Source organism: Marinicauda sp. Alg238-R41 (genome assembly GCF_947331485.1).
Lineage (GTDB): Bacteria > Pseudomonadota > Alphaproteobacteria > Caulobacterales > Maricaulaceae > Marinicauda > Marinicauda pacifica.
The window spans coordinates 676,121-905,047 of the sequence record NZ_CAMZOJ010000001.1 but is presented as its reverse complement, the minus strand read 5'-3'; the positions used below and the strand labels follow the sequence as shown (position 1 = coordinate 905,047).

General features: G+C 65.2%; 204 protein-coding genes, 3 tRNA genes and 1 pseudogene (2 of these 208 only partly in view). 114 read left to right on the top strand and 94 right to left on the bottom strand.

Features of this window, described 5'->3' with window-relative positions:
- The 3 genes from PGP17_RS04190 to PGP17_RS04180 form a co-directional block, all read left to right on the top strand.
- Positions 1-463: the 3' portion of a YceI family protein gene (locus tag PGP17_RS04190; protein WP_270374354.1), read on the top strand. Its footprint begins 164 nt before the window's first position; only the last 463 of its 627 coding nucleotides appear in the window; the start codon falls outside the window, past its left edge; the stop codon is at positions 461-463.
- A 225-nt stretch (positions 464-688) separates the two neighbouring features.
- Positions 689-1,438, top strand: a complete 750-nt coding sequence (locus tag PGP17_RS04185; RefSeq protein WP_270374353.1) for an electron transfer flavoprotein subunit beta/FixA family protein — start codon at positions 689-691, stop codon at positions 1,436-1,438.
- Positions 1,438-2,382 carry an electron transfer flavoprotein subunit alpha/FixB family protein gene (locus PGP17_RS04180; RefSeq protein WP_135945312.1) on the top strand — a complete coding sequence of 315 codons (945 nt, stop codon included), beginning with the start codon at positions 1,438-1,440 and terminating at the stop codon, positions 2,380-2,382. The genes PGP17_RS04185 and PGP17_RS04180 overlap by 1 nt, the downstream gene beginning before the upstream one ends.
- Positions 2,383-2,470: 88 nt before the next feature.
- On the opposite strand, the gene PGP17_RS04175 is transcribed toward PGP17_RS04180, so the two are convergent.
- Together PGP17_RS04175 and PGP17_RS04170 are read right to left on the bottom strand one after the other, a co-directional pair.
- Positions 2,471-3,103, bottom strand: coding sequence for an SDR family oxidoreductase (locus PGP17_RS04175; protein ID WP_270374352.1), 633 nt, complete (start codon positions 3,101-3,103; stop codon positions 2,471-2,473).
- Positions 3,104-3,817: 714 nt separating this feature from the next.
- Positions 3,818-4,444: a TlpA family protein disulfide reductase gene (locus PGP17_RS04170; RefSeq protein ID WP_158291288.1), complete on the bottom strand. Its 627-nt coding sequence runs from the start codon at positions 4,442-4,444 to the stop codon at positions 3,818-3,820.
- On the opposite strand from PGP17_RS04170, the gene argH reads away from it, so the two are divergent.
- From argH to PGP17_RS04150, 4 genes are all read left to right on the top strand, one after another.
- Positions 4,443-5,867, top strand: a complete 1,425-nt coding sequence (gene argH, locus PGP17_RS04165; RefSeq protein WP_270374351.1) for an argininosuccinate lyase — start codon at positions 4,443-4,445, stop codon at positions 5,865-5,867. The two genes, PGP17_RS04170 and argH, sit on opposite strands and share 2 nt — an antisense overlap.
- Positions 5,864-6,091 carry an LPS translocon maturation chaperone LptM gene (gene lptM / locus PGP17_RS04160; RefSeq protein WP_188634452.1) on the top strand — a complete coding sequence of 76 codons (228 nt, stop codon included), beginning with the start codon at positions 5,864-5,866 and terminating at the stop codon, positions 6,089-6,091. Before argH ends, lptM begins: the two co-directional genes overlap by 4 nt.
- A gap of 55 nt (positions 6,092-6,146) precedes the next feature.
- Positions 6,147-8,612, top strand: a complete 2,466-nt coding sequence (locus PGP17_RS04155; protein ID WP_135945316.1) for a DUF4175 domain-containing protein — start codon at positions 6,147-6,149, stop codon at positions 8,610-8,612.
- A gap of 98 nt (positions 8,613-8,710) precedes the next feature.
- The gene (locus PGP17_RS04150) at positions 8,711-10,027 is read left to right on the top strand and encodes a hypothetical protein (RefSeq protein ID WP_270374350.1); all 1,317 of its coding nucleotides are present in this window, start codon (positions 8,711-8,713) and stop codon (positions 10,025-10,027) included.
- A gap of 11 nt (positions 10,028-10,038) precedes the next feature.
- On the opposite strand, the gene PGP17_RS04145 is transcribed toward PGP17_RS04150, so the two are convergent.
- A complete protein-coding gene (locus tag PGP17_RS04145) occupies positions 10,039-10,899 on the bottom strand; it encodes a WecB/TagA/CpsF family glycosyltransferase (protein WP_135945318.1) in 861 nt (286 codons plus the stop codon).
- Between the two features lie 178 nt (positions 10,900-11,077).
- Here PGP17_RS04145 and PGP17_RS04140 point away from each other — a divergent pair, with 178 nt between their 5' ends.
- A complete protein-coding gene (locus PGP17_RS04140; RefSeq protein ID WP_270374349.1) occupies positions 11,078-11,377 on the top strand; it encodes a hypothetical protein in 300 nt (99 codons plus the stop codon).
- On the opposite strand, the gene mnmD is transcribed toward PGP17_RS04140, so the two are convergent.
- Both mnmD and motA read right to left on the bottom strand, forming a co-directional pair.
- On the bottom strand, positions 11,303-13,222 hold the full coding sequence (mnmD, locus tag PGP17_RS04135) for a tRNA (5-methylaminomethyl-2-thiouridine)(34)-methyltransferase MnmD (protein ID WP_270374348.1): 1,920 nt from the start codon (positions 13,220-13,222) through the stop codon (positions 11,303-11,305). The two genes, PGP17_RS04140 and mnmD, sit on opposite strands and share 75 nt — an antisense overlap.
- 112 nt (positions 13,223-13,334) lie before the next feature.
- Entirely contained in the window at positions 13,335-14,201 is an 867-nt protein-coding gene (motA, locus tag PGP17_RS04130) for a flagellar motor stator protein MotA (protein ID WP_135945321.1), read from the bottom strand.
- A 212-nt stretch (positions 14,202-14,413) separates the two neighbouring features.
- Here motA and PGP17_RS04125 point away from each other — a divergent pair, with 212 nt between their 5' ends.
- Positions 14,414-15,709 carry an MFS transporter gene (locus tag PGP17_RS04125; protein ID WP_270374347.1) on the top strand — a complete coding sequence of 432 codons (1,296 nt, stop codon included), beginning with the start codon at positions 14,414-14,416 and terminating at the stop codon, positions 15,707-15,709.
- Between the two features lie 4 nt (positions 15,710-15,713).
- Here the strand turns inward: PGP17_RS04125 and PGP17_RS04120 are convergent, their stop codons facing one another.
- Positions 15,714-16,922: a lytic murein transglycosylase gene (locus tag PGP17_RS04120; RefSeq protein ID WP_270374346.1), complete on the bottom strand. Its 1,209-nt coding sequence runs from the start codon at positions 16,920-16,922 to the stop codon at positions 15,714-15,716.
- 190 nt (positions 16,923-17,112) lie between these two features.
- Between PGP17_RS04120 and ykgO the strand changes: the two genes are divergently transcribed.
- From ykgO to PGP17_RS04085, 7 genes are all read left to right on the top strand, one after another.
- Positions 17,113-17,238, top strand: a complete 126-nt coding sequence (gene ykgO / locus PGP17_RS04115; protein WP_135945324.1) for a type B 50S ribosomal protein L36 — start codon at positions 17,113-17,115, stop codon at positions 17,236-17,238.
- A 9-nt stretch (positions 17,239-17,247) separates the two neighbouring features.
- A complete protein-coding gene (locus tag PGP17_RS04110) occupies positions 17,248-17,862 on the top strand; it encodes an HAD family hydrolase (protein WP_270374345.1) in 615 nt (204 codons plus the stop codon).
- Positions 17,863-17,928: 66 nt separating this feature from the next.
- Positions 17,929-18,528 (top strand): tetratricopeptide repeat protein, encoded by a 600-nt coding sequence (locus PGP17_RS04105; protein ID WP_270374344.1) that lies wholly within the window; start codon positions 17,929-17,931, stop codon positions 18,526-18,528.
- 22 nt (positions 18,529-18,550) lie between these two features.
- Positions 18,551-19,513 carry an alpha/beta fold hydrolase gene (locus PGP17_RS04100; RefSeq protein ID WP_270374343.1) on the top strand — a complete coding sequence of 321 codons (963 nt, stop codon included), beginning with the start codon at positions 18,551-18,553 and terminating at the stop codon, positions 19,511-19,513.
- A gap of 81 nt (positions 19,514-19,594) precedes the next feature.
- Entirely contained in the window at positions 19,595-19,879 is a 285-nt protein-coding gene (locus tag PGP17_RS04095) for a DUF2312 domain-containing protein (RefSeq protein ID WP_135945327.1), read from the top strand.
- Between the two features lie 74 nt (positions 19,880-19,953).
- Complete coding sequence (locus PGP17_RS04090; RefSeq protein WP_270374342.1) at positions 19,954-20,550, top strand: hypothetical protein; 597 nt, start codon at positions 19,954-19,956, stop codon at positions 20,548-20,550.
- A 4-nt stretch (positions 20,551-20,554) separates the two neighbouring features.
- Positions 20,555-21,034, top strand: coding sequence for an ASCH domain-containing protein (locus tag PGP17_RS04085; protein WP_270374341.1), 480 nt, complete (start codon positions 20,555-20,557; stop codon positions 21,032-21,034).
- Between the two features lie 44 nt (positions 21,035-21,078).
- On the opposite strand, the gene PGP17_RS04080 is transcribed toward PGP17_RS04085, so the two are convergent.
- The 3 genes from PGP17_RS04080 to PGP17_RS04070 are packed head-to-tail and all read right to left on the bottom strand — an operon-like array spanning position 21,079 to position 23,167.
- Positions 21,079-21,468, bottom strand: coding sequence for a VOC family protein (locus tag PGP17_RS04080; RefSeq protein WP_270374340.1), 390 nt, complete (start codon positions 21,466-21,468; stop codon positions 21,079-21,081).
- A 60-nt stretch (positions 21,469-21,528) separates the two neighbouring features.
- Positions 21,529-21,666, bottom strand: coding sequence for a hypothetical protein (locus PGP17_RS04075; RefSeq protein ID WP_270374339.1), 138 nt, complete (start codon positions 21,664-21,666; stop codon positions 21,529-21,531).
- Positions 21,667-21,703: 37 nt separating this feature from the next.
- Positions 21,704-23,167, bottom strand: coding sequence for a sigma-54-dependent transcriptional regulator (locus PGP17_RS04070; RefSeq protein WP_270374338.1), 1,464 nt, complete (start codon positions 23,165-23,167; stop codon positions 21,704-21,706).
- 265 nt (positions 23,168-23,432) lie between these two features.
- Between PGP17_RS04070 and PGP17_RS04065 the strand changes: the two genes are divergently transcribed.
- From PGP17_RS04065 to PGP17_RS04035, 7 genes are all read left to right on the top strand, one after another.
- Complete coding sequence (locus tag PGP17_RS04065) at positions 23,433-24,359, top strand: alpha/beta fold hydrolase (RefSeq protein ID WP_270374337.1); 927 nt, start codon at positions 23,433-23,435, stop codon at positions 24,357-24,359.
- 108 nt (positions 24,360-24,467) lie between these two features.
- The gene (locus PGP17_RS04060) at positions 24,468-24,764 is read left to right on the top strand and encodes an aa3-type cytochrome c oxidase subunit IV (RefSeq protein WP_270374336.1); all 297 of its coding nucleotides are present in this window, start codon (positions 24,468-24,470) and stop codon (positions 24,762-24,764) included.
- 101 nt (positions 24,765-24,865) lie between these two features.
- Positions 24,866-25,990, top strand: coding sequence for a Re/Si-specific NAD(P)(+) transhydrogenase subunit alpha (locus PGP17_RS04055; protein ID WP_442915133.1), 1,125 nt, complete (start codon positions 24,866-24,868; stop codon positions 25,988-25,990).
- Positions 25,991-25,994: 4 nt separating this feature from the next.
- Entirely contained in the window at positions 25,995-26,123 is a 129-nt protein-coding gene (locus PGP17_RS04050; protein ID WP_267902636.1) for a hypothetical protein, read from the top strand.
- 6 nt (positions 26,124-26,129) lie between these two features.
- The gene (locus PGP17_RS04045) at positions 26,130-26,468 is read left to right on the top strand and encodes a proton-translocating transhydrogenase family protein (protein ID WP_135945333.1); all 339 of its coding nucleotides are present in this window, start codon (positions 26,130-26,132) and stop codon (positions 26,466-26,468) included.
- Entirely contained in the window at positions 26,465-27,883 is a 1,419-nt protein-coding gene (locus PGP17_RS04040) for an NAD(P)(+) transhydrogenase (Re/Si-specific) subunit beta (protein WP_270374334.1), read from the top strand. Before PGP17_RS04045 ends, PGP17_RS04040 begins: the two co-directional genes overlap by 4 nt.
- 20 nt (positions 27,884-27,903) lie before the next feature.
- Positions 27,904-28,524 carry a class I SAM-dependent methyltransferase gene (locus PGP17_RS04035; RefSeq protein ID WP_270374333.1) on the top strand — a complete coding sequence of 207 codons (621 nt, stop codon included), beginning with the start codon at positions 27,904-27,906 and terminating at the stop codon, positions 28,522-28,524.
- Here the strand turns inward: PGP17_RS04035 and PGP17_RS04030 are convergent.
- The 3 genes from PGP17_RS04030 to PGP17_RS04020 form a co-directional block, all read right to left on the bottom strand.
- Positions 28,497-29,120 carry a DUF6265 family protein gene (locus tag PGP17_RS04030; protein ID WP_270374332.1) on the bottom strand — a complete coding sequence of 208 codons (624 nt, stop codon included), beginning with the start codon at positions 29,118-29,120 and terminating at the stop codon, positions 28,497-28,499. The two genes, PGP17_RS04035 and PGP17_RS04030, sit on opposite strands and share 28 nt — an antisense overlap.
- Entirely contained in the window at positions 29,117-29,968 is an 852-nt protein-coding gene (locus tag PGP17_RS04025; RefSeq protein WP_270374331.1) for an AraC family transcriptional regulator, read from the bottom strand. Before PGP17_RS04025 ends, PGP17_RS04030 begins: the two co-directional genes overlap by 4 nt.
- Positions 29,969-30,094: 126 nt before the next feature.
- Positions 30,095-30,430, bottom strand: coding sequence for a TraR/DksA family transcriptional regulator (locus PGP17_RS04020; RefSeq protein WP_270374330.1), 336 nt, complete (start codon positions 30,428-30,430; stop codon positions 30,095-30,097).
- 135 nt (positions 30,431-30,565) lie between these two features.
- On the opposite strand from PGP17_RS04020, the gene PGP17_RS04015 reads away from it, so the two are divergent.
- Positions 30,566-31,063 (top strand): DinB family protein, encoded by a 498-nt coding sequence (locus PGP17_RS04015; protein WP_270374329.1) that lies wholly within the window; start codon positions 30,566-30,568, stop codon positions 31,061-31,063.
- On the opposite strand, the gene PGP17_RS04010 is transcribed toward PGP17_RS04015, so the two are convergent.
- Positions 31,039-31,464: a DUF1499 domain-containing protein gene (locus tag PGP17_RS04010; protein ID WP_270374328.1), complete on the bottom strand. Its 426-nt coding sequence runs from the start codon at positions 31,462-31,464 to the stop codon at positions 31,039-31,041. The two genes, PGP17_RS04015 and PGP17_RS04010, sit on opposite strands and share 25 nt — an antisense overlap.
- A gap of 108 nt (positions 31,465-31,572) precedes the next feature.
- Between PGP17_RS04010 and PGP17_RS04005 the strand changes: the two genes are divergently transcribed.
- Entirely contained in the window at positions 31,573-32,517 is a 945-nt protein-coding gene (locus PGP17_RS04005; protein WP_270374327.1) for an ABC transporter ATP-binding protein, read from the top strand.
- 3 nt (positions 32,518-32,520) lie between these two features.
- Positions 32,521-33,984, top strand: a complete 1,464-nt coding sequence (locus PGP17_RS04000; protein ID WP_270374326.1) for an ABC transporter permease — start codon at positions 32,521-32,523, stop codon at positions 33,982-33,984.
- Between the two features lie 214 nt (positions 33,985-34,198).
- On the opposite strand, the gene PGP17_RS03995 is transcribed toward PGP17_RS04000, so the two are convergent.
- The 4 genes from PGP17_RS03995 to soxR all read right to left on the bottom strand — a co-directional run bounded on the left by PGP17_RS03995 (position 34,199) and on the right by soxR (position 40,352).
- Positions 34,199-37,471: an error-prone DNA polymerase gene (locus tag PGP17_RS03995; RefSeq protein ID WP_270374325.1), complete on the bottom strand. Its 3,273-nt coding sequence runs from the start codon at positions 37,469-37,471 to the stop codon at positions 34,199-34,201.
- A gap of 2 nt (positions 37,472-37,473) precedes the next feature.
- Entirely contained in the window at positions 37,474-39,012 is a 1,539-nt protein-coding gene (locus PGP17_RS03990) for a Y-family DNA polymerase (RefSeq protein WP_135945344.1), read from the bottom strand.
- On the bottom strand, positions 38,933-39,733 hold the full coding sequence (locus tag PGP17_RS03985) for an ImuA family protein (protein WP_135945345.1): 801 nt from the start codon (positions 39,731-39,733) through the stop codon (positions 38,933-38,935). The genes PGP17_RS03990 and PGP17_RS03985 overlap by 80 nt, the downstream gene beginning before the upstream one ends.
- A 124-nt stretch (positions 39,734-39,857) precedes the next feature.
- Positions 39,858-40,352, bottom strand: a complete 495-nt coding sequence (soxR, locus tag PGP17_RS03980) for a redox-sensitive transcriptional activator SoxR (RefSeq protein WP_135945346.1) — start codon at positions 40,350-40,352, stop codon at positions 39,858-39,860.
- A 120-nt stretch (positions 40,353-40,472) separates the two neighbouring features.
- On the opposite strand from soxR, the gene PGP17_RS03975 reads away from it, so the two are divergent.
- Both PGP17_RS03975 and PGP17_RS03970 read left to right on the top strand, forming a co-directional pair.
- The gene (locus PGP17_RS03975) at positions 40,473-41,543 is read left to right on the top strand and encodes a questin oxidase family protein (RefSeq protein WP_270374324.1); all 1,071 of its coding nucleotides are present in this window, start codon (positions 40,473-40,475) and stop codon (positions 41,541-41,543) included.
- A gap of 68 nt (positions 41,544-41,611) precedes the next feature.
- Positions 41,612-42,097: a prepilin peptidase gene (locus PGP17_RS03970; RefSeq protein WP_135945348.1), complete on the top strand. Its 486-nt coding sequence runs from the start codon at positions 41,612-41,614 to the stop codon at positions 42,095-42,097.
- Here PGP17_RS03970 and PGP17_RS03965 read toward each other — a convergent pair.
- From PGP17_RS03965 to PGP17_RS03950, 4 genes are read right to left on the bottom strand one after another with little or no spacing between them, the layout of a single operon-like run.
- Entirely contained in the window at positions 42,094-43,902 is a 1,809-nt protein-coding gene (locus tag PGP17_RS03965; RefSeq protein ID WP_270374323.1) for a SulP family inorganic anion transporter, read from the bottom strand. The genes PGP17_RS03970 and PGP17_RS03965 overlap by 4 nt on opposite strands.
- 40 nt (positions 43,903-43,942) lie before the next feature.
- A complete protein-coding gene (locus PGP17_RS03960; protein WP_135945350.1) occupies positions 43,943-45,685 on the bottom strand; it encodes a bifunctional protein tyrosine phosphatase family protein/NAD(P)/FAD-dependent oxidoreductase in 1,743 nt (580 codons plus the stop codon).
- Between the two features lie 31 nt (positions 45,686-45,716).
- Entirely contained in the window at positions 45,717-46,586 is an 870-nt protein-coding gene (locus tag PGP17_RS03955; RefSeq protein ID WP_135945351.1) for an MBL fold metallo-hydrolase, read from the bottom strand.
- Positions 46,583-46,939 (bottom strand): ArsR/SmtB family transcription factor, encoded by a 357-nt coding sequence (locus PGP17_RS03950; RefSeq protein WP_135945352.1) that lies wholly within the window; start codon positions 46,937-46,939, stop codon positions 46,583-46,585. Before PGP17_RS03950 ends, PGP17_RS03955 begins: the two co-directional genes overlap by 4 nt.
- Before the next feature lie 135 nt (positions 46,940-47,074).
- Between PGP17_RS03950 and PGP17_RS03945 the strand changes: the two genes are divergently transcribed.
- Both PGP17_RS03945 and PGP17_RS03940 read left to right on the top strand, forming a co-directional pair.
- Positions 47,075-47,515, top strand: coding sequence for a YeeE/YedE family protein (locus PGP17_RS03945; protein ID WP_270374322.1), 441 nt, complete (start codon positions 47,075-47,077; stop codon positions 47,513-47,515).
- An 11-nt stretch (positions 47,516-47,526) separates the two neighbouring features.
- Positions 47,527-47,952, top strand: a complete 426-nt coding sequence (locus PGP17_RS03940; RefSeq protein ID WP_135945354.1) for a DUF6691 family protein — start codon at positions 47,527-47,529, stop codon at positions 47,950-47,952.
- On the opposite strand, the gene PGP17_RS03935 is transcribed toward PGP17_RS03940, so the two are convergent.
- From PGP17_RS03935 to PGP17_RS03915, 5 genes are all read right to left on the bottom strand, one after another.
- On the bottom strand, positions 47,936-48,130 hold the full coding sequence (locus PGP17_RS03935; RefSeq protein ID WP_135945355.1) for a hypothetical protein: 195 nt from the start codon (positions 48,128-48,130) through the stop codon (positions 47,936-47,938). The genes PGP17_RS03940 and PGP17_RS03935 overlap by 17 nt on opposite strands.
- 74 nt (positions 48,131-48,204) lie before the next feature.
- Complete coding sequence (locus tag PGP17_RS03930; protein WP_135945356.1) at positions 48,205-49,017, bottom strand: hypothetical protein; 813 nt, start codon at positions 49,015-49,017, stop codon at positions 48,205-48,207.
- Between the two features lie 105 nt (positions 49,018-49,122).
- Positions 49,123-49,671: an efflux RND transporter permease subunit gene (locus PGP17_RS03925; RefSeq protein WP_270374321.1), complete on the bottom strand. Its 549-nt coding sequence runs from the start codon at positions 49,669-49,671 to the stop codon at positions 49,123-49,125.
- A complete protein-coding gene (locus PGP17_RS03920) occupies positions 49,671-51,830 on the bottom strand; it encodes an efflux RND transporter permease subunit (RefSeq protein WP_270374320.1) in 2,160 nt (719 codons plus the stop codon). Before PGP17_RS03920 ends, PGP17_RS03925 begins: the two co-directional genes overlap by 1 nt.
- Entirely contained in the window at positions 51,823-52,992 is a 1,170-nt protein-coding gene (locus PGP17_RS03915; RefSeq protein WP_270374319.1) for an efflux RND transporter periplasmic adaptor subunit, read from the bottom strand. The genes PGP17_RS03920 and PGP17_RS03915 overlap by 8 nt, the downstream gene beginning before the upstream one ends.
- 222 nt (positions 52,993-53,214) lie before the next feature.
- On the opposite strand from PGP17_RS03915, the gene PGP17_RS03910 reads away from it, so the two are divergent.
- Both PGP17_RS03910 and PGP17_RS03905 read left to right on the top strand, forming a co-directional pair.
- On the top strand, positions 53,215-54,996 hold the full coding sequence (locus tag PGP17_RS03910) for an autotransporter assembly complex protein TamA (RefSeq protein ID WP_270374318.1): 1,782 nt from the start codon (positions 53,215-53,217) through the stop codon (positions 54,994-54,996).
- The gene (locus PGP17_RS03905) at positions 54,997-59,136 is read left to right on the top strand and encodes a translocation/assembly module TamB domain-containing protein (protein WP_270374317.1); all 4,140 of its coding nucleotides are present in this window, start codon (positions 54,997-54,999) and stop codon (positions 59,134-59,136) included.
- On the opposite strand, the gene PGP17_RS03900 is transcribed toward PGP17_RS03905, so the two are convergent.
- Positions 59,106-60,410 carry a hypothetical protein gene (locus PGP17_RS03900; RefSeq protein ID WP_270374316.1) on the bottom strand — a complete coding sequence of 435 codons (1,305 nt, stop codon included), beginning with the start codon at positions 60,408-60,410 and terminating at the stop codon, positions 59,106-59,108. The two genes, PGP17_RS03905 and PGP17_RS03900, sit on opposite strands and share 31 nt — an antisense overlap.
- 241 nt (positions 60,411-60,651) lie before the next feature.
- Here PGP17_RS03900 and PGP17_RS03895 point away from each other — a divergent pair, with 241 nt between their 5' ends.
- The 3 genes from PGP17_RS03895 to PGP17_RS03885 are packed head-to-tail and all read left to right on the top strand — an operon-like array spanning position 60,652 to position 65,465.
- The gene (locus PGP17_RS03895; RefSeq protein ID WP_135945361.1) at positions 60,652-61,224 is read left to right on the top strand and encodes a TetR/AcrR family transcriptional regulator; all 573 of its coding nucleotides are present in this window, start codon (positions 60,652-60,654) and stop codon (positions 61,222-61,224) included.
- On the top strand, positions 61,221-62,315 hold the full coding sequence (locus tag PGP17_RS03890) for an efflux RND transporter periplasmic adaptor subunit (RefSeq protein ID WP_233342196.1): 1,095 nt from the start codon (positions 61,221-61,223) through the stop codon (positions 62,313-62,315). Before PGP17_RS03895 ends, PGP17_RS03890 begins: the two co-directional genes overlap by 4 nt.
- 24 nt (positions 62,316-62,339) lie before the next feature.
- Positions 62,340-65,465 (top strand): efflux RND transporter permease subunit, encoded by a 3,126-nt coding sequence (locus PGP17_RS03885; RefSeq protein ID WP_270374315.1) that lies wholly within the window; start codon positions 62,340-62,342, stop codon positions 65,463-65,465.
- 59 nt (positions 65,466-65,524) lie between these two features.
- Here the strand turns inward: PGP17_RS03885 and thrS are convergent, their stop codons facing one another.
- Positions 65,525-67,372, bottom strand: coding sequence for a threonine--tRNA ligase (thrS, locus tag PGP17_RS03880; protein WP_270374314.1), 1,848 nt, complete (start codon positions 67,370-67,372; stop codon positions 65,525-65,527).
- A 152-nt stretch (positions 67,373-67,524) separates the two neighbouring features.
- Here thrS and ku point away from each other — a divergent pair, with 152 nt between their 5' ends.
- The 8 genes from ku (at position 67,525) to PGP17_RS03840 (ending at position 79,757) form a co-directional block, all read left to right on the top strand.
- On the top strand, positions 67,525-68,388 hold the full coding sequence (gene ku / locus PGP17_RS03875) for a non-homologous end joining protein Ku (RefSeq protein WP_206751105.1): 864 nt from the start codon (positions 67,525-67,527) through the stop codon (positions 68,386-68,388).
- A gap of 3 nt (positions 68,389-68,391) precedes the next feature.
- Positions 68,392-69,948 carry a non-homologous end-joining DNA ligase gene (gene ligD, locus PGP17_RS03870; RefSeq protein WP_270374313.1) on the top strand — a complete coding sequence of 519 codons (1,557 nt, stop codon included), beginning with the start codon at positions 68,392-68,394 and terminating at the stop codon, positions 69,946-69,948.
- The gene (gene ligD / locus PGP17_RS03865) at positions 69,948-70,838 is read left to right on the top strand and encodes a non-homologous end-joining DNA ligase (RefSeq protein WP_135945365.1); all 891 of its coding nucleotides are present in this window, start codon (positions 69,948-69,950) and stop codon (positions 70,836-70,838) included. The genes ligD (PGP17_RS03870) and ligD (PGP17_RS03865) overlap by 1 nt, the downstream gene beginning before the upstream one ends.
- A gap of 348 nt (positions 70,839-71,186) precedes the next feature.
- A complete protein-coding gene (locus PGP17_RS03860) occupies positions 71,187-71,936 on the top strand; it encodes a hypothetical protein (RefSeq protein WP_270374312.1) in 750 nt (249 codons plus the stop codon).
- A gap of 235 nt (positions 71,937-72,171) precedes the next feature.
- Positions 72,172-72,363, top strand: a complete 192-nt coding sequence (locus PGP17_RS03855) for a hypothetical protein (protein WP_135945367.1) — start codon at positions 72,172-72,174, stop codon at positions 72,361-72,363.
- A gap of 192 nt (positions 72,364-72,555) precedes the next feature.
- Positions 72,556-73,968, top strand: a complete 1,413-nt coding sequence (locus tag PGP17_RS03850) for an NAD(P)-dependent oxidoreductase (RefSeq protein ID WP_270374311.1) — start codon at positions 72,556-72,558, stop codon at positions 73,966-73,968.
- On the top strand, positions 73,965-78,509 hold the full coding sequence (gltB, locus tag PGP17_RS03845; RefSeq protein WP_270374310.1) for a glutamate synthase large subunit: 4,545 nt from the start codon (positions 73,965-73,967) through the stop codon (positions 78,507-78,509). The genes PGP17_RS03850 and gltB overlap by 4 nt, the downstream gene beginning before the upstream one ends.
- A gap of 123 nt (positions 78,510-78,632) precedes the next feature.
- Positions 78,633-79,757, top strand: a complete 1,125-nt coding sequence (locus tag PGP17_RS03840; RefSeq protein ID WP_270374309.1) for a M14 family metallopeptidase — start codon at positions 78,633-78,635, stop codon at positions 79,755-79,757.
- Between the two features lie 20 nt (positions 79,758-79,777).
- Here PGP17_RS03840 and PGP17_RS03835 read toward each other — a convergent pair whose 3' ends face one another.
- From PGP17_RS03835 to msrA, 4 genes are all read right to left on the bottom strand, one after another.
- Positions 79,778-80,629, bottom strand: coding sequence for a CHAD domain-containing protein (locus PGP17_RS03835; protein WP_270374308.1), 852 nt, complete (start codon positions 80,627-80,629; stop codon positions 79,778-79,780).
- Between the two features lie 32 nt (positions 80,630-80,661).
- Positions 80,662-81,456, bottom strand: a complete 795-nt coding sequence (locus PGP17_RS03830; protein WP_270374307.1) for a 2OG-Fe(II) oxygenase — start codon at positions 81,454-81,456, stop codon at positions 80,662-80,664.
- Between the two features lie 31 nt (positions 81,457-81,487).
- Positions 81,488-82,156, bottom strand: coding sequence for an HAD-IB family phosphatase (locus tag PGP17_RS03825; RefSeq protein ID WP_270374306.1), 669 nt, complete (start codon positions 82,154-82,156; stop codon positions 81,488-81,490).
- A 165-nt stretch (positions 82,157-82,321) separates the two neighbouring features.
- Complete coding sequence (gene msrA / locus PGP17_RS03820; RefSeq protein WP_270374305.1) at positions 82,322-82,984, bottom strand: peptide-methionine (S)-S-oxide reductase MsrA; 663 nt, start codon at positions 82,982-82,984, stop codon at positions 82,322-82,324.
- Between the two features lie 234 nt (positions 82,985-83,218).
- Here msrA and PGP17_RS03815 point away from each other — a divergent pair.
- Positions 83,219-83,308 (top strand) — tRNA-Ser (locus tag PGP17_RS03815).
- Positions 83,309-83,397: 89 nt separating this feature from the next.
- A pseudogene (locus tag PGP17_RS14945) lies at positions 83,398-83,568 on the top strand (DUF6538 domain-containing protein); the annotation flags it as partial.
- Between the two features lie 114 nt (positions 83,569-83,682).
- Here PGP17_RS14945 and PGP17_RS03810 read toward each other — a convergent pair.
- Together PGP17_RS03810 and PGP17_RS03805 are read right to left on the bottom strand one after the other, a co-directional pair.
- Positions 83,683-84,030 (bottom strand): hypothetical protein, encoded by a 348-nt coding sequence (locus PGP17_RS03810; RefSeq protein ID WP_270374304.1) that lies wholly within the window; start codon positions 84,028-84,030, stop codon positions 83,683-83,685.
- Between the two features lie 77 nt (positions 84,031-84,107).
- On the bottom strand, positions 84,108-84,533 hold the full coding sequence (locus tag PGP17_RS03805; RefSeq protein WP_135945376.1) for a hypothetical protein: 426 nt from the start codon (positions 84,531-84,533) through the stop codon (positions 84,108-84,110).
- Between the two features lie 191 nt (positions 84,534-84,724).
- Here PGP17_RS03805 and PGP17_RS03800 point away from each other — a divergent pair, with 191 nt between their 5' ends.
- Positions 84,725-86,398 carry a pyridoxal phosphate-dependent decarboxylase family protein gene (locus PGP17_RS03800; RefSeq protein WP_270374303.1) on the top strand — a complete coding sequence of 558 codons (1,674 nt, stop codon included), beginning with the start codon at positions 84,725-84,727 and terminating at the stop codon, positions 86,396-86,398.
- A gap of 269 nt (positions 86,399-86,667) precedes the next feature.
- Here PGP17_RS03800 and PGP17_RS03795 read toward each other — a convergent pair whose 3' ends face one another.
- The 6 genes from PGP17_RS03795 to PGP17_RS03770 all read right to left on the bottom strand — a co-directional run bounded on the left by PGP17_RS03795 (position 86,668) and on the right by PGP17_RS03770 (position 92,082).
- Complete coding sequence (locus tag PGP17_RS03795) at positions 86,668-88,596, bottom strand: TonB-dependent receptor (protein WP_270374302.1); 1,929 nt, start codon at positions 88,594-88,596, stop codon at positions 86,668-86,670.
- Positions 88,597-88,602: 6 nt separating this feature from the next.
- Positions 88,603-88,779, bottom strand: a complete 177-nt coding sequence (locus PGP17_RS03790) for a hypothetical protein (RefSeq protein ID WP_270374301.1) — start codon at positions 88,777-88,779, stop codon at positions 88,603-88,605.
- 120 nt (positions 88,780-88,899) lie between these two features.
- Positions 88,900-89,358 carry a pseudoazurin gene (locus tag PGP17_RS03785; protein ID WP_270374300.1) on the bottom strand — a complete coding sequence of 153 codons (459 nt, stop codon included), beginning with the start codon at positions 89,356-89,358 and terminating at the stop codon, positions 88,900-88,902.
- 80 nt (positions 89,359-89,438) lie between these two features.
- On the bottom strand, positions 89,439-90,497 hold the full coding sequence (nirK, locus tag PGP17_RS03780; protein ID WP_270374299.1) for a copper-containing nitrite reductase: 1,059 nt from the start codon (positions 90,495-90,497) through the stop codon (positions 89,439-89,441).
- Between the two features lie 293 nt (positions 90,498-90,790).
- Complete coding sequence (locus PGP17_RS03775; RefSeq protein WP_135945381.1) at positions 90,791-91,015, bottom strand: DUF1858 domain-containing protein; 225 nt, start codon at positions 91,013-91,015, stop codon at positions 90,791-90,793.
- Positions 91,016-91,383: 368 nt separating this feature from the next.
- Complete coding sequence (locus PGP17_RS03770; RefSeq protein ID WP_270374298.1) at positions 91,384-92,082, bottom strand: Crp/Fnr family transcriptional regulator; 699 nt, start codon at positions 92,080-92,082, stop codon at positions 91,384-91,386.
- Positions 92,083-92,174: 92 nt separating this feature from the next.
- Between PGP17_RS03770 and hemN the strand changes: the two genes are divergently transcribed.
- From hemN to PGP17_RS03755, 3 genes are all read left to right on the top strand, one after another.
- The gene (gene hemN / locus PGP17_RS03765) at positions 92,175-93,512 is read left to right on the top strand and encodes an oxygen-independent coproporphyrinogen III oxidase (RefSeq protein WP_270374297.1); all 1,338 of its coding nucleotides are present in this window, start codon (positions 92,175-92,177) and stop codon (positions 93,510-93,512) included.
- 138 nt (positions 93,513-93,650) lie between these two features.
- Positions 93,651-95,933, top strand: coding sequence for a nitric-oxide reductase large subunit (locus tag PGP17_RS03760; protein WP_135945384.1), 2,283 nt, complete (start codon positions 93,651-93,653; stop codon positions 95,931-95,933).
- Between the two features lie 95 nt (positions 95,934-96,028).
- Positions 96,029-96,412 carry a YbaN family protein gene (locus PGP17_RS03755; protein WP_135945385.1) on the top strand — a complete coding sequence of 128 codons (384 nt, stop codon included), beginning with the start codon at positions 96,029-96,031 and terminating at the stop codon, positions 96,410-96,412.
- Here PGP17_RS03755 and PGP17_RS03750 read toward each other — a convergent pair.
- Complete coding sequence (locus PGP17_RS03750; RefSeq protein WP_233342195.1) at positions 96,409-97,248, bottom strand: Rrf2 family transcriptional regulator; 840 nt, start codon at positions 97,246-97,248, stop codon at positions 96,409-96,411. The genes PGP17_RS03755 and PGP17_RS03750 overlap by 4 nt on opposite strands.
- On the opposite strand from PGP17_RS03750, the gene PGP17_RS03745 reads away from it, so the two are divergent.
- From PGP17_RS03745 to PGP17_RS03735, 3 genes are read left to right on the top strand one after another with little or no spacing between them, the layout of a single operon-like run.
- Entirely contained in the window at positions 97,247-98,437 is a 1,191-nt protein-coding gene (locus PGP17_RS03745; RefSeq protein ID WP_135945703.1) for an NnrS family protein, read from the top strand. The two genes, PGP17_RS03750 and PGP17_RS03745, sit on opposite strands and share 2 nt — an antisense overlap.
- Positions 98,438-98,443: 6 nt before the next feature.
- Complete coding sequence (locus PGP17_RS03740) at positions 98,444-98,917, top strand: group III truncated hemoglobin (RefSeq protein ID WP_206751106.1); 474 nt, start codon at positions 98,444-98,446, stop codon at positions 98,915-98,917.
- Positions 98,914-99,393 carry a hemerythrin domain-containing protein gene (locus PGP17_RS03735; RefSeq protein WP_135945386.1) on the top strand — a complete coding sequence of 160 codons (480 nt, stop codon included), beginning with the start codon at positions 98,914-98,916 and terminating at the stop codon, positions 99,391-99,393. The genes PGP17_RS03740 and PGP17_RS03735 overlap by 4 nt, the downstream gene beginning before the upstream one ends.
- Before the next feature lie 78 nt (positions 99,394-99,471).
- On the opposite strand, the gene PGP17_RS03730 is transcribed toward PGP17_RS03735, so the two are convergent.
- The 6 genes from PGP17_RS03730 to PGP17_RS03705 form a co-directional block, all read right to left on the bottom strand.
- Positions 99,472-101,769, bottom strand: coding sequence for an adenosylcobalamin-dependent ribonucleoside-diphosphate reductase (locus tag PGP17_RS03730; RefSeq protein ID WP_333485395.1), 2,298 nt, complete (start codon positions 101,767-101,769; stop codon positions 99,472-99,474).
- 211 nt (positions 101,770-101,980) lie between these two features.
- Complete coding sequence (locus tag PGP17_RS03725; protein WP_135945388.1) at positions 101,981-102,550, bottom strand: Crp/Fnr family transcriptional regulator; 570 nt, start codon at positions 102,548-102,550, stop codon at positions 101,981-101,983.
- 88 nt (positions 102,551-102,638) lie between these two features.
- Positions 102,639-103,019 (bottom strand): hypothetical protein, encoded by a 381-nt coding sequence (locus PGP17_RS03720; protein ID WP_135945389.1) that lies wholly within the window; start codon positions 103,017-103,019, stop codon positions 102,639-102,641.
- A gap of 44 nt (positions 103,020-103,063) precedes the next feature.
- Positions 103,064-103,651 carry a response regulator transcription factor gene (locus tag PGP17_RS03715; RefSeq protein ID WP_135945390.1) on the bottom strand — a complete coding sequence of 196 codons (588 nt, stop codon included), beginning with the start codon at positions 103,649-103,651 and terminating at the stop codon, positions 103,064-103,066.
- A 3-nt stretch (positions 103,652-103,654) separates the two neighbouring features.
- On the bottom strand, positions 103,655-104,761 hold the full coding sequence (locus PGP17_RS03710; protein ID WP_270374295.1) for a two-component system sensor histidine kinase NtrB: 1,107 nt from the start codon (positions 104,759-104,761) through the stop codon (positions 103,655-103,657).
- 73 nt (positions 104,762-104,834) lie between these two features.
- Positions 104,835-105,524 carry a NifU family protein gene (locus tag PGP17_RS03705; protein WP_270374294.1) on the bottom strand — a complete coding sequence of 230 codons (690 nt, stop codon included), beginning with the start codon at positions 105,522-105,524 and terminating at the stop codon, positions 104,835-104,837.
- Positions 105,525-105,658: 134 nt separating this feature from the next.
- Between PGP17_RS03705 and PGP17_RS03700 the strand changes: the two genes are divergently transcribed.
- Positions 105,659-105,913 (top strand): hypothetical protein, encoded by a 255-nt coding sequence (locus PGP17_RS03700; protein WP_135945393.1) that lies wholly within the window; start codon positions 105,659-105,661, stop codon positions 105,911-105,913.
- A gap of 528 nt (positions 105,914-106,441) precedes the next feature.
- Here PGP17_RS03700 and PGP17_RS03695 read toward each other — a convergent pair.
- On the bottom strand, positions 106,442-107,155 hold the full coding sequence (locus PGP17_RS03695) for an SDR family NAD(P)-dependent oxidoreductase (RefSeq protein ID WP_270374293.1): 714 nt from the start codon (positions 107,153-107,155) through the stop codon (positions 106,442-106,444).
- Between the two features lie 209 nt (positions 107,156-107,364).
- On the opposite strand from PGP17_RS03695, the gene PGP17_RS03690 reads away from it, so the two are divergent.
- The 4 genes from PGP17_RS03690 to PGP17_RS03675 all read left to right on the top strand — a co-directional run bounded on the left by PGP17_RS03690 (position 107,365) and on the right by PGP17_RS03675 (position 111,683).
- On the top strand, positions 107,365-108,366 hold the full coding sequence (locus PGP17_RS03690) for an LLM class flavin-dependent oxidoreductase (protein ID WP_270374292.1): 1,002 nt from the start codon (positions 107,365-107,367) through the stop codon (positions 108,364-108,366).
- 136 nt (positions 108,367-108,502) lie between these two features.
- Entirely contained in the window at positions 108,503-110,959 is a 2,457-nt protein-coding gene (locus PGP17_RS03685) for a DUF305 domain-containing protein (protein WP_270374291.1), read from the top strand.
- Positions 110,960-111,112: 153 nt separating this feature from the next.
- Positions 111,113-111,397, top strand: a complete 285-nt coding sequence (locus tag PGP17_RS03680) for a type II toxin-antitoxin system RelE/ParE family toxin (protein WP_270374290.1) — start codon at positions 111,113-111,115, stop codon at positions 111,395-111,397.
- Complete coding sequence (locus tag PGP17_RS03675; protein ID WP_135945398.1) at positions 111,369-111,683, top strand: HigA family addiction module antitoxin; 315 nt, start codon at positions 111,369-111,371, stop codon at positions 111,681-111,683. The genes PGP17_RS03680 and PGP17_RS03675 overlap by 29 nt, the downstream gene beginning before the upstream one ends.
- A gap of 155 nt (positions 111,684-111,838) precedes the next feature.
- Here the strand turns inward: PGP17_RS03675 and PGP17_RS03670 are convergent, their stop codons facing one another.
- Positions 111,839-112,237, bottom strand: coding sequence for a RidA family protein (locus PGP17_RS03670; protein WP_270374289.1), 399 nt, complete (start codon positions 112,235-112,237; stop codon positions 111,839-111,841).
- A gap of 203 nt (positions 112,238-112,440) precedes the next feature.
- On the opposite strand from PGP17_RS03670, the gene PGP17_RS03665 reads away from it, so the two are divergent.
- Complete coding sequence (locus tag PGP17_RS03665; protein WP_442915132.1) at positions 112,441-113,019, top strand: TetR/AcrR family transcriptional regulator; 579 nt, start codon at positions 112,441-112,443, stop codon at positions 113,017-113,019.
- A gap of 149 nt (positions 113,020-113,168) precedes the next feature.
- Here PGP17_RS03665 and PGP17_RS03660 read toward each other — a convergent pair whose 3' ends face one another.
- Together PGP17_RS03660 and PGP17_RS03655 are read right to left on the bottom strand one after the other, a co-directional pair.
- Positions 113,169-114,608, bottom strand: a complete 1,440-nt coding sequence (locus PGP17_RS03660; protein ID WP_270374287.1) for a TolB family protein — start codon at positions 114,606-114,608, stop codon at positions 113,169-113,171.
- Positions 114,605-115,141, bottom strand: a complete 537-nt coding sequence (locus PGP17_RS03655; protein WP_270374286.1) for a hypothetical protein — start codon at positions 115,139-115,141, stop codon at positions 114,605-114,607. Before PGP17_RS03655 ends, PGP17_RS03660 begins: the two co-directional genes overlap by 4 nt.
- Before the next feature lie 635 nt (positions 115,142-115,776).
- Here PGP17_RS03655 and PGP17_RS03650 point away from each other — a divergent pair.
- Positions 115,777-116,535: a methyltransferase domain-containing protein gene (locus PGP17_RS03650; RefSeq protein WP_270374285.1), complete on the top strand. Its 759-nt coding sequence runs from the start codon at positions 115,777-115,779 to the stop codon at positions 116,533-116,535.
- Between the two features lie 323 nt (positions 116,536-116,858).
- A complete protein-coding gene (locus tag PGP17_RS03645) occupies positions 116,859-118,454 on the top strand; it encodes an ABC-F family ATP-binding cassette domain-containing protein (RefSeq protein WP_135945401.1) in 1,596 nt (531 codons plus the stop codon).
- Here PGP17_RS03645 and PGP17_RS03640 read toward each other — a convergent pair.
- The 4 genes from PGP17_RS03640 to PGP17_RS03625 all read right to left on the bottom strand — a co-directional run bounded on the left by PGP17_RS03640 (position 118,451) and on the right by PGP17_RS03625 (position 124,046).
- On the bottom strand, positions 118,451-120,172 hold the full coding sequence (locus PGP17_RS03640) for a carboxylesterase/lipase family protein (RefSeq protein WP_270374284.1): 1,722 nt from the start codon (positions 120,170-120,172) through the stop codon (positions 118,451-118,453). The two genes, PGP17_RS03645 and PGP17_RS03640, sit on opposite strands and share 4 nt — an antisense overlap.
- Before the next feature lie 8 nt (positions 120,173-120,180).
- Positions 120,181-121,512, bottom strand: a complete 1,332-nt coding sequence (locus tag PGP17_RS03635) for a hypothetical protein (RefSeq protein ID WP_270374283.1) — start codon at positions 121,510-121,512, stop codon at positions 120,181-120,183.
- Positions 121,505-123,172, bottom strand: coding sequence for an MFS transporter (locus PGP17_RS03630; RefSeq protein WP_270374282.1), 1,668 nt, complete (start codon positions 123,170-123,172; stop codon positions 121,505-121,507). Before PGP17_RS03630 ends, PGP17_RS03635 begins: the two co-directional genes overlap by 8 nt.
- Positions 123,173-123,359: 187 nt before the next feature.
- The gene (locus tag PGP17_RS03625) at positions 123,360-124,046 is read right to left on the bottom strand and encodes a TetR/AcrR family transcriptional regulator (RefSeq protein ID WP_135945405.1); all 687 of its coding nucleotides are present in this window, start codon (positions 124,044-124,046) and stop codon (positions 123,360-123,362) included.
- Between the two features lie 292 nt (positions 124,047-124,338).
- On the opposite strand from PGP17_RS03625, the gene PGP17_RS03620 reads away from it, so the two are divergent.
- The 3 genes from PGP17_RS03620 to PGP17_RS03610 all read left to right on the top strand — a co-directional run bounded on the left by PGP17_RS03620 (position 124,339) and on the right by PGP17_RS03610 (position 130,042).
- Positions 124,339-126,624 (top strand): TonB-dependent receptor, encoded by a 2,286-nt coding sequence (locus PGP17_RS03620; RefSeq protein WP_270374281.1) that lies wholly within the window; start codon positions 124,339-124,341, stop codon positions 126,622-126,624.
- 140 nt (positions 126,625-126,764) lie between these two features.
- The gene (locus PGP17_RS03615; RefSeq protein ID WP_270374280.1) at positions 126,765-128,411 is read left to right on the top strand and encodes a carboxylesterase/lipase family protein; all 1,647 of its coding nucleotides are present in this window, start codon (positions 126,765-126,767) and stop codon (positions 128,409-128,411) included.
- Positions 128,408-130,042 (top strand): AMP-binding protein, encoded by a 1,635-nt coding sequence (locus PGP17_RS03610; protein ID WP_270374279.1) that lies wholly within the window; start codon positions 128,408-128,410, stop codon positions 130,040-130,042. The genes PGP17_RS03615 and PGP17_RS03610 overlap by 4 nt, the downstream gene beginning before the upstream one ends.
- 68 nt (positions 130,043-130,110) lie before the next feature.
- Here PGP17_RS03610 and PGP17_RS03605 read toward each other — a convergent pair whose 3' ends face one another.
- Positions 130,111-131,253, bottom strand: a complete 1,143-nt coding sequence (locus PGP17_RS03605; protein ID WP_270374278.1) for a sensor histidine kinase — start codon at positions 131,251-131,253, stop codon at positions 130,111-130,113.
- A 568-nt stretch (positions 131,254-131,821) separates the two neighbouring features.
- Here PGP17_RS03605 and PGP17_RS03600 point away from each other — a divergent pair.
- Positions 131,822-133,591, top strand: a complete 1,770-nt coding sequence (locus PGP17_RS03600) for a methyl-accepting chemotaxis protein (protein ID WP_270374277.1) — start codon at positions 131,822-131,824, stop codon at positions 133,589-133,591.
- Between the two features lie 81 nt (positions 133,592-133,672).
- Here PGP17_RS03600 and PGP17_RS03595 read toward each other — a convergent pair whose 3' ends face one another.
- Genes PGP17_RS03595 through PGP17_RS03585 form a run of 3 tightly spaced genes read right to left on the bottom strand, consistent with a single transcriptional unit; the run spans position 133,673 to position 139,571 of the window.
- Positions 133,673-135,094, bottom strand: a complete 1,422-nt coding sequence (locus tag PGP17_RS03595; RefSeq protein WP_270374276.1) for a TolC family protein — start codon at positions 135,092-135,094, stop codon at positions 133,673-133,675.
- Complete coding sequence (locus PGP17_RS03590; RefSeq protein WP_270374275.1) at positions 135,091-138,321, bottom strand: efflux RND transporter permease subunit; 3,231 nt, start codon at positions 138,319-138,321, stop codon at positions 135,091-135,093. Before PGP17_RS03590 ends, PGP17_RS03595 begins: the two co-directional genes overlap by 4 nt.
- 59 nt (positions 138,322-138,380) lie before the next feature.
- Positions 138,381-139,571, bottom strand: a complete 1,191-nt coding sequence (locus PGP17_RS03585; protein WP_270374274.1) for an efflux RND transporter periplasmic adaptor subunit — start codon at positions 139,569-139,571, stop codon at positions 138,381-138,383.
- 126 nt (positions 139,572-139,697) lie between these two features.
- On the opposite strand from PGP17_RS03585, the gene PGP17_RS03580 reads away from it, so the two are divergent.
- From PGP17_RS03580 to PGP17_RS03565, 4 genes are all read left to right on the top strand, one after another.
- Positions 139,698-140,273, top strand: coding sequence for a TetR/AcrR family transcriptional regulator (locus PGP17_RS03580; protein WP_135945415.1), 576 nt, complete (start codon positions 139,698-139,700; stop codon positions 140,271-140,273).
- A gap of 85 nt (positions 140,274-140,358) precedes the next feature.
- The gene (locus tag PGP17_RS03575) at positions 140,359-142,833 is read left to right on the top strand and encodes a zinc-dependent metalloprotease (protein WP_270374273.1); all 2,475 of its coding nucleotides are present in this window, start codon (positions 140,359-140,361) and stop codon (positions 142,831-142,833) included.
- Between the two features lie 440 nt (positions 142,834-143,273).
- The gene (gene katG / locus PGP17_RS03570) at positions 143,274-145,475 is read left to right on the top strand and encodes a catalase/peroxidase HPI (protein WP_442915131.1); all 2,202 of its coding nucleotides are present in this window, start codon (positions 143,274-143,276) and stop codon (positions 145,473-145,475) included.
- A gap of 449 nt (positions 145,476-145,924) precedes the next feature.
- The gene (locus PGP17_RS03565; RefSeq protein ID WP_270374271.1) at positions 145,925-146,689 is read left to right on the top strand and encodes an SDR family NAD(P)-dependent oxidoreductase; all 765 of its coding nucleotides are present in this window, start codon (positions 145,925-145,927) and stop codon (positions 146,687-146,689) included.
- Between the two features lie 469 nt (positions 146,690-147,158).
- Here the strand turns inward: PGP17_RS03565 and PGP17_RS03560 are convergent, their stop codons facing one another.
- Both PGP17_RS03560 and PGP17_RS03555 read right to left on the bottom strand, forming a co-directional pair.
- Positions 147,159-148,160 (bottom strand): hypothetical protein, encoded by a 1,002-nt coding sequence (locus tag PGP17_RS03560; RefSeq protein ID WP_135945419.1) that lies wholly within the window; start codon positions 148,158-148,160, stop codon positions 147,159-147,161.
- 373 nt (positions 148,161-148,533) lie between these two features.
- Positions 148,534-148,623 (bottom strand) — tRNA-Ser (locus PGP17_RS03555).
- Positions 148,624-148,949: 326 nt separating this feature from the next.
- Here PGP17_RS03555 and PGP17_RS03550 point away from each other — a divergent pair.
- The 14 genes from PGP17_RS03550 (at position 148,950) to PGP17_RS03485 (ending at position 161,007) form a co-directional block, all read left to right on the top strand.
- Positions 148,950-149,618, top strand: coding sequence for a 50S ribosomal protein L21 (locus PGP17_RS03550; RefSeq protein ID WP_270374270.1), 669 nt, complete (start codon positions 148,950-148,952; stop codon positions 149,616-149,618).
- 37 nt (positions 149,619-149,655) lie between these two features.
- Positions 149,656-149,925 carry a 50S ribosomal protein L27 gene (gene rpmA / locus PGP17_RS03545; protein WP_135945421.1) on the top strand — a complete coding sequence of 90 codons (270 nt, stop codon included), beginning with the start codon at positions 149,656-149,658 and terminating at the stop codon, positions 149,923-149,925.
- Between the two features lie 139 nt (positions 149,926-150,064).
- Entirely contained in the window at positions 150,065-150,604 is a 540-nt protein-coding gene (locus PGP17_RS03540) for a GNAT family N-acetyltransferase (protein ID WP_270374269.1), read from the top strand.
- Positions 150,605-150,640: 36 nt separating this feature from the next.
- Entirely contained in the window at positions 150,641-151,681 is a 1,041-nt protein-coding gene (obgE, locus tag PGP17_RS03535) for a GTPase ObgE (protein ID WP_270374268.1), read from the top strand.
- On the top strand, positions 151,678-152,844 hold the full coding sequence (gene proB, locus PGP17_RS03530) for a glutamate 5-kinase (RefSeq protein ID WP_270374267.1): 1,167 nt from the start codon (positions 151,678-151,680) through the stop codon (positions 152,842-152,844). Before obgE ends, proB begins: the two co-directional genes overlap by 4 nt.
- A 17-nt stretch (positions 152,845-152,861) precedes the next feature.
- A complete protein-coding gene (locus PGP17_RS03525; protein WP_135945706.1) occupies positions 152,862-154,103 on the top strand; it encodes a glutamate-5-semialdehyde dehydrogenase in 1,242 nt (413 codons plus the stop codon).
- A complete protein-coding gene (locus PGP17_RS03520) occupies positions 154,100-154,720 on the top strand; it encodes a nicotinate-nucleotide adenylyltransferase (protein WP_270374266.1) in 621 nt (206 codons plus the stop codon). Before PGP17_RS03525 ends, PGP17_RS03520 begins: the two co-directional genes overlap by 4 nt.
- A gap of 15 nt (positions 154,721-154,735) precedes the next feature.
- Positions 154,736-155,734, top strand: coding sequence for an L-histidine N(alpha)-methyltransferase (gene egtD, locus PGP17_RS03515; protein ID WP_270374265.1), 999 nt, complete (start codon positions 154,736-154,738; stop codon positions 155,732-155,734).
- Positions 155,731-156,186, top strand: a complete 456-nt coding sequence (gene rsfS / locus PGP17_RS03510) for a ribosome silencing factor (protein ID WP_233342194.1) — start codon at positions 155,731-155,733, stop codon at positions 156,184-156,186. The genes egtD and rsfS overlap by 4 nt, the downstream gene beginning before the upstream one ends.
- 6 nt (positions 156,187-156,192) lie before the next feature.
- Positions 156,193-156,663 carry a 23S rRNA (pseudouridine(1915)-N(3))-methyltransferase RlmH gene (locus PGP17_RS03505; RefSeq protein WP_270374264.1) on the top strand — a complete coding sequence of 157 codons (471 nt, stop codon included), beginning with the start codon at positions 156,193-156,195 and terminating at the stop codon, positions 156,661-156,663.
- 18 nt (positions 156,664-156,681) lie between these two features.
- Entirely contained in the window at positions 156,682-157,938 is a 1,257-nt protein-coding gene (locus PGP17_RS03500) for a murein hydrolase activator EnvC family protein (RefSeq protein WP_270374263.1), read from the top strand.
- 41 nt (positions 157,939-157,979) lie between these two features.
- On the top strand, positions 157,980-159,281 hold the full coding sequence (locus PGP17_RS03495; protein WP_270374262.1) for a S41 family peptidase: 1,302 nt from the start codon (positions 157,980-157,982) through the stop codon (positions 159,279-159,281).
- A 146-nt stretch (positions 159,282-159,427) separates the two neighbouring features.
- Positions 159,428-160,525: a divergent polysaccharide deacetylase family protein gene (locus tag PGP17_RS03490; protein ID WP_270375004.1), complete on the top strand. Its 1,098-nt coding sequence runs from the start codon at positions 159,428-159,430 to the stop codon at positions 160,523-160,525.
- Complete coding sequence (locus PGP17_RS03485) at positions 160,522-161,007, top strand: RNA pyrophosphohydrolase (RefSeq protein ID WP_270374261.1); 486 nt, start codon at positions 160,522-160,524, stop codon at positions 161,005-161,007. Before PGP17_RS03490 ends, PGP17_RS03485 begins: the two co-directional genes overlap by 4 nt.
- Positions 161,008-161,074: 67 nt before the next feature.
- Here PGP17_RS03485 and PGP17_RS03480 read toward each other — a convergent pair whose 3' ends face one another.
- The 8 genes from PGP17_RS03480 to PGP17_RS03445 form a co-directional block, all read right to left on the bottom strand.
- Positions 161,075-161,476 (bottom strand): F0F1 ATP synthase subunit epsilon, encoded by a 402-nt coding sequence (locus PGP17_RS03480; protein ID WP_135945432.1) that lies wholly within the window; start codon positions 161,474-161,476, stop codon positions 161,075-161,077.
- Between the two features lie 4 nt (positions 161,477-161,480).
- A complete protein-coding gene (locus PGP17_RS03475) occupies positions 161,481-161,705 on the bottom strand; it encodes a glutathione S-transferase (RefSeq protein ID WP_135945433.1) in 225 nt (74 codons plus the stop codon).
- Positions 161,705-163,144 (bottom strand): F0F1 ATP synthase subunit beta, encoded by a 1,440-nt coding sequence (atpD, locus tag PGP17_RS03470; protein ID WP_135945434.1) that lies wholly within the window; start codon positions 163,142-163,144, stop codon positions 161,705-161,707. Before atpD ends, PGP17_RS03475 begins: the two co-directional genes overlap by 1 nt.
- 66 nt (positions 163,145-163,210) lie before the next feature.
- On the bottom strand, positions 163,211-164,095 hold the full coding sequence (locus tag PGP17_RS03465) for a F0F1 ATP synthase subunit gamma (protein ID WP_135945435.1): 885 nt from the start codon (positions 164,093-164,095) through the stop codon (positions 163,211-163,213).
- 22 nt (positions 164,096-164,117) lie between these two features.
- On the bottom strand, positions 164,118-164,261 hold the full coding sequence (locus tag PGP17_RS03460) for a hypothetical protein (RefSeq protein ID WP_158291295.1): 144 nt from the start codon (positions 164,259-164,261) through the stop codon (positions 164,118-164,120).
- 21 nt (positions 164,262-164,282) lie between these two features.
- Positions 164,283-165,815 carry a F0F1 ATP synthase subunit alpha gene (atpA, locus tag PGP17_RS03455; RefSeq protein WP_270374260.1) on the bottom strand — a complete coding sequence of 511 codons (1,533 nt, stop codon included), beginning with the start codon at positions 165,813-165,815 and terminating at the stop codon, positions 164,283-164,285.
- Positions 165,816-165,819: 4 nt separating this feature from the next.
- Positions 165,820-166,380: a F0F1 ATP synthase subunit delta gene (locus tag PGP17_RS03450; protein ID WP_135945437.1), complete on the bottom strand. Its 561-nt coding sequence runs from the start codon at positions 166,378-166,380 to the stop codon at positions 165,820-165,822.
- A gap of 218 nt (positions 166,381-166,598) precedes the next feature.
- Positions 166,599-167,315, bottom strand: a complete 717-nt coding sequence (locus PGP17_RS03445) for a TerC family protein (protein ID WP_135945438.1) — start codon at positions 167,313-167,315, stop codon at positions 166,599-166,601.
- A gap of 266 nt (positions 167,316-167,581) precedes the next feature.
- On the opposite strand from PGP17_RS03445, the gene PGP17_RS03440 reads away from it, so the two are divergent.
- Positions 167,582-168,721 (top strand): aspartyl protease family protein, encoded by a 1,140-nt coding sequence (locus tag PGP17_RS03440; protein WP_270374259.1) that lies wholly within the window; start codon positions 167,582-167,584, stop codon positions 168,719-168,721.
- A 4-nt stretch (positions 168,722-168,725) separates the two neighbouring features.
- On the opposite strand, the gene PGP17_RS03435 is transcribed toward PGP17_RS03440, so the two are convergent.
- Positions 168,726-170,906: a primosomal protein N' gene (locus tag PGP17_RS03435; RefSeq protein WP_270374258.1), complete on the bottom strand. Its 2,181-nt coding sequence runs from the start codon at positions 170,904-170,906 to the stop codon at positions 168,726-168,728.
- 144 nt (positions 170,907-171,050) lie between these two features.
- Here PGP17_RS03435 and PGP17_RS03430 point away from each other — a divergent pair, with 144 nt between their 5' ends.
- Together PGP17_RS03430 and PGP17_RS03425 are read left to right on the top strand one after the other, a co-directional pair.
- Complete coding sequence (locus PGP17_RS03430; protein ID WP_270374257.1) at positions 171,051-171,689, top strand: DUF484 family protein; 639 nt, start codon at positions 171,051-171,053, stop codon at positions 171,687-171,689.
- Positions 171,682-172,617, top strand: coding sequence for a tyrosine recombinase XerC (locus tag PGP17_RS03425; protein WP_270374256.1), 936 nt, complete (start codon positions 171,682-171,684; stop codon positions 172,615-172,617). Before PGP17_RS03430 ends, PGP17_RS03425 begins: the two co-directional genes overlap by 8 nt.
- Before the next feature lie 58 nt (positions 172,618-172,675).
- On the opposite strand, the gene PGP17_RS03420 is transcribed toward PGP17_RS03425, so the two are convergent.
- From PGP17_RS03420 to mscL, 10 genes are all read right to left on the bottom strand, one after another.
- A complete protein-coding gene (locus tag PGP17_RS03420; protein WP_270374255.1) occupies positions 172,676-173,530 on the bottom strand; it encodes a DUF305 domain-containing protein in 855 nt (284 codons plus the stop codon).
- Between the two features lie 57 nt (positions 173,531-173,587).
- A complete protein-coding gene (locus PGP17_RS03415; RefSeq protein ID WP_135945444.1) occupies positions 173,588-174,928 on the bottom strand; it encodes a bifunctional folylpolyglutamate synthase/dihydrofolate synthase in 1,341 nt (446 codons plus the stop codon).
- 8 nt (positions 174,929-174,936) lie between these two features.
- Positions 174,937-175,860: an acetyl-CoA carboxylase, carboxyltransferase subunit beta gene (accD, locus tag PGP17_RS03410; RefSeq protein ID WP_135945445.1), complete on the bottom strand. Its 924-nt coding sequence runs from the start codon at positions 175,858-175,860 to the stop codon at positions 174,937-174,939.
- Positions 175,861-175,904: 44 nt separating this feature from the next.
- The gene (trpA, locus tag PGP17_RS03405) at positions 175,905-176,696 is read right to left on the bottom strand and encodes a tryptophan synthase subunit alpha (protein WP_135945446.1); all 792 of its coding nucleotides are present in this window, start codon (positions 176,694-176,696) and stop codon (positions 175,905-175,907) included.
- Positions 176,697-176,820: 124 nt separating this feature from the next.
- A complete protein-coding gene (locus PGP17_RS03400; RefSeq protein ID WP_270374254.1) occupies positions 176,821-177,123 on the bottom strand; it encodes a BrnA antitoxin family protein in 303 nt (100 codons plus the stop codon).
- A complete protein-coding gene (locus PGP17_RS03395) occupies positions 177,095-177,382 on the bottom strand; it encodes a BrnT family toxin (RefSeq protein WP_270374253.1) in 288 nt (95 codons plus the stop codon). Before PGP17_RS03395 ends, PGP17_RS03400 begins: the two co-directional genes overlap by 29 nt.
- A 189-nt stretch (positions 177,383-177,571) precedes the next feature.
- Positions 177,572-179,851 (bottom strand): TonB-dependent receptor, encoded by a 2,280-nt coding sequence (locus PGP17_RS03390; RefSeq protein WP_270374252.1) that lies wholly within the window; start codon positions 179,849-179,851, stop codon positions 177,572-177,574.
- 224 nt (positions 179,852-180,075) lie between these two features.
- Positions 180,076-181,290, bottom strand: coding sequence for a tryptophan synthase subunit beta (gene trpB / locus PGP17_RS03385; protein WP_270374251.1), 1,215 nt, complete (start codon positions 181,288-181,290; stop codon positions 180,076-180,078).
- On the bottom strand, positions 181,287-181,943 hold the full coding sequence (locus tag PGP17_RS03380; protein WP_270374250.1) for a phosphoribosylanthranilate isomerase: 657 nt from the start codon (positions 181,941-181,943) through the stop codon (positions 181,287-181,289). Before PGP17_RS03380 ends, trpB begins: the two co-directional genes overlap by 4 nt.
- A gap of 64 nt (positions 181,944-182,007) precedes the next feature.
- Positions 182,008-182,430, bottom strand: coding sequence for a large conductance mechanosensitive channel protein MscL (gene mscL / locus PGP17_RS03375; RefSeq protein ID WP_270374249.1), 423 nt, complete (start codon positions 182,428-182,430; stop codon positions 182,008-182,010).
- 153 nt (positions 182,431-182,583) lie between these two features.
- On the opposite strand from mscL, the gene PGP17_RS03370 reads away from it, so the two are divergent.
- The gene (locus tag PGP17_RS03370) at positions 182,584-183,075 is read left to right on the top strand and encodes a GFA family protein (RefSeq protein ID WP_270374248.1); all 492 of its coding nucleotides are present in this window, start codon (positions 182,584-182,586) and stop codon (positions 183,073-183,075) included.
- Between the two features lie 43 nt (positions 183,076-183,118).
- On the opposite strand, the gene PGP17_RS03365 is transcribed toward PGP17_RS03370, so the two are convergent.
- The 3 genes from PGP17_RS03365 to aroA all read right to left on the bottom strand — a co-directional run bounded on the left by PGP17_RS03365 (position 183,119) and on the right by aroA (position 186,966).
- Positions 183,119-183,403, bottom strand: coding sequence for an integration host factor subunit beta (locus tag PGP17_RS03365; protein WP_135945451.1), 285 nt, complete (start codon positions 183,401-183,403; stop codon positions 183,119-183,121).
- A gap of 157 nt (positions 183,404-183,560) precedes the next feature.
- Positions 183,561-185,261, bottom strand: coding sequence for a 30S ribosomal protein S1 (rpsA, locus tag PGP17_RS03360; RefSeq protein ID WP_135945452.1), 1,701 nt, complete (start codon positions 185,259-185,261; stop codon positions 183,561-183,563).
- Between the two features lie 358 nt (positions 185,262-185,619).
- Positions 185,620-186,966: a 3-phosphoshikimate 1-carboxyvinyltransferase gene (gene aroA, locus PGP17_RS03355; RefSeq protein ID WP_270374247.1), complete on the bottom strand. Its 1,347-nt coding sequence runs from the start codon at positions 186,964-186,966 to the stop codon at positions 185,620-185,622.
- Positions 186,967-187,069: 103 nt separating this feature from the next.
- Here aroA and PGP17_RS03350 point away from each other — a divergent pair, with 103 nt between their 5' ends.
- The 4 genes from PGP17_RS03350 to PGP17_RS03335 all read left to right on the top strand — a co-directional run bounded on the left by PGP17_RS03350 (position 187,070) and on the right by PGP17_RS03335 (position 189,191).
- Positions 187,070-187,615 (top strand): TIGR02300 family protein, encoded by a 546-nt coding sequence (locus tag PGP17_RS03350; protein WP_270374246.1) that lies wholly within the window; start codon positions 187,070-187,072, stop codon positions 187,613-187,615.
- Between the two features lie 136 nt (positions 187,616-187,751).
- Positions 187,752-187,827, top strand: a tRNA-Ala gene (locus PGP17_RS03345).
- A 248-nt stretch (positions 187,828-188,075) separates the two neighbouring features.
- On the top strand, positions 188,076-188,813 hold the full coding sequence (locus tag PGP17_RS03340; RefSeq protein WP_270374245.1) for an SDR family oxidoreductase: 738 nt from the start codon (positions 188,076-188,078) through the stop codon (positions 188,811-188,813).
- Positions 188,814-188,936: 123 nt separating this feature from the next.
- Positions 188,937-189,191 carry a DUF1150 family protein gene (locus tag PGP17_RS03335; protein ID WP_135945456.1) on the top strand — a complete coding sequence of 85 codons (255 nt, stop codon included), beginning with the start codon at positions 188,937-188,939 and terminating at the stop codon, positions 189,189-189,191.
- Positions 189,192-189,304: 113 nt separating this feature from the next.
- On the opposite strand, the gene PGP17_RS03330 is transcribed toward PGP17_RS03335, so the two are convergent.
- The 3 genes from PGP17_RS03330 to PGP17_RS03320 form a co-directional block, all read right to left on the bottom strand.
- Complete coding sequence (locus PGP17_RS03330; RefSeq protein ID WP_270374244.1) at positions 189,305-190,573, bottom strand: FAD-dependent oxidoreductase; 1,269 nt, start codon at positions 190,571-190,573, stop codon at positions 189,305-189,307.
- A gap of 65 nt (positions 190,574-190,638) precedes the next feature.
- A complete protein-coding gene (locus PGP17_RS03325; RefSeq protein WP_270374243.1) occupies positions 190,639-191,343 on the bottom strand; it encodes a ChrR family anti-sigma-E factor in 705 nt (234 codons plus the stop codon).
- Between the two features lie 116 nt (positions 191,344-191,459).
- A complete protein-coding gene (locus PGP17_RS03320) occupies positions 191,460-192,041 on the bottom strand; it encodes a sigma-70 family RNA polymerase sigma factor (protein WP_233342189.1) in 582 nt (193 codons plus the stop codon).
- 170 nt (positions 192,042-192,211) lie between these two features.
- On the opposite strand from PGP17_RS03320, the gene PGP17_RS03315 reads away from it, so the two are divergent.
- Entirely contained in the window at positions 192,212-192,715 is a 504-nt protein-coding gene (locus PGP17_RS03315; RefSeq protein WP_270374242.1) for an invasion associated locus B family protein, read from the top strand.
- A gap of 63 nt (positions 192,716-192,778) precedes the next feature.
- On the opposite strand, the gene PGP17_RS03310 is transcribed toward PGP17_RS03315, so the two are convergent.
- Positions 192,779-193,642, bottom strand: a complete 864-nt coding sequence (locus tag PGP17_RS03310) for a DUF6065 family protein (RefSeq protein WP_233342188.1) — start codon at positions 193,640-193,642, stop codon at positions 192,779-192,781.
- 37 nt (positions 193,643-193,679) lie between these two features.
- Between PGP17_RS03310 and rlmN the strand changes: the two genes are divergently transcribed.
- The 3 genes from rlmN (at position 193,680) to PGP17_RS03295 (ending at position 196,761) form a co-directional block, all read left to right on the top strand.
- Positions 193,680-194,897 carry a 23S rRNA (adenine(2503)-C(2))-methyltransferase RlmN gene (rlmN, locus tag PGP17_RS03305; RefSeq protein WP_135945461.1) on the top strand — a complete coding sequence of 406 codons (1,218 nt, stop codon included), beginning with the start codon at positions 193,680-193,682 and terminating at the stop codon, positions 194,895-194,897.
- Between the two features lie 91 nt (positions 194,898-194,988).
- Positions 194,989-195,333, top strand: a complete 345-nt coding sequence (locus tag PGP17_RS03300; protein WP_135945462.1) for a hypothetical protein — start codon at positions 194,989-194,991, stop codon at positions 195,331-195,333.
- 84 nt (positions 195,334-195,417) lie between these two features.
- The gene (locus PGP17_RS03295) at positions 195,418-196,761 is read left to right on the top strand and encodes an RsmB/NOP family class I SAM-dependent RNA methyltransferase (RefSeq protein WP_270374241.1); all 1,344 of its coding nucleotides are present in this window, start codon (positions 195,418-195,420) and stop codon (positions 196,759-196,761) included.
- Here the strand turns inward: PGP17_RS03295 and PGP17_RS03290 are convergent.
- The gene (locus PGP17_RS03290; protein ID WP_135945464.1) at positions 196,758-197,336 is read right to left on the bottom strand and encodes a hypothetical protein; all 579 of its coding nucleotides are present in this window, start codon (positions 197,334-197,336) and stop codon (positions 196,758-196,760) included. The two genes, PGP17_RS03295 and PGP17_RS03290, sit on opposite strands and share 4 nt — an antisense overlap.
- A gap of 123 nt (positions 197,337-197,459) precedes the next feature.
- Between PGP17_RS03290 and rpe the strand changes: the two genes are divergently transcribed.
- The 7 genes from rpe (at position 197,460) to PGP17_RS03255 (ending at position 206,894) form a co-directional block, all read left to right on the top strand.
- The gene (rpe, locus tag PGP17_RS03285; RefSeq protein ID WP_270374240.1) at positions 197,460-198,122 is read left to right on the top strand and encodes a ribulose-phosphate 3-epimerase; all 663 of its coding nucleotides are present in this window, start codon (positions 197,460-197,462) and stop codon (positions 198,120-198,122) included.
- Positions 198,123-198,129: 7 nt separating this feature from the next.
- Positions 198,130-199,875, top strand: coding sequence for a heparinase II/III family protein (locus PGP17_RS03280; RefSeq protein WP_270374239.1), 1,746 nt, complete (start codon positions 198,130-198,132; stop codon positions 199,873-199,875).
- Positions 199,876-199,883: 8 nt separating this feature from the next.
- Positions 199,884-201,818: a nucleoside-diphosphate sugar epimerase/dehydratase gene (locus tag PGP17_RS03275; RefSeq protein WP_135945467.1), complete on the top strand. Its 1,935-nt coding sequence runs from the start codon at positions 199,884-199,886 to the stop codon at positions 201,816-201,818.
- 55 nt (positions 201,819-201,873) lie between these two features.
- Positions 201,874-203,469: a bifunctional phosphoribosylaminoimidazolecarboxamide formyltransferase/IMP cyclohydrolase gene (purH, locus tag PGP17_RS03270; protein WP_270374238.1), complete on the top strand. Its 1,596-nt coding sequence runs from the start codon at positions 201,874-201,876 to the stop codon at positions 203,467-203,469.
- Positions 203,470-203,545: 76 nt separating this feature from the next.
- Entirely contained in the window at positions 203,546-204,331 is a 786-nt protein-coding gene (locus PGP17_RS03265; protein WP_270374237.1) for a dienelactone hydrolase family protein, read from the top strand.
- 33 nt (positions 204,332-204,364) lie between these two features.
- Positions 204,365-204,967: a hypothetical protein gene (locus PGP17_RS03260; protein ID WP_270374236.1), complete on the top strand. Its 603-nt coding sequence runs from the start codon at positions 204,365-204,367 to the stop codon at positions 204,965-204,967.
- 232 nt (positions 204,968-205,199) lie between these two features.
- Positions 205,200-206,894 carry an alanine/glycine:cation symporter family protein gene (locus tag PGP17_RS03255; RefSeq protein ID WP_270374235.1) on the top strand — a complete coding sequence of 565 codons (1,695 nt, stop codon included), beginning with the start codon at positions 205,200-205,202 and terminating at the stop codon, positions 206,892-206,894.
- Between the two features lie 90 nt (positions 206,895-206,984).
- Here PGP17_RS03255 and PGP17_RS03250 read toward each other — a convergent pair whose 3' ends face one another.
- Both PGP17_RS03250 and PGP17_RS03245 read right to left on the bottom strand, forming a co-directional pair.
- On the bottom strand, positions 206,985-207,791 hold the full coding sequence (locus tag PGP17_RS03250) for a heme-dependent oxidative N-demethylase subunit alpha family protein (RefSeq protein ID WP_270374234.1): 807 nt from the start codon (positions 207,789-207,791) through the stop codon (positions 206,985-206,987).
- Positions 207,788-208,189, bottom strand: a complete 402-nt coding sequence (locus PGP17_RS03245; protein WP_270374233.1) for a VanZ family protein — start codon at positions 208,187-208,189, stop codon at positions 207,788-207,790. Before PGP17_RS03245 ends, PGP17_RS03250 begins: the two co-directional genes overlap by 4 nt.
- A 60-nt stretch (positions 208,190-208,249) precedes the next feature.
- Here PGP17_RS03245 and bioB point away from each other — a divergent pair, with 60 nt between their 5' ends.
- Entirely contained in the window at positions 208,250-209,263 is a 1,014-nt protein-coding gene (gene bioB, locus PGP17_RS03240) for a biotin synthase BioB (RefSeq protein ID WP_270374232.1), read from the top strand.
- 122 nt (positions 209,264-209,385) lie between these two features.
- On the opposite strand, the gene PGP17_RS03235 is transcribed toward bioB, so the two are convergent.
- Positions 209,386-211,161 carry a DUF885 domain-containing protein gene (locus tag PGP17_RS03235; protein WP_270374231.1) on the bottom strand — a complete coding sequence of 592 codons (1,776 nt, stop codon included), beginning with the start codon at positions 211,159-211,161 and terminating at the stop codon, positions 209,386-209,388.
- Between the two features lie 166 nt (positions 211,162-211,327).
- Here PGP17_RS03235 and PGP17_RS03230 point away from each other — a divergent pair, with 166 nt between their 5' ends.
- Positions 211,328-212,722 (top strand): amidohydrolase family protein, encoded by a 1,395-nt coding sequence (locus PGP17_RS03230; protein WP_135945475.1) that lies wholly within the window; start codon positions 211,328-211,330, stop codon positions 212,720-212,722.
- Positions 212,723-212,787: 65 nt separating this feature from the next.
- On the opposite strand, the gene PGP17_RS03225 is transcribed toward PGP17_RS03230, so the two are convergent.
- Entirely contained in the window at positions 212,788-213,657 is an 870-nt protein-coding gene (locus tag PGP17_RS03225; RefSeq protein WP_270374230.1) for an SDR family oxidoreductase, read from the bottom strand.
- 229 nt (positions 213,658-213,886) lie between these two features.
- Between PGP17_RS03225 and sdhC the strand changes: the two genes are divergently transcribed.
- The 5 genes from sdhC (at position 213,887) to PGP17_RS03200 (ending at position 218,130) form a co-directional block, all read left to right on the top strand.
- Entirely contained in the window at positions 213,887-214,309 is a 423-nt protein-coding gene (gene sdhC, locus PGP17_RS03220) for a succinate dehydrogenase, cytochrome b556 subunit (RefSeq protein ID WP_270374229.1), read from the top strand.
- Positions 214,306-214,680, top strand: coding sequence for a succinate dehydrogenase, hydrophobic membrane anchor protein (sdhD, locus tag PGP17_RS03215; RefSeq protein ID WP_135945478.1), 375 nt, complete (start codon positions 214,306-214,308; stop codon positions 214,678-214,680). Before sdhC ends, sdhD begins: the two co-directional genes overlap by 4 nt.
- Before the next feature lie 14 nt (positions 214,681-214,694).
- Entirely contained in the window at positions 214,695-216,485 is a 1,791-nt protein-coding gene (sdhA, locus tag PGP17_RS03210) for a succinate dehydrogenase flavoprotein subunit (protein ID WP_135945479.1), read from the top strand.
- 27 nt (positions 216,486-216,512) lie between these two features.
- Positions 216,513-217,292 (top strand): succinate dehydrogenase iron-sulfur subunit, encoded by a 780-nt coding sequence (locus tag PGP17_RS03205; RefSeq protein WP_135945480.1) that lies wholly within the window; start codon positions 216,513-216,515, stop codon positions 217,290-217,292.
- 229 nt (positions 217,293-217,521) lie between these two features.
- Positions 217,522-218,130, top strand: coding sequence for a helix-turn-helix domain-containing protein (locus PGP17_RS03200; RefSeq protein ID WP_270374228.1), 609 nt, complete (start codon positions 217,522-217,524; stop codon positions 218,128-218,130).
- 47 nt (positions 218,131-218,177) lie between these two features.
- Here PGP17_RS03200 and PGP17_RS03195 read toward each other — a convergent pair whose 3' ends face one another.
- On the bottom strand, positions 218,178-219,083 hold the full coding sequence (locus PGP17_RS03195) for a 1-acyl-sn-glycerol-3-phosphate acyltransferase (RefSeq protein WP_135945482.1): 906 nt from the start codon (positions 219,081-219,083) through the stop codon (positions 218,178-218,180).
- Positions 219,084-219,175: 92 nt separating this feature from the next.
- On the opposite strand from PGP17_RS03195, the gene PGP17_RS03190 reads away from it, so the two are divergent.
- Positions 219,176-219,562, top strand: a complete 387-nt coding sequence (locus PGP17_RS03190) for a hypothetical protein (protein ID WP_270374227.1) — start codon at positions 219,176-219,178, stop codon at positions 219,560-219,562.
- Between the two features lie 125 nt (positions 219,563-219,687).
- On the opposite strand, the gene PGP17_RS03185 is transcribed toward PGP17_RS03190, so the two are convergent.
- Entirely contained in the window at positions 219,688-223,167 is a 3,480-nt protein-coding gene (locus PGP17_RS03185) for an autotransporter domain-containing protein (protein ID WP_270374226.1), read from the bottom strand.
- A gap of 613 nt (positions 223,168-223,780) precedes the next feature.
- On the opposite strand from PGP17_RS03185, the gene PGP17_RS03180 reads away from it, so the two are divergent.
- The 5 genes from PGP17_RS03180 to zapE all read left to right on the top strand — a co-directional run.
- Positions 223,781-225,280 carry a CoA-acylating methylmalonate-semialdehyde dehydrogenase gene (locus PGP17_RS03180; protein ID WP_270374225.1) on the top strand — a complete coding sequence of 500 codons (1,500 nt, stop codon included), beginning with the start codon at positions 223,781-223,783 and terminating at the stop codon, positions 225,278-225,280.
- A 274-nt stretch (positions 225,281-225,554) separates the two neighbouring features.
- Positions 225,555-226,265, top strand: a complete 711-nt coding sequence (locus tag PGP17_RS03175) for a TetR/AcrR family transcriptional regulator (protein ID WP_270374224.1) — start codon at positions 225,555-225,557, stop codon at positions 226,263-226,265.
- 41 nt (positions 226,266-226,306) lie between these two features.
- Positions 226,307-227,449, top strand: coding sequence for an iron-containing alcohol dehydrogenase (locus PGP17_RS03170; RefSeq protein WP_270374223.1), 1,143 nt, complete (start codon positions 226,307-226,309; stop codon positions 227,447-227,449).
- Positions 227,446-227,883, top strand: a complete 438-nt coding sequence (locus PGP17_RS03165) for an acyl-CoA thioesterase (protein ID WP_270374222.1) — start codon at positions 227,446-227,448, stop codon at positions 227,881-227,883. The genes PGP17_RS03170 and PGP17_RS03165 overlap by 4 nt, the downstream gene beginning before the upstream one ends.
- Before the next feature lie 159 nt (positions 227,884-228,042).
- Positions 228,043-228,927, top strand: partial view of a cell division protein ZapE gene (gene zapE, locus PGP17_RS03160; RefSeq protein ID WP_270374221.1) — the 5' portion only. It continues 225 nt past the right edge of the window; the window shows 885 of its 1,110 coding nt (coding positions 1-885); its start codon is at positions 228,043-228,045; its stop codon lies beyond the right edge, outside the window.

Genomic DNA, 228,927 nt, shown 5'->3' with positions numbered 1-228,927 from the left:
CACCGATTATGACGGCGTTCTGCTGCTCGACTTCGAGGAGCCTGAAAACTCCACGGTCGACGTGACCTTCTCGCTGGCCGACGGCTTCTGGGTCGGCGCCAATCAGGACCGCTTCGTCAACCACCTCAACTCCGGCGACCTGTTCAACACCGCCGAATATCCTGAAGCGCGCTTCGTGGCGACCGCCTTCGATACCGAGGACGGCGAGACCGGCACCATGACCGGCGATCTGACCCTTCTCGGCCAGACCCACCCGGTGACGCTGAATGTCGAGCTGAACAAGCGCGAAGCCAAGCCCGAACAGATGGGCGGCGCGATGACTGCCGGCTTCTCCGCACGCGGCACGATCGAACGCTCGCAGTGGGGGCTGGGATATGCCGTTCCGGCCGTGTCCGACGAGATCGACCTTGTCATTGAAACCGAGCTCCTGCTGGTCGAGGACGACGAAGACAGCGCCGAATAAGCCAGTCACGCTTGTGCGCTGCACCAAGGCCGGTCCGCATCTGCGGGCCGGCCTTTGTCTTGGACGGCTGAACGGTGTTCATGCGACCTCGCGCCGCGCGTTGACTTATGGGGTGGGCGCGGGCAGTTTCCGCCCCTAGTTTTCACGCATGTCCTGTCAGAGTACGGCAGGGACGCGGCGCAACATTCCGCTGTTCTGTCGTCAAATGCTAAACCGGAGCCGTCGATGAAAATCCTCGTCCCCGTCAAACGGGTGGTCGATTACAATGTGAAGGTCCGGGTCAAGCCGGATCAGAGCGGCGTTGACCTGGCAAACGTCAAAATGAGCATGAATCCCTTCTGCGAAATCGCTGTCGAAGAAGCGATCCGCATGAAGGAAAAAGGTCTGGCCGAAGAGATCGTCGTGATCTCCATCGGCCCGGCCCAGGCTCAGGAAACCATTCGCACCGCGCTCGCCATGGGCGCGGATCGCGGCATCCTCATCCAGACCGACGAGCGCGTCGAGCCGCTGGCCGTGGCCAAGCTGCTCGCCAAGGTGGTCGAGGAGGAATCGCCCGAACTCGTCATGCTGGGTAAGCAGGCGATTGACGACGATTCCAATGCGACGGGCCAGATGCTGGCCGCGCTGCTCGGCTGGCCGCAGGCGACCTTCGCCTCCGCGGTCGAGAAAGAGGACGGGTCGCTGAAGGTCACCCGCGAAATCGATGGCGGCCTGCAGACCCTGTCGGTCTCGCTGCCTGCCGTCGTGACCAGCGACCTGCGTCTGAACGAGCCGCGCTACGCCTCCCTGCCCAACATCATGAAGGCCAAGCGCAAGCCGATCGACACCAAGAGCCCGGACGATTACGGCGTCGACATCTCGCCGCGCCTTGAAGTCATCAAGGTCAGCGAACCGCCCAAGCGCAAGGGCGGCGTCAAGGTCGAGACCGTGGCCGAACTCGTCGACAAGCTGAAGAATGAAGCGGGGGTGATCTGATGACTGTTCTGGTTATTGCCGAACATCTCGATGGCGAGCTGAACGAAGCGACCCGCGCGGCGGTCTCCGCCGCGAAGAAGCTCGGCGGCGACATTCACGTGCTCGTGGCCGGCAAGGACGCCCAGAAGGTGGCTGAAGCTGCCGCCAAGGTCGATGGTGTCGCCAAGGTGCTTCAGACCGAGGGCGATGCCCTTGAGAAGAAGATCGCCGAGGCGATGGAGCCGCTGGTTCTGTCCATTGCCGACCAGTATGACGCGATCCTCGCGCCGGCGACCACGGCGGGCAAGAACTTCATGCCCCGCATCGCGGCCAAGCTGGATGTCATGCAGATCTCCGACATCACCTCGGTGGAGAGCGAAGACACCTTCATCCGTCCGATCTATGCGGGCAACGCGATGATGACGGTCAAATCCTCCGATGCGAAGAAGGTGATCACGGTACGCCCGACCACGTTCGAGAAAGCGGGCGACCAGGACAGCGCCGCGCCGATCGAATCGATCGACGCGCCCGAGGCCTCGGCGAAGTCCGAATTCGTGTCCGAAGAGCTGTCCAAGTCCGACCGCCCCGAACTGGCGTCCGCCAAGATCGTCATCTCCGGCGGCCGCGGCATGGGCTCGGGCGAGAATTTCGAGATTCTCGACCGCGTCGCCGACAAGCTGAACGCCGCAGTCGGTGCCTCGCGTGCCGCAGTGGACGCGGGCTATGTGCCCAACGACTACCAGGTCGGTCAGACCGGCAAGGTCGTCGCGCCCGAGCTGTACATCGCCGTCGGCATTTCCGGCGCGATCCAGCATCTGGCCGGCATGAAGGACTCCAAGGTCATCGTGGCCATCAACAAGGACGAGGAAGCGCCGATCTTCCAGGTCGCCGATTACGGCCTCGTCGCGGACCTGTTCAACGCGATCCCCGAGCTCGAAAAAGAGCTGGAGAAGGTCGGGTACTAGGTCTTCCTGGTTCCTGCACGCGTAAACGTAAAAAGGCCCCGGACGGTATCGTCCGGGGCCTTTTCGTTTAGAATCCGCGTCGACCCGGCTAAAGCGCCTTGACCGCCTGCGCGATAGGTGTGTCACCCTGCAGCATCTCGAACGTCTTGCCGATGGTGGACGGGGTCTCCAGCACCTCAGCCAGCGTCTCGGCGACATCGGCGCGGGTGATGGAGCGTTCCAGATTATGAAGGCGCTCGCCGGTCTCGATCTTTCCCGTCGGAGCTTCGTCGCTCAACGAGCCTGGCCGCACAATGGTGGCCTCCAGTCCCGTTTTGCGTAGATGGGCATCGGCCTCTTTCTTCGCCTTGAGATAATCCTGGAGTTTCTCCGGACCGTTCTCCGGCGTATCCGCCGACATCGAGCTGAGCATCACGAAACGCGAGACGCCGCTGGCTTCGGCCGCATCGGCCAGCGCAATCGCGCCGTCCCGGTCGACCGACTCGACAGCCTGCCCCCCGGACCCGGCCGCGAAGATCACGGCCTCCTGTCCCGACAGCGCCGCATCGAACTGCTCGGGACGCGTCAGGTCGAGCATGACCGGCTCGGCGCCCCGGGCGCGCACATGGTCGAACTGGTCCTGTTTGCGCACGCCGCCCGTGACCTCGTGTCCGCGCTTGCGCAGGGAGTCGAGCACGTGGCTCGCGACATTGCCGTGGGCTCCGGCGACGAGAACTTTCATCGGGCATCTCCTTGAAAAGGGTTGTCTGGGTGTCCCTCCATCAACGGCGCCCCGCCATCACCGTTCCGCCCGCAAGTCCTGCGCACGCAGCGAACTGGCGCACGAGGACGTGAGAAGACCCGGGTCTCAAAACGGGAAGCCGTGCCACACCTCGCACCCCCTCCCCGCGCTCCCCGGCGAAAGCCGGGGAGCGAAAATCACACCACCCTCATCTTGAGGTGCTCCGGGCAAGGCCCGGAGCCTCGAAAGATCGGATGACGGCCTCCTCCGACTCCACGTGTCCCGGATCAACCCGGCGCGCCCAAGGCCCCAAAGACTGTCATCCCGGGCGAGTGAAACGAGACCCGGGACCTCGTGAGGGATGCGGGCTCGCACCTTTCGCCCGCGCGAGACCCCGGATCGCCTGCGGCGTCCGGGGTGACACTCTTTTGTTGTCTTATGATTTGAATTCAGCTCAACCCTCTTTCCCAGCGAATGCTGGGAGCCAGAGATCGTAAGGTTCCGCGCGCCGTCTCCTGGATCCTGACTTTCGTCAGGAAAGAGGAAGAGAGAGAAGAAAACATCCCCTCCCGCCTCACGCCCCTTAACCTCGCCAGGCTCTTTCTCAACGCGTGAACACGCCGATCACCCGCCTCCCCGCAATGAGAGCCACGTGATAGTCGTAATAGTAGGAGGCGAGCCCCCGCTTTCCGGCCTGAATTCTCACCAGCCCGTTCAATAGCGCTCGATGGCCGCCTCGATCAGGGCATGGGCCTCGGGACTATCCCAGTCGGCCTCGCCCTGGACCCGGCCCAGCTCCACGCCGTGGCGGTCGTAGAGCACGGTCACGGGCAGCCCGCGTGCGCCCAGGCGCTGGACCGCGCCGAGGTCGAAGCCATGATAGAGGGTGAGCGCATCCAGACCATTCTGCGCGAAGAACTCTTCGGCCACGTCCATGCGCTGGTCCATCGAGATGGTGACCACTTCGAAATCGTCCGAGCCGTAGCGCGCCTGCAGGGCGTTGAGCTGGGGCATTTCAACCACGCAGGGCGCGCACCAGGTCGCCCAGTAATTGACCAGCAGGATCCGGCCCCGCTTGTCGGCCAGCGTCAGCGTCTCGCCGGACGGCGTGGTCAGCGTGTTCAGCGACTGGGAGGGCGCATCGTCTATGGCCACGAAGCCGCTCATCGTCCCGCGCGCATAGCTGTCCAGTAGGCCAGACGGGCGGCTGCCGGCCGCAGAAAACAGCATGTAGATCACGGCGGCGAAGCCGATCAGCGGAAGAAGGGTCAATGCCCATCTGAGCGGCGTCCAATTGTGCATCTGGACTTTCTCTGCCTCACCTTTAAGGATCGCGGTCATGACCGGATCCAATTCAAACCGCCCGGCTTCGGGACGCGATATGTGGGGCGGACGTTTCGCGTCCGGCCCCTCTTCCGTCATGGAAGCGATCAACACCTCCGTCCACATCGACCAGAGGATGGCCGAGGAAGACATAGCCGGATCGCTGGCTCATGCTGCGATGTTGTCTGCTTGCGGCATCATTTCAAGCGCCGACCATGAGCAGATCGCCGCAGGCCTGAAAGCCGTGCGCGAGGATATCCGCGCGGACCGCTTCGAGTGGAAGGCCGCGCTCGAGGACGTGCACATGAATATCGAGGCGGCGCTGCGCGAGAAGATCGGCGCGGCAGCCGGCCGGCTTCACACCGCGCGCTCGCGCAACGACCAGGTCGCCACCGATTTCCGGCTCTGGCTGCGCTCTGCCTGCGACCGCGCCATTGCCGGGCTTCGCGCCTATCAGCAAGGCCTTGTCGCCCAGGCCGACGCCCATGCCGACTGGGTCATGCCCGGCTTCACCCATTTGCAGACGGCCCAGCCGGTCAGCCTGGGCCATCATCTGCTGTGCTGGGTGGAGGCCGCCGAGCGCGATATCGGCCGCTTTGAAGACACGCGCAAACGCCTCAATGAAAGCCCGCTGGGCGCCGCGGCGCTGGCCGGGACCGCCTTTGCCATTGACCGCGACGCGACGGCCCAGGCCCTCGGCTTCGACCGCCCGATGGCCAATTCGCTCGACGCAGTTTCCTCGCGCGACTTCGCGCTGGAAGCGCTCAGCGCGGCGACGATCACGGCGGTGAATCTGTCGCGGTTCGCGGAAGAAATCGTGTTGTGGAGTTCGCGCCGCTTCGGTTTCGCCCGGCTCAGCGATGCCTATTCCACCGGCTCTTCGATCATGCCGCAGAAGCGCAATCCGGACGCGGCCGAGCTGGTCCGCGCCAAGCCGGGCCGCATTGCCGGCGCGCTGCAGGGCCTGATCCTCGTCTGCAAGGGCCTGCCGCTCGCCTACTCGAAAGACTTGCAGGAAGACAAGGCGCTGGTCTTCACCGCATTCGACGATCTCGATCTCGCGCTGGCCGCCATGGCCGGCATGGCCGGCGACCTCAGCTTCGACCGCGACGCGCTGGAACAAGCGGCCGGGGAGGCCTATTCGGACGCGACCGACCTGGCCGACTGGCTGGTGCGCGAGCTGGAACTGCCCTTCCGCGACGCGCACCACGTGTCCGGCTCCATCGTGAAGATGGCCGAGGGCCGCGGCGTCCCGCTGGCCGGACTCGCCCTTGAGGACATGCAGACCATCGAACCGCGCATCCGCGCCGATGTCTTCGACGTGCTCTCGGCCCGTGCCTCCATGGAAAGCCGGACGAGCTATGGCGGCACCAGCCCGGTGCGCGTACGCGAACAGGTCGCGCTCTGGACCGAGCGCCTCAACGCGGAGCAGACATCATGAAAGCCCTTCTCCTCCTTCTGGCCGGGCCAGCTGCCCTCGCCCTCTCGGCCTGCGGCATCCGCGGCGATCTCGACCGCCCGGCGCCGCTCTGGGGCCCCGGCGAGCAGATGGATGACGCGCAATCCGGCGAGACCGATGCGGCGGATGACGATATGTCGAGCCCGGAAGAGCGCGAGGACGAGCTTCTGCGCGATCTCGATCGTCTGGACGAGCCGGGCCGCTGAGGCGGCTCTGCTCCCGCACGATGCGAACCACCGCCCGCCGCGTTAGGCTGATGCCATGATCGCTCGCCGCCCCGTCACTCTGGCCTGGCTTGCGCTGGCGTGGGAGCGCGCCGCGCCGGTTCTGGTCTGGCCGCTGGCCGGACTCGGCGTCTATCTCGCGCTTGCCCTGTTCGGCGTTTTCGAACGTTTCGGCGATCCGTGGCGTGTGCTTGCAGCCCTTGCCATCTTGATCGCCTGCGCGCTGCTTGCGCGGCGCAGCCTGCGTGGATTTTCCTGGCCAGGCCGCCGCGACGCCCAGCGCCGGGTCGAGGCAGATAGTGGCCTGAGCCATCGCGAATTCGAAGCGCTCGAGGACCATCCGGCCACGGGCAACCCGGCCCTCTGGCAAGCGCATCGCGCCCGGATGGCAGCGCGGCTCCAAGGCGTCCGTGCGCGTCGCCCGCACGCGGCCTGGGCCCGGCTCGACCCGTACGGCCTGCGCATCAGCCTGATCCTGGTGCTCGCCGCGGGAGCGTTCCTGGCCGGCGACCTGGCGCGCTACCGTGTCGTCGATGCTTTTGCCCTGCGTCCCCTCTCTGGTGGCGCCGGCCAGCCCGTTGCCGACCTCTGGATCGAGCCCCCCGACTATACCGGCGAGCCCACCCTCTACCTTCGTAACCGCCGCAGCGCCGTGATACCCGAAGGGAGCGTGCTGGCAGCCCGCCTCGCCGGCAGCGCGCGCCGTCCGCATGTCTCCGGCGCCGAGGCCGGAATCGAGCGCATCGACGACAGGGTCTGGCAGGTCCGTGCCCCGATCGAGCAAAGCGGCGACGTGATCGTCCGGACCGGCCCGCTTGCCGAGCGCCTCTCCCTCACAGTGCAGCCCGATACCGTGCCGCACATCACACTGGCCGCAGAACCGGAAAGCGACGCCGAAGGTGTCCTTCAACTCGAATTCGTGGCGCGCGACGACTACGGCGTGGAACGCCATGCTCTGGAAGTGGCCGCCGAAGCCGAGGAACGCGGCGGGACTATCGCCCCGGAGGCGTGGCAATCCATCGAAATCTCCCCCGGCGCCGTCGCTCCGACCGGCGAGGAGGACCGTTTCACCGCGCGGATCGACGTGGCACGCCATCCCCTGTCCGGACGCCGGGTGGCGATCCGGATTGCCGGAACGGACGGTGCCGGTCAGACCGGTCGGAGCACCGCGTACGAGATGACGCTGCCGGCACGCGTCTTTCTCGACCCCCTGGCCCAGGCGGTGGCGGCCGAACGCCGTGATTTCCTCGGCTCCGGGCGCGAATACGAGGCGCTTGAGCCGGGCGAGCCCGAGCCGGTCTTCGATCGGGCAACCCGGGACCGGGCCATTTTCCTCGACGACGAGCCGGCGCTGCGGATCGAGCGTGCGCCGCAAGGAGTCCTGCGTCTGGCCCGGGCACTCGATGCGCTGAGCGACGCACCAGCGCGCTATTTCGACGATCCGATCGTCTTCATGGGGCTTCGGACCGCCTTGCATGAAGTCCACCGGGCACGAGGCGCCGAGGGCCTCACCCATCTGGACGAGGATTTGTGGCAGATCGCCCTGCGCGCAGAACTTGGCACGCTGGCCGATGCCCGGCAGGCGCTGGATGCCGCCCAGCAGGCGCTGAACGATGCGATGGCACGCGGTGCGGACGCGACTGAAATGAGCGCCCTGTTCGATGCCTATGAGCGCGCGATGCAGAATTACATGGCGGCGCTCGCCCGCGAGGCGATGGAAAATGGCGAGATGGCCGGCAGCCAGGGCAGCGCGGGCATGGATACGCTCAATGCCGACATGCTGCAGGAGCTGCTCGACGCGCTGCGCGAGGCCACCGAACTCGGCGATACCGAAGGCGCGCGCCGCGCTCTGGCCCAGTTGCAGGAGCTTCTTCGCAATCTTCAGATGAACCTCGCTGGCGGGGGCGAGGGCCAGGGCGACAGCCCCCTGGCTCAGGCCCTGCGCGAAGCGCTCGGCGAGCTCGGCGATGCGCTGGGCGAGCAGCGTGAGCTGATGGATGAAACTTTCGAGGAGTCCCGCGAGGGATCCGGCGCCCCCGAGCCGGGTGAAGACGAGTCTGGAAGCACCGGGGAAGGCGACGACCTCTCGCAGCGCCAGCGCGCCCTGGCCGAACGCCTCGGTGAGCTTGGCGCCATGACGCCAGGTGAAGACGGCGATGAAGCGCTCGCTCGTGCGGGGGAAGCCATGGAGGAGGCCGGTCAGGCGCTCGAAGAGGGCGATGCTGAAGCTGCCCTGGAGGCGCAGAACGAGGCGGTCGAGGCCTTGAGGGAGGCGGCCGGAGATCTCGCCGAGACCTTGCTGGCGGAAGAAGGCGGTCAACAGCAGAACGATCCGCTCGGACGTCAGTCCGGCGGCCAAGGCGCAGGCGATGCCGATGTGCCGAGCGAATCCGAGCGCCAGCGGGCGCGCCAGATTCTCGAAGAGCTGCGCAGACGTGCCGCTGAGCAGGGACGTTCGCGCGAAGAACTCGACTATATCGAGAGACTGCTCGAGCGTTTCTAAAAAAATGGGATCACTCGCGCGTGACTCGCGTTACCTCCTTCGGGTACATGGTTAACGCGGGGTCTTAAAAGTCTGACTCCCTGCCATGGCGAGGGGTGATGGCGGACCGGTTGCAACATTTCGAGAGTCTAGGCCAGACCATCGCGCGCACCGCAGAACGGCGAGCGCGCGAGGACAGCGATGCGTGTTGCCCGCGGGAAATCGCCTATACCGCCCATCCCAATGCGCTGGCCCTGTCCTGGCAGGTCGGCCTCGATTATCTGCGGGCGTGCACGTACCAGACATCTCGCGCTCAAGTGCTGAAAGGCAAAACGGCCGCCCAGGAGCCCCCCGCCCTCAATGAAGGCGAGGAAAACCGGCTCGCCGCGCAGAGCCGGGCGCGCTTTTCCGGACTGAGCGACCGCCCGATGCGGGTGGATTGCTATATATTCTTCAAGGATGGGAGCGACGCGCCGGACATCAACGAGGGCATGCGCCACGCCTTCCTGCGCGCGTTTCACGGCGCACCGCTTCATACACATTTCGCGATCTGGCGCATGCAGAGACCCAACCCGGCAACCGGCACGCTGGAGTTTTCCGAATGGTGCGCCTATGAGCGCGCCTTCCCGCCCATGGAGGAGGTCCACGACGTCTTCTTTGAGGCCGTCAGCTTCGGCAGATGTCCCGCCGAACCGTCAGCGGCCGAGCCCTCCAGGGAGACACGGTCCGCCCGCGGCTGGAGGCGCTGGATCGGGGTTGTCGTTGCAGTCTGGCTGATCGGCGTAGCGGTCCTGGCCCTTGCCGGATACGCGATGTGGAGCGGCGGGATGCCCCTGGACCGCTGGGGGCTGGGCGGATACGGCTCCGGCGCGCAGGACAGGTTGAGGGAGGATGCCGCCGTCCTCAATCGCGAATACCGGGGCGAGCTCGCCTACTACTACGACTATCAGCGCGAACGGGCCCGCCTGGTCGAGGAAGACGCGCCGCCGCGCGAGATTGCGCAGCTGGACCGGGCCATCGCGCTGTCGCGCGACCGGCTGGACGCGCTGGCAAGGCTCCTCGGCGAAGCCGGGCTGGAGCTTGCGCGCTACCCGGCGCACCATCCCCTGCCCGATTGCTGGCAGGTCGGCGCGGGCGGCGGCCCGGCCCATCTGTTTGAGGCGCGCATGAATGCGGGTGCGCTCCGGCTCGATTACGCAAGCCCGGGAGCGCGCATGCGGGCGATGCAGGAGGGCCTGCCGGTGCACGATCTCGATCTCGACAGGGTCTGGCGGCGCAACGGGCTGATCGAATTCGGCACACCCTTTTTGGCCGTCGGGGAATCCCGCACACCGGCCTGCCGCTATACGATCCGCTTTGACCAGAACGGCTATGTCCCACGCGACGACGGCGCGGTCACGGCGCTGGAAGCCCAGTTCAACGTGGACTGGCGCTAGGCTTGAACCGTCTAGAAGAGCCGCTCTTCCAGCTCGCGTTCGAACCGGCGCAGCTTGGCGCGCGCCCGGCGCCATTCCCACCAGATGAAAGCGATCTTGGGTCCGTCGACCAGATAGCGCTTCCACAGCCGACGCGGCTCCTCGCTGAGACGGTGCAGCCATTCCAGGCGAAGCCGGCGCATCCAGACCGGCGCGCGGCGTGCCTTGCCTGACAGAAAGTCGAGCGATGCGCCGACGCACAGTCCGACCCCGGTGCAATCGCCCCGGTCGAGGCAGGCTTCGGCAATCATCTCCTGCTGCGGCGACCCGACGCACAGAAATACGAAGCGGGCCGGGTTGCGCGCGACGAACTGCGCGCAGCGCGCGATCTCGTCCGGCTTGTGACGCAGGCCCATTGGAGGATTATACCAGTTCAGCGCGGTCAGGGCGTACCGCTCCCGGACCCGGTTCACCGTCTCCTCGTCGCCGCCGATCACCGTGATAGCATCGTCCGGCGAGATGACCTGTTCGAACAGCGCCTCTGTCAGATCGGATCCCGGCGTCACATCGACCGCTTCGCCTGACAGACCCGCGATGAGTTCGAGCACCCGGCTGTCGCACACGGTCAGCCAGGCCTGTGCGTAGAGCGGGGCGAGGACCGGGTCGCGGCTGAGCCGGACCAGATGATCGACATTGGGCGTCACGACGAAGGCAAAGCCCCGCCCGGCGTCACGTTCGCTGACACGGCGAAGCGCGGTGTCAAAGCCGATCCGGTCGAAGGCGGAATTGAGAAACCAGACATGGCGATTGTGCACACGACGATCGTCCCGGCCGGTCCTGCGCCCGGGCGTATCGGTCAAGGAGGTCGGCGGTGTTGGAAACTGAGCGGTCATGAGTCCCGTTTCGCTGCATGTGGTCTAACGATAGCGTCCTACCCGCAAGCTGCGTGCCGGATGCACCTGCGCGCGGGCCCGCAAGCCGCGTCCCGGGTGCCGCTCGCAGGCAGGGTGCATCCGCACAAGGCCGGACGTGCATCTGACCTGAACCAGCGAGCTTTGGGGAGTACGGGTCATGTCCACGCGGATCACGATGATTGCCATTGCCGGCGTTGCAGTGGTGTTGCTGGCCGTTCTGGGGGCCGGCGGCCCGCCACGCTCGAGCGCCTGGGTCGAGATTCAGACCGGAACGATCCGGCTCGAGTTTGCCGGACGGGAATCCATGTTCGCTCTGTCGCCCGATACTCGGTGCTGGCAGGACGGGTGCCCGAGTTTTGCGGTGCGTGCGCGGCTGACCGGCCTATTTGCGGCGCAGCCCCCGCAGGGCGAAGCGCGCCGGGTGCAAAGTCTGCCGCCCAGCCAGTTCGAGCGGTGACGGATCGCCGCACAGATCGCTGGCCAGCGCCTCGGCGAGCAGCGGCGCATGGGCAAAGCCGCGGGCACCGAACCCGCCCAGAACGGCCAATCCAGGCTGCAGACATTGCGTCCGTCCCTCGGGCAGGGGGCCGCCCTTGGCATGGTCTAAGAGGATATCATCGAAGCGGGAACCGGGGACACCGCCGGTAGCCGGCAGCCGGTCAGCGAACGCGGCCCTGACCCCGCCCCAGCCGGACTGACCTTGACCCAGCGTGCTGGCGATTTCCGGCAGGTGCTCGGCCAGGCCCTCCGCCAGCGCTTCGCACGCCTCGAGTGGATCTCCGCTGTCGCTCCCTCGAAGATGGGTCGCGCCCACCAGCAGCCCCGGACCTTCGAGCGGCGCGGCATAATGGCCCCAGGCAATCGGCGCGGACGGGACGCGTTCCGCGGCAGGAAAAAGCGCGATACGGCCGGCCGTGTGTTCCACGCTTACACGGGCCGCCGCCTCGAACGCGGACAATCCCGCGCCGGGAGCCAGGACAACCGTCGAGGCTTCGCTCAGCACAGCCCCGGCACGATCGCGCAGGATCCAGGCGTCGCCGGCGCGTTCCAGCGTGTCGACGCGGCGTGCCTGCACGCCCTGCTCGCCGAACAGGGCGTGGACCAGACCTGCCGGATCGAAATGACCAGCATCCTCGATCCACAAGCCATGCAGCCTTCCGGCCGTGTCGGCGTCCAGTCCGGTAAGCGACGCGGCATCATTCTCCGACACCGCCTCGTAGCCGGAACCCAGCATCTGCGCGAGGCGGGACAGGCGGGCCGTTTCAGCGTCATCGGTGGCGGCGCGCAGGAGGCCGGAGGCCGTGAAGCCCGGCTGCGGACCATAGAGCGCGCGGGCATATTCGAAGGCGGCGAGCGTCGCGCGCACATGAGGGCGGTCAGCAGCCTCCAGCCGCGGGCTCAACAGGCCGCGCGGCGCCCCCGAGGCCCCGGCGCAAAGCCCGTCCTCGGCGAAGACTTGCGCCGTGCGGCCCCGCAGCCGCAGGGCATGGACGAGACTCGCCGCCGCGATCCCACCACCGACGATGGCGATCGGCCCCTCATCCTGCGCCAGACGCGGCAGGGCGGCCCGGGACGGGGTGCCGACCGCGGCCTTCCCTTCGAACACGGCTTCAAGCCGCTCGCGCTTGCGCCCGTAGCCGGGCACTTTGGAGACGGCAAAGCCGGCTGCCGCCAATCCGCGCCGGACTGCCCCGGCCACAGTGAAGGTGGCCGCTCGCGTGCCCGGCCGCGACAGGCGGGCGATCTCTGCACAGACCGCCGGCGACCACATGTCGGGGTTCTTGGCCGGAGCGAAGCCATCGAGGAACCAGGCGTCGGCCGTCAGCTCCATATTTTCCAGTGCGCTGAGCGCGTCGTCCTGAAACACGGTCAGCGTTACGCGGCCCTGATCGAAGATGCGCCGGTGCGCGCCCTTCCGCGGCGAGGGCCAGGCGGCGATCAGCGCATCGCGCAGTTCAGCCAGCGAGCCGAACGGGGCGAGCGCCCGCGCGGCATCCTCGGCACGCAGCGGATATCCTTCCAGCGTCACGAAATGGAGGCGCGACCCGGCGGGTGCCGTGCGCCGGAACATATCCCAGGCGGCAAGGAAGTTCAGCCCCGTCCCGAAGCCCATCTCGGCAATCGTGTAGCGCTCGCGCCCGGCAAATCCGTCCGGCAAGCTGCAGCCGGCCAGGAAGACGGCGCGCGCTTCCTCCAGCCCGTCCTCGACAGAGAAATAGACATCCTCGACCTGCCGGGCCCGCGGGCCGTCCGGGCTCCAGTCGAGTTCGGGACTGGCGAGGAAGAGTGTGCTGCCGTTCATGGGCGCTGGAGTGATCCGGACAGGCGCGAAAATCAAGCCGCGCCCCGCACGAAAAACCCCGGCGCGACCGCGCCGGGGTTTTTGAGAGGCAGGAGCTTACGAAGCGCGGACCTTATTCGGCCGGTGCGGCGCTCAAGGCTTCTTCCAGCTCCAGGAAGCTCGGCTGGAAGGCGCTGGGGACATTGCCGCGGCCGATTTCGACCGAAATCTGGGCCGCATTGCCATGCAGGTGCGCGACAAGCACGTTCTGGATGATGTGATAGAAGATCGCTTCCTCGTCGTAGACGCCCTTCAGGCGCGACGCGAACGGGCCGACGAGACCATAGGCCAGGAACACGCCCAGGAAGGTGCCGACCAGGGCCGAGCCGATCTTCGCGCCCAGGATGACGGGAGGCTGGTCGATCGCGCCCATGGTCTTGATGATGCCCAGCACCGCCGCCACGATGCCCAGCGCCGGGAGGGCGTCGGCCATGTTCTGCAGCGCGTGAGCGGGGCCGGACGCCTCGTGATGGTGCTTTTCAAGCTGCTTTTCCATCGCGTCCTCGACCTGGTGGGGATCCTCCAGGTTCATCGTCATCATGCGTAGCGTGTCGCAGATGAAGTCGACCGCGAAATGATCCTTCATGATCTTGGGATAGCGCGAGAAGATGGCACTCTCCTGCGGCTTCTCGATATGGCTTTCCAGCGCGATGACACCCTTGGTCTTCATCGTCTTGGTCAGCAGGAAGAGCAGCGAGAGCAGATCGCGGTAATCGCTCGCCTTCCATTTCGGCCCGGAGATCAGCTTGCCGAAATCCCCCAGCGTCTTCATCACCGTCTTGCCGGAATTACCAATGAGGAAGGCGCCGATCGCCGCGCCGCCAATCATCATGAACTCGAAGGGCAAAGCCTTGATGATGATGTCGAAATGGCCCCCGGCCAGCATGAAGCCGCCGAACACCATGATAAACACGACAAGAATGCCGATGATCTGAAACATAATCCCACCATCCCGTTTGACCGGATCAACGTTGAACCTGCCGCCTGTCCGGTATTCCGGCTCTTTCGCGTCCAGGTTCGTCCGATTTCGGGACAGACCGTACACAGCGATGCTTAAAGTCAGGTTTGCGCGCGGTTAGGCCGGCGTTTACCCTCACCAAGGTCAGGAGCCGCGCTGGACGCGGCGTGCGGCGGGGCGTATTGGCTGAGATCATGCCTGCGCCCAGCCCCTACGACCCCTCCAATCCGTCCAGCCCCGACGTGCGCCGCCGCGCCTTCCGGCTGCTTTTCCTCTGCCTCGTCGCGACCGGGGTCGGCAATTCCATGCTGTTCGCCATCCTGCCGCCGTTGGCCCGCGATCTGGAGGTGGCCGAGGTCTGGGTCGGGGCGATCTACACCCTGTCGGCGCTGATGTTCCTGACCATGAGCCCGGTCTGGGGCGCCCTCTCGGACCGCTACGGGCGGCGGCCCATGATCGTGTTCGGCCTGTCGGCGTTTTCGGTGTCCACACTCGTCTTCGCCGCAGGCGCATTTGCCGGTCAGGCCGGCTGGCTGCCGCCACTGGCCGCAATCGTGGCCATGGCACTGGCGCGCACCCTGTTCGGCGCTCTAGGCTCGGCCACCAACCCGTCTGCCCAGGCCTATGTCGCCGACCGGACCCTGCCGGCCGAACGCACCGCGGCCCTGGCCGGGCTGACCAGCGCGTTCGGGATCGGCGGCGCCATCGGGCCGGCGCTGGCGGCTGCGTTCGCCGACCGCATCGGCATCGTTCCCTTCATGGTCGCGGTGGCCGTGATCGTCGCGTTCGCGGCACTGGCCGTGCGTCTGACCCTGCCCGAACGCACACCGCCCAAGGAACAGCGGCGCGCGATCAACCCGCTGATCCAATTCCGGTTTGCGGGCGATCCGCGCCTGACCGCCTTCATGGTCTACGGCGCGGCCGCATGGCTGGCCCAGGCCGGCAGCCTGCAGGCCCTGGCCTTCTATGTGATGGACCGGCTGGGCGAGGACCCTCAGTCCGGGCTGCAACTCGCCGGCGTCGCGCTAACGGGCGGCGCCACGGCAATCATCCTGGCCCAGCTGGTGGTTATTCCGTATTTCAAGATGAGCCCGCGCACGCTGATGATTGCCGGGAGCGTGCTCTGTCTCGTCGGCAATCTGGAGCTGGTCATCGCCAGCTCCTACGGCACGATCGTGTTCGGCTTCCTTCTGACCAGTTTCGGCTTCGGCCTGTCGCGCTCAGGCTTTACCGGCGGGGCGAGCCTGGCCGTCAGCCCGGCCGAGCAGGGCCGCGCCGCCGGCCTGACAACCGCGACCGCGGGCGTCGGCTTTCTGATCGCGCCGGTCACCGGCCTCTGGCTCTACCAGGTCTTCGGGCCGGCCACGCCGTTCCGGCTCAATGTCGCGCTGGCCGTCGCCGCCGTTCTGGTGGCAGCCCTGCACCCGCGCATCCGGGCTGCCGTCTCGCCGGTCGAGGGCGACGATCCCGACCGGCCCAGCCCGGTATAATCTGTCAGCGGTTTGCCGCCGCCATCACCGCATCGTAGACGCGCCGGCCCGGATAGCCGTCCGGGGCCATGCCCTGATCGGCCTGGAAGGCGCGGATCGCGGCACGCGTATTCGGCCCGACCCGCCCGTCCACGCCCTGCGTGTCGTAGCCAAGCTCGGTCAGCCGGGTCTGAAGCTCCCGCGTCTGGCTGTGCGTGATGGGTGGATTGTCCTGCGGCCAGCTTCCCAGGATTGAGGGACCGCCCGCCAGCGCCTTGGCCAGATAGCTCACGCCCAGCGCGTAGGAGGTCGAGTTGTTATAGCCCATGATCGCGTCGAAATTCTCGAACGCCAGAAAGGCGGGGCCGCCATCGCCGGCCGGAATGACCAGGCGCGCATCCAGATAAAGATCCCCGGTGTCCCACTCGCCCCCGCCGGCACGGGTGATGCCGGTCAGGCCCCACTCGGCGACGGGGCGCGAGGCGCGCTCATTCCAGCTCGCGTAGTCGAAATCGTCCGGCAAGACCACTTCCGCCACCACGGGCTCGCCGGTCCGCCAGCCTTCGCGCAGCAGCAGATTGGCCGCGGAACCCAGCGCATCGCCCTCATTGTCCCAGATGTCGATATGGCCGTCGCCGTCATAGTCGACCGCCGTCTCCATGTAGGTGGTCGGAATGAACTGGGTCTGGCCCATCGCGCCGGCCCAGCTGCCCTTCAATTCACCGCGCTCGGCCCGGCCGGAAGCCAGCATGTCGGCGACGGCGAAGAGCTGTCCTTCGGCGAAAGCGCGGCGGCGGCCTTCCCAGGCCAGCGTTGCGAGCGCGCGCACAATATCCTCATTGCCCTGGATCTCGCCATATGCGCTTTCCAGACCCCAGATGGCGGTCAGGATGTCGGGGTCGACGCCGAAGCGCGCCTCGATTCCGTCCAGCGTGCCGCCATGGGCGCTCTGGGCCGCCTCGCCATTGGCCACACGGGCCGGGGAGGCCGCCCCCTCGATATACTCCCAGACCGGGCGGACATATTCGGGCTGGGTACGGTCGCGCTCGATGATGCGCATGTCCGGCTCCACCCCGTCCAGCATGGACGCGATGAGGGCCGGACCGGTGCCGCGCTCGGCCAGCCGGGTCTGGAAATCACGTTTCCAGTCCTCGAACGGGCCCTCCTGGGCAAGAGCGGGGGCAGTCAGGCCGGAGCCAAGACAGATAAGGGCAATCGCAGCGGAGCGGATCATGGTATCCTTTCGTTGAACGCGTCGCGAACCGGGCCGGTGAGGCTGGCGCAACTGTAAGGCAAAGCGATGGCAAGCTTGAAGAGCGCATGGCCAGTGTTGACTTGGACCGGAGGCGCGTGTACTTCCCGCGGCTCGAATTTCACGGGCCCGCACGTGTTGACCGTGGCCCCCGAACCCGACGGTGTATGAGATGAAAGTCCGCAGCTCGCTTCGCTCGCTGAAGAACCGCCACCGCGATTGCCAGGTGGTGCGCCGCCGTGGCCGCGTCTACGTGATCAACAAGCGCGACCCGCGCTTCAAGGCTCGCGCGGGCTAACCGGCCGCCGTGGCGCCACGCGCGATTCTCTGGGATCTGGGCAATACCCTGGTCGACTGGAATCCGCGCCGGCTCTACAGCAAGCTATTGCCTTCAGACGCCGCCGTGGATGACTTCCTCGGCGGCGTTTGCACGATGGCGTGGCATTCACGCCACGATTCCGGCGTGCCGATGGCCCGCAACCGGCAATCGCTGATCGCCGCGCATCCGGACAAGGCCGCGCTCATCGAAGCGTGGGAGGCGCGCTGGGACGAGATGTTCGACGGCCCGGTCGAAACGATGGACAGGCTCGTCGCCGAGCTCGCCGCCGCAGGCTATCCCCAGTATGGCCTGTCCAACCTTCCCGCCGAGAAATGGGCCCCGCTCCAGCGCATGTATCCGTTTCTGGACGCGCTCGCCGATACGGTCGTCTCGGGCGAGGAAGGCGTCATCAAGCCCGATCCGCGGATCTATGAGATCACGAAGCAACGCGTGCCGTTCGCCGCAGGCGAGGTGCTGTTCGTCGATGACCGGGCGGAGAATATCGAGGCAGCGCACCGCGCCGGCTTTCTCGGCCATGTCTTTACCGGTGAGGCTGAACTGCGCCGGGCACTGGCCGATTACGGCGTGCCGGTGAAGGTCTGAGCCCGGCAGCAGCCGCTCCCCTTTCCGGCGCTTGCACGCGCACTGACACGGGTTACCTTCCAGGTCATGATCTGGCTTGCCACACTCCTTCTGGTCCAATCGCCGGCGCTTCCTGGCGACGCGGCGTCGTCCACCCGCGTGCAGGACGAGCTCGACCTGTCCGAGGGCCGGGACCGGGAGCGGCCAGACGCGCGTCTGGACCGACGGCTGGAAGATCTGCGCACGGCAGCGACCGAGCAGGCCGCCGAACCGATCGCAGAGGAAATCCGCTCGATGTGGCGCCAGTCGGGGGGCGCGACCGCCAACCTGCTTCTGGCGCGCGGCCAGGAAGCGCGCGAAGCCGGTGACCTGACCACCGCATCGCGGCAATTCACGCATCTGCGCCGGCTGGAGCCGGACTTCGCGGATGCGTGGCTGGCCTCGGCCCAGATTGCCGCCAGCCAGGGCGACTGGCCCTTCGCGCTGGAGGCGGTGGAGCGCGCCATCGCGCTCGAGCCGCGCCGCTTCGATGCCTACGCGCTGCTCGGACGGGCGCTGGAGCAGGCCGAAGCCTGGCCCGCAGCCCAGGCCGCGTACGAAGAAGCGTTGCGGATCTACCCGCTCATGCCTGCGGCCCGGGCTGGACTTGCGCGCGTCGAGCGCCAGCTTTCAGGGCGCGCCCTTTAATTCAGCCGGAGCCAGGCCCGTCATGATCCGAAGCGTGTTGTTTGTCCTGCTTGGCCTTGTGCCGGCCGCCCTTCTCCTTGCGGGCCTGTTCGCAGGCAGCGCCGCGGCGCGGGATGTGGCCAGCGATTACCCGCCGCAGGGCCATTTCGTCTCGGTCGACGGGACGAGGCTTCACTTCAAGGTCACCGGACCTGAGGACGCCGCGCCGCTGCTGGTCCTTCACGGCGCCTCGAGCAATCTGAACGAGCCGCAAATGGCGCTGGAAGGGGTCCTCTCGGACTATCGCGTCTACTGGCTCGACCGGCCGGGCCTGGGCTGGAGCGAACGCCCGGACAATGTCGCCTGGTCGCCGCAGCGCGAAGCCGCCCTGATCGCACAGTTTCTGGAAAGTCAGGGCGTCGCGCAAACGCCCGTTCTCGGCCATTCCTGGGGCGGCGCGATCGCGTTGCGCCTGGCGATGGATCACCCCGACCGGGTGACGGGCCTCGTTCTGGTCGCCCCCGCCGCCCGGGCCTGGGTCGGCGATGCGGCCTTCTACAACAAGGCGACCCACTGGCCGCTCATCGGAACGCTTATCACGCGCGTGATCGTCCCGACCTATGGGCGCGGTCAGGTCGCGGACGGCGCGCGGCAAGCCTTCGCGCCCGAGCCCGTGCCGGAAAACTATGTCGAGCGCACCCATTTGCCCCTCATCCTTCGCGCCCCGGTCTGGAAAGCAAACGCCTACGACATGGCGCATGTGAACACCCACCTGGCCGATCAGGAAACACGCTACGACACGATCACCGTGCCGACCGTCATTCTGGCCGGCCCTGAAGACACCGTGGTCTCCACCCAGGGCCACGCCGGGCGGCTCGCCGAGACAATGCCGGACGCGGAACTCGAACTCATCGACGGCGCGGGTCACAACCTGCACCACCATCGTCCGGACCGCGTGCGCGCTGCGGTCGACCGCGTCTCTGCAGGCAGTGCAGAAAATCGCTGACAACCCCGTATGCCCCGGCCGGGCTGACGGGTTATGATACGCGCCCTCGCTAGCCCTTCATTCTTCCAAGGAGCCGTTTTCATGGTGGCCGATACCCAGTCGAACGAATCCGTAGACCAGTCCGATGCGATCGGTGCGGTCGCGCGCGATCAGCTCAAATCCATTATTGCGCGGATCGAGCGTCTGGAAGAAGAGAAGAAGGCCCTCGCCGACGACATCAAGGAAGTCTATGCCGAAGCCAAGGCCAACGGCTATGACACCAAGGTCCTTCGCAAGGTGATCTCCCTGCGCAAGCAGGACAGCAACGAGCGCGCCGAGCAGGAAGCCCTGCTCGAGCTCTACCTGGGGGCCCTGGGCGACCTCTAGCGCGAACCTTTACAATCGGCCGGGACTGGAACACAGTGGGAACGTCATCCTGATGTGAGCCCGGCTGACTGCTCATGACCCGCGACGTCGACGAACGTAAAAAGCGCAAGGTGCTCAACCGCATCCGCCGGGCCAAGGCCGCGGCAGAGCGCGCCATCGAGACGTCTGGCGACGCCGAAGCCGCCGAGGCCGCGCGCCGGGAATTGTCGGACTGGGAAGCCGAGTTCGTGGCCTCGGTCGAACAGCGTCTGAACGAGTTCGGCTCCGCCTTCGCCGACCCGGAAAAGGGCGCGCTCGACGAACCGCTCTCGCGGCTTCAGGAAATGAAGCTCAAGGAAATCGAGAAGAAGGCAAAGGGCAAGGCTAAGGCCGGGTTCGGCGCGCGCTCGAGCTTCAGGTCGAACGGATCCGGCTTCAGAGCCAGGACGCCCCAGCGCGCGTCAGGCCGCGATATTCACGACGATCTGCCCGGCGACGCCGCGGCGCCCGAGACCCCCGATCCTGTCGAGACCTTGCGTCAGAGCGGCGCGGTGCGGAAAGGCTTCACGCCGCACCTGGTCGATACCGAATCTCAAATCGTCCCGCAGAAAAGCCAGGCGCAGGAGCGCGAACCTGGCGCCGCGTCTGCCTCGCGCAGCCCCTTCCGGGTGATCGAGGGCGGCAAGGCTTGAATACGTGACAGGTGAGCTGTCGGCACAGGATCGCGCCTTCTGGATCCGCTTCCAGACGGCGACCGGCAATCCGGCGCTTCCGAGCGGCGTGGACCGGTTTGGCGACAGCCCCGAGATGAACGACGAATTGCTGGCGCTGGTGCTCAATCGCACCAAGCAGGCGACGGTGACACTCGCGCGCTGGTTCGAGACCGATCCGGACGGCCTGCCCGAACCGGGCATGCTATGGCTGATCAAGGACGGGCGCGGAGATCCGGCCTGCGTCATCCGCACGCTGCAAGTCGATGTCATGCCGATCCGTCAGGTCGATGCGCAATTTGCCTGGGATGAAGGCGAGGGCGACCGGTCTTACGAGTACTGGATCACCGAGCACCGCAAATACTGGCAGCGCGAAGCCGAGCGTGAGGGGTTTGAATATTCAGACGATCTTGAGGTCGTGTGCGAACGCTTCGAGCTGGTTTGGGCGCCCGGTCAGCCGGAATAGAGTAGACGGGAGGCGGGCTCTCGCCCGCCTCCCCTGAAATCCTCTTAAGGGCGATGGATGGCGCAGAGCTTGTTGCCGTCCGGATCGCGCACATAGGCGAGATTGATCGCCCCCAGCGAGCTCTGACGCAGGCCGGGCGGGTCCTCGATGGACTTGCCGCCATGGGCGACCGCGACGTCGTGAAATTCCTTGACCTGCTCGAAGGACTGGCACTTGAAGCCGATCGTGCTGCCATTGCCGGCGGTCGCGCCTTGCCCGTCAATCGGCTCGCTGACGCAGAACGCGTTTCCATCGTGGATGTAGAACAACCGGATATGGCCGGTCGGGGCTTCATTGCGAACAGGCTCGCCAGCGCCCAGCACACCCAGAACGGCGTCGTAGAAGCGCTTGGACCGCTCGATATCGTTCGAGCCGACCATGACGTGATTGAACATTCAGGCCTCCTTACATAATGGGGGAGATTAGCGATATGGCGAGCGCATTGTCACTCAGGATCAGACCAGGTCCATGCCTTGTCGCAGAGTTTCGCGCGCCGGTCCGGCCGGGAAGGCCTGGAGCCGGTCCTTGCCCGCATCCGACAGCAAATCGCGGCCCAGGCTGAACGCCTGAACCGCGATGAAGTTTTGGCTCAAAATCTGGACGCCGTGCCGGACGTCCAGCCGGGATCGATCACCCCGCTTCGCGGAAATTGTCCACGTCGAGATCGTATTCGCGCACCTTGCGATAGAGCGTAGAGCGGCCCACGCCCAGGCGCCGGGCAACCTCGGCCATGCGGCCCGAATAGGTTTCGATGGCAAAGGCGATCAGGTCGCGTTCGATCATCTCCAGCGGACGCACATGCCCGCCATCGTCGAAGATATTGACGCTCAGCTCGTCCTCGTCCGTCTCGATCTCGGCCGGCGCATCGGGAACCGCAGCCGCCTCGCCCGTGACGGCCGCAGGAGTCTTGTTCAGCGTCGGGGCCATGCCGGAGATTTGCGGGAAATCGGCCGGGGTGAGGTAGTCGCCGTCGCTCAGCACGACCGCCCGGAAGATTGCGTTCTCGAGCTGGCGCACATTGCCCTTCCACTCATAGTTGGAGAGCATGTCCATTGTCTCCGAGCTGGCATCGAGCACCGCCTTGCCCTCCTGCGCGTTGAAGCGCGCGATGAAGTGGCGCACCAGCGCGGGAATGTCCTCGGTGCGCTCGCGCAGGCTCGGCACCTCGATCGGGAAGACATTGAGCCGGTAGAACAGGTCTTCGCGGAACTCGCCCGATTTGACCTGCTCGGCAAGGTCGCGATTGGTGGCCGAGATGATGCGCACATCGACCTTGACCGGGCGCTTGCCGCCGACCGGGTCGACCTCGCCCTCCTGCAGGGCGCGCAGCAGCTTGACCTGCATGTCGAGCGGAAGCTCGCCGATCTCGTCAAGGAAGAGCGTGCCGCCATCGGCCTCCTGGAACTTGCCCAGATGCTTGGCGACGGCACCGGTAAAGGCGCCTTTCTCGTGCCCGAAGAGGACCGATTCCACCAGATTCTCGGGGATGGCCCCGCAATTGACGGCCACGAAGGGGCGTCCGGCGCGGTCCGACGCAGCCATGATCGAGCGCGCGACCAGCTCCTTGCCGACCCCGCTCTGTCCGGTGACGAGAATGGGAATGTTGGACTTCGCGGCGCGCTCGCCCAGCCGCACGACCTGGCGCATGGCCGGAGCATCCGCGACCATGTCTTTAAAGCCGAGCTGACCGGAATTGGTCTTCTTCAACCGGGTCACCTCGCCGGTCAGGTCGCGGACCTTGAAGGCGTTACGGATCGACACGGCGATGCGTTCCGGGCTGGCCGGCTTGACGAAGAAATCGCAGGCCCCGCCGCGCATCGCCTTGACCACGGTCTCGATCCCGCCATGGGCGGTCAGCACGATGACGGGCAGGTCCGGCTCGCGGGCCTTGAGCACTTCAAGTGTTTCCATCCCGTCCATGCCCGGCATCACCAGGTCGAGCAGGACCACGTCGATGCCCCCGCGCTTGACCCGGTCGACTGCGGCTTCGCCGCTTTCGGCCATTTCCGGATGATGACCCTGTTTTTCCAGAACCGCCTGAATCAGGCGGCGCTGGGTCGGATCATCGTCGACGACGAGTACTGTTTTAGCCATCTCACCCACGCCTTTTCGGTCGTTATCGGCGTGCCGTCCCCTGGTATCCGGCCCGCGGTCTTCCGCGTGGCCCGGACAGGACGGCCGCCCCATCCATGCGCACCGTTATGAGACACCATGGGTAAAATTGGCGTGTAGACGCGGGTTAGATTTCGTTAGGGTAAACAATCTCTTGCCCCAACGAGTCCAGGCACTTGATTGACCGGGCGGCAAGCTCGGCCTACCCATTTGACGCAATTTTTCTTTCAGGACCCTGAAGTCAGTCATGGCCAAAGACGACCGCCTGCCCCCTCCCCTCATCCCGTTTGACGGCAAGAAACCCCAGGCACCGGACTGGTTCGCGCGCGCCCTGGAGGCGCCGGTCGAGACCGGGCAGGCCTCACGTGCGGACACGGTTCTGGCGTGGAAAGCATGGGGCGAGCGCGGTCAGCCCAGCGTGCTGCTCATCCATGGCGGCACGGCACACAAGGGCTGGTGGGACGCGATCGCCCCCTTCATCGCCAGGGCCGGTTACCGCGTGGTCGCGCCCGACCTCGCAGGGATGGGCGAGTCCGGCTGGCGTGAGACCTATACGATGGGCGAGCACGCGTGTGACATGATCGCCGCCGGCGAGGCTGGGGGCGCGTTCGACGCCGGCAAGCCGATGATGGTCGGCCATTCCTTCGGCGGCTTCGTGACGCTGAAGGCGGCCGGCGATCTGGGCGAGAGGCTGCGCGCCGGCGTGATCCTGGATTCCCCGATCCGGCCGCGCCCGAGCCAGCGCACCGAATCGCCGCCGCGCCGGGGCGGGCGCACCTACAAGGACCTTCCTGCCGCCCTGGCCCGGTTCCGCCTGCTGCCCGAACAGGAGTGCGAGCCGGTCTGGCTGGTCGACCACATTGCGCGGGGATCACTGAAAGAGATCGAGGGCGGCTATACTTGGCTGTTCGACCCCGATCTCTGGGCCAAGCTGGAATATGAGGCGCGCGATCCCGAAGAGTCCGCGAAGGGGGCAAAATGCCCGCTCGCCTTCGTCCGCGGCGCCCAGTCCAGCCTGATGCAGGCGGAAACCTGGGACTTCATGCGCGGGGTCTTTGAAGACTCGCCCTTCATCACGATCGGCGAAGCAAAACACCATCTGATTCTCGACCAGCCGCTGGCTGTGGCCGCCATGATCGAGACGCTTCTGGCCAGCTGGGCGGGCAGCGCATAAATCTTGGCGAGCCCGCGCGGTCGTGATAATCCGCCTCTCGATTTGAAGTTTCCGGTGCGGGTGGAAGACATGTGACCCCGCACTGCGCCCAGACCGACGGAGTGAGCCATGGCTGAAGATTACCACCGCGGTGAGATGAACGTTGCCGAACAGAAGCACACGTTTGACGGCTTCATCAACGTCAGCGTTTACGCGGCCGCCGTGCTCGGGCTGGTCGTCATGTTCCTGTCGATGGTCTTCGGCACCGATCTTGGCTGGCTCACCGCCTTCCTGATCACCGCCGTGGTCGGCGGCGTGATCGGTGTACTGCTCAAGCAGGGTACCGCCTACTGGATGACGGTCGCCATTCTGGGCGTGATCACGATCATCGCAGGCTTCCTGATCGTCGCACTCTTCGGCGCCTGATCCGGTCTTTCGCAATACGGACGAATTAACCCTTTTCGCCTCTGGCGAAATATCCCATGCTGGCCCGAAATCGGTCTTTCGGCCCAGACATGGACGTGTTGATGCGTATTGCCGTTCTCAAAGAAAGCCGCCCGGGTGAAACCCGGGTTGCCGCCACGCCGGACACGGTCAAGACCCTGATCAAATCCGGGGCGAGCATCGCCGTGGAAACCGGTGCCGGCGCACTGGCTCACTTTCCCGACAGCGCCTACGAGGCCGCGGGCGCGACTGTCAGCGCACGCGATGCAATCCTGTCCGATGGCGAAGTCGTGCTCTGCGTGCGGCGCCCGGACGCGGAGACGCTTGAGCGTGTGCCCGCCAAGGCGGTTCTCGCCGGCCTGCTGGAGCCCCATGGCGACAAGGAGTTCGCGGAGACGTGTGCGAAGGCCGGGGTGAACGCGCTCGCGCTTGAGTTCACGCCGCGCATCACCCGCGCCCAGTCCATCGATGCCCTGTCGTCCCAGTCCAACCTCGCCGGGTATCGCGCGGTGATCGAAGCGGCCTATCTGTACGGTCGCGCCTTTCCGATGATGATGACGGCGGCCGGCACGATTGCGGCGGCCAAGGCTTTCGTGATGGGTGCCGGTGTCGCCGGGCTGCAGGCCATTGCCACCGCGCGCCGGCTCGGCGCGATCGTGACGGCAACCGATGTGCGTCCTGCCGCCAAGGAACAGGTCGCCTCGCTCGGCGCGAAATTCGTCGCGGTCGAGGACGAGGAGTTCAAGGCTGCCGAGACCGCGGGCGGCTACGCCAAGGAAATGAGCGACGAATACAAGGCCAGGCAGGCCGAGCTGGTGGCCGCCCATATCGCCAAGCAGGACGTGGTGGTGACCACCGCGCTGATCCCCGGCCGCCCGGCCCCGCGCCTGATCACCCAGGCGATGATCGAGGCGATGAAGCCGGGCTCGGTCATCATCGACATCGCAGCGGCCAATGGCGGCAATACCGAGCTGACAAAGCCCGACGAGATCGTCGAGCACAAAGGCGTGCGAATTGCCGGCTTCACAAACCTGCCGGCGCGCCTCGGAGCGGACGCGTCCCAGCTGCTGGCCAAGAACCTGGTCAATCTCATGCCGTTGCTTCGCACCGAAGAGGGCGCACTCGGCGTGCAGTGGGACGACGACATCATCAAGGGCATGGCGCTGACCCGGGACGGGTCTGTCGTCCATCCCAGCTACGAAAGCTAAAGACATGAAACGCCGCGTTGCCCAGATCGTGCTGGCAAGCCTGGCCGTCATTACGCTGACGGCCTGCGTCGTCATCGCCCGCGACGGCGGCGCCGATTTCGCGCCCCCTTCCGTTTCCAGCGACCCGGGATAGGACCTCATGGAAGCCGTCGATCCGTTTATCTTCCGCCTGGCCATCTTCGTGCTGGCCATCTTCATCGGCTACTACGTGGTCTGGTCGGTTACGCCGGCCCTGCACACGCCGCTGATGAGCGTGACCAACGCGATCTCCTCGGTGATCATTGTCGGCGCGCTTCTGGCTGCCGGTACCGCGGCCATCGACGCGGGCTCGCAATTTGGCCGCTATGCCGGCGCGCTCGCCGTGATGCTGGCCAGCATCAACATCTTCGGAGGCTTCCTTGTCACCCAGCGTATGCTGGCGATGTACAAGAAGAAGGAAAAGCCGGCAGCCAAGAAGCCTGAAGGAGAGGGTCAATGAGCGCCAATCTCGCCGCCCTTCTCTATCTCGTTGCCGGGGTCCTTTTCATCCTGGCCCTGCGTGGCCTGTCGAGCCCTGAAACGGCCCGGCGCGGCAATTATCTCGGCATGGCCGGCATGGCGGTGGCGGTCGGCACGACCCTGCTGGTGATGGAACTGGACGGGTTCGGACTGGCGCTGATCGGCGGTGCGGTTGTCATCGGGGGTGCCATCGGCGCGGTCATCGCGCGCCGCATCCCGATGACGGCCATGCCCCAGCTCGTGGCCGGATTCCACTCCCTGGTCGGTCTTTGCGCCGTCCTGGTGGCCGCCGCCTATCTCTACGAACCTCACGCCTTCCATGCCGGCCCGGTCGTTGAGGGCGTGCGCTATTCGTTCGGCACGGCCTCGCTGATCGAGCTGTCCATTGGCGCGGCCATCGGCGCGATCACCTTCTCCGGCTCTGTCATCGCCTTCATGAAGCTGCAGGGCCTGATGCGCAGCGCGCCTATCGTCTTCAAGGGCCAGCACTGGCTCAATCTCGCCATCGGCGTGGCCATTGCGGTGTTCGTGATCTTCCTGACCGCATCGGGCGGGCAGGCCCTGACCGCCTTCTGGATCATCTGCTTCCTGTCCCTGATCCTCGGCGTCCTGCTGATCGTGCCGATCGGCGGCGCCGACATGCCGGTCGTGGTCTCCATGCTGAACAGCTATTCGGGCTGGGCGGCGGCCGCCCTCGGCTTCACGCTGGAAAACACCGCGCTGCTCATTACCGGCGCACTGGTCGGCTCCTCGGGCGCCATCCTGTCCTACATCATGTGCAAGGGGATGAACCGCTCCTTCGTCTCGGTGATCCTCGGCGGCTTCGGCGCCGATGGCGGAGAAGCGGCTGCGGGCGCGGACATTGACCGCACCGTCAAGCAGGGCAGCTCCGACGATGCCGCCTTCATCATGAAGAATGCCGGCAAGGTCATCATCGTGCCGGGCTATGGCATGGCCGTCGCCCAGGCCCAGCATGCGCTGAAGGAGCTCGGCGAGCTGCTCAAGGCGGAGGGCGTCGACGTCTCCTACGCCATTCACCCGGTGGCAGGCCGCATGCCCGGTCACATGAACGTGCTGCTGGCCGAGGCCAACGTCCCCTATGATGAGGTCTTCGAGCTGGAAGACATCAACAGCGAATTCTCCACGGCCGACGTGGCCTTCGTGATCGGCGCTAACGACGTGACCAACCCGGCAGCCGAAGACGATCCCTCCTCGCCCATTTACGGCATGCCCGTGCTTCAGGTCTGGAAGGCCAAGACCGTGATGTTCGTCAAGCGCTCGTTGGGGTCGGGCTATGCGGGCATCGAAAACCCGCTCTTCTTCCGCGACAACACGCTGATGCTGCTCGGCGACGCGAAGAAGATGACCGAGAGCATCGTCAAGGGAATGGATTAGGGACGGCGGGGACCACGCCCATGTCCTTCTACGACAACCACATCCTGCCGCACCTGATCGCCTTCACGTGCAGCCAGCCTCAGATCATGAAGAAGCGCAGCCAGGTCGTGCCCGCGGCCCGCGGTCGCGTGCTGGAAGTCGGCTTCGGATCGGGCACCAATCTCGACTTCTACGATCCGGCCCGGGTCGATCATCTCTTCGCGCTCGAACCCTCGGCCGGGATGCGGCGCAAGGCGTCTCAGGCCGTGGAACATAGCGCGCTGTCTATCGAGTGGCTGGATCTGCCCGGTGAAGAGATTCCCCTCGACAACAACAGCGTCGATACGGTGGTTCTCACCTATACGGCTTGTACCATCCCCGACGCGGCTGCTGCCCTGGCGCAGATGCGCCGCGTGCTCAAGCCGGGCGGTCAGCTCCTCTTCTCCGAACACGGAGCCGCACCCGATCCCGGCATCGCGACATGGCAACGCCGGATCGAACCGGTCTGGAAACCGATCGCCGGCGGGTGCCACCTCACACGAAAGCCCGATGTGATGCTGGAAGAGGCCGGCTTCCGCCTTGCCTCGATCGAACGCGCCTATCTGCCCAAGAGCCCGAAATTTGCCGCCTTCAACTATTCGGGCTGCGCGGTCCCGGTCTGACCGGACGCCAGACGTTCGTAGACCAGCCGCTCCTCGCGCGGATTGCCCTCCGCATCCCGCATCATCAGTGTCGCGATCTGGCCGCCGTCTTCGGTCAGCTCCAGCGTCAATCCTCGAAACCGGCCATAGCCGTCGCGCGTCTCCTCCAACACGAAGGTCAGATAGGCGTCCTTGTCTTCCCAGCCCACGAAATCGGGCGTGAAATGTTTGACGCGCATGGCCGGTCCGTCCTCGAACACATCCAGCAGCAGAATCTCGGAAAAACGCTGTGTGCCGTCCGGCTCCAGTAACTGGAAGGTGCCGGTCAGACGCCCGGTCGGGCCTCGCATCCAGCATTCGCTGATCGCGCCGCCAAACCCCTCGCCTTCCCAGCAGCCCTCCAGCCAGGCCAGGTCCGCGATGTCGGCCCGAACGCGCGCCTCCTCGGGCTGAGCCTGTGCCGCGAACGCGGCCAGCCAGCATTCGCTGATCGCGCCGCCAAACCCTTCCCCTTCCCAGCAGCCGCCCCGCCAGCTCAGGTCGGCGACCTCGGTCCGGCGCGGAGATTCCCCGGGCTGGGACAGTGCCGCGAACGCGGCCAGCAAGACGGTCTTCATGAGGCATCCTCCCTGAGGGTCAGATAGATATCGGTCCGCAAGTCCTCGGCGGGCACGTCATCGGGTTCGTCGAGATGATGGTGCAGCGGCGGTGCGTCGGCGAGTATCCAGCCTTCCTCCAGCACCCGGCGATAGAGCGCGGTCTCGGTGCCGGGCAGAGCCTCGAAAGGACCGGTATGGCGGGTCCGGACGGCGCGCCCTCCCGCAATGTCGTGCTGTGCATGGCCAGCAAGCTTTTCTCCGCCGAGCTCGATGGCGGCGAGGTGCTCGACCAGCCCCTCCGGATCGAAGGCCGGATCGTTCAACGGCACGCCGTATATGCCGCGCACGTCTTCAAGCCGGCTCTGCTCGGCCACAGTCGCAAACAGCGCCTCGTAGACCGGGTTGAGCGGGCCGATGGGCTGGCGCGTGTGGATAATCGTCAGGGTGAGTGGCGCGAGCCGGGTGATTTCAATCTCTACGGCGGCTCCTTCCGGCCGGTCGGGCCTTGCAAAGCGCCTCTTCAGATCCGCAGCGATTTCGCGCGCCTCGCTCGGGCTTGCCCCGGTCCAGCCGCGAAAGGCGCGGGCGAACGCCTGGGACGTCTCATACCCGACCTCTGCGGCGATCTCGGTAACCGGAACCGACCGCTCCAGCAATTCCAGGGCGCGTACGGCCCGCAATCGGTTGAGTGTCTCCAGCACCGACTCGCCGGTCGCGGCACGATAGAGGCGCTGGAAGTGATACCGCGAGGCGCCGACGAGACGCGCTAGCTCATCGGCTGGCGGCGGATCGGCCAAACGGGTCGACAACAGGCGCACGGCCTCGTCCACACGGGCGCGATATCGCGCTTCGGTCTCGGTTTTCATTTGGGACGACAGCTCCGGCAGACCAACGAAGCCCTGACTATACCCCAGCCGGCAATCCGTGCGTTTCCGATCGTGCGAATTTCGAAACCGCACGGCCCTTCATGCCGGCGCGCATTTCCAGGCCGGTTAGCTCGCGCACGCCGAACAGCGTGGGGCGGCGGGGTCCACACCAAGGCGCCTGTGCTCGATCTCTTCTCCGCACTCGACGCAGTAGCCGTACTCCCCTGCATCCAGGCGAGCGATAGCCGCATCTATGCGGCGCACTTCGCCCGCCCGGCGGGCCTCGGCGGCGCGCGCCATGGCCTGAACCTGCAGGCTGTCCTGACGCGAGAGCCGACCTACCGACTGCTGGTCGAGCCCGACCGGCTTGCGATCCTCGGCTGCCCCTTCGGACAGGGCGATCAGGTCCGCACGCAGCGCCGTGAGGCGTGCGCGGTGTCGTGCGATGTCGGCTGCATCCATCCCCTCATGCTAGCAGTTCGCCGGGACGCGACCAATGGCCGCCGTATCCGAGCGGCAAGGCGCAGTTGCCCCGTGGCCCGGCGTGACTAGGTTGAAACGCTGCAAGCTGATCTCCAGGAAGGACTCCCGGTGTCGATGAAAGCCCATTTTGTCCGATTTGCGAACTACAACACGTGGGCCAATGCGCGCTTGTACGATGCGGCGACGGCGTTGACCGATTTCGAGCGGAAGCGCGACATCAAGGGCTATTTCAAGAGCCTGCACGGCACGCTGAATCACCTTCTGGTGGCCGACCGGATCTGGCTGAACCGCCTGACCGGACAAGGTGTGCCGCCGCAAAGCCTGGATGAGACCTTGTACGAGAAATTCGAGGCGCTGCGCGAGGCACGCGAGCTCGAGGACCGGCAGCTGATCGATTTCGTATCCGGGCTGGACGAGGCCGCGCTGGAGCAGGACCTCGCCTACCGCACCACGCGCGACGAACCCAAGACGCTCCAGCGCAGCGTGGTTCTTGCCCACCTTTTCAATCACCAGACCCATCATCGCGGGCAGGCTACCAACATGCTGCGCCAGCTGGGCGTCGCCGAGCCCCCGGCGCTGGACCTGCTCTATTTCGCGCTACCGAGCGCCTGAGCCCCGATCCGCGACACCGTTTCCTCGAGCCAGGCACGAACGCGCTTCTTGTTCACATTCATATCCCAGTGGCCGACCATGGCACGCGAATAGACGGCCAGCTGGCTTCCCGCGCCGCTTGAGACCGCCTCCACGGTGATGTAGTCGCGAAAACCGAAGATCGCGCTTTTCTGCATCAACTCGGCCTGCAGCCCTTCACGGCGCACGAGCTGGGTCCGCTTGTCATCCAGGCCCGCGCCGATGAAAGCCTCCAGCACCGTTTGCGGATCGGCCTCGAACCAGGAGCTGGTCTCGTCCGGCTCGGCGTCGGCCTCGAAATCCGAAGGCAGGACAAGCCAGGTGCGCGGTTTCGGATCGGGGGTGAAACTCGAGAAATCCAGCGGAAAGGGGCGGTCGGTCATGAAGGCTCCAGATGGGTTGCGGGGCACGTGGCAGGGCGGAATCGCCTGTGGCCCTGAGGGCGCGAACCGCCTAAGACTGACGCAAAAGTGACAAGGGTGGGAGTGGGTATGAGCGAATTTGCGCTCGAAGTTCAATCGGTGAGCAAGACGTTCGGGACCAAGCCGGCCGTCAAGTCGGTGTCGTTCGGCGCCCGGACCGGCGAGATTACAGGTTTTCTCGGACCGAACGGAGCCGGCAAGACGACGACGCTGCGCATGGCGCTGGGCATCATCGCGCCGGATAGCGGCTCGGTGCGCCTGTTCGGCGCCGAACCGACCGCCCGCGCCTTCGACCGGGTCGGCTTCCTGCCCGAAGAACGCGGCGTCTACCGCAAGATGACGGCCCGGCAGATCATCACGCTGTTCGGCCGCCTGAAGGGCATGCCCGCCCGCCAGGCCCGGACGCGCGCGCTGGAACTCCTCGAGCGTTTCTCGCTCGGCGATGCCGCCGACAAGAAGATCAAGGAGTTGTCGAAGGGCATGGCCCAGAAGGTCCAGATTCTCTCGGCCATCGTCCACCAGCCCGATTTCATCATCCTTGACGAGCCCTTCTCCGGCCTGGACCCGGTCAATCAGGGCGTCCTAGAAGCGATGATCCGCGAGCAGGCCGACGCCGGCGCGACCATCCTGTTCTCCACCCATGTCATGCAGCACGCCGAGCGTCTGTGCGACCGGATCGTGCTGATGGCGCGCGGCGAGAAGGTGTTCGATGGCCGCGTCGAGGAGGCCTTGGCCGTGGTGCCGCGCCAGGTCGATCTCGGCGTCGATCCCGGTCAGGAGCTGACCGCGCTCCTGTCTCCGTTCGGCGCTGTGTCGCGCGCAGGCACGGACAGCGAGGGCATGGCCATCTGGCGCGTCGTGCTCAATGGCAAGTCCACGCCGCAGGATTTGTTGAAGGCCTGCGTCGATGCGGGCATCGCCCTCAGCCGGTTCGAACCGCTGCGCCCGCACCTGCACGACGCCTTTGTCCAGCTGGTCTCCGACCCGGCCGACACCCTCGCCGAAAGGGCCTGAACCATGCGAGCCATCTATCTCATCGCCCGGCGCGAATACCTGTCCTATGTGGCCACCTGGGGCTTCTGGCTGTCCTTGCTGTCGGTTCCGGTTTTCCTGGTGGTCGGCGCGGCGATCCCCGTCCTCGTGGAATCCTCCCAGCCGACCCGTTACTACGTCGTGATCGACGAGACGGGCGAGGGCTACGACGCCCTGGTTCAGGCGGGCGTCGAGCGCGAACGCCGCGAACGCGCCCGTGCCGCGCTGGAAGCCATGGCCATGACCCGGCCGGAGGCGGCGCGAACGCAGGCGCTGGAGCGCTTCGACGAGGCCGCGACCCCCGAGGCCGGGCTGGATGCGGGATTTGAGGCGCTCGGCATGGAGGCGGCTCCAGCCGCCGGGCTCGCGGCCGGATCGGGCAACCGGATGCGCGTCGAACCTCCGGCGGCAACGCCCGAGGCGCTGCGTCCCTGGCTCACCGGCGAGCGCACCGTGTCGACGCCGGAGGGTGAACGGCCGCTCTTCGGGGCGCTTGTGATCCGGCGCGGCTCGGAGACCCCGCTCTCCCTGACCTGGTATTCGACCAATCTGACCGACAATGCCATTGCCCAGGATGCCCGCCGGGTGCTCGAAGACGAGCTTCAGGAAGAGCTTCTGCGATCGGAAGGGCTGAGCGAGGCGCGCATCGCCGCGCTCGACCAGCTCCAGCCCGAAATGCGCAGCGTCGATCCCAGCGTGGAGGCCGAAGGCGAACGTGAAGTGACGGGCGCCGACCGGGTGCCCTTCGTCCTGTCCATCGCACTGGCCTTCATCCTGTGGGCCTCGGTCTTCTCGGTCGCCAACATGCTGCTGACCAGCCTGATCGAGGAGAAGGGCGGCAAGATCATCGAGGTGCTGCTCTCCACCGCGCGCTTTCATGAAATCCTGATCGGCAAGCTGGCCGGCGTCGCGTGCGTCAGCTTCACCCTGTTCGCGGTCTGGGGCGTGGTCGGCTCGGTCGTGGCGACGGCGGGCGGCACTGCGCTCGCCTCGTTCGATCCGGAAATGGCCGAGCTCTTGAGCGGCATCGTGAAGCCCGGCCTGTTCGCCGCGGCCCTGTGCTACTTCATCGTGGGGTATCTGATGTTCGGCGCGATCTTCCTGGCGCTCGGCTCGCTGTGCGAGACATTGCAGGACGCGCAAAGCCTGATGAGCCCGATCATCCTGGTCCTGATGGCGCCATTGATCATCCTGTCCTTTGCCATGCAATCGATGGATTCGGCCTTTGTCGCGATGGCCAGCTGGGTGCCCTTGTGGACTCCCTTCCTGATGATGGCGCGCCTGCCGACCGAGCCTCCGTTGTGGGAGATCGCGGGCACGACCCTGCTCATGCTGGCCACCATGGTCGGCGTTCTGTGGGGGGCCACGGCCGTCTTCCGGCAAGGCGCGCTGAGCCAGGCCAATGTGGATTCCGTCAAGCGCTGGTTCCGGCTGGGCAAGACGGGGTGACGCGGCGTGACGGCCGCGGCGCTCGCATTCCGCCGCGCCTAATCCCCGCCCGCACCTGAGGCCCCACACTGCACGCCGGCTCTTTCTCAATTGCATCCTTCCCGGCCGACCTCGGGCAGAATGAGAGTCGTGGTAGTAGTAGGAGTCGCGTCCCCGGCGTTTTCGACTCTCACGGCACTCGACCAGCTGCAGGCTGCTCCTGCGGCAAGGCATATCAATGAAAATCCCGGCTTTTGGGCAGGGCCGGGCCAGCCGGCGCCAGCGCGCCATGCCGGCGCGGCTTCATGCGGGCGTCCGCGCTTGACCGGCTCACCTCGTCGGCCCGCGCGAGGGTGCCCTCGAACGGGTCGTCGGTCAGACGTGACAGCCAGCCGGTCTGGTCGATCAACTGCTCGGCGATCAGATGAATCACCTCGCCCTCGCGCTGCACCCGGCCAGTCACGCCGATCATCTTCGCTCCGATCACCACACGCCGGAAGCGGTGAAAGACCGAAGGCCAGACCACCAGATTGGCCACACCCGTCTCGTCTTCCAGCGTGATGAAGATCACACCGCTCGCCGTGCCGGGCCGCTGGCGGATCAGCACCAGCCCCGACAGGCCCAGCCGCGCCCCGTTGCGCACCCGCTTCAGATCAGCGCACGTCCGGTAGCCGCGCGCGTGCAGGTCCTCGCGCAGGAAGCTGACGGGATGGGCCTTCAGCGACAGGCTGAGCACGGCATAGTCGGCCGCCACATGCTCGGCCGCGCTCATCTGCGGCAGGCAGAATCCGTGCGCGTCCTGAACCGCGAAGGCAGGCGAATGCCCCTCGCCTGTTTCGGCAAAGAGCGGCAGGTCCGGGCCGGAGACCGCCAGGGCCTGCCAGCCGCCGGCCCGGCGGTCCAGCGACAGCGAGCGCAGTGCATCCCCGCGCGCCAGCCGGTCGGCCTCGCCCCGGGACAGCCGGGCGCGGCGCACCATGTCGTCCATGCTGCAGAACGCCCCGCCCTGTTCGCGCGCGGCCACCAGGCGGGCGGCGGTCACTTCGGACAGGCCCTTGATCTGGCGCAGGCCCAGACGCACCGCCCTTGCGCCGCCCCCTTCCGGGGTAAGGCGGGTCCGCTCGCCCGGCTCCGGCGCTTCCAGCGTGCAGTCCCAGCCGGAATGATTGATGTCGGGCGGCCGCACGATCACGCCATGCTCGCGCGCATCGCGCACCAGCTGGGCGGGCGCGTAGAAGCCCAGCGGCTGGGCGTTCAGCATCGCGGTCAGGAAAAGGTCGGGATAATGGAATTTCAGCCAGCAGCTGACATAGACGATCAAGGCGAAACTCGCCGCATGGCTTTCGGGAAAGCCATATTCGCCAAAGCCTTCGAGCTGTTTGAAGCAGCGTTCGGCAAAATCGCGCTCATAGCCGTTGGCCACCATGCCCCGGATCAGGCGGTCGCCCATTTCCGCAATCGTGCCGGACCGGCGGAAAGCGGCCATCGAGCGGCGCAGCCGGTCGGCCTCGGCCGGGCTGAAGCCGGCGGCCACGATGGCGATCTTCATCGCCTGCTCCTGAAACAGCGGCACGCCCATCGTCTTTTCCAGGACCTGGCGCAGCGCTTCGGACGGGTAATCCACCTTCTCCTTGCCGTCGCGCCGGCGCAGATAGGGATGGACCATGTCGCCCTGGATCGGGCCGGGCCTCACGATGGCGACCTCGATGACGAGATCGTAAAAGGTGCGCGGCCGCAAGCGGGGCAGCATGGTCATCTGCGCCCGGCTTTCGATCTGGAACACGCCGATCGTGTCGGCCTTGCAGATCATGTCATAGACGCGCGTGTCCTCGCCGGGCACGTCGGCCAGCGCCAGCTTGCGCCCGTACTCGCCCTCCAGCATGGCCAGCGCGCGTGAGACGCAGGACAGCATGCCCAGCCCCAGCACATCGACCTTCATCAGGCCCAGCGCCTCGATATCCTCCTTGTCCCACTCGATGGCCGTGCGTTCGGGCATCGCCGCCTTGCGCACCGGCACGATCTCGTCGAGGCGGCCCAGCGTCATCACGAATCCGCCGGGATGCTGGGAAAGATGGCGCGGGAAGCTGAGAAGCTCGCGCGCATGGTGCAGCGTGCGCGCCAGCGCCGGGCTCGACGGATCGAGGCCCAGCTCGTCGCGGATGACATTATCGCACAGGCCGTCCTTCCACCCCCAGATCGCCTTGGACAGTGCGGCCAGAACGTCGCCGGTCAGGCCGAACACCTTGCCCACCTCGCGGATTGCCCCGCGCGGGCGATAGCAGGACACCACCGCCGTCATTCCCGCCCGGCGGCGGCCATATTTCTCGTACACGTACTGGATCACTTCTTCGCGGCGCTGATGTTCGAAATCGACGTCGATATCGGGCGGTTCGTTGCGTTCGGCCGAAACGAACCGCTCGAACAGCAGATCGATCGTGGCCGGGTCCACCTCGGTCACGCCCAGCGCGAAGCAGACCGAGGAATTGGCCGCCGATCCGCGCCCCTGGCACAAAATCCCCTTCGAGTGGGCAAAGCGTACCAGGTCGTGGACGGTCAGGAAGTAGGAGGGATAGTTGAGCTCCTCGATCAGCCCGAGCTCGTAGGAAATCGCCGTCCTCACCTTGTCCGGCACCCCGGCCGGGTAGCGCCGGTGTGCCCCCTCCCAAGTTAGGCGCGTCAGGGTCTGCATCGGGGTTTCGCCCTCCCCGATCACTTCTTCGGGATATTCGTAGACCAGCTCGTCGAGGGAGAAATCGACCCGGGCCGCCAGCGCCGCGCTGCGCGCCACGGCTGCTTCGTACCCTGCAAACAGGCGCGCCATTTCCTGCGGACTTTTAAGATGGCGCTCGGCATGGGCGGCCAGCTTGCGTCCGGCCGTATCGATGCGCTCATGCTCGCGGATACAGGTCAGGATATCGGCCATCTCTCGCCGCTCGGCGCCGTGAAACAGGACATCGCCCAGCGCCACGGGAACCAGGCCCCAGTCTGCGGCCTCTTGCGTCTGACGCGCCAGGCGCGCGCCGTCCTGCCCGTCGAAATGACGCACCAGCCCGTATTCGACCGGGCTTTCGCACCGGTTCAGGAACGCGCTCACCTCACGCTGCCAGTCCGGCTCGGGCGCGGCAGGCGGAATCAGGATCAGGACCTGGTCCGGCCCGGCGGCTGCCACGTCCGCCAGGGTCACCCGCCCCTCTCTCTCCTGGTCTGCGGCGCGGAAATTGGCATCGGTCAGTAGCCGCGCCAGCGCACCATAGGCGTCCTTGTTGCGCGGCAGGCAGATCAGCTCTACCCCCTCCACGGTCACCAGGCGCGCGCCGATCAGAAGCTTGATGCCGGCTTCCCGGGCAGCCAGATGCGCACGCACCACGCCGGCCAGCGTGTTGCGGTCGGTAATGGCGAGGGCCGACAGCCCCAGCGCTTTGGCCGCCTCGACCATCTCGTGAGGGTGGCTGGCTCCGCGCAGAAAGGTGAAATTCGTCGCCGCAGCGAGTTCGGCATACTCCATCATGCCTACCCCGCACCGTGAACGAACCAGGCCGGCTGGCCCGCTTCCCGCCCGTACAACCCGTCGCGATAGAGCCAGAAACGCCGGCCGTCCTCGGTTTCGACATGGAAATAATCGCGCGTGCGCCCGGGCCCGCTTCCCGGCGCAGCGCGCCACCATTCCGGTGAAATGCGTTCGGGCCCTTCGGCGCGCGCGATCCGGTGACGGATGCGGCGCCAGGTGAACTGGCGCGGCGGGCCGTCGGGGATTTCCGCAACGGCCTCGGCCGGTTCGGGTCGGTCGAAGATCAGAAGCGGACGGATTTCGCGCCGCCGCGGCCAGGCCGGCGCCTGGCCGTCCATGGCCACGAACCGGCCGGCGCGTTCGGGCAGATGGCTGTCGCCGGCCTCGGCCCGCATCACTGCCTCCCGGCCCAGGCGCGCCATCAGCTGATCGGCCAAGCGCATCATGTCTGCCTCGGCCTCGCCCGCCCCATGAAAATCGCCCTGGCCGCCGGTCAGCGGCGAGGCGAGGCTGGCGGCGGCCTCGAACAGGTCGATACCAAAGCCGATATCGATCTCGGCCCGGTCCAGGCGCTCGTTGAGCAGACGCACCAGATGGGCCGCGTCGCGGCTTGGCCTTGCCGTGCCCACGATCAGGTCGCGCGCCTGACCGTCGACACGGTAGAGCGTCATGCGCAAACGGGTCAGGCCCAGCTCTTCGCGCTCCAGCTCGGCACACAGGCGCTCGATCGCGCGTGCCGCCCCGTCCTTGACCGCGTCCAGCGTCTGCTGCCCGTCGCCATAGCGGACCCGCGCGCGCAGGTCCGCGCGCGGCTGGAGCGGGTCGAGCACCTCGCGCTCCACCCCCATCGCCTGGTCGAGCCGGCGCACCGGATCGGTGCCGAAGCGGCGGGCAAGATCGGCGCGCGGAATGGCGAACAGATCGCGGACCCGCTTCAGGCCGAAACGGCGCAGCGTAGCGGCCATGTCACCCAGTCTCAGCGCCTCCACAGGCAGCGCGTCCAGCACGCCGCGCGGGCCGTCCGCCCCGGCCCAGCCGCGTGCATCGCCGGGGGCGGCAAACCGCGCCAGCGCCCAAGCCAGCCCCAGCGTCGGGGCTACCGCCCCATGCGCCTCCAGGCCCAGGGCGCGCACCTCGCCCACCAGCCGGTCCATCAAGGCCGCCTCTCCGCCAAACACCCGCGCGCAGCCGGTAATGTCCAGCAAGACACCGTCCAGCCCCGGCTCGCCCGGATCGGCCGCCGTCCAGGGCGAGAACCGCCCGCACCAGCGCGCCAGGCGCATCAGCGCGGCCCGGTCGCCCTCCGGGTCGGCCGGATGGGCCTTGAGGGCCGGCACCAGCGTGCGCGCATCGGCAACACCCATGCCGCGCGTCAGACCCGCCGCCTCGCCATGGGCGGTCAGGGCATGCAGCCGCTCCCCGCCCGCGCCGGACAGGGTCAAGACGCACGGACGCGCCAGGCTATCCGGTAAGACGGCGCGGGACAGGCGCAGCCGGTCGGTCGGCCACCGGGGCAGGCTGAGCGCGGCAAAACGGGTCATGAGTCCACTCAAGTTCGAACTGGTCGGGGGCGCCGCCGCGCTGTCGCTCCAGCACGGCGCGCAGGCGCAGGCTGCCCGGGCCAGGCAACCCGCCCGCGCCGCGATAGGCGGCCGCGCGGCTGGCTTGCGGGGCGACGCGCCAGCGGGTCAAAGCGGCACTCGGCCCGCTCGCGTCATGGGGGCGCACCAGCATCAGGCTGGTCGCGCGGGCCTTGGCCGCCTGGTGCAGGCGCTTGGTCGCCGTCAGATCGCACCGGTCTCCGCCCGCCTCGCCCAGCACCAGGAGTCCGGCTTTCAGCCCGTTCTCCATCGCCCACAGCGCATCGCTCATGGCGCGCGGACGCACGCGGACCAGCCGCCGGGGATCGAGCCCGCGGGCCATCAGCCCGTCCGGGCACGGTCCGCCGAAATCGAGCCGGCTGCCTGCCTGATGTACCCACAGAACGGGCCGGTCACTGTCCAGTCCGGCAAGCCACAGCGCCGCGAAGGCAAAGGCCAGCGGCCCGTCCAGATAGGTGTCGGGGCGCACTTCATGCAGGCCGGCCTGCTGACGGAAGGACGCCAGCGGGTCCTGCCCCTCCTCATCGGCCCACACTTCGCTAACCGGTCCGGCGCGGGCCGGAAGCTCCAGCCGGGTCGGTGTGCGAAACCGGGTCTCGCTGGCCTCCAGCGCGCCTATCTCCTGACGCAAAGTCTTCAGTTTTGAGGCTTTATCCGTCATGGAATGACGGTCGGCACGAGGGCGCATGAGACTGTCTTCCCGGACTGCGGCCGATAGATGTTTTATCTTTGTTCTCACGCCTTCGGGAGTCAAGCGACCCGGTGAGTCGGCGGCGGACCGGGACTCAGTCGGCCAGCAAGCGTCTCGGGCCGCTTCCCTGCCGGGCCGCACGGTCGCCGGGGTTGTAAAGCTGGCAGGCCTTCAGCGACAGGCAGCCGCATCCGATACACCCGTCCAGCCGCTCGCGGGTGCGCGTCAGCTGGGCGATCTTGTCATCGATCCGGGTCCGGATCCCTGCGGAAATCTGCGTCCAGTCGGCCCGGTTGGGCGTGCGTCCTTCGGGCAGGCGGGCCAGCACCGCCTGAATCTCGCCAATCGTCAGGCCAAGCTGCTGGGCGATCACGATGAAGGACAGCCGGCGCACGTCCGAGCGCAGGAAGCGGCGCTGCCCCCCGGCATTGCGGTGCGGGAAGACCAGCCCCTTCTCCTCGTAGAACCGGATCGCCGAAACCGACAGGCCGGTTCGCCGGGCCATGTCGCCAATCGTCAAAAGATCGCTTGCCCGCTTGGTCCCGCCCGAGGCGTCAGACCCTTTCTCAGGCGTGGCTCGGCCGGTCATGAGCGATCCCCTTTTGAAAACACCGAAAATAAGAGCTTGACCTCAAGTTAACTTGAGAAACTAGCGTGAGCAACACACCGCACGACGCGCCCTGCAACACGGACCAAAGGACGACCGCTCATGAACGCGCTTGCTCACCCCGCCTATGACAGCCTGCTGGATCGGCTCCACACCTGCGCCCCCAATCTGGACAACGGCAATTTCAATCACCTGCCGATGGTGATCGAAGCACTTCACGCCCTGGGGCTCGGATACAGGGCCCCGGCCTGGATCGCGGAAGAGGAAAGCCGGTTTCTGCCGGTGATGGGGCCCGTTGAACCGATCCGGGCCGACAATCTGGCCGCGGCGCTCGGACAGCGCACGCGCTTCGCCGACTGGGTCATCTATTTTGCAGACGAGATCGAGGCACAGGGCTGGATACCGGTCCTGGACAGATGGGCCCGCCGGCTTGCTCCCGGCTACATCACCGCTGCGGTCCATGGCCCGGTCCGCACCGGTCACGCCGTGCGCGCGCTGCGCCGGGCCGACACCCTGTCGCGCCGGACCGAGTTGGCCCACGCGCTCGCGGCCTGGGCGGCCATGTACCGCACCTTGCCGGGACGCCAGCCCGCATCCGGGCTGCGGGCCGGTTCAAGACCATTGCGCGATGTGCTCGAAACCCTGCCCCTGGTGGAGGCGCGCCATCGTCCGCAGAGCGGATCGATCAGCGCAGGGCTGTTGCAGATTGCCGGGCTCGACGGGTTCGCAGCCCACATCGCCGGCGCAGACCTCTCCGGCGATCCGGCACTACGGGCCGAGGCGCTGATCGAGGTCTTTCTGGACCTGTTCGTCGAGACTATCAGCACACCCTATTCCATGGTCGTCTTCACCCACGCCGTGACCGGGGCAAGCGCCGCGCGCGAGATGATGGCGGTCACCGGCGAGCGCACCGGACGCGCGCTTCTGGCCGGGGCGTTCGGCGCGGGCTGCGCTCTGAAAGCCGCCTTCCTGCCCAAGACCCTGCCAGAGGCGCTGCCGGCGCGCACCGCCATGCCCGACGACAGTGCCCAGCATCTTTCCCGCCGCGCCGAGGCGACGCGCGACGACCATGCCGTCAAGCTCACCGAGGCAGCGTTGGGCGCCTATCTGCGTACCGGCAACCGCACCGCGATCGAGGCGAGCGTGCGCGCGATAGAGGCGGTTTCGGCCTGACCGGGCGAAGGTGCAGCGCATCGCCCAAGACGGCGGACATCGCGCGCCGGGCACGCTAAGACGAGCGCATGATCGCGCCCGCCCTCATCGTGTCCAGCCTGGTGCTCCTGCCGGCCCTCGCCGTCCTGGCCTGGATCGATGCGCGCACCTACCGCCTGCCGGATATCCTGACCCTGCCTCTGATCGCGGCCGGACTGGCGGCGGCGCTCTGGCTGGACCGCAATATCTGGCTGCACCTGTCCGGGGCGGCGCTGGGCTATCTGGTCTTTGTCGGGATCGAGCTGGCCTACCGCCAGCTTCGCGACCGTGACGGGCTAGGCCGGGGCGATGCGAAACTGCTGGCGGCGGGCGGGGCCTGGTGCTCGGTCGCGGCCCTGCCGCTCATCGTCCTGCTGGCAAGCGTCACCGCGCTCTGCTGCGTCTTCGCGCTGCGCCTCGCCGGCCAGGAGGTCTCGGCTCGCACGCTGATGGCGTTCGGCCCGTTTCTCGCCTTCGCCATTGCTCTGGTCTGGATCGTGCAGATCGCCTCGCCGGGCTTCCCGCTCTACCTCTAGGCCCCGGGCCCCGGCGTTGTCTGGTGCCGGTCGAGCCCGGCCGATTCCGCATTCGGGCAGATATCGGGCCGCCGGGCGTCCAGCGCGCGCTGCGCGGTCTCCGGCGCCAGCGCGCGGAACGCATCGTACTGGCTGAGAAAGACCTCACCCGTCAGATCGTCGAGGAAATGGCTTCGCTTCAGCCGGTCCATGACGGGGCCCTTCACCTCGGACAGGTGCAGCGTGACACCGCCATCCTTCAGGCGCCGGTTCAGCGATTCCAGGCTTTCCAGCGCACTGAAGTCGATCTCGTTCACCGCCGGGCACATCAGGATCAGATGGCGAAGCCCCGGCTGCGCGGCGAGGATCGCCAGCACCCGGTCTTCCAGATAGCGCGCATTGGCAAAGTACAGGCTTTCGTCGACCCGCAGCGTCGCAACGTCCGGGGCGGTGATCACGTCATGGCGGTCCACATTGCGGAAATGCTGCGTGCCCGGCACCTGACCGACCAGCGCCGAATGCGGCTTGCTGGTCCGGTAGAGGAAGAGGCCAAGCGAAATCAGCACCCCGGCCGCCACCCCGGCCTCCACGCCCAACAGCAGCGTCAGCGCGATGGTCGCGCTCATCGCCGCGAAATCGCCCAGTGAATAGGCGTAGGCCCGCCGGAGCGCGCCAAGATCGATCAGCGAGACTACGGCAACGATGATGGTCGCCGCCAGCACCGCATTGGGAAGGCTCGCCAGAAGCGGAGTGAAGACAAGCGCGGCGATGGCGATGCCGACCGCGGTGAACGCTCCGGCAGCCGGCGTCTGCGCCCCGGCGTCGAAATTGACTACCGAGCGCGCAAATCCGCCCGTGACGGGGTAGCCGCCGGAAAACGCCGCCGCGATATTGGCCGCGCCGAGGCCCACCAGCTCCTGATCGGGATCGATGCGCTGGCGCTTCTTGGCCGCCAGCGTCTGGGCGACCGAGACCGACTCGACAAAACCGATGATGGAGATCAGCGCCGCCGAGGACAGGAGCGCCCCGACGAGCTCGCCATTCAGGCTCGGTACGGTGAAGGGCGGCAGCCCGGCGGGAACTTCACCGACCAGCGCCACGCCGAGTGCGCCGAGATTGAAGACCTCGACCGCCACGATCGACACCGCGACAGCCAGGATGGGCCCGGCCCGGCTGACCATCGCAGCCACACCCGGCTTCATCCCGACGGCGCGCAGGAGGGGCGCCAGCCCTTTGCGGCTCCAGAACAGGAAGCCCAGCGCCGACACGCCGATGACCAGTGTGTAGGGCTCTACATTGCCTGCGTTCTCCACGAAGCCCCGCCCGATCTCGATCAGCGTATGACCCCCGCCCTCGATGCCGATCACATGGCGCACCTGTCCCGCCGCAATCAGCAGGCCGGTGGCCGTGATGAAACCGGAAATGACCGGATGGGACAGGAAATTGGCCAGGAAACCCAGCCGGAACAGGCCCAGCGTCAGCAACATGACTCCCGAAAGGAAGGCCAGCGTCAGCGCTGCCGTGACATAGCCCAGACTGCCGGCCTCCGCGATCCGGCCGACCGAGGCGGCCGTCAGCAATGAGACGACGGCAACCGGGCCAACCGCAAGCGCGCGGCTCGTGCCGAACACGGCGTACAGCACCAGAGGCGCGATCGAGGCATAGAGCCCGGCCTGGGGCGGCAGGCCCGCCAGCATCGCATAGGCCAGCGATTGCGGGATCAGCATGATCGTCACAATCAATGCGGCCAGTGCATCATTGGAGAATGCCCGGGCGTCGTAGCTGCGGCCCCAGTCCAGGATCGGGAGGTAGCGGGCAAGTTTCATCGGCAGGACGGACCTTTCTCGGAAGTCTTCCGCGGCGGCATCACGATCGCGGCGGCAGCGCATCCTGCGCTTCGTAACCGGAGGGAGTGTGAGCAAGACGCTCGGGCGTCACCAGCCATTCGCGGCCTTTCAGCATCGCCCCGAAATAAATGGCCGGCAGCATCTTTTCCTTCAGGAACCAGGCCAGCCGGCTCGGTTTCGTGCCGTCCACCAGCCAGGAGGGGAAGGTCGGCAGCAGCTTGCCGCCATAGCCGAACTCGGCCAGCACGATCTTGCCGCGCTCCACGGTCAGCGGACACGAGCCATAGCCGTTATAGATCCGGCGCGGCGTGCGGCCGTCCAGCACGGAAATCACATTCTCCGCAACGACCGGGGCCTGCGCCCGTACCGCCGCGGCGGTCTTGGCATTGGGCGCCGAACAGGCATCGCCCAGCGCAAAGACATTGCCGTAGCGCACGTGCTGCAGGGTTTCCGCGGAGACCTCGATCCAGCCTGCCTCATTGGCGAGCGGAGAGGCCTTGACGAAATCTGGTGCGGTCTGGGGCGGGCAGACATGGATCATGTCGAATCTGCGCTCGACCAGCTCGCCTTCGCGCTCGCCGGACATGATCTTGAACGTTGCAGTCCGTTTCGGCCCGTCGATCGCAACGAGATTGGAGTTGAGCTCCAGGTCGATCGCGTAATCCTTCACGTAGTCCATCAGGGCCGGCACGTACGCGCCGACGCCGAACAGGGTACCGCCCGCGTTGCGGAACTCGACCTGAATTTTGTCCAGCGCCCCGGCCCGCTTCCAGGCATCGCAGGCCAGGTACATTGCTTTTTGCGGCGCGCCGGCGCATTTGATCGGCATGGGCGGCTGGGTGAACAGCGCTGTGCCCGATCTCAGATTGCGCACCAGCTCCCAGGTATACGGCGCCAGATCGAACCGGTAGTTCGACGTCACCCCGTTCTTGCCGAGTGTGGCGCGCAGGCCGTCGACCTGATCCCAGTCCAGCTTCAGCCCCGGCGCGGCAACCAGCACCGAATAGGCAAGCCGGGTGCCGTCTTCCAGCACCACGGCCTGGCGGTCCGGCTCGAAACTGGCCGCTGCGGCGCGGATCCATTTGACCCCCTTGGGGATGAGCCCGGCCATCGCGCGCACCGTCTCCCGGCGCCGGAAAACTCCGCCGCCGACCAGCGTCCAGCCGGGCTGGTAATAGTGCTCGTCGCGCGGCTCAATCAGGGCGATGCGGGTTTGCGGCCGGCGCTTCAGGATGCTCGCGGCGCTGGCAATGCCGCCCGCGCCCCCGCCAATCACGACGACGTCGTAACGCGCTCCCGGTTCTACAGGCCGTGGGCGGTCCTCCTGTGCATGCGCCGGCTGGCGCAGGCGCGCCGCCAGGCGGGACCGCTGGCTGGAGATGTCGTACCCGGCTTCGGCAGCGGTCCGGATCAGCGCATCGGCATCGATGTGGCGAGCCTCGCTCAGAGCCCAGAGCGTCACCGAACGCGTCCCGGTCCGGCAATAGGCCAGGACCGGACCGTTGAGATCGGACAGCGCGGCGGTCATGGCCTCGACATCCGCCTCGCCGATCTGCCCCCCGATGACGGGAATATAGCGGTAGTCGAGCCCCTGCGCGCGGGCTGCCGCCTCGATCTCGGCCGAGGAGGGCTGGCCGTCCTCCTCCGCGTCCGGCCTGTTATTGATGATGGCCTTGTAGCCCTGGCTGGCCGCCATGCCGATTTCGGCCACGGAAAGCTGCGGGCTGGCCGCGAAGAATGGCGAAATCTGTTTCAGGTCCATATTGGTCTCCTCCCCTCCGGCCCGCTTCGCCCTAGAGCGCGTCGAGCGGGATTTTCAGGTAGCGAACCCCGTTATCCTCGGCCGGAGGCGTCTCGCCGGCCCGCATGTTGACCTGCACCGAGGGCAGGATGAGGACGGGCATCTCCAGCGTCGCATCGCGGGCGGTGCGCATCTGGACGAATTCGTCCTCGCTGACCCCTTCATGGACGTGGATATTGCCGGTCTTCTCTTCGCCGACAGTGGTCTGCCAGGCATAGCTGTCGCGTCCCGGTGCCTTGTAGTCGTGGCACATGAACAGCCGGGTCTCGTCGGGCAGGGCAAAAATCTTCTGGATCGAGCGGTAGAGCGTGCGCGCATCCCCGCCCGGAAAATCGCACCGCGCCGTGCCGTAGTCCGGCATGAACAGCGTATCGCCGACAAACCCGGCATCGCCGATGACATAGGTCATGCAGGCCGGCGTGTGGCCGGGCGTGTGAATCGCGCGCGCCTCGATATTGCCGACCTTGAAGGTCTCGCCGTCCTCGAACAGCACGTCGAACTGGGAGCCATCGCGCTTGAACTCGGTCCCGGCGTTGAACACCTTGCCGAACACGTCCTGGACCACCTTGATATTCGAGCCGATGGCGAGTTTGCCACCGACCTTCTCCTTGAGATACGGCGCCGCCGACAGGTGGTCGGCGTGGACATGGGTTTCCAGAATCCAGTCGGCCGTCAGGCCCTGGTCCTTGAGATAGGCGATGATCTCGTCGGCGCTGTGCTTGGAGGTACGCCCGGATTTGGGATCGTAGTTGAGAACCGAGTCGACGATCGCCGCCTTGCTGGTTTCCGGATCGGAAACGACATAGGAGAACGTGTTCGTCGGCTCGTCGAAGAACATCTTGATGTCGGGCTTGCGGGTCATCGCTTTGCTCCCTGGGTTTGCGCCGCTCGGGGCGCGTGTGTTGCCGGTTTCGGGCCGAAGGCGTCGCACATGGCGTGCATGAGGGCCTCCAGGCGCGCATCCTTCAGCTTGTAGAAGACCTGCTTGGACTGACGGCGTGCCGTGACCAGGCCCTGCTCGCGCAGCCGCGCAAGATCGCGCGACAGGTTGGGCTGGGCCGCCCCGGTGGCCGCCTCGATCTCGGATACCGAGCGTTCGCCATCCATCAGCTCGCAGGCGATCAGCAGGCGATTGGGATGTGACAGCGTCTTCAGGAGCGACGCCACCTCTGCGGCGCGCTCGCGAACCTCGCTGAAATCAAGACCGTCTTTCATGCGTGCGTCCTCGTCAGTCCTCACAAGCCTGCAAGAAGAGGCTTGCCATGACCCTCTATATATATCATTTTCGATAATTGAAAAGTGTTGAGTTGTCGCAGCCCCTCGCTGCGCTCCCGGATCGGAGACACGCCCATGATCGAGACCACGGTTCACGCCACACCGTTCACGCCGGTCGCCGCCATAGCCGGCGGCGCGCTGATCGGGCTGGCCGCCGTCATGCTGATGGCGCTCAACGGCCGGATCGCCGGCATTTCCGGCATTGCCGGCGGCCTGCTCGGACGCGGCACAGGCGACCGCGCCTGGCGCGCGGCCTTCATTGCCGGACTGATCGGCGCCCCGCTCATTTACATGCTGTTCAGCCCAGACCGGCCGAACTTTTCGATGCCCGTATCGGCACCGCTGCTCATTCTCGCCGGTGTGCTGGTCGGCATCGGCACCCAGCTCGGGTCGGGCTGCACGTCCGGCCACGGCGTCTGCGGCACGGCACGCCTGTCGGTCCGCTCCATGGTCGCGACGGCCAGCTTCATGACCACAGGCATCGTCACCGTCTTCCTTCTGCGCCACGTTTTCTAGGAGAATGCGATATGATGAAAACGCTCGCAGCCGGCGTCAGCGGCCTCATCTTCGGACTGGGACTGATCGTCTCGGGCATGACCAATCCGATGAAGGTCCAGAACTTTCTGGATATCGCCGGAGCCTGGGATCCCAGCCTCGCGCTGGTCATGGCCTCCGCGCTCGCCGTCACGGCGCTCGGCTACCGGCTGGTGCTGCCCCGGCAGGGGCCGGTATTTGAAGAGCAATTCTCCTTGCCTGAAATCACGAAAGTGGATTCGCGCCTTCTGGCCGGGTCGGCGATTTTCGGGGTCGGCTGGGGGATTGCCGGGCTCTGCCCGGGACCGGCTCTGACCGCCAGCCTGATCGCACCCCTGCCGGTGCTCATCTTCGTGGCTGCGATGCTGGCGGCGATCCTCGCCTGGCGCTGGCGGCCACAGGCTAGGGCGCAGGCGTGAGGTCCGGTCCGGTATTGTGCAACTGGTCGATCAGACTGCGAACGGCCACTTCGACCTCCTCCACGATCTCGGCCCTGGGCGTGACTTCCTCAGCCATCCGGTCGCGAAAGCTCTGCGGACAGAGCGCCAGCGCGCCCGCCACCAGGCCCACCGCTGTCAGACAGATCAGATATCGCATGTCGCGCCCTCCCCGGCATCGTCACGGGGATGAGGTTAACATTACAGAAGTGTAATACAAGCGCTGGCGCGAACTTAATCGCCGGATGCGATCCGGCGCTGCGGCTCGTCGTCGAGCGCCCCGCGCTCGGCCATCGTCTCGACCGCCTGCAGCAGCAGGGTCAGCGACTGGCGCACACCGCGTTCGAGAATGGCCGCCGAGGCCTCGTTGCGGGTGAGCACCAGTTCGAGGCGATCAGGGTCGGGCATCAGAGCCGCGCTCGCCTCGATGCGCTGAGCCGCATGATCGATCGTACCGGCCGCGTTGGTCACGCGCTCGGCGAATATCTCAGACATCTCAGACATCTCTTCGCGGAAGCGGTCGACGCTTTCGCGCAACGCCTCGTGGCCGGTCAGAGATTGCGCGATTTGCCCAAGATCCTCACGGAAGCGGGACAACTCGCCGGCAATATCCAGCCCCTCCTCATTCGAGGTCGGCCCTGCGCCATCCGCGTCGACCGCGCCGGCCTCGCCGTCTGCAAAATCGAGATCGAAATCGGGCGAAGGCCGCGCCAGCTCGTACGCGCTCTCGTCCTCGACCTCGTTCTCGGTGATGAAGATGCGCCAGTGCTCGCTCTCGGGAAAGAGGCGCGTGGCCAGCTCATCGCGCAGCCGCGCCAGGGCATCCCAGTCGGCACTCCCGGCATCGAGCCCGAAACGGCCTGCGTCCAGACGGGTGAAAGCCGAACGGAATGCATCGAACTCGCGCAGGAACAGCGCGATATACTGGTCTATATGGTCGGCCAGACGCTCGCGCCCGGGCACATCGGGAAGATCGACCTGAAGAATGTGGGACCAGCCTGCGTCGGCCGAAGCCCCGGTCATTCCGTCCATCTTGAGCTGTTGCATTCTGATAATCTTTCGCCGTCCTGGCGGCCCCGAGAATCACTCAAAAGCTTAACGCGTTCTATCTGGCGCTCAAAACATGTAGCCGAGGTTAACCGTTCCGCCCGCCTACGACGAGGGCGATCCCCCGGATTCCTGTGACTCTTCAGATCCATAGGCGCGCTCTGCCGTCTTGCGGCCGCGTTTGCGCCCGCGGATGTCCTCCACGATCAGCACATAGGCGGGCAGCAAGGTCAGGATCAGGGTGGAGGCGAACAACAGCCCGGCCCCCAGGCTGACGGCCATGGGTATGAGGAACTGGGCCTGCGGACTGGTCTCGGTGATGATCGGCAACAGCCCCAGCGCGGTCGTCAGCGTCGTGATGAGGATCGGCCGGAAGCGGCGCGCCGTGGCTTCGGCGATCGCCTCGGAGAAGGCCATGCCCAGCCCGATATTCTGGTTGTAGCGGTCGATCAGCACGATGGATGCGTTCACCACCACCCCGGCCAGGGCCACGATCCCGAAGATGGAGGGGAAAGACAGGTCGTAGCCCAGCAGCAGATGGCCCAGGATCGCCCCTGCTGCGCCGAACGGAACGGCGATCAGGATCACCACAGGCTGGATATAGCTGCGCAGCTGCGTCGCCAGCAGCGTGTACATGATGAGCAGGGCGAACATCAGCCCGCGCTGGAGGCTGGCAAAATCCTCCGCCTGCTCGCGCCCTGCCCCGGACAGGCGCCGCTCTGCGGTCCCGCCGAGGAGACGATGGAAAGCTGCTCCACGCCGGGCAGGCTGCCCGCACGCTCGCGCCACAACCGCTCGACCTCGGCGGAGGATATCGAACGCTCCGCGGACGGGGTCAGCTGAATCTGGATCTGGGCCAGATTGGACGCGATGGTCGTGTTCGTCGTCGTCCCCGGCCCGCCAAACAGGCTGGTCCGGCCTCCGATCACTGTCGAGATCGCCCGGATCAGCGGTTCGCCGTCCTCCCGGGACTCCGCGGCGAGCGCCTCGGCGGCCTGGACGAGCTGGCGCGCGGCGCGCTCGGTCGCCTCGAAGGGCGCGCCATCGGGCAGGCGCAGATCGGCGGTAATGTCTTCCGCCTCGATCGCGGGGAAGAAGACGAAACGCACCACCCCGGTCGCCACCAGGCTGACGGCAGCCACGACAACGACGATCCCGACCAGGGCGACCAGATAACGCAGACGCCCGGCAAGGCGCGCCCAGCTGTAGAGCGGGCCCTGGGCAAACCGGCCGAGCATGTCGGCGACCCGGTCCTGGACCCGCGCCAGCGGCCCGCGGCTCCAGTTGCCGCCATGGGCCAGGTGCGAGGGCAGGATGAAGAAGGCCTCGACCAGCGAGATTGCGAGGATGCAGATCACCACGATGGGAATGGGCCGGGTGATCTCGCCGAATTCGCCGCCGGAAAAGATCAGCGGCCCGAACGCGGCCATCGTCGTCAGCACGCCGACAAGCACCGGCGCGGCAACGCCCGTCACGCCGGCGATGGCCGCCTTGTCCTCGGGCTGGTCCTTGCCCCGTTCCCGGTCGGTGTTTTCCCCGACCACGATGGCATCGTCGACCACGATGCCCAGCACCACGATCAGCCCGAACGTGGTGACGAAGTTGAGGGTCACACCCACAAACCCGAACAGCGCGAATCCTCCGAGAAACGAGATCGGCACTCCGAGCGCCACCCAGAAGGCCAGGCGCAGGTCCAGCATCAGGACCAGCAGCAGGAAGACCAGGGTGAAGCCGAGAATCGCGTTGCGCGCCAGCAGCGAGAGCCGGTCGACGAAGACCTCGCTCTGGTCCACCGACAAGGTGGCATGAACGCCGGCAGGAAGCGTCGTCTCCTCGAGCCATGCCGCCGCGGAATCGCGCACTTCCAGCAGGTCTTCATTGCCCTGCGTCGCCACATCCACGAATACGGCCGGTTCGCCGTTATAGAGCGAGATCAGCGGATCGTCCTGGAAGCCGTCCTCGATCTGCGCCACATCGCCCAGCCTGACGCGCGTTCCGTCCTCGTTGGAGCGCAGGATGATGGATTCAAATTCCTCGCCGGTTTCGCGCCGCGCATCGGTGCGCAGCAGGATTTCCCCGCCCTCGGCGCGGATTTCGCCGCCCGACAGGTCGATCGAGGAGGCCCGCACCGCATTGGCGACCTCGTCGAAGCTCAGCGCGTAGCGGCGCAGATCCTCTTCACTCACATCGATGGAAATCTCGTAGGCGCGCACCCCGCGCAGCCGGACTGTGGAAATGCCGTCGCGCGAGAGCAGTTCACGTTCGGCCTGCTCGCCTGCTTCGCGCAGCGTGCCTTCGCTGACCGGACCCGTCAGGGCGAAAGTCAGGATCGTCGTGCTCGGTTGGGGCACCCGGACCTGGGGTTCTTCAGCCTCTTCGGGCGGGAAGTCCTGCAGGGAGTCTACCGCCGTCTCGACATCGTCCTTGACCTGTTGCGGATCGGCGAAGTCGAGCAGCTCGATCGTCACCGTGCCGCGCGCCTCGGACGCGACCGAGCGCACCCGGTCCACGCCCTCCAGACCCAGCACCGCCTCTTCCAGCCGGCGTGTCACCGACTGTTCGATCTCCTCCGGGGTCGCGCCCGGATAGATCACCGCGACCTGGACCACGCTGGGCGAGATGGTGGGAAAGACCTCGGTGCGCAGATTGGCCGCGCTCAGCGCCCCGCCCAGCAGGAACAGGATCATCAGCAGGTTTGCGGCAACGGGATTGCGGACAAACCAGCCGATCAGACCTGCGCCGGGCGGGGTCCGGTCGTCACCCCCGCCGCCGGGGCGGGCCGGCCGGCCGCGCTGGGAATTGTCTTCACTCATCGCCGCTCTCGCGCGGGTCTGCCGCCTCGTCTGTATCGGTGAGAATGCGCGCCTGACGTCCGATCGCGCCTTCAGGCAGCGGTGTGACGATCACCCCCTCGCCATAGTCGAACGGCTCGACGAAGACGGTCCGGTCGCGGCGGTCCAGCACCTCGACCCGCAGACTTTCGATTTCATCGCCTCGCACGACATGAACCTGGTCGAGTCCCGACAGGGCTGTCCCGGGGAGCGCCAGCACCCGGCTCAGCTCCGGCCCGTCGATAACGACGTCGGCGAAGAGGCCGGGGCGCAGCGCATCGGGCTGCTCGGGAGCGACAAACAGGTTGATCAGGCGCGAGCGCGCATCGAGCTGCGCACCCTCGCGCAGCACCTCTCCGGCGATGGGCCGGTCGTGTCCTTCAAGACGGATCTGAACCGGCCGGCCTTCTGCCTCGCCCAGCCGGGCCGCGTCCTCGGGCGGCACAGGAACAACCACTTCAAGCTCCCCGATCGAATAGACTTGTCCATAGGCCTGGCCCGGGGAGACAACCTGTCCGGTCTCGATCTGGCTGGCGACGACCCGCCCGTCAAAGGCGAAGGACAAGGTCGTCCGGTCCAGATCGATCCGCGCCTGGTTGAGATCGGCCTCAGCCGACATGACCCGTGAGCGCGCTGCTTCCAGCTGCGGCTCGCGCGCGGCAAGCGCGGTAATGTCGCGCCCCGGAAAGGTCGCGCGCCACTCCTCCTGCGCGATATCGGCTTCGGCCTCGATTTCGGCCAGCGCACTGCGCGCATCGGCCAGGTTGGCCTGCGCGCGCTGGACGGCGACCTGGTAGTCGCGCGGGTCGATGCGGAACAGCACTTCGCCAGCCTCGAAGCGTCCGCCTTCGCGCACGGAATCCGAGACTTCGCGCACCTGCCCGCCCACCTGGGGCGTGATGGAGACCAGCGCCTTGGCTTCAACCGTACCGGTCGCGGCCACGGTGATACGATGAGGCGCGACGTCGGGGTGCACGACCTCAACCGGGACGCGGGCATCGGCGGGCGGCTCTGCGCCCTGCTCGTCACCGCCGCCGGACAGCACCATGGTGATCACGATCGCGACCACGATCACCGCGAGGATGCCACCGATCTGAACCCAGCCAATCCAGCCGCGTGACGTTTCCTGCGTCGATTCGGACATGCGAATCTCTTCCCGGTTGTTTGCCTTGACCCAACCTAGACGGACGGGCGCGAAATTTCAGCGGTGAAATAGGGCGCTTGTCTCAAACTCCTATCATGACGGATGCGCCGTCGGAGACGTCTTAGGGGTGCAAACGCGTCCGCCTGCAGTTCGTGCCGGAAAAATGCCTCATAAAGCATCAGGCTTGGACCAAACTTCACGCTCAGCCGTTACAGTCTAATAATGTCAGACCTGCCTTCGTCCACCCGCGCCATTTTCAGCCGCCTTTCGGGCGCGGCCCTGTTGGCGTGCGCGCTTTGCGCGCCAGCCCTGGGCAAGCCCCAGGCACGCATCGAAGGGGTGGAGGACGCCGCCTTGCGCGACGCGCTCTACCAGACCATCGGCGAGGCCGAGGAAGAAGCGGAGTCGCGCTGGGCGGCCCGCGACATGGCCCAGCAGGCCGCCGAACGCATCCGTCTCTATCTGGAATCGCGCGGCTATTACGCGGCACTCGTCGACCCGCGCCTGGGGGAGAACGACACGCCGCTGGTCCGCGTGCGTCCGGGCGTACAATTCGTCTTCGAAAGCGTCGATGTCGCCTTCGACGTGCCTGCGGACTCAGAGCGGGCTCCGGGCGCGGAGATCGAATCCGAGCTCGGCCTCCAGGCCGGCCGGCCGGTCCTGGCCAGCGCTGTGATCGACGCGGAGAACCGGGTGCTGACCGCGCTTCGCAACTCGGGCTGGATCCAGGCCGAGACGGGGAATCGCGAGATCATCGTCGATCACGCCACCGAAGCCGCGCGCGCGACGTTTGCCTATGACACCGGTCCTTTCCTGCGCTTCGGCACGCCTCAGCTGGCGGGTGGCCTGGCCGACCTCGACGAAGAGTATGTCCGCCGCCTGGCCCCGTTCGAGGCAGGCGAACCGGCGAGCAAGGCGCAGCTGGAAGAGTATAATCAGCGCCTTCAGAACCTGGAAATCGTGGCCCTCGCCGATACGCGTCTGGCCCCCAATGCGACCGGCGTCCAGCGTCCCGTCGACGTGCGCATGGAACCGGTCCCGCGTCACACCCTCGCCGTTGCGGCGCGCTTTTCCACAGACCGCGGCGCCGGCGGCCAGGTCGAATGGATCCGCCGCAACATGTTCAACCGGGACGAGACGCTGACGCTCGATGTCAGCGCCGCCACGCTGCAGAGCGGGGTCCAGGCGACGCTGCAGATGCCGCACTGGCGCCGGTATAATCAGGCCCTCACGCTGACCGGCGCGGCGCTGGCCGAACGCACCGACGCCTACGACCAGGACGCCCTGTCGGCCGGGGCCGCCCTGTCGCGCGTCCTCACCGACGAGCTGACCGTCTCGGCCGGCATCGACACCCAGATCGCCCGTGTCGAGGATGCGCGCGGCGAACGCGATCTGGCGACGGTCACCCTTCCCCTCGAAGCGGTGTTCGACATGCGCGACAACGTCCTCAACCCGCTTGACGGGGTGTACACCGAATTGCGCGTGCGCCCCGGCATGTCCTTCGGCGACGAGGAAGCGCGCTATGTGCGCTCGGTCTTCGGGCTGCGCGGCTACCAGACCTTCGGCGAGTCCTGGACCCTGGCCGGCCGGGTCCGGCTCGGCGCCCTGTTCGGCGCGACCGCCCAGGAAGTGCCGCCCACCCAGCGCTTCTATGCCGGCGGCGGCGGTTCGATCCGCGGCTACGAATATCAGTCTGTGAGCCCGCCTCTGCTCGACGAGGTGACCGGCCGGGAGGAACCCTTCGGCGGCCGCTCTCTGTTCGAGACCAGCGCGGAGCTGCGCTATCGCTGGTCGGACCGTCTGGGCTTCGTCACCTTCGTGGATGGCGGCATTGCCGGACGCGAGCTGTCGCCCGATTTTGGCGAAATGCAATATGCGGCCGGCTTTGGCGTGCGCTATTATCCCGGTTTCGGGCCGATCCGCGCCGACATCGCCACGCCCCTTAACCCGCGTGACGGCGACGACCCCGTTCATTTCTACATCAGCATCGGACAAGCCTTTTAGATGGCCGATACCGCTCAGACCCGTTCCGGCTGGCTTCGCCGGACCGCCATCATTGGCGCCTGGACGATTGGCATCGTGCTCACGCTGCTGGCCGCCTCCGCCGGGGTGGCGCTTGTCGTGCTGTCCGGACAGACCGGGCGCGACCTGGTCGACGATCTGGTCGACGGACGCCAGATCGCCGGATACGGCGAAATCCAGATCAGCGACCTCTCCGGTAATCCGCTGGACCGGCTCACCATCGGCTCGCTGACCCTTGCCGATCAGGACGGTGTCTGGCTGGAAGTGGAGAACCTGGTCCTGGACTGGCGGCCACGCAGCCTGCTTTCGCGCCATATCGACGTCCAGGCGCTGACCGCCGAACGTATCGCCATGCTGCACCAGCCGACCCGCGCCGAACGCGAGCAGGGTGGGGGCGGCGGGCTGCCGGACTGGACGATCAGCGTGGGCGAACTCGATCTCGACACCATCCGCATTGCCGAAGCCGTCACAGGCCAGGAGGCACGCTTGACCGCGCAGGGCTCGCTGGCCCGCTCAGGCCGGGGCTGGCAGGCCAGTCTGGACGTTCAGCGCACCGATAGCGGCGAGGACCGCATTCTCGTCGAGGCGCTGATCGGCGAAGACGTGCTCGACATCGATGCGCAACTGATCGCGCCGGCCGGCGGACCGCTGACCGCACTGATGCGCACGCGCGATAGCCGGATCGAAGCCGACCTGACCCTGTCTGGTACCGACGAGGACGGCACCGGGCAGCTTGAGGTCCGCGCCGACGGCGAGGCGGCGATCACCGGCGAGATGGGCTGGGAGTCCGGCTTGCTGGAGATCGACGCGCAGGCGCGCCCCGCACGCTGGCCGGGGCTGGACATGCTGGACGAGCTGCTGGGCGGGCCGGGCGATCTCTCCCTGGCGGTCCGCCTGCGCCAGGACAGCCTGTTCCGCCCCGATCTGTCCGCCATCACCGCCCAAATCCGGGCGCCGCGCCTGTCGGCCGATATCAGCCGCGCCGGATCGGATCAGCTTGCCGTGACCGTCAACGAAGCCGCCGGCCTCGTCACCCAGCTCACCAACGAGCGCGTTCAGGCCGGAAGTCTCACCGCGGAGGGCATTCTGACCGTCTCCGGGGACCGCTCCTTCGAAGGCGAGATCGCCGCGCAGGAGCTGAACCTCGGCTTTGCCCGCTTCGCCCGGGTCCGCGGCCCGGTCACGGTGACCGGGCCGCTGTCGCGCCCGGACGTGGTCACCGTGCTGGAAAGCGAAAATGCCCGCTTCGACAACGCACAGCTCCAGGCCGCGCTTGGCGCGTCACCCAGCGTGGACGCCCACATGATCTACAGCCGGGAAACCGGCGATCTGTCCTTTGAAGCCCTCACCCTCAGCGGCGAGGGCGGCGAGATCGAAGCCCAGGGCCTGCTCAATCCCGGTTCGGGCAGCTTCAGCGCCCGGCTGACCGAAAGCCGGATCGAGGTCGGCGCTTTCCGTCCAGGCTCCGGCGGGACGCTGCGCCTTACCGGCCAGGCGAGCGGCGAGATCACCGGCCCGCTGGACTTCTCGCTCACCGCAGACGGCAGCGAGTTCAGCGGCCAGCTCGAGACGCTGCTCGGCGACCGGCTCGACGCAAGCGCCGAAGGCCGCTGGCAAGGCGGGCGCAATGTCGCGCTGACCCGGCTGGAAGCGCAGAGCCCGACACTTCAGCTCGACGTGACCGGTGCTTATGAAGGCGAGGGCTGGCAGGCGCAGGGCGATGCGCTGTGGACGGGCGCCCTGCCCGTTTCGGCCGTTGCCATGGATGGCCAGGCCGCCATCGCGTTCGATGCATCGATGACCGGCAACCGGCTCGACGCCCGCGCGCAGATCGAGACCGACGCCGTTTCGGCCGGCCCGGTCAACGTGCGAGAATCCACGCTTCGCATCGAGGCGGCCGGCCCCCTCGATGCGTTGAGCGGGGAATGGCGCCTGACTGGGTCCATGGATCGCGGCGCGCTCGATCTCGCCGGCGATTTCTCGCGTGAGGGCGACCGCGTCCGCCTTCCCGGCATAGACGGGCGCTTCGGCGCGTTTGCGATCGATGGCGAGCTGAGCGCCGCGCCGGCCTCGATGGATTTCGACCTGACCGCCGAGCCGATTGCCGGCTTCGGCCAGTTCGCCGCTCAAGGCCGCCTGGAAGATGGCAGGCTGGACGTCACGGTAACCGCCGACGACCTCATCCAGGGCGATATGGTCTATCTCGACTCCCTGGAAGCTACGCTGGCCGGCCCGCTCGAGGCGGTCGACCTGACCCTTCAAAGCGAGGGCGCATACGGTGCGCGCTTCACGCTGAACGCCGATGGCCAGCTTCGCCTGGCCGGCGGACCGCTCCTGATCAGCGTCGCGCCTTCGGGCCAGTACGGCAATGTCGAGATCGCCACGCGCGAGGACATCACGGTCTCCCGCGAAGGTGGCGCGACCAGCGTGTCCGGCGCCCTGTCGGTGGGCGAGGGCGGCATCGTGTTCGGCCATGGCCGGCAGCAATCGGTGCCGGTCCTGACGGCCTCCTTCGAGGCGCTGCCGGCCCGGCTTCTCTCCTATCGCCGCAGCCGCCCGCCCATGGGTGGAACGCTTTACGGCGAGGCGCGGCTGGAACTCGATCCGGCCGGCTGGACAGGCAATGTCGACATCGAAGGCCGCAGTCTGAAGCCACGCCTGAGCGAGAACGGTCCTGCGCTCGATCTGACGCTCGACGCCAATCTCGGCCGCGAACAGCTCAATATCGATGTGGAGGGCACCGCGCCCGGGGTCGAGATGTCCGCGCGCTTCGACCTCTCCACCGGCCTCGTGACCGCCGTCTCCGACCTCACCGAAGACGATACGGTGCTGGACGGACGGATCTTCTTCGACGGCGAGATCGCGCCCCTGGCCGCCTTCATGCTCCCCCCTGGGCGCCGTCTGGAAGGCCAGGTCGATGCCGGCGCGCGCTTTGATGGCACGATCGGCTCGCCGAACTTTCGCGGTGTGGCCCGGCTGCGCGAGGGCAGCTTCGTGGACGACACGGCCGGGCTCCAGATCAACGACGTGTCCGGCGTGGCCGAATTCCAGAATGACGGCATCACCCTGTCGCGCATCGAGGGCCAGGGGCCGGACGGGGGCACGCTGACCGGCAGCGGCCAATTCAGTTTTGCGGGCGCGCAGGTCAACGGCGATGCCAGTTTCGAGTTTACCGACTTCACCTTGATGTCGCGCCCAAACCTTGCCGCGGTCGGCAGCGGGGACGTCACGCTGGCCCTGGCCGACCGGGAATTGACCGTGAGCGGCGAGACCCGGCTGCGCGAGGTCGAGGCGCGTCCTCCCTCGGGCGGTCAGGACCCGATCCCGCATATCCAGGTCACCGAGGTCAACGTGCCCGGCCAGGGCGAGACGCAGATGGTCCCCGAACCTTCACCCGGCATTTCCGTCGTGCTCGACTACGATATCGAGGCCAATAATCAGGTCTTCGTGCGCGGCCAGTCCTTCGACACCGAATGGTCGCTGGACATCCATGTCGCCGGTTCGCCCGGCAATCTCGACCTGGAAGGCGAAGCCCGGCTGATCCGGGGCAGCGCCAGCCTGCTCGGCCAGCGCTTCACCTTCGATCGCGGCGTGGTCACGCTCGACGGCGAACCGGCCGCGGCCGAACTCAACATCGTGGCGGTGCGCCAGGCGCGCGATATCACGGCGCGCATCGTGATTGGCGGGACGGCGCGCGCGCCCACCATCAATCTGGAATCCAGTCCCAGCCTGCCCGATGACGAAATCGCCTCGCGCCTGCTCTTCGGTCAGGGTGCGGGCGATCTATCCGGCGTTCAGGCCGCCCAGCTCGCAGGGGCTCTGGCCGGTGCGGCGGGGGGCTTCGACCCGTTCAGCGCCCTGCGTGGCCTGACCGGGTTCGACCAGCTCTCCATCGTCTCCGGCGATGATGGCGGCACGGTCGTCTCGGGCGGACGTTACATCACCGACGATGTCTATCTGGAGATCGCCTCGGCGTCCGGCGGCGCGGCCCCGACCACACGGATCGAGTGGGCGCTGACGCAGCGTTTCTCGCTGGAATCCGAACTCAGTGCCAGCGGTCAGGCGGGGATCGCGATTTCCTGGCGCCGCGACTACGATTCGCTCGACGAGATCGACTGGTAGACCGGCACCTCGCCCTGCGCCGCCATCTCGTTGGCGCCGCCGGTGTCGGTCTCGCCGAGGATTTGCTGACGCAGATCGGGGAATTGTCCCGTCGCCAGCCAGGGCATGCCGAGCGCCAGCGCAACCGACACGGCAAGGCCCAGCAGGGCACGCAGGATATCGCTGAACACGTCGACCGTCGCCTCCCCGACCCCGCGCAGGCGGCCGACGATGGAGATGGCCAGTTCGCGGCCCGCGAGCAGGCCCAGGAAGACCCAGGTCGTGCTCATCGGGATGTCGTTGAGTTCCTTGAAGTAGAGCAGGATCACGCCGAACGAGAAGTCGACGATGGTCGCCGAACGCACATCGATCGTGTTGGTCTTGGTCAGAACGATTTTCTGGATCTCGCCGCCGCGGATCGCAAAGATGATGGCGTGCAGGCTGAGCATCAAAAGCGTGGCGAAGATGATCAGGCCTGCACTGAAGGTTACATCGACCGACCCGTCCGCCATCGTCACCGTTTCGCGCGGCAGATAGACGAAGATGTTGGCCAGATCCTGCATCAGCCACTGGCTCCACAGGAAGGCCGTGGACAGCCATTGCATCACGTACCAGACATTGAACCGGATCGTGATGACACCGACCGCAATGGCCGCCGCGCCACTGACCGCCCAGCCGATCGGATTCTCGATACTGCCGTCCGGCAGAACCGGCCCGATCAGAAGCAGGTAGAGCAGGACACAGGACAACAGCGTCACCATCGGCACCGAGATCCAGTTGCCGTGATAGTCGTCGGCGTCGGTTTTCGAGACCCAGCGCTCGAAGAGGCGCGAGATCACCACGTAGAGCCCTACCGCCGCCACAAAGGCGACGATGTAGCCCAGCATGGATTTGAAGAGCATCCCGCCAAGCACGCCAGCCGTGGCCGCGCCGCCCGTGAGCGTGAAGATGGTCAGCACGAGGAAGGTGGTCGAGACCGGGATGCCGTAGCGGGTCAGCACGAGCAGGGCGAGCGGCGGCAGGACATGCCACCACTGGATGCCGGTTTCGGGATAGGGAATCTGGTTCAGGCGGTCGAAGGCGATATCGCCGCTGTTGAAGAACCAGCCATAGACCATGACCGCCACGATGATGGTGGAGGCAAACGCCCACAGGATCACCCAGGGCCGTTTGGAGTTCGAGGAGAGGAAGGTTCCCAGGGTCTGGATGACATCGTTCGCGACGATGGCGTAGGCGGCGAACAGGAAGCCGGCGAGCGCAAATACCGGCACACCGAAAATCGCGAAGCTATCCATGCATGAAATCCCGGACTGAGCACCCGCTATCGGGTCTCCTGCGCGATAGCGCAGGCATCGGCCGGATTCAAAGAAAACCTCCAGCCCGGCTTGTAATCTTCATCGAACTGTCACGATCGATTGGCGCGTGTCAGGCGGGTTCCCGGGCGATTTTCTTCAAGGTCACTCTTGTCTGTACCGTCTGGACGGTTTATGCCTCTCCCAACCGTCCAGACGGTATTGATGCAGCGCAACAAAGATAATGACCGACACAACCCAGACCAGTGCCGACGAGACCCGTTCCACGCAGGACGCAATCCTGGATGCCGCCGAGGCCATCGTGGAACGCGAGGGCGCGCGCCGGCTCACCATTGATGCCGTGGTGCGCGAAAGCGGCTTCTCCAAGGGCGGCGTTCTATACAATTTCGGATCGAAGACCGCCCTCATCCAAGGCATGGTTGAGCGCATGATCCATTCGGTCGACTGCGAGATGGAGCACGCGCTCCACACTGCGGAGTCCGACGGCGTTCCGGTCCTGCCCGCGCTCCTGTGCGCGGCAATGGGTTTCCGCAAGAAGAATAGCCGCCTGTCGATGGCCCTGCTGGCCGCCGCGGCCGAGAACCCCGAGCTCATCGACCCGGTTCGCGCGCGTGTGTCGGAAACGCGCACGATGATCGCGAAGCGTGCCCGGGACCCCGATCTGGCCCGCATCGCCTTCCTGGCATCGGACGGGCTGCACTTTGCCGACCTTCTTGGCCTCGATTTTCTCACGCCCCCCGAGCGCGACTCCGTAGAAGAGCGCCTCATCGCCATGGTCTCGGAGTCCCAATCATGAGCGTGCGCCGCCTGTCTCTCCTCGTCCCCCTCCTCCTCGTCCCTCTTCTGATGTTGTCCGCCTGCGGCGGCGAGGCCGAGATCGTCGAACCGCCCGTACGAACCGCACGGATCGAGCCGGTGATGGCGGCCGACTTGCCCTCGCGGCGCGAATTCGTCGGCCGCGTCGAGGCGCGCCTGACCGTGGAAATGGCCTTCCAGGTTGGCGGCCGGCTGGCCAGCTTCCCGGTCTCGGAAGGCGCCGTGGTGCCCGAAGGCAGTCTCATCGCCAGTCTTGAGACCCAGGATTTCGACCGCGCGCTTCGCGAAGCGCGCGTTCAGCTGCAGCAGGCCGAACAGAACCGGGATCGTGTCCAGACCCTGCACGAGCGCGGGATTGCCTCGGACGCAGCGCTAGAAGACGTCGTGACCAATTATAACCTGCGCGCCGTCGCCGTCGAAAATGCCCGCCAGAATCTCGATTATGCAACCTTGAACGCCCCGTTCGAGGGTCTGGTCAGCCGCCGCCTGGTCGATAATTTCTCCACCATCGCGCCCGGCCAGCCGATTGCGCGCCTGCAGGATATCAGCGAGTTGCGCGTGGCCATCTCGGTGTCGGAGAACCTGATCGCGACCATAGACCCGGAGGCGGCGCGTGAAGTCGTCGCGCAGTTTCCCTTCCTGCCGGACCGCAGCTTCGAACTGGAATACCGCGAGCTGGTGGCCGAACCCGATCAGGCCTCGCAGACCTATCGCGTCATCTTCGCCCTGCCCGATGACATGCCGGGCAATATCCTGCCGGGCATGACCGCGAACGTCTCGATCATGACCGAACAGAATGCCGACACGCCGACCGGGCGAGTCGTCATCCCGGTCTCGGCCCTGTCCGGCTCTCCGCAGGGCGGGTTCGTTGCATGGGTCTATGATCCGGCCAGCGGCACGGTCAGTCCGCGCGATGTGGAAACCGGCGACGTCACCGGCGAGACCGTGCTCGTGCACGCGGGCCTGGACGCGGGCGAGTTCGTCGTGACCGCGGGCGTGAACGCGCTCCATGACGGGATGCAGGTGCGTCCGATGGCCTCACGCACCAGCCTGGCCGCCGGCGGCCGATAAACTGCACCCCTGGGGACACAGACCATGAGCGAGTCCGCGACCGAGACACCCGACCCGCGCCCCGGCTTCAACCTGGCCCGGCTGTCGATCCAGAAGCCTGTCATCACCTGGCTGATCATCCTCGCCTGCCTGCTCGGCGGGCTGTGGGGATTTAATTCGGTCGGCCGGCTGGAAGACCCCGCCTTCACGATCAAGGAAGCCATCGTCTTCACCCAGTATCCCGGCGCGAGCGCCGAGGAGGTCGAAGCCGAAGTGACCGAGGAGCTGGAAACCGCCATCCAGCAGATGAGCGAGCTCGACGAGCTGGTGTCTGAAAGCGCGCCGGGCGTTTCGGAAATCCACGTCCGCATCCGCGACGAGTATAGCGGCGACGAGCTGCCCCAGATCTGGGACGAGCTGCGCAGCCGGGTCCGCGACGCCGCGCCGGCCCTGCCGCCGGGCGCGGGCGATCCGTTTGTCTTCGACGATTTCGCCGACGTGTACGGCATTTTCTACGCCATTACCGCGCCCGGCTATTCGGACGCGGAAATTCGCGACATCGCCAAATATATCCGGCGCGAGCTTCTGGTCGTGGAGGGCGTCTCCAAAGTGGCGCTCGCCGGGGTTCCTGAAGAGCGGCTCTATGTCGAGATCCCGCAGGAGAACCTCGCCCGCCTCAACCTTCCGGTCGAGGCGGTTCTGTCTACCCTATCCAACGAAAACGCCGTGGTCGATGCTGGCGACACGCCGGCCGGCGACCGGCTGATGCGCATCGACATGCCGCAGTCCATCGGCGGCGTGGAAACGGTCGAAAACCTGCTTATTTCCCCGCGCGATTCAGGCCAGACGCTGCGCCTGTCCGATATCGGCGAGGTCGTGCGCGGCCCGCGCGAGCGCGCCGACGTCTACATCTATCACAACGGGCAAAGCGCGTTCACGCTGGGGATTTCCGGCCTTCCCGACGCCAATATCGTCGATGTCGGCACCCATGTGGAAGCGCGCCTGGCCGAGCTGATCGACGAGCTTCCCGTCGGCGTCGAGCTGCACACGATCTACGAGCAGCACACCGTGGTCGACCAGTCCATCGACGGCTTCCTGCTCAATCTGCTGATGTCCCTGGCCATCGTCATCGGCGTGTTGTGCGTCTTCATGGGCTGGCGCGCCGGCGTGACCGTCGGCGTCGTGCTCTTGCTAACCGTCATGGGCACGCTCTTCTTCATGGCGGTGTTCGACATCACCATGCAGCGCATCTCGCTGGGCGCTCTGATCATCGCCATGGGAATGCTGGTCGACAACGCCATCGTCGTGACCGAGGGCATGCAGATTTCCGTGCAGAAGGGCGAGCGCCGCCTGTCCGCGGCCGAGGCGGCCGTCTCCTCCACCCAGTGGCCCCTGCTGGGCGCCACGGTCATCGGCATAATGGCGTTTTCCGGTATCGGCCTGTCGCCGGACTCCACCGGGGAATTCCTCTTCTCCCTATTCGCCGTGATCGCAATCTCGCTAATGCTCAGCTGGATCCTCGCCATCACGGTCGCGCCGATGGTCGCCCACGCCCTGTTCAAGTCGGAAAAGGGCGGCAATATCGACCCGTATGCCGGCGGCATCTACCAGGCCTATCGCGGCGTTCTGGTGCGGGCCCTGCGCGCGCGCTGGCTGACCACGGGCACCCTTCTCGTCCTCACCGTCACCTGCTTCTGGGGCTTCGGCTTCGTGAAGAACGCCTTCTTCCCCGCCTCCAACACGCCGATCTTCTTCATCGAGATGACCGAGCCTCAAGGGACCGACATCCTGGCCACCGACGCGATGGTCCAGGACGTGGCCGCCTTCGCCAACCGCCAGCCGGGCGCTCAGACGGTGGACGCCTTCGTGGGCCGCGGCGCCACGCGCTTCATGCTGACCTATTCGTCCGAACAGCCCAACACCGCCTACGGCCAGCTCATCATCCGCGCCGAGAGCCTGGACGCCATCCCGCGCCTGTCCGAGGCGATCCTCGGCTATATCGAGGCCAGCCATCCCGACGTGGAGGCGCGCGCCGACCGCATCGTCTTCGGCCCGCCCTCGGGCGCGCAGCTGGAGGCCCGCTTCCAGGGGCCGAACGCCGATGTCCTTAGGGCGCTGGGCGAGGACGCGATGGAGCGGCTGCGCCTGGAAGGCGATGTGCGCGACCTGCGCACTGACTGGCGCAACCGGGAGCTGACCCTGCTGCCCGTGATCGCGAATGAGCGCGCCCGCACCATCGGCGTGACTCGCGAAGACATCGGCTCGGCCCTACGCTTTGCCAATGACGGGCTGACGGTCGGGGTGTACCGGGAATCCGACGACCTCATTCCCATCGTCGCGCGCGCACCGCTGGACGAGCGGCTGGAGCCGGACAATCTGTCGGACCGCCTGATCTGGAGCCCGGCCCAGGACGCCTATGTCCCGATGAACCAGGTCGTCTCCGGCTTCGACCTGGCCGCCCGCGACACGCTGATCCAGCGCATGGACCGCGTGCGCACCCTGACCGTCCAGGCCAATCCGCCCGGCGAGGAAACCGCCGCGCAGGCCTTCACGCGCTTTTCCGCCATCGTCAGCGCCATCGAGCTGCCGCGCGGCTACACGCTGGAATGGGGCGGCGAATACGAAGCCAGCCAGGAAGCCAACGAATCCCTGGGCGGGGTGCTGCCGGTCAGCTTCCTCGTCATGCTCGTAGTCAGCTTCCTGCTCTTCCAGAGCGTGCGCCAGCCGCTCATCATCTGGGCCATCGTGCCGATGTCGATCTGTGGCGTGACCATCGGCCTGCTGATCACCGACACCGCCTTCAGCTTCACCGCCCTGCTCGGCTTCCTGTCGCTGTCGGGCATGCTGATCAAGAACGCCATCGTTCTGGTCGACGAGGTCGATCAGCGCATCGCACGCGGCGACGACCGCTACTCGGCCGTGCGCGATGGGTCGATCAGCCGCCTGCGCCCGGTGCTCCTGGCGGCCGGCACGACCATTCTCGGCATGACGCCGCTCATCTTCGATGCCTTCTTCCAGGGCATGGCGGTGACGATCATCGGCGGCCTGACCTTCGCGACCGTTCTCACGATGATCGCCGCGCCGGTGCTCTACGCGCTCTTCTTCCGCATTCGCCCGCCCAGCAACGAACCCGATCGGGAGCGAGAGCCCGCGCCCGTCCCGGCGCAATAGGCTACAAAAAAGGCCGCGCCCGTGTTTCGGGCGCGGCCTGTCCTGTCCGGCGCCGTGACTTAAGCCGGGTCGGGTTTGGGCGCATCGGCGCGGGTGCGCACTTCGGTGGCGATCCGCTCGATCAGCGCCTCGACGGGAATCGAGCCCAGATCGCCGTGATCGCGGTGGCGCAGCGCAACCGTACCCGCTTCGGCTTCCGCATCGCCAACCACCAGCATGTAGGGGATCTGGCGCGTCTGCGCGTTGCGGATTTTTTTCTGCATGCGCTCCGCGGCCAGGTCGGCCTCGACGCGGATACCGCCATTGACCGTATCCACCGGCGCGCTGAACAGCTGGTCGCGCACCTTGCGGGCATAATCCTCGTGGCGGTCGGCAATCGGAATCACCATCGCCTGGACCGGCGCCAGCCAGGTCGGGAACTTGCCGGCATAATGCTCGATCAGGAAGCCGACGAAGCGCTCGTGAGAGCCGAGCGGCGCGCGGTGGATCACATAGACCGGCTGCTTCGATCCGTCTTCGGATGTGTATTCCAGCTCGAAGCGCTTGGTCGCCATGAAGTCGAGCTGGTTAGTCGAGATCGTGTACTCGGTGCCGACCACCGACTTGATCATGAAGTCGACCTTGGGGCCGTAGAAGGCTGCTTCGCCCTCGACTTCCTCATACGGATAACCGGACTCGTCCATGGCCGATTTCAGGATGGCCATGGCCTTCTTCCAGCCATCGACATCGTCGACATATTTCTCAAGATCCTCGAAATCGGGCAGCGAGACCCGCATCCAGAAATCCTCGATCCCGAACATGCCGTAATACATGGCGTGCATGTCCATCACGTTCAGGAATTCCTGCTTGGCCTGGTCCTCGCGGCAATAGATGTGCGCGTCGTTCTGGCAGAAGCCGCGCACGCGCATCAGGCCGGAGAGCCCGCCGGACGCCTCGTGCCGGTAGACCTGTCCGTATTCGGACAGACGCACGGGCAGGTCGCGATAGCTCCACTGGTCGTGGGCGTAGATCATGTGGTGGTGCGGGCAGTTCATCGGGCGCAGATAGTATTCCTGCTCGTCGATGATCATCGGCGCGTACATGTCGTCCGCGTAGTAGGGCAGGTGGCCCGAGCGCACGTAGAGATCGCCCTTGGTGATATGCGGCGTGGACACGCGCTTGTATCCGGCCTGGTGTTCCTTCACCCGGGCCAGACGCTCCAGCTCGTCGCGCAGCACGTTGCCGTTGGGTAGCCAGAGCGGCAGGCCGGCGCCGACCTCGTCCACGATGGTGTAGATGCCCAGCTCCTTGCCGATCTTGCGGTGATCGCGCTTGGCCTGTTCTTCCAGCCGGTGAAGCTCGGCCTCCAGCTCTTCCTTGGTATCGAAGCACAGCGCGTGGATGCGCTGCAGCTGGTCGTTCTCCGCATTGCCGCGCCAGTAGGCGCCCGCGATGGAGCGCAGCTTGAAATGGCCGATCTGGGCGGAATTATCGACGTGCGGTCCGCGGCACAGATCCACGAAATCTCCGGTCTTGAAGAAGGAGACCGTGTCCACGCCTTCTTCGACCACCGACTCGTCGCCGGTTTCCTTCGCGATCGCCGTCGATCCCTTGTCGCGCAGCAATTCCAGCAGCTCGACTTTGAAGTCCTGACCCTGCTCCTTCATGTAGCCGATCGCCTGGTCGACGGGCAGGTCGATGCGTTCGAAGGGCAGCTTCTTCTTGCGCATCTCTTTCATGCGCTTCTCGATCGTCTGCAGATCGTCCGGCGTCAGCGTCTCGTCCAGCGCAATATCGTAGAAGAATCCGGTCGCGGTCGCCGGTCCCACGCCAAAACGGGCGTTCGGCCAGATATCCTTGACCGCCGCGGCCATCAGGTGCGCGGCGGAGTGGCGTTTCGTATCGATCGGAAATGATGCCTGCGACATGGGTCTTCTTCACTGAATCGGAGAGCCTGGAGCCTGCTGCAAAGCAGCGCCCCGGATGAAGTTTCGATTTAAGGCCTTTGGCCAGTGCTGTCCACGCGCGGCGCAGGCGCGCGTCAGCGGAACCGTCACAGACCGGGAACGTTCTGCGACTCATGGCAATGCCCCGCGCTTACTGGACCGGCTATCTGCGCCTGTCCCTGGTCTCGATCGACGTCGCGCTCTACTCGGCGACCGAACGGACGGGCCGCGTCAGCCTGCGCCAGATTCACGAGCCCTCCGGCAAGCGCATCCGCTACCTCAAAGTGCCCGAGGGCGGCACCGAAGAGGCCGACTCCGGCGACATCGTGAAGGCCTACGAGGCGAAGAAGGGCTCCTATGTCGTGCTCGAACCCGAAGAGCTCGACGAGATCAAGCTGGAAACGAAGAACACGATCCGTATCGACCGCTTCGTGGAGCTGAACGAGATCGACCCGCGCTATTTCGAGCGGCCCTATTATCTCAAACCGCGCGGCAAGGATGCGGCCGAAGGTTTTGTGGTCATCCGCGAGGCTCTGCGGCGAAGGAAGGTCGTCGCCCTCGCCCAGATGGTGTTGTCCGGGCGCGAACAGCTCGTCGCCCTGCGCCCGTGCGGCAAGGGCCTCCTTCTGGAAAAGCTGCGCTATGGCGACGAGGTCCGCGCCAGCGACGCCATCTTCGACGATATCCCTGACATCGAGATCGACGAGGACATGGACGAGATGGCCGAAGCGCTGATCGAGAAGAAGACCGGCGAGTTCGATCCCGAAGACTTTGACGATTCCTATGAGGTCGCGCTGCGCGAGCTGATCGAGCGCAAGGCCGAGGACGAGGACATCGTGACCGAGGAGGAGTCCGGCAAGGCGAAGAAGAGCAATGTCGTCGATCTGATGGACGCCTTGAAGAAGTCGCTCGACGAGACCGGGGGCTCATCGAAATCGTCGAAATCAAAATCGAAATCGAAGACCGGGAGCCAGTCGAAAAAGAAGAAGGCCAGCTAGATCATGGCCGACGCACTGAAGACCTATCGCGAGAAACGCGACTTCAACAAGACGCCCGAGCCTGCCCCGGAGGACCGGCCGGCGCCCGGCGGGCGGCGCTTCTGCGTCCAGAAGCACGATGCCACCCGGCTTCATTACGATTTCCGCATCGAGATGGACGGCGTGATGAAAAGCTGGGCGGTCACCAAGGGGCCGAGCCTCGACCCGTCCCAGAAGCGCCTCGCGGTGCGCACCGAGGACCATCCGGTCAGCTATGCCGATTTTGAAGGGCGCATCCCCGAAGACGAATATGGCGGGGGCAGCGTCATCGTCTGGGACCACGGCCGCTGGGCGCCGGAGAAAGGCCTGCCCGAGGACGCGCTGGACAAGGGCGAACTCACCTTCGAACTGTTCGGCGAACGCCTGAAGGGGCGCTGGGCGCTGGTGCGGATGAATACCGAAAAGGGCCGGGAAAACTGGCTCCTGATCAAGCAAAAGGACGATGAGGCAGCAGACAGGGAGGCCTCCGATTTCCCGGATACCAGCGTCAAATCGGGCCTCACCCTGGCCCAGGTCGCGGACCGCGAAGAAACGGGGCGCATCGAGATGAGCAGATCGAAGACAACGGCCAAGCGCCCGCGGTTCAAGAAGCCCCAGCTGGCCCAGCTCGTGGACGAGGCGCCGGAGGGCGAGGACTGGATCCACGAGATGAAATACGATGGCTACCGCCTTCTCGCGGCCATCGGCTCGGACGGGGTCCGGCTCTACACCCGCAACGAGAAGGATTGGACCGACCGGTTCAAACCCATCGCTGACGCGCTCGGCGAGCTCGATGCTAGCGCCCTGATCGACGGGGAGGCCGCCGTGTTGAACGAAAGCGGACTCACCGATTTTTCCGCCCTGCAGACCGCCTTGTCCGAAGGCAAGGGCGATCTCGTTTACTTCGCCTTCGACCTGCTCGAACTGGACGGCGAGGATTATCGCGACAAGCCGCTGGAGACGCGCAAAGCCGAGCTTGCCCGCCTGCTCAACGGCAAATCAGGCGCGATCCGCTATGCCGACCATGTCGCCGGGCGCGGCGACGAAGTCTACGACAAGGCCTGCGAGTCCGGGGCCGAGGGCATCATCTCGAAGAAGAAGACCAGCAAGTATCGCGAAGGGAGAGGCAGCACCTGGCGCAAGGTCAAGTGCACGCTGCGCGAGGAAGCCGTCATTGTCGGCTGGAGCCCGTCGGACAAGGACCGCGCTTTCGCATCCCTCCTGCTGGCCACCTGCGAGGACGGCGAATGGGTCTATCGCGGCCGCGTCGGAACCGGCTTCGACGAGGCTACGCTCGAAGCCCTCGGCGCCGCGCTGAAACAGATTTCGCGCAAGACCTCGCCCCTCTCCGACGTGCCGCGCTCCATCTCGAAGGATGCCTGCTGGGTCACCCCCAGGCTGGTCGCCGAGGTCGAATACACCGAGCGCACGAAGGACGGGCGCTTCCGCCATCCCGCCTTCCTGGGGCTGCGCGAGGACAAGGAGGCCGAGGAAGTGTCCGCCGAGCCCATCGAACCCGGCACGAAGAAGGGCAAGAGCTGATGGTGGAGTTGTCCAGTCCGGAGCGGGTCTATTTTCCCGATGCCGGCCTCACCAAGGCGGGCTATCGCGACTATCTGCTGGGTGTGGCCGATCGCCTCCTGCCCCATATCGCGAACCGCCCGCTCTCCCTGCTGCGCTGCCCGGACGGGATCGGCGAGGACTGCTTTTTCCAGAAGCACTACACCAAGGGCCTGCCCGACGGATTCAGGTCGGTCGACATCGAGGAGAAAGATGGCGGGCGCGAGCCCTACATCTACATCGACGACGAGGCGGGCCTGGAGGCCTGCGCCCAGTTCGGCGCGCTCGAGCTGCATCCCTGGGGCGCGCAGGTCGGGACGCTGGAGAAGCCCGAACGCCTGATCTTCGACCTCGACCCGGACGAGGGCTATGATTTCAGCGACCTGAAAGACACCGCCCGCGACATTCGCGACCTTCTCGAAACGGCCGGCCTCGCCCCCCATGTCATGGTCACCGGCGGCAAGGGAATTCACGTGATCGCGCCGCTCGATGCCAGCAATGACTGGGACGAGGTGAAGAGCTTTGCCAAGGGCTTTGCCACCGCGCTCGAACGCCACGATCCCGCCCGCTATGTCGCCCAGGCCAGCAAGGCGAAACGCAAGGGCAAGATCTTCATCGACTGGCTGCGCAACCAGCGCGGACAGACCTCGGTCGCCCCCTATTCGGTGCGCGCGCGAAAAGGCGCCCCGGTCGCCACGCCCTTGCGCTGGGAGGAGCTGTCACGCGTCAGCTCGGGCCACGACTACACCGTCGACTCCCTCCCGCGCCGCCTCTCCAGCCTGAAATCCGACCCTTGGGATGGCTATTTCGACCACGCCGCCCCGTTGAAATCCGGCGCCCTCGACTGGGCTCGCAGTGCACTCAAGGATTAGGCCGGGTTTCAGCCCAAAGCTCTGAAATCCCAAGCGTAGCAAGCCGAAGACTAGATCATACGTCCCGTCTCTTTCCCAGCGAAAGCTGGGACCCAAGGGTCGCAGGGCGCGGCGAGCTCTCTCCTGGATCCTGACTTTCGTCAGGAAAGAGGGGTAGCCCCTCCTCCCCAAGGCCTCGGATTGCCTTCAGCGTGCGGGGGCAGCACCAAGCTCATGAAATCCGGGCGGAGCAGACCCGCTTGTCTTTCCTCGTTCAGCGCCTGCCTTGCTCTCGCTGTCTGCCGCCTTCATATATCCGCGTCACAAAAGTGTCATGGAGATGCGCGCAGCGCCTCCCGGACGCGGGCTTTGAGTGAGGACTTGGTGACCGAGGTGAGACTGAGACGCGCGTTTTTGGGCGCCTGCGTATTGGCAGGCGCGCTGGGCGCAGCCGCCCCGGCTGCGGCGCAAACGGTCGGCAGCGTGTCCGGCCCGGAGGTGCGCGCCGGCGAGCGTGAAGCCGAATACAGGCTCGGCCTGGCTCAGGACCGGGCCGGAGACGATGTGCAGACCCTGCATCGCGCGCAGATCCAGACGGCGCTGAACGACCGCGTGCGCGTGCGGGCCATCGCGGTCTATCGCGATCGGGGCGACGGTACCCGCTTCGATCATGTGGAAGGCGAGCTGCTCTGGCAGACCGCCAAGGCCGGGCCAAGCGGCTATGCCTCGGGGGTTAATGTCGAGGCCCGCCTGAGCAATGGCCGGGGCCTGTCTCAGCTCGGCCTTGACTGGCGCAACCAGTGGCGGGTCGGCGAACACTGGAAGATCCGCGCGAACGCTCTCTTCGACGTCGAAACCGGCGCGCAGGCAGACGACGGCGTATTCGGCGAGGCGCGCTTCTCGGTGTCGCGCCGGGTCGGACCCGTGCGCGCCGCGCTGGTCAGCTACAACGATTTTGGATCGCTCTCCGGGGGCGCCGGCGAAGCGGTCCACCAGGCAGGTCTGGCGGTCTCCGGCGACATCGGCGAACGCTGGTCCTGGTATGCAGGCGGACTGCTGCCGGTTTCCGGGGGCGCACCCGACAGAGACGTGCAATTTCGCCTCGGGCGGGCCTTCTAGCTCGCAAAACTGACATTTTACTGCAATTTTTAACCCTGTTTCGAGCGCATTTCGTCAAGCGCGATAGCCTTTGTTTTTCAATGTGTTTCAGATTTGTGACATAGATTTCTTATTGAAATGCAGGGATTTTTTAATAAATTGGCGGGTTGTTTTTCATCCCGACCCGGACAATTTATTTGACAACGCGGTGCCTTTTGGTAAAGTCCGCATAGAAACAAAATTGGAGGACAGTCCCATGTCCAGGATCACACGTGGTATCTTTGCACTCGTCGCGCTGCTTGCAGCCGTCGCTGTGTTCGCGCGCTTGCCGCTGCCGAGCCCGATCCTCGAAATCGTCGCGCTTGGCGTGCTGGGTGTTGTACTCGTCGCTGTGGAATGGCCGCGTTGGCACCATGCCCGCTGGCCGAACAAGCTGGGCGAGCTGTAACGGTCAACCACCTGAAACAACACGCTAATGCTGCATCGCAGCGAGAAACGCCGCCCTTCGGGGCGGCGTTTTTCTTTGTCAAATCAGGCCTTTGGAGCAAGATTTGCGCAACACCCCGTTTTGCGCGTAGCCTTTGTGCGCTCGCGAACTACAACTTGATGCTGGCTTCCATACATTTTTGAAAGGCTCTGAATGGCGTCTCGTTTGCTGAAATTCTCCAAGATCGTGTCCCAGCCGCCCGCCGTGCGCGAGGCCTCGGCACGAATTAGCGATTTTGAGGAGATCAGCGACGCCTTCATCCAGGAAAAGGCCGCCGAGCAGGCATCGCGCTGCTCCCAGTGCGGCATTCCCTTCTGCCAGTCGCACTGCCCGCTGGGCAATCACATCCCCGACTGGCTGCAGCTGGCCGCCGAAGGCCGGACGCGTGAGGCCTACGAGGTGTCCGCCTCCACCAATCCCATGCCGGAAGTGTGCGGACGCGTCTGCCCGCAGGACAAGCTGTGCGAAGGCAATTGCGTCGTCGAGAAAGCCGGCTTCGGCACGGTCACGATCGGCGCGGTCGAGCGCTGGCTGACCGATACCGCCGTACGCGAAGGCTGGGTGCGTCCCGTCGCCCCGGAGCGCGAGCGGCCCGAGAGCGTGGGCATTGTCGGGGCAGGACCGGCCGGTATGGCCGCCGCGGAACGCCTGCGCCGGGAGGGCTTCAAGGTCACGGTGTACGATCGCTATGACCGGGCCGGCGGGCTGATGATTTACGGCATCCCCAATTTCAAGCTCGACAAGTCCATCCCGCTGCGCCGCCATCAGGCGCTGGTCGAGGGCGGGGTCGAGTTCCGCTTCGGATGGGAGCTCGGCCGCGACGGCAGCGTGGCGAGCCTGCGCGCCGAGCACGAAGCGGTTTTCCTGGCCATCGGCGCCTACGCGGCGCGGCGCCTGGACCTTCCGGGCGAGACGAACATGAAGCCGCTGGCGGCGCTGGAGTTCCTGACCGCCTCGAACCGGAAAGGCCTGGGCGACCCGGTCGAGGGCTTCGAGGCGGGCGACCTGAACGCCAGGGACAAGCGCGTGGTCGTCGTCGGCGGCGGCGACACCGCGATGGACTGCGTGCGCACTGCGGTGCGCCAAGGCGCAAGGACGGTGACCTGCCTGTACCGGCGCGAGCGCGAGACCATGCCGGGCTCGGCGCGCGAAGTGAAACATGCCGAGTCCGAAGGCGTGACGTTCGAGTGGCTGAGCGCCCCGGCGCGCCTGGCCGACGGGAAGATCGAGATCCAGCCGATGAAGCTGGATATGAGCGGCGGCGGACGCGGACGCGTGCTGCCTGATGACGGTCCTGTGTGGAGCCTGGAGGCGGACATGGTGATCGAGGCGCTCGGCTTCTCGCCCGACGACGCCGCCGCCATGTCGGGCGGGGCGAGCATCCACCTGACACCGCGCGGCACGATTGAGGCCGATCCGAAAACGCTCCAAACCGGCGAGCCGGGCGTGTATGCTGCCGGTGACCTGGTACGCGGCCCCTCCCTCGTCGTGTGGGCCCTGAAGGACGCGATCACGGCCAGCGATGCCATCGTCCGCCACTTCGCGGAGATCAAGGAACCGGCATGAGCGACAACGATTTCGAAAGCCGCCTCGCCGCGCGCGAGGCGATGGCCAGCGCTGGCCTGTATGACGCCAGCGAAGAGCACGATGCGTGCGGCGTCGGCCTGATCGCCGTGACCGACGGCAAGGCCCGCCGCGAGGTGATTGACCAGGCGCTGTTCGGCCTGGCCGCCGTGACCCACCGCGGCGCCGTTGCCGCCGACGGCCTGTCCGGCGACGGAGCCGGCGTACGCATCGCCATCGATCAGTCGATTGCGCGCAAATATGTCGAGCGCACCGGCCACAACCCGCACGACTACACCATCGGCATCGGCATGATCTTCCTGCCGCGCCGCGAACCGGACTCCCTGGAACAGGCCCGCACCATAGTGGAGAGCGAGATGGTGCGCGCCGGGCTGACCCTGTTCGGCTGGCGCGCCGTGCCGGTCGATCCCTCTGTTCTGGGCTCGCACGCCGACGCGATGCGCCCGAATATCGAACAGATCCTGTTCCGCGCCCCGTCCGGCCATGACGAGGCCGCGGTCGAGCGCGAGCTCTACCTGGTGCGCCGGCGCATCGAGAAGCGTGCGCTCGCGGCCAATCTGAAGGAGCTTTATGTCTGCTCGCTGTCGCGGCGCGATGTCGTCTACAAGGGCATGTTCCTGTCCAACCGGATCGCCGACTTCTATCCCGATCTGAAGGACGAGGACTGGGCCTCCGATTTTGCCATCCTGCACCAGCGCTTCTCGACCAACACCTTTCCCGAATGGCGCCTGGCCCAGCCTTTCCGCCTTCTGGCCCATAATGGCGAGATCAATACGCTGAAAGCCAATGTGCGCTGGATGAAGAGCCACGAGATCCGCATGGCCAGCGATGCGTTCGGGGAAGACTGCGAAGCGGTCAAACCGGTCATCCAGCCGGGAAGTTCGGACTCCGCCGCGCTCGACCAGGCTTTCGAACTGCTGGTACGCGCCGGGCGCTCGGTGCCTATGGCCAAGGCGCTGCTCATCCCGGAAGCCTGGTCCAAGCGGGCCGGCCTGATGCCTGAGGAAACCCGCGCCCTCTACGCCTATTGCAACGCGGTCATGGAGCCGTGGGACGGCCCGGCGGCGATTGCCGCCTGCGACGGCCAGTGGGCGATTGCCGGTCTGGACCGCAACGGGCTGCGTCCGCTGCGCTGGACCAAGACAAGCGACGGGCTGGTTCTGGTGGGCTCGGAAACCGGCATGTACGACATCGCCGACGCGCGCGTGGAGCGCCAGGGCGCGCTCGGCCCGGGCCGCGCGATTTCGGTCAATCTGATTACCGGCGAATTCTTCAGCGAGACCGAGCACGATGCGCGCCTGTCCCAGGTTCGTCCCTTCTCCAAATGGCTCAAGCAGGTCGAGGAGCTGGACCCGGTCGTGGGTCCGGGCCCGGAGGCGCGGATCTATTCCACCAGCGATCTGCACCGGCGCCAGCGCGCGGCCGGAATTTCGCGCGAGGACATGGAAAAGCTGCTCCAGCCGATGGTTGAAACCGGCAAGGAAGCGACCGGCTCGATGGGCGATGACAGCCCGCTCGCCGTGCTGTCCGAGCAGCCGCGCCCGTTTGCCCATTTCTTCCGGCAGAACTTCTCCCAGATCACCAATCCGCCGATCGACTATCTGCGCGAAGACCGGGTGATGAGCCTGAAAACGCGGTTCAAGAACCTCGGCAACATCCTGCTCGAGGACGAAACCCAGACCGACGTCTTCACGCTGGAAAGCCCGATCCTGACCAACGGCATGTATGAGCGCATGCGCGTACGCTTCGGCGAGGACGGGGTGGAGATCGACGCCACCTTCGACGCCGCCGGCAACGAGGCGAACGGCCTGTCGCTCAAGCGCGCGCTCGACCGGGTGCGCGAGGAGGCCGAAGCCGCGATCAGGGGCGGGGCCGAGCATATCTTCCTGACCGACGAGCACCAGGGCGCGGGCCGCGCCGCCGTCCCCTCCGCGCTCGCGGTCAGCGCCGTGCACTCCCACCTCGCCTCAACGGGCTGGCGCAGCTTCTGCTCGCTGAATGTGCGCTCCGGTGAGGTGCTGGATCCCCATTCCCTGGCGCTGCTGATCGGGGCCGGGGCGACGACCGTCAGCCCCTATCTGGCGTTCGAAGCGCTTGCCGAGCGCCATGAGCGCGGCCTGTTCGGCGACACCTCGCTGGGCGAGTGCGTGCTCAACTACAAGGCCGCGCTCGAAGGCGGGCTGATGAAGATCATGGCGCGCCTGGGCATCTCCATCGTGTCCTCCTATCGCGGCGGACTGCTGTTTGAAGCCATCGGCCTGTCGCGCGCGCTGGTGGACGAATTCTTCTCCGGCGTCTCCAGCCGGATCTCCGGCATCGGGCTGAAGGGCCTGGAGCGCCGACTCATCGCGGCCAATACCGAAGGCTGGATCGCGCCGGAATCCCCGCCGCGCCCGGGCGGCTTCTATGGTGTGCGTTCCGGCGAGGAGCGCCACGTGCTGTCGGCCTCCATCATCGAGCAGCTTCAAACCGCAGTGCGCACCCGAGACCGCGCTGCCTATGAGGGTTATGAGGCCCTGATCGACAGTCAGGCCCCGATGCAGCTGCGCGACCTGCTCAAGGTCACCGCGCTCGGCCCCGAAATTCCGCTGGACGAGGTGGAGCCGGTCTCTGCCATCGTCAAACGCTTCCTCACGCCGGGCATGAGCCTGGGTGCCCTTTCCCCGGAAGCCCATGGCGCGCTGAACATCGCCATGAACCGGCTGGGCGCCCGCTCGGTCTCCGGCGAGGGCGGCGAGGATCGCGCACGCTACACGCTGCACGCCAATGGCGACGACGAGAACAGCCGCATCAAGCAGATCGCCTCCGGCCGCTTCGGCGTGACGGCCGAATACCTCAACAAGTGCACCGAGGTGGAGATCAAGGTCGCCCAGGGCGCCAAGCCCGGCGAAGGCGGCCAGCTGCCCGGCTTCAAGGTCAACGCCTATATCGCCAAGCTGCGCCATGCGACGCCTGGCACGACGCTGATCAGCCCGCCGCCGCACCATGACATCTACTCGATCGAGGACCTCGCCCAGCTCATCTACGATCTCAAACAGATCAATCCGGATGCGCGCGTGACCGTGAAGCTGGTCAGCCGCGCCGGGGTGGGCACGATTGCCGCCGGCGTCGCCAAAGCCCATGCCGACACGATCCTGATCTCGGGCAATGTCGGGGGCACCGGCGCGTCGCCCTTGAGCTCCATCAAGTTTGCCGGCGCCCCGTGGGAGCTGGGCCTGGCCGAAGCCCACCAGATGCTGACCATTAACGGGCTGCGCTCACGCGTGCGCCTGCGCACCGATGGCGGGCTGCGCACCGGACGCGACATCCTGATCGCCGCGCTGCTGGGCGCGGAGGAGTACGGTATCGGCACGGTCGCCCTCTTGGCGCTCGGCTGCCTGATGGTGCGCCAGTGCCATTCCAACACCTGCCCGGTGGGGATCTGCACCCAGGACGAGACGCTGAGAAAACACTTCCCCGGCCTGCCCGACCATGTCGTCAACCTGATGACGTATCTAGCCGAAAGCGTGCGCCAGCATCTGGCCTCCATCGGAGCCCGCTCGCTGGGCGAGGTGATCGGACGCGCCGATCTTCTGTCCCAGGAGACGCGCGGCAATCACGATCTGGACGATCTCGATTTGGGCGCGCTGCATCACCGCGCCGGTCATGTGGACTCGAGCGTCGAGCCGGGCGCGCGCAACGCGGTGCCCGACACGCTGGACCATCGCGTTCTGGAGCGGGCCGCGCCGGTCTTCGAGAGCGGCCAGGCGGTGACGGTCGAGGAACCGATCGGGACGGCCGATCGTACGGCGGGCGCCCTGCTGTCCTCGAAGATCGTGCGCCAGTACGGCCCGGACGGGCTGGCCGACCGCACGCTGACCCTGAAAATCGCCGGGTCGGCCGGGCAGTCGCTGGGCGCGTTCGCGGCCAAGGGGCTGGCCATCGACCTTCTGGGCGCGGCGAACGACTATGTCGGCAAGGGGCTGTCGGGCGGCGAGATCACCATCCGTCCCGCCGTCATCCCGATCAGCAAGCGCATCGTGCTGCTGGGCAATGCTTGCCTCTATGGCGCAACAGCCGGGCGCCTATTCGCTGCCGGCGCGGCCGGGGCGCGCTTCGCGGTGCGCAATTCCGGCGCGACCGCCGTCATCGAGGGCTGCGCGGCCCATGGCTGCGAATACATGACCGGAGGCACGGTCGTGATCCTGGGACGGGTCGGAGACAATTTCGCCGCCGGCCTGACCGGCGGGGAAGTCTATGTGCTCGATACCGCAAAGCGGCTCGACAGCGTGCTCAATCCCGATACGGCAACGATAAAGACGCCCGACGAGGCCGCGCTGGCGCGGGTGAAGACGCTGGTCGAGACCCATCTGGAGCTGACCGGCTCGAAGCGGGCCAGGGAGTGCCTGGAAAACTGGGATGCGACGGTGCGCAATCTGCGCCTGGTCTGCCCTGCCGACGTGCCGGGTGAAGCGCCCAAGGCGCCGCCCACGCGTCCGCGCACGGCAGAGCTGACGGCCCAGCCGGACGGACCGGCGCACTAGGTGCTTTCTTCGGCTGCGGCGCGCGCAGCGGTGGGAAGCCCGGTCCAAATCGTCTAACACAGGCGCCAGACGCGTCCGCCGTACGGGCGCGCATGGCTTGTGGTAGAAGGAAGGTCCGGCCCGATGCAGATTTCCAGCGTTTTCGACAGCGGCAATATCGAGTGTGTCTCCGCCGACAATCCGGCCGATATCCGGCTGAATATCCGCAAGGATAACGGCTCGGACTTCTATCAGTGGTTCTATTTCCGCTTGACCGGGGCACGCGGCATCCCCGTGACGCTGACCATCGAGAATGCGGGCAAGTCTGCCTATCCGGCCGGCTGGAAGGACTACCAGGCCGTGGTCTCCAGCGACCGGGAGAACTGGGAGCGCGCAGCGACCCGTTACGAGAACGGCGAGCTGGTCATCGAGCATACACCCCTGGCCGATGCGGTCTGGTTCGCCTATTTTGCGCCCTACACGATGACGCGCCATGACGAGCTGATCGCGGCCTGCCAGCATTCGGAAACGGCGAAGCTGGACGTGATCGGCCGGACGCTGGACGGGCGCGACCTCGACCGGCTCGTGATCGGCGAGCCCGGCGAAGGCAAGAAGACGATCTGGGTGATTGCTCGCCAGCATCCCGGCGAGAGCATGGCAGAATGGGCCGCCGAAGGTTTCCTGTCGCGCCTGCTGGACGACGCCGACCCGGTCGCGATCGACCTGTTGTCGAAGGCAGTCTTCCACGTGGTGCCGAATATGAACCCGGACGGCAGCTATCGCGGGCACCTGCGCACGAATGCCAAGGGCGTGAACCTGAACCGGGAATGGGACAAGGCGAGCCAGGAAAACTCGCCCGAAGTCCATGCCGTGCTGACCGAGATGAAGAAGACGGGCGTCGATCTCTTCCTCGACATGCATGGCGACGAGGACCTGCCCTACAACTTCATCGCCGGGGCCGAGGGCGTGCCGGGCTTCACCCAACAGGACGGCGAGTTGCTCAACGCCTACAAGGACGCGCTGGCGCGCCTGAACCCCGATTTCCAGACCGAGCACGGCTACCCGGTCGACGCGCCGGGATCGGCGGATTTGTCGATCGCGACGCACTGGATGGCCAAAGCCTTCTCCTGCCTCGCCATGACGCTGGAAATGCCCTTCAAGGACAACGCCAACCGGCCCGATCCGCAATTTGGGTGGTCCCCGGAGCGGTGCGTGAAGCTGGGCGCGTCCCAGCTCGACGCCATGCGGGAAGTCTTCGACCGGCTGTAAGCGCGGTTCGCCCTGCCCCGTCAGAGGCTGTCGAGCAACCGCTTCTTGGCCTTTGACGGGCTCAGCTCGAACACGTCTTCCGCCGCGTCCAGCGCGTGCTCGCACAGGCGCTTCTGCGCCTCGTCCAGCTCCCCGATCGCGCGGTCGTCACACGCGCCGGCCCGATCATCCAGCCGGGCGATAAGGCGGGAGAGATCATGGTGGTCGCCCAGGATGTCGGCGAGCGCGTTGGCATCCGACTTCTGCCGCTCGAGCGTATCCGGCCAGAGCCGCTTGCAGACGGTGACGTGGTAGCGCCAGTCCTTGACCCGCTTGCGCAATTCGTGAAGGCGGTGAGGGTCCGGCTCGTCCTTCGCGTCGTCCAGCCGCTTCACGGCGCGCTTGTAGGTGCGCGCCAGGCCCTTGAGCATCGCCTTGCGCGGCTTGTCGAACGGCTCCAGGCGGCCGATCTCGCTTTCCAGAGCGTCGAGCGCGGTGCGGCACTGGTCTGCCGCCTCGCCGCGGCGCACGCGCCGGGAATCTTCGCGCGCGCGGTCCGCCTCGTCGCGCAAGGCCCGGGCGAGGCCGGCATGCTCGCACTTCATCGAGGCGGCGCGCGCGATCTGCTCCAGGCTGTCGGCGTCGCGCGCCTCCTCCAGGATATTCGCCGCGCGTCGGCCGGCCGCATTGATGCGGCGCGACGCGGTCTTGTCGCCCTTGCGGATCAGGCGCGCATTCGACCGGACCTTCTTGATCGCCTTGCGCGCTTCGTGGACGCCCAGAATGGGATCGTCCCCGATCCGGCCGAGCGCGCGGCGGGCGTTCTGGACCTCGGCGCGCATTACGGCGGAGATGGCGTTGAAATCGTCGCCGGAGCTGAACTTCTCGGTCATGGAAGACCCTTTGCGGAAAGCCTGGACCCGGCCTAGCGGCCCGGGTCGATCACGCCGCCAACGCTGGCATTGACGCGCCACCAGCCGGCGATTGCGTAGCGCGGCGAGGCGGCGGGGCGCACCTCGTGCGGAATCTGCTCGGACATCATCAGAACGATGCTGCCCGCACGCGGTTCCAGAAGCGCGGCGGGCGCCACGCCATCCAGCCGGTCCAGCGCCGGCCGGCCGCGTTCGTCCTGCTCATACCCCTCCCACACGGCAAGCTGGCCGCCATCGGCCGGAGTCCACCCGGTATTGAGATAGGTCACCATGGAGACGATGCGCGAGCGCTCGGCCCGCTTTCCCAGGCCCGCCGCCGCGCTGGCCGCGCGGCTCGGCGCGGTGAAGGCATCCAGGTGACGGGCATAGAAGCCGCCGACCGGATAGGCGGCGAAATGGGCCTCGAACTCGAACAGGCCGGCAAACAGCGCCCGGTTGATCTCCAGGCGCAGCCGCTCGGCCCCGTCCAGGAAGGCGCGCTGGGCCGGGGTGACGCCATCGAGCCAGGCAATCTGGGTCTTGCGGATGGTCCGGTCGCGCGACAGCGCCGCGCCGCGGCCGATCCGGGCCTGCGCCAGCGCGCCGGCCTGGCTCATGGCCACCGTCTCGGCGCGCAAGGCCTCGACCAGCTCGATATCGAGTGCGCCCGGCGCAAAGGCCCAGCCGCGGCCGGCAAGCTGGCCGATCAGGTCAATGGCAAGATTGGGCCCGAACAGGGCGGTATCGTGAGCGGTCAATGCGGTGAATACCGGCAGCACGCCCCCGATGGGCGCGCGAGAGGCGCGCATTTAGAACCGCGCCATACCGCTGGCAAGACAATTATCCGAGCAGTTGGCGCGAGAGCTCTGTGACCGTGTCGGCAAAGACCGGGGCACGCGACTTGACCGCGTCGCGCACGACCACGCCGCCAAAGCCGATGAAGGCGTCGGCGGCCCCGTTGGCGAAGGCCTCGTAGTCAGTGATGCCGTCCCCGACCATGATCGCGACCTCGCGTCCGGTCAGCGTCTTGAGCGTCGAGACCACGTGCGCCTTGCCGCCATTGCGCGACAGCGGATTGGCGGTATCGAAGCCGGTCACGACATCGTCGTCATAGACGAAGCGGTTCGCGCGGATTTCGCCCGGCGAAAAGCCGAGATCCATCAGGGCCGGTTCGACCAGATCGGAAAACCCGCCCGACACCGCGTACACGTCGCGTCCGCGCGCGCGCAGCTTTTCCAGCAAGTCCTCGATGCCCGGCGTGGCCTGGCCGCGCAGCGCCTTGGAGGCGGCGTTCACCTGCTCGCGCGTGAGCCGGGCCAGCGCGATGCGCGCTTCGAGCGAGCGGCGAAAGTCGAGCTCGCCGGCCATGCCGCGCGCAGTGATATCGGCCAGCTCGCGCGCGCGCTCATCGCCGTCTCCGGCGTCTTTCAGCGCGAGTTCCACAGCGAAATCGAGACTTTCCAGCGCAAGCAGGGTGGAATCCACGTCGAATACGACCAGTCGGGTCACAGCGGTCTAAACCCCTCGGCGAAAAATGGACGGCCCGCTTAACCCGGATTGGCGCGGCGGGCCAGCCAAAGAGCAGCGCTTATCTGTGCAACTCACACGAGCGGGACCATGCAGCCACACCCCATGCGCGGCGGTCCTCCTTCCAGGAAGGACCGGCCGGACCGGCTAGGCGCTGACGCCGGTGCCGATCGGGCAGGTGACGCCCGTGCCGCCAATGCCGCAATACCCGTTCGGATTCTTCGCCAGATATTGCTGGTGATAATCCTCGGCATAGTAGAAGGGCCCGGCCTCGCGGATCTCGGTCGTGATCGGGCCGCGTCCCGCGTCCGACAGGGCCGCCTCGTAGGCCGCGCGCGTGCGTTCGGCGGCTTCTTTCTGGGCCTCGCTCGTATAGTAGATGGCCGAGCGGTATTGCGTGCCGGTATCGCCGCCCTGGCGCATGCCCTGCGTCGGGTCGTGGCTTTCCCAGAACAGCTTCAACAGCGTCTCGGTGGAGATGACCGCCGGATCGTAGACGACGCGCACCGCCTCGGTATGGCCGGTCTGGCCCGAGCAGACTTCCTCATAGGTCGGGTTGGGCGTGATGCCGCCCGCATAGCCGGCCGCCGTTACGAAGACGCCGGGCAATTGCCAGAAGATGCGCTCCACGCCCCAGAAGCAGCCCATGCCCAGCTGGATTTCCTCCATCCCGGCCGGGACTTCGGCTTTCAGCGTCTCGCCCGTCACGAAATGGGTGCTGGCCGTGGGCACGGCCTGGAACCGGCCCGGCAGCGCCTTGTCGGCAGGAACCAGGGTGGTCTTCCATTCAGAACCGGAAAACAGCGCCATGAAGAGCTCTCCTCGTATCGGGCAGTAACGGCCTTGTCTCACGCCTAGATAGGGTGGCGGACCGCGCGCGTCAGCACCTTGAACTGTTCGAGCCGGACACGCCAGACGGAGCACCGCACCGGCGCGGCAGCGCGGGCAGGACTTACCCCGTACCGGCCGCCTGCAAGAGCGCGCGCATCAAGCGTTCCAGCTGCTTGACTAGCCGGTGCCTTTGTTTAGGTTCCGCCGCCGCACGGTGAGGTGGCCGAGTGGTCGAAGGCGCACGCCTGGAACGCGTGTAGGCGGGTAACCGTCTCGTGGGTTCGAATCCCACCCTCACCGCCATATTTTTATAAGTACCTGTATTCCTTATACGGCATTGAATAGAAAAGCCTTTTCGTTGCGACTTAGTACAAATTGTGGTACAAAGTCGCATGAAGAAGGTTGAAGGATTTCCGAGGCTTTATCGGCGTGGCGATCGATACGTCTACCGCGCCGTTATCCCCGAGCCTCTCCGCAAATTCGCTGGCAAGTCGGAGTTCAAGCAGGCTTTGGCGACGGATAGCCTGAGTGAAGCCCGTCGACTTTGGGTCCAAGCTGAAGCCGCTTTCGAAACATTGAAGCGAGCGGCACAGAGCGAGGCAGACGCCGACCCCGCCACGGCTACCAGCGCTCAGACCCTGAAGCACCTTACGGACTTCAATATCGAGCCAATAGTTCTACAGTGGCATACGTTCCGGATGGACGCTGAGTTGGACGGTCTGGCGGGTCTCTCCCGTCATGATCGAGCTTCTGAAGAGCGGTTCCAGGCGGTTCGCGAGGAATTCGAAGGATATGCTGAGCTGAGGCACTGGCGTTGGCGACATACGGCGCAGGAAGTAATCGACCATCTTTGCCTGACGCACGGCTTCGAGCCGCCAGAGCCCCAAACGCATACATGGAACCGGCTTGCCGATCGGATCATGGAGGCCAGAGCTGATATTGCGAAGCGCGTATTGGCCCGCATGAGCGATGACTTCTCGGCCGCGCCCCTCGGCACTGATGCAAGCTTCACGCAGCGTGAACAAACACCTTCGCCATTGAACCCGGGTTCAGTTCCAAATGAGGCCACCAGCGCTCAGTCGTTGCAGGAGCTGGTGGAGGGCTACGCGTCTGATCGCGGGCGTGCGGTCTCGCGAGCTGGTACGGGAGCACCGCCATGGAGGCCATCGCCACGGTCAGCCTTCTCTTCGGTCTCGAAGGAGAGCTGCAGCCGGTTAAGTTCGGTGATTTCCGGGTCGGCCACGACCGGGAAGCCCGGTGCGGGCTCGACCGTGTCGGCAAAATCATCAACGAGGTGGAGCGTGTTCTCGTCTTCGATCAGGGTCGCGAACCCGGTGCGGCGCGGGGTCTTGAAGCCGAAGCGCGTTCGTAAGGTCAGCGCGTCGGCATCCTCCGAGAGCCCGGCCTGATCGACATGTTCGTAGCGCAGGCGAGCGTCCACGATCAGCCCGTCGGGGAGAACGGATGCGGAAGCGGCCGGCTCGGCTGCGGCGAGCGCAGCTGAAAGGGCGAGAAGAGATACGGTCATGGGATGGGCTCCTTGTCCTGATTTTCCGTTCTCTAGGTCATGGCGTGCGGCCCGGTATTGCTCTGGCACAAACGCGAGGGACATGTGTCCACGCCCCACGCTGTCCATCGGCGTTTGCGCTGCGACAAGGAAACGCGCTCCGGGCCGTGCGAGGCACGGCGGGTCACATCTATCACGAAGGGAGAACCCCGATGGGCAGTTCGAACGGCGCGATCGGGGCCAAGGCCTATTTCCCCGGTCCCAAGTCGGAAAACGAATCCTGGGTGCGCGCCGAGTTCCAGGCGATCATCGATGACTGGTTCGACTGGCGGAAGCGCTATCGCGAGGACGACCCGTCGGCCCTGACGCCGGCCGAACGCATCGCGCCCGATTTCCTCAAAGAGCGCGAGGTCCTCGCTCAGGAACTGGAGACGCTGAAAACTCTGATGCGACGCGAGACTCCGACCTATTCGCCGCGCTATGCCGGCCACATGGTGGCCGAACTGACTCTGCCCGCCCTGTTCGGCCATTTCACCGCGCTGCTGCACAATCCCAACAATACCTCCAAGGAAGTCAGCCGCGTCGGCACGGTGATCGAGGCCGAGGCCATCGCCATGCTGGCGCGGATGCTCGGCTACGATCCAGAAAACGCGCGCGGGCACTTTACCTCCGGCGGGACGATCGCGAACTTCGAAGGAGTCTGGCGCGCGCGCTACCGGCTCGATCACTGGCTCGCCCTGGCGCTCTGGATTGCCGAATACACGGGCGAGCGGCTCGACGTCTTCGCCGCGGCTCACATGGGCTGGGACAGATTCAAGGCGTTGATGGACCGGTTCGAGCCCGGTCAGGAAGAGCTGCGCAATGCGAGCACCGTTGCGGGCAATCCGGCCGATGTCTTCCGGCGCATCTCGAAGGCGAGCGGGGAGGATTATCTGGGGCCTGTTGTGCTGGTGCCGGGCAATAAGCACTTCTCCTGGCGCAAGGCGGCGAACGTATCCGGGCTGGGCGAGGAGGCGTTCTGGAGCGTCGGGCTCGACGAGGACGGTCGGCTCGACCTTGCCGACCTCGAACGCCAGGTCGAGCGCGCCGCGCGCGATCACAGGCCGATCCTCGCCGTGGTGAGCGTGGCCGGCACGACCGAGACCGGCGAAATCGACCCGCTCGACCGCGTGGCCGATCTCCTCGATCACTGGCAAGCCGAACGGGGCTGGCGTATCTGGCACCACGTCGACGCGGCGTATGGCGGGTTTCTCTGCTCCATCCCGGGTGGGCCGCACGAGGACGTTCTCGATGAAAAGACGATCTCGGCACTTCGGGCGGTCGCGCGCGCGGACTCCGTTACGCTCGATCCGCACAAGCTCGGCTTCGTCCCCTATGCCTGTGGCGCCTTCCTGGTGCGCGGTGCCGACCGGTATGCGGTCTCGGTGTTCGATGCGCCCTATCTGGAGCGGCCGCATCTGGCCGACGATCTCTGGTCGACAACGCTGGAAGGCTCGCGCAGCGCGGCCGGCGCGACAGCGGTCTGGCTGACGGGCAAGACGATCCGCTTCGAGCCCGACCGCTTCGGGGCGATCCTCGCCGGGACGGTGGAATCCCGCCTCGTCTTCCAGACCGCGATCGCTAGCGGGGTCGCCGATGCCCGCTTTCTGGAGCCGGCCGACACCAATATCCTGTGCTTCTCACTGGGCCGGAAGGGTGAGGCGCTGTCCCATTCCAACCGGCGCACCCAGGCGCTCTACGAGGCGATTCGCGAGGCCGGCGAGTTCTTCGTGACCACGACGACATTGAAAAGCCCGCAATATGCGAGCAAATCGCCCGGCACGTGGCGCGCTATGGCGGGCAGGCCGATACCGACAGCCTGGTGCTGGTACGCTGCGTCTTCATGAACCCCTACTGGGCGAGCCGGGACGTACGCGAGCGGCTCATTCCCGAATTCATCGACTTCCTGAAGGCGTGCATCGCCAAGCTGGACTGAGATGGCAGCTGACTGCAGCAGACGATCATCGAACAATCTCCGATTCAAGACACGTGGCTTGCCGTCAAGGTCCTGCTCGTCCCTCCCTATGCCGTGCTGGGTTATCTGGTTTGAGCCGGGTTCCAGAAGAAAGCCGCGGACCGGATGGTCCGCGGCTTTCTTCTGGGTGGGGCAGTCAAGCTAGAAGGCGGCACTCACCCGGGCGTAAAGGCCCCGGCCTGCACCCGGCAGGCGGTCGCCCACGGCCACATCGGCGTCCGCGACGCGGTTATAGCCGGCAAGGTGGCGCTCGTAAGTGTGGTCGAGCAGGTTCTCCACGCCGAGTGTGACGATCACGGTGTCGCGCGCATACCAGTCCAGGCGCGCTCCGAGGATAGCGTAACCGGGTGTCTCCCGCTCGTCATTGGTCCGCGAGACCTTGTCCTGCTCGGCGACGAGCTGGCTTTCGAAGGTCAGCGCATAGTCCGGCTGCTCCCAGGTCACGTCGAGCAGAAGCCGCGGCGGAGCGATGCGATAGAGATCGTCCTCGATATCGCGCCGCTGGCCGCGCACCATGGAGGCGACGCCGTCAATGCGCCAGTCGCCGGCGAACTGCCAGCCGAAATCGGCGTCCAGCCCGTAGAATTCGGCATCCACATTGGCAAAGCGCAGCGGGGTGGGGTCGCCGTTCATCGCGGACACCATCTCGGTCGGGGTGTCGACCACGCCTGGCGTATCGTCGAAGGGAACGCCCTGAATGAAGTCGTCGACGCGGCGGTAATAGGCCGTCGGGCGGAAATACACACCATTGCTGCTCCAGTCGAAACCGGCCTCCACCGACCAGGCCGCCTCCGACTCGAGGTCGAGATCGCCGACATAGGTGTTGCCGTCGGCGAGACCGGAACTCATCGAGGTGGGCAGCCAGGCGAAGCGCTCGACGAAGTTGGGCATGCGGGTCTTGCGCGCGAGCGTGAGGCGCCAGGTCACCGGCCCATCGGTCTCCCGCCAGAAGCGGGCGACGGCGTCCACCGTGGACTCCTCGGCCGAACGATCGGCCATGTTGTAGGCCATCGCCAGCATGCGCGGCCCCGTCGGAAGGGCCGGGCCGACATCGGCACGGCCGGCGCTTTCCTCATAGAGGTCGGCGCGCAGGCCGAGCTCGCTTTCGAACCCGGCGATCTGTCCGGTCCATTCGGCGAAGACGCCGGTGCGGTCCAGTTCCAGGCCCGGCAGGGTGTCGACGAAGAAGCCGGCAGTGTTCGGATTGGTGATGCGAGCCTCGCGTTGCGCGTCTTCGCGGTCCAAACCGAGCTGGAAATCACCCCCGAGAAGGGCCAGACCGAAGGCGATTTCCGCGTTCAGGGCATCCGCCCCGGCCAGGGTGAAGCGATGCATCATCGGGTTCGCATTGGGCCGTTGGGAGAAATTGTCCATGCCATGCAGGACATCGCTCCAGCCGATCGCCGCGTCGACGAGGACCTCGCCGAACGTGCCCTGATAGGTCGCGCGCGCCATATCGGTCTCCACGAAGGCGATGTCCATGGCGAGCGGCGCGGTGCCGGTCGCGCCGGTATCGACACGCCGGTAGGTGAGGCCGAACTCGTGATCGCCGTTGCGCAGGCCGCCGCCGAGTCCATAGACGCTACGCTCGTGGTGACTGTTGGGTATATCTCCGCCGGAGGAGGTGATGTCGCCGCCGTCCTCACGCGCGAGCAGGAGCTCGACGCGGCGCCGATCATCGGCCGCGCCCGCAATGCCGCCGACAGCGTAGGACCCGCCTACGCTGCGCACGGAGGCCATGGTGTCGGCGCTCCATTCGATCTCGTCGCCAGACGCGAAGTCGACCGATTTCAGGATGGCGTTCATGCCGCCGCCCATGCCGGGACCGCGGCTCACAGGAGCAACGCCGTGATCGACCTCGATGCGCTCTACCAGCGGCATCGGGGCATAGTGCAGGGGCGGGTCCATCAGATTCGGGCCGCCGGACAGAACCGAGGCGCCGTTGATCGTCACTGGTGCACGCGGGCCGAATAGACCGCGATACTGGACCTGGCCGGAGACCGCGCCGTTATCGATCAAGGCCGCACCCGGCAGGCGCGCGACGAGACCGGCCGCGTCCGGGCCGAGCACCGGCGCCTATTCCGGCGAAATCTCGGTCTCGGTGTGGATGTCGACATGCATCCGGTAGCCGGTGACGACGATCACGTCGTGCGTGGCCGGTTGCGGCTCGGGTTGGCCGTGTTCGGCGAGCGCCGGAGCGGTCAGTGCGAGAGCGCCTGCGGCGCCCACGAGAAGTCTGGATCTGAGTGTCATGGCGTTGCCCCCGCCTTGAGATGTGAAGATTCAGGTGTCCCCGGAAAAGAAAACGGCGGCGTGCCGGGGAGAAAGACACGCCGCCGCAGGAGGAGGCCGTAGAGGGATGGCCTCGTGGGTCTATTCGGCGCCGGCCTCGACGAGTTCGAAGAGTTCGTGGAAGCGCTGGTTGGCGCGGCCGGGGTGACGCACGCCGGCGGCTTCACCCAGATTGGGCGCCTCGCCGCCACCGACCTTGATCAGAGCGACCATGCCGAGACCATAGTGGGGCAGACATTTCACTCCGTAGACACCCTCTGTGGTGTAGGTCACCGAGATCTCCTGATTGACCCGGCCCTTGAACGTCTCGCCACCCTCGGGAACCATGTTCAAGATGCTTTCGGCGTTGTGGCTTGGTTCGGTCGGCAGGAAGGTGACGGTGTCGCCCGGCTCGATCTCCAGATACGCTGGTTCGAATACCATCATGTCGCCGTTCGGGCCGCGATTGAGCATCTGAACTTCATGCTCTTCGGCCATCGCAGCGCCTGTCGTCATGGCGGTCGCGATCAGCGAGGCGGCAAGGATCAGTTGGGTTTTCATTGGTCTAGCCTTTCTTGGAGGCTGCTTGGGGAGGATGGAGGGCGGACAAGCCGCCCTCCGGCAGTTCTTGCAATTTTGGCCTAGTGGCCCGCGAGGTCGCTCTCGCCGTCGAGCGGCTGGAAGATCTCGTGGTTCTCTTCACCGGTGACCCGAAGGATGCCGGCGAGGCCGCGTTCGGCCCGCGACAGGGCGTGATCGACCAGGATGAAGTCGCCGGGCACTTCCAGCTTGAAGTCCACCGCGACCGCACCGCCGGGGGCGACCGTCGTGGTCTGGATGTCCGTCAGCGGTTCACTGGTCAGCGAACCCATCGTGTAGACGCTGTCGAAGATCTCGCCGATCACGTGGAAGCTCGACGTCGCGTTCGGACCACCGACCCCGAAGAATATCCGCACGGTCTCGCCCACTTCGGCTTCCAGCGGGGTGTTCACCAGAGCGCCCGCCGCGCCGTTGAAGACGTAGTATTCCGGATCCTCGTCGAGCAGTTTCTCGATGCTCTCCGTGGCGTGGCCGGGCGTGCCGAAAGGTTCCTCGGTGTAGATTTCGCCCTGCATGACGTAGAATTCGCGATCGACCGGGGGCAGACCTTCTTCCGGCTCAACCACGATCAGTCCGTACATGCCATTGGCGATGTGCGAAGCGACCATCGGCGTGGCGCAGTGATAGACATAGACACCCGGGTTGAGAGCTTGGAAGATGAAGCTCTTCGTCTCGCCAGGTGCGGCCAGGCTGGCCTTGGCACCGCCGCCAGGGCCGGTCGCCGCGTGGAAGTCGATATTGTGCATCATCGTGCTGTCTTCAGCATTGGTGAGGCGGACTTCCACGCTGTCGCCCACGCGAACCCGCAGGATCGGACCGGGAACCTGGTTGTTGAAGGTCCAGTAGGTGTAGGTCGTCCCATCTGCGAGCTGACCGACCAGTTCGGTCGTTTCCAGTTCGACCAAGTGACGGCGCGGTTCGGTCCAGTCGACCGGGGCGGGCACGACATTGGGATTGGCCACGATGTTGTTAACCTCGGCCGTGACCCCTTCCTGGGTGTCATACTGGGCGGAGGCGAGCGGAGCGAACATTGCCGCAGCGGCCACCATGGCGGTCGCGGTTCCGGCAAAGAGTGCGGTCTTGAGCCTGCGGGTTTTCATGTCTGTGCCCTCCTTTTGAGCAACGTTTGATGATGCGGGTTTAGGAGAAGCGCGGCGGGGTTTTATTGCGCTCGGTCAAATGAGCTGTGTTTTGTGCAATCAGTGACGCGGAACACTGCTTTGCTCCGGGCCGAACCTCTGGAAATGACGGGCTCCGCGGAGGCAATGCCTCTTTTGCGCGCTGTTTTTGACGGACGTCAGTAGACCGGAGAGGACTCTCGGAATCCGCCAGGCCACAAAAGGCCCCGCAGCGGAACTGCGGGGCCAACTTGGCAGCGTGGGTCGTTCACACATCAAGCCGATGCGGCGTCCTCTTTCACTTTCATGATCGTGCGAGCGAGATCCGCCGCGAAGGCTGCGGGCTCAAGTCCATACTCCAGCGCAGCCTCGGTCACCGTCATGAAGGGCGCCATCACGCAGCCTGGGCAGGCCATGCGATGGGCGATGAAGACCGGCACGGTTTCGGGCCACGAGTTCATCACGTCGGCGACGATGAGGGTTTCGATCTTGTCCGGCATGGGCCATCTCCTTCAGTCACGTAGGGAGAATGGCAACCGAAAGGCACGGGGTAATTGTCGCAGGGCAAATGAGCTTGCGTCGGGCTACAATCGGTTTCGATCGCGTCTACGAGGTCGCGCGCAAGCGCCACGGGCTGTAGCCTGCATATGAGCGCGGCATCGTTCACGGTCATCGCCGCTAACGCAGTGCCCGGCGCACGCGCTATGCCGTACCAAGTAAAGACCTGAGCCGTTTGCGGCCAGGTTTTCATTACGTCCCAGACTAATAGCTCTTCGATCCTGTCCGACATCGCCTGCCTCCTTGGAATACGAAGGAATGACAGGGTTTGTGCAGAGCATTATTGCTTCACATCAAATGCCCGGCACTTTCAGGCTTGCTCGCTAATCTCCACGAGCCGGTGGGGGCGTTTGATGACAATATGACTGGAGCGCCGCCCCTCGATAATTCCTTCCTCGATCCAGGCCGACAATGTCCGGCTGACGGTATGCAGGGTCGTGCCGGTCATTTCAGCCAGGTCCTGACGCGAAAGCGGAAAGGGGATCTCTACGCCGGCTTCGGTCTTTCTCCCCGACTGGCCGACGATCTTCAGCACGGTCGCGGCGATACGGCGCTCGACCTGCTGGGTGGCGACCTGCTGCAGGCGCTCCTGCAATTCCTCGATGCGGCCGCCCATCATGTTAATGGCCTTCATCGCGAGCGCGGGGTGGGCCTGCATCAGGTCCATCATGCGCGCCTGGGTCCAGCTGAGCACCCGCGTCTCGTCCACCGCGATCGGCGTGGCGGGATAGGGAATGCCGCGCATCACGGCGACCGAGCCCACCAGGTCGCCCGGTCCCATGAAGCGCAGCACGACATTCTTGCCGTCCGGCGTCGCCTGGTCCAGCCGAAGCCGACCGGAGGCCACGATATAATGCGTGGTCGCGTCGTCGCCCTGCTGGAAGAGCGCGTCGCCCTTGTCGAGCTTGCGTTCCTTAGCCGCTTCCGCTCCGGCTTCCAGCGTTTCGGGCGGCAGCCCGCCGAACAGGTTGGAGCGTTTCAGAACCGTGATTTTGGCATTGGCATCCATGACGGCTCCTCGTGGCGCGGACTGCAGCATGTTCCAAAATGTTTGCGTTACCGCAAATCGTTCGAACGGCCAAACGGGTAGAGCCCGTCGCCATGAGACAGGACACCATCCTTCGATACGCGCACGCGCGGATACCTCGTTACACGAGTTACCCGACCGCGCCGCATTTCGGCCCCGAGGTCAACGCTGCGGTCTATGCGCGCTGGCTCGGCGAACTCGATCCGGCCAAGCCGGTTTCGCTTTATCTCCACGTGCCGTTCTGCCGCACGATGTGCTGGTATTGCGGTTGCCATACTAAGGCAACCCGGCGCATCGATCCGGTCGATGCCTACGCCGAGGTGCTCCTTCGCGAGATCGACTCGGTCGCGGCGCGTTGCCCTGAGCGGCTGAAGGTGAGCCATATCCACTGGGGCGGGGGAAGCCCGACCTATTTGCCCCCCGAACGCTTCGCCGAACTAATGGCGCGCATCCGGGAGCGCTTCAACGTGCTCGAGGATGCCGAGATCGCCGTCGAGGTCGATCCGCGCATCTTTTCTGACGCAATGGCTACCGCCTTCGCGCGCTCGGGGGTCAACCGGGCAAGCCTCGGGGTGCAGACCTTCGACGAAATTGTGCAGAAGGCCGTCAACCGCATCCAGAGCGTCGATCTCGTCGCCGACTGCCTGGCCCGCCTGCGTGCCGTCGGGATCGAGGCGGTCAATCTCGACCTGCTCTACGGCCTTCCGCTCCAGACCGAAGTGAGCTGCCGCCAGACCGTCGCACAAATTCTCGACTTCGCCCCCGACCGACTCTCGGTCTTCGGCTATGCGCATGTGCCGCATATGAAGCCGCATCAGAAAATGATCAAGGATCCCGACCTGCCTGACGCCCGTGAGCGCCTGGCGCAGTCCGATGCGATCGCGGAGGAGTTGACCAAGGCCAGCTATGTCCAGATCGGTCTCGATCATTTCGCCCGTGCCGGCGATCCCCTTGCCATGGCGCTGGACGCACGCACTCTGCGCCGCAATTTCCAAGGGTACACGACCGACACCGCGAACGCGATCATCGGGCTTGGCAGCTCGGCGATCGGTTGGCTGCCGCAAGGCTATGTCCAGAACACGCCGATGACCCATGACTGGGAGCGCCGCGTCCTGGAAGGCTGGCTGCCGATCGCGCGGGGCTACGAACTCACGCCCGAGGACCGCATGCGCCGTGACATCATCGAGCAGTTGATGTGCTTTCTCTCGGTCGATCTCGAAGCTGTCTCGAACGCGCACGCAATTCTCGTGGAGATGCCCGACCTGTCCGGGTTCGAGGCGGAGGGAATCGTTTCCGTCGACGGACTCCGGATCACGATCGCGCCGGACTATCGCCCGCTGGCGCGCAGCGTCGCGGCGGCTTTCGACAGACGGCTTGCGACCTCGACCGCGCGTCACGCCGTGGCGGTCTGATCTTTCGAAACACTGCGCGTCCCGCGCCCGATTTGATCTCGCGCAAATCGGGGCGGCGCGACCTCGCCTAACACACTTGCCGGAACCGCTCCCCGGGACGGGTGCGGGCGTAGCTCTTCAGGGAGGGAGAATAAAACCATGCAGGACCGCTCCATCAGGAAAATGGGCGTGATCCTGGCTGTGATACTGATCGCGTCGTTCAGCGTCCTTGGATGGCTGGGCCGCGATCTTTACCGCCAGGCTCCACCCATGCCGTCCGCCGTCGTCACGATGGCGGGCGATGTTGTTTACACCAAGGATGACATTCAGCGCGGCCGTCAGGTCTACCAGTCAATGGGCGGCCAGCAGGTCGGTTCGATCTGGGGCCATGGCGGCTATCTCGCCCCGGACTGGTCGGCCGACTGGCTGCATCGTGAGGCGCTCGCCACGCTCGATATCATGGCGCAGGACGATTACGGCGTGTCATTCGAGCAGCTGGACGAAGGCGCGCAGGCCCGCCTCCAGAACCGTTTCCAAGCACGCATCCGGGAAAACACCTACAACACCGAAACCGGCCAGATCGTGATCAGCGCGGAACGGGCCGAGGCGATCGCGCGTGTTAAGCCGCACTTCGCCGACCTGTTCGGCAACGGCCACGAACTCGAAGCGCTTCGCGAAGACTACGCCATCGCCAACAATGCCATTCCCGACCCGGAGCGGCGCGAAGTCCTGACCGCCTTCTTCTTCTGGGCCAGCTGGGCGACCGTCACTGAGCGCCCGAACGACAATGTGAGCTACACCAATAACTGGCCGCACGAGCCGCTGGTGGGCAACGCCCCGTCGGCGCCGAACATCATGTGGTCGATCGGATCGGTCATCCTGCTCATCGGCGGCATCGCGGCTCTGACTTGGTGGCATGCCGGGCGCAAGGAAGAGCCGGCCCCCACACCGCCGGCCGAAGACCCGCTCGCAGCCATGAAGCCCACACCCTCGATGAAGGCGACCCGGAAGTATTTCTGGACCGTCGTGGCACTCTTCCTCGCTCAGATCGGCCTGGGAGCGATCACGGCTCACTACTCGGTGGAGGGGCACGACTTCTACGGCTTCCCGCTGTCGGACGTTCTTCCCTACGCCGTGACCCGGACCTGGCACACCCAACTGGCGATCTTCTGGATCGCAACCGCTTGGCTCGCCACCGGCCTCTATCTTGCCCCCGCGCTCGGCGGCAACGAACCCAAGTTCCAAAAGATCGGCGTGGACATTCTCTACGGGGCGCTGCTCGTGGTCGTCGTTGGCTCGATGGCCGGTGAGTGGCTCGCCGTCCAGCAATACTTCGATCTCGACATGAACTTCTGGTTCGGCCACCAGGGCTGGGAATATGTCGATCTGGGCCGCTTCTGGCAGATCCTGCTCTTCGCCGGGCTGATGATCTGGCTCGCGCTGATGGGTCGTGCACTCTGGCCGGCGCTCAGGCAGCCGGGTGAAGGCCAGCCGCTTACGATCATCCTCTTCCTTTCGACGATCGCCATCGGTCTGTTCTACGGCGCAGGTCTGACCTGGGGCCAGCACACGCACCTGTCGATGATCGAGTACTGGCGCTGGTGGGTCGTCCACCTGTGGGTGGAAGGTTTCTTCGAGGTCTTCGCGACCGCGGCCGTCGCTCTGCTCACCGTCAAGATGGGCCTCTTGCGCAGCCGCACCGCCAACCATGCCGTGCTGTTCGCGACGATCATCTTCCTGACTGGCGGGGTGCTGGGTACGCTGCACCACCTCTACTTCTCCGGCACCACGACCCCGACGCTCGCGATCGGCGCCGTGTTCTCCGCACTGGAAGTGGTGCCGCTCGCCCTGATCGGTCACGAGGCGCTGGAAAACTACCGCATGACGAAGGCGGCCAAGTGGGTAGAATCCTACAAATGGCCCATCATGTTCTTCGTGGCGGTGGCGTTCTGGAACCTCGTCGGCGCCGGTCTCCTTGGCTTCATCATCAACCCGCCGATCTCGCTTTACTACGTGCAAGGCCTGAACCTGACCGCCACGCACGCCCACGCCGCCCTATTCGGAGTGTATGGCTTCCTCGGCATCGGGCTGATGATGTTCTGCCTTCGCGGCCTGTTCGCGAAGGAAGGTTGGTCCGACCGGATGGCCGCGTGGAGCTTCTGGCTGCTCAATGGCGGGCTAGCGATGATGGTCTTCATGAGCCTGTTCCCGGTCGGGGTCATCCAAGCCCATGCCTCCATCACCGAGGGACTGTGGTTCGCCCGGTCGCCGGAAGTGCTGCAGTCGGAGCTTGTCCACTTCTTCGTGTGGATGCGGGTGCCCGGTGACATCGTCTTCTCGGTCGGGGCCGGCGTGCTGGCCGTCTTCGTAGCGAAACTCGCCTGGACGGGGTTCCGCAGTCAGAAGACGAAGACCATACCGGTCGGAACTCCGGCCGAATAGCGGATGCCCGGCAGGCAGGTTTGCCCCCGCCCGCCTGCCTGCCGGGTTCACTCGGGACGGCTCCGGAGTTCGCTCCGGAGCCGGACCGCTTGCAGGTGCGTGAGAAGGAGATCGTGATGACGCCTTTGCAGATCATGTTGGCCTGCATAGGTATGGTGTTGCTTCCCGTGGCCATTGCCGGAATCGCGTTGCCGTTGCTTCCTGGGACGCCGATCCTGATCGTTGCGGCGTTCTGTTTCGCGAAGGCCTCGCCGAGGCTGGAGACCTGGCTCGTCGATCATCCCCGGCTCGGACCGCCGATCCAGGCCTGGCGGACGCACGGCGCCATTGCCTGGAGCGCGAAAATGGTCGCTTCAGGCGCAATGAGCGTGTCGTTCGTCTGGATGCTGGCTTCCGCAGCACCGCTGGCAGGCAAGCTCTCCGCCGGCCTCGTCATGCTCGTCGCTGCCGGCTTCATCTGGTCGCGGCCCGATGCCTAGTCTGAGAAGGATAACAGCTCGGTCAGCGCTTCGTTCTTTCGAGAGATGTCCGCCAGCGTGACGGTATCGAGTTCGGCGAGATAGGCCTGGACCGCCCGATTCAGTACGCCTTTCAGACCGCAGGCCGGTGTGATCACGCAGCGGTTCTCAGGACGGAAACATTCAGCCTGCGAGAAGCTGTCCTCCATTGCGCGCACGACATTCCCTACGACGATCTCGCTCGCCGGCAAGGCAAGCCTCAGCCCGCCGCCTCGCCCTCGCAGGGTTTTGAGAAACCCCTTTTCGCTAAGGCCACGAACCACTTTCATCAGGTGGTTTTTCGAGATGCCGTAAGCTGATGCGATCTCCTCGATCCGGCATAGCCCGCCGGGCGCGACGGCGGCGTAAATCAGGACGCGCAGCGCATAATCGGTGTGAGCGGTCAGTCGCATCCAGAGCTCCCAGAAAAGTCCAGTGATCGGTTCGTCAGCCGCGCTGGTCCGGACGACGGAGCAGGTCCGGTTCTTGAAGAGGTACCATAGATGCTTTTTTCTTGTCGTCACCCGCTGGCGATGCAGAGCCAGCCCAGCCGCGCGGTGCGCCTTGGGTTCATCGTTCGTGACGACTGTGATGTCCGACGTGCTGACTGCAGGCAGACCGAAATCGTGAGGCCGAGTTTTGAGCCAGCGCAAAATGCCCGCCAGCGCTTCGTGCTTCAAGAAAGTTGATCGAGGGCCCGCCATCGGGTCCGCAAAAAAGAAGCCCGGCGAGAATCCTCTGGAGGTTCCGCCCGGCAGTTCGACGAATTCGAGGTGCGCCGTGCTCAATACCGATAAGTCCGCCAAGCGACGGGCCATGCCCAAGGATCCGATTGCCGCACGGCGCGAGTATTCAGGTCCCGCGCTTTTTAGCTTCGGCTTCAGGCCTTTTTTTCTGTTCGGTGCTCTCTGGGCGGCGCTTTCCGCCCCGCTCTGGATGCATGCCTATGCCGGAGGAGATGCGATGGTCGGCGCCGCGCCCGCGCTCGCCTGGCACATCCATGAAATGCTGTTCGGTTTCATCGCCGCTATTGTCGCCGGCTTCCTGCTGACAGCGGTGCCGAACTGGACGGGGCGGCTGCCTGTGATGGGTTGGCCGCTCGCCGGGCTGTTTGCACTCTGGGCCGCCGGCCGCGCAGCGATGCTTTTCTACGCCGAGCTTGGCATCGCTGCGGCAGTCATCGACAGTGCATTCCTCGTCGTACTCGTCGGCCTGCTCGGCCGGGAAGTCGTTACGGGCGGCAATGCGAAGAACGTTCCCGTGATAGTGTTCGCAAGCCTCTTCGCGCTCGCCAATATCTGCTTTCACGCCGCTTTGCTCTTCGGCCTGGATTGGCGGCCCGCGCAAGGCGTCGCAATCGCGGTCATTGCCATGCTCATCGCGCTGATTGGCGGGCGTATCGTTCCAAGCTTCACCCGCAACTGGCTGGTTCAGCAAGGCCAGAGCGATCTGCCTGCACCCATGGGCCTGTACGACCGTGCGAGCCTGCTTGCGCTGGCCGTAGCGCTCGTCCTCTGGATCGCACTCCCCTTCGACTGGTTCACCGGCGCCTTCCTGCTCATCGCCGGAGCCATGCACACAGGTCGCGTCGTGCGCTGGAAGGGCTGGAAAACGACCGCGGAGCCGCTCGTTCTGATCCTTCATGTCGGCTACGCCTGGTTGCCGCTCGCGCTGGTTCTCATGGGACTTTCGATGATCGCGCCCGTTGTGGTCCCGGCCAGCGCGGCCCTTCACGCTTTGACGGCCGGGGCCATGGGCACCATGACCCTAGCGGTCATGACCCGGGCGAGCCTTGGTCATACCGGGCGCGAGCGCACCGCCGATCTCTGGACGAGCGCGATCTATGTACTTGTGGTGACTGGGGCCTTGATCCGAGTAGTGGCGCCCGTCGCTCTGGGGCCGGCGCAGTTCGCGGCGCTGGGCGTTTCTGCCATGATGTGGAGCAGCGCATTCGCGCTCTTCTTCGTGCGCTACGGGCCAATCCTGATGGGGCCGAGAAAGCGCTAACCGAAAATGACCGATCACCCCGCCGATTCGTCCAAGCCCGCTTCCGCCCGGCCGGAAATGACGTCGGCCCTGATGGAGGCGACCGGACTTGACGAAAAGATGCTCGAAACGCTTGTGGATCAGTTTTACGAGCGTGTGCGTGCGGACGATTTACTCGGGCCGATCTTTGAAGAACGGGTCGAAAGCTGGAAACCTCATCTCGACAGGATGGTGGCCTTCTGGTCGTCCGTCGCGCTCATGACCGGCCGCTATCACGGGGCGCCCGTGCCGGCACACGCTACTCTCCCGGTTTCGAGGGAGCATTTTGAGCGCTGGCTGCGGTTGCTTCGTCAGACCGCCCGCGAGGTCTGCCCGCCCACGGGTGCGGCCCACGTGATCGAACGGGCCGAGCGGATCGCGCGATCGCTTCACCTCGCCGTCGAAGGTCTGTCCTCCCGCAATGGCTCAACTTCCTCCAGTGCAAAGGACCCAGCGCCATGAGCAGAATCGTGTACACTGAAGACCCCTCAGAGCTGACCCGCTATATCGAGACCTGGTACCATTCGCGCCACCGCGAACAGCTGTCATGGCTCGCGGATCTCGCAGCCAAGGTTGAGAGGGTGCATGCCGGTCATCCTGAAGCGCCGGCCGGGCTCTGCGAAGCACTTCGCCGGATGATCGGTGAGATCGAAGTTCATATGAAGAAGGAGGAGCTTATCCTCTTTCCCGCGATCCGTAACGGCGGCGGAGCGGACATCAGTGAACCGATCGCTGTGATGCGAAGCGATCATGAGAAGCATGCAACCGATGTCGAGGAAATCCGACGCCTGACCCGCGGACCGTCGCTTCCCGAGGGTGCTTGTCGTACCTGGGCAACGTTATATGAGGGAATTGAGGAATTCATCGCGGATCTCGAAGAGCATCTCCATCTGGAGAACGACGTGCTTTTCCCTCGGTTCGAGGCGCAGCAAACCTAGTCCGGCGCGAGACGGCCAAGGCGGTGGCAAAAAAGGAAGAGGCGGCGCCTCTCCCTTCTCCTTTCCCGGCGCCCGCTGTCAGCTACATTTCGAATAGCCGCAGCTGGTGCAGGTATTACATCCTTCAAGCTTGACAAGCGCAGGCTGGTGGCATTTCGGGCAAAGTGCTTCCCGGATTCGAAAGGTGATCTCCTCGATCGTTGCTTTGCTGGCCTCTTTCTGCCGGTCCGCGCTCTGGATACTAACGGGCTCCATGCCGTCCCGTATGGCATTGAGGTGACGCTCGATCACCCCACCGATGACGGCAAGCAGGCTTGATGCATAGCGCCCGTCGATGAAGGCGCCCCCCTGCGGATCGAAGACCGCCTGGAGCTCCTCGGCGACGAACCTGACATTGCCGCCGCGCCGGAAGACCGCCGAGATCATGCGGGTCAGACCGACAGTCCAAGCGTAATGTTCCATGTTCTTGGAGTTGATGAAGATCTCGAATGGACGCCGCGTCTGCACGATCTCGCCTTCCGCATCCTCATGCTCTTCGACGATGTCATTGATGGTCACGTAGATGGCGTGCTCGCTGTGCGGCCAGCGAAGCTTGTAGGTCTGGCCTGGCAGCTCTTCGGGACGATGGGCGACATCGCAGGACACATCCTCGGTGGCCGGGGCTGATTGCGGCTTGTCTTCGGTCTTGGACAGAACCGAACCGGTATTGTCGTTTGGCCGATAGGTTGTGCAGCCCTTACAACCCATATCGTAAGCCAGACGGTAGACGTCCTTGAAATCGTCGAACGAGATGTCTTCGGGGAGGTTGATCGTCTTGCTGATAGAGCTGTCGATCCATTTCTGGGCGGCCGCCTGCATCGCGACGTGTTCGCCCGGTTTGAGCTCCTCGGCGGTGACGAAATAGTCAGGCAGTTCGGTCCCGGCACCGAACTTTTCGCGGAACAGCATGTAGGCGTAGTCCTGGATCTCCTCCTCGACATGGGATCCGTCATTCTGGAGCACCTTGCGTTTGAAGGTGTAGCCGAAGACCGGTTCGATGCCGCCACTCGTGTTGTTCGCGTAGAGCGAGATCGTGCCGGTGGGCGCGATCGACGTCAGGTGGCTGTTGCGGATGCCATGAGCGAGGATGAGCGAAAACACTTCGCGGTCGAGCGCTTCGACCATTGGCGCCTCGAGATAGAAGTCTTCGTCATAGAGCGGAAAGGCGCCCTTTTCCTTGGCGAGCAAGGCGCTGGTACGGTACGCCTCGTTGGTAAAGCGCGAAAGCCAGTGATTAACAGTTCTGACGGCTTCCTCGGAGCCGTAGCGAATGCCGCACATGATCAAAGCGTCGCCAAGACCGGTGATGCCGAGGCCAAGGCGGCGCTTGTTTCGAGCCTCCGCGCGCTGCTGCTCCAGGGGGAAGTTGCTGGCGTCGATGACGTTGTCCATCATGCGGACCGCGGTGGCGACGCAGGCCGTCATTGATTCGATGTCCAGCCGGGCTGTGTCACTGAAGGGATTTTCGACAAAGCGGCTGAGGTTGAGCGAGCCCAGCAGACAGGCGCCATAGGGAGGCAAAGGCTGCTCTCCGCACGGATTGGTTGCTGCAATGTTTTCCAGCCAGGACAGATTGTTCAGTTGATTGACGCGATCGATGAAAATCACACCGGGCTCGGCATAATCGTAAGTGGCTTCCATGATCGCGTTCCACAAATCGCGCGCGCGGATCGTCTCATGGACCGTGTCACTGAAGTGGAGCGGCCAATCCTCGTCCGCATCGACCGCCTCGATCAGCGCGTCGCTGACCAGGACCGAGAGATTGAACATGCGCAGGCGCGTCCGGTCCTTCTTGGCGTCGATGAAAGAAAGAATGTCGGGGTGGTGGTCGCGCATCACACCCATCATCGCTCCGCGCCGGGTGCCGGCACTCATGATGGTGCGGCACATCGCATCCCAGACATCCATGAAGGTCAGAGGCCCGCTCGCATCGGCGCAAACGCCTGCAACGAGCGTGCCCTGGGGGCGGATCGTGGAGAAGTCGTAGCCGATCCCACCACCCTGCTGCATGGTCAGGGCCGCTTCCTTGAGCATGTCGAATATGCCGGCGAGACTGTCCGGGATCGTCCCCATGACAAAGCAGTTGAACAGGGTCACGTTGCGCCCCGTGCCGGCGCCCGAAACGATGCGGCCGGCCGGCAGAAACCGGAAATCGTCCAGCGCCTCTCGAAACTGCCTCGCCCAATAGGGCGCGCGATCACCCTCGACGTCCGCCAGCGTGCGGGCGACCCGGTCCCAGGTCTCCTCGACAGTCGCGTCGACGGGTTCGCCCCGAGCGTCCTTGAGTTGGTATTTCATAGTCCAGATGTCGGTGGAAATTTTCTGCAGGGCGGTCATTGGCGCTCTCAATCGGCTTTGAAAAGTGGTGCGGGGATGGCGAATCGCGACTCGCCACAACGGCCCGCCCAGTCTGATTGAAGCGGTCCGAAGCCGATTTGCGGCAGGACAAGTCCGCCCAACTCCGCGTGTGATCGGGGTCTTCGGATCATTCGCATCGGGCCGCCGCGTGCGGGCGGCCATCGCACTGCTCCCGCCTCGACAGTCGCGGTCAGGCCGCCAGCTCGCCCTCAATGCGATAGGTCCGCTTGCCGGTCACGACGAGACGGCGTTCGCGGGTCCAGCGCGAAAACAGGCGCGACACGGTCTCGATCGTGAGGCCGGTATAGTCGGCGATCTGCTGGCGGGTCATGGGCAGCTCGATATCGCCTAGCGGGGTGGACAGGCGTTCGGAGACGAGGATGAGGAACTCGGCCAAGCGCTCGGCCGCGCTCTTCTGGCCTAGCATGGCAATGTGCCGGCGCTCGCGCTGGAGCCGTCCGCGCATCTGCGCGAAGATGAACTCCGCCCAAGCCTGGTCCGAAAGCGCGGCGTCCGCGCTCGCTTCGATGAGGGTGGTTTGAGTCAGCGCCTCGGCGTAATGGTCGAGCTCGCCATCGAACTGGAAGTGCACGAGTTCGCCCTCGGTGACGATGTCGACGATCTGGCGGCGCCCATCATCGTAGATGTGGAAGATCATCACCGCGCCGCACGCGACCTTAAGAAGCCGGCCGGCGGCATCTCCCGCGAAGTAGATCGGCGCATCCTTAGCGAATCGGCGGGGGGTTTCTTTTATGGTCATGGGAGAGGCTCCAACGGCGTTTCGTTGAGCCTGATGTCGCAGATCCTATCCGGCGAAAAAATTCGGCAGGATGCGTACGCGCTTCTACCTATCCCAGACGAGTTCGGTTTTTCTTCATCTGCAAAAGGACCGCGATCAGCTCGTCGCCGTTGACAGGCTTCTCCAGGATCTCCAGCCCGGGGTTGCCCCCCCGGAAGATATTCAGAAGCGGCCCTGGCAGTCCGGAGAGCAGGAGAAGCTGTGAAGCTGGCGCCTGGGTTTCACGCCAAAATAGCAACTGGTCGACATCGCTCGGGTTGTCGCAATCGAGCACCACGCAGTCGCCCGCATTCACGATGGCTGATTGCATTGCGGACTGAAGCGTGTCGAAGCGATGAAGCACGAAATTGAACGTACTTGACAAGGCCTCGAAAGCTTCGAAGACCGCAGTATCGGTCTCGATCAGGAAGAGTGTGCATCCGGTCAACATGGGCTCCTGATACCGGCTTGGTGCCTGTGGAACCTTGTGCGAAATCAAACTCTGCTGCTGATGCCGGAGAGCAGGCGCACTAGCTCCGCGATATTGCGCACGTCGAGCTTTGCGAACACGCGGGCTCTGTGGATCTCCACCGTGCGTGGACTGATATCGAGTTCGCGCGCAGCTTCCTTGTTGGAGAGGCCTCGGTTCAATGCCTGCGCGACGTCGCGCTCGCGATCTGTGAGCCGATCCAGCGACACGCTGCTTGTCTCCTTCCCGGATTCCGAGAGCGCACGCGTGAGCGCCGCCTCAAGCGCGGCCGGCGTGAAGGGCTTCTCCACGAAATCGAACGCACCGAGCCGGATCGCTTCCACGGCAGTTGAAATATCGCCATGCGCGCTGATCATGATCACTGGAAACGGAACCGGCTGAAGGCGGCGCAGCACATCGAGTCCCGAGATCTGGGGCAGCTTCAGGTCGAGGAAGGCAATGTCGGGCTTCTTCTCCGCGGTTGCTTCCAGAAATGCATAGCCGTGCGGATATTGTTCGATCCTGCGTCCGGGCCGATCCAGGACCGCCGCGAGCCCTTCACGCACGGCGTCATCATCGTCGGTGATTGCGATCGTTATCTCTTCGTCGGTCATGATCTACTCCAGCGGCAGGCGAAGCCGGAAGATCGCGCCCGGCAAGCGCGTCTCGTTGCGGTCCTCGATAAGGTCGAGGCTTCCGCCGTGGGATTCGGCAATGGTATGGCAAATGGAGAGGCCAATTCCCAGACCATGCTCCTTGCTCGTGACGAAAGGCGAGAAGAGCCGATGGCGAAAGGCCGGATCAATGCCCGGCCCATTATCTTCCACCTCCACAGTCACGCACTTAGGGTTCTCGACCTCCATCCGGACCCGAATCCGGGGCATATCGAGGTTCTGCGTGGCGTCGATGGCATTCTTGATGAGGTTGACCATCACCTGGCGGATCTGGGTCGGGTCCGCGTAAATCTCCACCGTCTGATCGGTCAGACCCGACAAATCGATGGACGAACGCCCCCCCGCTTCGGCGACCCTACAGAGTTCGGCTGCACCCATAATGATCTCAACGAGATCGATGACTTTGCGCTCGTCGTCCCCCCGCTCGACCATTTGCCGGATGCGCCGCACGATGTCGCCAGCTCGCTGGCATTCGGCCTCGGCGCGAGCGAACATCGCGCGTGCCTTGTCAGGGTCGGTCACAAGCGCACGCTCGGACGCGGTCAGGAAGAGTGAAATCGCCGTGAGGGGCTGGTTGAGCTCGTGCGCGAGCGAAGAGCCCATCTCCGCAACGGCACTTACGCGGCTCATGTGACTGAGCTGGGACTGGATTTCCCGCAACCTGCGTTCTGCTGCAACCCGTTCGGTCAGGTCGCGGATGATCCCGACGAAACGGCGTTCACCTTCATGCTCGAATTCTCCAACAGAGAGATCCATCGGGAACTCGCTGCCGTCCTTTCTCAGTCCTTCGACCTCCCGTCCGATGCCGATTATGCGGGCATCGCCGGTGTTCAGATAGCGGATGATGAAATCATCGTGGTGCTCGGCGTAGCGGGCGGGCATCAGCATTGAGATATTGCGCCCTAGTACATCGGCTTCCGACCAGCCAAAAATGCCCTGGCACGCCGGATTATAGAGATTCACAATGCCACGGGCATCTATCGAGATAATCCCGTCCACCGCAGTGCGGATCAGCGCGTTTAGCTGGCCTTCAGCGTAGGTCGTGGTCATGGACTGTGGCGTGTTGCTCGCTCCTGAAGGTGAGAGTGCTAACCTGCGCGCGCGTTCCGGTCCACTTGCCGCGTCAGGTGCCTTTCGACGCAACGGGCTTTGTGTTGAAGGAAAATTGCGTTTGCGGGCGGCTCACGCCGCCTCCCTCAGCCAGTTTGCGCAGTCGCTGCTTGCGCGCCTTGGAAGCATCGTCTTCTGACGACTTGAATTCCTCGACATGATGAACGAAGGCCAGGCGTTCGCGAAGAATACGCTCGATGCCCTGCTTCAGGGTCACCCGGGCCGAGGGACATCCCCCGCAGGCACCCAGCAATTCGAGCCGCACTGTTTTCGAGGACGCAAGGTAGTCGTGAAGCCGGACATCGCCTCCGTCGCGTGGGACTGCAGGACGGACATAGGCGTCGAGCACCTCCAGTATGTGCTGCTCGACCTGACTTAATTGCTCATTCTGGCTCCGCGCCCCTTGTTCTGTTTCGAGCATGACAGCCGGCCGACCGAATTCGACGAAGTCCGCGATCACCAACAGGACGAGAATCTTCAGACTTGCCCAGTCGCACTCAACGTCCTTGCGTACGCTGACATAGTCTCGTGTGATCAGAACCTCAGTGACCGGTCCGAGTGCAAGAAGCTCCTTAGCGAGCGGAGCGGCCGAAAGATCCTCGCTTTGAACCGACCATCGCGTCGGACTGCTATCCGACAAGGCGACGCCCGGGAAAAACTTCAGAGCATGCGGATTGGGCGTAGCTTCGGTCTGGATGAACATCCGGGCACAAACCCAGGCGGGTTGCTAACTCGAGATATAAGAGGTATCAAAAATACTAGTTTTAATGTCAATGAGATTGAGCGGCTTCAACACCGCGGCTCATGCGGCATCAATCACCAATGAAGAGGCTGGGTATGAACAGGAATGCTATCGGAACGGCGCTAGTCGTTCTCGCCGCGATTGCGATCTGCGTTGTGTTCATGGTTGTCATCTGGCGCCAGTTGCCGGCCGTCGAGATGGGAGCTCACGGTTGGGTCGCGCTCGCGCTTGGAACATTGCTCAGCTTGATCGTTGGGGGCGGTCTTTCCGCTATTCTCGTCATCAGTCGGCGTCGCGGCTACGACGAAGGCGCACACGAGCTCTATCGCGGCCACTTCGAGAACGATTGATGGTTAGTCGTTTGGACATTCAAACAGCTTCTGGATGCGATCATCGTCGAAATAGGCCGGCGCGTCGTTCAGTATGGTCGGCATGTGACGGCCCTTCGCCGCCATGGCCTTCGCGAAGCCGAGCCGGGTGAGGACACTGATCTGCTCCTGGGTTCCTCGCGAGAGCCGGAAGAGTTTTTCCGCCCGGCGTTTGCCGCGGATGATACAAATCCTGGTACAAAATTCTATCCACAATCGTCATAAATAATTGTTTTACTTATATATTCAATAAGTGGTGGAGTTTCCCACCCTCACCGCCATTGCGCAGAAGCTCGGTCCGTTTTCTCATTCGGCGGCCCCGTGTCTTGCGCGCAGATTCACCAAGACCATCACATTCGTTCAATCGCTTCTATCCTGCCATGGCCAGACACCAGACAGTCTGACTGGCCCGGACGGCTTGAAGAAATGCAGCTCACTCAAAGACAGCTTCAGAGCATTGTCAGCAAAGCCGCTGGCCATGCGGCGGGGACCTGCGCGGCTACCGGCTTGTCATCCTTTTGCCAGGGACGATCGGCCGCCATCGACGTTGAAGACGGCCCCGGTGATCCAGGTCGCCTCGCCGGACAGCAGGAATCGGGCGAGTGCGGCAGGGTCGTCCGGCTGACCCAGGCGCTGCAGCGGATGGCTTTTGGCAATCCCTTCCCGCATCGCGTCGCTCTTGGTCACCGATGACGCCAGCGGGGTATCGGTAAGACTCAGCGCGATGGCATTGACCCGGACCTTCGGTGCGAACTCTGCAGCAAGCTGGCGGGTCAGGGCTTCGACCGCACCCTTGGCGGACGCGATAGCGGTGTGATTTTGAAACCCTTGCTGCGCCGCTACCGAGGAAAACATGACCATGGCCCCGTCACCGGACATGCGCTGCCGGCTGGCGCGCGCGGCGTTCAAGGCCCCGATCACATTGACCTCGAACGCATGCCGCATGTCCTCGGCCGTCACGCGGCGAAGCGGTTTCAGATCGATCGTGCCGACCGCATACGCCATCCCGGAAATGTCATCGGGTCCCTGCTCCATGGCCGCTTCAACAGCATCAGCGTCGGTCGCGTCGGCGACTGCGAACGTTCCACCGGTTTCCTCGGCCACGCGAGCTAGGCTTTCCTCGGTCCGGCCGATCAGATGGATCGTGTGACCGTTCGAAGAAAGGCTTCGAGCAAGCGCTGAACCAACACCGCCCGCTCCGCCAAAGATAACGTAATTGCTCATGCTTTACTCCTCGATGCGCCGCCCTGTCGGCAAGGACCGGAAGAGCGGAATGCTCGTCTCTTCGGCTAATCTGTCCCGGAGAGGGCACAGGAAAAGGGCCTGGCGCGGGATAGTCTGCAGGCGGTCTTGCGTCCCGCCCCGCACCCGGCCCCTTCCGCACGCTTCGCCCGCCTCCTAGATAAGGAGCCCGCAACGCTCGGAGCCCGGCCATGCGCTATTCCCTTCTCGATCTTGCCCCGGTGCCGGAGGGCGCGGATACGGCGCAGGCGCTGCGCAATATGGAAGACCTCGCCGTGCGCGCCGAGGACTGGGGCTATCACCGCTACTGGCTGGCCGAGCATCACAACATGCCCGGCATCGCCTCGGCCGCGACGGCGGTGCTGATCGGTCATGTGGCGGCGCGCACCCGCAAGATGCGCGTGGGCGCAGGCGGGATCATGCTGCCTAATCATGCGCCGCTGGCCGTGGCCGAAGCGTTCGGCACGCTGGCGACCCTGCATCCGGATCGTATCGATCTGGGGCTCGGACGCGCGCCGGGCGGCGATCATGCGGTGATGCAGGCGCTGGGCGTTCATCCGCGCCGGGCCGAGCAATTCTCCGACGAGGTCGGCGAGCTGCGCGCGCTGTTCGGTCCGGCAAGGCGCGATATGCGCGTGCGCGCCCATCCCGGCGAGGGCACGCAGGTGCCGCTGTGGATTCTCGGCTCCTCGCTTCACGGCGCAGCGGTCGCGGCCGAGCATGGCCTGCCGTATGCATTCGCCTCCCATTTCGCGCCGGCCGCGCTCGACCAGGCGTTCGCGCGCTACCGTAAAGACTTCCGCCCTTCGCAAGAGTGCGAGCGGCCCCACGCCATGCTGGCGATCAATGTCTTTGCCGCAGAGACCGATGCGGAGGCCGTGCGGCTGAAGACCACCATGCAGCAGGCTTTCTACCGCCTGCGCACCGGCCAGCCGGGCAAGCTGCCGCGACCGGTCGAGGACATTCGCGACGCCATTCCCGCGGACGCGCTGCCGGCAATCGACGCGGCACTGGCGATCTCGGCCACGGGCAGCCCGGCCACGGTGGCGCGCGAGCTGCGCGCGCTGATTGATCGCTATCGGCCCGACGAGGTGATCCTGACCGGCCAGATCCACGATCACGGCGCGCGCCTGCGCTCGTTCGAGATTGCCGCCGAGGCAATGGCGGACCTGGCCAGGACCGCGGCGGCCTGAGGCCGGGCCGAAGTTATGTTCAGGCCGCGGCGGCGCCGCCTCGCCCTCCTGCGATCATATTGAAACCGAAGCGTGCTTGTTTGCGCGCCCGTGTCGGCTAGTCTTGCCTGATCGAGATAACTTGAAGGGGGAGCTCATGGCCCGGAAAACGGCATTTCTCATCGGTACGGCCTGCGCGGCGATCACGGCCAGCCTGACGGCGACCGGGGCTGGACTGGCCCAGGACGCGCCGATCGTGCAGCCGGGCGCCCCCGGTGAGGCGGGCCGTCAGCTGAGCGCGCAGGAAGCGGTGCAGATCGCGGCCAACCGCTACTCCCAGGACGATGTCGACTTCATGCAGGCCATGATCCTGCACCATTACCAGGCCGTGCAGATGGCCGATCTCGTGGCGGACCGCACCAGCACGCCAGAACTGGTCGCCATCGCGGGCCGGATCGACGCGTCCCAGGCCGACGAGATCGCCTTCATGCAAGGCTGGCTACGCGAACGCGGCGAAGCGGCGCCGGACCCGGCGGCCGACCCCCACGCCATGCACCACGAAGCGCGCCACGAGCAGATGGCGGGCATGGCGACGCCGGCCGAAATGGAGGCGCTGGCCGCAGCGAACGGCAGCGAGTTCGACGAACTCTTCCTTGGACTGATGATCGAGCACCATAATGGTGCGGTGGAGATGGTCGATCACCTGCTCGAGCAGGGCGGCTCGGCCTACGATCCGGTCCTGTACGACTTCATCAACGATGTGCACAGCGAGCAGCAGGCGGAGATACGGCGCATGGACGCGGTCCTCGCGGGCCTGTCGCAGGATCCGCGCAATGGACTTTCGCCGGGCTTCCGCGATGCAGGCGAGGCGATCTCGAACCTTGACCTTGTGGCGAGCCTGCCCAAGCCGACCGGCTTTTTCGACACCGAGAACCCGGCCGGCCTGCCGCCGGAAGTGAGCTCGGAAGACAGCGATGACGCAAACGAGAGCGAGGAGGCGGCAGAAGAGAGCGAAGAGGAGGCCGAGCGCCGCTTCTCCGAACGCGCGCCCTTCTTAAGCTTCTCCAATACCGATATGGCGTTTGCCGGCGACCTGATGGCGGTCGGCAATTATCACGGCTTCAATCTCTACCGGCTGGGCGCGGACGAGGCGCCGCAGCTCATCAGCTCGGTGGTGTGTCCCGGTGGCCAGGGCGATGTCTCCATCGTCGGCGACCTGCTGATCGTGTCGGTGCAGGATACACGCGCGCGGATCGATTGCGGCCGCCAGGGCGTGAGCGAGGAGGTAAGCGAGGAACGCTTGCGGGGCCTGCGCATCTTCGACATCAGCGATCCCGTGGCGCCGCGTCAGGTCGGCCTGGTGCAGACCTGCCGCGGCTCGCACACCCATTCGGTCGTCTCCAGCGACGAGGAGACCATCGTCGTCTACAATTCGGGCACCAGCTCGATCCGCGACGAGGAGGAGCTGGCCGGCTGCGTCGCCGGACAGCCGGGCGACGAGGAGACGGCGCTGTTCTCCATCGACGTCATCGAGATCCCCGTGGCCAACCCGGGCGCCGCGCGCATCGTGGACAGCCCGCGCGTCTTCGCCGACGACGAGACCGGACGCATTGCCGGCCTGTGGGAAGGCGGCGATCACGGCGAGGACACGCAGACCACGCGCCGCACCGACCAGTGCCACGACATCACGGTCTTCCCCTCGCTCGACCTGGCCGCCGGGGCGTGCTCGGGCAACGGCATCCTGTTCGACATCACCGATCCGCGCGCACCCCGGCGCATCGATGCGGTGGTCGATCAGGGCTTTGCCTACTGGCACTCGGCGACGTTCAACAATGACGGCACGAAAGTGTTGTTCACCGACGAATGGGGCGGAGGCGGACGCCCGCGCTGCCGCGCGCACGATCCCGACACCTGGGGCGCGGACGCGATCTACACCATCAATGACGGCGGGCTCGACTTTGCCAGCTATTTCAAGATCCCCTCGGCCCAGACCGATGTGGAGAACTGCGTCGCCCACAACGGTTCGGTGATTCCGGTGCCGGGCCGCGACCTGTTCGTGCAGTCCTGGTATCAGGGCGGGATCTCTGTGATCGATTTCACCGATGCGCAGAACCCGGTGGAAATCGCCTTCTTCGACCGCGGGCCGATCGACGAGGACATTCTGGTCCTGGGCGGCTACTGGTCGAGCTACTGGTATGACGGACGCATCTACGCCAGCGAGATCGTGCGCGGGCTGGACGTCTTCGCGCTGGAGCCGAGCGAGTACCTCTCGCCGAACGAAATCGCGGCGGCTGCGCTGGCCGATCAGGGCGAGGCGTTCAATCCGCAGCAGCAGATGCCGGTGACCTGGCCGGACCATCCGGTGGTGGGCCTGGCCTATATCGACCAGCTTGTGCGCGCCGAGGCGCTTTCGCCCGATCTGGCGGCGGCCCTGACCGGCGCCCTGGAGCAGAGCGCGGCCCAATGGGAGTCCGGATCGGACGACCCGGATCTCGCCGCGCAATTGCGCAGCCTCGCCGATGATCTGCCCGCGCCAGAGGCCGGGAGCCTTACGGCACAGCGCACTGCCGCCTTGCGCAGCGTAATCGACAGCGTGGCGCAGGCCGTGCGCTAAACTCTGCCATAGAGCCTATGAAGAGCGCCGCGATCCATCCCGGATCGCGGCGTTTTTCGTGGGTGAGCAGGCAGGCATCGAGGAGGTGCCAGATTCCGACTGGCGCCCGATATAACGCATTGCGTTATATGACGATATGCGTTATATTCTCTTATGATCCAGAGCTTCGGCGACCCGGAAACGGAATTGATCTGGTCTGGACGCCGGAGCCGGAAGCTGCCGCCAGATATCCAGTCGGTAGCGTTGCGCAAGCTGCGCATGCTCAACCAGGCGCGCACCCTGCAAGACATGCGCGTGCCGCCCGGCAACCGGCTTGAGGCCCTCAAGGGCGGGCGTAAGGGACAGCACAGCATCCGGATCAACGATCAGTGGCGCATCTGCTTTGAATGGCAGACCGGAGGACCGAGCAATGTCGAAATCGTCGACTATCACGACTGAGCTTTTAGCGAACCCGCATCCCGGCGAGATTCTGCTTGAAGAATTCCTCAAGCCCATGGCTCTCAGCCAGAATGCGGTGGCGCGCGCCGTTCATGTGCCGCCTCGCCGGATTAATGAAATCGTCCTGGGCAAGCGGGCCATAACCGCCGACACCGACCTGCGCCTGGCGCGCTATTTTGCCGTGTCGGAAGGCTTCTTCCTCGGCCTGCAGGCCGATTATGACCTCATGGAACGCCGCCGCGAAATCGAGGGCGATCTGAGCACAATCGAGCCGAGGGCAGCGTAAGAGGCGCATCAAAAGACGGTCGGGCGCATGGGATGCAGGACCAGACGCGAACTTTGCGCGCTGGCCTCTCAGCTCCTGACCCTCGTCAGGAAAAGCGAGATTGTCTTCGTGTCCGACCGCCTCATTGTCCCAGAATCCCGCCCTGGCGAGACACTTCAGCTTTCAGCCGGGATACGCGCGATGACCTTGATCTCGAAGTCGAAGCCGGCAAGCCAGTTGACGCCGACGGCGGTCCAGTTCGGATAAGGCGCCTGGGGGAAGGCCTCGCTCTTGGCCTCCACCACGGCCGGGAACTGGGTTTCGGGATCGGTGTGGAAGGTTGTCACGTCCACGATGTCCTCCAAAGTGCACCCGGCCGCCTTGAGCACCGCTTCGAGGTTCTGAAACGCCAGTCGGACCTGACTCGGAAAGTCCGGTTCGGGCGAGCCGTCAGGGCGGCTTCCGACCTGACCGGAAACAAAGAGGAGATCGCCGGAGCGGATCGCGGCGGAGTAGCCGTGCGCTTCGTAAAGGGCGTGGCGGTCTTTTGGAAAGATGGCATCGCGCTGTGGCATGGTCTGGTCCTTCGTGAGGCCGGGCCGCCCAAGGATGCGGAATGCACCCGGGAGGCGGCGAGAATTTCGTGCGCGCGCCGGATCGTGATATACAGCGCGTATGTCAATTATTCAGATACGTCCCGTATGTCAAATTCACATGCGTTTCGTATGTGAATGAAAAAGGGAGATGACGCTTGGCTGCAAGCCGCCGGACCGAAACGATGGAAGCCAACCGGGCGAGGCTGGTCTCGGCCGCGCGGCGCGCTTTCGCCGCGAAGGGCTTCGCCGCCGCCTCGATGGATGAGCTCACGGCCGATGCGGGCCTGACGCGCGGCGCGCTCTACCACAATTTCGGCGACAAGACGGGCCTGCTGGCCGCCGTGGTCGCCGAGGTCGACGCCGAGATGGCGGAACGCGCCCGGGAGGCGGCTGCCGCCTCGCCGAGCGAGTGGGAGGGGCTGCTGGCGGAAGGCTCAGCCTATATCGAGATGGCGCTGGACCCGGAGGTGCGACGGATCGTCCTGCTGGACGGGCCGGCCTTCCTGGGCGACCCGTCACAATGGCCGAGCCAGAATGCCTGCCTCGGTCTGACGAAGCAGGCGGTGGCCCGCTTGATTGCCTCAAACGTCCTGAAGCCCGTCGACGTCGAAGCCGCCGCCCGCCTCTTGAGCGGAGCCGCGCTCAATGCCGCCCTGTGGGTTGCCGCCAGCGATGATCCGCACGCCGTCCTTCCCAAGGCCGTCGAGGCGTTCCGCCTGATGGCAACAGGCTTGCTGAAGGACGCGGATACACACTCCTGAAGATCGGAGTGGCCGTTTTCCATACGAGCGAGGTGTTCGCCCGCCAGCGGTAAAGGTGGGAGCTTCCTCGCGGACCGCCGACGCGAAATCGATGAAAACCTCGGCGATATTCCGAATAATAGCCGCGGCTGAAGATCGTTGAGATTAGATTACTCATTGATCATCTCCCATCCGGTGACTAGCGGGGTCAACTCCGCCGCGGTCGCATTAACATCGATCAGAAATTCCGATTCGTCGGTGCACAGGGGAACGACCCGTATGACCGGACGCTCTCTCGTCTCGCTCTCGAAATAAGCAAGCGTACACAGATCTTCACTCATCCGTGCACTGATGAGACTGGTATTTCGTCCATTGAACGCGTCGGCCGGTACGGTTCTAAGGATACGAACGCCATCGTCCCGGGACTCCAGAGTCAGCGTTTGGGGGAGGCCGAAAAACTCGCCTCCGCGCATCACAGGCTCGCCGCTGTGATAAAACAGACGCTGTCCAGCGACCGTATCGATAAGTCTTGTGAATTGTGACGGAAACTCAGATACCGGGGCCGGGGAAATCGCCGGACCATCCCCGCGGGAAACCGAGACCTGCACGCCGTATTCGGCGCCACTATGAGAGAACCGATCCACGCTGCGTGCGAATTCGGACGCGTCGCTCGGCAACTGGGCGTAAGAAGTGTAGAATATACGGTTACTTGAGCTAGCAACCCTAGGACCGACGAAGCCCGCCCAGTTTGATGGAAAGATGAGATGTCGTCCATCTATGTCAAATATCATTGGAAAGTTGACATTACCCATAAATATCGCGTTTGTCGGCTGCCATCGCTCCCCGGCTACAAGATCGACGACAACCGGTTGATAGCTGGCCCCGTCCCGACCAGCGTATTCCGGAGAAACGCCCGATGTGCCGGTCGAGGTTTCCCACGGCGCAGTCTGCCGGAAGGCTAGCAGGCGCCCGTCTGGAGAAAAATCCGGCGAAACTGGCGCATGACGCGGCGTCACGATCCGGTCGACCAGTGCGGCATCGAGATTGAGTAACCAGATCTCTCCCAATCCCTCGCGGGGCATGGCGTGGACCGCAGTGGCGATGACGTTCTCCACTGGTGAAAAAGCGGGCTGAAGAAATTCCAGCGTCTCAACCGGGTAACGCAGCCGCCAGCCGACCCCGGTCTGGGCTTCGAACAGATACAACTCGTTGTGCGGAAATTCCGGACGCGCCATGACGATCCAGCGCCCGTCGCGCGACAAAGAAAAACTGAGATCGGTAGATGAGCCCTCCCACTTCCCGGCCAGCAAGGCTGGCGCCGCTTCCGGGTCGTTCCACCGCGGAGCTCTTGGGTAGGGGCGGGCAAAAAGCTCGAAAAGTGTATCAGGCGGTGTCCGGTCGTGTGTGATCCAGTACGACCCCTGGCGTCGCAGCTCACCGCGCGTAATCGCCTCCTGATACGCTCGCTCGTGGAGCGCCAGCGCTTCTTGGTGTGTCATCCGATCAGCGTCTGGGATGGGCGGCTGGGCCGGGATCTGTCCCTCGGCCGCGGCGGCGAAAAGCGCGGCGAGCGCGCCCAGGCAGAGGAGCAAGGCGCGCACCGCGTTCACCGCCCGCCTCCGTCAAACCGGCCTGCCCGCTCTTCGGCATCCCAGGCCTCCAGTGCCGGTGGATAGTTGGCGAGCGCCGCCTGCATGAGAACCAGAAGCGCCTCGGTTTCGCGCGCGGGATCGTCGATCCATTCGCGGTACAGTCGGTATTGAGCTTCCGGAAGCCCGCCCCGGCGCACGGTGGCCGGCTCGACCACCGGCGTACCGCCCGCACGCGGGCGAAGCTGGTAGGACATCGCCTCCTCGCCCTCCAGCGCCGCGATCACGAGCGCGTCCATGCCCTGGCTACGCTGTTCAGAATCACCCGATTCCAGAGCTTCGATCGCGTAGGCGTAAAGCACGTAGGCATTGGGGGCATAGGGCGATACCCCGCCGCCAGCGACGCGCTCCGCTTCCTGCTCCAACTCCTGGAAAGACAAAGTCTCCAGCGCCTGCAGATGCGTCTGGCTCATTTCCGCCGACCAGCGCGATCCGGTTGTCTCACACCCGATGAGCAGGATCGCAAAACATAGGCTCGCCAGAATTTGTTTCATTCCACCTCTCCATCGCTCAGCAAGCTTCGATACACCGCCCTGCCTCGAACCGCTCGCGATGGCGCGACGACACCCCGCTTGAGACAGGCCGGGCCGTACGCTGCCTGCATCGCTCTGCGCGCTAGAATTCGCGCGTGCGGGGAGTTTGCGCGGGGTGGGGCGCACTGGCAAGGGAGATGAGGTTTTCGGTCGGGATGCGCCGTCATCCCATCCTTCGAGGCCCGGCTTTGCCGGGCGCCTCAGCAACCGTGTTCTTCAGGGCGACATCAGGACATTGCTTTTAGAAGCCCGGTTATAGCGGACCTCCAGCCCCCTCCCTCATGCTGAGGCGGCCGCGCAGCGGCACTCGAGGAGGGCAAGCGGAGGCGTCTCCCTCCTCTTTCCCGGCGAAGGCCGGGATCCAGAGAGCATAGGGCTCCGCGCGTCCTCCCTGGGTCCTGACTTTCGTCAGGAAAGAGGGAGGAAGGAAGGAAAGTGGGCGGACGGCGGAAAGGAGGGAGAGGGAAGAGCGAGGAGAGAGCCACCCCGCGCTTGCCCGGCATGGCGAAATTTCGCGGCCGGTCTCACGGATGCATTGACCTGGGGGGAGAAAGACCGGACTGTCTCGCGATGTAACATTATAACGCGAAAAACCCATGAATGCTGTCGATCTGATGACCGGGCAATGGCTCGATGAGGCCGGTATCGGACGCGGGCTGCGCCTGCTGGATATCGGATGCGGTCCCGGGGTCGTGACAGAAATGCTGGCCCGCCGGGTCGGGCCGGACGGGCATGTCTGGGGCGCCGACATCGATGCAGGCATGCTCGACGTGGCGCGCAGGCGGCTTGACGCGGCCGGTCTGTCAGACCGGGTGGACCTCATTCAGGCCGGGTTCGACGCGGCGCCGGAGGACGCGAAGGGATGGGACGGGGTAGTCGGGCGCCGGGTGCTGAAATACCAGCGCGATCCTGTGGCCGCGCTCAAGGCACTATTCCCGGCCCTGCGTCCCGGCGGCCTCGTGCTCTTCCACGAACACGACATGGTGACCGCCGACGATCCGCGCGCCGATCTGCCCCTGCATCGCACGGTGCGGTCCTGGCTGCGCCGGATGCTGGAGCATGAAGGCGCGCATCTGAACATGGGACACGATCTGCACCGGGCCTTCACCGAGGCTGGCTACAAGGTGGAAAAGGTGGAGGCGAGGGCCAACGTGCTGACACCGGACAGCAACTATCCGATCGCGCAGATCATTGCCGGCGTGATGCCCCGGCTGGAGCGGTACGGGATCGTGAAGACCAGTGAAGTCGATACCGAGGCGCTCGATCACAGCCTCCGCCAGGAGCGCTGCCGCGCCGGCACCACCCTGGTCTGGGAGCTGGTCTTCTGCGGCTGGGCGCGCAAACCGGCCGATTGAGCCAGCCCGGTGCATCCGGACACGGCTGGAGCCACCGCGCCTAATCCCCGCCAGCGCCTGACGCGCTACACTGCGCGCCGGCTCTTTCTCAATTTGCATCCATCCGCAGGCGGGCTCCGGCAGGATGAGAGTCGTGGTAGTAGTAGGAGTCGCCTCCTTGCCGGTTTCGACTCTCAGCGCGCCGGAAGAAAGAACGGCACTCCGGCACGCAGGCGCTTGTCTTGCGGCCGGGATCACGCCAGCCGCATGAAGATTATGTGGCAGGTGCGCGGGCCCGGTGTCCGGCCATTGCGCCGCGCGCTGGGTCGGTTAAACCGCACCCCATGCTCACGATCTCAAATCTCGACTATCGCATCGGCGCGCGCTCTCTGTTCGAGAACGCCTCCGCGCAGGTTTCCAGCGGCTGGAAAGTCGGCCTGGTCGGCCGCAACGGTACGGGCAAGTCGACCTTGCTGAAGCTGATCCGCGAGGAGATCGAGCAACCCTCCCCGGATTCGGCGATCCGCCTGAACAAGGGCGCGCGCATGGGCTGGGTCGCGCAGGAAGTCGAACCCTCCGACGAGACGATCCTGGACGTGGTCCTGGCCACCGACCTCGAACGCCACGCCCTGATGCAGGAAGCCGAGACCGCGCTCGACCCCGACCGGATCGCGGAGATCCACATGCGGCTGGCCGATATCGATGCCTGGTCGGCCGAGGCGCGCGCCGCCGACGTGCTGATGGGGCTGGGCTTCAGCGATGGCGATCTGTACCGCCCGACGCGCGAATTTTCCGGCGGCTGGCGCATGCGCGCCGCCATTGCGGGCGTATTGTTCTCCGAACCCGACCTGTTGCTGCTGGACGAGCCGACCAACTATCTCGACCTGGAGGGGGCGGCCTGGCTGGAAAGCTATCTGAAGAAATACCCGCACACCGTGATCGTGGTGTCGCACGACCGCGAGATGCTGAACCGGTGCGTGACCCACACCATGGCGCTGGAGCACAAGCAGCTCTCCATCTCGCCCGGCGGCTATGACGCCTGGCTGAAACTGCGCGCGGCCAAGACGGCGCTGCTGGAGAGCCAGCGCGCCAAGCAGGACGCCGACAGGGCGCACTTGCAGGCCTTCATCGACCGTTTCCGCGCCAAGGCGTCCAAGGCCAGCCAGGCCCAGTCGCGCGTGAAGATGCTCGAGAAGATGACGGAGATCACGGTTCCGCTCGAGGAGCGCACGACCCCGTTCTCCTTCCCGACCTCGACCGACAAGCTCTCCCCGCCTTTGCTCCAGCTGCGCGACGCTTCGGTCGGGTATGGCGAGGACGCGGTGATCCTGTCGGGTGTCGATCTGCGCCTGGACCCGGAAGACCGCATCGCGATCGTCGGTGCCAACGGCCAGGGCAAGACGACGCTGGTCAAGTCCATCGCCGAACGCCTGACGCTGATTTCGGGCGAGCGTACGGCGCCGCGCTCGCTGCGCATCGGCTATTTTTCGCAGGACCAGATGGATGAGCTGAGGCCCGGCGAGACGGTGCTCGACCATGTCCGCGATGCCCTGCCCGACGGCGCGCCGGTGTCGAAACAGCGCGCCGCCGCCGCCGCGATGGGGTTCGCGCACGAGAAGGTCGAGACCAATATCGAGAAGCTGTCCGGCGGCGAGAAAGTCCGGCTGCTGCTGGGCCTGATGGCAATGGAGAAACCCCACATCCTGATCCTGGACGAACCGACTTCGCACCTGGATATCGACAGCCGGGAAGCGCTGATCTACGCGCTGAACGACTATAATGGCGCCGTCGTGCTGATCACCCACGACGTCTACCTGGCCGAGGGGACCGCCGACCAGCTCTGGCTGGTCAAGGACGGACGCGCCTCGCGCTATGACGGGGACCTCAACGATTACAGGAAGCTCGTCCTGCAGGCAGACAAGCGGCAGGTAAGCGCCTAGCCTCCGTCCCGCGCGGCGCAGGCCGGATCCGCATTTACGCCGACATCGATGAACCATTGCGCTCCGGCTTCACGCCGGCGGCGCACCCATTCGTTCTGCAATTCGAACATGCCGGATACCGGATCGGTGCCGGCCAGCGGTCGGTCGCCGAAGCGAAGATAGGCTTCGTCCTCGGAATAGGGCCGCCAGGCGGCAGCGCCGTCGCTTTCAGGCGAGCCGCTGGCCGCGAAAGAGACCCAGTAGTCGATCATGGACGCAGACAGGGCGCGCGCGCCCTCGCCGTCCGGCGCGGGCCAGTTCGGCGCAAGCGCGGCATCCTCGCGCACCTGGCCGAACACGTAAGGCAGGTCGCTGGCGTGGAAGGCGCAGAGATCGCGGGCCCGGGCCGCATCGCTGCAATGATCGAAGATATAGAGATAGGCCGGCAGGCCGTCGCGCGACTGCTCGGCGACCAGGCGCTCTACCGCCCAGCCATAGATGGCATCGCGGAAGGTATCCAGGGTGGACTGGTGCAGGTCGCTGGCCGGATAGAGGCGCAGGAAGTCGTCGGCAAGATCGCCGTAACCGCACCGGATCGTCTCTTCATAGGCGGTTGCGCTTTCGGGAATGGGCGGCAGCAGGGCACGCTGCGAGCGCAGTTCGCCGCTGTTGAACCCGGCCAGAAGCGGAACCCGGGCCTGGCGGCCCTCTTCCAGCGCATCGAGAACCTGGACCGGCAGGGACCAGCCATCGATCGTGCCCTGGCTGATGAAGCGCTGCCGGGTGGACGCATCGACCAGCGCCTGGGCGCCCATGGCGCGCAGATCCTCGAGCGTGGGCGCGTCCAGCGCCTCGCCCAGGTGCTGTCCGATGGCCTCAGCAGAAGGCAAGCCGAATGCGGGCCGGGACAGCTCGGGCACGGCGCGGATATTCGGGCTTTGCGCAATCGCCTTGTCAAAAAGGCCGGAAGCCAGCGGACTGGTCATCAGATAGGTCACGCTGAGCGCCCCTGCAGATTCCCCCATGATGGTGACATTGTCCGGGTCGCCGCCGAACGCCTCGATATTCTCCTGCACCCAGCGCAAGGCTGCGATCTGGTCGAGCAGTCCGTAATTGCCCGAGGCCTGGCGAGGCGACTCTGCGGTGAGTTCCGGGTGGGCAAGCCAGCCCAGTACGCCGAGACGGTAGTTGATCGACACCAGCACGACGCCGCGCTGGGCGAGCGCCGCCCCGTCATACATTGGCTGGGCGCTGCCTCCGATGCGCAGCGAGCCGCCATGAATCCAGACGATGACCGGCGCCTCCTGGGCGCGGGCGGGCGCCCAGACATTGAGTGTGAGGCAATCTTCAGACGTGGCGTGAGGCGGATCGGAATAGAGGCTGGTGGGAGGAATGGCCGGCTGGATGCAGGCCGGACCGAAAGCGTCCGCAGTGCGCGTTCCGTCCCAGGCCGGGGCCGGTCCGGGCTCGCGCCAGCGCAGATCGCCCACAGGCGACGCCGCATACGCAATTCCCTTGAAGACAGTCAGCCCCTCGCGCCTGACCCCTTCAAGACGGCCCTGCGCGATCTCCACGACAGGGGTCTCCGAGACCGGGGTTTCCGAGGTCGGGGCTTCCAGATCGGGGTTAGCGGCCTGCACCTCGCTGCCGGGCGCGCGGGCGCATCCGGTCAGAGACATCAGAAGAACCGCGCAGGTCAGGGTCAGCACCGGGCGGATTTCGGCAGGTCGGTCCAGCATGGCAGGCCTCAGATCAGAACACGTTCGACCAGCCGCTGAAACGCGGCCGTCGTCTCGGACACGGCATCCCCGGAAACACAGCGCGCATCGTCCTCGGCCACATGGTGGAAGCGATGGACGCCGAAAACGCCGGCAACCGGCGCGTAGCCGGCCTCGATCACATTGCTCAGCTCGCCGGCCGAGAGCGTCTCGCTGGAGTAAGGGCCCTCCAGCCCGGACAGACCGGCAAATTCCTCCCGGGCCGCAGGCAGCAGGGGCGGGCTGACCACGAGATAGCGCTGCGAATCGGTGCCGGGCAGCGGCATCAACCCGCCAACGGCTTCGTGCCAATCGCGCGCGGCTAGGTTGGCTCCCAGATGGAGCCAGAACGCGGTCTCCTCCGGAGACGGGGCAACCGAGTGCAGCAATTCCTCCGCGCCCAGATACTGGTATTCGTGGCCGCTATTGCAGACAAAGGCGAGATCGTACTCAGGCGCCGCGCGCACGGCCCAGCGCGCCAGGTGGAGCCATGCGGCAATCCCGCCCCCGCGCTCGCCCGCGCAGGTAAACCAGCCCGAGCGCGGCGTGGACACGACCAGCCAGCGGCCCCGCCCGCGGTCGAGCCGTCCGGCCAGGTTGAACGCGCGCCGCCGGCCACCCTCGCCGGTCACGGTCAGCGTGACGTCGCGCCCGTCGATCGCGGCGGCCAGGAAGGGCGCGGCATCTTCGGGAGCCAGCAAGGCGACTGGGTTGGGATAAAGCGGCTCGCGGCCATCGGTATTGAGCGCGATGATCTTTCCGGTCGGCCCGTTCGTGACGATGACGCAGGCCAGCGCCCCGCCCTCGAAGGCCCGCCCGACCGGCGTGGCGACCCCGGGCCAGAACATCGACGACCAGCGCGCGTGGGACAGATCGACGAGCGCGATCGCGCCGTCCAGCGGCCGCTGCGCCAGACCCTGCGCATCCACGCGCACGATGGGCGCCGTCACTCCTTCGGCGGGCGTCGTCTGTACGATGGGCTGAGGCCAGACGGACGCTCGCGCCGTGCCGTCGCTGAGCTCTGCGCGGACGCTTTCAAACCAGGGCGCCGAGAAATACTGGCGTTCCGTCTGGAAGCCGGCCTGGGCCAGCTCGGCCTCCAGCCAGGCGCCGCAGGCGTCATCCCCCGGCCCGCCCGATTGCTTGTTTCCGAACGCGATATAGCGTTGGAGATCCTCGGCGGCCCGGCTGCCCTCGTTCCCCTGCGCAGCGGCGCGGGACGTACCGGCAGCAGCGATGATGGGCGCGGCCGCCGAGGCGGCCAGGAAGTTGCGCCGCGTCGTGCCGGCTCCGCTGTGGAAGGTGTCGGCCCGATCACTCATCGATATTCCTCCGGAACGTCTCGGGCAGGAAGAGGAGTCCGACAATCGCCGTCATCGCCGCGATCAGCACCGGATACCAGAGCCCGAAATGGATGTTACCGGTCGCAGCGACCATCGCGAAGGCCACCGTGGGCAAAAATCCACCGAACCAGCCATTGCCGATATGATAGGGCAGCGACATGGACGTGTAGCGGATGCGGGCCGGAAACAGCTCGACGAGCATGGCCGCGAGCGGCGCATAGGCCGCGGTGACCATCAACATGATGGCCACGATGATCGCGATGACGAGTGGCCGGTTGATCTTGGCCGGGTCGGCCTCGTCGGGATAGCCGGCGGCAACGAGCTCCGCTCCGACCTCCTGCCGGAACGCGTCGATCTGCGCGGCTAGCTCCGCCTCGCCAAGCGCGGCCGGGTCGGGCGCGGTGATGACCCGATCGCTGATCGTCACAGTGGCGAGCGTGCCGGCCGGTGCTTCAGCATTGGCGTAGTTGATGCCGTTGCGCGCGAGATACGCTTTGGCAATGTCGCAGCTGCTGCTGTCGAACGTGTTCCGGCCGATCGGGTCGAACTGGATCGAGCATTCGCCCGGAGCCGCAGTCACCGTGACCGGGGCCTCCCGAACCGCCTGGGCCAGCTCGGGATTGGCCGCATGGGTCAACGCCTTGAACAGGGGAAACAGGGTCAGTGCGGCCAGAATGCAGGCGGTCATGATGATCTTCTTGCGGCCGATCTTGTCGCTGAGCCAGCCGAAGAAGACGAAGGTCGGCGTCGCGATGATCAGTGCAATCACCAGCAGGATGTTGGAGGTCGCCGGATCGACGTCTGCGATCCGCTCCAGGTAGAAGAGCGTGTAGAACTGGCCGGTATAGCCGATCACCGCCTGACCGGCGACGCCGCCGAAAAGGGCGATCAGGATCAGCTTAAGGTTTGACCAGCGCCCGAAGGCTTCAGCCAGCGGCGCTTTGGACGTGGTGCCTTCGTCTTTCATCTTCTGGAAGGTCGGGCTTTCCGCGAGCTGGAACCGGATCCAGAGCGAGATCACCAGCAGGAAGATCGAGAGCAGGAAGGGCAGGCGCCAGCCCCAGTCGGAAAAAGCCTCCTCTCCGAGAATGGCGCGCAGGCCGATCACGAAGAGCAGCGCGATGAACAGGCCGATCGTGGCGGTGGTCTGGATGAAGCTGGTAAAGAAGCCCCGCTTGCCCAGGGGGGCGTGCTCGGCCACGTAGGTCGCCGCGCCCCCATATTCCCCGCCCACCGCGAGGCCCTGAAGCAGGCGGAGGGCGACGAGAATGATCGGGGCGGTAATCCCGATGGCATCATAGCTAGGCAGGAAGCCGACCGCGAAGGTCGACAGGCCCATCAGTCCCATCGTGACCAGGAATGTGTTCTTCCGGCCCACCATGTCGCCCACGCGCCCGAAGACGATCGAGCCGAGCGGCCGGATAGCGAAGCCCGCCGCAAACGCGGCCAGCGCCAGGATGAAGGCGGTCGTCTCGTTGACACCGGAGAAGAATTTGACGGAGATATACCCGGCCAGCAGGCCGTACAGATAGAAGTCGTACCATTCGAACATGGTACCGAGTGACGAGGCCGCGATGACCTTGACGTCGTTCGAACTGAATTTGTGCGCGGCTGGCGCCTGCGTGTCGTCGGCGGCCATGGGCCTGTCCCTCCCCTGTGTCGGGAGCCATTGCCGGTCTGTCGCCGGCATTCGGCTCGTATAAGACGGCGCGGGACGAGCAACCCTCCTCCCCGCGCCGGATTTCATTCGCTCACACGTGAGTTAATACATAAACCGCACCGCAAGCCAAGCCGCAAGGCGTGGAGTTTCAGATTTATCGAGACCGCTATTCGGGCCGGTTATCGCAGATCGTCTTAAGGCCGCCGGCCATGAACCGGGCCATGCGCGCCTTCACCGCGGCGTAGTCGTCGGACTTGCACAAGCCGCCGGACAGCTTGTCGATACGGCCGGTCCGCGCGAGGGTGACCATCAGGGCCCCGCTGACGAAATGATAGCCCCAGAAGATGTCTTCTTTCGACGCGTCCGGGAGCGCCTTGCCAAGAATCTCGATGAGGCGCAGCACGACCGGGTCGAAATGCTGGTCCATCATCTCCGCGCCCCATTGCGGGGTATTGGCGATCTGGGCGCTCAGCGCGCCGTAATTGCGCCAGCCATCCCCGCCTTCGATATAGAGATCCAGATCGGTATCCAGAAAGGCGCGCAGCGCACCCTCGACGGTGGGCTTGCCTCCAGACGCCTTGTCGTAAGCGTCGAGCGCCTTCATCCGGCGCTCGCTGGTAACCGCGGCGCGCCGCGCGAACACGGCGTCGAAGAGCTCCTGCTTGTCGGCGAAATAGTAGTTCAGCAGCGTGTGATGAACGCCGACGCCCTTGGCGACATCCTTCAACGTAACGCCATACAGGCCGTGACGAGAGAACAGATACTCGGCCACATCGAGAATCTGCTCGATGGTCTCGGCGCGCTTTTCCGCCTTCGTCTGACGCTTTCGCTGAGGTTTGGACTCTGCCGCCAAGATCAATCCTTTCCTGGTCTTCACCTCTCGGTGTCAGGGTATTAGCCTTGTCATAGAGCGTTGACGACGCACCGCACAACCGGCTTTGCCAGAGCTTGCGCCGCACCGCACAATTCATTCAAGCCCTGTAGAGACACCTGTCGCAAGACCTTCCGGTGCGAGCCCGCAAGCGCGAAACAATAAATTACCTAGAATCTTATTCACACGCTTGTCAGTTAATATCTTTTGTGCGTAGGCTTTCCTCATAACGATCAGGTCGGCATAGACCGGCCACCCAGGGGAGGAAATAGCTATGAAGACCATACTGCGCGCGACCGCGTCTGTGATCGCACTTGCCGCTTTGCCATGCCCGGTTCTAGCCCAAGAGGCCCCGGAGCCGTCAGCCGACACCACTCCCAATCAAGCCCGCACGGGCCAGAGCGATGTCATCGTCGTGACCGCCACCCGCCGTGAAATGAATGTCCAGGATATCCCGATCAGCGTCACGGCGTTTTCTCAAGAAGAGCTCACGATCAAGGGGATTGTCGGGTATGAGGGCCTGGCCCTCGAAACCCCCGGTGCGGTGCTCAACAAGCCGACCGCCAACTTCAACACCTTCTCGGTGCGCGGAATCGCAACCAACGGCTACGGCGCGAATCTTCAAAATACCGTGGCGGTGTATATCGACGAGCTGCCGATCTCGGCCAACGGCAACTCCACCCAGCTCGATTCCACGCTGTTCGATGTGGACCGCGTCGAATTCCTGCGCGGCCCGCAAGGCACGCTGTTTGGATCAGGCTCGCTCGCCGGCGCCGTCCGCATCCTGACCAAGAGCCCGGATCTCAACGATTTCGATGCTGAAACGCTGGTCGATTTCGGCATAACGGAGGGCGATTCCTTCCGCCAGCGCTATAACGGCATGGTCAACGTGCCGATCGTCGAGGACAAGCTGGCACTGCGAGTCGTGGGATTCTACCGCGACGAGGAAGGCTGGGTCGAGAATATCGGGACAGGCGTGGAGAATGCCAACACGCTGGAGGCCTATGGCGGCCGGGCGATCCTCCAGTGGGAGCCGACCGACGAGCTCTCGCTACGTTTCATGGCGCTGCACGAGACGAGCGAGCCGGAGGATTCCCAGCTCATCAACCCCAATCTTGGTGACGACCGCGATACGCGGCGCACGCGGCGCCCGGACATTTACGCCGGCTATCTGGATTCCTACAACGCGACGCTGGACTATGATTTCGGCTTCGCCAATCTGACGAGTTCGACCACCTACTCGCTCTACGACCAAAAATTCATCATCGATCTGGACGCCACGTTCGGCGGCGCCGTGCCCTTCGCACTCGACGCGCTGGCCTATGACGATGCGTTCGTGCAGGAAATGCGGCTGGTCTCAGCAGAGGGCGGACGGTTCGACTGGGTCGCCGGCGCATTCTATTACTACAAGCGCCGCGACGTCGATTTCAACTATCGCTCGTCGCAGGACTTCCTGGATGCACGCGGGCTGACCGGGCTTCCTGACGAATACTACTCGCGCAGCAGTACCCATGCCATCTCGCACGAACTGGCGGCCTTCGGCGAGCTGACCTACCGCTTCTCGGACAATTTCTGGCTCACGGGTGGGCTGCGCTACGGCGCCCTCGATGTTCAGGGCTTTGCCGAAGGAAGCGGCTATACCAGCAACTATCTGACCGCAGCACTGACCGGCTATTCCGGCCCGCTGACCGTCACGCCCAACGTTGCAGCCACCGGCGAGGAGGGTACCGAGGAGGGGCCGTCCTACAAGTTCAGCGCCTCCTACCGCCCGGTCGACAACATGACCGTGTACGCCACCTATTCGACCGGCTTTCGCGCGCCGGTGGTCAACGCACGCGGCGGCCTCGCGAGCACCGTGGATCCCACCGACATCGTGATCCCGGACGGGGCCTCATCCGACGAGCTGGAAAATTACGAGATCGGCGTGAAGGGCAACTGGTTCGACGGCAGGCTGAGGGCGAATATCGCGGCCTATTACATCGAATGGAGCAATATCCAGGTCCAGGCCAACCGCGTTTCGGACTCCGTCCAGTTCGCCACCAATATCGGCGGCGCGACCAGCCAGGGCCTTGAGTTCGAGGTCGATGCAACCCTGTTCGAAGGCCTCAATCTGGGTCTTAACGCGTCATTCAACGACAGCGAGGTTGACGACCTGACCGCTCAGGAAGCCGCAATTTCCGGGGCCGTTGAAGGCGTGCAGCTTGCTTTCCCCGAATTCCAGGGCTCGATCTATCTGAACTATACGTGGGCGCTTTCGCCGACCGTTCAGGGCTTCACCTCGATCAACGCGCGCCACGTCGACGGCTTCCCCAACCAGTTCCCCTACGTGCCGGGGCGGCCGGGTGTACCGGCGCCGACCTACTCTCCCACCGAGTCCTATCAGAGCGTGAACGGCACGCTCGGCGCATTCTTTGGCGATCACCTGACTGCCACGGTCTATGTCGAGAACGCGTTCGACGACGATTCTCTGATCTACGCCCACCCGGAAGCCTTTGCGGATGCGCGATCCAGCACGTTGCGCCCGCGCACCGTGGGTATCCGTCTCAACTACCGCTACTGATCCATGCCCGCTGGTATCACACTCTCCCGCCAAGCCGGTCCGTCCCGGCGACTGCCGCGCTCCCGAAGCGGCTGGACGGACCGGCCTGGCGGGGGCCAGAGCAAAGCACCGCCGCGAGGCACGAACCGAAGGAAGCATCCATGATACGCCTCTTGCGCAGCGCCAGTGCCGCGGTCGGCCTGGCTTGTCTCGGCTCTGCCTGTGCGGGCGCATCCGACTCAGGCCATGTGCTCGTCGAGGCTCCGGCCGGCCCCGTCAGGGGCGTCACGCAGGACGGGCTGGAGATTTTCAAGGGCATACCGTTCGCCGCACCCCCGGTCGGCGAGGCACGCTGGGCCCCGCCGACCGCGATGCCGGCCTGGGACGAGGCCTATGACGCGACGGAGTTCGGCCCCGGCTGCATGCAGCCGGGCTGGGTGTCGCAGAGCATCTACACCGACACGCTGCCGCGCCTGGGCGAGGACTGCCTGAACCTCAACATCTGGGCCCCGGCCGAGGCGAGCGGTGCGCCCGTCGTCGTCTGGATTCACGGAGGCGCCCTGGTACGCGGCGCGAACAGCCTGGGCCTCTATGACGGCGCGTCCTATGCCGAGCGCGGCGTGGTGTTCGTCTCCATCAACTATCGCCTTGGCGTGCTCGGATATCTGGCCCATCCCGAGCTGAGCGCCGAGTCGCCGGACGGTGTGTCCGGCAATTACGGCCTGCTCGACCAGATCGCGGCGCTTGAATGGGTGGAAGACAATATCGCGGCGTTCGGCGGCGACGCGCAGAATGTCACGATCGCAGGGGAATCGGCCGGCGCGCTCAGCGTCACCTATCTGATGGCCTCCCCGCTGGCGCGCGGACTGTTCGACAAGGCGATTGCGCAGAGCACCTATACAATCTCCACGCCGGCCCTGAGCGAGGCGCGTTTCGGAGCGCCGGCCGCGGAGACCGCGGGCGCGGCCCTGGCCCAGGCGCTGGGTGCGGAGGATGTTGCAGATCTGCGCGCGATGGACGCGGAGGCCCTGGTCGAGGCGGCCGGGCGCGCCGGATATCTGGCGTCCGGCACCGTGGACGGCGTGGTGCTGCCCGATCAGATCGTGACGATATTCGACCGGGGCGAACAGGCGCCGGTCCCGGTGATCGCCGGATTCAACGCGGGAGAAATCCGCTCCCTGCGCCGGCTCATGCCGCCCCCGCCCGCCGACGAGGAGGCCTATGAGGCCGCGATCCGGCGCGGTTATGGCGAGCTGGCCGAAACCGCCCTGGCGCACTATCCGCCGAGCGATATCGAGGAAAGCATGCTCGCGACGACGCGGGACGCCATGTATGGCTGGTCGGCCGAACGCCTCGCGCGCGATCAGTCTGAGATCGGCCAGGCCGCCTACTACTACTATCACCACGGCTACCCGGCCGCCGAGGAGATGGGGCTGCACGCCTTCCATGCGAGCGAGCTGCCCTACATGTTCGACAATCTCGACCGCCTTTCCGAGCACTGGCCCGCGCCGCCGGACACGCCGGACGAGCGCGCCCTGGCCGATGCGATGACCGATTACTGGGTGTCGTTCGCACGCGACGGACACCCTGCCGCCGAAGGCCAGCCGGCCTGGCCGCCCTATAGCGAGAATGAGGCCTACATGCTCTTTGACGACGCCCCGCGCGGCGGCCGGACCGATCTGCTGCCCGGCATGTTCGAACTGCACGAGGCGGTAATGTGCCGCCGCCGGGCGGCCGATATCGGGTGGCACTGGAATGTCGGCGTCATCGCGCCGCCCCTGCCCGCGCCGGTGGCAGACTGCTCATGACCGACGGCAGCATGCAGCATTATGCGCTGACCCTGAACCGCTTCCTCGACCACGCCGCCAAATGGCACCCCGATGCGCAAGTCGTGACGGCGGGCGAGGGCGGCGTGAGCAGCCGGACCGGATATGGCGCCCTCAGAGAGCGCGCCAGGCGCCTTTCGGCCGGTCTGGCCGGCCGCGGCGTGCGCTTCGGCGACCGGGTCGCGACGCTCGCCTGGAATACCCAGGCCCATGTCGAGGCCTGGTACGCCATCATGGGCATGGGCGCGGTCTGTCACACGCTCAACCCCCGGCTGACGGCCTCCCGGCTCGCCTCGATGCTGGACCAGTCGGGCGCCCGCATTCTCATCGTGAGCGCCGATCTTGCGCCGCTGGCCCAGATGGTCCTGGCGGGTGCACAATCGGTGTCCCAGCTTCTCGTCATGGACGGCGCGCCGCCGGACCGGAGCGAGGATCGCCCGGACCTGTCGATCGACAGCCTGGACCAGGTCATCGCCGAAGCCGGCGAAGAGGTGGCGTGGGGCGATTTCGACGAATCCTCACCCTCCGGCCTGTGCTTCACCTCGGGCACGACCGGCGACCCGAAAGGCGTCACCTACACCCATCGCGCCTGCTATCTTCATACGCTGCGCCAGTTGCAGGCCGAGGTGATGGGCATCGTCTCGACCGACGCGGTCCTGACCGTGGTGCCCATGTTTCACGCCAATGCGTGGGGCCTTCCCTTTGCCGCGCCTGCTGTCGGCGCAAAGCTCGTCCTGCCGGGACGCGCAGCGGACGGGGCGAGCCTGGCCCGCCTCATCCGTTCAGAACAGGTCACGATGGCCGTGGGCGTTCCCACCGTCTGGCTCGGCCTGGTCGAACATCTCGAACAGACCGGCGAGGACGTCCCCTCGCTGGAGCGCGTGATGGTCGGGGGCGCACCGATGGCGCCGGCCCTGATGGACCGGCTCGAACGCCGTCTCGGGGCGGTCGTGCAGACCACATGGGGCATGACCGAACTCTCCCCGCTGGGCACGGCGGCGGCGCCCGCGGATCCGCATCGCGATGCGGCCAGCTCAGGCCGTCCAGCCATCGGAATCGACCTGCTCCTGACCGATGCGGACGGGCGCGCTCTGCCCGATCAGCGTGACGGCGAGGGTCATCTGCGCGTGCGCGGCTCCGCCGTGATCGAACGCTATTTCGGGCAGAGCGAGCCGGCCACCGACGAGGATGGCTGGTTTGATACCGGCGATCTCGCCCGCATCGACTCTCACGGCAATCTCTACATTACCGGGCGGTCCAAGGACCTCATCAAGTCGGGCGGGGAATGGATCAATCCGTCCGAGATCGAGGCGCTCGTCTCGGCCCTGCCGGATGTGTCGCAGGCCGCCGTAATCGGGCGGCCCGATCCCAAATGGGGTGAGCGGCCCGTCCTTCTAGTCGAGCTGATCAAGGCGAGCGGCCTCAGCGATGAGGCGCTGCTGGCTCCGCTGCGCGGACAGGTCGCCTCCTGGTCAATTCCCGACGAGGTCGTGCGCCTGCGCGACATGCCGGTCGGGCCGACCGGCAAGATCGACAAGGTGCGGCTGAGGGCCGAACATGGCCAGGCACGCGAGGCCGGGAGCACGACCCCCAGGCAACGCGCCCTGCCCTGACCTGAAACGTCCGCAATGAGAGCGGTGCCAGCCCGGAGAGCGCCCTCTCCTCCCTTCGGCGCCGCGTCTCATTGCAGAGGAATGATCAGGCGAAGGCAGGCGCCCTCGGCGTCGCATTCCCAGTCCGGGGTGGCGCCAAGCTGTTGCGCCAGACCTTCGATGAGAGACATGCCCGTGCCCGATACCGGCGTGGCGTTCATCGCCTTTTGCAAGCCCGGGCCATTATCGGTGAGAACGACCTCGACATGCCCGTCATCGACCCGGCTCAGGCTCAGGTTCAACCTACCGGCCCGGTCATTGAAGGCGTACTTGAAACTGTTGGTGACGAACTCGTTGACGATCAGCCCCAGCGGGGTCGCGAGGTCGGCGGCAACGTCCACCTCCTCCACCTCGATCTCCGAGGTCACCGATTTGCCGTCGTCGCGCTGCAGCTGAAGCAGGTTTTCCAGGAGCTTCTGAAGATAACCGCCAAGCTCGATCCGGTCGATCTCTCCGCTGGAATAGAGACGCTCATGGACGAGATGCAGCGTATCCATCCGGTCGGCCACGAAACGCAGTTCGTCCCGGGCAGCCTGGCTGTCGGTCTGGCGCTCGCGAACGCGCACGAGCGCGGCGAGCGTTGCCAGATTATTCTTTACCCTGTGCTGCAGCTCGCTCATCAACCGGCGGTTCCTGTCGAGGGCGTCGCGCAGGGAATGAGCCTTGTGCAAGCGGTCGATCACAGGGCCCAGGATTGCGCCGTAGGTTTTCAGGCACTCGATGTCGACGTCGTCGAAATTACGCGGGCGCGTATCGTCGACTTGCAACAGGCCGTAGGGCTTTTTTCCCGGCAGAAAGATTGGAATGTTGACCATGGCGACGACGCCCGCCTTCTCCAGGAAGTGGGGGAAGACGAAGCGGGTTTCATGGGCAATATCCCGCGTCACCAGAGGCGCGGCGTGCTCGATCGCATAGCTTTCTGAAGAGCGGTCGGACAGCGAGACGGTCGCCTCGCCAACCACGCCGTCTTGCCAGCCGACACCGGCCACGACGCGCGCCGAACCATTGCTGTGCTCGATCTCGACGATCTTGGCCAGCGGGGCATCGAGCGCCTCGGATATGAGGCGGCAGGCCTTGTCCAGGACCTCGTAGAGATCGTCACAGGCCACCGCGAACTCGCCGAACTCAGCCAGCACGCGTTGGCGCCTGATCATGTCATCGTGGCTCATCATGTCCATTCCCCCTTTCAGGAGCGGCCCGAAATGCCGTGGTGCTGCGTGTGACAGCATCGAACTTGCGACCGGCTCGCCGGTTCCGGAAGAGCGGCCAGGCAAGAGCGCAAGTCACGCTCGGCCGCGGCTCCAGACAAGACGCACGATGAGGGCGATCCTCAGGGGGTTCGATCCGCCGGCAGCTACCGCTGACGGTGAACAAGCACGAAACGAGGTCAGGCCCGCCTCCACCATCTCCCGGGCGAGGTCGCCGCGTCTTGCCTGACCTGGCCGAAGAAGGTGGCAACCTCGAGCACACGCCAATCGTGAAGCGCCATGTTCGCCGGTCCATTGCGCGCCGGGGCAACTGGCCAGAACAACTCCCCGGGAAGGCGTTTCGTTTCACCCCCCCCCTTCAGGGTTGCGCCCGCTCGCCCGCCCTCTTCGAGCCGCGGCGGTCAAACCCTCGACACGCATAATCGGCATAACTCGAGACGAAATGGCATATTTTATTCAAGCGCGTAATGCCGCCTTAACCCGTCGCGTAAATATGTTCACTGACTGTATATATCATTCAGGAGATACGAGGATGCAGCTTTCCAATTTACCGGTGATGGGCAAGGTTCTCGTCATCGTAGCCTTGATGAGCGCGGGCGCCGCTGCGCTTGGCGGGCTGGGTGTTTATGGCGCGACTGCATTGCGTCACGCCGTCGATGAGGTCGATGCCGCCGGCGATGCCGCACTGCTGGGCGCAGAGCTGGAGAAGCATGTTCTGGAGCTGAGCCGGGCCGAATTTCGCCTGGCCGCCGACCCCGCACGCTCCGGCGAAATCGAGCAGGATATCGCCGCCACGCGATCAGCGCTGGTCGCCAATCTTGATGCGCTACGCGCCATGTCCTCCGACGAGATCGATGCCCGGCTCACCTCCATCGAGCGGCAGCTGGACACCTATCGCGGCTCGCTGGAAGCGGTGGTGACAGCCGCAGATGCGATCACTTCGATCGACCGGACCGGCGCCGAACAGGAGCTGATCGCTCTAGCCCGCACCTCGCGCGCCAATGCCGCCAGCCTGCGCGAAGAGGTGGTTAGCCTGATTGCAGCGTTCGATACGCGTGCGACGACCGAGAGCGAGGCAGCCGCCGCCCTGGCCGACACCACCCGCATCACACTGATCCTCGGCGCAATGGCCGCCGTGATTGGGGGCCTGGTCATCGGGGCACTGATCGGGCGCCAGGCCGTGGCCCAGCCGCTCAAACGAGCGATTGGCCGGGTCCAGGCCCTCGCGGGAGGCGATCTGGACACCGCGATCTCCGAGACCGATCGCAAGGACGAGGTCGGGGCCCTGAACAGCGCCCTGGAGATTTTCCAGGCCAATATGCGCGAACAGGCCAGACTGCGTGCCCGGCGCGAGCGGGAGTCCCGCCGCAAGCTGGAACAGGCCGAGGCCCTGGAAAAACTGACCGCCGAATTCGAGGATCAGATCGGTGAAAGCGTGGCCGCGCTGGCGTCCGCTTCGGAGGAATTGCGCGCCACAGCCAGCTCCATGGCCGCAACCGCCGAACAGACGGCCAGCGAGAGTGCCAGCGTCTCCGCGTCTACCGAGCAGACCAGCTCGAACATCCAGATGGTCGCCTCGGCCACGGAGGAGTTGACCAGCTCGATCAAGGAAGTGGGCCACCAGATCGGGCGTACGTCCCAGATTGCAGACCGGGCGGCGAAGAAGGTCGCCGAGGCCATGGCGGGCATCTCCGATCTTGAAACCTCGTCGAGCGAGATCGGCGCCGTACTCGACCTCATCTCCACGGTCACCGAGCAGACCAAGCTGCTGGCGCTGAACGCCACAATCGAGGCGGCCCGCGCCGGAGAGGCCGGCAAGGGCTTTGCCGTGGTTGCAAGTGAAGTGCGCCTGCTCGCCGAACAGACCGAGAAGGCGACCGGCGAGGTAACGGCCAAGATTGCCGACATCCAGAACCGCACCGCGGAGGCCGCCGAGGCGGTCCGCGAGATCGACACGGTGGTTGCCGAGGTCAACGAGGTCTCCACGGCCGTCGCCGCTGCGGCCGAAGAACAAGTCGCTGCAACGACCGAGATCAGCCGCAATGTCAACGAAGCCGCATCCGGATCAGAGGCGGTCTCGGCCTCGATTTCGGGACTGACCGAAGCGTCGGAATCCACCTCCAGTGCCGCCACTCAGGTCAGCGCCACGGCGCAGAGCGTCGCCGAGCGGTCCTCGGGCATCCGCAACCAGATCGCCGACTTCCTGCGCGAAGCGCAAAAGGATGACGATGACACCGGCGAGGATGAGGATCGAGGCGCCGATATCCTCCCGCTGAAGAAACCGGGACTGAGGGCCGCCTGATCGTCTCGGCCGTCAATCCAGATGCCGGCAGGCACAAGGCGCGCGGGGCATCGGAGCCTCGCGCGCCTTTTTGCTGTCGAGCTAGCGCTCGCTGTCTGCGTCGCGCGTACGCGGCCAGGCTCCGCCGAGCGCGATGAAGACATCCACCTCGGCGCTGGCTGCGGTCGCGTCGGACCGGGCGAGCGCGGTCTGCGCATCAGCAAACGTGCGCTCGCTATCCAGCACGGTCAGGAAGCTCTCCGCCCCGGCCTCGTAGCGGATGCGCGACAGTCGGGCCGCTTCGGCCGCAGCGTCGCGCGCGACCTCGAGCGAGTTTCGCCGCTCGCGTTCGGCAGCGTAGCGCGTCAGGGCCGTTTCGGTCTCCTGCAGCGCGTTGAGCACGCTCTGGTCGAAGCGGGCCAGTGCGGCATCGGCGCCGGCCTCGGCCTGACGGATGCGGGCCCGGGTCGCGGCGATGTTGGGAAAGCTCCACGAGATCAGCGGGCCGGCCGAAATCGTCAGCGTGTCGTCATTGCCCAGATTACCGGCGTCCAGCGCGGTGCTGGCAATTGAGCCACCGAGGGAGACGGAGGGGTAGAGTTCCGCCGTCGCGACGCCGACACGCGCCGCCGCGCCTTCGAGCGCATGCTCGGCCTGGCGCACATCGGGCCGACGGGCCAGCAGGCTTGCGGCATCGCCGACCGCAATCGGCCCCTCCAGGCGCGGAACACCCTCGCATTCGGGAATCTCGGCCTGCATCTGCGCCGGGGTCCGCCCGGTCAAGGTGGCCAACCGGAAGACGGCGGAATCCCGCGAGGCCCGGAAGGAGGGCAGATCGGCACGCGCGGTTTCAAGACGGCTCTGCGCCTGGACGACATCAAGACGCAGGCCGCGCCCGGCATCGTAGAGACGCTCGGTCAGATCCAGCGACCGGCCGGCGATCTCGACATTATTCCGGGCCACCGCGACCAGACGGTCGCTGGCGCAATAGTCCGCCCAGGCGCGGGCCGTCTCGCCAGCCACTAGAATAGCCGCCGCATCGTAGGCGGCCTCGGCGGCGAGCACGTCCTGGCGCGCGGCGGCGACGGCGTTGCGCACGCGTCCGAACAGGTCGAGCTGCCAGCGTGTGTCGAAGCCGACGCTGTACCGGTCGCCCTCCACATAGCCTGAAGGCTCGACCGGCTGCCGCGCATACCCGGCCTCGGCACTGGTCGTCGTCGACGGCAGACGGGCCGATCGCGCTTCACCCAGGCTGGCACGAACCTGTTCGAGTTCGGCCGAGACCTCGGCCAGCGTGCGGTTGCGCTCCAGCGCAGTGCGTACCAGCGTGTCGAGCGCCTCGCTCTCATAAAGCTGCCACCACAGCTCGACCGGCTCGGCCTCGACAAAGCGCGACCCGTCCGCGCTGACCAGGGGTGCACTCTGCGCGAGGGACAGCTCGCTCTGCGGCGGCTCGGGCGCGGTCAGGCAGCCCGAGAGCGTAACCGCCGATGCGGCGGCGAGGAGGATTAAACGCAGGGTCATGACTGTCCTCCTTGCGTGGACGCGGACGGGTTCGAGGGGGCGCCGGTTTCGTCCCCATGATCCTCGCCCGGCGCCTCGGCGGGCCTGGGAAGGCGGTCGGAGATCCAGCGCCCGATGACGTAGAAGACCGGGGTGAAGATGAGGCCGAAGAAGGTCACGCCGAGCATGCCGGAGAAGACCGCGACACCGATTGCCTCGCGCATTTCCGCGCCCGCCCCGTGGGCGAAGGCGAGCGGCGTGACGCCCAGGATGAAGGCGAACGAGGTCATCAGGATGGGCCGCAAGCGGATGCGGGCCCCTTCCACGGCGGCCTGGTGCGGGCCTTGCCGGTTGCGCTCCTCGGCCTGCTTGGCGAACTCGACCAGAAGAATGGCGTTCTTTGCAGCAAGCGCGATCAGCACGACGAGGCCGACCTGGGTCAGGATGTTGTTGTCCAGCCCGAGAAGGTTGATCCCGAGCATCGCGGCGAGCACGCACATGGGCACGATGAAGATCACCGCCCACGGCAGGGTGAAGGCCTCGTACTGGGCGGCCAGGACCAGGAAGACGAAGACCACGGCCATGGCGAAGATGAGCAGGCCCGAATTGCCGGCTGCCTTCTGCTGATAGGCGATCTCGGTCCATTCATAGCCGATGCCCGGCGGCAGGACCTGATCGGCCATCGCCTCCATCGCGGCCAGAGCCTGGCCTGTCGAAACGCCTGCCGGGGTCGAGCCCTGAAGCTCGATCGCGGGGAAGAGGTTGTGGCGCACAACCCGGATCGGCCCGGAATCCTGGACGATGTCGGCAATGGCGGAAATCGGAACCATGGCGCCGGTCGCCGACCGCACGCGAAGCTGGGCGATGTCCTCCGCATCGTCACGGTATTCCGCGTCGGCCTGGGCGATGACGCGCGAGGTCCGGCCCTGATAGTTGAAGTCGTTGACGTAGGACGAGCCCATATAGGCGCCCAGCGTCTCGTAGACATCGGCTGGCTCCACGCCGAGCTGGAAGGCCCGGTTGCGGTCGACATCGACGCGAATGCGCGGAGAGTTGGTGTTGAAGGTGGTGAAGACCTGGGTCACGTTCGGATTCTGCCCGGCCGCGCCCATCATCGCGTAGGCGGCGCCCTGAAGCTCGGCAAAGCTCTGCCCCTCCAGGCCCTGGATCATCATCTTGAAGCCGCCGCCATTGCCCAGGCCCTGGACGGGCGGGGGCGCGATGATGAAGGCTCCGCCTTCGGGAATCGCCTGGTTGATCGTGCCGGTCAGCTGACCGCTCAGGGCTGTGGCCGACAGGGCGTGATTGCCTTCCCGCTCCTCGAACGGATCGAGACGAATGAAGATCGTGCCCGCGTTCGACGCCGGCGAGAAGCTGGCCCCGTCCAGTCCGGCAAAGGCCGCCGTCGTGCTCACGCCTTCGGTCTGGAGCAGGGTGTCCTGGGCGGCACGAATGACAGTGTCCGTCCGGTCGAGGGACGCACCGGGCGGCAGCTGGATCACGCCGATCAGGAAGCCCTGATCCTGCTCGGGAATGAAGCCGGTCGGCGTGTCGGTCAGGCGCCAGCCGGTGATGGCCAGAAGGCCGGCATAGGCCACGAGCATGATCACGACCATGCGCACCAGGCGCGCGGTAAGGCGGCCATAGGCATTGGACAGCCAGTCGAACCCCTCGTTGAACTTGCGCGCCCCGAAACGGAGCGGCGCGAGCCAGCGCGGCCCGGTCGAGCTTTGCGTGTGCGGCTTGAGCAGAAGGGCGCACAGGGCCGGCGAGAGTGTCAGCGAGATCACGAGCGAGATGATCGCGGCGGTCGAGATCGCCACGGCGAACTGCCGGTAGAAAATGCCAGGAATGCCGGCCACGAAGGCAGTCGGCACGAAGACCGACACCAGCACGAGCGTCATGGCTACCAGCGCACCGCTGACCTCGCTCATCGATTTGTGAGCGGCTTTGCGGGGCGAATGGCCCTCACGGATCAGGCGCTCGGCGTTTTCCACCACGATGATGGCGTCGTCGACGACGATGCCGACGGCCAGAACAAGGGCGAAGAGAGACAGCGAATTGATGGAGAATCCAAGTGCGAGCTGGACCGCGAACACGCCGACGATCGAGACCGGAATGGCGATGATCGGGATGAAGGCCGCGCGCCAGTTCTGCAGGAAGATGACGATCACGAGCACGACGAGGAAGACCGCCTCGATCAGCGTGCGCTGGACGGACTCCACCGAAGCCGCGACGAACTCCGTCGGGTTGTAGGGGATCATGTAGCCCATGCCGGCGGGGAAATCGGCCGAGGCGCGTTCGACCTCATCGAGCACCGCACTTGCCGCATTCAGGGCGTTGGCGCCGGGTTGCTGGATGATGGCCATGCCAACCCCGGGCTCGCCGCCGAAATAGCCGCTGATCGTGTGATCCTCGGCGCCCAGCTCGATCCGGGCGACATCGCGCAGGCGCGTGATCTGGCCGTCCTCGCCGCGCTTCACGACGACATCGCCGAATTCGTCCGGCTCGATCAGGCGGCCCTGGACCTGGATGGCCTGCTGAAACTCGGGCGCATCGACCTGGTCGAAGGGTGGCTGGCCGATACTGCCGGCCGCCGCCTGGATGTTCTGACTGCGCAAGGCGGCAATCACGTCGCCGGCGGTCATGTCGTTGGCCGCGGCCCGGTCGGGATCGATCCAGACGCGCATCGAATAATTGCCGCCGCCAAAGACCTGCACATTGCCGACACCCTCGATGCGCAGCAGCTGATCGCGCATGGTCGAGCTGGCGTAATTGCCGAGGAAGGCGGTATCCAGCGAGCCGTCCGTCGAGGTCAGGGCGACGATGAGCAGGAAGCCGCCGGATTCCTGGTTTACCTGAACGCCGCGCTGGCGGACCTGTTCGGGCAGGCGCGGCTCGGCGCGATTGACCCGGTTCTGGACCAGCACCTGGGCGGTATCCAGATCGGTGCCCGGCGCGAACGTCACGGTGATGGCGACCTGACCGGACTCGGTGGCCGAGGAGGTGAGGTAGATCATCCCCTCCACGCCATTGATTTCCTGTTCAAGCGGTGCGGCAACCTGCTCGGCGAGATCTTCAGCGGTCGCGCCGGGATAGCTCGCCTGGACCGAAATGGTCGGCGGCGCGATCTCGGGGTATTGCGACAGAGGGAGCGAGGGGTAGGCGAACGCGCCCATCAGCGTGATGAAGACGGCGATCACCAGGGAGAAGATCGGCCGTTCGATAAAGAAATGCGTAAAGCGCATGAGCGGTCTTTCCGGTCATGAAATCATGAAAACGGCGAAAGCAGGCAGGCGGCGTGCCGTCAGTCGACGACGCGGGCACTTCCTGCCGGTCGCGGCTGAAGGTTCGAACGCTCTGCGGTGGACGCAGATTGCAGGGCGATCTCGCCGGGCTGGACTTGGACGGGCGTGCCGGGCCGCAGCCCCTGAAGCCCGCCGACAACCACACGGTCGTCCGGGGAGAGGCCGTGGACCACCTGAAGATTGGAGACCACCGCACCCAGGGTCACGGGCTTGGAATTGGCCACCCCTTCTGTATCCACCACGAAGACGAAGCGGCGGGTCGCATCGCTGGAGATCGCGGTGCGCGGAACGAGCATGGCCTGGTACGGACTGGAGCCGCGTACCCGTATCGTGCCCAGCATTCCGGGCCGGATCAAACCGTTCTCATTATCGAACTCGGCCCGCATCAAGATCGCGCCCGTGCCCGGCTGGACGGCGTTGTCCACGAAGCCGATCTCGCCTGACAGGCTGAATTCGGACTCGTCCTGCAGCCGAACCTCGACCGGCGCACCCAGACCCGTACCCTCCTGGCGCTGGTAGCGCAGGAAGATCGATTCCGAGGCATAGAACGGGAAATGGAGCGGGTCGGTCTGAACGACCGTGATCAGCGGCTCGCCCGAAGCAAGCCCGCCCTGAACCAGATCGCCGGGATCGGCCTGACGCGCGGACAGCTGGCCAGCGATCGGCGAGCGGATCTGCGTATACTCCAGATCCAGTGCGGCAGCATCGGCGTCGGCCTGTGCCGCGGCCAGCGCCGCACGGGCCGTAATCGATGCGGTACGGGCCTGCTCGAGCTCTTCCTGCGAAATGGCATCGGCCTCCCGCAACTGCTCTGCACGGCCGAGGTCCGCGCGCGCCTGCTGAAGCTGGGCGCGGGCCTGTTCGGCGCGGCCCTGAGCGGCCGCATAGGCTGCCTCATAGGGCCGCTGGTCGAGCGTGAAGAGGAGCTGACCGGCTTCGACGGTCGCCCCATCCTCGACATGGACCTCTTCCAGATACCCGCTCACGCGAGCGCGGATGCCCACTTGCTGAGGCGACTCAAAGCGCCCAGTGAACTCGTCCCAGTCCGCGATCTCGCGTTGAACGGGCTCCGAGACCTGAACGGTCGGTGCGGGAGGCGCCTGTTCAGACGCAGCATTTCCCTGTGTGCACGCGGAAATCAGCGCGCTCACGGCGAGGAGCGCGAACATCGCAACTGTACGAAAAGGCATGGGGAGGACTACCTTTCAAATGAAAACCGTTTAGTGTTTTTTTGTGAATGTCATCGGCGGATGACACATCTGCTCCTCTGACACAGCGTTGTCAACGGCTGATGACAAGATAATGGACATTTTGTGATGAACGCCGAAAGCCAGACCACTCGGACCCGTAACTCGACTGCGACGAGGACGCGGATTCTGGAAAGCGCACGCGCGAAATTCGCGCGCGACAATTACGATAATGTCGGAATCCGGGACATCGCGGCGAGCGCCGGCGTCGATTCCGCGTTGATCTGCCGCTATTTCGGCTCGAAGGAAGAATTGTTCGCGACCGTTCTGGGATCGGCCGAAAGCAAGATGGACATGTTCGAGGCCGGGCGCGAGGGCCTGGCGCGCCGTGCCGCCGAAATGCTGCTGGATAACGCGAAGAAGGACTCCAAAATCCTTGATCTGATGATCATGCTGAATTCCGCCTCGTCCACCACGGCCGGGGATATGGTGCGCGCCTCGATCAAGAAGCGCTTTCACGATCCGGTCGCCGAACTGATCGGCGGGCCCCATGCCGAACTGCGCGCCCAGCTGTTCGGCACCACCTGCCTCGGGCTGGCGGTCAGCCGGACGCTGAACGGTGACGACCGCCTTTCCGCGGTGCCGCGCGAAGCGCTGATCGAGCGTATCGCCGCCATGCTGGAAGACAGCCTGAAGCCTTTTTAATCCCGCAGGCCTTTTCCCGGCCGCGAGCCGCCGCTAGCGTGGTGTGATTAGACAAGTCTGAGACTTGCAGGCGAGGGGGAGCGGCATGGCACGCATCGCATTGGTATTGGCCGGATTCTGGATCGCGTTCGCAGCATCCGCGGCCCGGGCCCAGGACGACACGGCTACGAGCTTCGAAAACGAGATTGCCGAACTTGAGCGCCAAGACGGGTTGATCCCGCTCTATGTCGATGCCGACGAGGGGCGCATCCTGGCCGAGCTGAGCGAGGACGAAGACGGCACGCTGGACCGTGTCATCTACACGGCGCGCCTGACCTCCGGGCTGGGGTCGAACCCGGTCGGTCTGGACCGGGGCCTGGGGACCGGCTCGTCAATCCTTGCTTTTACCCGGGTCGGCGACGCTATCTTTGCCGAGTTCGAGAACACGCTCTACCGCGCGATCGGCGCGGGCCCGGACGAAGCCGCGGCGACGCGCGATTCGTTCGCCCGCTCCATCGTCTGGCGAACCGATATCGTGGCAGAGCAGGACGGGCGGGTGCTGATCGACCTGTCCGGGTTTCTCGAACGCGACCCGATCGGTGCGGCGCAACAGCTGTCTGACACTGGTCAGGGCGAATTTTCGATCGATGCCGCCCGGAGTACGGCGCTGTTCGAAAGCGCCCTTGCCTTCCCGCGCAATATCGAGATCGACGCCCTGCTGACACTGAGCGCCGGCGAACCGGGACCCGAGGTGGCGGCGACCGCCCCATCCCCGCACGACGTGACCCTGACCGTGCACCATTCCTTCCTCGCCCTGCCCGAGCCTGGCTATACGCCGCGCCTGGCCGATCCACGTTCGGGCGCGTTCGAAATGGCGGTTTACGACATGGCGGCTCCGCTCGACGCGCCGATCCGGCAGGGCTTCGCGATGCGCCACCGGCTCGAGCGTGCCGATCCGGACGCATCGTCGGGCCCGGTGACGGAGCCGATCGTCTATTATGTCGGCCGGGGCGCGCCGCCAATCATCCGCGACGCACTGATCGAGGGTGGCAACTGGTGGGCGGATGCGTTCGCCGATGCCGGATTCGAGGACGCATTCCGGGTCGAGCTTCTGCCCGAGGGGGTCCATCCGCTCGACGCGCGATACAACGTGATCCAGTGGGTTCACCGCCAGACGCGCGGCTGGTCCTACGGCGCCTCGGTCTACGACCCCAGGACCGGCGAGATCCTGAAGGGCCATGTCATTCTGGGCAGCCAGCGCGTGCGCCAGGACCGGATGATCTTCGAAGGCCTGCTGGGCCGCGCCGCGACCGGCACGGGCCAAGCCGACGACCCGCTGGAGCTGGCCCTGGACCGAGTGCGCCAGCTTTCCGCGCACGAAATCGGCCATACGCTCGGACTGATGCACAATTTTGCCGCCAGCGTGAACGACCGGGCCTCGGTGATGGATTATCCCGCTCCGCTGATCACGCTCGACGAGGCAGGCCGGTTCGATACGAGCCAGGCTTACGATACCGGCATCGGCGAATGGGACAGGCTGGCGATCACCTGGCTCTATGCCGATCCGCAAAGCGCCCGGGGGCCGCAGGACGCGCTGGACCGCGCCGACGAGGCCGGGCTTCTGTTCATCTCGGACGCCCATGCGCGCAGCAACAGCGCCGGCCATCCCTATGCCAATCTGTGGGACAACGGATCCGACCCGGCCGCGATGCTGCGCGAGACGCTGCGCGTGCGCGAGGCCGCACTCGCCCGCTTTGGACGCGACCGGATCGACGCAGGCCAGCCGCTGAGTGCGCTGCGAGACGTGTTTCCGCCCATCTATCTCTACCACCGCTACCAGGTGGAGGCAGTGGCCAAGGCTCTGGGCGGAGTGAATTTCGCCTATGCGCTGGCCGGTTCCGGCGCCGGAGCGATGACACCGTTTCCGGCCGAGGCCCAGCGCGGGGCGCTCGACGCCCTTCTGCTGACCCTTGACCCGGAGCGGCTGGATATTTCCGATGACACGCTTGGCCTGCTCGTGCCCTCCCCCTTTTCCGACTACGATCCGATCGAGCGGCGCGAGCAGTTCGAGAGCGGCCAATATCCGGCCTTCAGCCGGGCCGACGCTGCGGCCGCGGCGGCGCGGATCACCCTGACGGCCATGCTCGACCCGGCGCGGATTGCGCGCATGGATGGGCAAGCGGCCCGCGATCCGGGCCAGCTTTCTGCAGAAGATGTGTTCGATGACGTCGAAGCGGTCCTGTTCGAAGTCCCGCGCGGAGAAGCCGGCCGGCTCGTCCCCGTGCGCGAAGCGGTGCAGCGCGAATACGTCGCCGGGCTTCTTCGCACCGCAGCCTCCGACACGCCGATGGCAGCCGCACTGGCGCGCAGCCGGCTCACCCGCCTGGAAGACGCGCTGGACCGGCGCGGCCCGGGCCGGTCCTCCCAGCGCCTGGCGCTGACCGCGATGATCGAGTCCGGCCTGACCGCCATCGACGAAGGCCGTACCGTCACCGTGCCGGCCACGGATATTCCTCCGGGAAGCCCGATCGGCGCCCAGTCCTGCTTCCACTGCGACAGCGCGGACATCCTGCAGCACTGACACTGGCCGTCAGGCTGGACGAGAAAGGCGGGCCCGCGAACGCGGCGCCCGCCTTTTGTCTGGGACAAGAGCAGCCATAGACACCGCCTATCACTCTCATAGAACCAATTGCTTTGACCGATAGCTATAACGCGCGCTAACTTAAACTCAGGGCTGTAAAAAATAAAATTCCGGTATGGTCGATCCCCCTCCGAGTGCTTCAGGCCTTGAGCTTCGGCAAGTCGCCTAACGGGTCCGGCGTACCGGACCATGTCTGGCCTGCGCGAGACGCGCATTCCACTCGTCTGATGAGGAAAACACCCATGAAAATCGATCATAAATCCCTTCTTTTCGCGTCGGTCGCGGGCTTCGCGCTGACGGCCGCCGGATGTTCCGATCCGGGCGCAAGCAGCGCCCGCGCGTCGGCTCAGGAACGCAACGGCGAGGCTGAAGTCGCCGAAATGACCGAAGTCGACTCCGGCGCCAGCCAGTCGATGAATCAGGAGCTGGCCCAGGGCGAAGCCCGCCCGAACAGCTTCTGGTGGCCCGACCAGCTCGACCTCACCCAGCTTCGCCAGAACGAGACCACGCGCTCAAATCCGCTGGGCGCGGACTTTGACTATGCCGAGGCCTTCGAAAGCCTGGACCTGCAGGCGGTGAAGGCCGATCTGCGCGAGGCGATGACGACCTCGCAGGACTGGTGGCCGGCCGACTACGGCCACTACGGCCCCTTCTTCATCCGCATGGCCTGGCATAGCGCGGGCACGTACCGCACCCATGACGGGCGCGGCGGGGCCGGTGGCGGCCAGCAGCGCTTCGAGCCCCTGAACAGCTGGCCGGACAATGCCAATCTGGACAAGGCACGCCGCCTGCTCTGGCCGATCAAGCAGAAATACGGCGCGTCGATCTCCTGGGCCGACCTGATGGTGCTGGCCGGTACGGTCGCCATGGAGGACATGGGCTTCGAAACGCTCGGCTTCGCCGGCGGACGCGAGGACGACTGGCAGGCCGAGCTGGTCTACTGGGGTCCGGAAGCGGAGATGATGGCATCCCAGCGCTTCCACGGCGACGGCGAGCTCGAACGCCCGCTCGCGGCCTCGCAGATGGGCCTGATCTACGTAAACCCGGAAGGACCGAACGCGAACCACGATCCGGTTTCGGCCGCGGCGCGCATTCGCGAAACCTTCGGCAACATGGCGATGAATGACGAGGAAATCGTCGCGCTGATCGCCGGCGGCCACACGTTCGGCAAGGCCCATGGCGCGCACGATCCCAATGAGTGCGTCGGCGCGGAGCCGGCGGCAAACGGCGTCGAGGACCAGGGCCTCGGCTGGAATAATGAGTGCGGCACCGGCAATGGCGCCGATACCGTGACCAGTGGCCTTGAAGGCGCGTGGACCTCCAGCCCGGCGCAATGGACCCACCAGTATCTCGACAATCTGTTCCGCTTCGAATGGGTGCAGGAAGAAAGCCCGGCCGGCGCGGTGCAATGGGTGCCGGCCGACCGTGAGAACACGCAATTCGTGCCCGATGCGCACGAGGAGGGCGTCTTCCACCAGCCGATCATGTTCACGACCGACCTGTCGCTGAAGGAAGACCCCGGCTTCCGCGAGATCGCCATGCGCTTCCGCGACAACCCGGAGCAATTCGAGGACGCCTTCGCGCGCGCCTGGTTCAAGCTGACCCACCGCGATATGGGCCCGCAGGCGCGCTATCTCGGCAGCGACGTGCCGGACGTCTCCCTGATCTGGCAGGATCCGGTGCCGCAAGCTGACTATGCGATGATCGGCGAGAGCGAGATCGACGCGCTCAAGGCTGAAATCCTCGATTCCGGCCTGACCGTGCCGCAGCTGGTGCGGACCGCCTGGGCCTCGGCGTCGAGCTTCCGCGATACCGACATGCGCGGCGGCGCGAACGGCGCGCGCATCCGTCTCGATCCCCAGAATAGCTGGGAGATCAACGATCCCGAAGAGCTCGACCAGGTGCTCTCCACGCTGGAACGCATTCAGAACGATTTCAACGACAGCCAGTCCGGCGATGTCCGCGTCTCGCTGGCCGACCTGATCGTCCTGGGTGGCGCGGCCGCCATCGAGAAGGCCGCCGCCGATGCCGGTCACGACATCGAGGTTCCGTTCACGCCGGGCCGGACCGATGCCAGCCAGGAGCAGACCGATCCGGACTCCTTCGAGTATCTGGAACCGGCCGCCGATCCGTTCCGCAACTATTACAGCGAGGACGCGCCGCGCAGCCCGTCCGAGCTGATGGTGGAACGCGCCGACACGCTGTCGCTGACCGTGCCGGAAATGACGGTCCTCGTCGGCGGGATGCGGGCGCTCGACGCGAACACGGACGGAGCCGCGCACGGCGTGTTCACCGATACGCCTGGCCAGCTGACGAACGACTTCTTCGTCAACCTGCTCGACCTGTCCACCCAGTGGCGCCCGACCGATGCCGAGTACGTGTTCGAGGGCATCGACCGGGATACCGGCGAGGTAAAGTGGACCGCAACCGAGGTTGACCTGGTCTACGGATCGAACGCGGAATTGCGGGCCGTGGCCGAAGTCTACGCCTATGAAGACGGCGAAGAGCGTTTCGTGAACGACTTCGTCGAGGCCTGGACGCAGGTCATGAACGCCGACCGCTTCGACATCGACCGGAGCTAGGCGCCCGACCCGTCAAGGATGGGAAGAAAAGGGCTGCGCTTCGGCGCGGCCCTTTTTTTATCTGCTGGCGAAGGCTGCGGTCCGTGCCTCGCGGATTTCGGGACGGGCCGTGAGAATCGAGAACGCCGAAAGAGCGACTCTTACTACTACCACGCCTCTCATTCTGCCGAGGGATGCGCCAGGATCCGAACAATTGAGAAAGAGCCCGCGCAGTGTGAGGGCGCGAGAGGCCAGCGGGGATTATATGAGCGGCGCGGTGGCCGGAGCCCCAAGCTCGGGAAGAGCGCGGTCAAGCGGCGCCGGAACTTTCAACACCGCCCGATCATCGGGGAAAACCCGCCCAGCCACGATTGACGCCGGCAGGCCGGTATCCATACGATTCAGAATATATTGCCGCAATGATACGGGCTCGGCCCGGCTATAGATAAAAAACGGGGAAGTTGAACGACATGGATGCCAGTTTGAACGGACGCGTGGCCGCGATCACCGGCGCATCGAGCGGGCTGGGCCACCGCTTTGCGCTGAAGCTCAGCGAAGCGGGGGTCTCGGTCGCTCTGCTGGCCCGGCGAACCGACCGGCTGGACAAGCTGGTCGAGGACATTGAATCGCGCGGGGGCCGGGCCATGGCCTGCCCGCTGGATGTCGCGGACACGGACTCCATCCGGCCGGCACTTGAGAAGGCTGAAGCCCGGCTCGGTCCGCTCTCCATCATGATCAACAATGCAGGCGTCAGCGGCGACGGCATGGCGCTGGACATGACGAGCGAGCAGTTCGATCAGACCTTCGCGGTCAATGTGCGCGGCGTCTTCTTCGGTGCGCGAGAGGCCGCCCGCCTGATGCTTGCGAACGGATCGGCCAAGGCCGGCCAGGCGCGCATCATCAATATCGCCTCGATTGCCGCATTCACCCAACTTCCCGCCCTGTCGGTCTACTGCGCCTCCAAGGCCGCCGTCGTGTCGCTGACCAAGAGCCTCGCGCGCGAATGGGCGCGCGACCTCATCGCGGTCAACGCGATCTGCCCGGGCTATATCGAAACCGAGATTAATTCGGCCTGGTTCAAGACCGAAGGCGGCCAGAAACAGATCAGCCGTCTGCCCCGGCGCCGGCTGATCGATGCTGACGCGCTGGACGCCTTGTTGATGATGCTGGCCGGAGATCCGGCGCGGCAGATCACGGGCTCGGCCTTCTCGATCGACGACGGCCAGATACTGTAGAATTCCGCAACACGCAGCGCGGCCTCCCCCGCGAGCGGCAGAGACGGGCGCGTATCGAACTGAATGGGCATTTTCCGGACCAGGTCTGGAGCAAAGACCGCACTGTTCAGGAAATCGAAGCCCCGAGGGAGACCTGCCAGGTCCAAAGACCATGGCGGAGAGGGAGGGTTCGACCACTCCGGCACCTTTCGGGTACCTCCCGCGCGGCGTAGAATACACGTGTGTGTCCCCGTTTCTGGGAGAAGGCGTAGGCGGGAGGGCAATCCCATTATCTGGCGCGCCCCCGATCGGGTATCGGCGCTGGGATGAATTTTTCCGATCCACCAATCAGAAAATGACTTGGCCCCGGATGAGCGGAGCTTCCTGAGGATGAATATGGAGCTAGGCAGCGCGCTAACCAAGCGAATTCGTTCCCCTAGACGTGACCCCCCATAAACGGACTGAAAAGAGCTTTCCGGGAGGGGTGCCCCTAATGTCTCAGAACCGGAGCCGAGGAACGCGAATCGGATGGGCCTTCCGATACTTCTGAATAGGTATAAGTGCTAGCACCTAGCCGTAAGCGCGAATCTGGAAACAGGAAGGGCAGCGCTCTTACAATTTTTTCCTTTAGCGGCTGACTTGGGGTCAAACCGCGATGAAAGTATATATTCTTCACATGTGCCCCATCAATTAAGAGCCGTCCGGTGAACAGTCCCTCATTCAATCCTTGGACGAACACATCTAGATCTTCGGGAAATGAGACGTCACCTTGAGAGGCCAAATCCTCTACCTTAATTTGCATCGACTCGCCAATCAGATGCTCGTCGAAAAATTCTCTTGAAGTCTCCGCTTTTCTATCACCGGCACCGGCGTTCGGAGTAGAATGCCCTAATTTCAGTTTCGAGCGGCTGGGCTCGGCAAGATAAATAAACCGAATATCCCCGTTCTTGGTGAAAGCCACCTTGTCGACAGTGCCTTTGTATAGAAGCAGATATTCGCCGTTTGAAGACAGTTCTGTAATTACAGAGGCCACCACACCCGTTTTGAGGAAATGGTTTACTATTTTGTAGATTCCTTGGCGGAAACCCGGTGCGCCCCCTTGATGGATTGATAGCTTTGTAACGATAAATGACAGGAGGGAAGCGGTTGCGATGGAAAATACAAAATATGAAAGAAACCACGCAGCATCGGACATTCCGAAACCGCGGCCATCCACGAAAAAGAATCCAGATACGTTTGCGTAGGCTCCGGTTACAAGACGGAAAACATAGTCATTTGGCAAATTCCACCAGAAAATATTTTGGATGGCGACGAGTAGGCCCAAAGAGGCGCCATGAAACACCGGCGCCACGAGAACTGCGGCAATGGTCTTTTCGAATGCCGTATCTGAGTATACGACAGATAGACGTTGGGCCGTAAAAAATACTTGAACTGCAGCAATTCCAGGCACTATCAACAAAATAAATGCAAATAACGACGCGGTTATTTCCATTTTTCTACTTAGCGGTTTCTTTTTTACGGGCCTGCTTCACCACAAAGCGGACTGCACCATCCTTCATGGTCCGGGTGATTACCTTGTAAGATTTCACCTGTTTAACCACGGAGCCCGTCGAGCGCCGACCGCGCTTAAAGGAAGTACCTTGGTGCAGTTTCGTAAGGGCCGTCATCGCAGTCTCCCTTTTGCCTACTTTTCTTAGCCTGCCGCCGTAGCATTAGCAAGCCGTGAGGCCTAATCCGTTCCCCGGATCAATCAAGCCGACCACAATCATGCACCCTAAGGATGGCAGAAATTAGGGCAAGTATTAGGGCGCACGCCCCTCTGGTGGCGTTAGTTTATTGTTTTTTATTGTTAAAATAAAAAGCAATGGCGGAGAGGGAGGGATTCGAACCCTCGGAACGCTTGCGCGCTCAACGGTTTTCGAGACCGCCCCGTTCGACCACTCCGGCACCTCTCCGCGGGGAGCGGGCGTTTTGGCTGAGGCTCGCGTTAAAATCAAGAGTGAAGCGCCGCAAACAGGTCAGCACGAGTCAGACAATTGTCAGTGACGTCACCCGCACCCGTGTCCGGCGCTACCGCCCGCGCCTGTCAGGACAGGTCATGAGCGATTGACGCGGCCGGGCCGATGAGTCTATATGCCCGCTCTCACGCGCCCGTGCCGGACAGGTACGGGCCGCGTCGTGTTTGACAACGCCGGCCTTGATCAACAAGCGGCGAAGAAAAAGGACCTCGCGGGCGCAGCCTATTCTGCCTCCGACGGGATCGTTCAGAAAGGTAGAAATCATGTACGCGGTCATCAAAACCGGCGGCAAACAATACAAGGTCGCGGAAGGCGATCAGCTGGTCATTGAGAAGCTCGACGGCGAAGCTGGCGACATCGTGTCCTTCGGCGAAGTTCTGATGCTGGCCGGCGACAAGGGCGTCACGGTGGGCAGCCCGCTCGTCGAGGGCGCCCAGGTCATGGGCGAGCTGGTAGAGCTCAAGCGCGGCAAGAAGATCATCATCTTCAAGAAGCGCCGCCGCCAGAATTACCGCCGCACCAAGGGTCACCGCCAGTGGCATGCCGTGGTCTCGATCTCCGAGATCGTGGCGCCGGGCGACACCCCCAAGACCAAGGCGAGCGCGAAGCCCAAAACGGCCAAGACCGATGACAAGCCGGCCAAGGCTGAAAAGTCCGCCAAGCCGAGCGCATCGGCCAAGACCGCCGAGAAATCCGCTCCGGTTCCCGCCGATTCCAAGAAGGCGGCTGCCGGCGACGACCTGAAGGCGCTGACCGGTGTGGGTCCGGCGCTGGAAACCAAGCTGATCGAAGCCGGCATCACGTCCTACGCGCAGGTCGCGTCCTGGACCGAAGCCGACCTCGACAAGCTGGACGGCGAAATTCCCGGCCTGAAGGCGAAAGCCGAGAAGGGCGATTGGATCAACGAGGCGAAACAGCGCGCCGGCAAATAAGCTGCAGGCACGTACGCAAACTTAAGGAGGCCATCTCATGGCTCACAAAAAGGCAGGCGGTTCGTCGCGTAACGGCCGCGACAGTGAAGGCCGGCGCCTCGGCGTCAAGAAATTCGGCGGCCAGGAAGTCATTCCGGGCAACATCATCGTGCGCCAGCGCGGGACCAAGTATTATCCCGGCGACAATGTCGGCATTGGCAAGGACCACACGCTTTTCGCTCTGAGCGAAGGCCGCGTGACCTTCGCCAAGAAGAAGAACAACCGCACATATGTGTCGGTCGCGTCGCTTGCCGAAGCGGCCGAATAAGGGCGACGGATGACCGATCGCCCGCTTCAAAACGGGGGCGATCCGGAAATCAGCCGTTAGCAGATTTCGAAGGGGAGACGGGTCGCCCGTCTCCCCTTTTGCTTAAGCGCGCATCTCCCCCGCCGCCACGGGGAAAACAATGGCGGACGAAACGATTCTGACGCCGCAGGCGTTGACAGGGCCGAGCACGCACTTACGTGAGGTGCGTCTGGAGGACGCGGCATTTCTGTCGAAAGAGGCCGGACATTGTGATGTCGCGCGCATGTGCGGCTCGATCCCGACCCCTTTTCATGCGCTGTCGGCCGAGGGCTATATCCTGTGCATGCGAGCGAGAGCCCGGGTCCGCGGCGACCGCCTGAAGGTGATACTCGACGGCGATACGGCTCCGGCGGGCATAATCGGACTTCACCCGAGATCCGATGGCGCCTGGGAACTGGGATACTGGCTCGCCCGCAGCCATTGGCACCAGGGTCACGCCACGCGGGCCGCGCAATTGATGCTGGAGGAGGCCCGGACGATGGGCGTGTCCCGGCTGGTCGCGAACTATTTCGAAGACAATCCGGCCTCCGGCCGGGTGCTGGAAAAACTTGGTTTCACGCCGACGGGCGAACGCAATCTGGCCTGGTCGATGGGCCGGCTGGGCAAGGCCTGGAACCGGCGATTGGTATTAACTCTCTGACCTCCGGGACGCCCTGAGGTCTATTGGACGCTTTCAATGAAGTTTCTCGATCAGGCAAAAGTCTTCGTGCAATCGGGCCATGGCGGAGCGGGCTCCGTCTCCTTCCGGCGCGAGGCCTTCGTCGAATACGGCGGGCCCAATGGTGGCGATGGCGGCAAGGGCGGCGATGTCTGGGCCGAAGCGGTCGAGGGGCTCAACACCCTGATCGACTACCGCTATCAGCAACACTACAAGGCACCGCGCGGCGAAGGCGGCGCGGGCCGGGACCGCAGTGGCGCGGCCGGCGAGGACGTGGTGCTCAAGCTGCCGGTCGGGACTCAGATCCTGGACGAGGACAACGAGCACGTGCTCGCCGATCTCACCGAGATCGGTCAGCGCGTCCTGCTGGCGCGCGGCGGCCGGGGCGGCAAGGGCAATGCCTTCTTCAAGTCTTCCACCCACCAGGCGCCGCGCATCGCGCAGCCCGGCGAGGATGGCGAGGAACGCTGGATCTGGCTGCGCCTGAAGGTGATTGCCGATGCCGGCCTGGTGGGCCTGCCCAATGCGGGCAAGTCGACCTTCCTGGCCGCGGCGAGCCGGGCCAATCCCAAGATCGCCGCCTATCCGTTCACCACGCTTCACCCCAATCTGGGTGTCGTGGATCTGGGCGCGGGCTCATGCTACGTGCTGGCCGACATCCCGGGGCTCATTGAAGGGGCCCATGAAGGCGCCGGGATCGGCGATCGCTTCCTTGGCCATATCGAGCGCTGCGCGACTCTTGTCCATCTCCTTGACGCGACAGAGGAAAGTCCGCTCGACGCCTACCGTACGGTGCGCGTCGAACTCGACGCCTACGGCGCGGGTCTGAGCGAAAAACCGGAGATCGTGGTCCTCAACAAGATCGATGCGGTCGATGAAGAAACGCTGAAAGCGCACGTCGAGACCCTCGAATCTGAGATTGGAACGCCTATACATACAGTATCCGGCGTGACCGGACAGAATGTGCGGCCCCTCCTGGGTGAAATCTGGAGGGCGGTCGAAGCCAACCGCCGTTCGAATACTGAAACCGAAGCCGACAAGGACAGCTGGACTCCATGACCGATCACGCCTCGATCCTGAGGGACGCGCGCCGCATCGTTATCAAGATTGGCTCCGCACAACTCATCGATTGGCGCACCGGACAGGCCCATGTGGGCCGCTTCTATGCTCTGGGGTGCGAAATCGCGGAACTGCGCAAGCGCGGCGTCGAGGTCGTGCTCGTCTCCTCCGGCGCCGTCGCGCTGGGCCGGCCGCGCCTGAATCTTCCCGCCGGTCAGAAGCTGCGCCTCGACGAGAAGCAGGCCGCCGCCGCGGCCGGGCAACCCGTGATCATCCAGGCGTGGGACCAGGAGTTTTCCAAGCACGGCTTCCACGCCGCGCAAGCCCTGCTCTCGCCCTCCGACACGGAAAGCCGCCGACGCTGGCTGAACTCGCGCAACACGCTCGAGACGCTCCTGTCGCTTGGCGCGGTGCCCGTCGTCAACGAGAACGACACCGTCGCGACCGAGAAGCTGCGCTATGGCGATAATGACCGGCTTGCGGCCCGCGTCGCACAGCTCGTCTCGGCCGATCTGCTGGTCATCCTGTCCGATGTCGACGGGCTCTACGATGCGGACCCGACGTCGAATCCGGATGCGGAGCATATACCCTACGTCGAAGAAGTGACCGCGGAGATTTCCGACTTGGCCGGGCCGACGCGCGCCGAAACGGCGGGCACGGGCGGCATGGCCACCAAGATCGCCGCAGCCGAAATGGCCATGGCGGCCGGCTGCTCGACGGTAATCGCACGCGGCGACTGCGAGCAGCCCATCACCGACCTGCTCAATGGCGGGCGGGCGACCTGGTTCCAGGCCGAGGTCTCTCCGGAAAGCGCGAAACGCGTCTGGATCGCCAATTCGCTGGCCCATGAAGGCAAGCTCTTCCTCGACGAGGGGGCGACCGATGCCGTCAAGCAGGGCCATTCGTTGCTGGCCGCGGGACTGACCGATGTCGAAGGCCGGTTCGGACGCGGGCACGCGATCCGGCTCGTGGGCCATGACGGCAACGAATTCGCGACCGCCCTGCCCGGCTATGACAGCGACGAGTGCCGGGCTCTGGTCGGCATCCAATCCGACGAAATCGAGGCGACGCTGGGCTACAAGCGCGGCTATGCGCTGGTCCATGCGGCCGACCTTGTTTTGGACGAGCCGAAAATCAAGCAATCTGAAGGAGCTTCCTCTTGACCGATTTCATGTCCGAAATGGCTGCGATGTGCGCCGAGGCCCGCGCCGGAGCCGCTGCGCTCCAGGCTGCCGGCGCCGACGGGCGCACCCGCGCGCTGAAGGCCATGGCTGAGGCGATCCGGGGTGCATCCGGTGCCATTCTGGCCGCCAACGCCAAGGAAGTCGAAACCGCCCGATCCAAGGGCGCCGACAAGGCGTTCCTTGACCGCCTCACACTCGACCAGGACCGTTTGAACGGCGTGGCTGACGGCGTGGCCGCGATTGCCGAGCAGGACGATCCGGTCGGCGTTGAGAAACGCCGCTGGAGCCGTCCGAACGGGATCGAGATCGCCGAGGTCGCCATTCCCCTCGGCGTCATCGGCGTGATCTTCGAAAGCCGGCCGAACGTGGCTGCCGACGCCGCCGCCCTGTGCGTGCGGGCCGGCAATGGCGTGATCCTGCGCGGCGGCAGCGAAGCCTCCGGGACCACCACCGAAATCATCAAGGCGGTCAAGGCGGGGCTCGTCGAGGCCGGCCTTCCCGAAGGCACGGTGCAGACGCCGCCGGACGCAAACCGTGAATGGGTGACCGCCCTCCTGTCGCTGGACGAAGGCGGGGCCGATCTGGTCATTCCGCGCGGCGGCAAGCCGCTTATCTCCCACGTGCGCGAGCATGCGAACGTGCCGGTCCTCAGCCACCTGGACGGTGTCTGCCACGTCTATGTCGACGCCAAGGCCGATCCGAAGAAGGCCAAGGATATCGTTCTGGACTCCAAGATGCGGCGCACGGGCGTATGCAACGCGGCCGAGACACTTCTGATCGACAAGGCCTGCGCCAGCGATCTGCTGCCCGGCATCGCCGAGGCGCTGAAGGAGAAGGGCTGCGAGCTGCGCGGAGACGAAGCGTCCCGCAAGATCGTGCCCGGCATGAATCCGGCCAGCGAGGAAGACTGGGACACCGAGTATCTTGATGCGATCCTGTCGATCCGCGTGGTCGACGGCCCCGAGGCGGCGCTGAAGCACATTGCCAAGCACAGCTCCGGGCATACCGAAGTCGTGGTCACCGAGGACCAGGCGACGGCTGACCGGATGACGTCCGCGATCGACGCGGCAGTCATCATGCACAATGCCTCCTCGGCCTTCTCCGATGGCGGTGAATTCGGCTATGGCGGCGAGATCGGAATCGCCACCGGACGTCTCCATGCGCGCGGTCCGGTGGGCGCAGCCCAGCTGACCACCATGAAGTACATCGTGTACGGACAAGGTCAGATCCGCGGATGAGTTTCGGCGCGCTGCGCTCCGAGCTTCTCAAGCCCGGCATGAAGGTCGGCCTTTACGGCGGGTCGTTTGACCCCGTCCATGAGGGCCACCTTCATGTCGCAGACACCGCCCTGACCCGGCTCGGGCTCGACCGGATCTGGTGGATCGTCTCACCTCAGAACCCGCACAAGGCGCATGCACCCGGCGACTTCCGCGACCGCTTGCAAGCGGTCCGGTCCGCGGCGAACGCACCGCGGATGGTCGTCAGCGACATCGAGGCGCGGCTGGGGATCAACCGGACTGCCCAGCTGGCGACCTATCTGACGCGGCGCCACCCCGGAGTGAACTTCGTCTGGATCATGGGCGCCGATGCGCTGCGGAGCTTTCACCGCTGGCAGGACTGGCAGACGATTGCGCACAAGATGCCAATTGCCGTGGTCTCGCGCCCCCCTGACGCGCTTCGTGCGCGCCTGTCGCGTGCGGCCGTCGCCTTGTCGCGCTACAGGCTTTCCCAGCACCAGGCCCATGCGCTCCCCGGTTCGTCACCCCCCCGCTGGACATACCTGACAGCTCCCTTATATGACGTGGCATCCAGCACGCTTCGCGTCTCTTCAAGGCGCGCGACGACCCGCAACTGAGATCGAGCCGCCCCGATGAGCGAGACTTCTCCTTCCGGTGAGGGCGGCGCGCTCGCCTTCTTCGCCGACCTGAAACCCTCCGCCTCCGATTTCCGCTCGGATGTCCTGGAAGGGTTATCGCGTCCGCAAAAGACGATTCCGCCAAAATACTTCTACGATCAGACCGGCTCCGCGATCTTCGACCGCATCACCGAGGCACCCGAGTATTACGTCACGCGCACCGAGCTGGAGCTGCTCGACCGGATCGGTCCGCAATTGAGCGAGCTGGCCGGACCGGGCGCCGTCATTCTAGAGCCCGGCGCCGGGTCAAGCGTGAAGATCCGCAAACTGATAGACGCGCTCGACCGCCCGGCCGGCTATGTCGGAATGGACATTTCCGGCGAGCATGTGCGCGCGGCCTGCGAGGCCGTCGCCGTCGATCACGAAGACCTGACCATCGGGGCGGTGTGCCACGACTTTACCCGGGACATCGACCTGGACGCGCTGCCGGTCCCGCCCGGCCGCCGGCTGGTCTTCTTTCCCGGCTCGACCATCGGAAACTTCGAACTCGCCGACGCGCTGGAGCTGCTCAGGACGCTGCGCAGCTGGCTGCGGGACGGCGATATCCTGATCATCGGCGTCGATCTTCGCAAACCCGGGCCGGTTCTGGAGGCCGCCTACGACGATGCGGGCGGGGCGACGGCGGACTTCAACTATAATCTCCTGGCGCGCATCAATCGCGAGCTGGAGGGCAGTCTGGAGCCGGAGGGGTTCGAGTACCGCGCCTTCTGGAACCCGTTCCGCTCACGTGTGGAAATGTATCTTCAAGCCCGGCGGGACATGGAGTTCAGCGTATCGGGGTCGCGATTCAATATTCGCGAGACCGAGACCATTCACACCGAGAACTCGCACAAGTTCACGGTTGCCGGCTTCCAGGACCTGGCGGCAAAAGCCGGATTCGCGCCTGCGAAAGCCTGGGTGCACGAGGACATGCCCTTTTCCATCCACTGGCTCGAACGATCGCGCAAAGCGTGATACAGTCACCTTTGTTGAATTGCCCAAGGGAGCGCACGCTGTCCATCAACACCGAAGGCCGCAAGGCCGACACGCCCGGTCAAAGCCCGGTCGAATCCTCCCAACCTGGCCATGCCAGCACGGAGGCTCTTGAAGAGCTGATCGTCGCCGCCCTCGAGGACGACAAGGCCGAAGATATCGTGGCCATCGACCTGAGCGGCAAATCCTCCGTCACCGACACCATGATCATCGCCAGCGGACGGTCGAACCGTCACGTGGGTGCAATTGCCGATCATGTCATCCGCAAGCTCAAGGAAGAAGGCCACGGCTCGGCCAAGGTCGAGGGTCTGAAGACCTGCGACTGGGTCCTGATCGATGCCGGCGACGTCGTGGTGCATCTCTTCCGTCCGGAAGTGCGTGACTTCTACGACCTTGAGAAGATGTGGTCGGTCTCGCCCGACAGCCTCAGCTAGACCCTCTTGCGCCTGGAAATCCGAGCCATATCCCGCATCAAGGCGGGACCTGAACGCACGCTCGTCGATGACTATATCGCGCGCGCCAATAGCGTGGGCCGCCCGATCGGCTTCGGCAGCGTGGAAGAGCGCGAAATCGACAACCGGGCGCTCTCCGGCAAGGCCGCGGAAACCGCGGCTCTTGTCGACGCTTTACCGCCCGGCTGCCTGGTCATCGCGCTCGACGAGCGTGGACAGGGCTTCACCTCCCGTCAGTTTGCGAGCCAGCTCGAGCGTGCCAGAGACGATGGCGTGCGCGATGGAGTGTTTCTGATCGGCGGTGCGGACGGGATGGACCGGCAGACGCTTCCGGCTGGCGTAAAGCTGATGTCGTTTGGTGCCATGGTCTGGCCTCACAAGCTGGTCAGGGTCATGGTAGCCGAACAGATTTTCCGGGCTTTCTCGCTTCTCGCCGGGACGCCCTACCATCGCGACTAGGACCTGACCGGCGTGACCTTGGCCGCCCTATTCTTTGCCCTGATACTCCAGGATGCCGGAACGTCGCCCGCCTTGCCCGACCCGGACGAGGTCGAGGCCCTGCAACGCGAGGCACGCGAGGCAGAGGAGGTCGCGGCCGAGCGTGCGGCGCGTGCCGATGCAATCGCCCAGGAGATCGCGACGCTCCAGCAACGCTTGATCGACGCTGCCGAACGGGTGCGCGTGCGCGAAGCCGCGGCAAGCGAGGCCGATGCCCGCCTGGCCGAGCTGGAAATGGAGGAGGCAGAGCTGAGAACGGCGCTAGTTCAGGAGCGCGCCAGCCTCTCTCGTGTTCTGGGCGCCCTTCAGCGCATGGAAACCGGCTCCCCCCCGGCCCTCGCCGTGAACCCCGAAGATGCCGCGGAGGCCGCGCGGGCCGCTGGATTACTGGCCAATATTGCGCCGCAGCTGGAAGCACGCGCCGAGGCGGTGCGGGCCCGCCTGCGTGAGCTGGAGACCCTTCGCGAACGCCTGCTTGCACAAGGTGCGCAGGTGGACGATGCCGTCGAGGCGCTGGACGAAACGCGGGCGGAAGTCGAGGCCCTGATCGCCGAAAGGCGCGACGCGGAGCGCCGGCTGCGCGCCGAGTCCGAGGATTTGTCGCGCCGCGCTGCCGAGATCGCCGGGCGCGCGCAGACACTTGAAGACCTGCTTTCGGAGATAAGGCGCTTCGCGGCGGCCGAACCGCGCCTCAGTCCTCGCCGAACCGACCCGCCGATTGCAGGCGGGAGCGACACGGGCATTCCGGTGCCCCGCCTGCGCCCCGAACCGATGGATGCTGGCAGTCTGGTCGCCGCGCGTCCCCTGCGCGGCGAGGTGGACGGGATGCGGTTCAGCGACGCGCGCGGGCAGCTTCGCCCGCCCGCCTTCGGACCGCTGGTCACAGGCTTTCGTACCGAGGGGCGCGACGGACAGGCCCGCGACGGAATCTGGTTCGAAACCCGGCCTCGCGCTCAGGTGGTCGCGCCATTTGACGGAGTGGTGGTTTTCGCTGGAGACTTCCAGGCGCTAGAAGGCGTTCTGCTGATCAATACCGCCGATGGGTACACCCTGGTAATTGGCGGCATGGCCGCCCTATATGCCAGAGAGGGACAATCCGTGCTTGCCGGTGAGCCGATCGGAACCACACCGGACCGTGAAAATCCCGCACCGCGGGTCTATTTTGGTATCTTGCGCAGCACAGACCAGCCGGAGGATCCGGAAAACTGGCTGCGGCCCGAATTTCGCAGGGGTTAGACCCGATACCGGTCTTCCCGGCAGGACACAGGACACGACGCATGCGTTTGCACATTCTCGCCTCCGCCGTCATCTTTGGCATCGGTGCCGCGGCCCTTGCCGTTTCCGCCGAAGGGGAAGACCGCCGGGAAGAGACCTTCCGCCAGCTCGAGCTGTTCGGCGACGTGCTCAGCCGCATCGAGTCCGATTACGTGGTCGATCCGGACAAGGCCGAACTGATCGAGTCCGCGATCAATGGCATGCTGTCGTCGCTCGACCCGCATTCCAGCTACCTCAACCCAGACGATTTCGAAGACATGCAGGTGTCCACGACCGGCGAATATGGCGGGTTGGGGATGGAAATCACTCAGCGCGACAATCTGATCACCATCGTCGCCCCCTTTGCCGACACGCCCGCCGACCGGGCCGGACTGGTCACGGGTGACCGGATCCTGGCGGTCGAAGGCGATTCCCTGGTCGGCGCGACGCCGACCGAGGCGGTGGAACGCATTCGCGGGCCGCAGGGCGAGCCCGTCACGATCACGATCGGACGCGACGGCGAAGACGCCTTCGATGTGACGCTGGTGCGCGAGATCATCGAGATCAATCCCATCAGCTACCGGCTCGAGGACGAGGATACGATCCCGTATCTGCGCGTGACCGGTTTCAACGAGCACACGACCGAGCGGGCCGTGGAGGCGCTGGAAGACATGGAGAATGCCATGGGCGGTCCGCTGCCCGGCCTGATCCTGGACATGCGCTCCAATCCCGGTGGGCTTCTGGACCAGTCCGTCACCCTGTCCGACCTGTTCCTGGACGGCGGCGAGGTCGTGTCCACGCGCGGCCGAGACCCGCGCAGCACGCAGCGCTACAATGCGCGGCCGGGTGATATCCTCGACGGTGCGCCGATCGTCGTCCTCATCAATAACGGCTCTGCCAGCGCCTCCGAAATCGTGACCGGCGCGTTGCAGGACCGCGAGCGCGCGACCGTTCTGGGCCTGACCAGCTTCGGCAAGGGCTCAATGCAGACCATTGTGCCGCTGCGCGGAGGGCGTGACGGAGCCCTGCGTCTGACCACGGCGCGCTACTACACGCCGGCGGGCCGGTCCATCCAGGCCACGGGCATCCAGCCGGACATTCCTGTGTCCGCCCGGCAGCTGGACCCCGATGCGCCGCTGCGCTTCACCGAAGACGCGCTGCGCAATGCGCTGATCAATGAAAACGGCACCGAGCGCGAGGAGATCGCCTTCGAGGATATCGAGCAACCGCCCGAAGAGTGGCCCGAGGAGGAGGACTACCAGCTCCATCGCGCCAAGGAGGTCCTGATCTCGATGATGGAACGCCAGTCGGCTCAGCTTCAGTAGGCGAAAACGAAGCCGTTCCGGCGGCTTCGTTAACGTTTCTTTACCCTGACCGGGACACACTCGCGGCTGTTTTTGAACGCTGGTTCTTGCTGCCGTCCGGGTCACGCGACATGTCGAGGTTTCCTCAACGCACCTCTCCCTTGCGTATGCCGCTCCTTGCCGGAGCCGGTGCGGCGCTGGTCTGCGCCCTGCTCGCCGGGGGGCTGGCGCTGCTGGGGACGCAGCCGGCACGGACGATCGGCGCACGCGCGCCCTTGCCAGAAGCCCCGGTGGAACTGGCGCGCGCAGAGATTCCCTCCGACGAACCGCAGGAACCGGCTTTTTCAGAAGGCATGGACGAGGACGTTGCGCTGCCGGGCGTCGAGGACGCCGAAGCCGCGCTGAACCCCTCCCCGGAGGCCGCGGCGGTACCGGCGCCGGTCAACCCGGAGGCGCCGCTGGCCGGACTGTTCGAACCGGGGCCCGGCGGGCCCCTGCCGATTATCGCCTCAAGTGGTCAACGCCCGGACCAAGCGTACGCCAAAGCGTTCGACGGCGATCTCGACGCCCCGACCATCGCGGTCGTCATCGGAGGGCTGGGCCTGAATCGGGCTCTGACGCTGGAGGCTATCGAGACGTTGCCGGGTGAGGTCACGCTGTCCTTCGTGCCCTATGCGCGCGATCTTCAGGACTGGGTCGACCGGGCCCGCGCCGACGGCCACGAGGTTCTGATCGAGCTGCCGATGGAGCCGTTTGACTATCCCAATAACGACCCGGGTCCGCACACTTTGCTGTCTGACGCCAGCGAGGCAGAGAATACGCGGCGCCTGGACTGGCTTCTCTCGCGGGCGGCCGGATATACCGGCGTCATCAACTATCTCGGAGCGCGCCTCGGCGCCGATGCAGAGGCTCTGGGCCATGTCTTTTCCGTCCTCGAGATGCGCGGACTGACCGTGTTTCACGATGGATCCGGCCGTCGCCCGGCGCTGGCTTCGGCGCAGGAGATGAGCGGAGCGCAGCTGGCCCTGGTCGATCGCCTGGTCGATGCCAATCCGGAGGCGAGCGCGATCGACAACCGGCTGCTGGAACTGGAGGCGCTGAGCCTTCAGAACGGGACCGCACTGGGTCTCGGCTCGCCCTACCCGTCGACCATCGAGAACCTTGCCGCGTGGGCCAACAGCCTGCCGGCGCGCGGATACCAGCTGGCTCCGGCCAGCTTCGTGGCGCGCCAGCGCCTGGCTGCGCAAGCCGATCCGGAATCGTGACGCCGCCCTCTGCCGATCTCGAGCTCTACCGGCCCAATGCCGGGGTCGTGCTCTTCAATGCGCAGGGGCTGTGCTGGCTCGGCCGGCGGAAAGGGGCTGAGCCGCCCTGGGTCTGGCAATGGCCCCAAGGGGGCATGGACGAGGGCGAGGACGGCGAGACGGCAGCGCTGCGTGAGCTGTATGAAGAAACCGGGATTCAGCCCGCACAGGTGGAGCTGCTTGGCTCGACACCGGATTGGCTGACTTACGACTTCCCGCCTGAGGTTCTGGCCCGGCAGAAGAAGAACTGGACCGGCCAGAAGCAGCTCTGGTTCGGCTATCGCTTCCTGGGCACCGACGCCGATTTCGACCTGACCGCCGTTCCACCGCAGGAGTTCGACGCTTTCCGCTGGGCCGGTCTCGACGACGCGGTCGCAAGCGTCATCCCCTGGAAACGGGGCGTTTACCGCGCTGTGGCGGAGACGTTCGCGCCACTCTTGTAGAAGCTCAACAAAAACCCCGGCCCGAAAGGGCCAGGGTCGGTCAACACGGCTAAGGGGCCTGACGCGGCTAGTTCGCCAGCGCCGCCAGCAGGGATTCGTACTTGTCGATGCGTTCCTGCGCATCGGCCTGCTCGGCCTCCTCGCTGGAGTCCTTGAGGTCTTCGCGCGCTTCACCGAGCTTCTTCTCGATCTGCGTCGCGTCGACATCGGCCAGCGCGATGGCTTCCTCGGCCAGGATGGTCAGCCCGTCCGGAGTGACTTCGGCAAAGCCACCATAGATGAAGGTGCGCGTCACGGAATTCTCGTCGTGCACCGAGATGGCACCGGGACGGATCGTCGACATGAAGGGCGCGTGGTCGGGCAGGACGCCGAAATCGCCCTCGGTGCCGGGCACCACCACCATCTCGACCTTACCCGAGAACAGGCGCTGCTCGGGCGCGACCAGATCGAATTGAAGCTTGTCAGCCATGGCTCTAGTCCCTTTGAGCGGCGATCGCGGCGTCGAATGAGCGCGCCGCCGCCTCGAACTTGTCCCTGCAGCCGGGATTGCAGAACCCGACGACATGGGTCTTTCCATCGGTCCCGCGATAGACGGTGAGCGCCTCCGCGCTCACCTTGTCGCCGGACCACGGACACACGTCGTTGACGCAGTCCGCGAGCGAGGGCGCCGCGGAAGATCCGCCAGCGCCCGCCGCCATTACGCCGCGTCCGCTGCGAGTTGCTCGGCTTTCTTCACCGCATCCTCGATAGTACCCACCATGTAGAAGGCCGGTTCGGGAAGGTGATCGTACTCGCCGTCGCAGATCGCCTTGAAGCCCTTCACCGTGTCTTCGACCGGCACCTGGATGCCCGGAGAACCGGTGAACACCTCGGCGACGTCGAACGGCTGGGACAGGAAGCGCTCGATCTTGCGGGCACGGGCCACGACCATCTTGTCCTCTTCGGACAGCTCGTCCATGCCCAGGATCGCGATGATGTCCTGAAGCGCCTTGTAGCGCTGAAGGATTTCCTGCACGCGGCGCGCGGTGCGGTAGTGCTCCTCGCCCACGATGCGCGGCTCGAGAATGCGCGAGGTGGAGTCCAGCGGGTCCACGGCCGGATAGATGCCCTTTTCGGCGATGGAGCGGTTCAGAACCGTCGTCGCGTCGAGGTGGGCAAAGGTGGTGGCCGGGGCCGGGTCGGTCAGGTCGTCGGCCGGCACGTACACGGCCTGCACGGACGTGATCGAACCCTTCTTGGTCGAAGTGATGCGTTCCTGCAGCGCGCCCATGTCGGTCGCCAGCGTCGGCTGGTAGCCCACGGCGGACGGGATGCGGCCGAGAAGCGCGGACACTTCGGCGCCGGCCTGCGTGAAGCGGAAGATGTTGTCGACGAAGAACAGGACGTCCTTGCCTTCCTCGTCGCGGAAATATTCCGCCTGGGCGAGGCCGGACAGGGCGACGCGAGCACGCGCGCCCGGCGGTTCGTTCATCTGCCCGAAGACCAGGGCGCAGCGCGAGCCTTCCGCGGAGCCGTTATTTTCGGCCGGGTTCACGTTCACGCCGGATTCGATCATTTCCCAGTAGAGGTCGTTACCTTCCCGGGTCCGCTCGCCGACGCCGGCAAACACCGAATAGCCGCCGAACAGCTTCGCGATATTGTTGATCAGCTCCTGGATGAGCACGGTCTTGCCCACGCCGGCGCCGCCGAACAGGCCGATCTTGCCGCCCTTGGCGTAGGGGCAGAGCAGGTCGACCACCTTGATGCCGGTCGGCAGGATCTCCGCCTCGGTGGCCTGTTCGTCGAAGGCCGGAGCCGGGCGGTGGATCGGCGCGGTCGAGCTTGCGCTGATGGCGCCGGCCTCGTCGATCGGCTGGCCGGTCACGTTCATGATGCGGCCCAGCGTGCCCGGACCCACCGGAACCATGATCGGCGTACCGCTATCGATCACTTCGCTGCCGCGTTGCAGACCTTCAGTCGCATCCATCGCGATCGTGCGGACCGCGTTCTGACCGAGGTGCTGTGCAACTTCGAGCACCAGCTTCTGGTCGCCGTTCATGGTCTCGAGCGCGTTCAGGATCGCGGGAAGACCACCGTCGAACTCCACGTCCACAACGGCGCCGGTCACCTGCACGATACGGCCCTTGAGATTGCTCATCGTCCTAGCCTCTCTCTCGTAACTCTTGTCCGGCGGGGTCCGCCGGAAAAACCTTCGTAACTCGTCCTAGACCGCCTCGGCGCCCGCGATGATCTCGATCAGCTCGGTCGTGATCTTCGCCTGGCGGGTGCGGTTGTATTCCAGATTCAGCTTGTCGATCAGCTCGCCGGCATTGCGCGTCGCGCTGTCCATCGCGGCCATGCGCGCGCCCATCTCGCCGGCCGCGTTCTCGAGCAGGGAGCTCAAGATGACGGTGTCGACATAGCGCGGCAGCAGGGCTTCGAGGATGCTTTCTTCGTCCGGCTCATACTCGTACAGCGCACCCTTCAGGTCGGGACGCGGAACGCTGTCATCGATCGCTTCACGCGCAGGAATGATCGTCTGCGTCTGCGGCTTCTGCGTCATGACGTTGACGAACTCGGCGCTGATGATCTGGCAGACGTCGAATTCGCCGGCTTCGAACCGCGTGCGGATGGACGTTCCGATGCGACCCGCTGTGGCCGAGTCGATCTTCTTGACGTCGCGCAGCTCGATCCGCTCCACGATCTTGTCCGCATACAGGCGCTTGAGCTGCTCGTAGCCCTTCTTGCCGACCGTGATGATCTCGACCGACTTGCCCTCGCGCAGGAGCTCGGAAATCCGCTCGCGCGCGCGCCGCACGATATTCGTGTTGAAACCGCCGCACAGGCCGCGGTCGGCGGTGGCGACGACCAGCAGATAGCGTTCCGACTTGCCGGTACCGATCAGCATGCGCGGCGCATCCGGCCCGGTCATCGAATTGGACAGGTTGGCAACGACCGCATTCATCTTCTCGGCGTAGGGACGCGCGAGTTCGGCAGCCTCCTGCGCGCGGCGAAGCTTCGCTGCGGCGACCATCTGCATGGCCTTGGTGATCTTCTTGGTCGAGTTGACCGAGGTGATCCGGTTTTTGAGTTCCTTAAGGGAGGCCATGGGCTTTCCTTGCTGCCAATCCCTAGACCAGGACCGAGAGGGCGCGTCCGAACTGAATCCCGGCGGCGAACAGAAGTACCGCGGACAGGAAGGCTCCCAGTGTCAGCACTGCGGAGCGCTCCTTGGCATTCAAGTCTTCGAACCAGCCCTTCAAGCCGCCGGTCATGGGATCGGTCTCCCGTCTTGTCTACGCGAAGTGAGTGGTGAAGGCTTCGAGCGTCGCCTTCAGTTCGGCCTGGGTGTCGTCGCTGAGCTTCTTCTCCTTGCGGATGGTCTCGAGCAGGGAGCCCTTTTCCGCATGAAGATGGCGCAGCAATTCTTCCTCGTAGCGGCCGATCTCCTTGACCGGCAGCTTGTCCAGGAAGCCGCGCGTGCCTGCGTACATCACGCAGACCTGCTCTTCCATAGACAGCGGCGAGAATTGCGGCTGCTTGAGGAGCTCGGTCAGGCGCTCGCCGCGGGCCAGCAGGCGCTGGGTGGCCGCGTCAAGATCGGAACCGAACTGGGCAAAGGCCGCCATCTCGCGATACTGGGCCAACTCACCCTTGATCTTGCCGGCTGCTTCCTTGGTCGCCTTGGTCTGCGCCGCAGACCCCACGCGGCTGACCGAGAGGCCGACGTTCACGGCCGGGCGGATGCCCTGGTAGAACAGGTCGGTTTCCAGGAAGATCTGACCGTCGGTGATCGAGATCACGTTGGTCGGAATGTAGGCCGACACGTCGTTGGCCTGGGTCTCGATGATCGGCAGAGCCGTCAGCGAACCCGAACCATGATCGTCATTCAGCTTCGCAGCGCGTTCCAGCAGGCGGGAGTGGAGGTAGAACACGTCGCCAGGATAGGCTTCGCGGCCCGGCGGGCGGCGCAGAAGCAGAGACATCTGGCGGTACGCCACGGCCTGCTTGGACAGGTCATCGTACACGATCAGGGCGTGCATACCGTTATCGCGGAAATATTCGCCCATCGCACATGCGGTGAAGGGGGCGAGATACTGCATCGGGGCCGGATCGGACGCCGTGGCGGCTACGACGATCGTGTAGTCCAGCGCACCGTTTTCTTCCAGAGTCTTGACGACCTGGGCCACGGTCGAGCGCTTTTGGCCGATCGCGACGTAGATGCAGAAGAGTTTCTCGTTCTCTTCACCGGTTTCGTGAACCTGCTTCTGGTTCAGGATCGTGTCGATACAGATCGCCGACTTGCCGGTCTGGCGGTCGCCAATGATCAGCTCGCGCTGGCCGCGGCCGACCGGGATCATCGAGTCGATCGCCTTGATGCCCGTCGCCATCGGCTCGTGCACCGATTTACGCGGCAGAATGCCCGGGGCCTTCACGTCGACACGGCGGTTTTCCGCCACGTCCTTGAGCGGACCCTTGCCGTCGATCGGCTCGCCCAGCGCGTTCACGACACGGCCCAGCAGGCCCTTGCCGACCGGGGCATCCACGATGGAGCCCAGACGCTTGACGGTGTCGCCTTCCTTGATGCCGCGGTCGTCGCCGAAGATCACGACGCCGACATTGTCGCGCTCAAGGTTCAGAGCCATGCCCTTGATGCCGCCCGGAAACTCGACGAGTTCACCGGCCCGCACATCGTCCAGGCCGTGGATGCGGGCAATGCCGTCACCCACCGACAGAACGGTCCCGACGTCGGAGACTTCCGCTTCGGCACCGAAATTCTTGATTTGATCTTTGAGGATCGCGGAAATTTCCGCCGCCCGGATATCCATGGCCTCAAGCCTCTTTCATCGCGTTTCGCATCCCCTCCAACTTCGTACGAAGGGAGGAGTCGAACATGCGCGAGCCGACCTTCACGACCAGCCCGCCAATCAGTTCTGGGTTCACTTCCGCGCGCACCTCGACATCGCGACCGAGGGCGGATTTCAACGCCGCCTGCAGCTCTTTTAGCTGGGCGGCAGTGAGTTTGTCAGCGCTTTCGACATCAGCCGTCGTCGCACCACGGCGCTCGGCAGCCATCTGCTTGAAGGCCCGCACCGCATCAGGCAGGTCGCCGGCGCGTGCATTGCGCGCCATGACTGCCACAAAATTCTTCGTCAGATCGCCAAGACCAAGCTTGTCGGCCAGAGCCGAAAATGCGTTCACCTTGTCATCGCGCCCGTAGAGCGGGCTCGCGGCCACAAGACGCAGCTCGGACGACTGCGCAAACGCCTCGCCGAGCGTCGTCAGGTCCGCTTCGGTCGCGTCAAGCGACTTGGCTTCGAGGGCCAGCTCGAACAAGGCCTTCGCATAGCGCTTGCCCGCCTCGCCCGTAATCGCGTTCTCGCCGGTGGTCACCGTTTTCAGGTCCGCTCGCTTCTCATGATTGACGCTTGCTTTGAAGGTGTCGCATTGGACCGCGACCAAGCATCTGAATGTTTTGAACTTTTTTGAGCCAAATTCAGGCGTTGCACGCCGTGCCCGGATCAGTCCGGCGCTCAGTTAGCACAGGGGTCCCTGCCCGGCAACCATATCCAGCCATACCGCGTGCATATCTCTGCGTTGCGCGCCGAGTTCTAGGCCTTTTTGCGCGCCTTCTTCGCGAAAATGTTGAGCGTCTCCACAAGCAGGGAGAAGGCGATCGCGAAATAGAGGTAGCCGCGCGGAATGTGAGAGCCGAGCCCGTCGGCAATCAATGCCACCCCGACCAGAATGAGGAAGGACAGCGCGAGCATCTTCGTCGTCGGGTGACGGTTGATGAAGCCAGCCACGGTCTCCGCAGCCAGGATCATGACCCCGATGGCGAGAACCACGGCTGCGATCATGACCGCAATCACGTCAGTCATGCCCACTGCCGTGATGACGCTGTCGAGCGAGAAAACGATATCGATCAACCCGATCTGCATCACCGTCATGGTGAAGCCCGCCTCGACGGTCCCTGTGTCCTGGGCATCATCGCCCTCCACCGCATGGTGAATCTCTATTGTGGCCTTGGCGAGCAGGAAGCCGCCCCCGGCCAGCAGCACCAGATCGCGCCAGCTGAACTCCAGCTCGAACAGGGTAAAGGCCAGCTGCTCCAGCTGGGCGATCCACACCAGGCCGATCAACATCACGACGCGCAAGCCGAGCGCGAGCAGCAGGCCGAGCCGGCGGGCCATTGCGCGCTGACTCTCCGGTAGGCGGTCAGCCATCACTGCGACGAAGATGATGTTGTCGATCCCCAGCACGATCTCGAGAAAGGCCAGCGTGACGAAGGAGGCCCAGATGGCCGGATCGGAGAGGAGTTCAAACATGCAAAAAGGAACTTCGATCTGAGGAGCGGGGACGGTGTCTGCCTATCCTAACTCGGTCAAGGGCCATCGAGTTGTCGGGCACGCGCAGTTTTCCCGGAGATTTAGCGATTATTCACTCAGAGATTGCGCTCCCTAGCGATAGCCTGGAGCGCAGACCATTTCCAACACGGGTATGCGCCATGGCCACGAATCTGAGTCTCGTATTCGTCATTCTCTTGTCAGGCCTGCCTGCCGCGTCAGCCCAGTCGGAGGATTTACGGGCGGCAATGTCCGCTCCAATCCAGATTGAGCGCGAAAGCGGGCCGACGCGCATACCGCTCGACTGGCGCATGCAGAAACTCTTTATCGAAGCCTCGGTCGACGGGAGGAGGTCTGGCACCTTTCTCTTCGACACCGGCTCGCCCACCATCCTTTCGCGCCGCTTTGCCGACACGCTTGAGCTGGAGGTTCTCGGGCAAAACACCGGTGTCGACGCGAATGGCAATGCCGTGACGATGGACGTGGCCCGGGTTGAGACGCTCGCGCTGGGCGACACAGTCTTCCATGGCGTACCGGTTCTGGTCTTCGATTTCGGGTCGCTGGAGATGGGCACATGCTTCATGCGCGACGGAGTCATCGGCTCCGAAATCCTGCCGGGAAGCGCCTGGCGGATTGATGTGGAGCAGGGCGAACTTACGCTGGCTGAGGACGGTGAGGCCCTCGGCACGCGTGAGACGGCGGTAAGCGCCCCGCTTCACGATTTCGGCTATCCGCATATGCCGATCGTAGATTACGCGCTGGGCGATGTTACCGACCGCGCGCTGTTCGATACCGGAAGCGCTGAAGAGGTCGCCCTCTTCCGCCCGGTCGCCGAGAGCGGACCGGTGCGCGCACTCATGGTCGACGGCAGCCGCATGACGGGGCAAGGCTCCGAAGGAGTCTCGGCTGGCGGTCGCGGCGAGGTGCAGGCGCTATCGCGCTTCGACCTGACGGGCTTCGAGATCGGAGGCACGCGCCTCGGCGAGGTCACGGCGACGACCCGCAGCGTACCCCCCAGCCTGATCGGAGCCGGGATGCTGAACCGGTATCACGTGGTGCTGGACTATCCAGGCGGTGAATTCCGGCTTGAGCCACGCGAAGCCCCCGAAGCACCCAGGGCGCACGCAGGCTTCGCCGTCGGCTATGAGGAGGGAGCCGGACGCGTATTGCAGCTTTTCACACCCAGCCCGGCGCAGGCGGCGGGCTTGCAGCTGCACGACCGTGTCATCGAGATCAACGGTCGTCTGCTTGATGGCGCGGACGCAGAGCAACGCTGCGACCAGGCCTTGTGGCTGGCGCAGTCCTTCTCCGGCGCCGAGGGCGGCGAGTTCGTGATCCTTCGCGATGGAGAGCGACTGACCCTCACCATCCCGCCTGTGGAAGGTTGACAGGCTAGAGGAAGGAGTATGGCTCGATATCGACGCTTGAGCGAATGGCCGCAGGGATTTTCACGCGGGCCATCCAGGCGCGCATATAGGCCGAGACGTCCACCCGGCGTTCGGCCTGAACCAGGAAGCGCTTGCGCCAGCGCCCGCGAACAACCGCCAGCGGAGCGTCCGCAGGCCCGAAGACCTCCACCCCCTCCGCATGCGGCGCCGCAGCCGCAACTTCGCGCGCGCAATTCTCCAGCCTCTCCGGCTCCGGGCCGGACAGGATGAGTGCCGCGAGCCGGCCATAGGGCGGCAGTTTCAGCATTTCGCGCATCATCCGCTCGGCGTCCAGGAAGGCCGTGCGGTCGCCCGCCACGAGCGCCTGGATCGCCTCGTGATCGGGCTGGTGCGTCTGCAACAGGGCGCGGCCCGGCCGATCGGCGCGGCCTGCACGGCCCGCAGCCTGGACGAGCATCTGATAGGTGCGTTCCCCGGCGCGCAAATCTCCACCGGCGAGGCCCAGATCGGCATCGACCACCCCGACCAGCGTCAGCCGGGGAAAGTTGTGCCCCTTCGCTGCAATCTGGGTGCCCACCAGGATGTCGATCTCCCCGCGCTCCATCCGCCCCACAAGCGCGCGTACGGCGTCGGCGCCCTGGGTCGTGTCGGACGAGAAGACCTCCACGACGGCGTCCGGGAAGCGGTGGCGCGCCTCCTCGGCGACACGCTCCACACCGGGGCCGACCCCGGTCAGGCTGTCCTGCGCACCGCATTCGGGACACGCCTTGGGCTTGGGCATGGAAAATCCGGTCGTGTGACAGATCAGCCGGCCGGTATAGCGGTGCTCGACGAGCCAGCGATCGGTTTCCGGGCTCTTCATCTTGTGACCACACGCCCGGCACAAAACCAGCGGAGCAAAGCCGCGCCGGTTGAGGTAGAGCAGGCTCTGCTCACCCTTTTCATAGACCTGGGCCATCTCGGCGATCAGCGGCTCCGACAGCCAGTTGCCCTTTTCAGGCGGGAAGTCGCGCAGATCGATCGTGTCGATCTCGGGCAGCTGAGCGGTGCCGGCCCGGCCCGGCAGACGGATATGGACGTAGCGGCCTGCTTCAGCGTTAACGAGGCTTTCCAGGGACGGTGTGGCGCTTGCCAGTATGGTCAGCGCGCCCTCCAGCTTGCCGCGTGCCACCGCCAGGTCGCGGGCATGATAGGTCAGGCCCTCGTCCTGCTTGTAAGTCGGGTCGTGCTCCTCATCCACGATCGTGCAGCGCAGCCGCGTGAACGGCAGGAAGAGCGCGGAGCGCGCACCGGCAACGATCCGGGCCCGCCCGCTGGCCACTTCGCGCCAGACGCGGCGCCGTTCCTTCTGGCCGATGTCGGAATGCCACAGCGCAGGGCGCGCACCGAAGCGTGCCTCGAAGCGGTCCATGACCGACTGCGTCAGCGCGATCTCGGGCAGAAGTACGAGAATCTGGGCTTCCGGTTCGCGGCGCAGAAGCTCGGCGATAGCCTCGAAATAGACTTCGGTCTTGCCCGACCCCGTCACCCCGTCGATCAACGCGCATTGAAATCCACCCGCCGACACGAGGCGGCGCAGGGTAATGGCAGCGTCGGCCTGGATCTGGTTCAGAGCCACGCCTTCGCGATAGGGATCCGGGTCGTCGAAAGGCGGATCGGTCGGCCGGTCCTCTCCGATCAGAACTCCAAGGTCGACCAGGCCTTTGACCACCGATCCGGACACTCCCGCCGCCCGCGCCAGGTCGGCAGCGCTCGTCGCCTGCCCGGCCGCCGCCTCCAGCACCGCTTGCCGGGCCGGGGTCTGGCGTTGGGGCTGTGCGCCGGACAGCCGGTAGACCGTTTCCACTGGCGAGGGCCTGAGCGCGGAGGTGCTGCGCAGCACCTGGCGCAGAATCACACCCGGCGGTTCGACAAGATAGCCCGCGGCCCAGTCGACGAAACGCCTCGTGCCTTCACCCAGGCGCGGGCCGCCTATGGCGTGTTCGATTGATTTCAACGCGCGTCCGCCGGATTCCGGCTTCACCTCCCACACCACGCCCTGCGCCATCCGCCCGCCCAGCGGGGCAGCAACATGGTCGCCCGGCTCCACTTCCATGTCCTCCGGGATCGCGTAGTCGAATGCCTCGGGGAGCGGGAGAGGAAAGAGAATGGCCGCACAGGGCCTGGGTCCGAATAGATCGCTCAAAACGTGCCGTGAACCGGAGTAGAGTGTTGAAGGGCAGGCCGGGAGCCTATCAGAGCCCTGCATCCGATGCGCCAGAGTTAACGCATTCGAAAAGCGGGCGCTGACATGTAGGAGACAGATTTGCTTCCAGCCAAGAGCGTGACGATGTCTGACACTGATTCCTCCAAACCGTCCCATCTTCGCGTTGTGCCGAGCAGCCCGCACACGGCCGACATCGACGCGCTCAAAGCCGAGAGCGTCGTGGACATCAACGCGGCTGCGCGCGCCAAGCTGCAGGCCGAAATCCGCCGCCTGAAAGCCACCAACGACGCGTTGATCTCTCTGGCCAAGGCCAATCTGGCCGTCCAGGCCCAGACCCATTCGGCCGTGCTGGCCCTGCTGGAAGCGGAGAGCCTGGCTGCGCTCGATCGCAAGCTGGCCGGCCGGGTGGCCGCGGCACTGAATGTCGATCTGATCCGCGTCTTCATCGAAGGCCATGCTCCGCTGAAAAGCGCTGAGTCCATCCTGGGGGCCGCGCCCGACCTGGCCGGCTCTCTGCTGGGGGAGGCCAGCGAACGTCTGGGCCCGGTCGACCGGCGATTTGCCGATGCACTCTATGGCCCCCAGGCCAACCGTCAGCAGGCCGAGGCCATGGTGCGGCTGAGCATTGGCGGACGCACAGGCGTGCTCTGCCTGGCGGCACGAGACCACGAGGCGTTCACGCCGGACCAGGGCAGCGACCTGCTTCATTTCCTCGCCCGCGTGATAGAACGCCGGCTTGTCTCTTTCCTGCGCGATGGCTGACCGGGTTCTCCTCTTCGAGGCAATGCGCGCCTTTGCCGACCATCTGTCCGGCGAGCGGCGGCTGAGCCCGCGCACGGTCGAGGCCTATGGCCGCGATCTGGAACAGCTCGACAGCTTCCTGACCGGTCATCTGGGCAAACGGCCGGACCTGAGAGTACTGGCCGGGCTGAGCCCGGGGGACTGGCGCGCCTTTCTGGCGGCGCGCCGCGGCGAGGGCGTCGGGCCGCGAACCTTGCAGCGCCAGCTCTCGGCGGTCCGCGCCTTCCTGGGTTATGCGAGGCGCCGGTGGGGCATAGAGAATGCGAGCCTTGCCCTGATCGACGCGCCCAAGGCGCCGAGGCGCACACCCCGGCCGGTCAGCCGGACAGCCGCACTCGACCTGATCGCGGACGCGGCAGCTAACATCGACCTGCCAGACTGGGTGCGACGGCGCGACGGCGCGCTGCTGACCCTGCTCTACGGGGCCGGCCTGCGCATATCTGAAGCGCTGTCCCTGACCGGAGCGGACACGCCCCTGCCCGACGTGCTGCGCATGACAGGCAAGGGCGGAAAGACGCGGATCGTGCCAGTCCTGCCGGCGGTACGCGACGCGGTGGAAGCCTATGTCGAGGCTTGCCCGTTCGAGCTGGAGCGGGATGACGCGCTGTTCCGCGCGGTGCGCGGCGGACCGATGACGCCGCGCGCAGCCCAGTCAATGATGCAGGCGCTGAGAAGCCGGCTGGGGCTGGCTGCGACCGCGACGCCGCATGCGTTGCGCCATGCCTTTGCGACCCATTTGCTGGCGGGCGGGGGTGACCTCAGGGCGATCCAGGAATTGCTCGGCCATGCGTCGCTGTCCACGACGCAGGTCTACGCCGAGATCGAGGCGGAGGGCCTGATGCGGGTCCATGCCGCGACACACCCGAGGGCGAGAAAAGGCCGGCAGTGAGAGTCCGGACCGGGCTCCTACTACGACTACTACCAGTCCGGACCGGACCGCTTCCGGTCTAGCCGGTGCAGCGGTAGATGCCGCGATAGCCGATCGTGCGGCCCTGTTCGATCTCCAGCATCAACGTGGCCGACTGGCCGCCGACCGGCGTGACGGTGATCTGCACGCCGTCGGCATTCATCACCGCGCCGTCAGCCAGGTCGCCGCCGGCCTGTGCGGAGAGGGGCACGATCATGCCGCGCAGCTTGACGATGCCCCGCGCCGGGCTACCCGGCCGGGTAACGAGAACCGGCTCGCCGGTCGCCGTATAGAAGAAGCGGCAGCCCGCTTCGCCGGGCAGCGCCGCCGCGATATCGCGGTCGGACAGGCCTTCGGGATCGGTCTTGTTCAGCATCGGGCGTTCCAGCGCCTCGGCCCAGCTGCCCACCGGCGCAGCCTCCTCGGGCGGGGCTTGCGTGGGACCGGCGCGTTCGCCTTCCAGGTCATCGATCAGATAATACATTTCCGCGATCTCGCGCTCCTGGGCGGCGATGATGCCGTCGGCCAGCTGACGAACGCGCGGATCGGCAATCGCCGCGCGCGAACTGGTCATGATCGCGATCGAGTGGTGCGGGATCATCGCGCGCATATAGCTGACCTGGCCGACAGTGACCTGGCTGCGCACAAGGAAAAGCGCCAGCGCGAACACCACAGCCGACCCGGCGAAGATCGCCAGATTGAGCGAGGTCTTCTTGTACATGCTCCACATGAAGCCGAGCATGATGGCGGCCATGGCCGCTCCCATCACGATCGCCATGTAGACGCGCGTTTCGCTGAAATCGACATGACCCAGCGCGAAGGTATTGAGATACATCAGCACGAACATCGTGACCGTCGAGGTCGCGATCATCGCGGCAAACCGCCAATAGGACATGAGCCAGTCCTCATCGCTTGAACTGAAGCGACAAACGCGAGGAGGCGCGTGCGGTTCCTAGCCGGGCGTGCGGACTGCGGTCTCGCCGGTGCCGAGCGCGAGCACTTCCCCGGCCAGGTAGAGCGAGCCGCAGATCAGGATGCGCGGATGGTCATAGTCCTCGCACGCATCGCGGACCGCTTCGGCAAGGCCCGCCGCGGTCTGGGCGGGAATGCCGGCTGTCCGCGCGGCGTCGGCGGTCGATTGCGCGCTCTGGGCGCCCTCGCGCCCGCCGGCAAAGGTGACCGCGATTACCCGGCTGGCCAGACCCTCGAAATAGGCAAAGAAGGCCGCGGCATCCTTGTTGATCGAGAAAGCCGAGATGAGCACAAGGGGGCGTTCCTCGCCGGATTCCAGTTCGCCCAGGCTTGCCGCGAGCACTTCGGCGGCAGCCGGATTGTGCCCGCCATCAAGCCAGAGGACCGCGCCATGGCGCGCTGCAATCTGGTGCAGCGGGCCGCCGGTCAGGCGCTGGAGCCGGGCCGGCCAGCGGGCTTTCGGCAGACCTTCACGTGCGGCTTCCTCGTCGAGCCCGGCAAGGCGCGCCGCCCGGATCGCCACGGCCGCATTGGCAATCTGGTGAGACCCGATCAGCCCGGGGGCGGGCAGATCCCAGAGCAGCTCCTCTTCCTCATAGACCAGCCGGCCATGTTCGGGATAGGCGCGGAAATCCTGCCCCCACAGATAGAGGGGCGCGCCCATCGCGTTGGCCACAGACACGATGACATGCTCGGCCTCGAGCATTTGCGGGCCGACAACGACCGGGCGATTGCGCTTGACGATGCCGGCCTTCTCCGCGGCGATCGCCTCGATCGTGTCCCCGAGAAATTCGCGGTGATCGAGGCTGACCGGGGTCAGCACGGTCACATCGGGCGCGATGAGCACATTGGTTGCATCCACCCGCCCCCCGAGCCCGGTTTCCAGGATCAGGCGCTCGGCCGGAGTCTCGGAAAACAACAGGAAAGCGGCGGCCGTCGTCACTTCGAAAAAGGTGATGGGCGCATCGCCATTGGCCGCTTCGCACCGGGCAAAGGCATCGGCCAGACGCGCATCGTCCACGACCTGGCCCGCCAGGGTGATGCGCTCGTTGAAGCGCACCAGATGCGGGGAGGTATAGACGTGAACACGCTCGCCCGCAGCCTCGAACATGGCCTTGAGGAAGGCGGCCGTGCTGCCCTTCCCGTTGGTCCCGGCAATATGGATGACGGGCGGCAGGCTGAGATGGGGATCGCCGAGCGCATGCAGCAACCGCTCGATCCGGTCGAGCGAGAGATCGATCTTCTTGGGATGCAGGCGGCCCAGGCGCTCAAGCGCGTTCTCGATGCTTTCCGGCGCGCCGGGACTGACCTGATCGTTCACGGTGGAGCCTAGCCCTGCGAAGGGGCTGGCTGCGTCTGGGCTTCAGGCGCGCGCGCCGCGGGAACGCCGCCAGTGGCGGGGCGATGTTCGGGACGCTTGAGCAGGGTGCGAAGGATATTGCCCAGCGTGCGCGGAAGATCGCGGCGGTCGACCACCTTGTCCACCATGCCCTTTTCCAGCAGGTATTCGGCCCGCTGGAAGCCGGGCGGCAGTTTCTCGCGGATCGTCTGCTCGATGACGCGCGGCCCGGCAAAGCCGATGAGCGCGCCCGGCTCGGCAATGTGAATATCGCCGAGCATGGCGTAGGAGGCCGTGACCCCGCCCGTGGTCGGGTCGGTCAGCACGACGATATAGGGCAGTTTCGCGTCCTTGAGCATCTGCACGCCCAGCGTGGTGCGCGGCATCTGCATCAGCGACAGGGCGCCTTCCTGCATGCGCGCGCCGCCGGCGGCGGTAAACACGATGAGCGGGGTGCGTTTCGCGACCGCGACTTCACACGCTTTCAGAAAGCCCTCCCCGGCCGCCATGCCGAGCGATCCGCCCATGAAGGAGAAGTCCTGAACCAGGATGGTGGTATCCACCCCGTCCACGCGTCCCACACCGATCACCATGGCGTCGTCGCGCCCGGTCTTCTTGCGCGCCGCGGTCAGACGGCTGGTATAGGGCTTGTCATCGCGAAACTTCAGCGGATCGCGCGCCACCTGGGGCGATTCCACCGTCTCCCAGTCACCGTCGAACGTGTATTTGAAGCGCAGGTCCGGGCCGATGCGCATGTGGTGGCCGGCCGGGGTGACGTAGAAGCTGGATTCCAGGTCCTTGTGGAAGACCATCTCACCGGAGACCGGGCATTTGATCCACAGATTCTCCGGCGTATCGCGCTTGGAGAACATCTTGGAGACGCCGGGCGGAGTGATCCGGGAAAGCCAGTTCATGTCAGATCCTTGTTCTGCCGGCCCTTGAGGACCGAACCTCACTTCTAACGCGCCGAGTGGGCCGCGTCAGCCAGTGTCTTCGCCAGCTTCAGCGCGCCGTCCACACCCGAGGCGTTGAGCGCGTCGACAATGGCCGAACCGACCACGACCGCATCGGCGACCCGGGCGATTTCGGCGGCGCGTTCAGGCGTTTTTACACCAAAACCGACCGCGACGGGCAAATTGGCTGCCTTTCGCACGCGATCGACCGCGCCGGACACGACGGCGGTTTCCCCGACGCCGCTGCCCGTCACGCCGGTCGTGGAGACGTAATAGACAAAGCCGGACGTATCCTCGACCACCCGCGGCAGGCGCGCATCGTCGGTAGTGGGCGTGGCCAGACGGATCAGGGACAGGCCCTGCGCCTTCAGGCCTTCACGCAGCTCGGTGTCTTCTTCCGGCGGCAGGTCGACACAGATCACGCCATCCGCGCCCGCCTGCGATGCCGCTTCGGCAAACGCGCCAAAGCCATAGGCGTAGAACGGGTTCGCATATCCCATCAGCACAACGGGGGTCCCGGTATCGGTTTCGCGAAAGCGCCGGACCAGATCGAGCGTGCCGCGCAGCGTCATGCCGCCATCGAGCGCACGCAGGGCCGCGCGCTGGATCGGCGGGCCGTCGGCCATCGGATCGGTAAAGGGCACGCCCAGCTCGATAACGTCGGCGCCTGCTTCGGCGAGCCCCGTCATCATGGCAAGTGTTGTGTCCGCATCCGGGTCGCCGGCCATGACATAGGCGACGAAGCCGGCTTTGCCGTCCGATTTCAGACGATCGAAAGTGGGAGTGAGGCGGGTCATGGGTGCTCTTCTAGTCCAACCTGTTCAAGATGAAACCCCGGCCCCGCGCTACGCGCGAGCCGGGGCCTGAATAACGCTTTGCGCCCGATCGGCAAGACATCTGGCGCGCTGCGCAGCCGGGATTTCAGCCCGCCTTCTTCCTTTGCGCATCCACGAAGGCGCGCAGCACAGCGTTGATGCGGGTCTGATAGCCGCGTCCACCCTGCTTGAAGAAATCGAGAATATCGCGGTCGAGCCGCACCGTGACCTGCTTCTTGCCATGGCCGGGATGCCAGATGGCCTGGGCGAACTCCTCCTCGGTCCATTCGGGGACGTCGGAGGTGTCGATGTCCTCGTCCGGCTTATCGGCCAGGCGGCGCAGCTCTTCTTTCTGCTCTTCAGTCAAAGGAGGAAGGTCTTCAAGTCTGACCCGGATGGTGCGTCCCATGATAGAGTCTCCTCTCCTTGCGCTTGGCGGGGCGGGCGGAGATCAATCGGCTGATCCCGGCCCGGTCGGTATGAATGATGCTGACCATCAGAACGTCATCAAGCATTCCGATCGTTTTCAGCCGCATCTCGCCGTCGCCACCCGGCCGCGCGAGCACCGTGACATGATCGCTCGAGAATACTCGCACCGCCCGGTCAAAGCTGATGCCATGCTTTTCCCGGTTGGCGCGGTTCTTGGCGTCGTCCCATTCGAATTCCACAATGTAACTACATTTGTCGTTACGGACAAGCGCGTATCAGGCGACGCACGAGGCGGAATTCAACTATTGGGAGAAAGCGGCCGAGGCTCAAGAGAAAACAGAGTGGGACAGGCGGAGGTTATACGCCACGTCCGGGATCGGCGACGGCTCCGCGCCCGGCCAGGCGCGGAGCCGAATACAGCGACAGGCCTAAAGCTCGGCCTCCAGCGTAATCCCGAAGACACGCGGGCGACCGAGGAGGGCCGCCTCACGTCCTGGATAGACGTATTCGACATACTCCTCATCGAGGAGATTCTGGGCATAGAGATAGGCGCCCCAGCGCTCGCCGCGATAGCCGAAACGACCGTTCAGCAGGGTCCGCGCATCGGCCTTGGGCCGGTCGGCCTGATTGACGCCCACTGTCGTGAACGCGTCCGACTGGTGACTGGCATTGAGATTGGCAGTCAGGCCGCTGTCCCAGTTGTAATTAGCGCCGGCTGAGACCGTCCAATGCGGGGCATAGGCGAATTCGGCGCCGGAAAAATCGCTGCCGGTCTGGCCGACATCGACGGTGAACTCGTCAAACTCGGTCCGGGTATGGCCGAGAGACGCATAAACGTCGAAGCGGTTCGATGGCGCATAGCGCGTCTCGATTTCGAACCCGTAGACATGGGACTGGCCGGCATTGAGGGTCTGGCTGTCGTAAGAGTTGAGGCCCAGATTGACGTTCACCTGCTGTTCGGTCCAGTCGATATAGAAGGCGTTGGCGTTCAGCGTCAGGGCATCGTCGAACCAGGACGAACGCAGGGACAGCTCGTAATTCCACGTGAACTCCGGATCGTAGGGCGTGACCGACGCGCGTGCGATATTGGTCGAGAGCCCGCCCGAGCGATAGCCGCGCTGGACGATGAAACTGGTAGCCACGCTGTCGGTCCAGTCATGGGTCACGCCCAGCTTGGGCAGGAAGGCTTCAAACTCACGCGGCTCGCTGGCAGGCGCTTGTCCGCCGGCCTGAGCGACGATGCCGGCCACGCCCCCGTTGATCGCCTGAAACGCGGTATGGATGAGCGACCCCGGGACGCCGTAGCTGGCAGGATCTGGATAGGTCCCCGCGAAGTCCGTGGTCTGGGACAGGGTCTCGACATGCTTCTCGCGGTCATAGCGGAATCCGAAGATGAGCGCGGTGCGCGGCGCGAGCTGATAGCTGGCGTCGCCAAACAGGGCGTAGCTCTCGATCTCACGGTCGGCCTGGCTGGAGAAATCGACCGGGATCACCGGCAATGCCTGCAGGTAGAGATCGGTGATGAAGGCGGCCTGCGCCGGGCTGGCGCCATAGCCCAGCAACAGGCCCTGAATGGTATTGCCCGGCGTTTCGACATTCGTGAGGCTTTGCGTTGCCTCATCGGCGATCCGCTTCGAGTAGAATGCGCCCAGCACGCCTTCGAGCCGGTCGCCGCCATAGGACAGGCGAACCTCCTGGGTCGTGGTCTCGTAGGTTTCGTCGCGCATCCCGTAGGAGAGCGACTGCGCGGTCAGATCGCCGTCATAGCGTCCGATCACCTGAGCCTCGTTGAATGAGGTCACGCTGGTGACAGACAGGCGATCGGACACATCGTAGCCGAGCGTCAGGCTGGCCAGATCGGTGGAGGTGTCGCTGGCGTTGATGTCGTTGGACAGGTCGATCCGGTCGTCGAACGGGTTCGCCGTGTCGGTACGCACATAGGTGTAGACATAACCGCCCTCGCGCTCGCTGCGCAGATAGTTGAGACGGGCCGAGAATGCGGGCAACGCGGACGGCTCCCACAACAGTGCGCCGCGCAGCGTATAGGCGTCGAGCGTATCGGAGCGATCATTGCGCACCGGGTTGGAGACAATGCCGTCCGCCTGCCGGTCCTCATAGGCGATGCGGAAAGCGAGTTCGTCGTCCAGGACAGGTCCGCCCGCCGCAATGGCGAACTCCCGCTCGCCAACATCGCTGGCGCGTACGCGAGCCCTGGCCTCATAGTCGTAGCCCGGTTCACGCGACTGGATGATCACTGCGCCTGCCAGCGTATTGCGGCCCTGCAGCGTCGACTGGGGGCCACGCAGGACCTCGACCTGGGCCACGTCCCATAGGTCGAGGGGTCCGTTATACAGAAGGCGAGAAGGCAGTGGGGCGCCGTCGAGATAGACGGTCGTCAGCTCGCTGGAGCCACCACCGGACACGTTGGTGTTGCTGATGCCGCGTATCGTGAAGCCCGAGCCGCCATAGGTGTCGGCGACATTGGCGGTGCGCTGAAGGATATCGGCCAGCTCCTGCAGCGATTCCCGCTCGATCTGCACGGCTGTCGTGACATCCACGCTCGTCGGCGTGTCCTGAAGCGAGCGCTCGATCTTCTCACCGCGCACGACAACGATGTCAGCGGGGGCCCCGCCCGCCTGAGCCAAGGCCCCCGATCCCAGCAGCGTCCCGCCCAGCGCTGCTCCCAGAAGTGCGAAATTGCGTTTCATAACCTGTCCCATCTCACTTTTGCGAATGATAGTGCGAATGATTCGCAACTTCATAGTGACAGGAGGAGGCGGACGCAAGGGCCGCAAAGGCGCATTACTGTAAGGTACAAGCGGGCCGCGCAGGATGGTGATCCGCCCTGGCTCGCGAATGCAGGACAGTGGCGTGCGTGCCGGCCGCCAGGACGCGGACTGCGGGACAGCAAGCCTTCAGACGGCAGGCTGGCTTAGAGCTCCACACCCAGCGCCTTGGCGACGGAGAAGACGTCCTTGTCGCCGCGGCCGCACATATTCATCAGGATGACGCCGTCCTTGCCCAGCTCCTTGGCGAGGTCTCGCACCCGGGCCAGCGCATGGGCGGGTTCGAGTGCCGGGATGATGCCCTCGAGCTTCGAGCAGATCTGGAACATTTCCAGCGCCTCGGCATCGGTCGCATGGCGGTACTCGGCCCGGCCAACGTCATGAAGGAAGGCGTGCTCGGGGCCGATGCCGGGATAGTCCAGCCCCGCCGAGATGGAGTGCCCCTCGACGATCTGGCCGTCATCATCCTGCAGGAGATAAGTCTTGTTGCCGTGCAGGATGCCCGGCTTGCCGCCATTCAGGCTGGCTGCGTGGTCGGGTGTGTCGACACCCTTGCCGGCGGCCTCGACCCCGATCAGGCGCACGCTCTCATCCTCCAGGAAGGGATGAAACAGGCCCATCGCGTTCGATCCGCCGCCAATGCAGGCGACCGCCGCGTCGGGCAATCGGCCGATCCGGTCGAGCATCTGGGCGCGTGCCTCGCGTCCGATGACGCTCTGGAAGTCGCGCACCATTGCCGGGTAGGGATGCGGGCCGGCAACGGTCCCGATGACGTAGAAGGTATCGTCAGGATTGGTCACCCAGTCGCGCAGGGCCTCGTTCATCGCATCTTTCAGCGTGCCGCGGCCGCTGGTCACCGCGTGGACCTTGGCGCCCAGCAGCTTCATGCGGAACACGTTCGGCGACTGGCGCTCCACGTCGTGCGCGCCCATGAAGACCTCGCACGGAATGCCGAAGCGCGCGGCCACGGTGGCGGTCGCGACGCCATGCTGGCCCGCCCCGGTCTCGGCGATGATGCGCGTCTTGCCCATGAGCCGGGCCAGAAGCACCTGGCCCAGGCAGTTATTGATCTTGTGCGCGCCGGTATGGTTGAGCTCGTCGCGCTTGAACCAGATCTTCGCGCCGCCGAACTCTTCGGTCAGCCGCTCGGCAAAGTAGAGCGGGCTCGGACGTCCGATGAAGTCGCGCGACAGCTCCTCGAACGGTTCGGTGAATTCCGGCTTGTCGCGATAGGCCGCATAGGCCTTCTCCAGCGCGAGGATGTTCGGCATCAAGGTTTCGGCGACGAAGCGGCCGCCATACTCGCCAAACATGCCGCGAGCGTCGGGATAGCTGGAAAACGCGTTGGGCGCGGTGGTCATGATCGTGATGTTCCTGATGCAGCGCGAGCCGCGCCGATAAAGGCCGGGATGGCGTCAAGGTCCTTCACCCCGGGCGCCGATTCAACGCCGGATGCCACATCGACACCACGCGCGCCAGAGCGTGCGAGGGACTCGGCGACATTTTGCGGCGTCAGCCCGCCGGACAGGAGCCAGGGCGTCTCGCTTTCAAAATCGTGCAGAAGCGACCAGTCATAGGCCGCGCCCCAGCCGCCGGGCCGGTCGGCCCCTGCAGGAGGCTTGGCGTCGAAGACGAAGCCGTCGACATAGCCCTCATAGCGCCGGGCAGCCTGGAGATCGGCGGCGGAGGCTATGCCGAAGGCCTTCCACACGCCGCGTCGCGCATAGTGCCGCGCATCCTGGCAGCGCTGCGGGCTCTCCTGACCGTGAAGCTGGATATAGTCGGGCGCCATGCCGGTCAGCACGCGCGCCAGCATCGCGTCGTCGGGGTCGACCAGCACGGCGACGGAGCTGGCCGAGCCCTTACCCTTTGCATACGCGCCGGCCTCGGCGGCGGTCACGGCTCGCGGACTTTTCTCGAACACGATGAAGCCGAGATAGTCCGCGCCCGCATCCACGCTGGCGCCGACGGCCTCGGGCGAGTTCAGCCCGCAGATTTTGACACCGATGCTCATGAGGCCGGGATATAGCCGCCGGGGAGGCGCTCGGCCACTACCCGGCGGCAGACCGGCCGATTAATTAATTGCGGGCCTTGAGCAGGTCGCGGATTTCCTCGAGCAATTCCTCGTTGCGCGGTTTGGCCGGGGGTTGCTCGGGCGTATCGTCCTTCTTCTTGTCGGTCATGCGGTTCATCCCCTTGATCAGGAGGAAGAGCGCGAAGGCGAGCAGAAGAAAGCTGATGATCGCGTTGATGAAGAGGCCGTAATTGAGCGTCGCGGCGCCGGCCTCCTGTGCAGCCGCAAGGGAGTCGTAGCGCACTCCGTCGAGGGAGACATAGAGATTAGTGAAGTCCACCCCGCCGAAGAGAAGCCCCAGAGGCGGCATCAGGATGTCATCCACGAAGGACTTCACGATGGTGGAGAACGCACCGCCGAGAATGAAGCCGACCGCGAGATCGACCACATTTCCCCGCATCGCGAACTTCTTGAATTCATTGAACATCAGCGCATCCCTTCGAGCTTTGACAGAACGAAGGATAGGCCCGGGCGCCCCGCCCCGCACCTGAAATTTCCCGGCCGCTCCCGCCCGGTTCCGGAACGCGGTCGCGGCGCGCCTCATTGAAGAGGCGGACGCCAGGCAAAGAGGAGCACGGCCATGACGATGACGCTTGAAGGCAGCTGCCGCTGCGGCGCGGTGAGTTTCAGCGTGGAAAGCCACACGCCTTATCCCTACCAGCGCTGCTACTGCCGGATCTGCCGCAAGACAGCAGGAGGCGGAGGCTACGCCATCAACATCATGGGGCGCACCGATACGCTGAAGGTCGAGGGCGAAGACGATATCTCGATCTATCGCGCCGAGATCGACCGGGACGGCACGTGCGAGATCAGCTCCGGCCGGCGTCATTTTTGCTCGAAATGCGCCAGCGCGCTCCACCTGACCGACCCGAACTGGCCGGAGCTGGTCCATCCGATGGCATCGGCCATCGACACAGACCTGCCCGAACCTCCGCAGAGCGTGCATCTATTGCTGAAATACAAGGCGAGCTGGGTCGTCCCGCAAGTAGGCGAAGGCGATGACTGCTTTGAGGGATTCCCTCAGGAATCCATCGAGGACTGGCACAAATCGCGCGGGCTATGGATCGAGTAGCGGGATCGATTAGCGGCCGCGCGAGAGGTTGCGCGGCAACGCCCTACTTCTTGCCGTCGACGCGTTCGCGCAATTCCTTGCCCGTCTTGAAGAAGGGCACGTGCTTCTCCTTGACCTCGACACTTTCGCCGGTGCGCGGATTGCGACCGAGGCGCGGTGGGCGATTGCGCACCGAGAATGCCCCGAAGCCGCGAAGCTCCACCCGGTCGCCATTCTCGAGCGCCTGGGTGATCTCCTCGAGCACGGTGTTGACGACGCGCTCGACGTCTCGCTGGAACAGATGCGGGTTTGCTTCGGCCAATTTCGCGATGAGCTCGGACTTGATCATTCTCAAATACCCCGCTGAAAGTCTCTTGACCTTAGGTAATACGGGCAATGCCCGTCAATCGGTAACCCGCCTGAATCGCTAAAAAAATGGCCGGAGCGCGAAGCTCCGGCCATCCATTTCAAACAGGCAGGCCCTGTTTGCAGATTTCGACCCGGAATTACTCCTTGGTCTGATCCTTGAGCGCGGCGCCCAGGATATCGCCAAGCGAGGCCCCGGAGTCTGCCGAACCGTATTGCTGGACCGCCTCTTTCTCTTCGGCGACTTCCAGCGCCTTGATCGAGAGGGAGATGCGGCGGCTTGCCTTGTCGATATTGGTGACGCGAGCGTCGACCTTGTCACCGACAGAGAAGCGCTCGGGGCGCTGCTCGGCGCGGTCACGCGACAGGTCGGACTTGCGGATGAAGGCCTTGACCGGGTTTTCGTCACCGAAGGTCACTTCGATGCCGCCCGAGGTCACTTCGGTCACCGTGCAGGTCACGGTCGCACCGCGGGCTACGCCACCGGCGTCTTCCAGCGGATCGCCAGCCAGCTGCTTGATGCCGAGCGAGATGCGCTCTTTCTCGACGTCCACATCGAGGATCTTGGCGCGAACCATGTCGCCCTTGGAGTAGTCCTGGATGGCTTCCTCGCCGGAGCGATCCCAGTCCAGGTCGGACAGGTGGACCATGCCGTCAAGCTCTTCGTCGACGCCGATGAACAGACCGAATTCGGTGATGTTCTTGACCTCGCCCTCGACTTCGGAGCCGGCCGGGTGGGTTTCAGCGAAGATTTCCCAGGGATTGCGCTGGACCTGCTTGATGCCGAGCGAGATGCGGCGCTTGTCCGCATCGACGTCGAGCACCATGACTTCGACTTCCTGGGAAGTGGAGACGATCTTGCCCGGGTGGATGTTCTTCTTGGTCCAGGACATCTCGGAGACGTGGACCAGGCCCTCGACGCCGGGTTCCAGCTCCACGAATGCACCGTATTCGGCGATGTTCGTGACGCGGCCGGTGAAGGTGGCACCCACCGGATATTTGGCATCGACGCCTTCCCAAGGATCGGCCTGAAGCTGCTTCATGCCGAGCGAGATACGCTGGGTTTCCTTGTTGATCTTGATGATCTGGACGTTGACCGTCTGGCCGACTTCAACGACTTCGCTCGGATGGCCAACGCGGCTCCAGCTCATGTCGGTGACGTGCAGCAGGCCGTCAATGCCGCCGAGATCCACGAACGCACCGTAATCGGTGATGTTCTTCACGACGCCTTCGCGCACTTCGCCCTCGGCCAGCTGGCCGACGAGCTCGGCGCGCTGTTCGGCGCGGCTCTCTTCAAGCACGGCGCGGCGCGAGACAACGATATTGCCGCGCGGACGGTCCATTTTCAGGATCGCGAACGGCTGTTCCTTGTTCATCAGCGGGGTGACGTCGCGCACGGGGCGGATGTCGACCTGGCTGCCCGGCAGGAAGGCCGAGGCACCGCCGAGATCGACGGTGAAGCCGCCCTTGACGCGGCCCACGATGGCGCCGGCGACGGGCTCTTTGGTTTCGTATTGCGTTTCCAGACGGTCCCAGGCTTCCTCGCGGCGTGCCTTGTCGCGCGAGAGAACCGCTTCGCCCATCGCGTTTTCGATGCGCTCGAGATAGATGTCGACCTGGTCGCCGGTCTTGGGCAGGACGGCGCCGGGGCCGGCAAATTCGCGCAGCTGCACGCGGCCTTCGGTTTTCAGACCGACATCGATGATCACGAAATCGTTTTCGACGGCGGTGACGGTGCCCTTGATAACCGAACCTTCCATGAGGTCGCGGCTGGCAAGGGAGGCTTCGAGCATGTCGGCGAAATCGCCGCGGCTCGGGTTGGACGTCTGGGTATCGGACATATTGGCTAGATGGCTCCGTTAAAGGTCGTTCTATTCCGGCCGGCCGGTTGGATCCGGCGGTCTTGCCGCGGTGGCCCGCGAAGCAGTGGACTTGTGGGCCGTGTCGCGGCCGGAACGGTTCAACTCACAATGGACACGACGACAAACCGGCTCCGGCATGCTCGCCGTCCGGTCCTGACAAGTCGAGGGTCAAGGGGTTGAACAGCGAGGGCAGTGCGGAAGATCTGGCTCCGTGCCCGGCGATGCGCTCGTCCTTGCCGGACCTGACAGACAGGGCCAGCACGACGAAGCGCGCGCGTCCTTACTCCAAATGGCCTTTCAGCACAAGGGGCGAGAGCCAGATGCGTGCCTCGCGGAGTCAGTCGATATTCGCGCCGATGGCGGAAAAATCGTCAAAGAAGCCGGGATAGCTGGTTGCGATCATCGCAGTCTCGTCCACGCTCACCGGAGCCTGGCCCCCCAGGCCCAGCACCAGCCCCGCCATGGCCAGGCGGTGATCGTCGCGGGTTTCCACCCGGCCGCCCCCGGGCACGCCGGCAAGGCCCGCCCCGGTCACGATCAGATCGTCGCCCTCGATCTCCACCTTCACGCCATTGGCATCAAGCAGCGCAGCCGTGGAGCTGAGGCGATCGCTTTCCTTGGCCCGCAGCTCGCCCAGCCCGCGCATGCGGGTCTCGCCCTCGGCAAAGGCGGCCAGCACGGCCAGGATCGGGTACTCGTCGATCATGGACGGGGCGCGTAGCGCGGCGACGTCGACACCTTTCAGCTGCGAAGTGCGCACGGTGATGTCACACAGCGTTTCGCCACAGCGTGATCCGGCCGGGGTGAATTCGAGGTGGGCGCCCATTTCCTTCAGCACGTCGTACAGCCCGAAGCGGGCCGGATTGGTCATCACGCCCGCCACGGTCAGCTCGCTTTCCGGCGCGATCAGTCCGGCCGCGACGGCAAACGCCGCCGATGACGGGTCGCCCGGTATGGCCAGGTCGCAGGCCGTCAGGGACTGGCCGCCCGGCACCGTGATCACATGTCCGGCCGGATCGGCCTCGACACTCACATTGCCGCCAAACAGCGGGAGCATGTTTTCGGTATGGTTGCGCGTGGGCACCGGCTCACGCACCACCGTCTGCCCGCGCGCGCCGAGCGCGGCAAACATGACTGCGCTCTTCACCTGTGCGGACGCGACCGGCGGCGTGTAGTCGATCGCGATGAGGTTGCCGCCGGTCAGCCGTACGGGCAAGCGGCCGCCCTGGGCCGCCCCGGTCATGGCGCCCATGGCTTTCAGCGGAGCGAGCACGCGCTCCATAGGCCGGCGCGACAGGCTGGCATCGCCAACGAAGACCGCCGTCAGGGCGAAGCGCGAGGCCGCGCCCAGCAGAAGACGCGCAGCAGTTCCCGAATTGCCCATATCCAGAGGCTCGTCCGGATCGCGCCACTTCCCGCCCTCGATCGTCCACTGCCCCGGGCCGGTGCGCTCTACCCTGGCGCCAAGAGCCTCGACCGCGCGCAGGGTGGCCAGCACGTCTTCGCTCTCCAGCATGCCCTCAATATGGCTGACGCCCCCGGCCAGACCGGCCAGGATCGCAGCACGATGGGAACAGGACTTGTCGGCAGCGGTGTCGAGCCTGCCAGCGAGTCGGGAACTGTGCCGCGCCGTGGCGGGGCCGGAAATTTCTTGTCGGGGCAAGGGATTATTCACTGATGTCATGACGGGATATGGTGAACCGCCGGAATAAGGTGGAAAAGGGGTTTTGACAGGGCGCGGACAACGTGGCAACAGGCGCGCCGACTTCCAGAGTACGAGGTAACACGTGCCCAAAGCTGATCTTGGTGAAAAGCGCGCCTGCGGCGAATGCGGCGCGAAGTTCTACGACCTGAAGAAAGACCCGATCGTCTGCCCGAAATGCGGCGCAGTCTACGATCCCGAGCTTGCGGCTGCGGCGACTAAAAAGCCGCGCCGTGCGGCCGCCAAGCGTGCGGTCGAGGAAGATGATCTCGAAGAGATCAAGGCGAAGAAGAAGAAAAAGCGCAAGCTCGACGAGGACGAAGACGACGACGAGATCGAGGACGAAATCGATCTTGAAGACGACGTCGAAGACGACGACGAGGATGACGACGACGAGATCGAGCTGGATGAAGAACCGCTCGAGATCGCCGACGACGACGAGGAAGATGAGCCCAAGCCGGCCAAGGCGGCCAAGTCGCCCGACGACGAGCTGGCCGAGAGCTTCTCTGAAGAAGAAGCCGATCTCGAAGAAGATGACGACGAGGCGGCCGACATTCTACTCGACGACGAGGACGATGACGACATCGGCCTGGACGTCGACGACGACGATGACGACGACGATCATCTTTAAGAATCAACGCGCAATGCGGCCGGGTGTGGATCAACTGCCACCTGCCGCATTGCGCACTTGATCCGGGCGCGGACCCTGACTATTTTCCGCGCTCCTCAGACGGACGGGCCCCCAAGCCCTTCTGTCCATACGGTGAGGGGCCATAGCTCAGTTGGGAGAGCGCTTGAATGGCATTCAAGAGGTCGGCGGTTCGATTCCGCCTGGCTCCACCACCGTCTTTCTGACATCGCAGCATCGTGACGCGGTCGCCCCTGCGCCCGGGCATATGCGCCCGCCGCGCCCCAGCCCCCCCGGCGGCCGCGCTCTGATCGTCCTTCGCTTCTTCTCCGCCTCCTTCTGTTCGCCATGCTGCGCGCTGCATTCGATGCGCGTGCCCGGGGACATTTGACCGGCTCTCTTGCGTTAAGCGCCCGACCAGCCAAATCTCCCCGTTCTCAAGCGACAAAAGGACCCGACCGCCATGGAAAACGTTGCAGGAAAAGTCGTCGTCATAACCGGAGCCAGCTCGGGCCTCGGTGCAGAGACCGCCCGCCACCTGGTCAAGGCCGGAGCGAAGGTCGCTCTGGGCGCCCGGCGCAAGGACCGTCTGGATGCCCTGGTCGAAGAACTGGGCGACGATCAGGCGGCGGCATTCAAGGTCGACGTCACGAAGCGCGAAGAAGTCGATGCCTTCGTGAAGGGCACGATCGAGCAATTCGGGCAGATCGACGCCATGCTGCACAATGCCGGTGTGATGCCACTGGCGCCCCTGGCGGAAAACCGTCACGAGGAATGGGACGAGTGTATCGACGTCAACCTGAAGGGCGTGCTCTACGGCGTCGGCGCGGTCCTGCCGCACATGAACGAGCGTCAGAGCGGACAGAATCTGTTTGTGTCCTCGGTCGCCGGCCATGTCGTCAATCCGGCCGGTGCGGTCTACTGCGCCACCAAGTTCGGCGTGCGCGCCATCGCTGAATCCCTGCGCAAGGAAGTGAAGGGCAACAAGCTGCGCACGACCATCCTCTCGCCTGGCGCGGTGGAAAGTGAACTGCCCCAGTCGGTCAAATCCGACCGGGTCAAAGGCTTCGTGAACGATCTCTACGAGAATACCGCAATCCCGGCATCGAGCTTCGCGCGTGCCGTGGTTTTCGCGATCAGCCAGCCCGACGACGTGGACATCAACGAAATCCTGTTCCGCCGGACAGCCCAAGAAATGTAGGGCCGGCGCGAATCCCGGGCAGACCCGCGTCCATGTGCAGTTTCCTGCGGGCAACTTCTTGAACGAGTTGGAAAGGCTTCCCACTTCATAGTTCAGTCAAGACGAAGAAGAGGCTGCTTGAGTATGGCCGAAACAATGGAAGCTCTGAACGAAACAGACACGACGCCGCTGGTTTACGTGCGCGAGGTCGCGGGCGCCGATGTGCTCGCCGGCATTGATGAAACGGAAATCCGCGAGCACGGGATCAGCATCGGCGAAAGCGATACGCTGTACGCTGTTCATACCGAGGACGGGACGCGCATGGCCGTGTTCTCAGACCGCAGCCACGCGTTCGCTGCCGCGCGCTACCACGGTGCCGAGCCTGTCAGCGTTCACTAGGGCTTTGACGACCTTATCACGTTCGACCCCTCCCCCCGCAGAACGTGATAATGCGCCCCCGGTCAGAAATGACCGGGGGCGTCTTCGTTTTGGAGGCGGAATACCGTCGGAGCCTAAAGGCTGAGCGCTTCACCCTTGAGCAGGCCCGGCAAATCTCCGGTCTCTCCGCCCGCCTGACGCATGAAGAACCGGCGGGCCGGCGCGATCTTGTCGACCAGCCCCAGGCCGAAGCCGCGCATGGCGCGGATGCTGGCATGGTCGTTGGAAAAGAGCAGATTGAAGAAATCGGTGCCGATCCCGAGCAGCGCCGAATCGCCCTTGCGCCAGCGCTCATAGCTCTCCAGCACAGCGGGTGAGCCGAGATCGAGCCCGGCCCTCTTGGCCTCGACAAGGCAGTCGGCGAGCGCCGCCGCATCGCGCAGGCCCAGATTGAAGCCCTGTCCGGCAATCGGATGGATGGCGCGGGCCGCGTCGCCGACCAGCGCCAGGCGGTCATCAATGAAACGCTCCGACATCTTCAGGCCTAGCGGGTAGGTCCAGCGCGGACCTTCAGGCCTCAACGCGCCCAGAAAATCGCCGAAACGCGCTTCGAGCGCCTCCTGAAATCCGGCCGGGTCCATGTCCCTGAGCGCGTCGGCAGCGGCGGCCTTCTCGGTCCAGACCAAGCTGGAACGGTTGTCCGGGAGTGGCAGTATCGCAAACGGGCCGGCGGGCATGAAGAACTCGTATGCCACACCCTCATGAGGCAAAGCGTGCGCCACCGTTGCGACAAGAGCTTTCTGGCCGTACTCGCGCCCCGTGGTACGAATGCCGGCCTGTTCGCGCAGGCGGGAAAACTTTCCGTCGCACGCGATCACGACCGCGCCTTCCAGCCAGGATCCGTCGTCGAGATGGACGCGAGCGCGGGCGCCTTGGCGGCTCATTGAGTCGACTTTCGCCGGCGCGAACACACTCAGGCCGCACGCTTCGGCAGTCCGGGCAAGCGCGACCCGAGTCCAGCGGTTCTCGGCCATCCAGCCGAGGGGCTCCCCATCCTCGCCGGAATGAATCTCGCGGCGATCAAAGTGCAGGCTGTCGCGGCCCGGACCGCCGGGGCGGAGCCCGTCATTCGGGCGCCCGTCAACCACGAGGATATCCTCGATGCGCTGCGCATGAGGGGCCAGGTGCTCGGCCACGCCGATCGAGTCCAGCATGCGCCAGGAGGTATAGGCCAAAGCGCTGGCACGCCCGTCAAACTCGGGGGTCATCGCGCTGTCGAGCGGCGCCGCGTCGACCACGGCAACCTTCAGCCCGGCCTTGTGCAGGGCAATCGCCAGCGAGAGGCCGGCCATACCACCGCCCACGATCACGCTGTCGCCGGAGAATTTCGCTTCAGTGCTCATGGCTGCCAGCCTAGCCGGTTCACCGGTCAAGAAAAGGGACGCGATGCCGCAAGCGTCCGAGCGTCCTAGCTCAGCGCCCCGATGGCGCGCTGCACCCAGCCGAGCGGACCGGTAAAGGCGAGCGGTCCATCGGTAACGGCCAACGCAATGCAGACTTCGCCTTCTTCAGCCACCGGCTTGTGCTCCAGGCTCGGATCGGCAGTACACAGCTCCCCCGCACCATAGCGGTTCAACCCGTCATGAAAGGCCCCGGTGAGGACCAGGGTGAATTCGCGGCAGTCATGTCCGTGACGGGGCACGCCGCGCCCCGGCTCCAACCGGATCAGCTCGGCCTTCGCAGACCCGTCGCGCATCAACTCCATGCGGCGCACGCCGGGTCCGGCAAAGTTCCACTGGCCCACCTCCAGCGCGTGATCGCGCACGCTTCCGGGAAGGCTCAGCAATTCTTCAATAGCGCGGCCGGCTGCGCTCGCGGCCGACACATCGCGGCGTTCGTCCGAGCTGCCGACGGCCCGCATCGCACCGGCCTCGCCCAGGCTGGCGCGCTCCGCGTCGATCGCCGCAAAGACCTGGTCGAGCGCACCCGGCTTCAGGCCGGCGGGCGGGATCTGCTCCAGAAGCGCGCCAGCGGCCGCCTCGGCAAGCTCGCACTCCTCGCGCACCTCGTTGCGCACGGCAGCCTGGGTTTCGACGAGCAGACGCATCGGTGCGGACAAGGCGCCGGCCGCGTACGCAATGTAGATTTCATCACCGAGCGGGTGGTTCGTCATGAGGTCTTGCCCGTCTGTCCGAAAAGGGACGCATCCGAAGGCGTCGGATATTGTGCGCAGCGCGAAGGCTTCAAGTCGCGGCTGCAAATAATATTCATGGCGCGCATCTCTGGCTCTCAAAGCTCACTGGATTGAAGGATATTGCGCATCTTGTCGAAGGCGAGCCGCAAACGCGATTTGACCGTTCCCAGCGGCACGCCCTCGCGTTCGGCGATGTCGCGGTGGGACAAGCCTTCAAAGAAGGCGAGCCGCAACAGTGCGATCTGTTCTTCCGGCAGGCCGGCCATCGCCTGCGCCACGCGGCTGGAGGACTGGCTGGAAATGACCGCCGCATCGGGGCTCTCCGGCTGGGAGGGCGCGAGCAGCGGATCCTCGCCATCCAGGTCCGGCTTGTCGGCGCGGCGCACGGCATCGATGCGCCGGTTGCGGGCGATCCGGAATATCCAGGTGGAGGCCGAGGCCTGGGAGGGGTCGAACTGACCCGCCTTGCGCCAGACTGTGAGCATGACCTCCTGGGCCAGTTCCTCGGCAAGGGCATCGGAAGCGTTCAACCTGAGCAGGTAGCCCTTGACCCGCGGCGCGTAGAATTGAAACAACTCCGCGAATGCGTCGCGGTCCTGACGCGCAGTCGCCTCGACCAGGAAATTGAGCCGGGCGCGGTCGGGCGCGGGTGCCGGGTTGGGTGCTGCGTCTGACACTGACAGGTCCGTACGATCTTGCGATAATATCATGAGACCGGGTTATGCCCGGAAAATCAAATACGAACGCCTTGAATTCGCCTCTCTCGACCGGTTTAACCGACTTGAATGCCGGCGTCACTGATCGTCAGCCGGCCCCGCCAGCCTGCTTGCGCCAGACGGAGTCTCCCATGCGTCGAACCGCCTTGTCCGCCCTCTTCATCAGCCTCCTTTGCAGCGCCGGCGCCGCAGCCCAGGAGCCGGCCTTCCAGGGCGAGCATAATGACTGGCGCGTCTTCACGCGCGGCGAAGGCGATGCACAGATTTGTTATGCGACGAGCCGTCCGACCGATTCCCGCCCGGGAAGCGTGGATCACGGCGATGTCTATTTTCTCGTGTCGACCTGGGCTTCGGGCGCAGCCGAAGAGCAGCCGAGCTTCCTGGCCGGCTACGCGCTGCAGCCCAACACGCCGCCTCTGGCGCGTGTCGGCTCCTCGAGCTTCACGATGTATGTCTCCGAGCGCGAAGGCTTCATCGAGGACTTGCGGGACGAGCAGCGCCTGGTCGACGCCATGCGCCGCGGCGCCACCATGCGGGTCGAAGCCATGTCGGCCCGCGGCACGGCCACGGCCTATGAATTCTCCCTGTCCGGCGTGACTGCTGCGCTCGATCAGGTCGAGGCTCTCTGCGACTAGAGATCGTCGAACGCTGCGATCAGGACGTCCGGGAACGGGCAGGCCGACGTAGACTTGCCGCGTCTAGCGCCTTGGGGGCTTGGACGTCGGGGGTCCAAACGGCTTTGGCCGGACCTTTGTCTTGTGATCGGGCGGGCCTTTCGATCCGTCCGGCATCAGGCCGCGATAATAGCCTTTCTGCCATTTTTCGTCGGCCGCCGCCTTGTCGCCGGTTTTCAGCCGGCCGGAGAAATCGGACCGGCTCTGGCGCCAGATCTCCATCTGGTCTGCCGTCTTCTTGTCGGTATGCAGCGGCCGGATCTCAGTCTGGATACGCTCGAACAGGTCCCGGCGTACCGGGAAGAGATGCGCAATCGCCTCGTCCTTCTCGAACCGGACCTCGCCGGGCCGGGTAAACCGCCAGTTCATGGTGAAGGAGTACGGACTCCAGTCGGTCTCGATGACGCCGGACAGGCCGCAAATGCCATCCTTGGGCGCATTGACCGGCCCCGACACCCAGATATTCCACCCCGGCGGGGTACGCAGCAGGAAGCCCATCTCGAACGTCAGGATGCCGGAACCGAAATTGGTCATGGCAACGCCGGGATAGTTCATCCGCATCGGGTCATCGAGCGTGATCTCGACATCCTCGACACGGTTTCCGCCATTCCAGCGCGCGGTCAGGCCGGTCGTCGAGAAGACTTCCCAGCCATGCTGGTTAGCGACAGCCAGCGGCAGACACCGGTAGGCAAAACTCTCCGGGGTGTCGTCCATCCATTGCCGGCGCGTGTCGGCAGGCCGGATGGGCGGGTCTTCGGCGGTGAGGGGATGACAGATCAGCTTCATGTCGAGAAGAAGAAGCCGCTGCGCCACGCTTTTCAAGCCCTGACTGCGCCACTGCGCAGCGCTGTCCGGCACCCTGGCCGACCAGGCTTGCGCAACGCCCACTCGCAATCCTGCCGCTTTTCACCTATATGCGCGCCCCATGACGACGACCCTTGATCTCTCCGCCGCCGCACGTCCCGCCCCGGCCAGCCTGCCCAGCCTTGCCGGCCTCACGTTCGAGCAGCTCAAAGCCGCCCTTGTCGAGACCGGTCTGGTCGACGAGCGGAAGGCGAAGATGCGCGCCGAGCAACTGTGGCGGTGGGTGTATCACTACGGCGTCACGTCGTTCGACGAGATGACGAATGTGTCCAAGGCACTGCGCAACGCTCTGGAAGAGCGTTTCACGATGGCGCGTCCGCAGATCGTGGAGCGGCAGCTCAGTAATGACGGTACGCGCAAATACCTGATCCGCTTCGCCCCGGGCGTGGAAGCGGAAACCGTATTCATCCCCGGTGTGGGCCGCTCCGGTGCGCTGTGCGTATCCAGTCAGGTCGGCTGCACACTCAACTGCACCTTCTGTCATACCGGCACCCAGAAGCTGGTGCGCAATCTGACCGCGGCCGAGATCATCACCCAGGTCATGATCGCGCGCGACGATCTGGGCGAATGGCCGACCTCCAACGAGGACCGGCAAATCACCAATATCGTCTTCATGGGCATGGGCGAGCCGCTCTACAATCTCGACCATGTCTCCGACGCGATCGAAGTAATCGCGGACAGCCACGGCATCTCGATCGGACGCCGCCGGATGACGGTCTCCACCTCGGGGGTCGTCCCGAAGATCGTCGAGTTGGGCGAACGTACCCGCGCCATGCTGGCCATCAGCCTGCACGCGACCAACGATGCCTTGCGCGATGAGCTGGTGCCGATCAACAAGCGCTATCCCCTTGCCGAGCTGATGGACGCGATCCGGGCCTATCCCGATCTGTCAAACTCGAAGCGCGTGACTTTCGAGTACGTGATGCTGAAAGGGGTCAATGATTCCCCGGCCGAGGCGCGCGAGCTCGTGCGCCTGCTCAAGGGTATTCCGTCCAAGATCAACCTGATCCCGTTCAATCCCTGGCCGGGCAGCGGATACGAGTGCTCGGACTGGGACCAGATCGAGACCTTCGCCGAGATCGTGAACCGGGCGGGCTATGCCAGCCCGATCCGTACGCCGCGCGGCCGGGACATCCTGGCGGCCTGCGGCCAGCTGAAGAGCGACTCTGAAAAGATGCGTGCCAGCGAGCGCCTCAAGCTGGAGCGCGCCGCGCAGGAGGCCAGCCCGGACTCTACCGCCAACACGCACCTCTATGGCGAAGGTACCAATCTGGCCTGATCGGGCCGAACGCACAGGCGGCCGGAACCTGACCTCCCCGATTTCCGTTGTTTCAGGCACACTCCCTACAGGCAATCGGAAAGGACGAGCGATGAGCGGTCCGACCCCCAAACCCGACCTCGACAAAGAAAAGACGGCACGCCAGACCACCGGCGCAACAACGCGCCAGGAGCAGCTCGAGACCTCTGAAACCCGCGGCGATCGCCCTGCCGGCAACCCGGACGTATCCCGGTCCGGCGGCGACATTGCCCGGGGTATCGGCACCAAGGACGAGCTCAAGCAACAGCTCGGCGTCGAGGGCCAGAAGACACGCGTGCATGCCAGCGAAGAGCAGCACACGCCCAAGAAAGACGAGAACGACGATGGTCAGCGCGGCGAGTACCGCAACCCGGACGAGAAGCGCGGCCAGCGCAGTGCCGCCGAACGCGGCACTTAGCGCCAGCCTTGTGATCCGTCCCGCAGACGGAAAAACTGACACCCGGCTTTCACAGGCCGGGTGTTTGCGTGTAAGGGCGCTGTCATGAGCAAGACGACGAAGCCGGACGGCGGCAAGACCAAACCCGACACTCGAAATCTGGGCCCGCGCGCCATCGCGCTGGATGCTGTCATGGGCGTCTTCACCAAGGGCGCGCCCATGGATCACGCCTTGGCGAGTCACCCGGACCACAAGCGGCTGGAACCGCGTGATCGCGCCTTCGCCCGTGCGATTGCCGCGGCTGCGGTCCGGCGCAAGGGAGCGCTGGAGGCAGCCCTTAACGCATTCCTGGACAAGCCCCTGCCCGACAGCGCTCTGCGCGCACATCTCGTGCTGGTGTGCGGCGCCGGGGAGTTGATGGTTCTCAACAACGCGCCTCATGCCGTCGTCGATGCCTGGGTCACCGTGATGCGCGCCGACGCGGAATGCGAACGCTTTGCCGGGCTTGCCAATGCCGTGCTGCGCCGGATTTCCGAGCGCGGCCGCGGGGCGTTCGAGGCGGCGGACCCGCTGCACGACCTGCCCGACTGGCTCTCCGACGCCTGGTCAAAGGCCTATGGCGTCAAGACGGCGCGCGCGATGGCCCGGGCCCGATCGGTTCACCCGCCGCTGGACCTGACGCTTAAAGTGCCGGGCGAGGCCGAAGCCCTGGCCGACGAGCTTGAAGGGATCTGCCTTCCCAACGGGACGGTCCGCCTGTCCGAAACGCGCGACCCGACCGGCATCCCGGGGTTTGAAGAGGGCCGGTGGTGGATCCAGGACGCAGCTGCGACCTTGCCGGTTCGAATTCTGGCGCCTCAGCCGGGCGAACGTATTGCGGACCTTTGCGCCGCACCGGGCGGAAAGACCCTGCAGATTGCTGCCAGCGGCGCGCAGACATTCGCGGTCGACCGCGCCCCGAAACGGCTCAAGGCCCTCTACGACAATCTGGAACGGACCCGGCTTTCGGCGACGGTCGAGGCGGCCGATGCGGCCCAGTGGCAGCCGGACGAACCCCTCGACGGTGCCCTGCTGGACGCGCCATGCAGTGCAACCGGCACGCTGCGGCGCCGCCCCGATGCAGCCTGGGCCAAGACACAGGCCGACATTGCCAGCCTAGCTTCCGTGCAGGCGAGCCTTCTGACCGCAGCCTACAAGCTGATCCGTCCCGGAGGCCGTCTGGTCTATTGCACCTGCTCGCTTGAACCCCAGGAAGGCGAGAAGCAGATCGCCGGTTTTCTGAAACGCAACCCCGAAGCACGACTGGACCCCATCCGGCCGGAAGAAGTCCCTGGCCTGGAAGACGCGATCGACGCGGAAGGGGCGCTTCGCACCCGGCCTGACATGTGGCGCGAGGTCGGTGGCATCGACGGGTTCTACATCGCGCGCCTGGTGCGTCCGGCCGGCTAGACCACGCCGTTGGCACGCAGTGCAGAGCGGTAGAATTTGAGGATGTCGTTGTGCAGGCCGGTGATTTCCGACGTGTGACGACCGGCGCGGTCGGCGCCCTCGAACTTACGGTCCTCGGCGATACGCGCAAACAGGTGATCGCAAGGGGCGATGCGAACTGAAGCCGCCACGAGAATCGTCTCGGTAATCTTGATGTTGCGTCCCTCGATCAGGATGTCGAGGGCCTCCTCGCTGAAGGCGCGCGAGTTTACAAGCCGGTAAAGCGTACTGAAGGTCGGCAGGGGCAAGCGCCAGAACACGGTCTCCAGGCTCAGATCACCCTGCGGCGCCTCTGCCCCGGCTGGACGCATCTCCTCGATTTCAGCCTGGCACAGCATCGCATGCTTGATGAGATTGAGCTGGCTGGAATGCCCGTTGATCAGACTGTTGAGCGTTTGGGCAAAGTAGAGATGCTGACGCTTGAATTCGACCCAGCGGCCGATCTTCTGACGGAAGACGACTTCCTCGGGGAGGCCCTGAGGGGTGCTGTTGCCCTGACGGACCTCCCGGATCCATTTTGAAATCGCTTTTTGCATTCGGGCTCACGGCGCACAGAGAGAGCGCTTACTCTAGACCTGAACCTGTTTAACAAACGTAAGAGCGCTGCATCGGGTGCGCACCGGCTTGCCCTGCCCGGGGGGCGCTGATATTCGACGTTCATGAGCCACACCCCCCTGATTTCGCCCTCCATCCTGTCCGCCGACTTCGCCCGACTGGGCGAAGAGGTTAAAGCCATAGACGAGGCGGGAGCCGACTGGATTCACGTGGATGTGATGGACGGTCACTTCGTGCCGAACCTGACCATCGGGCCGGCGGTCGTCAAAGCGATCCGGGCCTGGTCGGACAAGCCCTTCGACGTGCATCTCATGATCGCACCGATCGACCCCTACATCGACGCCTTCGTGGATGCGGGCGCAAACCAGATCACGGCGCATCCCGAGGCAGGACCGCATTTTCATCGCACGGTCCAGACGATCAAGGCCGCCGGCGCAAAGGCGGGGGCCGCCCTGAACCCGTCGACCAGCCCGGACATCATCGATTATGTGCTGGACTCGCTCGACCTCGTTCTGGTCATGAGCGTCAATCCCGGCTTTGGCGGGCAAAGCTTCATCGACGATCAGCTGCGCAAGATCGAGACCCTGAGAGCGCGCATCGACAAGCGGGGCCTGGCGACGTTGATCGAAGTCGATGGCGGGGTGAACCCCGAGACGGCGAAACGCTGCGTGGCCGCGGGCGCGAATGCGCTGGTGGCCGGATCAGCGGTATTCAAGGACGGACCGGACCGCTACAAGTCGAATATCGACGCGCTGCGAGGCAAATAACCCGGCTATGGGCGAACAGATTACGACGGGCGAAATGGCAGGGGCCGTGGTCCGGCTCGTCCGGCGCGAAGCCTCCGATTTTGCCAATGCGGTGCCACTTTACCGCATGGCCGTGCTGTCGGGTCAAAGTCCGGACCGGCTGCTCATCGAACCCAAGCGCCTGTCCTCCGGCAACAAGGCGGCCGGTGCCGCGATCCTGGCGGGGCGATTTACCCTGGCAGGCGACACGTTGCAGGTCGCGCCCGGCGACAGCATCTGGGCGCGTCCCGCGCCATCGCGCCGCTTCGCCGCCGGCCTGCACGGGTTCGACTGGCTGAAGGACCTGTCCAGCGTCGAAGATCCCGAAGCCGGACTGATGGCACGAACCCTGACGGACGACTGGCTTGAGCAGTTCGGTCAGTGGAACTGGTTTGCCTGGAGCCCGTCCGTGACCGCCCGACGATTGGACGCCTGGCTCTGGGCAGGCAATTTGCTTTTCGAGAGCGACGAGCCCTCGCTGATTACTGCCCGGCTGAGTGCCGCCTCGCGCATGGCCAGGAGACTGCGCCGGGCCCTTCCCCTCATGGCGCGCGACCGCGAACGCCTGCAGGGCGCAATCACCTTGTGCCTTGCCGCGATTTGCCTTGAGCCCGGCGACAGCATCCTGCGCGAGGCCGACACGCTGCTGGCGGCAGCCTTGAAGACCCAGATTCTGCCAGATGGCGGGCATGTCAGCCGCAATCCGGAAACGGCGAGCGAGATCTTCATCGCGCTCGCCCGTCTGGACCACGCGGCCGACCGGCGAGGGGTGACGCTGGACGACGAGGTACGCCGAGCCCTCGACCGGATCGCTCCTTTCCTCTCATTCTGTCGTCTGGAAGGTGGTCTGGCCGCCTTTCACGGTGGCGGGGAAGGCGATCTGCGCGCGCTGGACGCGGCCAAGGCATTGGTCAAGCTGGACAAGCGCGGCTTCAATGTCGCGCCACATTCGGGCTACCACAAGGCAAGCGCCGGCGGTATCGAGATCATTCTGGACGGGGCCAGCCCGCCGCGCGGAGTCAACGCCGCAGAAAGCCACGCCAGTGCGCTCGCCTTCGAGATGGCCAGCCCGGGCGGCAAGCTGGTGGTCAATTGCGGCTGGTCGAACGCGCAGCCAGGCTCGTGGCGCGAGCCTGTACGCGCCACAGCGGCCCATTCGGTGCTGACGCTGGAGGAAACTTCCTCTGCCCGCCTGCTTCAACCTGGCTGGAAACGCGCCCTGCTCGGGCCGCGCCTGGTTCACGGGCCCGACCCGGTCAAGGCGCGGCGCAATGAGGAAGACCTCGGTATCTGGCTGGAAGCGACCCATGACGGCTATCGCAAGCGCTTCGGCCTGTCCCTGCGCCGGCGGATATTCCTGGCTGCGGACGGGGGCGATCTGCGCGGCGAGGACGGGCTCTTCCGGCCGGTCGGGGACGGTCCTCCTGACAATCCGGAGGAACGATATACGTTCGCGATCCGCTTTCACCTGCATCCCGATGTGCGCGCCTCGCTCTCGCGCGATGCGCTGAGCGCCCTTCTCGTGCAGCCCAATGGGGAAGGCTGGCGCTTTCGCACCGATGGCGGCACGGTCCGTCTGGAGCGATCGGTCTACCTGGCTGCGGGCGCACCGCCGGAACGGACCACACAACTGGTGGTATCCGGTGACGCAGAGCCCTATGGTGGCGGAGACAGGCCTCCGAACCGAGTGCGTTGGGCGTTCCAGCGCCTTGGCCGGATGGGAAGTGCAGGTTGAGGGGATTCATGGGGAGACGGCGATCGGCATCCAATGACCGCGCAAGGCTGACCGCCGGGCTCGCAACGCCCTGGCTGGTGCTGGTCTTCGATACGCTGGCCGGCGGCGCGGCCATGTATGCCAGTATTTCCCTGCGATACCTGCTCGAGCCGGGCCGCACGCCGCCCGGTCCGATAGAGTGGTATGCCAGCATTATCTTCGCAGGTGTGTGCGCGGCCGTGTTCTGGAGCCTGCGCGCGCACCGGGCGATCTGGCGCTATACCGCGGTCAACGACGTGGTTCGTGTCCTGCAGGGCGTCCTGCTAGCCCATCTTATCTTTCTGCCCATCTTCTTCCTCTCCACGCGCCTGGATGACTTCCCACGCTCCAGCCTGCTGATCTCCGTCCCGGTGATGGCCGCGGCCCAGATCCTGCCGCGCCTCTTCGTTGCCGCCTGGACATCGGGCGATCTGCGCTCCCTCGTCCGGTTCGAACGCCGGGACCAGCCGCCTGCGGTCCTGGTCGGCAATACTCAGCGTGTCGCCGAGGTGTTGCGCGAACAATACCGGCGCACCGGGGGACCGGTCTTCCGCTTTCGCGCCGTGATCGATACCGGCGGCGACACGGCCGGGCGCGCCCTTCAAGGCGTGCCGGTCCTGGGCGGAACCGATCAGCTGGAGCGCGCGGTCACGCTCGCCAAGGGCTCGGCTGCCAGCGTGCGTATCGTGATCGCGGATCCCGAAGCCGATCCGGCCCTGGTCAATCTGTGTGCCAAGGTGGCCGGCAAGACCGGCGCCAGCCTGACGCGCGCGCGCCGGGGAGAAGGCGCAGCCGCGTTCACTCAGGTGGAAGCCGCCGACCTGCTCTCGCGCCCGCCGCGCTCCCTGGCGCGAGCCGGCGCGCAGGCTCTCGTGGCAGGCAAGCGCGTGCTCGTTACCGGGGCAGGCGGAACGATTGGCGGAGAGTTGGTGCGCCACGTCATCAAGTCCGAGCCGGCTGAGCTGATCCTGGTCGACTGTGCCGAATCCCACCTTTACGAAATCGACATGGAGCTGCGCGCCGAGCCGCGCGATTTCCCCTGGCAGAGCCTGCTGGTCGATGTGCGCAACAAGGCGTCCATGCGCCATGTCTTCGAAACCACACGTCCGCAGATCGTGCTGCACGCCGCGGCGCTCAAGCATGTTCCTTTGAGCGAAAGCAATCCGTTTGAAGCCGCCCGCACCAACGTGATTGGCACCCAGACCCTGACCGAGGCGGCGATCAACGCGAAGGCCGAAGCCCTGGTCCTGATCTCGACCGACAAGGCCGTCGATCCGCTCTCGGTCATGGGAGCCAGCAAGCGGTGCGCCGAAATCTATATCGCCTCGCGCGCGGCACAGAACCCGGAGACACGCCTGTGCGCGGTCCGCTTCGGCAATGTTCTGGCGTCTAACGGCTCCGTCGTTCCGCTGTTCGAACGCCAGATCGAACGCGGCGGCCCGGTCACGGTCACCCACGAAAAGATGACGCGCTATTTCATGACGGTGGAGGAGGCGGCCTCGCTGGTGCTCGACGCGGCGGCGCAATGTGCCAACGGGCTCGCGCCGCAGGGCTCGCTCTTCGTGCTGGACATGGGCGATCCCGTCCCGATCGCACGTCTGGCCCGCCAGTTGATACGGCTGAGAGGCAAGGAGCCCGGCCGTGACATCGAGATAAAGTTCATCGGAATGCGTCCGGGCGAGAAAATGCACGAGGATCTCGCCCATGCCTTCGAGACGCTCGAGCCCTCACCCACGGCCGGTGTCTTGCGCGCCAGCGGCCCGATTACCGACATGGCGATTCTGAACAAGAGCTTGGAGGCGTTGAGCGAGGCGGCCGATTCACGTGACCGCACGGTACTTCTGAAGGCGCTCGACGATATTGTCGCAATGGGGTTGCCGGAGGGCGTGATGTCGCTGGCCGGGCGGCTTTCGGCGCGCGGCTAGAAGTGGTATCAGGCGCGCTTCCCCAACAGTCCTTGAAGGCCCGGAGCCCCTCGTCATGGCTGATACCGATCTCTACCCCGTCAAGCGCGCCCTGATTTCTGTCTCTGACAAGAGCGGACTGGTCGAACGCGCGCGGCGCCTGTCCAAAGCCGGGGTGGAACTTATTTCCACCGGAGGAACGCTCAAGGCGCTGACCGAGGCTGGTCTGAAGGCGCGCGACGCCTCTGAGATCACGCAATACCCGGAGATGATGGACGGGAGGGTGAAAACCCTGCATCCGCGAATTCACGGCGGGCTGCTGGCCCGGCGCGATCAGGAGGGCGACCTCGCCTCGATGGAAGAACACGGCATTCCCCAGATCGATCTGTTGATGGTCAATCTCTATCCGTTCGAGGAAGCCGTCGCCTCCGGCACCGACCTGGCCGGATGCATCGCCAAGATCGATGTTGGCGGCCCAGCGATGATCCGGGCCGCGGCCAAGAACCAGGCCCATGTATGCGTCTGTGTGGACGGCGAAGATCTCGACAGCGTGCTTGCCGCCATGGACGCCAATGACGGGCAGACTCCTTTGAACTTGCGCCGCAAGCTGGCGGCCAAGGCGTTTGCGCGTACCGCAGCCTACGACGCAGCGATCGCCCAGCGTCTCGCCGAAGAGGTGGAGGAGCCCAGTCAAGCCTGCTTCACCCAGGGCGGCCCTCTGCTGAAAGGCCTGCGCTACGGGGAAAATCCCCACCAGAAAGCGGCCCTCTACGCCACGCCGGAAAAGCGCCCCGGCGTTGCATCCGCCCGCCAGGCCCAGGGCAAGGAACTGTCCTACAACAATCTCGCCGATGCCGACGCGGCCTTCGAGCTGGTCAGCGAGTTCAATCCCGAAGAGCGCGCCGCGGCGGTCATCGTCAAGCATGCCAATCCATGTGGCGTCGCGACCGCCGAGACGCTGGCCGACGCGTATGAGAAGGCGTTCGCAGCCGACCCCGTCAGCGCGTTCGGCGGTATCATCGCGCTGAACCGCCGGATCGATGCCGAGACCGCCGACCGGATCGCGAAAATCTTCTGCGAAGTCGTCATTGCCCCGGCTGCCGAGGACGCCGCCCTCGATATCCTGTCGGGCAAGAAGAATGTCCGCGTCATGCTGACCGGAAAGCTGGCCGACCCAACCCAGCCGGGCTGGATGGTCAAGTCAGTGGCCGGCGGGCTCCTCGTTCAGGAGCGCGACCGTGGCCGCATCGCGCAGAACGCGCTCAAGACGGTGACGGACCGCGCCCCAAGCGAGGAAGAGCTCGCCGATCTGATGTTTGCCTGGACGGTGGTCAAGCACGTGAAGTCAAACGCGATCGTCTACGCCAAGGACCTCACGACCGCCGGGATCGGCATGGGCCAGACCAGCCGGCTGGAAGCCGCGCGGCTGGCTTTGCGCAAGGCCGAGGAATCGGCACGCGAGAATGACTGGGTGGCCCCGATGACCGAAGGCTCTGTCTGCGCATCGGATGCCTTCTTCCCCTTCGCAGACGGGGTGAAGACCGCCATCGAGGCCGGTGCGACGGCAATCATCCAGCCGGGCGGATCGATCCGCGACGAGGAAGTCATCGCAGCGGCGAACGAGGCCGGGCTGGCGATGGTCTTCACCGGCATGCGCCACTTCCGTCACTAGGCCGGACATGCAGGGGCGCTTGCAGATTTCGCAGTTAGCCCTTGCCTGCCTCGCCGGTCTGCTGGCCAGCGCCCTGATGCGCGCGCCCGAAAGCGTGGCGGAGCGGGCCGGCTGGCTGGAACCGCATGTCGAATTCTATTGGCCCGAGGAGGGGGAGGAACCGGTTCCCGCGGTGATCCTGTTCTCCGGCTGCGGCGGAGTGCGCCAGCAGCAAAGCGAGTACGCGAATGCGGCCAACCGGGCCGGCGTGGCCGCGCTGGTGGTCGATTCGCACGCCGCACGCGGGATCGGACGCCTGGCCGGGCGCCTGCAGGTTTGCACCGGATTGCGCATGCGCGGTCAGGCGCGGGCCGGCGATGTATTCTCCGCGCTCCAGATCGCCCGTAACGATCCGCGGATCGATCGCGAGCGGATCGCGCTCGCCGGCTGGAGCCATGGCGGCTGGAGCCTGCTCGATGCGCTGAGCTACGCGCGAGACGCAGAGGCGCCGCCCGGACTGGAACGCCTGCCGGGAGTACCTCTGGAGGGGGTGCGCGGGGTGCTGCTGGTCTACCCGTATTGTGGCTGGATCATACGCGCAGACCGCGAGCCGATCGTGGCGGACATTCCGGTCACGGCCTGGCTGGTGGAGAAGGATCGCATCGCGAACCCGAATGCGTGCGCACAGATGTTCGAGCGGCAGACCCGCCAGGGCGCGGCGATCGACTGGACGCTGTATGAGGGCCTGACCCATGCGTTCGACGCGCCCGACCAGCCTTTCGACCCGCGCATGGAGTATGATGAGGACGCGACGCGGCAGGCCCATGCTCGCTTTGCGGCCTGGCTCAACGAATCCTTGGCGGGAGACGCCTCCCCGCGCTAGCCTGCGGCGTGGTTCGTGAAGGAAAAATCGTCCATGCGCCTCCTACTACCACTACTACCACTCCTGCTGTCGGTCCTGACCCTGGGCAGTGTGACGGCCTGCGGGCCGGGCGATCCGGCGCCCGAGCTGAACGGCCCGGTCCTGCTGATCGTGGCCCAGGCGCCCGAGCCGAGCGAAGAGGCCCCGGACGCGGAGGGGCTGTATGTCACCTATTCGATTCCCACCCAGGACGCCCGCACCTTCACCCGGCAGGACCTGGCCAGCCTGCGCTGGCGCCAGATCGAGAGTGACTTTCCAGCCGGCAGCCGGGCGCGGGTGTTCGAGGGACCGCGCCTGTCCGCCGTCCTGGCCGAGGCTGGCGTGCGGCCGGATACAAGCGTGCGCCTGACCGGATTTGACGGGTACGAGGCCGAGATCGATGCACGCATGATCGACCGGCACGAGCCCATCCTGGCGATGCGCGCGGACGGCCGTGCCCTCGCGACCGGCGGGCTCGGCCCGCTCATGCTCGTCTGGCCCCGGTCCAACCGCGGCGAGCTGGCCGACATGGAAGACGATTTGTGGGCATGGGGTGTTTTTGCCATCACACCCATTCCCGCGGACACCGCCAGCGGGACCCCGGGCGAGGGCAACTGACACAGCCCGGTGCAGGCGAACGCTTTGAATCTCGCGCGATCGCGCTAAGGTCCGGACCGGACGTGTTGCACGCGGGGGAGCGCGGCGCACGCAAGACGGGCCTGTCAGGCGCGACGCGGAACGAGGCTCGGCCTTGTCCGATCCGCGAACCCTGCCGGCCAGAAAGCGCTTGCCGTGCTGAAGACCCCCCGCCTAGTGTCTTGAAGGGTTCACAAGGGGGTCCGTGAAACGGATGGAAAAACTTCAATCGATTCTGGTAGCGGTCGATGGCTGGGTCTGGAGCCCGGTCCTCGTGGCGCTTCTTTTCGGTACGGGCCTGTACCTGACGATCGGCCTGAAATTCATGCCGGTCTACCGCCTCCCGGCGGCGTTCATGATGATGTTCTCCAAGCCGAACAAGGAGGATGAGAGCGAAGGTGAGATCAGCCCGCTGGCCGCGCTGTTCACAGCGCTTTCGGCCACCATCGGCACCGGCAACATCGCCGGAGTCGCGACGGCAATCACGCTAGGCGGACCTGGCGCCGTCTTCTGGATGTGGATGACGGCCCTGGTCGGATCGGCGACGAAATACTCCGAGGCTGTCCTGGCCGTGAAATACCGCGAAGTCGACGACCGCGGCGAGCATGTCGGCGGCCCGATGTATTACATCAAGAACGGGCTCGGCAAAAAATGGATCTGGCTGGCCTGGCTCTTTGCCCTGTTCACGGCCATCGCGGCGTTCGGCACCGGCAACCTGGTACAATCCAATTCGGTAGCGGCGCTGTTTGAGTCCAATATCGGCATTCCGGTCGTCGTCACCGGCGCTATCCTGGCGCTGCTTGTCTTCTTCGTCATCGTGGGCGGCGTGAAATCGATCGCCCGGGTCGCCTCTGTGCTGGTCCCCTTCATGGCGCTGGCCTACATCGTTGGCTCCATCGCCGTGCTGGCGACCAATTTCGGGGCCGTGCCTGCCGCCTTCGCCTCGATCTTCACCGAAGCCTTCTCCGGCACTGCCGCAGCCGGCGGCTTCATCGGCGCCGCCTTTGCCGCGGCGATCCGGGAAGGCGCCAATCGCGGCAGCTTTTCCAACGAGGCCGGTCTGGGTTCGGCAGCGATTGCCCACGCCAGCGCGCAGACCCGCAATCCGCACCGGCAGGGCTCGATCGCCATGCTGAGCCCCTTCATCGATACCATCGTCGTGTGCACGATGACCGCGCTGGTCATCCTCACCGCGACCGGCAATTTCCAGTACAACCCGGCCCGGGCCGCACTGGGCCAATGTGAAGCACAGGGCCTGCTCCAGGCGCCCGAGGGCGGAACGATCACGGGGCTTTATCTCGCCGCTCCGCAATCGGACCTGTCGGGCCGCGAAGCGACGATCGCAGACGGTGGCGCCCAGGTCGCCGCCGCATTGCGGGCCTGCGAAGCGGCAGGTGTGGATCTCGATCCTCTGGCCATCGCGGCCGCGACCGACGCGACGGTTCTCGGCGACACCGACCGGGTCTGGCAATCGGGCATCGCCTCGGCCGCCGACGTGACGGCACAGTCGTTCGGAGCCGCGCTTCCGGGCGGGGAATGGATCGTCACCATCGGTCTGATGGTCTTCGCCTTCACCACCATTCTCGGCTGGGCGCTCTACGGCGAGCGCGCACTGGAATTCATGGTCGGAACGAAGTTCATCTTCCCCTACCGCATCATGTGGTGCGTGGTCGTGTTCATCGGGGCGGTCTGGACCAACGACCTCGCCTGGACGGTGGCCTCCATCGGTAACGGAATGATGGCCGCGCCCAACCTGATTGCGCTCCTCGCGCTGTCGGGCACCATCTTCGCGATCGCCAAGCAGCACGGGGCCCGCCCCGGCGACAAGGGCGATCACAAGCTGGGAGAGAGCGAAACGCCCATTCCGGCGCCGAGCGCCAGCGACGACACGCCCGAGCCGAAGTCCTGATCGCTTCGGCCTGGACCTGTCTGAAAAGCCCCGGCGCAACCGCCGGGGCTTTTTCTTGCGACGATCGGTGTGTGGTACACAGGAGGCGCGCTAGACACCCCATTCCGCGAACAGGGTCTTGGCCAGCGGATCGATCGCGTCCCACCGCTTGTAGCGGTGGCCCTGCTCACTGATACCGCGCCAGGCGGAAGCCAGGGCGGCCCGGTCGCTGGATGCGATGGCGGCGACCGGGTCGATGGACACGCGGATCGTGAAGAGAACACCTCCGCTGCCCGGCAAGCGCCTTATCGTCTGGCGCTCGACGCGCAAATGAAGCAGGCGCGCGGCATCCGCCGGCCCGGCGCATTTCGCCCGCTCGATTAGCGGCGCGCTGTCGGGTGTGAACCGGTCGGCGCCCGGCTGAAGCGTCCAGTTGAAGCGCTCCAGCACCGTGTCGGGCTGGAGATGATCGAAGATGCGCGCAATGCGGTGCGAGAGCTTGTCTCCGCCCGGGACGGGACCGTGCAGGACGCCAAGGCCCGCACCAAAGGCCTGGTCGACGGAAAAGAAGGTCGGGCTGGTCAGAATGAGTGACGTCACGGTCCAGACTTCGCCCACCCGGTCCAGAACCACGAGATCGTCGCTGACCTGGCGTGCGGCGTCGATCAGGCAGAGCTTCCGGTCAGGGGGCGGACTACCCGATGCGCCCATGACCAGCCGGGCTGCTTCGGTCTCGCTCTGCGCCGCGTTCGCATCGCGGCGGTAGCAGGTCTCCGGCCGGTTCAGCCAGTGCCTGCGCGCGTCCAGCGTCGCAGCCTCGATATCCGGCTGCAGCCAGTCGTCCAGCGCAATCGGCGCCAGGGCCACCTGAAAGCGGGGCGGCCCGGAACGATAGGGCGCGTAGGGCGCAGCCCTCATCGGTTGAACAGCCTCATCACGCGCTCGATCCCGAACGCCAGGGCCATTCCCAGCGCGATGCCGATCGCATCGGCCACCAGATCCGCGACAGAAGCCGTGCGGTGAATCAGCGGGCTGGCCTGCACCAGTTCGATCAAGAGGCCGTAGCCTGCAAGCGCGATCGCCGGGTAGACCCAGCGCCATTTGGGCCATCCCATGCGCGCGAGCAGGGCAAGCGCGCCAAAGGCGCTGATATGGTCCAGCTTGTCCCATCCAAGAATACTGGTGTGCCCCGGCGCGCCCGGCCGTAACGCCAACGCGGTGACGAGAACCAGCACAAGCAGGAAGGCGAGGCGCAATTCGCGGCGATGGTTCAGCCCACTCAGCGCGTTTTTCGATGAGCCGCCGTCTTGTGACACCCGCCAGGCCTTTCTAGTTTGGCCGCTCTTTGATCGCGGCCCTCGGGGAGAGTTTATTAGATGACCGCCCTTCTAGACGATATCGAAACGCTTTGTGAGCCCCGCTTCGACTGGAGCCGCGACCAGGTTTCAGCGGTTCACGACGCTCCCTTCAGCGATCTGGTATTCGCGGCACAAAGCGTTCACCGCAAGGCGGGACACGGCGCCAACGAGGTGCAGAAATCCCAGCTTCTGTCGATCAAGACCGGCGGCTGCGCGGAGGATTGCGGCTATTGCAATCAATCGGCCCATTTCGACACCGGGCTGAAGGCCTCCAAGCTGATGGAGGTCGACGCAGTGCTTGAAAAGGCCGAACGGGCAAGGCAGGGGGGCGCCACGCGCTTCTGCATGGGTGCGGCCTGGCGCTCGCTGAAGGCGCGCGACGAGGACAAGGTCTGCGCCATGATTTCCGGCGTGAAGGCAATGGGTCTGGAGACCTGCATGACGCTGGGTATGCTGGAAGAGCGCCAGGCCCACAGGCTCGCCGAGGCCGGGCTCGACTACTACAACCACAATCTGGATACCTCGCCGGAATACTATCAGAAGATCATCACTACGCGGACATGGGACGACCGGATCGAGACACTATCCTACGTGCGAAAGGCCGGTATCAGCGTGTGCTGCGGCGGTATTCTGGGCATGGGTGAAGACAAGAGCGACCGGATCGGGCTCATCGCCGAGCTTGCCGCGCTCGACCCTCATCCTGAAAGCGTGCCGATCAATCATCTCGTCGATGTCGACAATACGCCCCTCTCCGGTTCGAAGCCTCTGGACGGGATCGACTTCGTGCGCGCCATCGCGACTGCCCGCATCGTCATGCCGCGGTCCGTCGTGCGCCTGTCGGCCGGGCGTGAAGGCATGAGCAAGGAATTGCAGGCGCTCTGCTTCCTGGCCGGGGCCGGCTCGATCTTCGTCGGCGAGGAATTGCTGACCACCCCGAACCCGGACACCGCCTTCGACAATGCGCTGTTCGGCGATCTGGGGCTTCAGCCCAAGGCCGCACCGAGCGCGCCCAAGGCGCGCGCGGCGGAGTAGAGGCCACTCGCCACACATTGAAATGCCGGACGCGCTACGCGCTATCCGGGATTTCATGAGCCTCATTGCGAGGAGACCCCGGCCCTCCTTGCGGCCGGCCCGGGTTTCCAAGGGCGGGGGGGCTAGCCTTCCTGGGCCTGTTCCTCGATCCAGGTGCGCATCTTGTCTTCAAGATAGGCCAGCGGCAGCGCGCCGTCTTCCAGCACGGCATCGTGGAATTCGGCCAGATCGAAATTCTCGCCCAGCGCCTCCTCGGCGTCGGTGCGCAGTTCGCGGATCAGCAATTCGCCCGTCTTGTAGGCCAGGGCCTGGCCGGGCCAGGAGATGTAGCGGCTGACCTCGTTGCGGATATTCAGCTCCGACAGGGCCGAGTTTTCCAGGAAGCAGGCCTCGGCCTCATCCCGGCTCCAGCCATACCAGTGGATGCCGGTGTCCGCGACCAGGCGGCAGGCGCGCCACATCTCGTAGGTCAGGCGGCCGAAATGCTCGTACGGGGTGTCGTAAATCCCCATGTCGAGCCCGATGCGCTCGGAATACAGCCCCCAGCCCTCACCGAAGGCGGTGATGTAGTTCTCGCGGCGGAACTCGGGGACGTTCTCCAGCTCCTGCGCGATCGCGACCTGATGGTGGTGGCCCGGAACGGCCTCGTGCAGGGTCAGCGCGGGCAGCTCGTAGAGCGGGCGCTGGTCGAGCTGGTAGGTGTTGACCATGTAACCGCCGGCGCGGCCCTCTTCCAGGCTGCCGCCCCAGTAGCGCGCCGTGGTGTAGGACGGGGCGATGGAGGCCGGCACCGGGCGCACGCCATAGGGCAGGCGCGGCAGGTGATTGAAGAAGGCCGGCATCTGATCGTCCGCCTGCTTGGCCAGCCAGGCGGCGTGCATCAGCAGCTCTTCCTCGGTCTCGGCATAGAATTGCTCGTCGGTGCGCAGGAAATCGAGGAATTCCTCGAAGCTGCCCTCAAACCCGGACTCCGCAATCACCTCTTCCATTTCGGCGCGGATGCGGGCGACTTCGGCCTGGCCGCGCTGGTGGACCTCTTCAGGCGTCTGGTCGAGCGTGGTGTGGTAGCGCACCAGCTTCTCGTACCACTCGCGTCCTCCCGGCACGCTCGAGATCCCGAGTTCCTCACGCCCGGCGGGCATGTATTCCTCGCGGAAGAATTCGGACAGCTGGCGATAGGCGGGCATGGCCTCCTCTTCGATGGCGGCAAGAGCCGCCTCTCGCAGGCGCGCGCGCTCTTCCTCGCCAATCGTCTCCGGCAGATTTGCGATCGGCTGGAACAGGACGCTTTCGGCTGGATCGTCTGCGATCTGGGCATCCAGCTGATCGGCTACGCCGGGCAGGATGTCCCTGGGCTGTGTCCAGCCCAGCTCCATGCCGCGTTCGAGCCAGGCCCGGTACTGGGCCAGATGGGCCGGCAAGGCCTCGATACGGGCAATCCAGGCCTCGGCCTGCTCGACGGTGCGCGGACGTTCCGACATGGCAATGAAGCTCGCCATCGACTGGAAGCCGCTATCGTTGGTGAAGGGCATCATCGCGCTGGTGGCGTCGGGCAGGGCGACCGCGTTGGACAGGATATAGTCGAGCACCGCATAGCTGGCGCGGTCCTGACCTTCCAGCGCGGTTTCGTCGATGTCCTCGAGACGGTCGTGGAACGCCTCCATCTGCTCATCGTCCGCGGTGATGGCCTCGAAGGACCTGTCCGGCCACATGGCGGCAGCCTCCAGATCGCCCTTGCGGCCCCGGCCGATGATGTCGCGGCTGTCGTTATAGGCTTCGTAGTCTTCAACCAGCTGCTCGAAGTCCTGGGCCGGCTGGGCCAGCGCCAGGCCGCCGAGACAGAGTGCGCCGAGCGTCCCGCTCAGCACGCCGGCCAACAAAGATGGGCGGTGCGTCATGTGTCGTCTCCCCGATCTGGCCCAGGACACCGCTCTGCGGCCATGTCCGGGTCTGTTCGAGGGGTACTCTAACGCAATCGGGCGCGGCGGCCAGACCTGCCCGTTTTTGACGTCACCACACGATGACGTCTATGCTCCACGAAGATATATCGGGGAGACTAAATCTATGCAACTTAAAGCATTTTTGGTGGCGGTCTGCACCGCTGCCCTGTGCGCGGCCGGTGCGGCCGCCCAGGAGCGCCAGGCCCTTGTCGGCGGAACGCTGATCGACGGAAATGGCGGGCCGCCCATTTACAACAGCGTCATCCTGGTCGAGGGCGAGCGCATTACCGCAGTCGGGACGGTGGACACGCTGGCCGTGCCGGACGGCTACGACGTCATCTCCACCGAGGCCATGACCGTCCTGCCCGGAATGTGGGAGATGCATGCCCACCTGATGCTGAACGGCCATGCCGACTACGATCACTGGCACCCGACCTATGCCGACCGGATGGAAGACGAGATCATGCCGGCTTCCGCGGTCCAGCTCCTGCTGGCCGGGGTCACCACGGCGCGCGATCTGGGCGCGCCGCTGGAGGAGAGCATCTCGATCCGCGAGCGCATCAATTCGGGCGAGCTGCCCGGTCCGCGCCTGTTCGTGTCCGGTCCCTTCATCCAGCACGAGCCTTATCCGGGCACCGACAATTATCGCTGGGGCGTGGACAGCGTGGCCGAGGCGCGCCGCCACGTGCGCACCCTCGCCGATGCCGGAGTCGACGTGATCAAGATGGTCGACCAGGACCAGATGACGCGCGAGGAAGCGCGCGCCGTCGTGGACGAGGCCCATAGCCGGGGACTACGCGTCGTCGGTCACTCCCACCGTCCCGAGGAAATCATTCTGGGTCTCGAGATCGGCGTGGACAATTTCGAGCATACCGGCCTGACGACCGCGCCGGAATATCCCGACCATGTGATGGACGCGCTCGTCGCACGCACCGCCCGGGGCCGGGTCAGCGGCGGTCCGCTCTTCTGGACCCCCACGATCGAAGGCCTGTGGAATTACGAGCGCACGCGCGACAACCCGGAACGGCTCGACGACACGTGCTGGCATCGCGGCCTGGAAGACGACACGATCGCGGACATCGAGGCCTCGCTGCAGAATGTCGACCAGCTGACCTATATGCAGCTTACGCCGCTGCGCCGCCCGACCCTGCAGCGCAAGTTCGAGCAGCTGCGTGAAGCCGGCGTGGTCATGATGATCGGCACCGATTCCGGCATCCCGACGAAATTCCACTGCCAGTCGACCTGGAACGAGTTCGACATCTGGACCCGCGAACTCGGCGTGCCGGTGATGGATGCCATTCGCGCCGGAAGCTACTGGCCGTCCGTCTTCATGGGCGTGGAGGATCAGTGGGGCCGCGTTCAGGAAGGCCAGTACGCCGATATCATCGCGGTGGACGGTGACCTTCTGACCTATCCCAGCCTGCTGCAGGACGTCGATCTCGTGATGAAGGGCGGCACGGTGTATGTCGAAGGCGGCCAGGTGAACGAGGCCGCGCTCGGACCGCTTGCCGAAGACTAGGCGGTCGCTTGATTGATAGCCTATCAGGAGGGGCAGGCCGGTGCGGCCTGCCCCTTTTTTTATGGCTAGCGCTTGAGGACTTGCGGCGTCAGGCCGAGGCCCTTGGCGATCATCCGGTCGACCTTGCGGCGCGGCAAATGGCCGGTCAGCCACTGGGTGAAGGGCTCCGGCGTGATCACGGTATTCAGCTTCGGCTTTGCATCGGTCAGCGCCTTGTGGATCGCGCGGGCGACCCGCTCGGGCGGAAGCCCGTCCCGGCCCCGCTTGAGCATGTATTTGAGAATCCGGTCGATGGCCTCGACATAGTCGGTGCCAGCATAGCGCTCGCGATCGAGCTGCTCGGCCTTGTCCCAGATCGGCGTGGCGATAGGCCCGGGATTTATGGCCACCACCTCGATGCCATACATCAGCATCTCGCGCCGCAGACTCTCGGTAAACGCCTCCAGCGCGTGCTTGGAGCAGGAATAAGGCGCCATCAGCGGGGCGGCACTGAACCCCGCGACCGATGAGATATTGACGATCCGCCCGGTCGGCCCGTCGTGATCGCGCTTGGCGCCCAGAAGCGGGGCGAAAGCCTGCACGGTGCGCAACGGTCCGGTCACATTGACGTCGAGCTGGCGGGTCATCTCCTCCTCGGCCAGATGCAGGATCGGCCCGGCGACCGCAATCCCGGCATTGTTGACCAGGCCGGACAGAGGGCGCCCCTCCAGGTGCTGCGCCACCTCCCGCGCGCCGTCGCGAAGCGTGCCGGCATCGGTGACATCCAGGATCAGCGGGACAACCCGCTCGCCCAGCGCTTCAGCGAGGCGCGTGGCGTCCTCCTGCTTGCGCACTCCGGCAAACACCTGCCAGCCGCGGCCGGCAAGGTCGGCGGCCGTCGCGTAGCCGATGCCGGTGGATGCGCCGGTAATCACCACGCTGCGAGACTCTGTCATGTTAAGCTCCTCCCCGATTTTTTCGCGAGCGTGGCGTGGCCCGCGACCTCCGTCAAACACCAGGTCGCTCCAGCGTCTAGCAAACGCGAAGCATTCTCAAATCTAGGCTGCGCAAGGGCTTAGAGCTTGCGTTGACCTGCGACTCGTCCGGATTATTGTCTGCTCCGGTATTTCGGCGGAACGCGGACCAGGCGCGCTTCTGCCTGTGTAGATTGCAAGGCGACTGCCCATGTCCACGAGAGCTTCCGATACATCGCTGGAGGGCCAAAGGCCGCTCTCCCCGCACCTTCAGATCTGGCGCTGGCACGCCACCATGGCGACCTCGATCTTCCACCGAGCCAGCGGGGTCGGAAACTATATCGGCGCGATCGCGCTCACCTTGTTCCTGATCGTGCTGTCGGGCGGACCGGAGAGCTATGCCTCGATCGCCTTCCTGTTCGAGGGCGCGCTGGGATGGGTGACGCGCATCGTCATGTTCCTGCTGACGCTCTCCTACAGCTATCACTGGCTGAACGGGCTGCGTCACCTGGTGTGGGACGCCGGAGTCGGCTTCGACCCGAAAGTCGCCAATCGGGTGTCCTGGCTTGTCATGATCGCCACACCCATCCCGGCCATCGTGATCTGGGTTCTCGCCCTGGGAGTGGCACAATGACCGATTACCGCACACCGATTTCCAAGGTCCGCGGTCTGGGCGCGGCCAAGTCCGGCGTCGGCCATTTCATCGGGCAACGCCTGTCGGCCATCGCACTCTTCCTGCTTCTGCCGGTCTTCCTGGTCGCCGTCGCGCTGAACTCGGGCAGTCTGGACGCGATTTATGCGCTGTTTTCCAGCCCGCTTGGCGCGATCCTGACGCTCGCGACCCTGACTGCGGCAATCTATCACATGCGCCTGGGTCTCCAGGTCGTGATCGAGGACTACATCCATAAGCCGGCCTCCAAGCTGACGCTGCTCGCGCTTAACACGCTGCTGTGCGCCGCACTCTGGATCGCCGCCCTGTATTCAATTCTGCGGATCGCCGCATAGGAGTTACGACGCCGATGGCCACTTACGAATGGACCGATCACACGTATGACGTCGTTGTTGTCGGCGCCGGCGGCGCGGGCCTGCGCGCCACGCTGGGCGCGGCCGAAGCGGGCCTTCGCACGGCCTGCCTGAGCAAGGTTTTCCCCACGCGCTCTCACACTGTCGCCGCACAGGGCGGCATCGCCGCCTCGCTCGGCAATATGGGCGAGGATAACTGGCGCTGGCACATGTACGACACGGTGAAGGGGTCGGACTGGCTGGGCGATCAGGACGCGATCGAATACCTGACCAAGAATGCGCCGCGTGCGGTCTACGAGCTGGAACACTGGGGCGTGCCCTTCTCGCGCACCGAGGACGGCAAGATCTATCAGCGCGCTTTCGGCGGCATGACCAAGAATTTCGGCGAAGGCCCGGTTCAGCGCACCTGCGCGGCGGCGGACCGGACCGGCCACGCCATGCTGCACACCCTGTACGGGGAATCCTTGAAGCAATCGGCCGAGTTCTTCATCGAGTATTTCGTGATGGACCTCATCATGGACGATGAGGGTCATTGCCGCGGTGTTACCGCGTGGAAGCTGGATGACGGCACGCTGCACCGCTTCCGCGCGCAGAAGACCATCCTGGCGACCGGCGGCTATGGCCGGGCCTATTTCTCGGCCACCTCCGCCCACACCTGCACCGGTGACGGCAATGCGATGGTCCTGCGCGCCGGCCTGCCGCTCCAGGACATGGAATTCGTCCAGTTCCACCCGACCGGCATCTATGGCGCGGGCTGCCTCATCACCGAGGGCGCGCGGGGCGAAGGCGGCTATCTGACCAACTCGCAAGGCGACCGCTTCATGGAGCGCTATGCGCCCAGCGCCAAGGATCTGGCCTCACGCGACGTGGTGAGCCGGGCGATGACGGTGGAGATCCGCGAAGGGCGCGGCGTCGGCAAGAATTCCGACCACATCCACCTGCATCTCGAGCACCTGGATCCCGATATCCTGCACCAGCGCCTGCCGGGCATTTCGGAAAGCGCGAAGATCTTCGCCGGTGTCGATGTGACGAAGGAACCGATCCCGGTCCTGCCCACCGTGCACTACAATATGGGCGGCATCCCGACCAATTATCACGGCGAGGTGATGACCAAGGCCAAGGGCGATCCCGATCAGGTCGTGCCGGGCCTTATGGCTGTCGGCGAGGCGGCCTGCGCCTCGGTTCACGGGGCCAATCGTCTCGGCTCCAACTCGCTGATCGACCTTGTCGTCTTCGGCCGGGCCGCGGGCCTGCGCTGCGCCGAAACGATCGAGGCGGGCGCAAGCCAGCCCAATCTTCCGACAAAGGCCGGCCAGATCTCGCTCGACCGTCTGGACAAGTTCCGTCATGCCGACGGAGGCACGCCGACCGCCGAGCTGCGCAACAACATGCAGCGCGCCATGCAGGAAAACTGCGCGGTGTTCCGGACCCAGGACGTGCTCGACGAGGGCGTGAACAAGATCGCCGGCGTCTACAAGACGCTGGCCGACGTGAAGGTCAGCGACCGGTCCATGATCTGGAATACCGATCTGGTCGAGACGCTGGAGTTCGACAATCTGATCGCGCAAGCCGCCGTGACCGTGAACTCGGCCGCCAACCGCACCGAGAGCCGGGGCGCACATGCGCGCGAGGACTATCCCGATCGCGACGACCAGACCTGGATGAAGCACACGCTCGCCTGGTTCGACGGAGAGAACGGTACGGTCAAGCTGGATGACCGGCCGGTTCACACCTACACGCTGTCGAACGAGATCGACTACATCGAGCCGAAGAAGCGCGTGTACTAGACGGCGCGGAAAAGAAAGAACGACACGATGGTTGCACTGACCCTTCCCAAGAACTCGCAGATCAAGTCGGGCAAGACCTGGCCGAAGCCGGAAACCTCCGGCAAGCTGCGCGAGTTCAAGGTCTACCGCTACGATCCCGATGCGGGCGGCCCGCCGCGCTGGGACACGTATTACGTCGATCTGGACGATTGCGGGCCGATGATCCTGGACGCGCTGTTCTACATCAAGAACAAGATTGACGCGACGCTGGCATTCCGCCGTTCCTGCCGCGAAGGAATTTGCGGCTCCTGCTCGATGAATATCGGCGGGCGCAACACGATTGCGTGCACATCCGGCATCGACGAGTACAAGGGCAAGATCACGATCGCGCCCCTGCCCCACCAGCCGGTGGTGAAGGACCTCATCCCGGACCTGACGCAGTTCTACGCCCAGCTTGCCAGCATCAAGCCCTACCTGCAGACCGAAACCCCGCGTCCCGAGCGCGAATGGCGCCAGTCGCAGGAAGACCGCGAGCAGCTGGACGGTCTTTACGAGTGCATCCTGTGCGCCTGCTGCTCGACCTCCTGTCCGTCCTACTGGTGGAATTCGGACAAGTATCTGGGGCCCGCCGCTCTTCTGCAGGCCTATCGCTGGATCGCGGATAGCCGCGATGAAGCCACCGGAGAGCGCCTGGACGATCTGGAAGACCCGTTCAAGCTGTATCGCTGCCACACCATCATGAATTGCGCTCAGGTCTGCCCGAAGGGCCTGAACCCGGCCAAGGCGATCGGCAAGATCAAGGAATTGATGGTCGAACGCCAGGCCTGAACCACAAGGACGTGAAGCCTGGGAAGCATTTGGAGCCCCCGCCGGAGTCCGGCGGGGGCTCTTTCATGCACTTGCATCACTGACCGCATTCGCTCAGCGCAAGTCGGCGCCACAAACGCAGATTGTTTTTCCGCAGTTTTCAGCCTTAAACCGCATTCTGAATACGAAAATTCTTACTTTGCCAACCTATCGCGCTAGTTCAATCGCGTTAGCTACGCGAAGGACATACATGACCAGCAGCGAAAAGTGGGGACTTCGTCTGCGCGCATTCAGAATGCGCTCCCAGATCAAGCAGGAAGCCCTGGCCCGGTTGCTCGATATCAGCCAGGCTTATGTCTCCCGGCTCGAGGCCGGAGCCGTGATCCCCTCCGATGAACTGACCGACCGGATCAAGACGCTTCTGCGCCAACGCAAGAATCGTCCCCTGTTCGACGACTGGCGGGCCACGGTGCGGCATTCAACGGCGCTGATGAGCCTCATTCGCAAGGATGAGGGCGACATCCGTGTGGTCGAGATCTCGGACGCCCTTCGCGCGGCCAGCCCGGCATTCGAGCACGTCGCCGAAGGCACTTCAGTCACGACGCTGCTGGCTCCGGATTCACACAAGCTCGTGGAGGAGCTCGATGCGGACGGAGCGTTCGACGGCACGATCGCCCGGGCCAGAATTCTCTGGTCGGCGGGCGATCTGGACGCGGAGGCTTGCTTCGAGGCGATCAATCTTCCCGTCAGGGACGATATGGGCCGCTGGTATATCCACAGCACCCATACCAAGGTCAGCCGCACCGACTATAAACGCTGGCTGCAGTCGAATGCCGGTGCGGACGTGGTCATCGCCTGACGCGGCTCGCGCACCCTGAAGGCGATAAGGCCGGACGCGGCGCGGTGTTACTCGTCGCCCGGACGGGTCTCGGCCCCCTCCCGGGCCGGTGACCGCGGCACCCAACCGGCCAGATGTTCGGAGCGGGCACGCATGGCCGCGGTGGCCGCGTCTTCCTCGCGCGGCAGATCCGCATTGGGATCGAGCGGCGGTCCGAAGGCGAGCCTGTATTGAGCGCGCTTCTTCGCCAGGAGCTCGTGAAACACGGTCATGTGTTTGAGCTCCTCATTGACCTGGCCCAGCCCGTAGAACATCCAGCTCATGCGCTGATCGACGCCGAGCGGTAGGATCGGCGCATTGAATTTCTTTGCAAGGCCGACCGCGGTAGGCATCCATTCGGCCTCCTTGAGCCGGCGGGCCCGCCAGTCCCATTGCGACATCTGCCCGGCCGGGAAGACCACGATACAGCGGTCCTGGCGAAAGGCCGTAACGGCCTGGCGCAGCGTCTCGCGTGTCTTCTCCCTCGACCGGGCTCCCGCCCGCCACTCGACGGGAATGATCAGATCACTCAGGCCCGGACAGACGCGGATCGCATCCAGATTGGCAAAAAAGGCCATGTCCGGCCGGCGCGCGCGCAGGCCCTGCCAGAGCGCGATGCCATCGGCGATGCCGCCCGGGTGGTTGGCCAGGATCACGCACGCCCCGTGCTCGGGCACGTGGGACAGACCGTCCAGGTCGACCCGCATCGACAGGAAATCCTGCGCCCAGTTCATGGCATCTGGTCCGCTCAAACCGGCAATCGCGTCGGCTACCTCGACAGCGCGGCGATAGCCCAGAACGGGATAGAAGGCGGAGCGCACAATTGGCCAGAGAGGGCTCCTGCGCAGGCGGACCGCGCGTTCCTCGATAAGCTGGTCGACAATATGAGGGGCCGCTTGAGGAGCGGCGGAGGGCTCGCCGGATTCGACTGTCATGTCCTGTATCGTGCGCGAAACTGCGGCCGGTGCAAGAGGCGGGGTAAGATCGGTGCTTGCCAGGGCGGACCCGGGCTGTGACTGTCGCGGCCATGATAAATCTCAGTCTCGACCTGCTTGTTTCCACCACCGCCTCCGTCCTGGTCTCGCTCTCGGCTCAACTGCCCGGCTCGGCGATCGAAGGGCGCTATGTCGCGTCGAGCGGAACCGAGCAATGCCGCCTCGTGCTGATGGCTCCGGCCCGGCGGCCGGAGGATAGCCGGCTCAGCCCGGACACGGTGTCCGGGCTTGCTGCGGCACAGCCGGGCTGCGCGCTCCCGCTCAGCGAGACCGGCTTGTGGACGCTGTCGGACGAAGGCACGCGATTGACGCTGTCCGGCTTTGGCGGAGCGGCGCTCTGGAGCGGCGAGAGCGGGGAAGGCGGCAGCTGGGCAGGCGTCACGCCGGACGGGGAGCGCATCGCCCTGCATCCCGGCTAAAGCCTCGCGCTGGGCGTACGGGCGCACGCATAGCCCGCTTAGCTTCGAGCCTTTCCGGCCACAAAAGAAAAGCGCCGCCTGCATCCCGCAGGCGGCGCCTTTGTTTCAGACATTAAGCCTGGAGCTTAGAAGCTGACCCGGATGGACCCGGCGATCACTTCGCTCTCCAGATAATCGCGCCCGGACGTCTTCTCGTAGAGCGCCCCGACCGAGAAGTTGGAGGAGAGGTGGATGAACAGGCTGCCCGCGATTTCGCCCCAGCCGCCCTGGCGTTCGATGCCGCTGTTGACGGCAAAGACCGAGCCCGGCGTGGTGTTGAAGCCGGCCGTCAGGGCTTCGGCGTCGTCGTTGAACTCATGGGCCAGACCGACATAGATCGCAGGCTCGAAGATCGCGCCCTTGATCTCGAACTCGTCGGAAAGATTGAAGCCCACGCGGCCCACCAGGCTGTCCTGGGTGTAGCCGCCCACGGTCAGCGCAGCCGGCCCACCGGTCTCGGTGTAGCCATCCACGTCGGTCGAGGCGTAGCGCAGCGAAGCAGCCGGACGCAGCAAGACTGAATGCGGGCCGGTGATATCCGCCGCCGCTTCCAGCCCGGCCGTCATCGTCTCGGCCGAGAAGGAGGCGGATGCACCGCCGCCCACCAGGGCCGACCGGTTCAGGTCGATGTCCGAATTGGCGTATCCGGCATAGCCCGCAAAGCTGAACACGCGATAGTCGTAGGCCGCGTAGAGCGTGCCTTGTGTGGTTTCCGTCGCCGTGGTCGCCCGGGCAGCGCTGAACTGCTGGCTGGCCTCGGTGTCGGCCATGCCGACCGCACCGCCGACACGCCATTGCGGCGTCACGGCGTAGTCGACACCGGCGAGCGCGAAGCCGCCTTCATAGCCACCTTCGCTGTCGACGCTCGCCTGCAGGTCGCCATTCATCGTACCGCCACCGACATAGACGCTGGTGCGTCCCTGCTGGGTGAATTGCGGGCCGGCAGCACCCGTCTGGGCGTTCTGCAGGGCCAGCGTCGCGGCATCAAGCGAGGCGCCGGTGCGGCCCATCGCATTGAAGTTCATCATCGCATTGCTGCCCATGGACGAGCCCGGGGTATCGTTCTCGGCGGCGAACCGCGACGAGATCACACCCTGGAATGCGTCGACGTGCGCCGTTGCACTGCGCGCCGAGACGATCGATGCGGACGGAGCCAGCGAGGTGAGTGCCGTCGACAGCGTCTCGCCGCTCAGAAGGTCGAGGGGCTGGTACACGCCGGAAAGCGCATTGTAGCTGCTGCCCCGCGAGGCATCGAGCGCGGCACCGACGCCGGCGGAAAGGCCGTCCAGGTCGGCCGCGGCCGAGAAGCTCTGCGCGCGGACTTCCAGGTCGATCGACCCGGCCCCGTAGATCGGGGCGAGATAGAGAACGCCCGGCAGTTCGACCGTACCGTCGAACTCGCCCACACGCTCACCGCTATGGGTGATCACCGTCTGGCGGTCACCAAAGGTCGGGATATACCCGGCCAGCGGGTTGATGCCGGCGAGCCCGCCCAGCGACGCATCACCATTGATCAGGAGCGTGTCGCTAAGCTCGCCATCCCAATCGAACAGGACCATGCCGGCTGCGGTCTGAACATAGTCGCCGCTGATACCCAGCGTGCCGATCGCGTTCAGGTCGCCGCCGGTGACCATCCCGGCCACGTTCCAGTAGGTCTGGGTAGAGATCAGGCCGCTGCCGTAGGTCACACCGCCCGTATTCATGTATTCGCGGGCCATCAGCACGCCGTCGATCCGGGCACGGCCCGCGCTGTGATCGGTCGCGATCAGCGTGGAGAAGAAGTAACCGCTCTGCAGGTGGAAGTCGGCACCCGCCCCGGCGATATTCAAACGGTCGATCTCGACATTCATGTCGACCGTCGTCGTACCCGACGCGGCGAGAGTCACGTCGTAGAAGCGCGCGATACCACCGCTCAGGGCACCATCAAAGTCGCCGAACAGGCCATAATCATTGTTCGGCACGAAGTTGGAACTGCCGATGGCAAAGCCCGAGGACGGCGCGGAGGCTTGCGGCGAAGCGGGCGCGGCCGCGGCCGTATCCATCGCTTCACGAGACACGGAGAGATCGCCGGCCGCCGGAGCATCGGCCTGCGCCGCGACAACGTTGCCGTTATCGTCGAACGAGACCTGAGCCGGGCCGAAATTCATGATCGAACCCGAGACGGACCGTCCGCCGGCCGGGGCCGAAGCGGACGCGTCGCCCGCAGCGTCAAACAGCTCGTCATTGCGATAGCCATCGACGGTCGTGTCGAAAATCGTCCCGAAATACGGGCCTTCCGCAGTGAGCGCGTCGGTCGGCGTCTCCGGCGCGCTTTCGAGCATGCCGTTCACCAGCTCGCCGTCTTCGTTGACGATGAGGTAGTTGGGATCGAGGGCCCGCGTCCAGTGAGACCCGTCCGACCAGTTGCCATCGCCGGCCGCCGCGGTCACGTAGACATACGGGTTCTGCTCGGCAATCCAGTTCTGGAACAGGAAGAGCGGATTGTAATAGGAGACATCGCCGTAGATCGAGCTCGACGGCGAGGCCAAGCCCGCGACCCAGCCACCCGAAAGCACGCCGGTCACGAGCTGACGCCCGCCAATCTCGACAAACAGGCCGCCGCCGGAATCGCCGCCCAGCGTACCGGCTTCGCGCTCGGTAGCTTCGCCCGGATACCAATCGATCGAGTTGCTCGGCAGGATCACCGAGGTGCCATCGAGCGTGTAGCCGTCGCCAAGGTCGCCGGTCGTGTCGCAGATGATACCGTTCGGTCCGACGATCGCTTCGGCGCCGACAGCGCCGCCGCGCGCACAGGTGCCGTCACGATCCGGACGGTCGAAATCGAGATTGTAGAGCAGCTGATCGCCGACCGGGCCGAACCCGCCGCGGAAGCCGGCAACGCCGAAGGCGGCGCCGAGAAAATCGGTCTGGCTGAACAGGCCGTCCAGCATGTTCGTGCCCGCGCGGCGCTTGCCGTCAATGCCCTGGTTGGTGCCCGAACCGATGCCTGACCCGCCATAGCCGACCATGCTGACCGCAGTCGACTCCGTGATCGGGGAGAAGAGCATGCCGTAGGTCGGAAGGCCGATTGCCGGAGTGTCCAGCGTGGCCAGCGATACGTCGCCACCCGGGAATTCGAACTCGCCATCGAGGTCGAATGGCGCCTGGACCTGCAGCACGTTGAAGAAGGAGAGATCGGTATTGCTCGACCAGTTGCCCGAAGCGAGGCCGCGATCGCGCCAGTCGAAATAGCCGGGCAGGGTGTCGGTCTGGAAGCCGAAGCCGATCGGCACGCCGCCGGCCTGGTTACCGCCGAACTGGCTCTGGTCGATACCGTCCACGCAGTGGGCCGCCCACACGACGGTGCGCGGATTGATCAGCTGGCCGGTACACACGAACGTGCCGCCGGGCGTGCGGTTCCACATCATGCCGACGCCGCCCCAGACATTCTCGGTGTCAACCGCACCGTCAATGGTAACGTCGTCACGGACCGGAAGTGCGTTCGCGCTGCCGGTCATAGCCGCAGCGACGGCAGCCGCAGACGCGGCCGCGAACAGCGACGACTTCAATCGAAAGGTCTTGCTCATGATGTTCCCCTGGCAGTCATTGATCTGACTGATTTCTCGCTCGACGCGATTATCCCCTCGGCGATCTCGCCTTACAGAAAGGTAACCTATCCCGAAAATCGGCAAGTTCGCAATTAGACAGACTGTGGAAACGCGTATTCGCCTCGAACGTGAATAAATGTTGCCGATTTGCCTCATGTCGCTATCAGCGCGCAGGCGTCTTCGTGCTCTGAGCCTGGGCCGACAAAGGGACGAGAGGCCCCGTTATAATTGAATATTCCGGCGACCTTGGCCAAGCGGAAGCGGGTTCAGCCGAGCGCGATTCACCGAGGGATCGGCTCCGCGATAGGTGCGCCCGCGGCCTGGTCGCAAACGCCGTTTCCCGGGCGCCCGCAGACCCGCCGGGTGTGTCGCATCCAGCGCAGCGAACGCCCTGATTTCGTCGCAACTTTTGGGTGCAGCCGCTTCGGCCAATCCTCATGTCAGTTCTGGAATAGAGGCAGGAGACGACGCCGCAGGCCGGCCTGCGGCCGCAAGCCCTCACCTCGACAAGCCGCCTGGCCGGGGTTATCCCTCGCGCCATATTCTGCCGGGCACGTCGCCCGGGCCCTGCATTCCTGTCCAGGAGATCCCCATGACCCGCGAAATCCATCACTTCATCAATGGCAAGACCTACAAGGGCAATTCGGGACGCTGGGGCGATATTTTCGATCCCAATTCCGGCGAAGTTCAGGCGCGCGTCCAGCTGGCTACCGAAGCCGAGCTGGCCAAGGCGGTCGAGGCGGCAGAAGCCGCGCAACCGGCCTGGGCTGCGGTCAATCCGCAGCGCCGCGCGCGCGTCATGTTCAAGTTCAAGCAACTGCTTGAGGACAACATGGACGAGCTGGCACGCCTTCTGGCCAGCGAGCATGGCAAGGTCGTCGCCGATGCGCGCGGCGACGTCCAGCGCGGTCTGGAAGTGATCGAGTTTGCCTGCGGCATTCCGCACGTGCTCAAGGGTGAATTCACCGAAGGCGCCGGTCCGGGCATCGATGTCTATTCCATGCGCCAGCCGCTGGGCGTGGTGGCCGGCATCACGCCATTCAACTTTCCGGCCATGATTCCGATGTGGATGTTCGGCGTGGCGATCGCGTGCGGCAACGCCTTCATCCTGAAGCCCTCGGAGAAAGACCCGAGCGTGCCGATGCGCCTGGCCGAATTGATGCAGGAAGCCGGCCTGCCCGACGGGATACTGAACGTGGTGCATGGCGACAAGGTCGCGGTGGACGCGATCCTGACCCACCCCGACATCAAGGCCGTCAGCTTCGTGGGGTCTTCCGACATCGCCCATCACGTCTACTCGACCGGCACCGCCAACGGGAAGCGCGTGCAGGCGATGGGCGGCGCCAAGAACCACGGCATCATCATGCCGGACGCCGACCTCGACCAGGTCGTCCAGGATCTCGTCGGATCCGCCTACGGCTCGGCCGGGGAGCGCTGCATGGCACTGCCCGTGGCGGTCCCGGTCGGTGACGACACGGCCGACCGCCTGCTGCAGAAGCTGATCCCCGAGATCGAGAAGCTGAAGCCGGGAACCTCCACCGACCCGGACGCCGCCTACGGGCCTGTCGTCAGCGCGGCTCATCGAACGAAGGTGGAGAACTACATCCAGATGGGCGTTGACGAAGGCGCCGAGCTTCTGATCGACGGTCGCGGCTTCGAGCTGCAAGGACACGAGAACGGCTTCTTCATCGGCCCGTCCCTGTTCGATCATGTGACCCCGACGATGAAGACCTATCAGGAAGAAATCTTTGGCCCGGTCCTTCAGATCGTGCGCTCGAAGGATCTCGAGGAAGCGGCGCAACTCGCGAGCGACCACCAGTACGGCAATGGCGTCGCAATCTTCACCCGCAATGGCCTGGCGGCGCGCGAATTCGCTTCCAAGGTCAATGTCGGCATGGTCGGCATCAACGTGCCGATCCCGGTACCGGTGGCCTATCACACCTTCGGCGGATGGAAGCGCTCGGCGTTCGGGGACACCAACCAGCACGGACCGGAAGGCGTGAAATTCTTCACCAAGGTGAAGACCGTGACCCAGCGCTGGCCGAGCGGTGAAGTCTCCGACCAGGCCTTCATCATTCCGACCATGCAGTAGGGCTTCCCGCCTGCAGACATAGACGAGACAAAGCGCCGGGTGCCCATGGCCCCGGCGCTTTTTTGCTAGCTCATCTGCAATTGATTTGCAGATTCTCCCGCCGGGCTTTGCGTTTCCCATCGAAAGGTGAGAAAGTTTTATAACCAGTCGGCAAACGTGCGGGCGCCGCACCATTGCGGGTAGATCGGCCACGCGCCCGGCGGCCTTGCTTTTATTGTTAGTGTGTCGCATGCGCACCCTCAAGCGCAGCGGTTTTGAGCAGGTCTTTATTCCCTTGAACGACGACAAACCTCGAAAACGGGTCAAGCGCGGCCAGCGCCGCGCGCTCATTATTGAAGGCGCACGCCGCATCTTCGCCCAGCAGGGCCTGTCGGCGAGTACGCGCGACATCGCCGCGGAACTCGGCGTCACGCAAGCTCTTCTCTATAAGTATTTCGAGAGCAAGGACGCGCTCATCGAGGCTATTCTGGCGCAGGAGCCGGATGTGGTGACCCTCCCGGCGCGCGAGACCCTCGAGGATACGAGCCGCTCGCTCGAGGATCGGTTGACCGAAGTCTCGGCCGCGATTCTGAACGGCTATGACGAGGAGCGGCTGCGTCTGTCCCTGTTCGCCGGACTTGCCGGTATCCGCGCGCCCTTCTTCTTCGGCCCGGTCCAGCTGAGATCGGAGCTCCTCGAGCCCATCATCGCCGCCCTGCGCCTGGATTGCGGGCTGGAGCCCTTGTCCAGCCGGCCGCTGTGCGCCGCCGAGTTCGATCTGGCCATGGTGCTCTACGGAAAGCTTGTGTGCGTGGCCATGCGCGACTTAGTCTATCGGATCCAGACCGCGCAGGACCGAACCAAGGCCATGGATCAGCTGGCGCGCGTCTGGTGCACCGGGGCGCGGCCGGAGATTTGCGCCATTCACGAGAGCTGGGACGCGCAGGAACCGGTCACCCGCGAGGCCCTCCATGCCAAGCGTGAGCGCCTCGCGCGCACCGCGTGACGCAATTGCAAACCGCGCCCGACGCGCCAGGGTAGATTGTCATGACGAAAGCCTTTTCCTTCCGCACCGTGCCTCACATCGTGTTCGAGGCTGGCGCTGCGAAGCGGCTTGACGCCCTGATCGGCTCCGCTGCCGGACCCGCACGCAAGCTGTTCCTGCTGACCGATGCCGGGTTGCGCAAGACCGGCCTGCTCGATGGCCCGGTCGAGGCGCTGAAGGCGGCCGGCTACGAGGTGGAAATCTTCGATTCCGTGGTTGCAGACCCGCCGGAGTCCGTGATCCTCGAAGCGGTGGAGGCCGGGCGCCGGTTCGGCGCCGAGGCCGTGATCGGCTTTGGCGGCGGCAGCCCGATGGACACCGCGAAAGTCGTCGCCGTCCTGCTGCGCGGCGAGCAGGACTTGTCCACCATGTACGGCGTGGAGCAGGTGAGCGCCACGCGTCCGCCGCTCATCCTCATCCCGACGACCGCCGGGACCGGGTCCGAAGTCACGAATGTGGCCGTGGTCACGACGGGCGAGACCTCCAAGCGCGGCATCGCGTCGGGCGCGCTTTATGCGGACATGGCGATCCTGGACCCTGAGCTGACGCGGGGCCTGCCGCGGCACGTCACCGCGGCGACCGGCATCGATGCCATGGTCCACGCGATCGAAGCCTTCACCAACCGGCGCAGCAAGAATCCGGTCTCCGATGCGCTTGCGCTGACGGCGCTGGACCGCCTGCATCGCGGCCTCGAACGGGCGTGCGCGGACGGAAACGACACCGAGGCGCGCGGCGACATGCTGCTGGGCGCCATGCTGGCCGGCCAGGCCTTCTCCAATTCGCCGTGTGCCGGCGTGCACGCTATGGCCTATCCGCTCGGCGGAATCTTCCACGTGCCGCACGGCCTCTCCAACTCGGTGGTGCTGCCGCCGGTCCTGCGCTTCAATGCGTCGGCGGCAGAGGATCAGTACACGGAAATATCGGCGAGACTTGGTCTGAAGCCGGGGTCGGCGGGCCTGATCGACGAGATGGAACGCATCGCCGAAGCCGTGGGCATTGAACGCCGTCTCTCCCAGCTTGGCATCAGCCATAACGATGTGCCGCGCATGGCCGAGGACGTTGCGGCGAACGACCGCCTGCTGCCGAACAATCCGCGCGAGATGACCTATGACGACATTGTCGCTATGTACGAGGAAATTCTGTGACTGAACGCGCCGCGCCGGGCAGCCGTGAGGCCTATCGCGCGTTCGAGCCGATCGAGACGCGCTGGGCCGATAATGACGTATACGGACACATCAATAATGTGAGCTATTACGCCTTCTTCGATACAGCCGTAAACCGATGGTTGATCGCGGCGGGATTACTGGATGTGGAGGCGGGCGACCCGATCGGCCTGGTCGTCGAAACCGGGTGCCGCTATCACGCGTCGGCTGCGTTTCCCGACCGGCTCGAGGCAGGCCTGCGTGTCGCGCGCCTCGGGACCAGCTCGGTGCGTTATGAGATCGCGCTGTTCAGCGCCGGAGAGGACCTGGCAATTGCCGAAGGCTTCTTCGTCCACGTCTACGTCGATCGCGGCACGCGCCGTCCCAAACCCCTCCCCGAAGCGTGGCGCGAGACCCTTGCGAGCCTGACAGCTTGAGGCGGCGGACCTCACCTCTTGCGCTGCGGACGGTGCCGCCTCTAAGGCTGCGCCCATGAGACGCATCGAACGCCCCGTCCTCCTGAGTCTGGCTGCGGCCCTCGCCTTCGGCCTGCTGCTGGTCGCCGTGCTGGGCTGGGTGCTGAAAGGGGCGGGCGCATGACGCCCATCGCTGCACTCGATACCGCGATCGAGGAGGGTCGGCTCGAGGCCGATCCGGCCCAGCGCGAGGTGGCTCGCCGGTTGACCGGTCTCGCCGATGAGATCGAAATCTGGCGCGAGTCCCGCAAGAGCCTGTTCCGCAAAAGCCGCCCGGCGCCGACGGGGCTTTATCTGTGGGGCGGCGTCGGGACCGGCAAGTCGCTGATGATGGACCTCTTCTTCCGGGCCGCACCCCTGGAGAAGAAAAAGCGGGTCCATTTTCATGCCTTCATGCAGGACATCCATGCGCGGCTGGCCTCCGAACGCGAGCGGCGCGACCGCGATCCTCTGCCGCGCGTCGCCGCAGCCGTCGGCGACGAGACGCGGCTATTATGCTTCGACGAGTTCCAGGTCACCAACGTGGCCGACGCGATGATCCTCGGCCGGCTGTTCAAGGGCCTGTTCGAAGCCGGCGTGGTGATCGTGGCCACCTCGAACCGCCACCCGGACGAGCTCTACAAGAACGGGATCAACCGCCAGCTCTTCCTGCCCTTCATCGGCATGATCAAGGACACACTCGACGTGATGCGCCTCGATGCCGGGCGCGATTACCGGCTCGAACGGTTGAGCGCCGCGCCGGTCTATTACGCGCCGCTGGGCCCGGAGGCCGATGCGGCGATGGATGCCGCCTTCGACCGGCTGACGATGGGGGCCGAGCCGAGGAGCTGCACGCTGACGATCCAGGGCCGCGAGCTCTACGTCCCGGCCGAGGCCGCAGGCGTTGCCCGGTTCGATTTCGCGACGCTGTGCGAAAAGCCGCTCGGGGCCGCAGACTATCTTCGCCTTGCCGAGACCTTCGACACGGTCATGATCGATCACGTGCCCAGGCTGGATGCCGGCGGG

Coding starts and splice junctions, on each gene's coding strand:
- PGP17_RS04185 (WP_270374353.1), top strand. CDS start 689: ATGAAAATCCTCGTCCCCGTCAAACGGGTGGTCGATTACAATGTGAAG.
- PGP17_RS04180 (WP_135945312.1), top strand. CDS start 1,438: ATGACTGTTCTGGTTATTGCCGAACATCTCGATGGCGAGCTGAACGAA.
- PGP17_RS04175 (WP_270374352.1), bottom strand. CDS start 3,103: ATGAAAGTTCTCGTCGCCGGAGCCCACGGCAATGTCGCGAGCCACGTG.
- argH (WP_270374351.1), top strand. CDS start 4,443: ATGACCGGATCCAATTCAAACCGCCCGGCTTCGGGACGCGATATGTGG.
- PGP17_RS04170 (WP_158291288.1), bottom strand. CDS start 4,444: ATGACCGCGATCCTTAAAGGTGAGGCAGAGAAAGTCCAGATGCACAAT.
- lptM (WP_188634452.1), top strand. CDS start 5,864: ATGAAAGCCCTTCTCCTCCTTCTGGCCGGGCCAGCTGCCCTCGCCCTC.
- PGP17_RS04155 (WP_135945316.1), top strand. CDS start 6,147: ATGATCGCTCGCCGCCCCGTCACTCTGGCCTGGCTTGCGCTGGCGTGG.
- PGP17_RS04150 (WP_270374350.1), top strand. CDS start 8,711: ATGGCGGACCGGTTGCAACATTTCGAGAGTCTAGGCCAGACCATCGCG.
- PGP17_RS04145 (WP_135945318.1), bottom strand. CDS start 10,899: ATGACCGCTCAGTTTCCAACACCGCCGACCTCCTTGACCGATACGCCC.
- PGP17_RS04140 (WP_270374349.1), top strand. CDS start 11,078: ATGTCCACGCGGATCACGATGATTGCCATTGCCGGCGTTGCAGTGGTG.
- mnmD (WP_270374348.1), bottom strand. CDS start 13,222: ATGAACGGCAGCACACTCTTCCTCGCCAGTCCCGAACTCGACTGGAGC.
- motA (WP_135945321.1), bottom strand. CDS start 14,201: ATGTTTCAGATCATCGGCATTCTTGTCGTGTTTATCATGGTGTTCGGC.
- PGP17_RS04125 (WP_270374347.1), top strand. CDS start 14,414: ATGCCTGCGCCCAGCCCCTACGACCCCTCCAATCCGTCCAGCCCCGAC.
- PGP17_RS04120 (WP_270374346.1), bottom strand. CDS start 16,922: ATGATCCGCTCCGCTGCGATTGCCCTTATCTGTCTTGGCTCCGGCCTG.
- ykgO (WP_135945324.1), top strand. CDS start 17,113: ATGAAAGTCCGCAGCTCGCTTCGCTCGCTGAAGAACCGCCACCGCGAT.
- PGP17_RS04105 (WP_270374344.1), top strand. CDS start 17,929: ATGATCTGGCTTGCCACACTCCTTCTGGTCCAATCGCCGGCGCTTCCT.
- PGP17_RS04100 (WP_270374343.1), top strand. CDS start 18,551: ATGATCCGAAGCGTGTTGTTTGTCCTGCTTGGCCTTGTGCCGGCCGCC.
- PGP17_RS04095 (WP_135945327.1), top strand. CDS start 19,595: ATGGTGGCCGATACCCAGTCGAACGAATCCGTAGACCAGTCCGATGCG.
- PGP17_RS04090 (WP_270374342.1), top strand. CDS start 19,954: ATGACCCGCGACGTCGACGAACGTAAAAAGCGCAAGGTGCTCAACCGC.
- PGP17_RS04080 (WP_270374340.1), bottom strand. CDS start 21,468: ATGTTCAATCACGTCATGGTCGGCTCGAACGATATCGAGCGGTCCAAG.
- PGP17_RS04070 (WP_270374338.1), bottom strand. CDS start 23,167: ATGGCTAAAACAGTACTCGTCGTCGACGATGATCCGACCCAGCGCCGC.
- PGP17_RS04065 (WP_270374337.1), top strand. CDS start 23,433: ATGGCCAAAGACGACCGCCTGCCCCCTCCCCTCATCCCGTTTGACGGC.
- PGP17_RS04060 (WP_270374336.1), top strand. CDS start 24,468: ATGGCTGAAGATTACCACCGCGGTGAGATGAACGTTGCCGAACAGAAG.
- PGP17_RS04055 (WP_442915133.1), top strand. CDS start 24,866: ATGCGTATTGCCGTTCTCAAAGAAAGCCGCCCGGGTGAAACCCGGGTT.
- PGP17_RS04050 (WP_267902636.1), top strand. CDS start 25,995: ATGAAACGCCGCGTTGCCCAGATCGTGCTGGCAAGCCTGGCCGTCATT.
- PGP17_RS04045 (WP_135945333.1), top strand. CDS start 26,130: ATGGAAGCCGTCGATCCGTTTATCTTCCGCCTGGCCATCTTCGTGCTG.
- PGP17_RS04040 (WP_270374334.1), top strand. CDS start 26,465: ATGAGCGCCAATCTCGCCGCCCTTCTCTATCTCGTTGCCGGGGTCCTT.
- PGP17_RS04035 (WP_270374333.1), top strand. CDS start 27,904: ATGTCCTTCTACGACAACCACATCCTGCCGCACCTGATCGCCTTCACG.
- PGP17_RS04030 (WP_270374332.1), bottom strand. CDS start 29,120: ATGAAGACCGTCTTGCTGGCCGCGTTCGCGGCACTGTCCCAGCCCGGG.
- PGP17_RS04025 (WP_270374331.1), bottom strand. CDS start 29,968: ATGAAAACCGAGACCGAAGCGCGATATCGCGCCCGTGTGGACGAGGCC.
- PGP17_RS04020 (WP_270374330.1), bottom strand. CDS start 30,430: ATGGATGCAGCCGACATCGCACGACACCGCGCACGCCTCACGGCGCTG.
- PGP17_RS04015 (WP_270374329.1), top strand. CDS start 30,566: ATGAAAGCCCATTTTGTCCGATTTGCGAACTACAACACGTGGGCCAAT.
- PGP17_RS04010 (WP_270374328.1), bottom strand. CDS start 31,464: ATGACCGACCGCCCCTTTCCGCTGGATTTCTCGAGTTTCACCCCCGAT.
- PGP17_RS04005 (WP_270374327.1), top strand. CDS start 31,573: ATGAGCGAATTTGCGCTCGAAGTTCAATCGGTGAGCAAGACGTTCGGG.
- PGP17_RS04000 (WP_270374326.1), top strand. CDS start 32,521: ATGCGAGCCATCTATCTCATCGCCCGGCGCGAATACCTGTCCTATGTG.
- PGP17_RS03995 (WP_270374325.1), bottom strand. CDS start 37,471: ATGATGGAGTATGCCGAACTCGCTGCGGCGACGAATTTCACCTTTCTG.
- PGP17_RS03990 (WP_135945344.1), bottom strand. CDS start 39,012: ATGACCCGTTTTGCCGCGCTCAGCCTGCCCCGGTGGCCGACCGACCGG.
- PGP17_RS03985 (WP_135945345.1), bottom strand. CDS start 39,733: ATGACGGATAAAGCCTCAAAACTGAAGACTTTGCGTCAGGAGATAGGC.
- soxR (WP_135945346.1), bottom strand. CDS start 40,352: ATGACCGGCCGAGCCACGCCTGAGAAAGGGTCTGACGCCTCGGGCGGG.
- PGP17_RS03975 (WP_270374324.1), top strand. CDS start 40,473: ATGAACGCGCTTGCTCACCCCGCCTATGACAGCCTGCTGGATCGGCTC.
- PGP17_RS03970 (WP_135945348.1), top strand. CDS start 41,612: ATGATCGCGCCCGCCCTCATCGTGTCCAGCCTGGTGCTCCTGCCGGCC.
- PGP17_RS03965 (WP_270374323.1), bottom strand. CDS start 43,902: ATGAAACTTGCCCGCTACCTCCCGATCCTGGACTGGGGCCGCAGCTAC.
- PGP17_RS03960 (WP_135945350.1), bottom strand. CDS start 45,685: ATGGACCTGAAACAGATTTCGCCATTCTTCGCGGCCAGCCCGCAGCTT.
- PGP17_RS03955 (WP_135945351.1), bottom strand. CDS start 46,586: ATGACCCGCAAGCCCGACATCAAGATGTTCTTCGACGAGCCGACGAAC.
- PGP17_RS03950 (WP_135945352.1), bottom strand. CDS start 46,939: ATGAAAGACGGTCTTGATTTCAGCGAGGTTCGCGAGCGCGCCGCAGAG.
- PGP17_RS03945 (WP_270374322.1), top strand. CDS start 47,075: ATGATCGAGACCACGGTTCACGCCACACCGTTCACGCCGGTCGCCGCC.
- PGP17_RS03940 (WP_135945354.1), top strand. CDS start 47,527: ATGATGAAAACGCTCGCAGCCGGCGTCAGCGGCCTCATCTTCGGACTG.
- PGP17_RS03935 (WP_135945355.1), bottom strand. CDS start 48,130: ATGCGATATCTGATCTGTCTGACAGCGGTGGGCCTGGTGGCGGGCGCG.
- PGP17_RS03930 (WP_135945356.1), bottom strand. CDS start 49,017: ATGCAACAGCTCAAGATGGACGGAATGACCGGGGCTTCGGCCGACGCA.
- PGP17_RS03925 (WP_270374321.1), bottom strand. CDS start 49,671: ATGTTCGCCCTGCTCATCATGTACACGCTGCTGGCGACGCAGCTGCGC.
- PGP17_RS03920 (WP_270374320.1), bottom strand. CDS start 51,830: ATGAGTGAAGACAATTCCCAGCGCGGCCGGCCGGCCCGCCCCGGCGGC.
- PGP17_RS03915 (WP_270374319.1), bottom strand. CDS start 52,992: ATGTCCGAATCGACGCAGGAAACGTCACGCGGCTGGATTGGCTGGGTT.
- PGP17_RS03910 (WP_270374318.1), top strand. CDS start 53,215: ATGTCAGACCTGCCTTCGTCCACCCGCGCCATTTTCAGCCGCCTTTCG.
- PGP17_RS03905 (WP_270374317.1), top strand. CDS start 54,997: ATGGCCGATACCGCTCAGACCCGTTCCGGCTGGCTTCGCCGGACCGCC.
- PGP17_RS03900 (WP_270374316.1), bottom strand. CDS start 60,410: ATGGATAGCTTCGCGATTTTCGGTGTGCCGGTATTTGCGCTCGCCGGC.
- PGP17_RS03895 (WP_135945361.1), top strand. CDS start 60,652: ATGACCGACACAACCCAGACCAGTGCCGACGAGACCCGTTCCACGCAG.
- PGP17_RS03890 (WP_233342196.1), top strand. CDS start 61,221: ATGAGCGTGCGCCGCCTGTCTCTCCTCGTCCCCCTCCTCCTCGTCCCT.
- PGP17_RS03885 (WP_270374315.1), top strand. CDS start 62,340: ATGAGCGAGTCCGCGACCGAGACACCCGACCCGCGCCCCGGCTTCAAC.
- thrS (WP_270374314.1), bottom strand. CDS start 67,372: ATGTCGCAGGCATCATTTCCGATCGATACGAAACGCCACTCCGCCGCG.
- ku (WP_206751105.1), top strand. CDS start 67,525: ATGGCAATGCCCCGCGCTTACTGGACCGGCTATCTGCGCCTGTCCCTG.
- ligD (WP_270374313.1), top strand. CDS start 68,392: ATGGCCGACGCACTGAAGACCTATCGCGAGAAACGCGACTTCAACAAG.
- ligD (WP_135945365.1), top strand. CDS start 69,948: ATGGTGGAGTTGTCCAGTCCGGAGCGGGTCTATTTTCCCGATGCCGGC.
- PGP17_RS03855 (WP_135945367.1), top strand. CDS start 72,172: ATGTCCAGGATCACACGTGGTATCTTTGCACTCGTCGCGCTGCTTGCA.
- PGP17_RS03850 (WP_270374311.1), top strand. CDS start 72,556: ATGGCGTCTCGTTTGCTGAAATTCTCCAAGATCGTGTCCCAGCCGCCC.
- gltB (WP_270374310.1), top strand. CDS start 73,965: ATGAGCGACAACGATTTCGAAAGCCGCCTCGCCGCGCGCGAGGCGATG.
- PGP17_RS03840 (WP_270374309.1), top strand. CDS start 78,633: ATGCAGATTTCCAGCGTTTTCGACAGCGGCAATATCGAGTGTGTCTCC.
- PGP17_RS03835 (WP_270374308.1), bottom strand. CDS start 80,629: ATGACCGAGAAGTTCAGCTCCGGCGACGATTTCAACGCCATCTCCGCC.
- PGP17_RS03830 (WP_270374307.1), bottom strand. CDS start 81,456: ATGCGCGCCTCTCGCGCGCCCATCGGGGGCGTGCTGCCGGTATTCACC.
- msrA (WP_270374305.1), bottom strand. CDS start 82,984: ATGGCGCTGTTTTCCGGTTCTGAATGGAAGACCACCCTGGTTCCTGCC.
- PGP17_RS03805 (WP_135945376.1), bottom strand. CDS start 84,533: ATGACCGTATCTCTTCTCGCCCTTTCAGCTGCGCTCGCCGCAGCCGAG.
- PGP17_RS03800 (WP_270374303.1), top strand. CDS start 84,725: ATGGGCAGTTCGAACGGCGCGATCGGGGCCAAGGCCTATTTCCCCGGT.
- PGP17_RS03790 (WP_270374301.1), bottom strand. CDS start 88,779: ATGACACTCAGATCCAGACTTCTCGTGGGCGCCGCAGGCGCTCTCGCA.
- PGP17_RS03785 (WP_270374300.1), bottom strand. CDS start 89,358: ATGAAAACCCAACTGATCCTTGCCGCCTCGCTGATCGCGACCGCCATG.
- nirK (WP_270374299.1), bottom strand. CDS start 90,497: ATGAAAACCCGCAGGCTCAAGACCGCACTCTTTGCCGGAACCGCGACC.
- PGP17_RS03775 (WP_135945381.1), bottom strand. CDS start 91,015: ATGCCGGACAAGATCGAAACCCTCATCGTCGCCGACGTGATGAACTCG.
- PGP17_RS03770 (WP_270374298.1), bottom strand. CDS start 92,082: ATGGATGCCAATGCCAAAATCACGGTTCTGAAACGCTCCAACCTGTTC.
- hemN (WP_270374297.1), top strand. CDS start 92,175: ATGAGACAGGACACCATCCTTCGATACGCGCACGCGCGGATACCTCGT.
- PGP17_RS03760 (WP_135945384.1), top strand. CDS start 93,651: ATGCAGGACCGCTCCATCAGGAAAATGGGCGTGATCCTGGCTGTGATA.
- PGP17_RS03745 (WP_135945703.1), top strand. CDS start 97,247: ATGCCCAAGGATCCGATTGCCGCACGGCGCGAGTATTCAGGTCCCGCG.
- PGP17_RS03750 (WP_233342195.1), bottom strand. CDS start 97,248: ATGGCCCGTCGCTTGGCGGACTTATCGGTATTGAGCACGGCGCACCTC.
- PGP17_RS03740 (WP_206751106.1), top strand. CDS start 98,444: ATGACCGATCACCCCGCCGATTCGTCCAAGCCCGCTTCCGCCCGGCCG.
- PGP17_RS03735 (WP_135945386.1), top strand. CDS start 98,914: ATGAGCAGAATCGTGTACACTGAAGACCCCTCAGAGCTGACCCGCTAT.
- PGP17_RS03730 (WP_333485395.1), bottom strand. CDS start 101,769: ATGACCGCCCTGCAGAAAATTTCCACCGACATCTGGACTATGAAATAC.
- PGP17_RS03725 (WP_135945388.1), bottom strand. CDS start 102,550: ATGACCATAAAAGAAACCCCCCGCCGATTCGCTAAGGATGCGCCGATC.
- PGP17_RS03720 (WP_135945389.1), bottom strand. CDS start 103,019: ATGTTGACCGGATGCACACTCTTCCTGATCGAGACCGATACTGCGGTC.
- PGP17_RS03715 (WP_135945390.1), bottom strand. CDS start 103,651: ATGACCGACGAAGAGATAACGATCGCAATCACCGACGATGATGACGCC.
- PGP17_RS03710 (WP_270374295.1), bottom strand. CDS start 104,761: ATGACCACGACCTACGCTGAAGGCCAGCTAAACGCGCTGATCCGCACT.
- PGP17_RS03705 (WP_270374294.1), bottom strand. CDS start 105,524: ATGTTCATCCAGACCGAAGCTACGCCCAATCCGCATGCTCTGAAGTTT.
- PGP17_RS03700 (WP_135945393.1), top strand. CDS start 105,659: ATGAACAGGAATGCTATCGGAACGGCGCTAGTCGTTCTCGCCGCGATT.
- PGP17_RS03695 (WP_270374293.1), bottom strand. CDS start 107,155: ATGAGCAATTACGTTATCTTTGGCGGAGCGGGCGGTGTTGGTTCAGCG.
- PGP17_RS03690 (WP_270374292.1), top strand. CDS start 107,365: ATGCGCTATTCCCTTCTCGATCTTGCCCCGGTGCCGGAGGGCGCGGAT.
- PGP17_RS03685 (WP_270374291.1), top strand. CDS start 108,503: ATGGCCCGGAAAACGGCATTTCTCATCGGTACGGCCTGCGCGGCGATC.
- PGP17_RS03680 (WP_270374290.1), top strand. CDS start 111,113: ATGATCCAGAGCTTCGGCGACCCGGAAACGGAATTGATCTGGTCTGGA.
- PGP17_RS03675 (WP_135945398.1), top strand. CDS start 111,369: ATGTCGAAATCGTCGACTATCACGACTGAGCTTTTAGCGAACCCGCAT.
- PGP17_RS03670 (WP_270374289.1), bottom strand. CDS start 112,237: ATGCCACAGCGCGATGCCATCTTTCCAAAAGACCGCCACGCCCTTTAC.
- PGP17_RS03665 (WP_442915132.1), top strand. CDS start 112,441: ATGGAAGCCAACCGGGCGAGGCTGGTCTCGGCCGCGCGGCGCGCTTTC.
- PGP17_RS03655 (WP_270374286.1), bottom strand. CDS start 115,141: ATGAAACAAATTCTGGCGAGCCTATGTTTTGCGATCCTGCTCATCGGG.
- PGP17_RS03650 (WP_270374285.1), top strand. CDS start 115,777: ATGAATGCTGTCGATCTGATGACCGGGCAATGGCTCGATGAGGCCGGT.
- PGP17_RS03645 (WP_135945401.1), top strand. CDS start 116,859: ATGCTCACGATCTCAAATCTCGACTATCGCATCGGCGCGCGCTCTCTG.
- PGP17_RS03640 (WP_270374284.1), bottom strand. CDS start 120,172: ATGCTGGACCGACCTGCCGAAATCCGCCCGGTGCTGACCCTGACCTGC.
- PGP17_RS03635 (WP_270374283.1), bottom strand. CDS start 121,512: ATGAGTGATCGGGCCGACACCTTCCACAGCGGAGCCGGCACGACGCGG.
- PGP17_RS03630 (WP_270374282.1), bottom strand. CDS start 123,172: ATGGCCGCCGACGACACGCAGGCGCCAGCCGCGCACAAATTCAGTTCG.
- PGP17_RS03620 (WP_270374281.1), top strand. CDS start 124,339: ATGAAGACCATACTGCGCGCGACCGCGTCTGTGATCGCACTTGCCGCT.
- PGP17_RS03615 (WP_270374280.1), top strand. CDS start 126,765: ATGATACGCCTCTTGCGCAGCGCCAGTGCCGCGGTCGGCCTGGCTTGT.
- PGP17_RS03610 (WP_270374279.1), top strand. CDS start 128,408: ATGACCGACGGCAGCATGCAGCATTATGCGCTGACCCTGAACCGCTTC.
- PGP17_RS03605 (WP_270374278.1), bottom strand. CDS start 131,253: ATGATGAGCCACGATGACATGATCAGGCGCCAACGCGTGCTGGCTGAG.
- PGP17_RS03600 (WP_270374277.1), top strand. CDS start 131,822: ATGCAGCTTTCCAATTTACCGGTGATGGGCAAGGTTCTCGTCATCGTA.
- PGP17_RS03595 (WP_270374276.1), bottom strand. CDS start 135,094: ATGACCCTGCGTTTAATCCTCCTCGCCGCCGCATCGGCGGTTACGCTC.
- PGP17_RS03590 (WP_270374275.1), bottom strand. CDS start 138,321: ATGCGCTTTACGCATTTCTTTATCGAACGGCCGATCTTCTCCCTGGTG.
- PGP17_RS03585 (WP_270374274.1), bottom strand. CDS start 139,571: ATGCCTTTTCGTACAGTTGCGATGTTCGCGCTCCTCGCCGTGAGCGCG.
- PGP17_RS03580 (WP_135945415.1), top strand. CDS start 139,698: ATGAACGCCGAAAGCCAGACCACTCGGACCCGTAACTCGACTGCGACG.
- PGP17_RS03575 (WP_270374273.1), top strand. CDS start 140,359: ATGGCACGCATCGCATTGGTATTGGCCGGATTCTGGATCGCGTTCGCA.
- katG (WP_442915131.1), top strand. CDS start 143,274: ATGACCGAAGTCGACTCCGGCGCCAGCCAGTCGATGAATCAGGAGCTG.
- PGP17_RS03565 (WP_270374271.1), top strand. CDS start 145,925: ATGGATGCCAGTTTGAACGGACGCGTGGCCGCGATCACCGGCGCATCG.
- PGP17_RS03560 (WP_135945419.1), bottom strand. CDS start 148,160: ATGGAAATAACCGCGTCGTTATTTGCATTTATTTTGTTGATAGTGCCT.
- PGP17_RS03550 (WP_270374270.1), top strand. CDS start 148,950: ATGTACGCGGTCATCAAAACCGGCGGCAAACAATACAAGGTCGCGGAA.
- rpmA (WP_135945421.1), top strand. CDS start 149,656: ATGGCTCACAAAAAGGCAGGCGGTTCGTCGCGTAACGGCCGCGACAGT.
- PGP17_RS03540 (WP_270374269.1), top strand. CDS start 150,065: ATGGCGGACGAAACGATTCTGACGCCGCAGGCGTTGACAGGGCCGAGC.
- obgE (WP_270374268.1), top strand. CDS start 150,641: ATGAAGTTTCTCGATCAGGCAAAAGTCTTCGTGCAATCGGGCCATGGC.
- proB (WP_270374267.1), top strand. CDS start 151,678: ATGACCGATCACGCCTCGATCCTGAGGGACGCGCGCCGCATCGTTATC.
- PGP17_RS03525 (WP_135945706.1), top strand. CDS start 152,862: ATGGCTGCGATGTGCGCCGAGGCCCGCGCCGGAGCCGCTGCGCTCCAG.
- PGP17_RS03520 (WP_270374266.1), top strand. CDS start 154,100: ATGAGTTTCGGCGCGCTGCGCTCCGAGCTTCTCAAGCCCGGCATGAAG.
- egtD (WP_270374265.1), top strand. CDS start 154,736: ATGAGCGAGACTTCTCCTTCCGGTGAGGGCGGCGCGCTCGCCTTCTTC.
- PGP17_RS03495 (WP_270374262.1), top strand. CDS start 157,980: ATGCGTTTGCACATTCTCGCCTCCGCCGTCATCTTTGGCATCGGTGCC.
- PGP17_RS03490 (WP_270375004.1), top strand. CDS start 159,428: ATGCCGCTCCTTGCCGGAGCCGGTGCGGCGCTGGTCTGCGCCCTGCTC.
- PGP17_RS03480 (WP_135945432.1), bottom strand. CDS start 161,476: ATGGCTGACAAGCTTCAATTCGATCTGGTCGCGCCCGAGCAGCGCCTG.
- PGP17_RS03475 (WP_135945433.1), bottom strand. CDS start 161,705: ATGGCGGCGGGCGCTGGCGGATCTTCCGCGGCGCCCTCGCTCGCGGAC.
- atpD (WP_135945434.1), bottom strand. CDS start 163,144: ATGAGCAATCTCAAGGGCCGTATCGTGCAGGTGACCGGCGCCGTTGTG.
- PGP17_RS03465 (WP_135945435.1), bottom strand. CDS start 164,095: ATGGCCTCCCTTAAGGAACTCAAAAACCGGATCACCTCGGTCAACTCG.
- PGP17_RS03460 (WP_158291295.1), bottom strand. CDS start 164,261: ATGACCGGCGGCTTGAAGGGCTGGTTCGAAGACTTGAATGCCAAGGAG.
- atpA (WP_270374260.1), bottom strand. CDS start 165,815: ATGGATATCCGGGCGGCGGAAATTTCCGCGATCCTCAAAGATCAAATC.
- PGP17_RS03445 (WP_135945438.1), bottom strand. CDS start 167,315: ATGTTTGAACTCCTCTCCGATCCGGCCATCTGGGCCTCCTTCGTCACG.
- PGP17_RS03440 (WP_270374259.1), top strand. CDS start 167,582: ATGTCCGCTCCAATCCAGATTGAGCGCGAAAGCGGGCCGACGCGCATA.
- PGP17_RS03430 (WP_270374257.1), top strand. CDS start 171,051: ATGTCTGACACTGATTCCTCCAAACCGTCCCATCTTCGCGTTGTGCCG.
- PGP17_RS03425 (WP_270374256.1), top strand. CDS start 171,682: ATGGCTGACCGGGTTCTCCTCTTCGAGGCAATGCGCGCCTTTGCCGAC.
- PGP17_RS03420 (WP_270374255.1), bottom strand. CDS start 173,530: ATGTCCTATTGGCGGTTTGCCGCGATGATCGCGACCTCGACGGTCACG.
- accD (WP_135945445.1), bottom strand. CDS start 175,860: ATGAACTGGCTTTCCCGGATCACTCCGCCCGGCGTCTCCAAGATGTTC.
- trpA (WP_135945446.1), bottom strand. CDS start 176,696: ATGACCCGCCTCACTCCCACTTTCGATCGTCTGAAATCGGACGGCAAA.
- PGP17_RS03400 (WP_270374254.1), bottom strand. CDS start 177,123: ATGGGACGCACCATCCGGGTCAGACTTGAAGACCTTCCTCCTTTGACT.
- PGP17_RS03390 (WP_270374252.1), bottom strand. CDS start 179,851: ATGAAACGCAATTTCGCACTTCTGGGAGCAGCGCTGGGCGGGACGCTG.
- trpB (WP_270374251.1), bottom strand. CDS start 181,290: ATGACCACCGCGCCCAACGCGTTTTCCAGCTATCCCGACGCTCGCGGC.
- PGP17_RS03380 (WP_270374250.1), bottom strand. CDS start 181,943: ATGAGCATCGGTGTCAAAATCTGCGGGCTGAACTCGCCCGAGGCCGTC.
- mscL (WP_270374249.1), bottom strand. CDS start 182,430: ATGTTCAATGAATTCAAGAAGTTCGCGATGCGGGGAAATGTGGTCGAT.
- PGP17_RS03370 (WP_270374248.1), top strand. CDS start 182,584: ATGACGATGACGCTTGAAGGCAGCTGCCGCTGCGGCGCGGTGAGTTTC.
- PGP17_RS03365 (WP_135945451.1), bottom strand. CDS start 183,403: ATGATCAAGTCCGAGCTCATCGCGAAATTGGCCGAAGCAAACCCGCAT.
- rpsA (WP_135945452.1), bottom strand. CDS start 185,261: ATGTCCGATACCCAGACGTCCAACCCGAGCCGCGGCGATTTCGCCGAC.
- aroA (WP_270374247.1), bottom strand. CDS start 186,966: ATGACATCAGTGAATAATCCCTTGCCCCGACAAGAAATTTCCGGCCCC.
- PGP17_RS03340 (WP_270374245.1), top strand. CDS start 188,076: ATGGAAAACGTTGCAGGAAAAGTCGTCGTCATAACCGGAGCCAGCTCG.
- PGP17_RS03335 (WP_135945456.1), top strand. CDS start 188,937: ATGGCCGAAACAATGGAAGCTCTGAACGAAACAGACACGACGCCGCTG.
- PGP17_RS03330 (WP_270374244.1), bottom strand. CDS start 190,573: ATGAGCACTGAAGCGAAATTCTCCGGCGACAGCGTGATCGTGGGCGGT.
- PGP17_RS03325 (WP_270374243.1), bottom strand. CDS start 191,343: ATGACGAACCACCCGCTCGGTGATGAAATCTACATTGCGTACGCGGCC.
- PGP17_RS03315 (WP_270374242.1), top strand. CDS start 192,212: ATGCGTCGAACCGCCTTGTCCGCCCTCTTCATCAGCCTCCTTTGCAGC.
- rlmN (WP_135945461.1), top strand. CDS start 193,680: ATGACGACGACCCTTGATCTCTCCGCCGCCGCACGTCCCGCCCCGGCC.
- PGP17_RS03300 (WP_135945462.1), top strand. CDS start 194,989: ATGAGCGGTCCGACCCCCAAACCCGACCTCGACAAAGAAAAGACGGCA.
- PGP17_RS03295 (WP_270374241.1), top strand. CDS start 195,418: ATGAGCAAGACGACGAAGCCGGACGGCGGCAAGACCAAACCCGACACT.
- PGP17_RS03290 (WP_135945464.1), bottom strand. CDS start 197,336: ATGCAAAAAGCGATTTCAAAATGGATCCGGGAGGTCCGTCAGGGCAAC.
- rpe (WP_270374240.1), top strand. CDS start 197,460: ATGAGCCACACCCCCCTGATTTCGCCCTCCATCCTGTCCGCCGACTTC.
- PGP17_RS03280 (WP_270374239.1), top strand. CDS start 198,130: ATGGGCGAACAGATTACGACGGGCGAAATGGCAGGGGCCGTGGTCCGG.
- PGP17_RS03275 (WP_135945467.1), top strand. CDS start 199,884: ATGGGGAGACGGCGATCGGCATCCAATGACCGCGCAAGGCTGACCGCC.
- purH (WP_270374238.1), top strand. CDS start 201,874: ATGGCTGATACCGATCTCTACCCCGTCAAGCGCGCCCTGATTTCTGTC.
- PGP17_RS03265 (WP_270374237.1), top strand. CDS start 203,546: ATGCGCGCGCCCGAAAGCGTGGCGGAGCGGGCCGGCTGGCTGGAACCG.
- PGP17_RS03260 (WP_270374236.1), top strand. CDS start 204,365: ATGCGCCTCCTACTACCACTACTACCACTCCTGCTGTCGGTCCTGACC.
- PGP17_RS03255 (WP_270374235.1), top strand. CDS start 205,200: ATGGAAAAACTTCAATCGATTCTGGTAGCGGTCGATGGCTGGGTCTGG.
- PGP17_RS03250 (WP_270374234.1), bottom strand. CDS start 207,791: ATGAGGGCTGCGCCCTACGCGCCCTATCGTTCCGGGCCGCCCCGCTTT.
- bioB (WP_270374232.1), top strand. CDS start 208,250: ATGACCGCCCTTCTAGACGATATCGAAACGCTTTGTGAGCCCCGCTTC.
- PGP17_RS03235 (WP_270374231.1), bottom strand. CDS start 211,161: ATGACGCACCGCCCATCTTTGTTGGCCGGCGTGCTGAGCGGGACGCTC.
- PGP17_RS03230 (WP_135945475.1), top strand. CDS start 211,328: ATGCAACTTAAAGCATTTTTGGTGGCGGTCTGCACCGCTGCCCTGTGC.
- PGP17_RS03225 (WP_270374230.1), bottom strand. CDS start 213,657: ATGACAGAGTCTCGCAGCGTGGTGATTACCGGCGCATCCACCGGCATC.
- sdhC (WP_270374229.1), top strand. CDS start 213,887: ATGTCCACGAGAGCTTCCGATACATCGCTGGAGGGCCAAAGGCCGCTC.
- sdhD (WP_135945478.1), top strand. CDS start 214,306: ATGACCGATTACCGCACACCGATTTCCAAGGTCCGCGGTCTGGGCGCG.
- sdhA (WP_135945479.1), top strand. CDS start 214,695: ATGGCCACTTACGAATGGACCGATCACACGTATGACGTCGTTGTTGTC.
- PGP17_RS03205 (WP_135945480.1), top strand. CDS start 216,513: ATGGTTGCACTGACCCTTCCCAAGAACTCGCAGATCAAGTCGGGCAAG.
- PGP17_RS03200 (WP_270374228.1), top strand. CDS start 217,522: ATGACCAGCAGCGAAAAGTGGGGACTTCGTCTGCGCGCATTCAGAATG.
- PGP17_RS03195 (WP_135945482.1), bottom strand. CDS start 219,083: ATGACAGTCGAATCCGGCGAGCCCTCCGCCGCTCCTCAAGCGGCCCCT.
- PGP17_RS03190 (WP_270374227.1), top strand. CDS start 219,176: ATGATAAATCTCAGTCTCGACCTGCTTGTTTCCACCACCGCCTCCGTC.
- PGP17_RS03185 (WP_270374226.1), bottom strand. CDS start 223,167: ATGAGCAAGACCTTTCGATTGAAGTCGTCGCTGTTCGCGGCCGCGTCT.
- PGP17_RS03180 (WP_270374225.1), top strand. CDS start 223,781: ATGACCCGCGAAATCCATCACTTCATCAATGGCAAGACCTACAAGGGC.
- PGP17_RS03170 (WP_270374223.1), top strand. CDS start 226,307: ATGACGAAAGCCTTTTCCTTCCGCACCGTGCCTCACATCGTGTTCGAG.